Source organism: Candidatus Bathyarchaeia archaeon, from assembly GCA_035935655.1.
In the GTDB taxonomy this organism is placed as follows: domain Archaea; phylum Thermoproteota; class Bathyarchaeia; order 40CM-2-53-6; family 40CM-2-53-6; genus 40CM-2-53-6.
Genome location: DASYWW010000012.1, coordinates 1 through 228,982, shown reverse-complemented (window position 1 = coordinate 228,982; position 228,982 = coordinate 1). Strand labels below are relative to the sequence as shown.

The window sequence follows — 228,982 nt, the reverse complement described above, 5'->3', positions numbered from 1 at the left end:
ATGCATCGTTGTGCATATGTACTATCATGCATACCGCTGTGTTCGAGATACTTGCCGACCCTACGCGCCGGCGTATCGTCGAGGTTCTCCGGAGTGGCGAACACGCGGTAAACGATATCGTTGAAAAAGTCGGCATCGACCAATCGGGCGTCTCCCGCCACCTGCACATACTCCAAGACGCCGGCTTCGTCCAGGTCCACCCGGAGGGCCCCAAACGCCTCTACTCCCTCCGCCCAGAACCTTTCCGGGTGCTAGACGCCTGGCTTAGACCATACAAGCAGAACATGCAAGAGAGCTTCAGCAGACTGGACGCCCACCTTGAACGGATGAAGAAGAAGGAGGTGAAATGATGCAGAAAGAAAAGATCCAACACAAAGACGACATGACCGTAACGCTCCCTTCCGACAAGGAAGTGCTCATCACCCGCACCCTCCACGCACCCCGCAAACTCGTCTTCCAAGCCATGACCGAACCACGCCATCTCAAACAGTGGCTAGGCCCACGCGCTATGAAGATGATTGTCGCCGACGCTGACCTGCGCGAAGGCGGCGCGTGGCGCTTCGTACACCGCGCCCCAGACGGCACAGACCACGCCTTCAGCGGGGTAATCCGCGAGTACCGGCCACCAGAACGAGTCGTCCGCACAAATAACTACGAGAACATTCCCGGCGCAGAATCGCTCGAGACAATGACGCTAGCTGATGATGGCTCGACGACGAGGGTGACCATTCGCGTGCTCTTCAAGAACCGCGAACAACGCGACGGTTATGTCGCCTCAGGAGCCGAAGGAGGCATGCGGGAATCCTACCAGCGCCTCGACGAGCACCTGGCCAAAACCTAGGCATGATTGCAGACTCGAGGTAATTCCCCCTTTTTTCAGGTCAGAATCACTTTCCGGTACCTCACTAGCTTGAAGTAGTTGCCTCAAGTGCACCACAAATAATAGGATCCCGAACCTCATCCATCTCTAAACGATCAAAATAGTGTCAACGGCTTGACCGAGCTAACTCAAGAACCCCCAAGAGTAGAAACAGTAACAAGAACTGGAGCAAGCAGAGCCGCACTAGCGTTCATATTCGCGACAGTCCTCTTCGATACCTTAGGATTCGGCATCATCATTCCCGTACTCCCAGGTCTAGTGACCAGCTTCGTTGGAGGACCCCCGGGCAGGGGCGCCGAGGTCTTTGGCCTATTCGGCACAACCTGGGCGCTCATGCAATTTCTATTCGCCCCGCTTCTAGGTGCACTATCAGACCGCTTTGGCCGACGACCGGTCCTCATTCTCTCGGCATTCGGTCTAGGCGTCGATTACATCATCATGGCTCTAGCCCCCAACCTGACATGGCTATTCATCGGGAGAGTAGTCAGCGGCATCACCAGTGCAAGCTTCACCGTAAGCTTCGCCTATGTAGCAGATACCGTCCCAGGTGAACGGCGGGCAGGTGCATACGGGATGATAGGATCGATCTTTGGCGTAGGATTCATCATCGGACCACTGGTCGGTGGGCTATTGGCGGGAATTGGCCCGCGATTCCCCTTCTGGGGCGCAGCCGCACTCTCGCTTGCAAGTGCCGTATACGGACTAGTTGTGCTGCCCGAATCTCTGCCTCTCGAGCACCGAAGCCCCATCTCGTTTCGAAAAGCCAACCCCATAGGCTCTCTTTCTATGATCCGAGGCAGAAAGGGGCTAGCCGGCTTCGTAACAGTCAATTTCCTCAATTTCCTCGCCTTCCAAGTCCTGCCCAGCGTCTACGTGCTCTACGCTGCCTACAGGTACGGCTGGGGGTACGCCCTAGTCGGAGCAGCACTTGCCCTAGTTGGTGCATGCAACATCATCGTTCAAGGACTCCTAGTCCGGCGTGTCGTCGCTCGGTTTGGCGAGCGCATCGCCCTCATCATCGGAATTGTCTCTGGCACAGTAGGGTTCATGATCTGGGGCCTCGCACCCAACAGCCTCGTGTTCATGATTGCAATAATCTTCTACGCACCAATCGGGTTCGTCCAACCTGCGTTGCAAGGCCTAATGACTCGACGAGTCGGCCCATCCGAACAAGGAGCCCTCCAAGGCATCAACGGCAGCCTCATGGGCCTCACCGGCGTCATCGGACCCACACTTTTCACCCTAATATTCGCATTCTTCATCGGCAACCAAGCGCCCCTCAATCTTCCGGGCGCGCCATTCCTGCTCTCTGCACTCTTGATGATCAGCTCCCTCATCCTAGCGGCAAAGGTCACTCGTCCCAGAGATCGGAGCTCACCTTGAGAAGAACTTCCAGATCATAATGACTTAGCCCGATAATTTGTTTCGTGAGACAGGACTTCGAGAAATCTGACTCCGAGTAGCAGTACGTGTCACGAGGGAAGATCTTGGGGCTAGGAATCTACAAGTACAAAACGGATCATACCACCGCCAGCAAGCAGATATGGAAGAACACTGTATCGCCTTATCCCATGAGCGATCTGGTCGTCAAAGAACTGACGCCGTCACTGAGAGACGACTTCCTGCTGTTCTTCGACAGTGTTGCATTCGCGGACAACCCTGATTGGTCTGACTGCTACTGCTCTCTCTATCACTTCCCAAACAAGGGAAAGGCTGAGAGTCGTCGCCAGGCCTCAAGCCATGTCGCGGGGGCGAAGATACACGGATTCCTGGCCTACGACAATGGAAAACCGGTTGCCTGGTGTAACGCTGCTCCCCGAAACAGCTACCCCACTCTCCACTGGCTGATGGGCCCTGGCCCCGACAAAGCGGAACGAGTCGGTTCAATCGTCTGCTTCATAACAGCTTCCTCCCATCGCAACAAGGGAATCGCATCACACCTACTCAACGCCGCCTGCAAGAAATTCTCCGCAGAAGGGTTAGAGTTCGCTGAAGCCTACCCTGTCAAGAAGCCAAACTCAGCTGCTTACAATTTTCCAGGCCCGCTGTCAATGTACCTCAACAACGGCTTCACAATGCATCGCGACGCTGACTGGTATCTGGTAGTGCGAAAGCGACTCTAAGCAACAGCCAAGTTGCCTGCATCGCTTTCCAGCCGAGGGTCTCGAGCGGACTATCGCAGGTTCTTATCGAGGAACTCCAACGTTCTTTTCCAAGCCACATCCGCCGGGTTCCGATTGTATTCTACCGGTCGATTCTCTTCGACGAACCAGTGTTTCGTCCCCGGGTAGAAGTGAAACGTAACTTCCCTTCCAGCCCCGCGGGAATCTTCTCCTCTGTAGACCGCACGTCCGCCACAGGCTCCCACTCATCATCCGGCGAAAAATGTCCCAGGAAGGATGCTCTAGACTTGGAGAAATCTATGGGATAAGAACCGTAGAAGACAACAACTGCTTCAACGCTTTCAGGCTTCAGCGTGCTCAACAACAAGGAAAACGCTGCACCCATGGAAAAGCCGATCACTCCTACCTTGCGTCCTGATATCGATAGGTCGGACCGCAGGCAGTCGGCGGCGCCTAAGACGGTCTTCTTGATTCTCTCGTCGTCGATTTTTGACTTGAGTTCCTTCGCCTCTTCCACAGACTTGGCCACGGGACCATCATGGAGGTCAGGCGCTAAAACAAGAAATCCCTAAGATGCTAGCTTGTTGGCAAAGCTCTTGAAGAAATCATTCAGTCCCCACCAGGCATGCAGAACGAGCACTCCCCCGCGCCGGTTTTTCCGGTGACACCAAGTATCCTGTGCCCGGCGTGTCTTCTGCTTTGAATTCGACCATGCGACTCTTTGCGGTCATCGAAAGGGAGCTCATGGAGCCCTCATGTCGAGCAGTCATTAATATTTTTCATTGAGAATTAGGCGATAACCGGTAGTTGTGTCAGGTGATCGCTTTGCGTAACAGGACCTCACCTGGAACGACCAGCATTTCCCTGTACATGTTGAGAGTGTGAAGACTCCCATACTTCTTGGAGACTTTGCTGAAGCTCGTGGGCGCGAACCCTTCTGATGCGAACAGTGCCTCAGAGGGTTTATTGTCCTCTTCCACGCTTGCAAACACTTCCTCTGCGCCAGATGTCTTGAAGTAGCTAAGGGCGTCTTCCAAGAGCAGTTTCCCGATCCCTTTCTTCCTATCGGCCTTTGCCACGGCTATGTAGTACACGTAGCCGACGCTCTTGCCTAGCGTTTTCAGCATGACCAAACCGACCGGCGTCCCTGATGAGGTTGCAGCTCTAACCAGATCGATATCTCGAAGGGTTCGCTTCGAATGCATCAGGTACCATCCTTCGAAGCTCTCCTCAAGTATCCATTTCAGACTCGCCCTCTTCCCCTTCGGGACATCTACAATTGCGATATCCTGTTGGGTCATCATAGGTCGAAAACTATCTTCGCATTGTGATAGAGGATCTTTTCTTTGTCACTCTCATCCACTTTCAGCCTTCTCACCAGAGCCAATGCTTCCGAGTGTTTGGTGATGGGATAATCGGTTCCAAAGATGACCTTGTCTGCCCCTGCCGCAAAATAGATCGCTTCGCTGATTTTCCTGGACAGCCACTCTGCATACTTCTCCGCGTACGCGCCACCAGTAGTCAATCCGGATACATCGGCGTAGACGTTCGGGTGCTTGTAGATGAGCTCGGCGACATCCTCAAACCATGGGTTGCCAAAGTGGCAAAGTACTATCGTAAGCTCCTCGCGCTTGTTAGCCAATCCGTCCAAGGTCAACGGGTGAGAGCGGGAGAGGTCCCCTGTGCTGAATGCTGTGTCCCCGGTGTGGAAGAGGACTGGGAGTTTCTCCGACTCGGCATATTCATAGAGCCGATCAAAGACAGGACTTACTGCTGATGCCTTGACGTAACCTAGTCTCACCTTGAACGCCTTCACCTCCTTCCTTTTTTCCTGGGCAAGGTTGACAGCAGCCTTCACATCTCTGGAAGTAGGTTCTACCGTGATCACTGGGGCAAGCATCCCCCCGCTCCTCTTGCAGAGCTTGATGACTTCGCTATTTGACAGCGGAGCTCCCCCTTGCATGGGCGGGCTAAGCAGCAACCCGCGCACGATCTTGTTTCTGCGCATCAGCCCCAGTAGCTCGTATAGGGTGTATCTCAGCAGGTTCCTGCGCGCGAAACGATTGAGGGCGTCGTCTCGGCGCTCAGACAAATGCAAGTGCGCATCGATTATCCTCTTCAATCATTTTTCACTCGGGGTCTTGACATGGATACAAGATGTCGCGCGAGTCCATCGGAGATTTGGAATTGCCTGTCATCGCTCTGCTAGTTGCTTCATGGGTCTTCAGGCTTTGCGCTTCAGAAGGTCGTCGACGTAGTCTACGAAGGGCTTGTCCCACATTTCTCCGGATGACGAGTGAACGTCTCTGAAAACCGGGTGTATGGCAATAACTTCGAGAAACGCTGACCATTGCTTCCACGTGTCCTCATCGATCCATTTGCGCCTGTAGAGGGAGTGGATTCTTTCAAAGAATCCGTAGAGCATGACGACGTAGTTTCGGATGACCATTTCCTCGCGTGAGTATGTTTTTTGCTCTCGGGTAAGTGGGCGTTGACTCCTGTTGAAGAGCTCGAGTTGGAATGCGTAGAGTTCAGGTCTCTCCGATAACATTCTCATGGCATCGCCGTAGTCGTCCATTACCTTTTGGTAGGCCTGTTCCCTGATTGCCTTGTTCTGGCTGCGAAAGGAGAGGATGAAGATAACGAGGGTTAGCGTGAGAACCGCTGTCTGAGCAATGGTACTGAAGACGATGGGGTCGGATATGTCCACCAAATATAGCTCGATTCTCTGGAGGTTGGGTCTGCAAATAACCTTTGATTGCCGAAACGAAATCTCCGGTTCGCTGTTGTTCCGGTTTTTTCCCAGCGGTTATTACACACGCTTTGACCACATTTTCACCAGAAGGACTAGCGGGTCGCGAATGCGTACTGGGAACACCCGCGATTGCGAATCAGCCGCTCTGTCCTAGATAGATGACGGTCATGACGTTCGGTCGTCCCACTCCTCGAAAGATAGCTGTAGACCCATCAACGAATGCCACTCCCGCCTAGAAAATCAGACCTACTCCTTCAGTTTCTCTTTCGCGGCTAGGAAATCGAGGATCGCCCGATTGACCATATCCGGTTTCTCGGACATCAGGAAGTGTGTGGCGTCAGGGATGATGCACAATTGTGCTCCCTTTATCGATCTGAACAGTTCCATTGTATGCTCTATAGGAATGGCGTCTCTATCTCCAGCCATTATCATCGTTGGAGCAGTGATCTTTGCCAGCTCTTCTGTTGCAATGTTGGGCTCGTTCAGCCACAACCTCTTCGTTTTCTCCAACACCACCGGGAAGTGAGCGGGACCGTCAGGGGAGATCTCGTCGTACCGTTTTAGGAGTGTCGATGCGGCCTTTCTGAAGGATTCTGGCGTGAGCGATCTGATCCAGTTCAGATCCTGCGGAGACTGAGACTTGGCATTGAAGAGCCCGCTTACAGGTACGATACGCTTCACGAGGTCTGGTCGAGAGATGGCGACTAGAAGAGCGATGATCGCGCCATCGCTCCAACCCACAAGGTTCGTCGCCCCTAGCTTCAGCGTTTTGATCAAGTCGACAGTGTCCTCCGCCATAGTGGTGAAACTGAAGGGTTCAGCGGTGTCGGCCGTATGCCCGTTTCCGGGCCTTTCGAAGGCGACTACTCTGAAATGCTTCGCCAGTTCTGGGGTCTGTGAAGAGAAGTCTTCAACGGTCCCAAGTCCTCCGTGCAATAGCAGCACAGGCTCGCCTGTGCCGAATGTTTCGTGGTAGATTCGCGAGCTTCTCAAGCGGAGATATTGTCCCTTCACTGGCACAGAATTTGCTAAAGCCAGAGGTCTAGATAAGCTCAACTCGAGAACCCAATTATGAAGGTGGAGAAAGGGTCGTAAATCGGGGCTTCCTGAGACCGAGAGCTATGGACCCGTGGCCCTGCGCTCAGTCTCGCCTAGAGAACGCATAACTAGACCATGAGCGAGCTAAGGCATGGATTGGATTCCAGTTTATCTTTCAAGCTTAAGGATGGTATGGTGTGGGTTGGTGCTCAGGTTAATGATCAGCAGCTTAACGGTATCCTTGACAGTGACTCGGATGAAACGTTCCTTGACACCCAGACCGCTCAACGCTTGGCACTAAAGCACAATGATCAATCTGGATCCGTCGATCCCGTATCATTTGGTTTGGGAACATCGACGCTCGTTGCTTCCAGAGCTAAGATCCTCCCGATCGGTAATCATTTCCCTGGCATGGACTTCATACTTGGTTTCGATGCACTTGGAAAGACACCGTTCACGGTTGATTACTCCAAAAGCGTGATCCAACTAGGCACCGTCCCCCAAGGTCGCGAGGTTACGTTTCAGTCCGGAAGAGACGTCCCCAGCGCAAAAGTAACCTTCTCAAAACTCAACGTAAATGCCGTGATCGATACCGGAGCCCCTGCCGGATTGGACCTTCCATTCGCCTGGGTCAAAACGAAGCTCCCATCAGTCCGGTTCCAACAGGCAGTGGACCGGAAGGACCTTGGGCCTAGGTACGAAGCCCTTCCCTTCATGCTCGGTGAGGTCCTAATCGGGGGAGTAAAGCTCTCCAGCATTAAAGCAGAGGCGATACGACTCAAGACCTACCCTCTCGAAAATCGGGGAGACAACTGGGCAACCATCGGCAATCATATCCTAACTAGGTTCGCTCAGATTGGAATCGATGGACCCAATAGAAAGTGTGTCTTCGTCAGCCAGTAAGATAACCGATTTCCGGAAAGACCCCTGTGCCGTAGGCTTAACTAAGGAATTACGTGTCGAAGAATCACGTTGATCCTTGGTCCCCAGCCGTATCGAGACCCCCACTCTTATCGAACGGTTCGTCAAGCTAATCCCTCTTCCTTATCCGTTAGCCGCCTTTGTGTGGGCAGCGATAATCCCCAGCGGGCCCATATTTTACCTCATCCAATACGTCGCGAGCGAAGCGGCTCCCTTCTCCTTTCCTAACGCGGTCCTCAACCTCCTCCTCCCATTCTACCTCTTCTACATGGTGCGATACATGCGTCAGAGAATCGTAGTATCCGAGGCTCTAATAGCCGCAAGAATGTCGGGTGGTGTGGAAGATTATCGGCGAGCTTTCGGAAGGATGACACAGACCCTTCCCGCCGTTCTTATAGCCGCAATCGCCGGAACACTCGTCCTAGTGGCGTACGCGTCTGCAGGCATTCTCCCGCCGATTCTCTCGATAATTCTCGGCAACATCATCGTCGTGTATCTCAACAGTCTCGCATTCTCAACCTACCTCTGGGAATTCGCAATAGCAAGTATCGGATTGCATAGGCTCGGAGGTTCATCCTTGAAACTAGGATCTTTTCTCGAAGACCGTATGATGGGGCACGGCCGATGGGCAACCTCGCCCTAACCCTAACAACAGCCTCCTTCGTGGGATTACTTCTCACGTTCCTCCTGTTCTCAACGTTCCTACCATCAAGTGCCTCTCTTGGGTACCGCGATGCTCATCGTTTTTTTCTTACTCGGAGTCGCGTTCTTCTTCCTGCCCCTGAACAGCATCCACGCGAAGATGCAAGCAGAGAAACGCGGGCTCATGCGAGAGATTGGCGCTCGCTATCCCCCAACTCAACCAAGACCCGCTACGATCCAAAGAGAACGCGACGATGGGCGACGTTCACAAAGGATTGTCAAGACTAACGGATCTTCAGGAGGTGGAGATGCTGGATCGAAAGATCGCATCCCTTCCAACTTGGCCGTTCGACATCCAAGTCGTCTCGAGATTCATAACGATAGTACTGTCAGTCACAGCAGTGCTCCTGTCGCGACTTATCACGAACTTTCTACGCATCTAGTCTTGGTCTCAGCCTTTGATGCCGATTCAACGCTCGACTAGACGGAGAAAATAGGACTTATCGGCTTCTTCAACCTCACCATCTTCCTTCGCTCACCTGTTTGCCGGGTCTGCTGGAGAGCTTTCTCGCGGATGTCCATTCAACCACATGTCCCATAGCTTAGCCATGGATTACGCCTATCCACTGGGAGAAATGAAAAAAAGAGACCGGTCTGAAGTAACCCACCGAAAATCATCTGGACAGATTGGATCCAAGTTACGCAAGGCTAAATCATTGGTTTCTCCCTGTCTTGTATGTCTTGAAGCATCAGCAACAAGAGACCAGGGCAAAGCCGAAGGTGAGAGATCCATGCAGATGTGGGTGCGGATGCAGACGCAAAGGAGTCTTAGCCAAGGGATTGTACGGGGAATATTACCAGCTATCGTTCTGTCGACAGTGCGAAGCGGACCATCAGAAGACAGGAAAGTTCAGAGTAATGCCACTCCAAGATTCAGTAACGGTCGCCAAGACAAGGCGCTAGGAATTCAGTATTCCTTTTTCTCTTGTCGAGTCAGATGACTTCACTGGTCAAACCTCTCTGTCGTCGACAGCGTCTCTGATAGATCGTTTCACTTCTCTACTGTGAATGTGACGTGTGTAACCTCTTTCGATCCAACAGCTTCCCTGATTTTCACCTTGACGTTCTTGTTTATTCCTGAAAACAGTTGCTCGCCGCCACCGAAGAACACTGGTGAGTAGTGGATGGTGAATTCGTCAACTAGTCCAGCGTTAAGAAATTGTTGGATCACTTTGGCTCCGCCCGCGATTCGGATGTCCCTGTTCCCAGCTGCTCTTCGTGCTTGTCCAAGAGCGCTCTCTATCCCATCATTAACGAAGTGGAAGGTTGTGCCTCCGGGGCGTACCCAGGGTTTCCGAACTTCATGAGTCAAGACGTAGACTGGTGTGTGAAACGGTGCTTCTTCAGGCCAGAAGCGTTCTCCTCCCTCGAACATCCTCTTCCCCATGATGCTTACGCCAGTTCGCTTGAATGTTTCTTCTAACATCCGATTATCGTGACCAGTCTCGCCGCCCTCGCCGAGCTTGAGGTTCTCGCGGAAGAACTTCTGCTGGAAAACCCAGCTCTGCAGTTTCGACCATAGGCTCATCCATTGTTTGTACTCGGGATCCATCGCGTGGGCCATAACCATTCCTTCAGGCGCGATAAAACCGTCCAGAGATGAGGCCACATCGAAAAACAATCGACTCTTCATTAGGGTTCTCAATTATCACCTTCCCAGATTCTAGCTCGTATATACCTTACAAGCCTGCTCTAGCTCACGATCCGCTGAATCGTTCGGGTTTCGATAATATCGAAACGCGATATTGTCGAGTCTAGAAAATATTGCGGGTTGTAACATTCCATATATTTCAACACGAGGGGATAGCGATGAAAACAAAAATGATGAATCTCAGAAAAATCTCAGTTCTTGCTATCACAGCGCTATTGGTGACAGGTATCAGTGGTGTTTCAGCGATTGCTGGAACAACCAGAGCCGCGACACCTTCCACACCTCTACCGTCCGCCTCACTAGCAGATTTGATCACATCGCTCATCAACAGTGTCGGCGACGACACATTCTCGGTCATAGACTTGACAACTCTCGTGAACACATCCCCACTGACCGCCCCGGCACCGCTTCAGACATCCGTTCCAATGGGTTCGGCGCAGAAGATTACGATGGCGTCCCCTGCCAGCTCTGGAGGCTCCACCCAACACTACGGACCTTATGCGAGCGGATCTCCTGACTCTGGAACTTGTGGAAATTACTGGGCTGACGACACCTACAACAGACACTTCACAGTGTTCCAGAACAAGAACGACGGCTCCTTTCTGGTCGTCGAACAGTTCAAGGACGGGAATTTCATTACGCCCTCTGCTGGCTCCACCGACACCCCGCCCTCTCCCTCGCCCAACCCAAGTCCAGGCGCTTGTGAAAACTCTCCGGGGGTTCCTCAGGGCTTCGTCAACAACGGGGTTACCGGCAGCCTGCATGGCTATTTCGTCGTCCCGCTCCCATCGGGAACTATGCAAACCTCAACTGATTCTAACTGCGTCGCGGGCAACCCTACCGCTCCTTGTACTACCACAGGCTTCATTGACAGCCACTTCACGCCTTGCTACTTCGGTGGGTCGGGAACTTGTCCGGTGACCACGTTCTTCTTCCACTATGCAGCTGGTGGACAGGGTCTTATCATAAACGAGTGGAAGAACGCATCAGCCGACCGCGGCGGAAACCACGGCGACATTCGAAGCGCGAACCTCTAGCGGAGTCTCACGAGCGCAGACAACCTCCCAATTTTTTTTATCCGAAAGATGCACTGGCACTCTTCCACGCCATTACTGCAGATCCCGGGTTCAGCCTAGCGTAGACATTTTCATGTCGACGCCGCGCTTGGCAAGTCGATCCAAGACAAACCGGAAGAGCCCCTCGTCCTGAGCAATCTTCTCAGGAGTAACGATGCCTGTTTCCTTGATTCTTCCACGCCCCACCAGTAAGGCGACAGAGGTGCATGGGTAGGCTGTTGTACGAGCCATTCCCGAGACTCTTGATTTTCGATTGAAGTGGTCCAGGAGTTGATATCTCAGATGAATTCTCTTTCCAAGAGATAAGCCCCTCACGTCAACCCTCAAAGCCAGAAGATCCTCCGGCGACCCCTTTGACATCGCCCCGCGAAGAAGCTCTATCGACAGCTGTCTAGGCTCCACCAGAACACCGCCAATCTTAACCGGCTTACGTTCGAAGAAGCCTAGGACCCGGAGCGTTCGCATCATGTCCGCATGCCCAGGGTATCGGAGCGTGAACTCGTGCATGTCTCTCGTTTTCGGATAGCTTCTAGGAAGAGAGCCGAGACCGTCAGTGAGAAAATATTCCAGCTTCCCCACTCGAGGAAAGTTAATGTGGCCACGCCCAGACAGAGCTTCAACCTTCTTTCGCTTACCTTCCTCGATCACCTGGACAGGTCGAGAGTACTCGTTCAATACATCTTCAAGGGAGAACACGATCCGATAACTCAAGGGGGGTTCGGGCTTCTCCGGGAGACCGCCAACAAAGATCTCAACTGATTTCATCTGATCTAGCTTGCTTGAGGCATCACCAACGCACATGTTCGTGAAACCAGGCGCGACACCACATTGAGGCACAATCCGAACCCCGGCCTCCTTCGCCTCGCGCTGAAGCAAGAATGCATCGCGTGGAGTATAGGAGATATCCACAGTGTCTCTGCCCGCTTTCACTGTCTGAGTCATTAGATCAAATCCAAGACGTCCCGGCAACGCACCACAAACAAGGTCGACCTTTCCTAGAAGGGCATGGAAACGGGGCTTCTGGGATATGCTCACCTTGACAGTCTGAAGCTTTCTTGGAACCCGTTTTTTCAGGAGATTTAGGTTCTGAGAACTGGCGTCCATCGCGACCACAGAATCAACGTCGCTTGACCCCGCCAGGTCTCGGGCGATCTCAGATCCAACCTTCCCGCACCCCACAACAAGGACTTTCATGACTATCTCCTCTGAAAGCAGACGCTGAGTCTTCTTAAGTTGGAGACTGCAGCAGTAGGTAATGGTCGATAGATTGAGTCAGTTTCTGTATCGAATCCAGCCGGTACGTCATGATATGCTCGCGAATGGCTCTACTGAATTCGAGTCGCGCATCGTCTCTGAACACTTCAACTACCTCAAACAGCTTGCGACCGCTGGCGTGGTAATTCTCGCCGGTCGTACGCAGAACACCGACTACAGCAGTTTTGGAATCGTGGTCTTCAATGCGAAAACTGTCGAGGAAGCGCGCGAGATCATGCTCAATGATCCTGCGGTGAAGAACAAGGTATTCCGGGCGGAACTGTTTCCTTACAAGATGGCACTGTTTGGCCCTGAGAACTCTAAATCTGACTAGGAGAAAATCGCTTTGACAGCGTCTGCCGCGACGCGGGGGAGTAGTGTTGCAACTTTTCTCTTCTTCAGCATTTTTGTGATGATCTTGCCTTGAAAGTCCATATCGCCTTCCGCCTCTATCTCCGCAACGTTGTCGCGTAAGATCGCGAATAATCGATCAAGGGTCTCATCAGACAGACTGGCAAACAATTTCCGTGCAAGACCCATCTTTCGCAGGTCAGAACCGAACTTCTCTCTCCACTGCGTATCATAGTCTCTCAGAAACTGTTCAGCCTCCACCCCATTGTGGCTAGCAGCCGACGCCGCCGCCATTCCAGCCAGCTTTCCACAATAACCACCGATAACGATGCCTCCTCCGGTCGTCTGTTTCACCTGTCCAGCGGCGTCTCCAACCACAATGAATCCGGGAGACCAGCACCTTGGGACAGGTCCGGCCACAAGTACTGACCCTGACTTAGTCGCATCGACCGAGGCTTTCGGCCATTGCTCTTTCGCAAGGTCATCTAGAAGCTTCTTGACATTCCCCTTCTTTGAAGCGAGACCTACCCTTGCACTATTCTTGCCGGTTGGGATGCTCCATGCGAAGAATCCTGGGGCTCTCTTGGACCCGAAGAAAAGCTCCACTAGATCACCTTGCTCCTTCATGTCAACCAGCTCGTACTGCAGACCAGGCAGAATCTGCGTCCAATCAGCCGCCTGTAGACCAGCCTGCTCAGGAAGCCTGCTTCCCGCCCCACTCGCGTCGATGACGACTTTCCCGTGAACCCTTGACCCGTCTGATAGAGTCACAATATCCCCCTCGGAGGTCCGATCAAACTTTGAAGCCCGAGTCTTCGCTCGAAGCTCCACACCTGCCGCCACCGCCTGCTTCGCGAGAAACTGGTCCAATTTCATCCGGTTCAGAATAAGCGCAACCGGATCTTGCTTCCGAACCTCTATCGATTCCCCGTGAGGAGGATAGAACCTTGCACCATGGATCAGTTTCTGACTGAAACTCGAATGAGCATCCAATCCCAGAAGTTCCAGCCCTGAGAGGCTCACAACGCCAGAACAGTGGCTGGGTATGCCGACCTGCGGATGCTCTTCTAGAAGCAGAACTCTGGCTTTCTTGTTCGCCGCTTCTAGGGCAGCCTCGCAGCCTGCAACTCCTGCTCCAACGGTAACAATGTCATAACGTTCTGAGGGGCTTCCCAAAGGGAAGATCAGTCTTCGAACTCTATTCTGAGCGTCAGACTCTTCAGTTCGCGCGCGAGCTTCTTAACAACCTCGAAATCGACAGGATTCCGTCTCGGCCTCCGACCATTCAGGATAACCTTCGTCTCCCGGCTCCCATCCGGAAGCCAGATAGTATTGATCGTCAAGATCGAATACGGCGTGAACAATCCTTCGAGAAAGTCTCTATCGTCCCCGCCCTGGCTGAGGATTCTCACCCGTCTACCGACACGGTCACCAAGACTCTTGGCCAGCTTGGCACCGCTCGCTAGGAAGGTGTCCATCCCTCGCCGGTCAACCATGAGCGCCATGATATCGCCTGCCTCAACAGCCTTATGGAAGGTAACGTTTTGGAGAGTTGGGTTCTCTTTTTCAAGTTCAGTAATGCTGCGAATAACGCGGATGTCGAGGTCAGTGATCTGACCCTTCTTCAACTTCTCCTCGCATCGAGAACAAAAGATTCCGCTCTTGACACAGAAACTGTCGAGGATCGTCTTTACCATTGATGCCTCGACCTGCTCCGATAGACGAATAGGGTTTTGTCTGTACGAGTTTCTCGACCCTTGGGAATCTGGCACCCGAACAAGCGTTGACCTATCTCAGTCGTCTTAAACCGACTTCTAAGCCTATCAACCCCATGCTTCATAAATGCATTACGTTAACCGGGCACTGTCGAATCTTGAGGTTGGCCAGTCCTCATCAGATGGAAACAAGCGGTTTGGATGGTTAGGACGAAGATAGGAAGGGATCCTGACGACTGAAGAGTGAGACTTGGCGAATAGCCCTACTGAGTAGTGATGGGATAGGCGCCGTCCTGCTGGTGTCGCTGGGATCATCAGGACGCCGATCATCCTTTCGCACTTGCTTGTCCCCTTCTTGATTATCCAGATGCGTAAGCTCATCGCTAATCTCCGCCGCCATGTAATCTCATTCGTCAATGTCAGCACAACTTCGTTCGAGATCTCTGTCTTTCTGTATCTGATCCTGAAATATCCGCCCTAGCCCCTAGGGGCTAGGATAACAGCCAAATACTAATGGGAGTCGCTGACCCGACAATCTTCGGATAGGATCCAATGAAACTCTTTGAGTATGAAGCAAAGTCGATCGCACAGAATCTCGGGATAAACACGCCACGGGGTTCAGTGGCTTCGACAGCTGAGGAAGCCAGGGATATTCACAAGCGCATTGGTGGAGAGGCTGTCATCAAGGCCCAAGTGCTCGTTGCTGGACGGGGAAAGGCTGGTGGAATAAAGTTCGCCAGCAAGCCCGAAGAGGCCCGGGACAGAGCGAGCGAGATTCTGAGCATGACCATCAAAGGTGAGAAAGTAAAGAAGGTCCTCATCGAGCAGAAAGCTAACGCGAAGAAGGAGCTCTTCGCCAGTATTGTTCTGGATCGCGCAAACCGCTGCCAAACTGTCCTCGCCTCTGACCAAGGTGGAATCGACATCGAGGATGTCGCAAAACAAACCCCTGAGAGAGTTCTCAGACATCGTCTCGATCCCATTTTCGGAATGAGAAGTTACGATGCTCGACTCATCGCTTTGAAGTTGGGATACCAAGGCGCACAACAGGGCAGCTTCACCGATTTCCTTTCTAACCTGTATCGGTTATCGGTGATCTATGATGCGGAGCTTGTGGAGAGTAATCCTGTCATCGAGATGCAAGACGGCCGCTTTGTTGCCGCTGATCTTAGAGTAATTGTTGATGATAACAGCCTATTCCGTCATCCCGAGTTTCAGGAGAGATCGAAAGAGATCAGCGGAGAGGTCACGGCTCTAGAATCGAAGGCTCGGGAAAACGGTCTCGCCTTCGTCGAGCTGGACGGTGACATTGGTATTATAGGAAATGGTGCAGGGCTTGTCATGGCAACACTCGACCTGGTCAAACAGTACGGAGGAAAACCAGCTAACTTCTGTGATGTCGGCGGAGGTGCCAACGCTGAACACGTCGCAACCGCACTCCAGATCATTCAGGGTGCAGAGAAGGTTCGAGCAGTGTTTGTCAACATTCTAGCTGGTATTACTAGATGCGATGAGGTTGCGAAAGGAATCGTCGACGTGAAGAAGGTAATGGGTCTCAAGAAACCGCTCGTAATCCGAATGGTCGGAACCAACCAAGAAGAAGGGAGAAAAATACTACAGTCCGCTGGACTGGCTGCATTAGACAAGATGGACGAAGCGGCAAGACTTGTTGTCAGCAAGGTGGCCGCGTAGATGACAATACTCATTGGAAAACAGACCCGGGCGATTGTTCAAGGAATCACTGGCAACCAAGGCGGCTTCCACGCCAAATTGATGTTAGATTACGGTACAAGAATCGTAGCTGGCGTAACTCCAGGAAAGGGTAGGACGACCTCAGTCGGTGTGCCTGTATTTGATACAGTGGCTTCAGCTCTTGAAAAGACATCTGCTAACGCGTCAATAATTTTCGTTCCCGCTCCCTTCGCGAAAGAGGCCGGTATGGAAGCGATAGACGCGGGCCTAAGCCCGGTTGTTATCATAACAGAAATGATCCCTGCAAGGGATTCCATGATCCTCATCGAGTACGCAAAGAACCATGAAGCAATCATCATTGGTCCCAACACCCCTGGAATAATTACTCCAGGCGAATCAAAGCTGGGCATAATGCCCGGCGACGTGTTCAAGCCCGGCAAGGTCGGCCTCGCTTCAAGAAGCGGGACTCTAACCTATGAAATCGCGGCATCGCTAACACATGACGGCATAGGCCAATCCACCTGTCTCGGGATCGGCGGCGACCCATTTACCGGACTGAATTTCGTCGACGTTCTCAAACTCTTCAGAGACGATCCTGGCACAGATACGGTCGTTCTAATCGGGGAGATTGGGGGCTCTGCTGAGGAGGACGCTGCTAACTACATTCGCGATACGAAATATCCCAAACGAGTAGCCGCATATATCGCGGGTCGAGCCGCGCCCCCAGGAAAGCGCATGGGCCACGCGGGCGCAATCATAACCGGGACGGAGGGGACAGCTGACGCCAAGATGAAGAGTTTGAGAGAAGCAGGTGCTCTGGTCGCTGAGATTCCATCCGAGCTTTCCAAACTACTGCTCCAACAGGTTTCCCCGTTGCAGTAGACCCGTTGGGCGTCTACTTTGCCCCGAGCTCTCGTTTCTTCCAGCGAAGATTATCTCCCCGGCAACGCCTGCATCTGTAGGCGTTTGGCGAATTCCGTGAACCGCACGTCCTACATATCTTGAAGAAGAGCCTGTGACGTTGCGCAAGCTGTTTCTTCATCACGTCAGTGATCGGCATGGGAGACTACAACACAGGTCTTTGCCTACAATATATTATTGTGGCTCGGCTTGCGCTTCAGTATCACCCGCTTTTCGACGTCTCGGACCTTCGAGTAATCATGCTCCCGTGCCAATCTCGCTCGTCTCGGCCAAGGTTTCTTATTAGTCAGAGCGAACAATTAGGCCGCATTCAGGGCGACGAACTTTCAGAAAGACCAGCGAATCTAAAACTCTGAAGACTCTCTCAATCCTATTAGGAATCGCGATATTGATTTTCGGTCTTGTCGGTTTCTTCTACGGGCTAGCTCTCTACGGTGATAGAAGCAGCCAGGAGGTATCCTGCATAATAAACAAACGGCCTGTGTGCACTACATATTCCCAAAACGACCTTTTGCGGTATGTTCCTGAGTTCGAGCTGGTCACGGCAACATGCACTCTCCTCTTTGGGGTATCCTTGCTTTATTTTGGACAAAAGAGAGAGGGAACGTAGTTTGTGCATCGGGGACGATGACCCCCTCAGACGACATGGCGCGTCACTTTTTCGATCGCTGTCGAGAGTTGTTTACAAAGTTCTTCGAGATCCCCAATAGTTAGCTGATAGACTCTCTTCCTAGGGAGCGTCATAGTCTTGAGACTCTCTCGAGCGTTTTCGCGGCCGATCTTCCTTGATAGAAAATGGAGGAGGGAGCTTCTTACAACTCGTCTACGCTGATTGAAGAGCCCTCGGACCAATTCCTCAAACAACTCCTCGTTCACTACCGTGCTGACATTGTTTGGTGATATTCGGAGCAGAACGGAGTCTACCTTGGGTTTCGGTCGAAACGCTGAGGCGGAGATGTTCATGATGGGCCGAAGGGCAAGAGAACGCTGCGCCGTGATAGACAATCTTCCATACTCAGCAGTTCCAGCCTTAGCGAGAAGCCGTTCTCCGAACTCCTTCTGAAACACCAGAGATGCAACCTCGAATGTCTTCCGCGTCAGGAAAATGACTAGCTTTGACGAGAGAACGTAAGGGGGAGTTCCTACGACTTTGTTGTATTGGGGTAGAGGGATCTTGAGCACGTCTCCCTCAAGAATGGAGACATTTGGGCTCTTCTCGAACTCTTTTCGTAGGTGAGAAACTAGTCTCCGGTCTTTCTCGACTGCTATCACTCGCCCAGCCTGTTTCTCCAGAAGATGTGTAAGGGTCCCGTATCCTGCTCCCGGTTCAAGAACAGTATCTGTTCCTGTCACCTCGGCAGTCGAGACTACTCTTTGGGCAATGTGCTTGTTAGCTAGGAAATTCTGTCCTAGTCTCTTCAGCGGTCTATAGAGGACGGTTGTTTCCACAAGCTCATACTGCCCTAGTAAACAACCGGTATTTCGTCTCCGTGCTCAGTTCTTCTATGATTCTCTTCGCGATGATCTTCGGAGCATCGCTCAGCCCGGTTTTTTCCTGAATATCCTTGTAGCTTGTAAACGGTTTCCTTTCTCTCATGTTTACAATCTGCCACATCGATTTCTTGCCAATGCCAGGCAACAGCTCAAGCGAATGCATTCGGGGCGTAACAGGTTGCGAATTGTTGAAGAAAACGACGAACCTTTTCTCCTGGCTTTTGACCAATTCCGATATCAAGGGAACGAGCTCCGCTTTCGCGTTTGCGGTTAGTTGATCATAGCTGATCCGGCTTATGATCCGGTCAACCTTCTCTCTGCGTTCTCGACCGATATAGATCCGCTCGTGAACCAGAACTGTAGCGCCGATCTTGAGTTCCGCCTCCAGCAGAGTGAAGAACTGTTCACCCATAATCTGAACTGTCGGCACGGCCAAGTGCCTTGACTTCTCCGACGACCTGCCGTACGGAAGGTAGTCTAGAACATACGCGTACTCTTCGTAAACATGTCTTCTCTGTAAATATTCGTCTTCGTGAATGGCCAAGAGTAGGCTCTCCCTCTCTCTCTCCTTAGAATGTCTCTTCGAACGGCGCCCTTGACTCTCGCCGGCCACTGCTAGAGTGGTGGAGAACCAATGCTAGTCATTCAGAACCGCACCTTTTCTGCTTAATTGCGTATCGGTCGAGGTTTTCTATCGACTAGACATACCGCTTCATGATTTCCAGGATACCGTTCAGCTGGTCCGTACTCACGAACCTGCCCTTGACAGTCAACACGGCTCTAAGTTCCTCAATCGTCTTTGGGAGCGAGTTTACGATCTGGATCGCATCATTCCTATCCAATTGGAGTTTGGATGATAACTCCTCGACAAGCTTCTCAGCTTTATCCGGTGAAATCTTCGAGAACTTTCTCGCGTAGTCAAGGGTCCGGCGCTGGAACTCGCCCAGTTCTTCTTCCTTGATTTTTCCCAAGATCTCCTGGGCCTCTGCATTGGTCACGATTTTTCCTTCGACGATCTTCCTAGCCATATCAGTTCGATTCCTCTACCGAGGTTATGTGCTCCGGTCTGGCGATGATGATACGGGGCGTTTTCGTCCCAGCCACCTCGACAACGTAGCTGCGGCCGCGCTTCTCTGAGATCGTTCCTACACGTCCGTGGTATCGGCGGTGGGGCATCCCTTTCTGAACTGCTGGATTGATCATGATCCTGACCATTTGGCCTGGAGTGTAGGCGATGAGGAGTCTTCCAAGCGGTTGTTTGCCTCTGTCCCTGGGCTTCCTGCTAATGAGGGTCCTAGTCTTCGTTCTGAAACCCTTGGAACGTCGCAACGGGCAATTCTCCGGTGGAGAAAGTGGCGGGCCGGGAGGTTCCGTATATATGTTCGCGACATTTCGCTAATACATGGCCCAGGCAGCTGCCAGGTTCTTCTTCATTCTATCTGGAGAACATCCGACACTGCCTCTTGCAGAACTGAAGGCCATCCTCCAAGCATATGCGATAGACTACAGGATAGTGGGGAATTTCTACAAGCTTGTGGAGGTGGAAGCAGATCGCACTCGGCTGGAGTCGATAGCTGGTCGCGGAGGATATCTTGACGAAATGGGAGAGGAAGTTCTTCACACAGAGGACAACCTCGCCAGTATCAAGAGAGAGATTCAGTTCACTGATCTCGAACCCTTTCTCTCCTCGCGGGACAGTTTCAGCATACGAATGCTTCGGTTCGGCGGAGTTTCGAAAGAGCTCTCAAGAGTCCATCTAGAGGGTTATCTTGGTCAACTTCTCGAGGAGAAGACGGGCGCGAAGGTCGATCTTCGATCCCCCAAGAAGGCCTTTCGGGGAATCCTCGCCGGTTCTCTTTTCCATCTGGGATTAATTATGTACCAGCGCCCGAAGGGGAGCATCCATCGGCGACGGCCTCGAAAACGAGCTGTGTTTCATCCCAGCACCATGCCTCCTAAACTGGCTCGCTGCTTGGTGAACTTGTCGGAAGTGAGAGACGGAGAGACGTTCCTTGACCCGTTTTGCGGGGTCGGCGGGATTGCGATAGAGGCAAGTCTTCTTGACTGTAATGTTGTTTGCGTCGACGCCCTTTCGCGAATGGTCCGATCAGCTCGAAGAAACCTCGCTCATTTCGGGCTCAAATCAATCGGCCTTCTCAGAGGTGATGCTAGGAACATTCCGCTCCACACAGTCGATGCTATCGCAACTGACCCGCCCTACGGGACCGGCGCTTCAACCCTCAAGTCTACGACAAAGGATATTTTAGGAAAATTCTTACCTCAAGCAAAGATGATCCTGTCTCCTGGCGGGAAGCTCGTTTTTGCATCCCCTTTGGGAACCGGGGCCGCCGACTTGGCCAGGTCTCAGGGATTCAAAGTCTACGATCGTCACGAGCTATACGTACATCGAAGCCTGACAAGAGAGATTCTCGTGCTTGGAGCAAACTAGATGCCTGCAGGTATCGATGTCATATTCCTCGGTACAGGGGGGAGCCTTCCCACCAAGGATCGGGGTCTGCCCGCAGTCGCACTTCGGCGCGATGGCGAACTCTTCCTGTTCGATTGTGGCGAGGGGACTCAGCGGCAGATGATGCACGCGAGACTCGGCTTCAACCGTCCGATGTCGATAATGATCTCCCATCTGCACGGGGATCATATTCTCGGGTTACCTGGACTCCTTCAGACAATGTCTTCTCTGATTAGAGACAAGCCGCTCGACCTGTATGGTCCAGAGGGTGTCTCTTCGTATCTATCCTCGCTACGCCGAACACTAGGATTCGCCGCAAACTTTCCCGTACATGTCACAGAGCTCAAACCCGGACAAGAAGTATCGAAAGGTGCGTACACCATCAAAACAGCGAAAGCCATGCACGACATAGCCTGCCTCGCCTACGCTCTCGTCGAGACAGACCGTCCCGGCCGGTTCCACCCTGAAAAAGCAAAACGGTTGGGAGTCCCCGAGGGACCATTGTGGAAACAACTTCAGATGGGCAAAGAGGTCACCATCGAAGGAAAAACAGTCACCCCTCGCCAGGTTATCGAGAGACCTCGCCCTGGTTTGAAGATCGTCTATGCTATCGACACTCGTCCGACTGAAGAGGTAAAAGTGTTGGCGAAGGAGGCTGATCTTCTTATGCACGACGGGGGATTCGCTGAAGATCGGCGTGATAAAGCGAAAGAGTACTTCCATTCAACGGCCAGGGAAGCGGCTAGGCTCGCAAAAGCAGCCCGTGTCCACAAGCTTGCATTGGTTCACATCAGCGCGGTAACAAGAGACGACTCCATCCTTCTCAAACAAGCCAGGAGCGTATTCAAACCAACGCTTGTCCCAAAGGACCTGATGATATTATCGCTCAAACGCTCGACGTAAGAGCGACGACAAATCCTCAGACTCTACTATTTTCTCCTTTCTTCTCGCTGTCCCGCTACCCAATCGATCAATTGGTCCGGGTTTTCGGTGTCAACGATCACCCGGATTGGCCCGAGAGGCGATTCGCCCTCCGGTGCAGAGAATGACACGTGGCCTGCGTACGCCGCTTGTTTGTTTAGGAAAAAGACCAGTCGACTGCCTTCCACAGACCGTCTAAGGACGGATCTCGCCGCGGCACGAATTCTGTCCCGCTGAATAATCATTCGAAATCTCTCTAGCGAGGGCTGATTCTTCCCTTCGACAATTACCTTCCCGCTCCACTCGTCTATCTGTTGAACCTCGACTTCACCTCGAAGAATGTTGGTCACAGCCTTCTTGACTCTCTCAGGGTCCTCAGTCGGCCGGACTTCCGTTTCGCTGTAGACGAGAAAGCTCAGTTCGGGAGAGTCTTCAACAGACGTGCTGTTCGCCTCTTGAGGTCGTTCTTAGTATCCTCGTTCTCAACCACACGATCAGCAATAGCGATAAGTTTGCCGACTCCAACCTTCAGCTCTCTCTCATCACGTTCTACGAAGTCCGCCCAGTTTCTGGGACGGTCAGACCTTCCTCTCTTCAGCAGTCTCCGATACCTGCTCTCAGGGGAAGCGTGAATTGCGATAGTAAATACTCCGTACTTCTTGTTCAGCTCCTTGATCTCCTCTATGTTTCTAGCGCCCTCATAGACGAAAATGTTCCCATCGATCTTCTCTGTGAGCGGAGCCAACCGCTTGGCAACCGCACCCATTCCCTCCTCCTCCCTGATCTTCAACATTAGTCGGCCGAGGTTCTCTTTGCTGGGTGACAAGTTCCTCCGCTTCGCTTCGTCTCTTATGATATCCCCAGAGACGAAAACTGGAATACTACGTTTCGCGGCGACGGTAGATGCTAGGCTCTTGCCTGCACCTGGCATTCCGACGACTACAATAACGGTCTTTGACTTCCGTTTGTCCATGCTGGTCTGCGTATGTAGTGGGCGAGAGTGTTATAGCTCTTAAAAATAGAGCAGATTATCGGTAGTGAGGACTTGTCGGAAAATCAAGTTCGAAGCTTCATCTCGATAGACTTGGAGGATCAGCAGATTCTCTCCCGCGTAGCCTCGATCATATCTTCATTGCAGGCTCTGGGCGGTGATTTGAAACCTGTGGAGGTGGAGAATATCCATCTCACGTTGAAATTTCTAGGAAACGTGTCCACTCCTCGATTGGCCGATGCCAAGTCCTCTCTCAAACAACTCGCGTTTCCATCCTTCTCAGCCGAGATCAAGGGGGCGGGTGTCTTCCCAAGTCTCAGTCGCATGAACGTAATCTGGGTTGGTGTTGACGAGGGTTGGAGTCAAGTTGAGCAAATCTACGAGCAAGTCGAGAGGCTCTTGTCCAGCCTAGGTTTCAGACGGGAAAACCGCCCCTTCAGTCCCCATATCACGATAGCGCGGGTCAAGTCCGGGAGAAAGCGAGACGAGATCAGCAATTTTCTCCAGCGCTTGGTCGACGAGAGCTTTGGCACGATCACAGTGGATAAAGTCCGTCTCAAACAGAGCATTCTTTCCAGTTCCGGCCCGAAATACTCGACCCTGCTAGAAGTTCCTTCGCAACCTCAATAGCGAGTTATCAGTCCACTTTCAAATACTGACTCGTTACGTGGGGCCAATTTATGCCGAATTCTATTCAAACCGTCTTGGACCAGGTTGCAAAGAAGATCGTTCCCAGCGTAGCTGAAAGGGAACGAATGTCGCAGCTAGCTGAGAGATTGAAGGGTCAAGTTCAGAATATTCTGGACAACAGAGGATTTGGAGGAAACGTCTCGATCCAGGGATCCTTTGCGCGGAATACATGGCTGAGCGGTGAGGCCGACCTGGATATCTTTGCAAGCTTTCCTCCATCAATGGATAGGCAGGAGTGGACTGAGAAGATTCTCCCGGAAATTCGGAAGAGGATCAGCGCCAAGACGATCGATCGATATGCCGAGCATCCCTATTTGGAATTCCACATTACCGGGATCCGAGTGAACGTAGTCCCATGCTATTCCGTGGAAAAAGGTCAGTGGAAGAGCGCTACAGACAGGACACCCTACCATACCGAGTACATGACAAAGCACCTGACAGAACAGATGCGGCTTGAGGCTCGGCTCCTCAAACGGTTCACGAAGGGCATCCGATCATACGGTGCCGAGATCAGAGTGGGAGGATTCAGCGGAATGCTTGTCGAAACCTTGATTCTACATTACCACTCATTTCTAGAGACACTTACTCAAGCTTCGAGATGGAAGCCCATTATCTTCCTGGATATCGAAAGTCCCGGCGGTAACCAAGATTCTAGAGCTCGAGAATTCGACTCTCCATTGGTTGTCATAGACCCAGTAGACTCGAATAGAAACCTGGCTGCTGCCGTTAGAGATGATAAGCTGTGGGGGTTTGCCGCCGCGTCAAGAGAACTCCAGGAGCACCCTGGCATGTGGTACTTCTTTCCGCAGAAATACAGACAGCAAACCAAAGCCCAGTTTTCCAAAATCGTGAAGGATCACAACAGGGACATTGTGGCAATTTCTTTCGAGCATCCCAGGATAGTGCCTGACGTTCTCTGGGGGCAACTGTTGAAAACTGAGAATTCGATAACAGGGCTGATGACGCGACAAGATTTCCATCCTATCAGGTCGACAGTCTGGAGCGACGAAGCCCGACTAAGCGCAATCCTTATCGAGCTAGACAGGTCGACCCTGACCGAAGTTCAGCTACGCTTGGGTCCTCCGGTTTCTAAGATGGACGACAGCCAAGGGTTCCTCGATCGACACGTAGCCGCGAAAGAAACCGTTCGCGGTCCCTGGATAGAGGCTGATCGATGGGTGGTTGACAAGAAACGGAGACTCCTCACGGTCGAACACCTCGTCATGGAAGCCCTCAAGGATCCGAGGCTGGGTCTGACCATCCCTGACCAACTCGACAGCTCCTTCCGCAAGAATGTGAAGGTCCTAGAAAACGGGAAAATTCTTGCGTTGCTTGGGCGAGAAGGTTTTGACCAGGCGTTGTCAGAGTTCTTGGCGGCGAAACCAGCGTGGCTCAAAACCCATCACTAGCACCGCTATCGTCCCTCGTTAAGCCGCCTTACAATCGTCTCGTAGCATATCCGAGCGGTGAGCCGGAGCAGGTTGAGTCACGAATTCGTCAGCTGCATCAACTGGATATAACTTCGCTTGATTTTCAGGGCCGGCTGAAAACCGATCAGCTATCAGTCCTTGGTAAGGGGGTCGTTGGAATAGTCGTCGTAGGCCTCAAGGGCAATCGACGAATCGCTGTAAAGATTCGGCGCGTTGATGCGCGACGTCTGAACTTGATTCACGAGGCCGAGCATCTCAAGACCGCAAATTCGCTAGGTGTCGGACCCGAGTGCCTCGGCGGTACCCCAGACGTGTTGGCGATGGAACTAATCGAAGGCTTGTCCCTTCCCCTATGGCTGGAGACCCTCAAGGGCAGAGGCCGAAGATCACGGGTGCGGAGTGTCTTGAGACCCTTACTCGAAGAATGCGTCAGAATGGATGCTTACGGGCTCGATCATGGAGAGCTCAGCCGGGCTCACAAGAATGTGATCGTGTCGAACAATGACAGTGCGAGAATCCTGGATTTTGAAAGCGCCAGCGTTACGAGACGACCCAGCAATTTCACCTCGCTAACTCAGTATTTGTTTCTTGGAGGCAGCATTGCCAAGAAAATGATCAGGATCTTGGGGCCCGTGGATAGAGACGAGCTTCTGAGAAGTCTGAGAGACTACAAGGCCGGCGGATGGAAAGATGCCTTTGAGAGTGCAAGCAGAGTTTTAGGCTTAAACTAAGACTCGGTCTCAGGCCGTTTTCTTGTCGATGACACCGAGCCGCCTCGCCCGATTCTCAGCGTATCTGAACGCAAGAAAGCCCACCGCTAGGAGGATGATCCCTCCAAGAGTTGCAAGTCCAATGTATGAGAAGTATGAGTAGATGTCGCCCCCTTGGATCATCGCTTGCCTTGAGGCCCTCATGAATTCGGTAAATGGGAGCACGTTTGCTACGTCTGACACGGGATGTGGTAGAAAGGACACCGGAAATAGAGCTTCTGAGAAAACCATCAAGACTCCCGCAACATAAGTGGGTAGAGCCCACTCGAATTTTGTCGCGAACAATGCGTAAGCGCTGAGTAGTAGCCCTAGTCCAAACGCCGCAAGAACATTCACAATCATGGCGAAGAACAACAGAGTGACTGAAAGAGGGGTCACAACAAAAGGAATATTCGTGTTGAATACTGACGATAAAATGAAGAAGGACAGCACGAGAGAGACGATGACGGTTAGGGTTGAAGAGAAGAACGACGCAATCGTCCTCCCAGTCAAGTAAGGCAGCGATGAATGTGGAGAGATGAAGACCTGGGGGAATACGTAGGTCCATTTTCCTTCCGCTATGGCGAGTGTTGGAACCCAAGAGTATGCGGCAACGTGGGCGTATAATGCGGCGCCGATGAGGATGAAGGCGAGCTGAGCCGGACTAAACCTAGAAGGAACAGTAGCGGAGGCCCCTACAAAGTACACACTTGAGGCAGTGATAACACCCGCAAGCGGCCCGAGTGTTCTCATAGAGAATCCTAAGACGGGGTTGGTCCAGTTGAACTCTCTATACCAGCCAACTCGCACCGAAGCGAGAATGCTTCTGAGGACGCTCATCTTTGTCTCACAGCGATTGAACCAGTCCTCCGTCCCTTGTTTTCAAGGAATCGCAAGGCTCTGGAAGACGCGAAGAGGAGGATGACTGCCATCAGAGCGAGAATGAGAGCTTCGAGGTAGAGTGGAATGAATGGGATTGGGATCGGGAACCCCAGGCTCTGTCGCAGAGCGTCCATTCCGATGGTGAGGGGAATTATTGATGCTGCCGCTTGCACTGCAAATGGGAAGGGAGAGATTCCTTGACCAACCGAGGGGAAGTAGACGCCGGAAATAAGAGAGACGGGTTCGTGAAGCGCTTCGTTGACTGAATCAGCTTCCCTACCATAAGCCAGGTAGAGCGAGGATAAGGCCATGCCCATCGCGTAGAGAGATGCAAGGGTCAGAGAGAAGATGAGGACAACCGCGGGCCAATATGGATGGATAGGTGGAGCGAAGATAATCCATCCTAGAATGGCCACCATTGCTGCGGATGGTGCCGTGCCGAGGATCCCGCCGAGAGACATTCCTACCAGAATGGCAGTGATCGGCGCGGGGGAACTGATATAGATCTCAAAGAGTCCGACTTGCTTATCCCAGTTGAACTGGCTCGCCATCGACCACAGAACATTCCCCCAGAAAGAGATCATTACTCCACCGAGGATAGCGAATCCAGCGTAGGCACCGAGGCCGTAGGCTCGGTAAACCATTGTAAAGGAGAATGATGTGAAGAATGGGAATCCGACGTTGACTGCTACCCAAAGGGGCTCTCCGTAGATGCTTTTCGCTCTCACCCACAATCTGGCGTACGCGGTTCTCAGCCATGGGTTGCTATGCAGCTTCATGTTCTCTCTCCCGAAACCCTCGACCCACTAATGCGACGAAGACCTCTTCCAGAGTTGCTTGTTGCCTCCAGTTCGACACGACTGTCATTTCTGACTTCCGGACTGAGTCAATCACGGACTGCGCAGATAAATCTCCGTCCACGACAACTTGAATTCGTGATAACCCTCTTTCTTCATCGATTGATGCGGTGTAGCCTTTGACTCCGTCAAGTTTCCCAATTGGCTCAAGGCTTCCGGGAGCTGGAGGGGGTGAGACCTCTAGAACAAGAGATGGGGCACCTAGCGACCGTTTCAGAGCTGCGGGAGTGTCGCACGCAAGGATCTTGCCCTTATCGATTATCGCGACACGGTTGCAGATTGCATCGACCTCGGCCATGTTGTGTGTTGCGAGTAGAATGGTCCTCCCATGCTCTTTCGCTTGCTTCAGAATGTACTCGCGTATGCTTAGTGCCGTCATGACGTCAAGACCTATCGTCGGTTCGTCAAGAAATACTACCTTGGGATCGTTGATGAATGCTCTTACTAGGGTGACTCTCTGCTTGTAGCCCGTGGAGAGCGCGTAGAACTTTCTGTCCAGATAGCTCTGCAGTCCTAGCATGTCCGAAAGTTCGTTTATGCGCTTGTGTGCCTCTTCGGAGGGTATTCCGTAGAGCTGGGAAAAGAACCATAGGTTTCCGCGGGCACTGATGAAGTCGTAACCTGCCCTCTCTGAACCGCTAGCCATGTTGATTACGGCCCGAATCTTTTCCGGCTCCTTTTCCACATCAAAACCCATTACCCCAGCCTTACCCGAAGTCGGCAGCAGAAGTGTGGAAAGTATTCGGATCATAGTTGTCTTTCCAGCGCCGTTCGGCCCGAGCACGCCGAATATCTCGCCCTTTCGAACTTGCAGATTGACACCGTCGAGGGCGGTGACCTTTCCCTCTTTACTATCGAACTCGCGTCTAAGGCCATCCACTTGGACGGTGATTTCCGTATCGACGCGATTCATGACGTTCCGTAACCCTTGCTAATCTTCCCGAAATTTCGGTGCGTCATTTAACGGTTCGTCGAGTGTGTTCAAATTCTCACCGATTGTTTCGCGTCGCTAGAGGTTTCTCGAAGCAGTATTCGGACGCGTTGAGATAAGGGTTGTTCGAGTGATTCACCAGAAACGTTCTTTCAACGCCTCTCGTTCAGCCTCCATTATCGCCTCAAAGAATCCGTTCGTGGGCTTTCGGTGTTTTCGAAGAATGTCCGCGGCCGATTCAAGCGTTACTCTCCTTCCAGCCAGGGTATAGACCGCGAGCCTTCCATACTTGTCAACAAGTTTCGCGGTCTCCTCTGCTCTCGATAGAACACTCTTTTCTCTCTCTGAGAGGTGTGCCCCATTCTTTGACAGAATCTTCTTCATGTCCTCATCGGAGACTGCCAATGCGGCAAGACTCTTAGATCCGCATTCAGGACATTCAGGAGCAGCGGGAATATCCTTGACTCTTCTCATCTCAACATACTTCCAGCAGTCTGTACAGACGATCGTCTTAACCTCATTGAGGATTCTCGCCTTCGCTGACCCGACCAATATCTGGCCCAGTTTTTCCGTCGGAATCAAGTCCGTCTTCCGACTGATCCTCTCGAGCCCTATCCTCGAGATCGGTGTCGCTTCTCCCGCTACTGTTTTGACCACCTTGAGCTGAATCTCGCGTCTGGCGACAGATTGCAGAACCTCTTTGGTATGAGGAATGTCCATGTCTCTCTCCAGGGTCTCGCGAACAGCCTCGTCCATGATGACTGTTCCCTCGAAGCTCTTCGCGAGCTGGCGAAGAGTTATGCTGCTGAAATCTGTCCATTTCGAGATCGCTCCAAATCTTCTCGCGACATGGACGAGCCTTCGCTTGAACAATCCGGTTCTCTTGGACGCAGTTATCGCCACATCGTCCACTTCGATCTCAGAGAGTCGGCGGACCATCTTCACAACATCATTCGCGTCTACTCCACCGACGGCTTGGAAGACAATCCTGTACGGATCTTGCTGGATCCCGACACTGACGCCTGCCTCGTCCGATAACAAGTGTCCGATGAGTCGGGCTAGGGTACGGTTGACCAGTGTTCCCAGGTGTGAGTTGACGATGATGAAGTCGTCCCACTCCTCAACAGTAAGAAGGTGGTCGTTTGGAACTGGAAGTCCTTGTTCGTATTGCTCATACGTCTCGAATATTGCCCGTTCAAATGTCTTGGGGTCCGCAGGATATTCCTGACTGAGTGATTGAGCTATTTCTTTGATGTTCTGGCCGGTTGAGTACATTTCTCCTACTTTCCTTCTTATCTCTCCGACTTCGCTCGCGACCTTGTGAGGGACGGGTATTTCCTCCCCTACCCAGCTGGGTATTGCTCCTGTCGGGTCGGAGATTGGCTTGACGAATATCTTATCGCCTCTGATGCTCTGCATCATCCACGGTGTTCCCCGCACGATGAATTTGGTACCCGGTTGACCGTACTCGGCTACGAAAGCTTCGTCTAAGACGCCGACTGCCGTATCCGTCTCCTGCTCTATGACGAGATACTGTTTCTCGTCAGGTATCATTGAGAGCTTGTTGAAGTAGTAAGTGTAGAGGTCTTTGACTCTCGACGGCCTCATCACCATCTTGTCTTGCGGCGAGACCCAGGCGAGGCGTGGAAAACGCGAGTGCATATAGTTCGCGACAGAAGCAACTTCTTCTTCTGTCAGATTCCGATACGGGAACGCTTTCGAGATGAGTTCGACAAGCTCGTTATAGTACCATTTTCTGTTCTGTATCAGCAATCCTGCCAGTTGGTGGCAGAGAGCGTCGAGCGGTTTCTCTGGAACTGAAACCTCTTCCAAGTTCTCGCTGAGTGCTCCTCTAGCAACGACGAGCGATTCGAGGGCATCGTCAGAATCGCTTGCGATGATCACTCCATCCGCCATCTTACCGACGCTGTGGCCTGAGCGACCTACCCGTTGGATGAGCCGCGTCACCTGGTGAGGGCTCATGTACTGGATTACGTAGTCTATTCTTCCAACATCGATTCCTAGTTCCAAGCTTGAGGTGGCTACGAGACCTCTGAGCTCGCCTCCTTTCAGGCCTCGTTCAGCGGTTATCCGGGATGGTTTGGCAAGGCTCCCGTGGTGTATTGAAATTGGAAAGTCAATGTCCCAGACCTTGAACCTACTGGCCAGTATTTCGGCGATCGATCTCGTGTTTGTGAAGAGTATGACTGACCTGTGATTCTTGATCATCTCTTTCATTATCCGAAGCCTGGCGGCGACCTCCGGGTGTGTGAATATCTTCGCGGCTAGTTGATGGTCCTGGCCGGACGGTTCAGGAAAGAGTGTCTCCAATCGCATCTTCCTGGCAACCGGAATCCTCACAATCTCTACGGGTCTGTTTGTCCCGACCAGAAATGCTCCAACCTTCTCGGGCGATCCAATTGTTGCCGAAAGCCCGATGACTTGGAAGTCTCTCTGGGTGATCCATCTTAGACGCTCGATGGCTATGGCTAGCTGGCTGCCTCTCTTATCCTCAGCCAGCTCATGCACTTCGTCAATTATCAGGAACCTAACTTCACGAAGGTGTCTCCGCATGATACGCCCAGGCAAAAGCGCTTGCAGAGTCTCTGGAGTTGTGATTAGCATGTCGGGGGGGTTGCGAGCATGTCCAACTCTCTCTCTGACCTCAGTATCGCCATGTCTTACCGCAACTCTAAGGTCGATTTTCTTTCCCCACCATTCTAGGCGGTCCAGTAGGTCTCTGTTCAGCGCGCGAAGCGGGGTCATGTAGAGAATCTTTACACCAGGACCTCTGTCAGTGTTCATCAAGAACCTGGTGAATACCGGTAGTATAGCGGACTCTGTCTTTCCGCTTGCTGTGGGAGATATTAGAAGAACATTTTTTCCTTCTAGGATGGGGGGAATTGCCTTTTCTTGTGCCTCGGTCGGTTTTTCGAATCCTTTTTCCCTGACAGCTTCCGCTAGGGGTTTCGGGAGAAGGTCAAAGACCGTCGAAGACAACTGGACAAGCAGGCCTTCTGCTGTTCGATAAAAACCTAGAAAGCGTTAAGGGGCAATTGTTCGGCCTTGTATCACTGAGCCCTGGTGCTGTTTGAATAAAGATCTGGATAAGGCCTGGAGAGAGAGACTGGTAAAGAACCATCTTGACCTTATCATACTCAGGCTTCTCAAAAGTAAGCCGCGCTGGGGATACGAGGTTAACCTTGAGATCCGCGATCGATTCAAAGTCTACCTGAGCGCAGGAACACTCTATCCACTCCTCCATTCAATGGAGGAGAAGGGCTACTTGCAAGCCGTATGGGAAGCGGAGGGCGGACGAGGCCGAAAAGTCTACAGGATCACTCCTAGAGGTGAAGAGTTCCTGACTGCTGGCGCTCGTGCTGCAGAAGAGTTTTTGAGGCGCATCCAGTATGAGGCCGAGATAGGACCCTTCCAGCAAAAACACGTCTAGACTAGACTTGAGACTTTGAGCGCTTATGTTCGCAAGTTCTGGAGGTTTATCCAGAAAAATGAAACCGCAAGAGGCCTACTTCTAGTAGGGATTGTGATACTGGGTGCCCTAGCCGTCTGGGGCGGAGTTCGTTTGGCGCTCAATACTGAGTACCCTGTCCTAGTTGTCTCGTCCCCGAGTATGTGTCCACCGACGAACTGCGTCCTCCCCGTGGGGGCGCTTATCGTGATCAGGGGGCAAGATCCTCGAACTATTATTGCAGGTCCACCTCCTCTGGGCACGATAATCGTTTTTCGTCCGAACACTGACCAGCCGGACTATTTGGTGGTTCATCGGGTTGTTGATGTCAGGGGGAACCAGACCGTGGGTGGACCCTACTTTGTCACTGAGGGAGACAATAATCACGGTGCGCTTGATCAATGGGATTATCCGACGTCGGCAAACCCTTACGGTGGGGTGCCTGCTTCTAATGTTGTAGGAGTGTACCAGTACACTATTCCGATTCCTTATCTTGGATCTGCGATATTGGGTATTCGTAATTTTATGTATGATGACAGTACGGGCCAGCCGAGACCGGAGGGAATCCTTGTGATCGTTATACTCATCATAGCCCTGTTTGCGTTCGAGGTGATTGAGCCCTCGAAGAAGCCGAAGGCGGAAGCGTCAGCGTCTGAGCCCAAAGCTGAGGCGGCGCCGAGCCAAGTCGGGTCGTCCTACTTCCATAGGATATTCAGTTTTGGCTCAGCCTAGATCCTCTTTATGAATAATCCGGCTGCAGATCGTTTTTTGGCTGTTGGCCAGAAATGCCTCTCTATACGCTGGGGTCCAAGAAGCCTCGAGTCCATCCGACAGCGATGATCGCTCCTAACGCGAGCATCATAGGTGATGTCGTTGTCGGCTCACGGACTAGTGTTTGGCCAGGAGCTGTGCTTCGAGGCGATTACGGGAGGATTAGGATCGGAGCAAACTGTAGCCTGCAGGACAATGTTGTCGTCCACTGTTCGTCCGAAAACGCCGCGGTTATTGGCAATGGTGTTACAGTAGCTCACAGTGCAATTGTCCATGCTTGCAGAATCGGGGACGAGTGTCTCATTGGAGCCGGAGCCATTATTTTTGATGGGGCGAGAGTTGGTGCTCATTCTATCATAGGGGTCGGAGCGGTGGTTCTTGAAGGTAGAACGATCCTTCCGCGATCTGTCGCGGTGGGTGCGCCCGCCAAGGTGATGAGGAGGGCAACAGACAATGATGTTCGGATGATAAGAGAATCCTACCGTGCCTACGTGAAGATGGCCCAAAAGTACACTAGTACAGGGGCTTTTGATACCGGGATCGGATGAGGGCCGGGGCCGTTTTCGGGGATTCGCATCGGGCGTTGTCACGAGATTTTGGGAGCCTACCCGGGGGTCGCTGATTATCTCTTGGTTTTTCGTTGGGGAACGTATGGATTTGTCGTTGTCAGACGATTAACGTCTTTCCGATCTTCTTAGCGTTTGAGGGTTAGACGTTTTTCTAACCCTATCAGTGAACCATTTCCTTGGACTGTGTACGAATGTTCAGTCCGACCTTCCGAACATCACGGGTCTTATCGAGACATGCTTTAATGTCAGAGCGCTAGAAATGCCGGAGACGGCGATGATTGGTCAAAGCCACTAACAGAGTTTTCTTTATTCAACCAATCATTCCTCGGAAGGGCGAAATTGTTGTCTCGATTCATAAGGATAGCTCGTCTGACGTTCTGTTAACCTGTCGTAAGGTGCCTCTCCGGCGTTGACCTTGTCTTCGGCGTTTGGTTGTCCATCCTGTTGCTCACGCCCATTCTCGGATTCCAATGCGAAGGGCTGCCGCACGTGAACTTTTTACTTTCACATTTGACTTTCGGCATCCCCTCTCGTTTTTGGCTTACCGAGCATCATAGTGAGCTTTGTGATAGATCCGACAGCTCAAGGCTCCCTGGCATCCTCTCCACGCGCCAACACCGATCGGCGGCGAGGCCACTCATTCAAGAGAGACGTCCGAAGTAATTGTTCGGGATTTTCTAACGAGCCCAAGACTGGAGGCTTAGATGCGAACGTAATTCCACAGGAACTGCTCCGGTTCACAAGCGCCCAGGAAAAACCAGCGAGAGCCTTGCGCCAATGACAGGTGAACCCTGGATGAACCCTCCCCTTATGCATCGTGGAAAAAGGAGAAGTCTTGAGAGCGCCGGCCTAGCCTTGCTGCTCGTCGCGGCAGTGGCTGTCAGCTCCATGTCGACTTTGAGGGGCAACGTTCCCCAGGTTGTCGCGACCAAGAGTGAAGAACCCGCATTTCCTACCAACCCGTTCTATAACCCGGGACCGTGCGCTTCCTGTACGACCAGCTTCCAATACATCGCGAACGCTCACTCAGGCATCCAGACACAGTCGGCCTCAATAGGTTCGTGTGGGGGGTTGTGCAACGGGCTCTTCCTGGTTTCAGCAGGGACATTGTATGATCCGGTTGGAATGCTTGGCGAATCAGTAGCATACAACGACTGTCTAGGGATTGTTTGTGGAATAAACCTGGCCACTTGGAGTCTAAAACTTCCTTCGGGCATACCTGATGCATGCGTTCCAAACATACCATTAGCGACGGGCACAACATCGTCGTCGTGTGCGGATGTCAGGGGCTTCGACTTGTCTGGTACTATAACCGGAGCGCTTGGTGGAATACTCTTGACCTCGGCAACCCCGGTCGGTGACCCAACTTGTACAAAGTTTCTAGGGGCAACGCCAGACAAGGGCAACATACCAGCAAATGCCTGCTGGACTACTGATTACCAGATTGTTCAAGCAGGGCAATCAGTCAACCCTCCCTGCATTGAAGGAGTAACCGCCTGCATAGGAAGCTCGTCGATCACCTCGAAAAGCAATACAACCGTGGTAAATCCTATAGTCAGCGGCAAACAATACAACGGGACATTTGTCCAGATTGGGACACAAGTCACGCAACAGACGTGGTATATCTACCGAGAGATTACGAGTCTAACCCTCCAAATTGTACCACCGGCAGTCGTGCCCACTTGCGTAAAGACGAACTCTGGCTCAGCGAACGTCTGTAACAACGATGTCAGCGTCTGTGGGTTCTTCGCCGTAGGCAAATGCGATCCTCTGCGGACATTAACCAGTTCTCTCCCTGGGTTAGTCTCAGACATCAACAAAGTATCAATTCTGACATCGACGAGAATCAGTTTCGGTCTCAACTCGGTGGGTTTTGGAGGACTTACGTGCAGCCAACCCGACCTCGTCGCAGGCAACTGCTGGTATGGGATCGTGGGCGTCTGGATTGGCGGTCAAGGAATCCAGACGTCGGGCTGCACAGGTCAGAACACTTGTAATTTCGTGCAAGGCATTCATACCCAGCTGCCCATCTTTCAGGACCCTGGATTGACCCGGCCAGCATCAGTTCCAACTGTCGACCAGCTCGTCAATCTGTCGCAGCTCACCAACAAGACGATGCCAGAAATCATTGCCGCGAACACCTATGGGCAAGTTTTCAGCTACATTGATACTCAAAGTCTTGGGGTACAGTATTCTGCAAATACTGTGAGCTGCACAATTAGCACACTGACGAGCTGCATAACAACCCCGGCGCCTTTAGTGATCAACGTGCCAATTATCTATGACATTATCGGCTCCAAAAGTCTGGCGACATGGCTTTACCAGTATCCGGGCATACCTCCCAATGGAGGTACGACGGCAGGCTTCATCTCAGGACGGGTCGTTGATGGATCGAGTAAGAACATACTAGGCCACTTCAGTCCGATAGTAGGCGCATGCATCGGACTGAGCGCACCCTGCAGTGGCCAACCCGGACAGATCGAGCTGCAGACCGACACCAACGGTTTCTATAGTCTTTCGAACATTCCACCGGGCACCTACACACTCTACGCCTCGGCCCAAGGCTACTCAACGGTCTTTCAGACAAACATCGTCACCTCGGTCGGCGACACGACCGTTGTCAACTTCGTCCTTCAACCGGCCAATTCTCCAGGAGCCTCATGCCTGATACCACCAACTCCGAACCCGATACCCTTCCAGCAGCCTATCCCAGGAATCGCTTGTATGCCAAACTGGGTTTGGTACACTTTAGGAGCCGCTGTCTTCGGAACCATCATAGTTCTGGTTCTAGCATGGTCGCCATTCGGAGGGACTCTCATCTCCGGGGCAAGCAGAGGACTAAAGAGTCTCGCGAAATCGCGGCGGTAATGGCAGTGCACGTGGGCCTGCTACGTTTTCTACAGCATTTACCAGAAAGTGTCATCAGAAGCTCAGACCACGAGGCACCATGCTCCTGTTGTCTTGTAGGTCGAAGTGATCACCAATTAGGATAAGTCAAGGGCCGGAATTAAGTTGGGTGAGGCCACCGGGGGAGGAAACCTTTAATGGTGGGTAGCAGGATGAAAACGTGGGAAAGCATTGGCCGTCCTCAAAGTTGACGACAGGTACAGGGTTCTTCTCGACAAAGAAGTGCGGGAGCTTCTAAGGGTCGCTCCCGGCGACAAGGTCCTGGCGATTCCCTACTCCGAGGGAGTTCTCATCACGTCTCTCAAAGGAAAACGGTTCAAGACTTCCCTGGCCGGTTTCCGGTTCCGGGAAGAGCGCCATGAAGCCTCCAAGTACCTATTCAAGAAGAACTAGCCAGTGCCAGTTCTCGACACGGTCGTACTCTTTGGTGCGGCCGATCCCAAAGACCCTCATCACGAGAAGTCAACCTTCCGCCTCGCACAATTGATCCAACCTGGCTTCTACCTCGCGTCCTTCGCCCTTTTCGAGTTTGATATCGTGATGAAGAGTCGCGGGATGAACTATCGTGAAAGAATGGCGAGGCACGCGCTCCTGGCCCGGGACTATCCAGCAACAACTTCCAGGGTGAAGGCGCTCTCCCCTCAGTCTTGTATCTGACTTCCAGAATAGAAGGCGAGGAAAAGGTTGACTATTTCGACGCCGGTGTTGCCGCTGAGGCCCAAACCTTGGATGGAAACGTTGTTTCCACAGACTTGGTCTTTGACCGAATATCCGGGGTCAGAAGGGTTTGGTGAATGCTTGGAGGCTTCGATCCCGCAGGCTTATCTGGTACTCATTGGCTAGGTAGTCAGACGGCGATGATTGCTCAAAGTTACTCGGACCATAGATGAGCGAGAAGGCATTTGCCTGAGCCGTCGAAGAACAATCCGTTGGTTAGCTCAGTTTTGACTGAGAGATTTCTCGGACGAGGTTTCTGAGGGTTTTCCACGATTTCCTTACGATTGGTGGAAAGTCTCGATTTGCCAAATAGTACTCACTAAGAAACCGGACGGTTATGGGATCGTGCGCGTACCCTGATCCAATTTCGCCGTATTCTTTCTTTAGCTCCTCGATTCTAGAATCTCTTCGAACCTTCGCGAGGATGCTCGCGGCCGAGACAGTGGGATATTTTTCGTCCGCGTGATGTTCGGAGACCAGTCGGGGTTTGAAGCTCAGGCGTTCCAGAATGTTGTTCTTGAATCGCTCGGGTCGAGTATCCGAGGCATCGACATATGCAAGGTGAGGCTTCAATTTCTCGATCACATCTGCCATCGCTTTCGCTTCTAGCAAGTTTAGTCCCTGGAATTTTGGAGAACGGTTTACTACCAAGTCCAGATAATCCGCTTCCAACTCTACAATGTGATACTCATCGACGACCTTCGGAATCTCGATAGAAAGATCCATTCTAGCTTCCGGCGACAGTTTCTTTGAATCTTTAACGCCAAGCGATCTAAGCTGGTCGAGTTTCTCCTCCTCGATTCTGATCCCGGCAATGACTAGAGGACCGATCACGGGACCCCGACCGGCATCATCCACGCCACAAACCCGCAAGAATACGCTAGCTCCGTTCCATCCACGCGTCAACGATCGAGAGTATCCTCTGTATCACTTCCTCACGGTTGTCACGCGAAATCTCGAAACTCACGGCCTCAGCAAACCCTGGCGACCTCTCAATCTCAGGGTAATGTGACCCATATTTGACAGTCGCAATCACGTTTCGCCCGGCTGACAATAGTTTGGCTAAAGTGCGTCTGAAAGCTCTGCTTGTCATTTCCATGGGTCCGATCTCATCAAGGAGAACGAGATCAGCGGACCGTTCTGCAGCTCTTTTCAACGCACCTACACCGATCTCTTCAAGATCTTCTGGATCGACACTGTACTTGCCTACTCTCGGGCCGACGCTATCTCCCGTTCGGGCGAGCCAACCTTCAGCGCCTGAGGAGAGGTCGGTTGTCTTAAACCCGATGCGTTCGTCGCCTTTTCTCACCTCGCGTGTAACCATGCCATCAACTCTAAGCCCTTTGTTCTTGTAGTGATCGTGGATTCGCTGCATGAGGGTCGTCTTTCCAACTCCTGGAGCGCCTGTCACGAACACTATTGTAAGGATGTTCACGGTTTTGGCTCAGGAGGAATCCACATCATTTTGAAATTTAGGCCAAGGTAGTATACTTCCGAGGCTTCTGGGCGGCTCGCTTTCGGTTTCAACAATCTGCTTTTCTCGAAGAACTCGTCAGCTTCGTCCTGAAACCGTCTGAGCTCGGGTCCGTGGAAGAGTTTGATGAACGCGTCTCCCCCTTGCTTGAGAACCTCCTGCACTATTCTAAGCGCGGCTCTTGCGAGATCCACTTGTCTAGCATGATCCACGTCCCATGCTCCAATGATTGTTGGTGCCAAGTCTGACAGAACCACATCTGCAGGTCCCTTCAGCTCCGAAACTATCCTCTGCGGTAGGTCTTCAGAATAGATGTCTGCCTCTATCAGCTTCACATTTGGATAGGGTAGGGGTTCGATCTTCTTGATGTCGATTCCAAGAACTGAGCCTTCCGGTCCAACCGCTTCTCGCGCAATCTGAAGCCAGCCTCCCGGCTGGGAGCCGAGGTCGACAACTTTCTGACCTGGAAGCAAGAGCTTGTAGGTTCTCGATGTTTGGAGAAGCTTGTAGGCCGCTCTGCTACGGTAGCCTTTGAGCTTGGCCAGCTTGTAGTACTGATCCTTCTTCCTACGCTCAATCCACTGGTTTGGCATAATGACAGTAATTGTATCCTAGCTGACTCTGGACCCGTTTGGCACATCCCTATCGATCGTAAGAATAGATAGCTTCTCGCCATCAGAGGCGGCCAGGAGCATGCCCTCAGATTTCTCCCCAGCAAATTTCGCTGGCTTGAGATTCACCAGGAATGCAACTCTCTTGTTCATCAGCTCCTCCGCCGCGTAATAACCAACGAGGCCGGTTACAGTCTGCCGCTTACCTTGAGGACCAAAGTCCACAACAACCTTGTAGAGTTTCTCAGTTCGCGGAACGCGCGAGACCTCCACAACTCGCCCAACTCGGATCTCGAGCTTCTTGAATTCGTCTATTGATACTTCTTTGGCCGGATCATCCATGGTTCCGCCAATAAGGCCGGCGGCTTTTAGGGTTTGGAGAATGGCTACTCCTTGGCCTTAGGTCCAACAATCACACTAGAGGTCCGTAACGGCTGTAGATACTTCCCAGCCATTTCTTGAAGTTGACTTTTGTTGATCTTTCGGAATAGCTGACGCCGCTTCGCGAAATAGTCCAATCCAAGTCCGTAGTGGACGAGATTATGGCTTGTCCTGGCAACTCCCTCGGTTGACTCCAGTTCCATCAAAGCAGAACCGGTCTGGTTCTCCTTGGCGTCCTCAAGCTCCTGATCCAAGACCGGCTCATCGATAACCCGGCTAATCTCCTGTTCCATCAGCTCCTTTGCACGGTCCACGTTCTTCGGGTTTACCCCCGCAAGGGCGGTCCAGTTCCCGCCCTGGAGTCCAGCATTGAGAAACGACGTGCACGAATATGCCAGCCCTTCTTTGTCCCGCACCCTCTGTCCAAGCCTCCCCATGAAACCCAGCTCCCCCAGTATGGCGTTAAGCAAGTTAAACGGTTCATAATCCGGGTGCAGCCGCGCGACGGCTAGCGTTCCCATCAGGATCTCGGTTTGAGCCTTGTGAGCCATAACAATCTCTTTCTTCGCCGGATTTGGCTCGGTTCCGGAAATGCTCTTCACTGCTGAAGAGTCTTCTCTCTCACCGAAAGTACGGCCGCTCCACTTTAACGCTTGGTCGGATTTGAACTGTCCCGCGAATGCTACGATGACAGGAGCCTTGGCAAAATGATCGTGAAAGAAATCGACGAGGGTTGCTCGCTCGATCTTCTTGACACTCTCGGCCGTACCGAACCTGTCCTTACAGTAAGGATGGTTCTTGGGATAGACCAGTGCAAGTAACTCGCGCATTCCTCTCCTCGTCGGATCGTCGTCTCTCAGCCGGATGTCGGTAAGCAGTTCCTCTTTCTCCTTCTCTACATCCTTCCGGTCAAACGAGGGGCTGGTCAAGCACTCCGATAGAATATCGAGTACTCTCTTCATCCAAGGGGTCGTCATCCGCGCCTGGAACAAGATCGCGTCAGGCGCATTCCGGAAACTAATCGCTGCCCCAACGGATTCCAAAGAGTCGGCGATTTTCTCCGGCCCTATCTTCCGCGAGCCTCTGATCAAGAGCCTGGTTGCAAGCTCTGCGATTCCATGGTGATTCTTCGGCTCTAGCGCCGTTCCAGCTCGAATGCTTCCGTTGACTGCAACAGTCGGGTTATCGGTTGTCCGGTATAGAAGACATCTTACTCCTTTGGCGACAGAGTGTTCTTCGACCAGTTTAGGAAGATCGGAATCAATGCCCATGCGAGTTCCTCGTGCCTACCGTTCTGCAAACTGTTCGGTTCTCAACGGTCAGATACTTCCTCGCGATCTCCGAGATCTTGTCGGCAGTTACCTTTGACAATTTGTCAACCAGCTTCGGTATCGTCTCAAATGAGATGACCAGTTCGAAGATTCCGATCACAAATCCCTGACGAGCAACGCCATCAAACGTGTATGCGTACTGTGACCGAATCTGTGCCAGCGATCTATCGAGCTCGTGCCGACTTGGCGGCGTCCGCTTTATCCTCTCGATCTCATCGAACAAGAGCTTCTCAGCCTTGCCAATAATGACGCCGTCCCAGACTGTAAGGTCAAGAGCGAAGACCGAGGGATCGATGGTTGGAAAGAACTCTGAAGACGCTTGAGTCGCAATCTTCTTCTCAACGAGTGCCCTGTAAAGTCTAGCGCTCCTTCCTGATGTTTGACCGGGGCCAAACGCGAAGAGTCTTACTCCACTGAGAACAGCATCCAGCATCATTAGTCCGTAGACGTCTTCGTTGCCAAAGCCTGGGGTATGATAGGCGACTTTGATGTAGTCAGCCTCGGAAGGAATCCGCAACTCTACCCGTCTTTCTCCGGCCTGGGCGGGCTCGACGATATTGGGTTCAGGGGGGTTCTCAGTCTTGGAGAGGGGGGCGAAGCTTTCCTCGATTTTGGGTAGAATCTTCTTTGGAGAGAAAGGTCCCGCTACAACCAGCATAGCGTTTCCCGGCGCATAGTATCGTCGATAGTGTTCGAAGAGATCGTCTCGGGTGATTCGTTGAAGATCAGGCTTTGTCCCACCCTCCGACCACCTGTAAGGATGGTATCGGAACGCGGTAAGGAATAATTCTTCAGTTGCCTGGAACTCGGGATCGTTCTCGTTTCCTTCTCGTTCAGACACAACGACTGATCGCTCTGATTCAACTTCGCGTGGATCGAAGGCGGCGTTCATCATTCTCTCTGATTCGATCAATAATCCTGTCTCGATGTGATCTGCCGGGAGGATTTCGTAGTAGGCGGTGAAATCTTTCGAGGTAAATCCGTTGTACTCTCCTCCGACTCTACTAACGAGACGTCCGATGTCCCCTTTGGCAAGCTTGCCTCCGCCTTTGAATAGCATGTGCTCGACCCAATGAGATATTCCGGTGAGGCCAGGCTTCTCGTTTCTTGAGCCCACTCGGTAAATGGTCCAGCAGCCAGCGACGGGAGCGTTGGGGATCTCCCGAATGAGGACCTTCAGTCCGTTCTCTAGCGTCGACCTTGTTACCTGAAGCTCGCGCGGGATTGATAGCGTGGTTTCCATTTCTTGGATTTCCTGTTTGCCGGGATTCGTTGTTGTAAAGGGCTATTCCGTTTTTTCGCTTCGGCCTGAAAGCTCGTCGAACTGCTCTTTCGTGATTGCGTCCATGTCGAAAAGCCTCTGTGCAACGGTAGAGATTTTTGTGACTGAGTGCAGTTTGACCCCCTCTTTCATCAGATGCTGTTCGCCCCCTTCTTGCCTGTCGAGAAGAACTAGAGCGTCCTCGACAACTCCTCCCTCTCCACGGATGCTTTGCAGAGCCGTGAGAATGTTCTTGCCGGTCGTGATCACGTCGTCGATAAGAAGGACCTTTTCACCCGGTGTCAATATCCCTTCGACCGTTTTTTCTCTCCCGTGTAGCTTGACGTCCTTCCTCGTATAGACGAGAGGCTTGGATAGAGTGTATGCAAGTACGGAGGCCCACGGCAGCCCGCCTGTTGGTATACCTCCAATCTTGTTGATTCCCTCAATAGATCTAGCGCTTTTCAGCAAGAGCTCTGAGCATGTATGGAACGCGTCAGGAAAGCTGGGGATCACTCGGAGGTCTAGATAGTATGGGCTTATCCTGCCTCCTGATAATGTGAACATTCCAAATTGCAAAGCTCCAGTTCTCACTAGCAACTTGGAGAAGTCATCTTCAAGAGAACGCGGCGTCTAGGAACCCACCATCATGTACACGGATGAGAATAGAAGCGCCAAACTCCTGCTCATGAGCAGTCGGATTCGGGTATAGCGATTTAAAGCCAAGCTCAAGAGAAGGCGACGGGAGGGAACAAATTCGGAGCTTTGGATTCCTTACGGTGAGACAGAGATTCCGATCAGAGTTCCCGACGACAATTTCTACAAGATTCTGGAACCCAAGAAACCGGACGCGACCAAGCAGCTCTCCAATCAGATCGAGGAGTCTCTTTCTCATCCCATCAATGACTTTTCACTTTCAAACATGGCAAAACCGGGGGCAATCGCTGGTGTTCTGATCGACCCGATCGTTCCCTTACATGTTCAGCATCGGGGGGTTGAGATAATCAGGACAAAGCTTGGCGCTCTTGGAGTTACCGAGATCAAGCTCTTCTCACGCAGTAGAACATCCAACGTGGAGGTTCAATCCTCTTCAGCTGACCTTGGCGTAAGAAGCCTTGACCCTAAGAAGGGAGATTTTGCCGAACTTGGCAAGACCAGTCAAGGAACCAGCGTCTTTCTTGAAAAGGATCTGCTCGCTTGCGATGTGAGAATTAGCCTCAGTATTGTAACGCCTCACTTTGCTAGCGGTTTCACGGGCGGACCGGATATTCTGCTTCCAGGAGCATCCTCACTGGATACTATTGTGAAGAATAGATCACTGATGATCAAGGGTCTATCAGGCTCCGTTGATATCGGAGAGAACTTGGTGCTATCAGACGCGTTCGAGGCCTACAAGATGGCAGGCCCATTCTACAGCCTAACCTTCGTGCCGGATGGCTGGGGTGAAATCGATGCCGTGTTCTCGGGAGAGCTAGAATCGGTGTTTCGGGAAGCCGTCCCCAGATATCAGCAGGTTCACAGCCCTCGAATAGACCGGAGATCTGATGTCGTCGTCGTTGCCGCTGGTAAACTGTTGGGAATGGATCTCTACCACGGGGTACGAGTCCTTTCCAACGCGTTCGGAGCCGTAAGGAAAGAAGGAACCATCATCCTTGTCGCCGAATGCTCAAGAGGCATCGGTGACCAAAGCTTCCTTGGATTTTCCAGACGGTTCTCTGACAAGAAAGAGCTAGCATCGGAGCTCCGGCACAAGTTCAAGCTTGGAAGCCACGTCTCGCTCTTCCTACAAGACGCTTTGGAGAGGCATAGAATACAGCTTGTATCTGTACTACCCGATCTCTACGCCAAAGACTCCTTCAAACTGAAGCCTTCGCGGACAGCCTCGAGCGCTATCCAACAGTCGATTCGAGCAGAAGGAAAGGAAGCAAAGATCCTGATCATTACAAGAGGGGACTTGACGATACCCACGGCGATTCCCCCCTAGGAAACTCCTGATAAGGAACCGATTTGTGAAGCCTAAAGACCGATGAGAATAGGAAAATCTCAGGTACTTGCAATCACCCTATTGATCGTACTCTCTGCCTCCCAGGCAAGCGGCCAATACTCTCAGTCCAACTCGCCGGGAGCTGTAGCCGCGTCCAGAGTGGTTCCTCTAACCATCAAGATCGTCATGCTCGGTTTCTCCAGCACTGACCTGAACTCGTCATACCTGACGAGTGGCATCAACTCGATTCCAGTCAAGTATCAACAAGTCTTGCAAGGACCCATCAACACTGGAGTCGTATTCAATTTCACCTATCAATACGTATACGAAAAACCGGATTCAACTGTTGTTCAGAGCTTCGTTCAGTATCTGAACTCCATTGGAAAGAAGGAAGATACTGTCCCTGGTAGCCTACCCCCCAATTTTGGCAATCCGGCCTTCAACAAGACTGGCACAATGGTGAACATTGTTCACAACTATTTCTACGATGCTAGCAAAGTAGAGAACTGGCTTACTTCAAACCAGACCCTTTTTGGAACAGTTCCCAGCCCCGGATACACCTTTTTCATTGCAAACCTAAACAAGACAATGATCCCGTCGTTATCCTATCAGCAATACCAAGCCTATACTACTAGTTGTCCATGCGGCAGTTACGTCCCCGCCCAAGCCCATTACTATAACCGAACAGCAACCGACCCTGACCTCTATCTGAACCTAACCCGACACTATATGACAGGATGGGGCGGAACCGGAAGAATCTATTACACCGATCTATCCGCAGGAACTAGCTACTGGACCGACGAGCTGCCAATCCAGGTGGCCGCCGGCGCACGCGGCGTCAATCTCTTGACACCGTATGGCAGGATTTGGGCCGCCGAGTTCGTCAACGACTACATCGCCGGTGCAGTATCCAATCTATTCGCTGCAGACCAACTCTACCCAGTCACGTACGCGCAAAAATACAATTTCCAATTATTCGTACTCGACAACCGGACAGCTCCAGAAAGAGCGAAGGGACCGAAAATATCAACAACCCTCAACACCACCAAGATTCAGAGCGAACTCGCAATCCTCCTCCCATTTGCCAAAATAACGGTCAGCGCAAAGTTTTCAAACATTACTGACTACCCACAACTCGCCGCCGTGGTGGCGAACGCCACATCCAAAGTCAAAGATCCGGTACTATCGCTTCCGATCGTGGACGCTAGGCTTGTCTGGAACTGGCTGTCAGTTTACGGCAAAGGGCACCTAACTCAATTCATCAATGTAACCCATACCACGTCTCAATACGATATCCCAGGTTTCTTGTTCGCATTCCAAGGGAACTACACCTTCGCTTTCACCTTCAAGGAGAACATTGCGTTGTCCGAACCTCCGGGATCGATCGGCGGGGTTGCGTTGGGCGATATGATTCTAGTTAACCAATCCAACTCTACTCTAACCGCCGGATACAATGCCTTTCCGAAACAACCAGGAAGAGGCGTCGGGTTCACACGTGCAGCAACTCATGAGCTAGGGCATATGATGGGCCTGAACCATCCATTCCTCTATGATCAAACCGAGGACTTCACGAACAGCGTAATGGCCTACTATCCAGACTCCAGTACGTTCAGCCAGTTCGACAAGGATACTGTCCTAAGAGGAATTAACGACGAACTGCTGATCGTCGCGCAGGACGCTCTGGCTGTCACAGGAAATAGCTTGGTCAACAGTGGAACAATCGCTACTGCGCGACAGGAAATGGCTCTCGCTAACCAGCACTACTCTACAATGGACTATGCGGGTGCTGTTCTGCACTCTTTGGCGGCGGCTTTGAACGCCCTCCAGGCGGAGCAAAGCGGATCGCTCTTCTCCTCTGGGCTCGTCTTCGGTTTGATCGGGCTGGTTGCGGGCGCAGCCATTGGACTCCTGGTAGGATTCTTCTTCTTCTTCTTCTTCTTCAGAAAGCGAAAGGTCACCAACGCAGTTGGATACAATGTCTGTCCTACGTGTCGACAACCGGTTCGCTGGGACGTTGTGCAGATGAAATGGTATTGTGATAGATGCCAGAAGCCAGTCTAGAAAAAAGAAGCCCTGGCTGCTAGTTCAAACCTCAAAGAGATACTCGTAGCTATCTTTGAACCTTTCTCAGAAAACAATTTTCACCTAATGTCGGTATGTATAATAAGGGAAATCGGCGGCTTTCACTAGAAACTCAGGGAGTTTCAGAGACTAGGTGTCGGAGCCAGGGTTCAGATCTAAGTTCAAGGATACTGACGTGGCAGTTACTTTCCGGGATCTTATCCTTCTTCCCGGATGGACCGAGGTAGAACCCAACCAGGTCGAAATATCGACCCAGGTCACCGTAAACCACTCGCTCAACATGCCCTTTGTCGCGAGTCCTATGGACACAGTGACGGAGAGCGAAATGGCCATAGCCGTCGCCAGACTCGGAGCCCTAGGAGTGCTCCACCGAAACTGTACTCTCGAAGAGGAGGTGGAGATGGCAAAGAAGGTGAAACGTGCAGAATCTCTCGTGATAAAAGACGTGATCACTATCAGGCCGACCGAGACAGTCGAGTACGCTACTGAGCTGATGCAGAAACACAACATCTCCGGTCTTCCGGTCGTCGAGCAAGAGAAGCTCGTGGGTATCGTCACAGGGAGAGATGTTCGCTTCGCGGACTCTAGCCTGCTGACCAAGGACGTCATGACAAAGAAAGTCATAACGGCGCCCGATGATACGAATATCGAAGGCGCCAAGGAGATTCTTCACAAGCATCGCGTTGAGAAACTTCCACTGATCGATAGGGAAGGCCGACTCAAGGGATTAATGACGATCAAAGACATCCTCCTTCGAGGAAGATTCCCCAACGCCGCCCGAGACGAGAACGGCCAATTGCTCTGCGGAGCGGCAGTATCGCCCTTCGACCTCAAGAGAGCGAAGAGGCTCAGCGAAGTCGCCGACATTCTCGTCATAGACGTGTCCCACTTCCACAACGCCAACGTGTTCGCAGCGACGAAGAAGATCCTGGAAGAAGTCGACGCAGACGTTGTCGTCGGCAGCATCGGGACATACAAAGCTGCCGAGGATGCGATAACAAGACTGGAAGGCATCGCAGGATTCCGAGTCGGAATAGGCTCAGGGTCCATCTGCACTACGATGGAGGCAACAAAAGCAGGCTCGCCAACCGTCTACGCTACCGCGCAAGTTGCCGACGCAGTTCGAACATACGGGTCGAAGGTCCCTATAATCGCGGACGGTGGCATAAGAGGACCCGGGGACGCCGCAATCGCAATGTCGCTTGGAGCGTCAACCGTAATGATGGGCAACCTATTCGCGCGTTGCAAAGAAGCGCCTGGTACGTTGATTACGATTGGTGGCCGTTATTACAAGCAGTACAGGGGAATGGGAAGTCCTTCAGCCATGGCGAAGAGGTTCTCTATGGATCGATATGCCCAACCCTCGAAGGGCCTCCCGGAAGGAGTTGAAGGCTGGGTCCCCTACAAGGGAGAAGTCGGTGTTGTCATGCAAGAAATGTCTGCAGGGTTGCAAGCATCCATGGGATACGCAGGAGCCAGGACGATTCCAGAACTCTGGGAGAAAGCACACTTAGCTGCGATAACTCACTCAGGGTCCGAGGAAGCCCGCCCACATGATGTGCTTCTCCCCTCTGACTCTCCAGAAAGAGTCTAAGGAACCATCTTTAGTTCCAACTGAATATCGTCCCACGTACGATCGTCTGAACCACTCGAAGCTTCCTAAGAGCATCCGGCGTGGATTCAAGGGGGTCGTGGTCTAGAACCGTCATGTTCGCCCATTTGCCCACTTGCAAAGTTCCCTGGACGTTTTCTGAGAAAGAGGCATAGGCCGGGCCCTTTGTATAACAGGAGAGGGCCTCGCTCGGTGTTAGGCGCTCGAGAGATGAGAGACCGGGACGAGAGACCGCTGACCACAGCCCCTCAGCCGTGCTTGGATCATCGCTGGGGCTGTCGGATCCGGCTGCCAAATGGATTCCCGCTTGAATCATAGATTTGAACGGATACAAGTATGAGACGCGCTTTCCGAGACGTTTCTCGGCCCAACTGTCCGAGTAGATGAAGCGAGGTTGAACAGAGGCAACCAACCCCAACTCTGCCATGTCCCGCATCAGCTCTGGGGGCACCAGAGATGCGTGTTCTATTCGATGTCTCGATTTCTGACACTCCCTGGACCCTAGAGTCTCGGTCAGCGTCTCTACCCCCATTGCGACGGCCCTATCGCCAATGGCATGCAAGCATAGTTGAAGCCCGGTATCTCGGGTCTTGTCGATCGCGCTCAAGAGCTGCTCCTTAGACATTGTCAGCATTCCTGAAGAGCCCGGGGCATCGTCGTATGGGCTTCCGAGAGCCGCTGTTCTCGCGCCGAGAGATCCATCCAGGAATAGTTTGATCCCTCCAATTCTGAAGCCGTTCCCCCAAACGGCAAGTTCGTCTTCCATTGACGCGACTTGTTCGAGCATGTTCATTGGTAGAATCGCGTAGATTGTCTGTGCGATCTTTCCCTGATGCTTCAGGTCTTTGAGGGCTTTGAATTCTTGATCGTCTTCGATTATGCAGTGCAAGGAGGTGACTCCTTGCTCTAACAGTTTCTGAGACGCGACAAGTAGGGCTTCTCTTGTCTCTTTCTCGTGTCTAGGGACTGATCTACTAACAATCTCCAGGGCTCGTTCTTTCAATATGCCGTTGGGTTTGCCAGTTGAGTCTCTCTCAATTTCTCCGCCAAACGGGTCCGGAGTGTTTTCATCGACGCCTGCTTTGGCTAGCGCGGTCGAGTTTGCAACGGCGACGTGGCCGCAAATTCTTCTAAAGAAGGCCGGGTTGGTTGTGATATCTACGTCGGATCGATCAGGGTATCGGTGATCTCGAAGCTTCTCTTGATCCCATCCTCTTCCAAGTATCCACTGGTCTTTCGGCTTTCCCGACGCGACCTTCGCAAGCATCGTTTGAATTTCGGCAATGGATCTTGCACTAGACAAATCGAGGGTACGCAGCAACATTCCGTATCCCAGAAGGTGAACGTGGGAGTCAGCGAGGCCGGGAACTCCGACCAGTCCATGAAGGTCAACAGAATTGGTTGACGCGGCCTTGAATCTTAGAAGGTCTCGGCTGGAACCTGTTGCAGTGACGCCGCCGTCCGTGATTGAGATCGCTTCAACCCTGCTCTGTCTGTCCGGCTGAAGGTAGATTCTTCCGTTGTAGAGTATCAGATCAGGGTTGGCCAAGTTCTCTTACTGCGATGCAGCCGTCATTGGTACCGGACTAATGAGAGAGGTGATTGTAGATTCAATCTTTGATGCATCCTTCAGTGGAGGTCCGCAGACCTTGCCCACGCAGACATATGCAACGGGAGCTGTTGCATGTTCGTAGCCGAGTTGCTTGATCCTCTCAGAGTCCCTTGCTGGGTCCAGTTGGAGGAGATACCTTCTGACAGGGTAAAGTTTTCTGGCTTGCACTCTGAATTTTTCAGCTTCCTTCGACTTGGATCCGAGGATGGTGACTCCGATCGGCCCGTTTAGCAGGGATTCAAGTGCAAGCGCGTATGATGCAGCCATTATCCCGTACCGCTCATACTCGCTGGCGTAGAGCCTCAGCGTCTTCTCCGCAAGCTTCTCGTATCGATCGTCCCCAGTAATCCATGACAGGCGAAGCGCGGCCGTAGCCATCACGCTGTTCTCGTCCATGGGTTTGTCCCGAGCCTGAAGTTCTCCGATGTCCGCTGACTGTTCTGCAATGTCGTAGAATCCCCCACCTTCTTTATCACCGAGGGTTCTAACTGAGTAATCCATCAGTTTCTTCGCTGTCTCAATGTGAGCCCAGTTTCCTGTGTGCTCGTAAGCATCGGCGAGAGCATGCAAAGCTAGAGCGTGATCGACCAAGAGTCCCTTTAGTGCTGAAACATCTGCGCCGACATAGTGCGGTAAGGCTCCTCTATTGTCAATGGTGGTTATGACGCGCTCTAGAGTTTTCAAACCGAATCTCGCATACTCGGGATTGTTCAAGACTGCGCCGGCGAGCAGGTACGACGAGGCGAATAGAACATTGTAGTTTGTGTAGAAAGTTTTGTCAATGCTTGGCGCCGAGCGCTTTTTTCGCTCGTCCAAGCCTAGCTTGTAGTATTCCTCGTCAGCGTCTTGGCTGCCGTAAAATCCTCCCTCTTTCGAGTCTGCGAATTTTGATTGAACGTATCGTAGAATACCTTCAGCCTTCTCTTTGAAGAACGTATTTCCAGTAACTTGGTAAGCCTTGAGATATGTTGCAAGAAGCCGGGCATTATCCTCAGCCATCTTCTCGAAGTGTGGTATCGTCCAATCCCTAGTCGTGGAGTATCGGAAGAACCCGTCCTCAACATGATCGTAGAGTCCCCCTCTTCCCATCCGCTCAAGAGTCTTGTTGACAACCGTGAGCATCTCCTTCTCCCCATGGTAACGATATCTCACGAGAGCGTATTCGAGAGAGTCAGTCTGCGGAAACTTAGGCTCAAAGCCAAATCCACCGTAGTCAATGTCAAAATTGACCGCTATAGCGGTTCCAATATCCTTAGCGATACTCTCCGTCAGAGGATCTGTCGTCGCCTTTGGAATCCGAGGCGGCTCAAGCTTGCTTCGAATCTTCCCCTTGCTCTTTGCGTACATGTCGAGTACTGATCGGATGACTTCGCGTAGCTGTTCAGGTGGGATGTAAGTCCCGCCCGTGATGATCTTTCCCTCGCTGTCGAGGAAAGCGGTCGTGGGCCATCCCCCCATGTTGTATCGGCGATTGACATCAGGTCGCTTATCGGTGTCCACTCTTATCGGGACGAACTTCTTGTTTAACGCGTCAACTACAGCTGGATCTGAGTAAGATGTCTCATCCATGACGTGGCACCAGTGGCACCAAGACCCCTTGATATCGAGTAGAATGGGTTTGCCTTCGGCCCGAGCCTTTTCAAAACTCTCCTTACTCCAGTCGAGCCATAGTATCTTTCCCAATTTTAGTCTAAACAGTGAGTGGCTGAGAATGATATAAGAGTCCCATTCGCGTTTCGTCCTCTGAATTCGTCCCAAGCGAGAGTCCGGATGGAAACAGTTGTCTAAGTATCGACGCGAAGAACCAGTGTCAGTTCCTAAACATCGACACTGCCCAGTATGCGGCACTCCAACAGAGTTGAAGCAAGAGTACTGCAGTGACAAGTGCAGGGTAGCAGGAAAGAAGGTTCAGAGGACAAAGATGAGAAATATTATTGTAATAACCGCACTTGTATTCACGTTCTACATTGCATTTCTAATATTCAGTCGTGCACTAGGCTAAGTCATGGTTCGGGTCGGGTTTTGGTTGCCCGTCCAATAATCTCGCTGACTGAACGATATCCATTGTCTCGAAGGAACTTTGACATGCCTGTTGTGATTTCCCGGAACACCTCAACTCCTCGATACATCACCGCTGTCCCCACTTGGATAGCTGACGCTCCTGCCATCATCATCTCGACTGCTCCCCTCCAATCCGTTATCCCGCCGACACCTATAACAGGTACTCTGACCGCTGCTTTTACCTGATAGACTGCTCTTACAGCGAGGGAGTGGAGAGCTGGGCCTGAGAGACCACCATAGACTCCTCCTAGAATTGGAGCCGCAGCGTCGATATCGATTGCCATTCCCAGTGCTGTGTTGATGGCTGTGATAGCATCAGCTCCAGCACCTTCCGCGGCTCTCGCAATTTCTTGAATGTCAGCGACGTTCGGCGTAAGCTTGACTAAGACGGGCAGTTTGACGCTCGCCTTTACAGCCCGTGTAACCTCGGAAACCATTTCGGCTCTCTGTCCTATTTCTACTCCGACCTCCCTGACATGAGGGCAGGACACGTTCAACTCTATTGCGATTGCACCGCCTTCTTCCCCCTTAGAAGCAGCCTCGGCGAACTCTTCAGCGTCGAAACCGAAAACGCTAGCTATGACCGGAACTCCCGCCTTGGCTACTCCGGCCACCTCTTCGCGCATCTCATCCATTCCGGGGTTCGGAATTCCGAGAGCGTTTAGATAACCGCCTGGAACTTCGATGAAAGATGGGTTCCGATATCCTTCCCGGCCCTTTCGATTGAACGACTTTGTAACGACCGCTCCTGCGCCTGCTCTGGAAGCGCGAACCATGACTTCGCTGGAAACGCCGAGAATTCCTGAAGCAAGAATGGCGGGGTTGGGGAGGTTTATACCAGCAAACTCCACCGATAGGTCAGGTTCCAAATGCGGTCTAGACGATATGCCGGTCCCACGTTAATTATCTTCGCACCAACTAATCCAGCACTAAGCAACAGGACCGAAATCGGCGAGCGATTTTGAAGGCCTACCTCGTCGATTCACCGGCAGGACTTTTCCTCCTGGAGAAAACCGGGAAGATCGCTGAGAAAGCGCTCTTTCCCCGTAACCCCAAAGACGCGGCTGTGAAACTGAACGAGGTTCGGCAGGGGCAACTGCCCGCTGAATTCTCTGAATTCGCGCAGAGCTTGTCCCAGCTTGGTCTAGAAAAGCTGACCGTCGACAACGAATATCTTGCACGGATTGCTCGTGGCATCTTGGCCTCAGATGTCGTTCTGGACGAAAGAGATGAGACAATCTCTAAGTTGCGGAACCGACTTCCGAACATGCTCGTCCGATTCAGAATTGTGGAGTCGAAGGACGACTATGAGAAACTGGTCCATGATGTCTCCATGGAACTCGCGCAGGCTTCAATCGCCCAGACAGGTACGAAGCGAGACTTGTATGCGATTCAGACGGTCAGGTGCATTGAGGACTTGGATAAGGTTCTGAATCTGCTCGCGGGACGAATACGAGAATGGTATGGTCTCCATTTTCCCGAGATAGACAGGCTTGTGGAAAAACACGATACCTACATCCGACTTGTCCAGAGCCTAGGTACACGCGATTCATTCTCCCAAGAGGCGCTCGTCGAGCTGGGGATACCTCAAGAGCGGTCTAGAATTATCTCGGAGGCGGCCCAAAAATCCTCGGGTGCAGATCTCCCTCAACCAGATCTGCTATGGCTACAAGAAGTCTGCACGACTGCTCTCCAGATGTACAAGCTAAGGGAGACTGCTGAAAAGTATACCGACAAGATCATGTTGGAAGTTGCGCCTAACATGACTGGCGTACTAGGCGCGGTTCTCTCCGCCAAGATCCTTTCAATGGCCGGAGGATTAGAGAACGTCGCTAAGATGCCCGCGAGCACGATTCAAGTCTTGGGCGCTGAAAAGGCACTCTTCAGAACCCTCAAGACTGGCGCTCGTCCACCTAAACACGGGATCATCTTCCAATATGCTGCTATCCACCAATCGCCGAGATGGTTGAGAGGTCGGATTGCCCGAGCGGTTGCAGGCAAACTCGCCATTGCTTCCCGAATGGATGCTTTCGGCGGCTCCAACGAGGGGGACAAGATGCGAACGGCATTAGAGAAGAAATTGGTGGAACTGAAAGATCGTTATCAAGGACAACCACCCAAGAAGAAGCATGCTACGCAATGGCGTCCGGCCCCACAGAAGATTCGAAGGGATCTATCTGATCGGGAGGGAAGGGCAAGAGAGACTAGGTACCCTCAGCCTAGCACCGGGCGAGAGCGTTTACGGAGAGGAAATCGTCAAAGTTGGCGATGAAGAGTATCGAGTATGGGATCCATACAGGAGTAAACTCGCCGCTGCGATCCTGAAGGGACTTGGCAAGATCCCGTTCAGGGCAAAGTCGAACGTCCTGTACTTGGGCGCTGCGAGCGGCACAACTGTAAGCCACGTAAGCGACATCGTAGGGCCTGAAGGGAAAGTATTCGGCGTTGAATTTGCACAAAGATCATTCAGAGACCTAGTCAATAACGTATCGAAGAGAAGAGGCAATACCGTACCGATATTCGAGGATGCGCGGTTCCCGAGCCGGTATAGGAGTCTTGTCTCCGAAGTTGATTCAGTCTACTGTGATATCGCGCAACCAGACCAAGGAAGAATATTGGCGGAGAACCTTGATACATTTCTGAAACAGCCAGATGAGTTCCTTATGGCGATAAAGGCGCGCAGTGTTGACGTGACTAGGGATCCAAACGTTATCTTTCGGCAGGAAGCCGATGTTCTGAAAAAGCGGGGCTACGCGATCGAGGAGATGGTTAGATTGGACCCCTTCGAGAAAGACCACTGCATGGTTCGAGGAAAGAAATAGGTCAGGCCCTTTTCTCTTGGATGGAGACGGATTTTTCGATGTTATGCTCCAGAATGAGTTGCGGAGGCTCAACACACATCTTCCAAAGAATAGAAAAACCATTAGAGAATTGATGACTGAAGACCAGCCAACCGTTCCTACTGTGGGAGGGGAGAAGCTCGCTCTGAAAAAATCTGAAGTTGAAGACTTGAGAGCCGAGTTGCCAGACGAATTGCTTGACAGGGTCAAGCTTCCCATCGTTTTATTGAGGAGGAGGGACCTGGGAGCGGGCGCGTTCACGCTACTAGGAGATACGTACGAGGAATACGCCCTATCGAAGTTGCTAGGCGAGAACAAAGGAACTCTCGCAGACTTCATACGATCAAGGCCATCGTCTCTGGTCTTCTACAAACCCCATGTCAGCGAATTGATGCGCCGGTTTCACTCACTAATAATAATTGGATTCGGCCTGTCCGATTAGAGACACCTCCTAACGGCTCGCATCCAATACTCCATGGGTTACCAATGCACGGGTTTGCCTAGTTACGAGACTCCACGCGAGTCTTGAACGCTTATGTACGGCATGGTTCCCAAAGAACTAGCCGATACCCCTCTTGCTCGAGGACAGCGTCGCGAAACGTGTCGTTCACACTTGTCTGAGGGTACACGAAGACGACATGGTCCTCATCGAAACATGGCAGCACACAATCGACTTGGCTAGCGAAATCGCCCTTGAATGCTATCGCACAGGCGCGAAGCCCCTCATAACACTGAACACCGACCGACTCTGGTGGGGAACCCTCGCCGAGATTCCGGAACAGTACATGCGCAAGATCCCTCGACACATACTCAGCGCAGTAGACAACGTCACAGTCTGGATCGCTCTGGGCGGTCCGGAGGATCCCACAAAGTTTCGTGACGTACCGGCCTCGAGGCTGGAGATACTTTTCGAAGGGGACAAGCCTGTTCTCGACAAGACCTTCGAGAAAAAAGTTCGAACAGCGGAACTGCTTCTAGGTCACGTTACGCCTCAACGGGCCAAAGCTTACGGTTTTGACTACGACCGCTGGTTAAAGATGACCGAAGACGCGATCAAGGTCGACTATCCGAAACTTGCGGAACTGGGAAGAAAAATGGCCCTTCGACTAGAACGGGGAGTAAAAGTCCACATTACTTCGAAAGGAGGTACAGACGTAAGGTTTGACATTACGAAAAGACCGGTTCATGTCCAGGATGGAATCATTGATCAAGCTGACATTGAACATGGACTAGTATCGACCCAATTGCCTTCAGGCAAGGTTGAGGTTGCACCGCTGGAAGAGTCAGGGCGAGGGGTCGTAGTGTTCGACGTTCCGCGAGCCTTGAAAGGAAGACTGATTCAGGAGCTTCGACTCGACTTCGAGAAGGGTCACCTCAAGGAATATCGCGCTAAGAAGTATGAGGAGGTATTCCGAGAGGTCTATGAGTCGACCCGGGGTGACAGAGACAGGATTGCTCAGTTCACGCTGGGACTGAATCCCAAGGTCGATCTCATCGGCTACACAACTGATGAACTGTCTTTGGGTACAGTGACAATTGGTGTTGGAGCCAACAAGGGTATTGGCGGTAAGAACGACAGTAGCTTTTCGTTCTCGGGAACCATCACCAAGCCGACTGTGGAAATTGACGGCCAAACGATACTGATTGACGGAAGAATCGCCCTATAGAGCAACCGTCCATTTTTAATCCACGATCAAATAGCGAGGCGAAGTGCTCGCATGGTCAAGAGACGAGTCGACCTTCTAGTTCTCAACTCGAATGAAACCGTGACCCTCGATCGTCCTGATAGCGAGAATGAATTGGGGGTTGTCGACAACGGAGGTGTTGCGATAAGCCAAGGCAACATAGTCTTGGCCGCGTCAACGCAATTGCTGCAGCGAAGGTTTCGTGCCAGAAGGACTATCGATGTTCGGGACGAGATAATACTGCCCGGATTCGTGGACCCACACACTCACTTAGTCTTCGACGGGGCCCGCGAGCAAGAATTCCAGCACCGAATAGCTGGCGCCAAGTACATGGACGTTCTTCGCAGTGGAGGAGGAATAATCGAGACTGTGAACCGTACTCGCCAGGCCAGCCCGGAGCGGCTTTTCCAATCTGGGAAACGAAGACTCGACACATGTCTAGAATCAGGCTCGACGACCGTCGAGATCAAGAGCGGCTACGGGCTCAGAAGGGATTCCGAGCTCAAGATTCTCAGCGTCGTTAACCGTCTAAAGAAAGATCATCCTTGCAACATCGTCCCCACGTACATGGGCGCCCATGCAGTTCCGCCGGGAGAGGTCTCATCGGAATATGTGACAAGTATGACGAACGAAACAATGCCACAGGTCGCAAAGGCGGGGTTGGCAGAGTTCTGCGACGTCTTCTGCGAACAAGGAGCATTCGATTCGATCGCATCAGGAAAGATCCTCAGGAAAGCGGTAAGCCTTGGTCTCAAGGTCAAGTTGCACGCAGACCAATTCACCGATTGCGGAGGAGCTGCCCTGGCAAACAAATTCCATGCAACCTCGGCGGACCATTTAGTCCGCTCACCGAGGACACAGCTCGAAAGGATGACTGAGACGAACGTCACCCCGGTATTGCTGCCTTCCTCATCTCATAGTCTACTTGGCGCACAGTACGCAGACGCTCGAGGGATGCTCGCCATGGGCCTTCCTGTTGCGTTGGGAACCGACTTCAGCCCTTCTAACTGGATGCTCGGACAACTAACGACAGCCGCCGTTGCATCTCGAGAGTTGAGAATGAACGCTTCCGAAATAATTCGAGGAATAACGATCAATGCAGCCAGAGCCCTGGGATTAGAGAACGAGGTGGGAAGTCTGGATGCCGGCAAGCAAGCGGATCTTGTAACCTTACGAGCACCGAACCACAAATGGATCGGATACACGTATGGTGAGCGGATTGTTGACAATGTCCTTATCGGAGGCGAATGGGTAGTGAGGGACGGTAGGAGAATTCTTTGACTCAGAGGCGAAAGCCGCGAGCAGCATCAGTTCTGAAAAGTCGAAGGAGGATTTCAGCGATCACCGGAACGGAGCTGCATTGTAAGAGTTGGCAAATAGAAGGTGCCTACCGAATGCTTCACAATGTTCTAGATCGCGAGGTTGCGAAAGATCCTGATCATTTGATCGTTTATGGTGGTACAGGACGAGCTGCTAGATCTTGGGATGCGCTTGAGGCAACGCTCAGCTCCCTAGAGAACCTTGGTGAGGATCAGACTCTTCTTATTCAAAGTGGCAAGCCGGTCGCGGTTTTCAAGACTCACCGGCTGGCTCCGCGAGTGCTCATAGTTAACAGCATGATTGTTCCGAAGTGGGCGACGTGGGACTACTTCTACGAACTTGAACAGAAGGGTCTCATCATGTATGGGCAGATGACTGCAGGTTCTTGGGCGTTTATTGGAACACAGGGAATCCTTCAGGGTACTTACGAAACGCTCGCGGCGGTCGCCAAAGAACACTTTCAGGGAACGCTCGCGGGAAGACTCGTCTTAACGGCCGGTCTTGGAGAGATGGGAGGTGCACAGCCCTTGGCGGTGACGATGAATGATGGCGTCGCTCTAGCAATAGAGATCGACAAGAATGCAATAGACAAGAGAATTCGCTATGGATATGTTCAGACTTTCACTGATGATCTGGATGAGGCTTTAGATATTGTTCAGCAAGCCAGGGTGGATCGGGTTCCGCGCAGCGTGGCTCTCCTGGGGAACGCCGCTGAGGTTCACCCCGAGCTCCTTAGACGTGGGATTATTCCTGATGTAGTAACTGATCAAACGTCGGCGCATGACCCCCTCAATGGCTACTATCCGATTGGTCTTTCGAAGGAAGAGGCCGATTCGTTGCGCCGGTCTAATCCGGCAGAATACATGAAGAGGGTTCGTAAGAGCATCTTCATGCACGTGAAAACGATTATCGCGATGTCTCACCGAGGAGCTGTAGCGTTCGAATATGGAAACAATCTCCGACAACAGGCATTGGACGCTGGGTTGAAGAATGCATTTGAATTCCCGGGATTTGTCCAGCGCTACATCAGACCGATGTTCTGCGAAGGCAGGGGGCCATTCAGATGGACCTCGCTGGTGGGAGATCGAGAAGACATTCGCAAGATCGACGAGCTAGTTCTCTCCACCTTTTCCCAGGACCAAGGCCTGTCTCGGTGGATTCGGAAAGCTCAGAAGGAAGTGAAATTCCAGGGCTTGCCAGCAAGAGTGTGCTGGCTCGGATTCGGAGAACGAGCCAAGTTTGGCGGATTGATAAATGAAATGGTGGCAAAGGGAGAACTTGCTGGTCCGATATGGATTGGAAGGGATCATCTTGACTGTGGTAGCGTTGCTTCTCCTCGTAGAGAGACAGAGGGAATGCTTGACGGGAGCGATGCCATCGCTGACTGGCCTATACTCAATGCTTTGTTGAATACGGCCGCGGGAGCGACTTGGGTAAGCGTGCACCAAGGGGGTGGTGTTGGCATGGGCTACAGCATTCACGCTGGAATGTGTCTAGTGGCCGATGGAACGCCTGAAGCTTTAGGCAAAATAGAACGAGTGTTGACTACCGATCCGGGGATAGGAATTGTGAGGCACGCGGATGCAGGGTACACTACAGCGAAGAGAATAGCCCGCGAAAAGGGCATACAGATGCCGATGCTCAAGTAGCCCGCAGAACCGGTTGGTCCGAACCCCTAGGCAAAACCGGGTTTGTTTTCCTTGGACGGTCGGGGAATCTGGCTCATGTAGAGGCAGCCCTTGGCAGGCAGTTTCATCGAGCCAACGCGTTTGCTACTGGTCAGCTTGACGGGGGCTCCTCGAACGAGAACGAAGGGTATGCTCTCCGAACTTTCTCCCATCAATAGCTGTGCAGCTCCGGCGATTCCATCGGCTACGGCTTGGAAGGTTATCCTAGCCTTTCGCCCGTAGAGATCGGTGATTCCACGAGTGTCCCGAACTGGTTGGAATCCTGAGCAAGCAACCGCCATCCCTATCGTCCCGATGCGAAGCGGCGTAACCCTGCTGTCAACAATGACGACACCGACACTCTTGGAAAGTTTCCGATCGACACTCCTCCGAATCGCGTCAGCAGACCGTTGGGGGTCTCGCGGCCAAGGTATGACACTGCCGCTTGGAGAATTCTTCTGGTCAACCCCCGAATTCGCGATCGCATCTCCGTTCTTGAGTGTTAGAAGTACGCCGGGAACTCCGCCGTAGACTGAGTCAGACTCGTCGATGACAACCTGAGCAAACTCGGGCAGCATGTCAAACTTGCGGCCAAGTCTTCTAGCCAAGGGCGTCGGCTTAATGCTTACAAGCGAGATGGTGTTATTTTCTGAGATAGATACGATCTTACTTGTGATCGCAATTATGTCTCCACTCCTGACTCTCAGTTTTGCAAGCGAAAGCGCTTCAACGAATCTCTCAACTATCGTGTCACCTGGAAGAACTAAGCTGGACCTGAGTGGGTAGAGTTCCACTCTAAACCGAGCCCATAGTGTTCCGCCGTACTATGTCGCTGATTGCACCGTCCTTTATCAGTTCGAAAACTCGCTGGATATCTTCGTGGGAAGACCTGTCATGGGTCAGAGGACGAACCCGGTTCCGAATGGCTCGATACACGCTGTTCGTGCCTCTTCCCAACTTGGAGTTCGTCTGCCTGAGATGAACCGCTTGAGCTGCGGTCAACAGCTCTATCGCTATCACGTATCGGCAATTCTCGAGGATGTCGGTTGACTTGTGGGCCGCGCCAGGACCCATGCTCACAAAGTCTTCGAAATTGTTTGATGTGGGAATCGAGTCACTGCTGGCCGGATGTGACAGTATCTTGTTCTCAGCGACCAGAGCGGTCGCTGTATATTGAAGAGCCATCAAACCACTGGCAAGACCAGGCTTGGATTCCCTTCCGACCAGGAAAGCGGTCAGACCATTGTTCAAGGACGCGTCGAGCAGAGCAGATATCCGTCGCTCAGAAATGTTCGCGAGTGTCGAGAGCCCCAGCCCCATAATGTCCAGAGCCATCGAAATCGGTTGCCCATGAAAGTTACCACCAGATAAGCAGGCTTTATCATCCGGGAAAATGAGAGGATTGTCCGTGGCCGAATTCATTTCAATCTCAAGTGTCGACTTGACAAACATCATCGCGTCGAGCACTGGTCCCATAACTTGGGCGGCACATCGGAAAGAGTAGGGGTCCTGGGGGCGTCCGTTACCCGGATCGTCCTTGGCTATCGTTCTGCACGACTTGCTACCTTCCAAGAGCGCACGGACGTCCGCGGCGACTCGGGTTTGTCCCGGATGCCGCCTGATCTTGTGAATCCGTTCATCGAACGGATCAATCCATCCCCTGATTGCCTCCAAAGAAAGTGCTAGCGCGGCCTCGGCAGATGCGAGGAGATCATAGGAATCCCAAAGATTGAGACAACCGATCGAAGTCGTCTGCTGCGTGCCATTGTTCAGTGCGAGGCCTTCCTTGGCTTCCAGCTGGATCGGATCCTGACCCGCTCTCTGAAGAGCCTCCCCGCCTGAGCGCCATCTCTCCCGATATTCGGCCTTGCCTTCACCCATTAGCACCAGCGCCATGTGAGACAGAGGAGAGAGATCACCGCTAGCCCCAACTGATCCTTTCTGGGGAATGTAGGGATGCACGCGCTTGTTGAGGAGCGCTACGATGAGCACAGGAATTTCCGGCCTAATGCCTGAGTTGCCCTTGATGAGCGTGTTCGCTCTAAGGAGCATCATCGCTCTTACCACCTCGGTTGAGTGAGGTTTGCCTACACTAGCTGCATGGCTCCGAAGAAGGTTGGCTTGAAGTTGCCTAAGATCTTCAGTAGCCACCTTGAAATTAGAGAGTGCGCCAAACCCAGTGTTTACGCCATAGATTACCTTGTCCTCCTTGAGCAACTTTTCGAGAACCGCCCTGCCTCTAGTCGTCCTTTCAATTGCCCTCTTGTCTATTCTGACTGTGCTGTTGGTTCGAGCGACGGACACTAGCGTTTTCAGCGTCAGGTTTGATCCGTCTATTGTGACTTCGGCCAATCTTCCACGAGAATGCGGCACGCGAGGATTTGGGAGATAAGGTTGGCTGTTCATTCGGCAGATTGTCCTTGCTCAACGCCGATTGAAGCTGAAGTCCCGAATACCATCTTGAGCAAACGAGTGGCCCAGCGTGTAACGCTGATATTCTCCCCTGAAACATTCGGGCTGGACCTTGAGCCTCGTAAAGGACCCCAAACTCGCACCTTCAGGGAAGGTAAAGATGGAATGGGCAAGGGAGCATATGCCTGTACTCGCCAAAATCACAAAGAGACTGATCGATCAGAAGACCTTCAAAGGCTACAAGATTGGAACCTGCCTCCACCTTGAGGCAAAAACCGCTGTCCTAGCAGAATCCATCCACCGAGCGGGCGCAGAGGTCGCAATAACCGGAAGCAACCCCCTCTCTACCCAAGATGATGTTGCTGCTGCGCTAGCCGAAACAGGGGTCCATGTGTACGCTTGGCATGGAGTAACCGACAAAGAACACAGACAGAATCTGAGTCGGGTCCTTGACTTGCAGCCTGACATTCTGATCGACGACGGTGCCGAGCTCTCGATTCTAGCCCACTCGAAACGAGGAAGGCTCTTGCAGAGCATCATCGGCGCCTGCGAAGAAACCACCACAGGCGTGACGCGACTCAAGGCCATGGAGCAACAAGGAAAACTAAGATTTCCCGTGATCGCCGTCAATGATGCCCTTACCAAGTATCTGTTTGACAGTCGGTATGGCACAGGCCAATCGGGTCTCGAGGGCATAATGCGGGCAACTAACTTGCTCCTCGCCGGTCGGGACGTCGTGGTAGCGGGCTACGGATGGGTGGGCAGAGGGGTGGCTGAACGTGCCCGTGGAATGGGATCGAGGGTCATCGTCACAGAAGTAAACCCTGTCCGGGCTTTGGAGGCGCTATTGGAGGGGTTCGATGTGATGCCAATGTCTGAAGCGGCCGAGAGGGGGGACCTCTTCATCACCGCGACTGGAGATACGGACGTGATAACCGTGTCGCATATGCTCAAGATGAAAGACAAAGCGATCCTCTGCAATGTCGGCCACTACGATGTCGAGGTAAGTGTGCGAGGCCTTGAGAGGCTTGCTATCAGACAAAAGAGAGTACGGCCCCAAGTCGTTGAGTACACTCTACCAAACAAGAAAAGGCTCTACTTGCTTTCCGAAGGGCGACTAGTTAACCTCGCAGCCGCCGACGGACACCCGGCCGAGGTGATGGACATGAGCTTTGCCGATCAAGCCTTGTCCGCTGAGTATCTCTCCAAGAACAAGGGCAAACTGCCGCCAAAGGTCATCAAAGTTCCAGAAGAACTCGATTTCGAGGTCGCTCGGCAGAGACTCGAAGCCTTCGGGCGAAAAATCGACACTCTATCCCGATTGCAGCAGAAGTATCTCCACTCTTGGCAGGCTTGAGTGGGTATTCGCACAGGCATTCGCACAACTCTGCACAGCAGCGTCCCATACTGCACGGTCGCGTTTTGAACTGCTCTAAGTCAAACCTCCCCCTCAAACAGTCAAGTTCTTTCCTTAGAACCGATAAGCGTCCAATGACAAGAGTTCGGACCTCTACCTCATTAAGCACGGAATTTCGCAGACTAATCGTCCAAAGCTAATTAGTTCTGAGAGGGGACCTTCGGGCTCCCGGTGTATCGAGCTGCGTTTCTGGCCACTCAATCCCAAGGTCTTCCATCGAGTCCGGGACACTAGTCGAAACAAACCCCGACTGCCCCCGTGGATGATCACGCTCGTCGCCATATTCTCCCTGTGGGAGGTAGTAGGTCTCCTCGGCATAGTCTCTAGTAACCAGCTCCCGCCTCTCCATGACGTTCTACTCACACTAGTCCAACTCGGTGGAACCCCATTTTTCCTGGCCCGGGTTGGCCAGAGTTTCGTCAACGTAGCTGCAGGGGTTTCTCTTGCGCTAGTTGTCGTTATGCCTCTCGCACTACTCGTGGGTCTAAGGAACCAGCTCGACGAAGCGATCACGCCGATCATCATGCTGGTAGGCGCGCTGCCAGACCTGGCAATACTCACTCTCCTGGTTACTGTAATCGGACGAGGCAATGTAGCAGCAGTAGCCATCTCAGCCTTCAGTGCCTTCTTCCCGATTTACTTTACGATCCGCCAGGGAGTCAAGGAGATTCCAACAGACTACTTCCACGTTGCATCAGTCTTCAAAGCGGGAAGGCTCGACACCTTCTCGAAGATCATTCTTCCCTCGATCTTTCCAAACTTCCTAACTGGACTAAGACTCTCTTTCGAGTTCAGCTGGAACGTACTTCTCGCAGTGGAAATCATCGCGAGCGTTGCCGGGGTTGGAAGTTTCATTTCCAACAGTATTCAGGGCTCCTCGCACTCAATGACTTACGGTCTCGCCGCAATAATGACCGTTGGCCTCCTAACTATCCTGATGGATCGCGCGTTTTTCGAGCGGCTAGAACAGCGAATCAAGAGATGGCGGTAATAGAACCAATTGCACGTCGAATTCTCTAATGTGACAAAGGTGTACTCGGAGCCTCCGCAGACCGTGACAGCCTTGAACAACATTTCTTTCCAGATTAACGAGGGAGAATTCGTCTGCATCGTAGGTCCGAGCGGTTGCGGAAAATCTACCCTTCTAAGAATGATTGCCGGGCTAGACAAGCCATCCTCAGGCGAGATCCGTTTCCGCGGAGACGTGCTGGCTGCTCCTCATCCCAAGATCAGCATGGTCTTTCAGACCTTCGCGCTACTTCCTTGGCGAACTGTTCTGGAGAATGTCGCGTTTGGTCTTGAGATACAGAATACCCCGAAACGCGAGAGGGAAAACAAGGCAAGAGAACTTCTCGGAATGGTCGGCCTCAAAGACAGCGAAAATCTCTATCCGAAACAGCTCTCCGGCGGGATGAAACAACGAGTCGGCATCGCTAGAGCTCTCGCCATAGACCCCGAAGTTGTTCTAATGGACGAGGCCTTCAGTGCGATAGACGAGTTCACTGCAGAAGCGCTTAGGGAAGAAGTCGCAGAGATCCACGCTGAGACTCGGAAGACCTTCCTCCTCGTTACTCACAACCTCCCAGAGGCGATTGAGCTCGCGGATCGAATACTGGTTCTCTCCGCTCGACCCGCGAGAGTGAAAAGCGTAGTGCCCGTCGAGTTGGTTCGTCCAAGAAGTCCTACCGCATCGGACTTTGTGAGCATCCACAAGGACATCTTTTCGTTGCTGCAGACGGAGCTTGAGGCCAGCATAATGCGACATCGGCTGGGCGAAATCAGAGAGTTCCAGAAACTCCAAGATATGGAGGGTCGCTAGGTACGCAATTCAAACTCGTAGTCTTCGGGCTCGCCATGCTGATAGTCGGTCTGGTCACCTACGCGTCGATCCCGGCTGTCCACACTACTCCCGTGGTCCGCGTACAGAACGTTTGGGTTCAAAGTGGGTTTCCTATACAGGCAGGGAGCCTTGTCGAACAGCCCAAGAATATCACCATTCTTTCTGGCATGAACAATGAACTGCGGGCCAATCTCACAGTTTCGGAGCCAAGCGGAGTAGCCTCCGCCGTTCACTTCGAACTCTTGGGCATGAACAAGTCTCAATCATGCTCTCCATCGTCACGACCTCCCACTGTCCTCATCGACCAGCTCGTGTCTAGCCAGTCATTCAATATTCCATTAAATGTGACCGGGACTTACTGTTTCGTATTCGACAACCAGAGTTCTCATGCAGCGAAGGCCATTGACATCTCGGTCCGAGTCTCTGGAAGTACTCAGCAGGTAATAATTGCGAGAGATGGTAGCGCGAACACGGCGGGTTTAGGGCTAGGAGCTCTCGGTCTCGCTGTCGCTCTTTACGGGTACTCTCGGAAGAGCATTATTCCCTGGGAGTGATCCTCCTGTGGTGGCGATATTCCCGGGTTGAATTGTGCTTGGGACTTGTGAAGAGTACGGGGGAGAAGGCGCACTCTTCTCAGCGTCGTGTCGCCTTCGATGAAGTGTTACTGCCAGTATTACGACTCCAAGGATTGTCGCCGCGGTGATTGCCGTGGCGAACGAGGGCTCGATTATTACTCGGTAGCTCGCGGTAATGGCAATATCCTTGACGACTGAAAAGGCTCGTGGGTTCGCGGTGCTTCCATCGTCCCATGCTGCAAAGCTGTTTGTTAGTCCCAGCTGAATACTTGTGGAGCCGACCGACAGTGGGATTTGTGGTTGAACAAAGATGATGTGAGGTCCATAACGCACCACTACTCGGACCTGGTTTGCCTTGTCCGAAGTCTGGTTGATTCCGTCGACGGTGACCATAACGCCTTGGGATGGAGTGTTTATTTGAAGCAGAAGTGGAGGAGCGTTTGTTCGATCTACTAGCACAGAATATGACGTCGCCGTTGTCGTAGTCACTATTACTTTCACGAAATTCGTCTGATCCGAGAACGTGTTATTGCTGGTGCACGGAGAATTGCATGGTCCAAAGGGGGCATCGCTAAGATCTCCACCTGGATGAGCGTCTATCACGCGAACGCTGCCATGGCCTGCAGCGATACTCTCGTTTACCTTGTAGATGAGAATACCTGCTCCGGGATAATCTGAGGGGAACGGAAGATATTGATCATACGTGCCAAGCTTGGCACGCATTTCTACAAGGTAGTAGGTCAAGGAGCCATCTTGGTTTGCGGCTATGGGAATCTTGACCGATTGATTGCCAGTAGTCGAGGATTCTAGATTCTGCAAAGTGACGTTGGCGCTCTGACCCGGTTGAACAACCACCACTCTTGAACTGGGAACGAATCCTAGCTGAATTTTCGACCAGATAGAGTGGTGGGATGGGTAGGTGCCGGGTTTAGGTTGGAGCGGGTTGCCAGTATTGGGGTTCCACTCTCCCAGGGCCATTATTTCCCAGTACCCGAGAAAGTTGTTCGAAGGGTCGATTTGGCCGGTCAGGTCGTAAAGGTCAGGAAGTCCTAGGAGGTGGCCCGACTCGTGGCAATAAACCCCTGTCGGGTCGGATTCGGCCACCACAGATGTCGAAATCTTGTACGACACCAAGGGAGCAGGGTTGAAAACATAACCTGGAATGGTGAAAGAATGAATGTCAGAGGTTACGTGGCTCATCGCTTCGTCATTGCCTGAGTGAACTACGATTGCAAACTTGTAGCTTGCGAGATCGATTCCCGCGTTGTAGGCAGCTTGTAGCGAGTCAGAGACTAGTTGGTTGTCACTCGATACCGTGTCTGCTCCATAGTACGTCATTGAGTTAGGCAAAGCATACCAAGGAGCGGTGGCAGACGGCGTCATACCCGTTTGAAATGAAACAGTTCCGTAGGAATCCTCGTTGTAATAATTGTTCAGGTTTGAAATCATCGTCAGCGTCTGTGTAGGTGAAGTGCTGTTTCCTTTGTCAGGAAATTGGACCTCTATGACGATGGTCCGCTGAGGACCATTCACCGCTGCGAGGGGTAAATTATTTGGAAGTGGGCTTCCGTTGTTCACGTCATGGTGAGGAACGTTCGCGGCTCCTGATGAGAAGGATAGAATTATCAGTGCGAGAATCAAGCTCGTGATAGAGCGGAATACCATCTGGAATCCTTCGAGAAGCTAATACTCAACCGGGCTCGTTTCTAGCGCCAAAAACAGACTGTAACCAATTGACTACCGTTCGAGTTTCAGAAGGATTGAAGAAACTACAGGTACATGGCGTGAGACGGAAGAATCCTTTCTTGCATCAATATCTGTCTTTGATCTATTCGCGTTGTCAAAACATGTTCTACGTAGTCTTAAATACCGTGTTGGCTGAGAAAAAGTCCTTCACATATCGGATGTATCCGAAGGTCTTCTGATGAGTCACAGCAAAGTTGGAATCGTTGGTTACGGGGTTTACATTCCCCGAGAACGCATTGAGACCGCGAAGATAGTAAGGGAGCGAGAGAAGAAACGCGGCAAGGAACTTGAGAAAGTTCTAGAGAAGGTTAGACATGGACTTCTTCTGCGCGAAAAGGCTGTGGCAGGACACACCGAAGACACCATGACCATCGCCACTGAGGCAGCTGAGAATGCTATTCGAATGGCCGGAATTTCTCCCGGAGAAATCGGCGCGGTCACTGCAGGTTCGGAGTCTAAGCCGTATGCAGTCGGAACGATTGCACGGCACGTTGCGTCTTTCGTTGGCGTCGGAGAGAACGTATTCATTGCCGACCTTGAAGGCGCCTGCAATTCTGGAATGCAAGGGGTCGGTTTCATCGACGCTGAGATTCGCAGCGGACGAATAAAATACGGTCTTTCGATTGGCGCCGACGTTGCTCAAGCTGAGCGGGGGGACCCTCTAGAATACTCGGCCGGAGCAGGTGCCGGAGCTTTTGTGTTGGGGAAGAGCGATGTGATCGCGAGTATCGAGGACATTGCACCCTATTCCAGCCTATTCATGGACTTTTGGAGACGTGAGGAGTCAGCTGTTCCCAAGCACTTCGGCAGGACGACTGTTGAAGCCTACAAATCACATATCATCGGTGCGATTGCTAACCTCTTCCGCAAGCATCCCGATCTCTCTTTAGCGGACTTTGACTGGATAACGTTTCACCAACCCTCGGGTTATCTTCCGATGAAAACATGCAATGCGCTCACGCAGGACATAAGCCCCTACGTTGCCGATTCATCCATCGCTAAACGGATGAGGCTCACCGAGCAAGACATTGAGAAGAAGATCAAGCCCTGGCTCAGGGTGTTGGATACAGGAAATACGTACGCGGCGTCTACGATGATATCACTCGCGTCACTCTTTGACAAGGCAAACCCGGGCGACCAGGTCCTCGCTGTCTCCTACGGCTCGGGGGCCTATTCAAACGCAACTTGGTTTGAGGTACAGGATGGAATAGAGGAAAAGAGAGGACGAACCCCCACCGTGATGGACTATGTCGAACGGAAGTCCGAGATCAGGATAGACACGTACCACGATTTGATCCGCGAACGACTTTCAAGAATTAAGCGACGACTGGAGATTCCGCGAATTGTCGGCGAGATTGAACCAGTCAACGGAAGCTACTTCTCCCTCTCCCTCTGCAAAGGCTGCAACAGAATCTACTATCCCGCCAGAGACACTTGTCTCGCGTCCGATTGTCCCGGACCAATGGAGAAGAAGCGCTTTCCAAGATATGCGAAACTGAAAAACGTTGCAAAACTTCCGTTCAAGAAGAGATGGACCTCGAACTTCGAACTACTAGAAAGCAACAAAGTGCTCTTCGTGGACGCGGACATCTCCAATTTGAAACCCGGAGTTCGACTTGAGGGGGTCATCAGAAGACTCGACTACGAGGGCAAGGACGGACTCATCCTCTATGGAATCGCATATCGACCAGTATTCAGAGAGCCCATAGCAGTAATCTCGAAACCGAAGCCGATCGCAGTCGCTCCTACCCAGTACGCTTAGACCCATAGTACCATTCGCCAGACTAGCCCTAACATAGACTTTCAGGGGGGGTCATCATCAGCCCAGCTTGACCGGGCAGAGTCGACCTTCCTGATGTTACCGGTCGCTTTTGCGTGAAGTTACGCGAGACTTTAGTCGATTTCGGGCCGAAGGCCGATCGGCAAAGGCTCCACTTGTATGTCCACTGTTGAGATAGAGAACTATCGATGGAAGTGCGAGAACTTTCTCAAAGGATATTGTCCGGGTAAGGACTGCGATATTTGCGCGAAAATAACCAATCGGTTGCTCCTCAAGGGCCTGGTCAAGATCACCCACGCGGACGAAGTCTTGAAACCCGTCCAGACCACACCACCAAACAGTCAGCCCTGATCATCTCTCGCAAGACTCCGGACTCCAAAAAATACTTCAGGTCGGCAGGATATACTTCTCAATAAACAGATACACGTCGCCTTAGTTCGCGACTTTCATTCCGAGGTAGGTTTATACCGTCAACTCCGCAATATAGCGTATGCGCGCTAAAACCCGTCCACTCGTTCGTCCACATGTTCCTCGCGACATCTGGGAGGTCTCTTGATTGGTTGACATCCACTATTTCATCTTCATCATGAACGTGGACTCTGCAATCGCGTCAGCCATAGCAGGCGTCGTTGTTTTCGCCCTGACCTACGTCGGGCTCAAATTGATCTACCGGATGTGGCGAAGGAATCTGAAATGTCCACACTGCGGAGAGGCGTATCATGATCATCGAGTCTCTCCACCAGTGGAGAAGGCTCTACCGAACGCCTTGTGGACCTAGTTCGGTTTCTGCCTGCTTCATGTGCTAAACAGTCAGTTCATCCAGGCCGCGTGGGTATTCAGTTATGAACTCCATTCCATCCTTGCTAACCGCTATAGTATCCGAGTGACGAAACCCAGCAAACCCGGGAACATAGAGTCCTGGTTCGCACGAAAAGACCATTCCGGTCTTCATGATCGTCTTCTCTCCTGGGTCGAGCCACGGTGGCTCATGACCATCTATCCCAATGCCGTGACCGGCATGGTGACGGAGCGCGTCGGCCAGACCAACCGCTTCAACAGCCTTCCGCGCAGCTTCATCAACCCGGAAACACGGCGCACCAGGTTTGAATTCTCCTAACGCGGCGTCCTGAGCTCTTAGCATGGTCTCGAAGTGTTTCTTCTCTGTAGGGCCAGCTGCTCCAACGATAACGGTCCGCTCGAGTTCGCTTGTGTAGCCTCCTATTTCGACTCCGGCCTCTGTTACCAATACGTCCCCCTTTCGGATCCTTCTTTGAGAGAAGACGGAGTGCGGTATGGCTGACCCGGGTCCGACCTGTCCCCGACAACCAACAACTACGGGTGAAAGGCCCCATTTCAGCTGGCGATATTTTGCTCCAAGCTTCTTCATCATTCTCGTCAGCGCCTCATAGCTCGCTTTCACCCCGACTAGCGCATCATGTTCGCCAGGTCCGATGTTCTCGATCAGAATATCGTGAGCCTTCTCCGCCCATCGAGCACTCTCCTTCAGAAGATGTATTTCCTGTTTGGATTTCACCCTTCTCAGATTGTCGACCATATCTCTGCTGTCGACCATTTTGGCGCGTTTGAGCAGGTCCCGCAAGGAAGGTCCTCTGTAGCCCCAGCCTCCAGCGGCTCCGTCAAATGAGTCGGTTGCAATTTTCGCTCCTGCTAGTCCTTTCTCCCTCAGTACCTTGACAAAGTGTCGAATCGGGTGGGTATTGCCTGGGTAGTCGGGATAGCTGAAAAACTCCTGTATGAGACGGGAATCGGATCTTACATGGTCCTCTTCTAGATGAGGTCCCATCACGAAGATTGTTCCGTCTTGTGGGATGACAAGGGCTAGAGGTCGCTCCGTGGAAATGTGGCTGAATCCGGTCGCGTAGAGAATTCTGGTGGGATTCGTAAGATAGAGCGCGGCAGACTTCGATCTCCTCAATTGATCCCGGATTTTCTCGACTCTGGATCTATGTTCTGCCTGACTGATGACCAAGTCGCCGGAAACCATGCGATTGAAGTGGGATCATCAGCGGTTAAGATTTGGGTCCGCGTCCAGCCATTCTGTTGACGCGAGAACTCTACTATGTCTAATATTAAGGGTAGTCCGCGCGCACGAAAAAGGGGTGGTGGGAGTATTTACTCCCAGATCAATCGATGGCTATCTGCTTGGCCTTAGACCCCGTTTTCTTCCTAGTCAGCAGCAACTCCAGCACACCGTTCTTGTATGACGCCTTTGACGTGTCGGGGTCAACCTCGACAGGAAGTTCTAGTTCCTTGTAGTAGCGTCGTTTGTCCGTGTCCACCTTGAGCGTCAGCTTCCGTCCGTCGCATTCAAGCGAGATGTCAGGTTTCTCGACACCTGGAAGCTCGGCTACGACCTTCACCGCATCGGGACTGACTATTGTATCAACTAGAGGCTCTCGATCTTCTTTTACGTCGAGCTGAGGCTTAACCGTGCCACTCTGTCCTCCTTTCAGAGAGGGTTTGACATTACCGAATTCTCTGATGACCGGTTTTCCATCGGGACCCATGCTGAACGAATAGCCGTAGACAAACGGACCCATTTCCCTCACGGTTCCACCGTCCGGAAGCTTTCGCTCTCTGATGAGATCCTTTGGAAGTTCCAAGTCCTTAAACATCGACTCAAAGTCCTGCTCGAGCTCGTCGAATAAGTTCGCCGTCGGGAACCGCCATCGACGCCTTAGCCAATTGGAAAAGAATTCATCTTCACTCAACCATTTTTCACCTCCCTATTTCTTGACTCATCAAGGGTCTTCCGTGTCCTCTCGAGAAACGAGATGAATTCCGCGAAGACTGTCTTCCCGAATTGACTCAATTCGTACGCTCCTTCCGTATTCTCGTCGAGGATGCCTGCATCGGAAAGAGCAGAGATATTGTGGTAGACAAGCTTCGGATTTATCCTGGTTCGATAATCCCTCTTCGCACCCGACCTCTCAAGAAGCGGTGCGAGCATCCTCATTCTGGTTTCGTTTCCCAAGAGCTCTATGAGTCGAAGGGTTTCCCGAAATGTCTCTTCAAACGTGTCACCGAACCACCCAAGCACTTCCATAGTGGCTTTGCCCGTCTGGAGAGCAACGCGCACCGATTCCTCTAGCTCAGACTGAGCCAATTCCCTTGGCAGGAGAATCAACGCGGTGGTATTCTGAGATCTATTGATTGTTTCGAGAGATTTTGCCAGTGGCTCGTCTAGTCCCGCGGTCTGGCAAAACACCGCTGTCAGAGTTCCGTTCTTGATTCCACATACGTCCACAGTTATAGATCTCGAAGGGTCGTTGGGGGTCAGTTCTGCATCCAGGAATGTTTCCATATCCTGAGAAATCAAATGCCATGCGGCATGAAACCGCTCGAATTGCTTGAGTTCGTTCTCTCCTGTCGGGTTTTGGTGTCTGCGAGCGAAAGTCTTGTAGTCGAGGATGTCTTGAGGAGACACTTGTTGGGTTTCCGCTGAGGGGACCAGCTGTAGTATCATTTGAAGGACCCTTATTCGTTACTCAAAGTAACATAATTCTGCTTTAAATGTTACCCCTGGTAACATTGAGGTCCTCGGTAGCTAGTAAACTGATACCCTGGCAACTCCGGGAATCTTCAAGATTAGTGGAATGGCCTTTCCGGGGATTACTTTGTTCCCGATCAGGATGAGCTTGGGATTGGGGTTCAGTTCAGGGTCGTCGACTAATGCCTGTCTAATGCTAATTCCATTCTCTGCCAAGACCCTCGACACGTCTGCGAGAATCCCGACCTTGTTCGGATTGTCGGCTGTTATCTCGACAACCCCTAATCCCATTTGCTTGGCCATAGCTCGGAGCGATGGTCCAGCCGACTCCAAATTCGAAAAGATCATCTTGATTTCTTTGTCCATGCTCATCGCGCGGATCGTCTCGCTGACAGTACGACGATCAACTCCGACTGCTCTGGCCACTTTGAGAATCGGGATCTCAACTTCATTGACGTAAATCTTGCCCCCGTCGATCGATAGTCCGTTGAGCAGCAGGAACTTCGCGACTTGCAATCGTTCGGGGTGAGTCTCAAAAGAATTTGGATTCGCCTCCACATTGAGGGTCGAGAGGCCACTGTCCCGAAGAACCTTAAAGAGTTGCAACCAGAAAGCGTCGGCCACTTTGGCAACAACGCAAAATGCAAGGGCTTTAGCCGCAACAGTTGACGGGTCTTGAACCCGTTACAATCAGGGCCAAGGAAAGAGTTTGACGAGGCCGAGTTCCAGAGTAAGATTGTGCGCCTCATAGCAGTAGAACGGAAGCCGGAGGAAGCCCTCGACGCCCTTTGCTTTCGTTACCGTGTTGAGAGGCCCGCGTTGAGGATCGGTCTACCCAAAGGCGAGAAAAGAGCGCTGGGATGCTATGTGCACAGGGAGCGGACTATCTACATGTCGAGTGAAGAATACATGTTTGATCCATATGTTTTGATCCATGAGTTTTACCATCACTTGAGACATGTCGGCGGGAAACATAGAGGAACTGAACGACACGCTCGTGACTTTGCTCTTGGCTTTCTCGAGAATGCTCGAGCAGCGGCGATGGGAGGAGCTGCGGGTTCGAGCTAGGCTTTGAACCAGCTAAAAACCAGATATCTGATCTCGTCCTGCTTCATGTCTGGAATCGCAATTATGAACTGTTTTCTCACGGTTGTTGCCAGTCTACCGGCTCGCACTACCTCAAAGGGTCCCATGATCGACTCCGGGTCTTCGACCGAGACGATGAATGGGGCGTGATCTATTCCAGGTCCGTGCTCATACACGGCGAAGTCAGCGCCGAACTTTATTCCAGGTGTGACGATGTAACCCTTGTTTCTCAAATCCTTGTACACTTGGTACGCCTGACTGAATCCACGGTAAGTTCCCTTAGCCTCTCTCAATAGAACCGATTTTGGGACGGGATCTTTGGTTCTTCCATCAATCACTGAGATCCTACGATGTTCCAGAAGGTACAATCCTTCCATGAGATCGAGCAGTAGTGGGACGTCGAAGTCTTGGTCTGGTTTGGGTTTTGGTATCCCGACTGGCTTCCCGAAGAAACCTGACCGGTAAATGTCAAGGCCGGTCTTGGCGTCCCAAACTATGAGGCGAGTTCCGATGAGTTCAGCTTCACCTTGAAGCGTCGTGGACTTCATGATTTTTCTAGGCTGTCAGGGCAATTACCCTGATCAAGTCTACAACGTCCACTCCTAGATCGGCCATGCTCTCCATGTGAGCACTCAGATCCCTGACAAGTAACAGGGTACGCAGAGGAATCTTATCGTCGAGTACCTCAAGGTCGAGAGATCGGTAGGCCATGTCTACTTTCTTCTCTGAGTCTTCGACACCTCTTGAGAGCTCCATTGCTTTTGCCGGGTTGAAGCCTAGGGACATCACGGTCTCTCTTATCTTGGACATTTCTTCGAGAACGAGGGCGTTCAATTCCGCGAGGCGCTTGGTGTATTTCTTGTCGAGTTTCCAGCTTCGGTCGATGACCGCTGAAAGTCGGAAACCGATGCCTTGAGCATAGTCCGCTATTTCGCCTATCTTGAAAATTAGCCTGATGAAGTCCTCTCGATTGCTGAGTAGTGTCCCGAACGAGGCGACCTCCTCAAGGAGCTTCTTCTTGGTGCCTTCGAAGGTTTCCAGAATCTTCAGCATGTTCTGATAGTGCTCCTTTGCGTCCTTTGCTTTTCCATCAGAGACGTTGTCGGTCATTAGCGCTAGTTCGCGGGTTATGTCTACGACGTTTCTTGTCTGTTCTCTGCAGATGTCAAGTATTCGTCGTCGTATGTTTGCTTCGGTTTCGACTGGAAAGGTCATCAAAGAGCACTGTCTCGCAAGGTGATGCTGTCGTTACCATAAAAAACTAGCAGCGGTTTGAACCAGGTCAGTTCGGGGCTTTGAAACCTTCTATCATTATCTCACGAATTGTTGAGGCCAGTGTTCCGACAGGGGTTCTCATTTGGCTCCAGCTATCACGATCTCGGATCGTAACAGTATCATCTTTGAGCGTATCATAGTCGACGGTGATTCCGAGGGGTACGCCTGCCTCGTCGGCCCTAGCGTACCTCCTTCCAATAGAGCCTGCTTCATCGTACTCCACTCTCAATCCGTTCGCGACGAGAGCCTCATACACTTCCGTAGCTCGCTTTTCCAAGCCGTCTTTGTTTACCAAGGGGAAGACCGACGCCTGGATGGGAGCGAGGTTGAATGGGAGGCCTAGAATGAGCCTATCTTCCTTCATCGCTAGGTTGTATTCGAGGGTCGTGTAGAGGAGGCGTTCCACTCCGAAGCTCGGCTCGATTACGTAGGGCAGAAAACGGGTCCCGGTTTCCTTTACCTGCTCCTCGACGACGTCGAAGCAGTTTGATGGAATGGTATATGGCCCGACTGTTACGGGCAACCCAGCCTTCTTGCTTTTTAGAAATTTCTCGGGATCGTCTTTCGAAATCAGATCAGCGACTCTTCCAGTCTCTTGGTGGAAGATTTTTGCGATGTTCTGACGATTCGGTTTTATCAACTTGACTTCGCGAAGGCGAGGTGTCTGATAGGGTTTGAACACTCGCAAGTCCTCTCCAGTTGCTTCCATATGTTTTCGGAGGTCGTAGTCCGTTCTGTTTGCAAACCCGGCTACCTCAGTCCATCCCCATCGGTCAAGTTTGACTTCGTGGTCGAAGGTTTGGGAGGAATAGTGTGCTCGCTCAGAGGGCAGTTTTTCGAAAAATCTTTGATGGTGACCGTCGACGCCGAGCCGATTAAGGAATTGTTTCGAGAGAGCCATAAAATAGGCTGCCCATGGTGCTTTGATTATCTGTCTCTGGACCGCGTCGCCTACCTTGATCACGGTCGCGTTTTCTGCGCCTTCTTTTCGAGTGTCAGCGGTAACTATTGACAACTCCTCGGACGCCATCTCTTCTAGGTACGGACAATCGGGTTCTTCAGGGTTGAAGAAGAGCTCGAAGTCCATTATTGTAAACTCTCGTAATCGAATGGGGCCCTGTCGGGGTGATATCTCGTTACGGAGAACCGTTCCCACTTGGGCGATCCCGATGGGGAATTTTTCTCTCATAGTTTCGAAGATTCTGCGGAAGTTTACGAATATTCCCTGAGCCGCTTCCGGGCGGCCGTAGGCCGGGTCCTCGCCGTAAGGGCCTATAGTGGTCTTGAACATGGTCATGAAATATTGTGGTGGTCCAAGTTCCCCGCCGCATTCAGGACACTTGACATGTTTCTCTTTGAGGAGTGATCCTAAGGTCTCGAGGCTCATGCCTTCCGTTTCGAGCCCGGTGGCCTCCTTTACTAGCTGGTCTGCTCGAAACCTTCTCTTGCAATCGGTACACTCGGTCATCGGATCTTTGAAGTTCTCGACGTGGCCTGAGGCTTCGAGAACCTTGTGCGGCGTGATTATTGGGGTTGAAACCTCGACAAACCCATGGCGTCTGAGGAAGAAATCTCTCCAGGTATCCTCGATCTGTCTCTTCAAGACCACTCCCAGAGGCCCAAGGTCGAGAAACCCGCTGAGCCCACCGTAGATCTCGAAGGAGCCCCAGAAGAATCCTCTTCGGCGGGCCGTTTCTGAAATGAGCTTGTGCTTATCCCTGATTTGTTGTTGCAAGATACTTCTGGCCTGGGCACTTCACGCGGATTGTGGACTCGTTATATCCGTTTATGCAAGGACCTGCAGGTGGCTCTATCGAGCTTTCACGTGTTTGACTATCGGGGCTCTGACCTTTCGTAGGATTCTGTATCCGCAGAACGGGCACTTGATCTCTGGCGTCATTGCGAGTTGGTCAGCAGTAAGCTTTGACCCACAATTGATGCATTCGTAGATGAGCCCGCCGGGGTTTCGCTCTCGTGGCGGAGCCTCTGATGGTAAGGATTCGCCCAGTGGCTCTTCAGGTCCCGACTCCATGAGATTAAACCGAAGATCTACATGTTGACTCTAACTTCAAGTTAAGGATTTAGTCGGAGACGCTGGAGTCGGTTTTGAGGGTTTTCCTCCGGCCGGTTTGTCTTTTGGTGTGGGTTCAGCTTCGACCTGCGGCTTTCTTCGGTAGAGATAGAACAGAAGTATTACAATGGCGGCTACCAGTCCAATGATGGCTGGAATTATTACTTGGAGGCTATTCTGCAAGACTGATACCTGAAGGGTCCCCGTAACTATGGGGGCGCCGTATTCTGGCGAGAAGAATGTGAGGGTATGGACTCCGAGTCCTTGTGGGGCGTTGAAGCTGAATGATACGTCTTTTTTCGCACCATGCTGGATGTAGATGCCCGATTGGCTTTGAACGACGTTTTGATCAATGTTCAGGCTGACTGTGATGTTCATGTTCACGATGGATGAATTGCTCGACAGGTGGAGGATTATTGTAACGGATTGTCCCTGAGTTACTGTGGGAATACTGTCAACGCTTGCCTGGAGAATTGTTGATTCCGGTGTCGACTTGTCCTGACCTGTAATCACTATCCCGTTCGGGTCCCGTCCTAGTACATAGAAGATTAGGTTTTTCGCGCCCAGTTCTCCGCCGGAAGTCATTGCTGTTGTGAAGGTTCCGCTCGAATCAGTTAGAGGGAACGGTGTGGAGGCTAGAAGTCTTCCAGGAAGCGGTGGGTTGACGAGAATGTAGGCGTAGGTTGGAGACTCAAGACTGTTCGTGCATGCGAGTAGCGGGGCGCATGGGCTAGCCACGGTCTGAGCGTGGGGTTTGCTTGTGACGGTGATCTTGAAGAGGCCAGAATTTTGGCGTACGCTTGTGACCGGCAGGTCGCCGAGGCTACCGGGTGGAATGTTTGCGCTAACACTGTTACCAGTAGTGAGGCTTGTTATCACGATCGTTATTCCGCCCAGTGTCATGTTGGCGGTCAATTTGTAGACATATTTTGAGTTGATGAGATATGGTTGGTCGCCTAGTGTTTTCAAAGAAACTGTAACGCTTGCGCCGTGGGTCTGCTGGCTACTCCATTCGTGGTCGATTGTGATGTTAGCGTCAACTCCAACAGTTGGTGGAGGATTGACCAGTGTGAAGGTCGCAATCAGTGGTTGGCCTATTGTGAAGGCTCCGTTAAGTAGAGTGACGTTCGAGATGTACATTCCCTTCATTGTTCCGCCAGTGATCGTTGGAGTGGATAGAGGAGCCGCGTTGGAGCCCGAATCGATGGCGAAGACGTTGCCGACAACGTTACTTGCCGGTATCGTCGTCTGGGTAGTTGAGTTCGTGAGCGTTCCCTTGACTGAGAGAAGTCTGTTATCACCTGAGTAAGAAAACGAGCTCGGCTTGACTTGGGTCTGTTCGACCCTAAACGTGTGAAACACGACGCCGAAGTCGAAATTGCTTGTGAAAGTGCTGGTGACGTTCCAGGAGCCTGCTATTGGAGGCTGTGGAAGAGCAGATGTGAAGTTGAAGAGAAAGAGTCCTCGGTGGGAGACGGAAAAGGTCTGAGTCAGATTGACGGTTGCGGGTGTGGGGGAAAGAATCGAGATAATGTTGGAACCGGTGCCGTTGACCCCCTGTGTATCATTGACCCTCACCTGGAGCAGGTCTCCAGGTTCCCAGAAGTTTGTAGGAAGCCCTCCGAGGGTTGTCTGGATGAATCCTTCGCCACTATTCCCCGTTGCAAGGATTATGGCTGATCCTCTAAACCAGGGATACGTAGTCGTTGAACTAGGGGTGGTTGTGTCGTTGAGGGCGATAAATTGCGTATTCTTGAGAGATGCGAGCTGTGAGCTTGAGCAGGAGGATGCAGTGCACGAACCTTTAGCGATAGGATAGGCAAGTGACAATGGAATGGTATTATTGAGACTAATGCCTGTCAACGTGTACGGTTTCGGGAAATAGTAGGTGGTAACTGTCTGACCCCAAAGATGCTTGGAGCTTATAGCTGTGGCATTGTAGGTTACAGTTACATTCGCGTTGTGGGACACTTGGGTGGCCGATGTGAGAGTCATTGTATGAAGTGTTGCTTCGCTGGGAGTATTTGCTACCGAGGCGACTTCGATGTTAGCGACACGGACATTCAAACCCCTACCAGTGGCATTTGTGTTGCTGAAAAGAAACGCTAGGGTCACTTTGAACCCGATGAGGCTCGTTAAATCGTAGCATTCGTCCGTGGGGGCGCAGGAAACAGGAACACCTCCCGTTGAGCTGTTGGGAGGTCCTCCAGTGAAATTGAACGAGTATGGTGGACCTGACCTTGTAACGTTGCCGTTGGGTAACAGCACGGGTGGCGTGTTGGAGGCATTGTATACCAAATAGCGAGCCCTCGCTCCCTGGCCGAGAGTGCCGTTCCAGTCGAACTTCAGGAAAGTCGCTGGCCCAGTCCCCTTGGGGACCGTGAGAGTATAATTGATGCTTTGAGCGGTGACGGTAGCACTTGGGATTGAGTATTTGAACGCAGTCGCAGGAACAGGCTGCCCCGTCTGGGTGTTGTTTATGGTGGTGCTGAAAAACGTAAGATTCGGGGGAGGGGCCGTTGCGTTCTTGCTTGTGTATAGGTCAAACTGAGAATAGGTGACGTTGAAAGCGGGGCACGGACAAGGTGGGTTGTATGGGTCGAACGACGGGGCCAAGGCCGGATGTCCGAACATGCCAGAATTGGTGGAACCATAACGAGCGGACTGAGGAAGAACGATGGATAGCGAGAGCAGAACTAGAAGTACACCTAGAGAACTACGGATCAAGTCGCTTCACGGATTAGTTTCGGCGAACCCTGCCGGATTCTATTTAACCTTTGTAAAGTGTACACTTCACGTTTGGCTGGGAATGCATCATCCAGAAACAATCAGTAGATGCACGAGGCTTTAGATCAAGCAGAAGAAACCGAAGCGAGTCATGAGTTGCTCATGGAATCTTGCATCGGCTTCTCGCATTAGTTGCTCCGGGCAATTCAATGCTAAGCTTTGTAGCATCATACCAGAACCAGCTCATGGCTAAGAGGCATGTCGCCTCTGGAAGAAGAAAAAATTTCGAGCTTATCGCTTTGGTGGGGGAGAAACCAGTACTACGTTGTCTCCTCTGACGATGATGGTGCCGAGTTTCTTCGTTGACTCGGCGTTAGTGACGTCTTCCGCATCTTCGAGGACTAGGTTCATGTGTTGATCAAAGCTGTAGAGCTTTCCTCTTACACTGCGTCCGCCTTTGAGTTGGACCAGGACGACTTTGTTCAGGCTCTCTTCGAAGATCTTCGCAGCAACTTCAGACATTCATCGCTCAACCGGAGAGTTGCGGGTTGTCGGGCGAAGGTACTCTTTTAAAGATTGTCTCCCTCGATCACTCCGAAAAGTCTTGACAGTCAGAACAATACTCAAAGATCGTGACTCCAAGCCTCTGATCGAAGAACTCAGACGGCTCCCGAACCAACAGCATCTCACTCACAAAGCCAGAGTCGAGATAGAGACTGTCAAAGACTCAGAGATCATATTTGTTGACGGCATAGCCATCGCGTTTCGGAGGAAGAGCGACCTGGCGCCAGTGTTAACGAATACTTCAGCTCTTGAGAGGATGCCACGGGTTGTCGTTGACATGGGCGCGGTCCCACATGTAGTTGGAGGCGCGGACATCATGGCCCCGGGGATTCGAAAGCTGAGTGGGGAGTTCGAGGTGGGGCAATTCTTGGTAGTCGTGGACGAGAAGTACGGCAAGTTCCTTGCCGTTGGGAAGGCAATCATTGGATCGGGTCCAATGGCCGCTACAAAGAAGGGGAAGGTCGTTGAGAATGTCCACTACGTTGGGGACTTGATCTGGGACGTGATAAAGCCCAAGGGTTCGACTTCTTCAAGCTCCAATTGACGATTTGTATCGAAAATAGTCAGGGAAATGTTTAAAGTCGAACCGGTCGGACGCCCGATGTTAGCTCCCGGAGCACAGTCTGATCTTTCCACATGCAGCATTCTTCGATATATGTGAAGGCTCTTCCTCTACAGGAACTGGACGATGTGGAGACGATAAAGGGGGAGGTCAGAACCGGCAACATTCTGATCGTGAGAATTACTCCCTTGGCGCGGAAGAGCGTTGAGGAGACAAAACTCGCAATCACGGAGTTGACCGACTACACAAAATCTTTGGGAGGAGATATTGCTCGGCTGGGAGAGGAGCGTATTGTCATAACGCCAGCAGGCGTAAAGGTATGGAGGAAAGAAGCTGCCTCCCCAGAAGGAGCCATCCCTGCGGTTCCACTTCAGAGTGAAGCAGTTCCAGGTACGAGATGAGACCTGGCGAGCTATCGTAGCCTGATGGATTCCAGAACGTCAGGAACGACCGTCTTGATTCCGAATATGCGGTTGACGTTTTGAGCGAAAAGATCCGACTTCCTTCTTTCTCCGTGGTTGACTATGATCTTGGTTGGCTTCGGAGACATCCGCTTGATGAATCCTAAGAGCTGATTTCTGTCTGAATGGCCCGAAAACCCTTCAATGGATTCTACTCTCATATTCACCTTCACCATTTCCATCTTGCCGTCATGAGCGTAAAGAGAGACCTCTTTCAAACCATTCTTGATTCTGTTTCCTAACGTACCATCAACTTGGTAGCTCACATACGCAAGAGTATTTCTTGCGTCAGGCGCAAGGTGTCGGAAGTAGTCAATCGCGGGTCCGCCTTCGAGCATTCCTGAGGTGGCAATTATGACGCATGGGCCTCCCGCGATAATTTCCTCTCTGTCACTTGGGTGAGTAACCGGATGGAAGTATTCGGATTGGAATGGGTTGATGTCTTTGTGAAGGATCTGTTCTTTGATGTCTCGAACCAGATATTCCGGAAAGGCTGTATGAATCGCGGTCGCCTCGTTGACCATTCCCTCGATGTAGATAGGGAGTTCCCGGAGAGCGCCGTTTTTCATGTATGCATCTAGGACGAGCATTATTTCTTGAGCTCGTCCGACAGCGGGAACAGGTATCAGCACCTTTCCACCCTTCTCGACTGTGTCATTGACTATGCTGACGAGCTTGCCTTCGACTCCTTCTCGGTCTGGCATGATATCGTCGGGTCCGCCGTATGTGCTCTCAATGATGAGTGTCTCGGCTCTAGGGAAGAGGGCTGTTGCCGGATCGAGCATCATTGTTCGTCCGAACTTGAAGTCGGCGCTGTACACTATGTTGTGTAAGCCTTCACCGATATGAAGGTGTACCATCGAGCTGCCGAGGATATGGCCAGCGTTGTGAAAGGTGAGCTTGATGTCCGGAGCGACGTCAGTAACTACATTGTAGCGTAGAGGTATGGTGTGCGTTACGACTTCTCTGACGTCTTTTTGGTCGTAGGGCGAGTGTTCTCCTTCCCTGCTGTGAACATCAAGATAGTCGAGCTGGTGAAGCGTCATCAGAGTTTGGGTGGGTTCTGAGCAATAGACTGGTCCATCGTAGCCATACTTGTAAAGGAACGGAAGTATGCCGCAGTGATCGAGGTGGGCATGGGATATGACAACAGCATCCAGTTTTTCCAGGTCGAACTCGTCAGTATCAAATCGCGGATATGCTGATGAAGGATCTTGCGCTCCGGGGTTTATTCCGCTGTCGAGTAGTACACTGCTCGATCCGGCTTGAATGAGCATTGCAGCTCGACCGACTTCGTGGAAGGCTCCAAGCGTAACGAGTCGAACGTAGCCGGCCTTGCTAAAGGTGGGGCGAAAGATTCTTTCGCCTACGTCACGCAGAATCCTGCTGCGTTCTTCGCTCTCGGTATGAAGGATATGACGAGTGCTAGAAATGATCTTTGAGTGCAAGGGGGGAGCCCTGAGTATTCGCGGCCGCCACCTTGTTTCCTTCACAACCTGTTGCAAGACCGTCGCTTCCTTCCCTATTGCCACGCCTGGTTTCGCTGCTTCGACTACCACTTCGCCGAGGCTCGGGTCGAAATTGATCGAAGTCACTTCAGCCTCAGCAGGAATGATCTTGCGAATGTAGGCTTCGGCCTCGCGTTCCGGAAGACGTATGGACTGGTCGGACCGAATAACTATCCTCTTGTGAAGTAGATTAACGATCTCAGTGACCACGTAGCTTTGCTCGGCCAATAGGCCGACATTCTTCACATAGATGGCGAGTCTTGGTCCTTCGAATTCTATTCGTGTAATTTCAGCATCCTTCGGCATGTGTTCTACGATTGTCTCTCGTATCTTCGCGTGAACATCGTTGTAGGTTCTAGTCAATTCTCTTTACGACTGTGATTTCGGTTGAGGGTTGAAAGAAGGGGTCAGGCGTGGAGGATGTGCTTCTTTTCGTCCTCTGACAGTTCTCGGTATCCTTCCTTCGTGATTAGGGCAACGTCGAAGCTATCCCCGCTCGCTGAGTCTCGTTTCATCGCGGAATCGATAGCCCTGACGACTATAGGGACGGATTCCTTCACGTTCATCGTGTCTTTCCATTCGGACTCAAGGACCCCGTATGCAACCGGCGATCCTGATCCCGTTGAGACGTATTTCTCCTCCATCATGCTTCCGAGAGGATCTAGTGCGAAGATGTGGCCACCGCTGTCGTCCACCCCGCCGATAAGGGCTTGGACGCCGAGTGGATAATATCGCGCACCGAAGAGGATGTTTGACACTAGTCTAGCGGCGGAGTTGACTGGAATTGGCCTCGCTAAGTCAAGTCTGTACAGCGAGGAGTTGGCCCTAAGCATTTCCACCAATGCTTGTGCATCTCCTACGGTCCCCGCAATTGTCATTGCTAGGTGATGATCGATTCTGTAGACTTTCTTAGCATGTTTGTGGGCGACGAAAGAGCCCATCGTGGCTCTCGTGTCTGTCGTAAGTACAACTCCATCCTTGCAAACAACTCCGATCGTAGTTGTCAATTCGAAACGCCTATTTTTGGTAACCTTGGGTTTTCCAACACGTTGCGCGTCCAGATGCTACTATCTTGCGGCTGCTTTCCGAGGACCGGAAAGATTTGAGGGGAATCGGCTTCCGATAGCTTAAAAACGTTTTCAGCGAAGCTTCAGGGACCTTACTACGGAGGGAGGATCGTCAGGTCCTTTCACCGTCGCGGAAACATTCTCAGACGATTCTCTCAATGGCTTGGACCCTCTATGATAGGAAGTATTCGGTCTTGGCCAAGTGTTATCCTTGTCTGTCGGTTTGGATACTTGCGAAGGCCGAGAGTCACTTTCGTGAACCCAAGAAGTCTCAGTTCTTTCTCGACCTGGTTCATCAAGCCATCTTGATGAAATAATCGTAACTCTTCCGGAGCTACTTCAATGGCCGCCACTTCTCCATGATGTCTTACCCTGATGTCTCGGGCACCGCTCAGTTGTCTGACCATTGACTCCGCTTCTCCAACTTGAGATAGTTTCTGAACGGTGATCCCCTCCCCATGAGGTATCCTGGATGATAGACAAGGCATGGCTGGCTTGTCCCACACCTCAAGCCCGAAAAATCGGGCAGCTTCCCGCACATCTCTCTTGGAGAAGCCAGCCTCGGCGAGTGGGCTCCTCACACCGGCTTCCCTAGCTGCGAGAAGTCCTGGCCTTGTTTCACCAAAATCATCAAGCTGAGTTCCATCAAGAATTGCCTCGAATCTCGCTTTATTAGCTTCGCTCCTGAGTTCGCGGTAAAGGGTGTCCTTGCAGTAATAGCATCGGTCGGAGGGATTCGACTTGTATTTTTCGTTGTGCACTTCATCAGTTGTCACAGTGACGTGTTTGATGCCGATATGTTTCGCAGTTCTTTCTGCGATGTCTATTTCTCCACGGGCCAGAGATTCGGAGATAGCAGTTACTGCGACAGTCCGATTTCCCAGAGCCTTGTGCGCCAGCACTGCTACTAATGAACTGTCGACTCCAGCGGATAATGCAACGATGGCTCCGTTAAGCTGGCTGATAATATGAACCGCCTTCTCTATCTTCGTTTGCAGATCTAGATTCGTCGACTCGGTAAGCAACAATATTCAAAACATGGAAGTCACCTGCAATTTAAACAGTTTACGCGCAGAAGTGAGGAATGATCAATCGTGTCCCTGAAGAAGTTTGAGCAAAGTCGAAAACTCTTCGAGAAGAAGGATAGGCTGCTTGCCGTCGTGAGCCTATCCCGGTTTGCGAAGCTTGACATTGGTCGAGAAAAACGCAAAGGTCTCCCTGAGGTTATTCTGGCAGAGGGCAAGCTTCCCGGTGACGTGGTGAGGATTAGCCAGGCGATGGTAAGACGGACTGGTCGAGCCATCATAAGCCGTTCTGATAGTCTCCAGGTTCGCGCCCTCAGGTCCAGTATCAATGGAGGGTCGAAGATTGAGTTCTTTTCACGCTCTCGAATGATCATTGTAAAGTCGAAGAATTACCGCTCAAGGCGTAGCGGAGGCAGAGTGGGGATATTGACGGCAGGCACTTCCGACATACCAGTCGCTGAAGAGGTCGAAATTATCGCCAGAGAGATGGGGTGTGAGACTAGATCGTTCTTTGATGTAGGGGTAGCCGGTATTCATCGGCTCTTCCAGCCTGTTCAGGATCTCCTGAAGTGGGATTGTGACGTCATAGTGGTGGTTGCCGGTAGAGAAGGGGCCCTCCCTACCGTGGTAGCTGGAATTGTTGATGTTCCAGTCATAGGTGTTCCGACATCAAAGAGTTACGGGTTTGGAGAGAAGGGACTAGCTGCGCTCTCTGCCATGTTGCAATCTTGCTCCTTAGGAATGGCTGTGGTCAATATCGACGGAGGGGTTGGTGCGGGAGCTATCGCGGCTCTGATCGCAAACCGCGTAGGTTCATACAGATCATGGAGAGAATTAGCCACCAGATAATTGGAGGAGCGAAAGGTTTGGGCGTTGATCTAGGCGACATAGTCACTCGGGCAAAAGCATCTCTCGACGAGTTTTCAGGAAAGACCTTTGCCGTCGATGCATACAATGCGCTCTATCAGTTTCTCGCGATAATTCGCGGGCCTACTGGCGAGCCTCTAATGGATCGCCAAAGTCGAGTTACGAGTCACCTCAGTGGGCTTCTCTATAGAACGACCAACTTAGCAGAACGAGGAATCAGACTCGTCTATGTCTTCGACGGTAAGCCTCCGAGCCTCAAAGACGCTGAGATCAAGAGGAGGCACGTTGTCAAGGTCGAAGCCAAGACCAGATACGAATCTGCGCTATCAACTGGGAAGTTTGAGGAGGCAAAGCGGTACGCCCAGGCGACCTCTAGCCTCAAAGACCTGATGATCGATGACGCTCACAAGCTTCTCCAGTTTCTAGGCATTCCGATCGTGCAAGCTCCGTCTGAGGGTGAAGCTCAGGCTGCTCACATGGCTACGCGCGGAGATGTTTGGGCCGCGGTGAGTCAAGATTACGATTCTCTTCTCTTCGGAGCTCAGCGACTCGTTCGGAATCTCGCGATTAGTGGAAAGAGAAAGCTGCCCATGAGGGAGGCCTACGTTCAAGTTGAACCGGAAGTTGTTGAGCTCGGATCGACTTTGCAAGCTTTGCAACTCTCACGAGAACAACTTGTAGACTTGGGAATTCTCATTGGGACAGATTTCAACCCTGACGGCTTCAGGGGAATCGGGCCAAAAACAGCTCTGAAATTGATCAAGGGGTATGGAATGATCGAGAAGGTCGCAGAGGCAAACAAAGAGGTTGTCGCCCCGCGAGAGTTGGACAGGATCCGCGAGATCTTCCTAAAGCCCGCGGTTACTTCGGAGTATGCTCTGAAATGGCGCGAGCCTGATGTCGAAGGCCTTGTGCGATTCCTTTGTGGAGAAAGAGACTTCAACGAAGAAAGAGTCAGAACTGCGGTGGAGAGAGCTAAGGTGGCGATGGCTAATCAAACTGGAAGACAGACACTTGAGTCATTCTTCGGTAGCTAGTCACTAAACCCGTACTTGCCGACGAGCGGGACGAACGCGACTCCTCCCAAGGACTCACGGACGAGGCTGTTGTTCTCTTTCTTCCTGACTCTGACTAGTTCCTGTGGAAACATCCTTCCACCGATCGGTATGACTAGTATTCCCTCTGCAATCAATTGCTCCAGCAGCGGAGGTGGGACTCTTGGGGCCGCGGCGGTTACGAGGATTCTATGGTATGGCGCTCCGTCAGGATAGCCCATGGATCCATCGGCCTGGACGAGCGTGATCTTCGCGGCATATCCGGCCCGCTCCAAGTTCGCACGCGCAACGGCAACCAGTTTGTCAAGATATTCGATTGCGAACACATGTCCCTCCCTTCCAACGATCTCCGCGATTGTGGCTGCATGGTATCCGCTTCCCGCTCCTACCTCTAGAACCCTCATCCCGGGTCGAACCTCCAGGGCCTCGTCCATTATGGCAGCCATGTAACGCCCGGCAGGTTAGCCGAGTGGCGCACTTATCGTCTGACCATAATCCGTAGGCAGCGGAGTGTCGACGTACGCATACTGACGAAGATGGGGAGTCACGAAGAGTTCCCGCGGAACTTTCCTCATGGCCTCAATGACTTGAGGCGTCTTCAAGAGTCCCTCGGCGATGAGAGCTTGGACCAATCGCTCTCTCTCAATTTCAAAATCCATCTATGCTTCTCATCACTCCAGACTAACATTTGTCGACGAGCATATTAGATTCATTCATTCACATAAGAAAGGGTTACTGTGCACTTTACATTTCACGCACGCGGTCATCCGGCCGTTTCTTCAACTCATCCAACAACTCTGGAGTTGACAACAGAGTCTCGATTAACGAGACGTGGAGATTGCGTTGTTGCTGTCGGATCTTCGGCAAGTCTTGGAGATCTGCCTGAGGCTATGAAGGACGCTCTAGTAAACCAAGACTGCAGGGTCCGCTTAACCCTGACTATGGATTCACACTCATTCATTGTCAATGGACGCGGAGCACCTGGTTTGACGTTTTCCCATCCATCCGATATCGTGGTCAGAAGGAGTAGTTACGTGTCAGATAGGACCCTAATGATATGTGCGAATCAGTCTGCGGCTGATATACCAAGATCGATGTTGCGGTTGCTTCAAAACCCCAACCAGAGGATTCTTGTTGACCTGATGACAGAGCCCTAGGCCAGCTCAAGCCTTGCGTCTACAGCCACCTGCCACTTCACAGGGGCAACACCTCGGACTTTGCGAGTCTCAACGATCCTCTCGATCTTCCAACCGAAGTCGCGGATGCCGTCAACGAATTCTTTGCTAGCTTTTGATTCACTATTGGGACCATCTGCGAAGGTATAGTAGTGCACGATTCCTCCCTCACGTCTCAGCGCTTGGCACGCCTCTTCTAGAAACTCTCTCGCATGCGACGGGTGATTCATTATTACTCGAGTAGCGGCGCCGGAGAGATTATTCTTCACGATGACTCGAGCGTCGCCGGCCCACACCGTTATCCTACCCTGGACCTTGTTTAGCCTCACGTTTTCATTTGCGAGCTTCACGGCATCAGGATTCGCGTCGATCGCATGGACTCGAATATCCTTCAAACGTTTTGCAATTAGGATCGAGAACGGCCCCACTCCCGCGAACATGTCTACGACGCACTCGCCTGGTCGGACTTGTTCAGCCACTCTGCTATGCTCGGTGGAGAGACGCGGGGAGAAGAACGCCTTCGATATGTCGATCTTGAAGCGGCAACCTAGCTCCTTGTGTATCGTCTCGGTCCGATTAGTTCCAAGGATATGATGGAGGGGCCTCAGTCGTTGGATGTCGCTGATGGGGCCATCCTTTGAGTAGACCGCTTTGATGTTCTTGTGCACTTTCATCAATGCATCAGCGATTATTCTCTCGAAGGGCTTGGACTTAGCAGAGAGTTCAATGATCGCTATGTCGCCGATTATATCGAATGATTTCGATACCACGGAGGCGATGTTCGACGGAAGAGTCTGAGACAGCGCTTCGTCCAGCGAAATCGCACCCTGGGTTCTTGATGGAAATCTCTCGTGTGACAGGGCTAGTTCGCCCAACTCTCTCTGAAGTCTTCTCTGATCTTCCGCGAGTGGCTTTCGAGAGAGCGGGATGTGAAGAATATTGTCGACGGTCTGAGGCGCGAGTCTTCTGTTGAGTAGGCTCAGCGTTGTCAGCAGTTGTATTGCAGTTTGACCTTTTTTCTTGGGAATCTGGAGAGAAAAGCTCTCTTGCTCAATGGCCGACTCAGTTTCACTTCGGCTCAACGAAGATACTCGGCGCTTATCCTCTGCTGGTTCGTGCCCTAAGACGCTTCAGAAAATCAAGATCCGCTAGCGCAACCTCAGCTGACAATCTTACGTCCTCATCCCGGTCTTGAAGTCTGTCGATCAGGCCGGAGCGAGCTGTTTCATCTCCGATTGACCCGAGCGCGACCGCTGATTCATGTCTTACCAGGACGCTCTCATCGTCTGCCATGGCTTCGAGGAGAGCCGGGACTGAAGACTTGAACTCTAGCTGACCAAGGGAAAATGCGGCCTCATGCCTCACTAGGGGGCTTGGATCCGCTTTCAATGTCTCGCATAGCATGGGAACAGCCCTTTCGTCCTTCATATCTGCTAGCATGCAGACGGTGTGTATCCGGAGGAGAAGGCTTGGGCTTCTGTATAGGACGGTCTTGAAGTAATCGATGTCTCCTTTCGAAAACGCCCATTCCATCTTCTCGAGGGTCTCAAAATCCTTCGAGTAATCTGGAGGCGCTCTTGGCGTTTTGTTCTGGGTGATTGACTTCAATGCAATCTCACTATGTCGTGTTGCGAACGTCTAGAATGGGTCGATGTTTCATGAAGCCGATAAGACAAGACTGAGATCACTTGCACTGGAAGAGGGTCGGGAATGGGATTATTTTAGCTCGTTGTCTTGGTCTTGTTGTTGCCTTCGCCGCTTATTGCACGCTCATAACATTCTGGGCAGTACGGGCCTTCGTACGGTCCGTGTTTGGAGCATGAAGGTCGTCGTGGACCCTTCTCTTCCAGTATACCGGGTTTCAATTGTAGTACCTCTTCGATTGCTGCCGGTGAAAGATGCCCAGCACCACTTTCCGGACTCTCTCCGGCTATTCCTTGGCCCCGTGCTCTCGCAAGAATTGAGCAATTGATTCCCGCTTGCTTTCGACAGCAACCGATAGCGGCGACTTTCCCTGAAAGTTCTTTGCACCGACATCAGGGATTGCGTTCTCGACCAGCCAGACAACCAAGTCATAGTGGCCTCTCGAGACCGCGTTATGAAGTGCCAATGACGATCCACTTCTGGCACCATTCTTGAAGAGGTACTGGACAAGTTCGAGGTCGCCGCTCCAGGCGGCATGAGGTAAGAGAGGAATGCTGTGTGCTCCGGTCGAGTTGACGTTGTCAGAATTCTCTCTAATTCTCTTTTCCACCTCATCTCTTCGTCCGAGCATCGCGGCAGTGCAGATTTCAAGGGGTACTCCGTTTTCCAACAAATAGTTCGCGACCGGCACGCTGCCAACTTGCGCTGCCCCTTGAATCGCGGTCTCATGATCACTCTCGCTCCAAGGGTACGCTACGTTAAGTAGCCCTGGATTTTCCTCAAGCATTCTCTTTACCTTCTCAAGGTTTCCATGGCCAGCGATCACGAATTCCCTGACTACGTCAGTTGAGAGATGGGCGTTCGTCGTTTGCACACTAACGAACGTGCCTCCGCAGGCTATAATTGTTCGGAGGCGGCCCACTGGAATGAATGCGCGTTCTCATCGTAGGCAAAGTCGGGCGAGGATTTGAATCGTGCCATGGCGGGCCCGGAGGGATTTGAACCCTCGACCATTCCCCGAACGAGTCGTAGGGACTCGTCCTTCAGGTTAAGAGCTTCAGCCCCAGAGTCTGCTGCTCTACCTGGCTGAGCTGCCCGACTAGACCAGCGTACCTGTCCGGTTTACGGGCCCACGAACCCGCCGAAGGCTCGGTCCCGGCCGAATTTCTAATAAGGGTTACCGTTTCTGAGAGAAAATCAAGCAAAGAAATTGGGCTGATGCTGAACACGCTCAGTTTGCGTTGAACGGCCTGGCATGCGGGTAGGATCATCTTTAGCGCGTCTCTCAAACGAGCGATATCTCACTTTCTATCTGCCAACCACGCCTAAGCACAGTTCGTGTCCCTATCCTCGTTCCGTTTTGGTAACACAATGCTTCCCCGACACCATCGGTAGCCGCTCCGTGGATGATGCTGCATATAGCTGAGAAGCGATTCCATTGAGATTCCACGCAACGCTGCTACTCTTGCTCACACTTGCAGTGCTATCTCTGCTCGCTCAAGTCCAAGCTCCACCACCCGGAAATCCGAATTATTCTCTAGGCATCAATCCATCAAACCCAATCGGGTTAGGAGGTACTGTTACGTTGACGGTAAGCGAGGCGGGAGGCACCCGCAATTCCGCATACACTTTGGCTTTTCGCGTTCAGAAGCCGAACGGGACTGGGGTAGCCGTCAACACTCAGGTTCTATCGACAGACAATGCTGGCGGGGGAAGTGTTTCTATTCAATATCCAGCGAGTTCTTGGACGGCTCTGAACGGGACAGTCAAGACGGATGTGGGCGGGGTCTACAATGTTCTTGTGAACCAGACAGGTCCGACAAATACTGGACCGGTTGCAAATGGACAGTTTACGGTCACGTCGCAGATGAGCATAGTCATTTCCCAGCCAATTTCAGGCGCCATTGTTCAGAGAGGACAGATAGTTACGATTAGTGCGACCGTTTCCAACTCGCTCGGGGCTATTAGCGGTGCGACGGTGATGGTGGACACTCCTTCGAACGGTCAGCTTGTTGTGCCTCAGATTAGTTCCACTAGCGGAGTTTACTCGACAAGCTACCAGGTCTTGATGAACGATCCTCTTGGCCTGTGGACGATCATTGTTACGGCGAAGGATGCGACCGGAAACTCTGGAATCAGCCTTCCTGTGATTGTTACCTTGGCGAAAAGCAGCTTGTTTGTGGACGCAATGCTCACCTACAATTCGAAGGGCGTACCGTCGACGAGTTTTTCCGCCGGAGATGCGCTCTACCCTTACTTCCGAATCAGGTACTCCGGATCTAATGGAGCGTTTGTGACCAACGGTCAGTACGTGGTATCGGTCAAGAATCCCTCCGGAGTGACCGCAACCAATCTTACGACGGTCTACGATGCCAATCGTCTAGGCTTCTATGCTCCAACTGGTTATTCGATATCCGGTTTTGATCCTGGTGGGACGTGGACTGTTGTGATTAACGCGAATAGTCTTGATGATGGTTTCGGGAATACAGGGCCTAGCTACGCGACCTCCGTCAGGGTGGATATTGTTACCGTGACGTCTCCGCTAAACTATGTTCCTTGGGTGGCTGGGGGGCTTGTCGCGTTGCTCGCAGGGATTGTTGTGCTGAAGAGGTATGACACGTCGCTCGAGGGGTTTGAGCATCTTGAGGAGATGACTGGAGGCCCAATTCCTCGCGGATCGAGCCTTTTGCTCCTCGGTGACCCAGGCAGCGGAAAGACCGTCCTGTCTTACGAGATGCTTCATGACGAGCTTGAGGCGGGAAGATTATGCGCGTTGCTGTCGTATGATGCGTTTCCTGAGGACGTTCAGGGTCGAATGGGAGAGTTTGGATGGGATATTATTTCCCACTTGCGCAAAGGCCGGTTGAAGATCATCGATTGCTATTCAGGTCTCGCGGGACAAGGTGAGGGTGCTCTTCGTGATCCGTCGGACCTAACTGAGCTCAATATTCAGGTGACCTCTTTCATAACGAAGGGTAAGAATGCGCCCGTGACTCTGATACTAGATTCGCTCACTCCCATCTTTAACGGGGTTGAGGCTAAGCATGCGATCAACTTCCTACAGACCGTGGGGGCGAAGGTGAAGAAGACAGGTGGCTTGTTCATACTGACCGCATCGAAAGGTGCGATACCTGAAGACGCGATTGCCAAGATCAAGAGCATTGTGGACGGGGTTATCGAGCTTACTCTGGTGAGGACTGGGAGGAAGGGTACGAGGTTCCTCACCGTGCTGAAGATGGAGAGGAGACGAATCGCATCCGAAACAGTCTCGTTCGAGATCGAGAGAGGACGAGGACTGGTCTTCCGAGTCTCGCGGTTCAGAATCTTCGGAAGAAAGCTGCAACACCTGAAACTACCCAGTTCTCCACTCACAAGACCGGGTCCCCGCGTAAAGACTAGCGATAAGCCCGCAGGGAAGCAGGCAGATGAAAGCAACGATGAGGGAAAGAGCTCTGACGTCTTGCCGAAGAGGACCGGTACGAGACAGCGCTGAGCTCTAGAAACTGCCTTTTTAGCATTAAGGGCTTGCTCTCTTCGCCATGGGCGTTTCGTTCATCGGGCTAGGTCTGAATGATGAGAGAGGCTTGACCATAGAAGGATTGGAAGAAGCCCGGGATGCTGGCAGTATCTTTGCCGAGTTCTACACTAACACCATGCCTGCATTGGACCTGAGCAAGCTTGAGGTTCTTCTGAGAAAGAAGATTCTAGTGTTGAATCGGGTTCAAATTGAAGATGAAAACGGTAGACAGATTGTTGAAGCGGCGCGGAAGGGAAACGTAGCTTTTCTTGTCCCGGGTGATCCGATGGTTGCTACAACCCACGTTTCCATCAGGCTCGAGCTGGCGAAGAGGGGAATATCCTCAAGAATCATACACGGGCCATCGATAACCTCCGCGGTTTGTGGGGCTACAGGCCTTCAAGGGTACAAATTCGGCCGGACCGTTACAATGCCTCAAGCATCTGGCGTGCCGAGCTCCATAATCGAAGCGATCAGGGATAACAGGAAAAGAGGACTTCACTCACTTGTCCTCCTCGATGTTAGACCAGAACAATCCAACCAGCTTAAAGTGGGGGAGGCAGCCTCAAAGCTGGTTGCTGCCGACACCTTCTTTGAAAATTGGCTGGGTGTGGGGGTTGCAAGGATAGGATCGAAAGACCAGTTCGCGCTTGCTAGGAGGCTTGGAAAGCTGGGAGGTGAAGACTTTGGGAGAATCCCGCATTCCCTCGTCATTCCCGGAAAGCTCCATTTTATGGAGATAGAATTCCTGAAGGTCTTCTGTGGGGCGAATGATGCGGATCTGGAGATTGTGAAATGAGGGAGCGGGCGGGTGAGAGGGCAGCTAGGTATCTGGAGGCCACATCGAAATCTCTCAAAGCGTTGAAGGTTAAGAGACGTCGAACTCCTATCGAATTGTCTCAGACGAATTACGTCTTGGGACTTGTTCTCGATTATGCTCGAGACGCCGATCACTATCTGGGTAAACGGAAACCGGTGACTGCTCTCGCCTGCATCGCCTATGCTGAAGGACTTCTCGACGCCCTGAAATTTCTCCAGCTGGCCGAGTTTTAGCAAGATCGAATCTATCTCGGTAACACTGCCCTGATATCGTCCGGCGGGGCAATTATCGTTGAGACTCATGGAGAACTGTGCAGGCTGTGGCAAGCCCATTCACAGGGACGAGCTTGTCTCAGCAGCGTTCAGCCAGGAAGGCCAACGACGGTTCTTCCACAAGACATGTGAAGACAGAGCTGAGCACTTGACACGGTGGAAGGAGGAGGCTGCTTGGGCCTTCCGGGCCACTCGACTGACAACTTCTGAGTGGAACGCGTGCAGTCCAAGGAAGCATATTGGGGTTTGGCAGTCGATATTCATTGCTAGAAAGGACGAAGATGTCTGGTGTCCGGATTGTGGGCTCAAGATAGCTAGGCACGAGACTATCGCCTGTCCTAGCTGCGGTGGTCGAGTAATCATTACGAACTCTGAGACTACGAAGATGGTCTTCACTCATCATGAAGCACTCTACAAGCTCCAGGTGCATTGCGCGGAGAGGGGAGATGACTCGTTCGTCTACGCCATCATAAGTGGGTACACTCCTGTCACGATCACCTCGAAGCGAGGGGAAGCCGAGGAACCTTCATCGAAGCAGGCGTTGATGCTGAAGTACGAGCCCAAAGGAGACCCTAAACGCGGGCTGACCCTCTAGCCCCAGCAAGCGTTCATATTCCCTCAATCAACACCTATTTTCCGTTCTGGTCTTGCCAAGAAAGACCGTGCTAGCTACAGGTGTCTTCGATCTGCTACATATAGGGCATCTCAGATTTCTTGAGGAGTCTAGGAAAAAAGGAGGTCCCGGCTCCAAGCTTGTAGTCGTAGTCGCCCGCGACAAGACTGTGCTTCAAAGGAAGGGAAAGGGTCCGGTTGTCCCTGAGGATCAGAGGCGGGAGCTTGTTGCGGCTCTCCGAGTGGTTGATCGAGCAATTCTCGGAAGAGAAGAAATTGATCTCCTAGGCGTCCTCAAAGAGGTCAAACCTGACATCGTTTGTGTCGGGTATGATCAAAATGCGATAAGAATTGCCGTGACACGGATTGTCAGGAGAGAAAAGTTGCCGCTCCGGGTTGTCCGAATAGGAAGGTTTGGTCCTGTCGGCTTCAATAGTAGCTCGAAGCTCAAGAGTAGAGTCGCAAGAGCGCTGTCAGCATCTTAGGGACTGATCGGTACTCGGACATGCACCTTGTCTCCATCGACGAGTTTGAACTCCTTCCTCAATGAGACTGGCGAGATTAGTTCGACGACGTCTTCGCCGTAGTGGGCTCGAATGGGGAGGACGATAGCGCTCTTTATCTTGTCATTAACGATCGCTCTGAAGCATTTTGCTGGACCGTAGGTTCGCTTTTCGTTGGCGAATCCCTCAATGTAAACGAACGGGTAAGTGTCTAGGACCTTGCGGTCGTTGAGGTCCTCCTTGCTGACCCTCAGGTTGAGAGTGCCAGGAAAAGGGTCGAATCCGAGTTTGGATATGAACTGTCTCCGGTACCCATCAAGGCTCATGTAGTATGATCCCTCGGAGAGACCGGTGAATACAATTCCAGTAATGACTAGGTCTTTCTTGGGTGCGTCAAAGACTCGTTTCAGGTTGAGGTACATGTCCGACAACTGACGATATCCTTCTCCCGTTATCCTTAGCTTCTGATCGCGTCCATCTCGGGTCCTTTCGATCAAGCCGAGTTTCTCCATCTCGATGAGATGGCGGGAGGCTGTTTGCTGTGAGCTTCCGATTCCTTTCGCAACATCTGATGTGCTGCAGACTACTTCTTTGCCGACAGCTCCCATCTCGGACAATCTGTAGAGGGCTAGAAGGTGGGAGGGTTTCATTTTTCAGGGTCGTCCTTTCAACTAACGGCGCGTGTCGGATTAGTGCTCTGCAATCTTCTTTCCGAGGCGATCTAGCGCCTGTTCGAGCGAGAATCGTCTAACCTCAGTGACCACGTCTCCTCTCGTGGTCTCAATGATCCGTCTAGCTGCATCCATTTTCACTCTGAACGTTGGCACGATCGAAGTGTGTTCTAGAGTCTGGAGGTCATCGTATACTCCCTCCATCGCATCCAGAAGCTTTTCCGCTTTTCCAACATCGCCCCTTCGGAGAGAGTTCAGTGCCATTCTTCGAAATTCTCCGACTGCGTCCAGCAGACCGAGCACATAGCTTCGATGGTCGGCACCGGATTCGGCGATCGACACTATTCCTTCGCCCCGAGCGACCTTTCGCAAAGTGATCGCTTCTACGTATTCCTGGAAAGCGACTATGACTCCGTTGGAGCTCCGAAGCTCGGGAGCATCAACGGACAGGTTCTCAATCTCCTGCAGAGTTTTCTCGGCCTGTTGTAGGGTCGCGTCGGCAGTTTTCACTTCTCCCCTGTGAATATTGAGTATTGAAGATGATGCCATTCGCGTGGCTGCTCTTGAGAGGTCGAGGATTTTCTCTCTTGCGCGGTCGAATCGGGAGAGGTCCTTTTGGAGCGTGTTCAGGTCTTTCTTTGTTAGCATTCTCGTCAGCTTGTGCTCCGCTGGACTTTCGTGGTATTATAACAGCGTTCTCGCTAATCGGATTTTGACTTGGCCAAAGTGTGGGATTCTTCTCTTATCCCACCTTGAGTGATGACGAGTAGATCCACGCCATCTCCGCTTGAGATGTCTCGAGCTAGAGCGGATCTTATGGCTCGTAGGATAAGCGGGCGGGCTTCTTCTACTGACAGGTCGTCTCTGTATTCGGATTCTAGGACTCCCATCGCGACTTCGGCGCCTGTGCCTACTGCCGCGAATTTGTCTTCGAGTACAGAGCCGATTGGGTCCATGACGTAGAGGCTGGGTGAGCCGTTGTCCACGCCTGCGATTATGGTCTGGGCGAGATAGGGGAACATGCGTCTGGCGGATAGGAGGTTGGCCATCAGTTTGGCGGCGTTCTTTACTGTTCCCGCTCGTCCTCGCTCGTACTCGAAGATGTTCATGTATGCGAGGGCTTCGCGGGATAGGACTTGCATGTCTCCTATTATTCCAGCGCAGCCGATTCCGATGTTCTCTGTTATTTTGAAGACTTTCTTGGCCTGTTTGCTCATGACGAACGTTCCGTAGGCGTATCTTCTCTCGGAGCCTAGTATGGCTCCTTCTTTGCATACGAGTCCGACTGTTGTCGCTCCAGGCATGTAGATATCGCTCATAATCGCGTCAGTCGTTCGACCCGATGCTGTTTTGCTATAAAGCTAGCGCTTGACAATAACCATGCCGAATGCCGCAGTATTTGTTAGTGGGTTTCTATTGGGACGTGGTCGCGGATTGTCTGTTGGCGGTGCCCGAGCCAGGTTGGAACGTAGGGCTTCTTCCAGTCGATTGGACCGGAGGCGAGTCTCTGTTGCATTCTGGCGAGGTCGAGGTCCCATGCGTGGTCAAAGAACTCGTATGCTTCGTCCCATTCTTCTCCCCATTGCCAGCCGGAATGTACTACGCGCACCTTGGTTAGTGCTAGAACTCTTTCAAAATAGATGTCGACGTGTGTCTTTTGTCTTCGGACGTTGGGAAATTGTGGTGGTGCCTTCCACTCGACGGATAGTAACTTGGTCCGGTCGAGTCCTAGTACCTTGCAGCCTTCTGTTCCTCTGAAGCCTAGTGGTGCTTCGGGGTCGAAGAATATCTCGTAGGGTCCATTGTCTTCGAGTTTGATGTTTGCTTTCGGAGCGAGAAAGCTAGTGATTCCATCGTTTGTCGTCCACAGTGTCCAGACGTCTGTGATCGGGTTCGACGTGATCGCTTCTTTTCGAAGTATCTTCTGATCCACGGGTGCTCACTTGTTCTTTCGAAAGCATGGGTCTCGCGCTATAGGGACGATTTAGCCTTGTTGTCGAGATGAGCGAAAAACCCATCTTCCAACCGATTCGCTTGTCTACTCATGCGGGAACATCCTTTGAAGGCGATACTTTCAAGGGTCATGCGGGGTGGAAGTGATCCTTCAGGGTTCGAGCTAGCGTATGTTCACCGTGGAGCGGTGGATGATCAGATGGTCATCAAGGTCTCGGAGATTGCCAGGCTGGGAAAGGGTTCGTTCCTGTTGCAAGATGGGGAGACTCAGATCCCGTTTCACAGGGTCTTGTATGTGCTGGACGCGAAGAAGACGTTGTTGTGGAGGAAGAGACAACCAGAGGCCGGTTGAGCGCGTGTCGCTCAAGTAAGCCTAGTCTTGGGGTCCTGTCCGGACGGTCCATTCATGCGCCGTGAGGCTCGGTCGCCCCTCCTGGGGGGGTCATGATTTGGTTAGCAGAAAAAAATAGTTAGCAGAAGAGAAAAGTTACGAGAAAAAATAGTTGCGAAAAAGTAACCTCGTCTATTGCGCGTCGGTTCAATTCGGCTATTGTCCCAGGCTGCCCCATCATTTCCAAGAAGCCTAATTGTATCATAGGACTCGGAACGTATCCATTGTCGTTATTCTTGCAGGGCTGATTCTAGGAGGAACGATCTACTGGGAGACGACAGGTAGTCCGTCACCCTTGTGCGGGGGATGCTATCACTATAATGCACCCGGGTGCGTTGTTACTCCTTGCCCAGGGCTAGAAGCATTGAATGTTGAGACCTCACAGGTCAACTCGCCCACGAATCTGACCTTGAACATCCGGAACTCTGGGGCAGCAAGTGTAGGGTTCGACTCGTACAGTGTACGAGATACAGGTGTTAATCAATACGCAAAGACGAACTGGGCGGGACCAACTATCAATACGAACCAAGTCGTGCAAATCAACATCATAATAGATGGAAATGCGTTCACGTTCCAATCCGGGAATACTTACACGATAGCTCTAACGACCACACGGAACAACATATTTACGTTCACAATAACTGGTTGAGGAGCATTTTTCCAGGCCCATGTTCACCCGGTTGTGAAGGGTTACTTGGCCACGTTTCCCTGACCAGACCATCTCACAACCTGAGATGAAAGCTATTTACGGAATGAAGAAAATTGATGATGAGGCGGTTAAGAACCCTTAACGAGAAGATTTGAGGGATAAACTATCAGAAAAATAGTTGTGTTATCATTTGTGACTCTTGATGGGGTCATGCAGGCCCCAGGCGGACCCGACGAGGATACGAGCGGCAATTTCAGACATGGAGGATGGTCTGCCGGCTACTGGGATGGAGTCATGGAAAAGGTAATGACCCAGCAGATGGGAAACCCATACGATCTCCTGCTGGGCCGAAAGACCTACAAGATATTCGCGGCCTACTGGCCAAAGGCAAAAAACGATCTGTTCGCGGACAAGCTAAACAAAGCCAGAAAATACGTCGTCTCCACAACGCTCAAGAAACTTGAATGGAACAACTCCACCCTCGTCAAGGGTAAGATCCCCGAAGAGATCAAGAAACTCAAGAAACAGGATGGCCCTGAACTGCAAGTTCACGGTAGTTCTGATCTCATCCATACCCTACTCAAGCACGACCTCGTCGACGAGTTCCGTCTGAAAATATTCCCCGTCACCATAGGACATGGAAAGCGACTCTTTGGCAATAGCGCGATACCGGCCTCCTTCAAGCTTCTTGAGAGCAAGACCTCGACAACAGGGATTATCGTAGCCACATACCGACGAGACGGAGAGATCAAAACAGGATCTTTCGACCTAGATAATCAGACAAGAGAACTTAAGCCCTCGAAAACATGAGCACTCGCACTTCCCGGATCTTAGCAGGTAATTCACGAATCTAGGTTTCCACGAGACGTTCCGGGTCAGCTTGAAACAGTCACTCGGATTAGGTATCCACTGTTACAGAGCTCTCATGATCTAGGATCATTCCATCGACGCGCCATGATCCTTCTGAGTGATTTGGCCTTTGTACTGGGTGATGTCTGCCTTATCGTTGGAGGCTATACTCTCTACTTGAAACGCAGGATCGCGAAACGGAAGAAGAGGCATAGAGAGTTCCTGGCGAGAGGAGAAGCCTGACCGGAGCTGGGAATCAGAACTATCGTCTGCGAGTCTCAGTCCCAGCCATTGATTCTGCAGACTTTCATTCTCCGTCTAACCTTTTTTAGTAGAATAAGAAGAACAAGCATTTCCAAGCTTGCCTCGGAAGGAAACTCTCGATCTTTCCACGATAGCGGATCGCGTCTATCCACAGACATGGTCTCTATTTCAGGCACTTCGAACACGCATGCGCCAACTGAAAGGGGTGTCGATGAAAGTTCTATACGAGAAACAAAGCAACGAATCCGTTCCAGCATTCTTCTACGAGGGCCGTCAGCTATTCCATCTCCACCTAAGAGGAGGAGAGATGAACGCAACATTCCATACAGACTTCAAGTCGAGGGTCCGTCTCACGGAGAACCAGTCGATCGATTGGCGCTTGCGAGACGAAATCAGAAAACGAACCTGGGCGGGCTTCGCCTTTCAATCCTCAAAGGATCTGGGCCCTTTCATGGAACTCGTCAAGGCAAAATACCAGATCATCGCTGAAGAGGCCGGTGGCAAACCGCGAGAAGAACGACCGATCGCCTTCTAGCCTCCGCGGAAAACAACCCATGTTGGGCTCGTGTTATCTCAAGTGAATGAAGTAGCGATAGCGTGTTAGGCTCTTGCCCAAGCTAGAACTGAGCTCAACCTTCCTCAATCTCAAGAACCAACTAGGGTCAATTCCTCAATCGAGTAACAGCGACCATGTACAGGCGGTCGTTGCAATTCTTCTCTGGGAGGAGCCTGAAAGAGGGCTACAGACACTATTAGTACAGAGGGCGGAACGGGAAGGCGACCCATGGTCGGGACAGATTGGACTTCCGGGCGGTCGAGTCAAACAAAGCATCGAAACGCCTCGTGCGGCCATTCTTCGAGAGGTCGAAGAAGAGGTCGGGATCAACCCAGAAGAACTCGGCGAAGAGCTCGGCAGACTCTCCGTGGGTCATCCGATGCGACGTATGGAACTGAGTGTTCAACCTTGGGTCTACGGTATGAGAGTCAAACCTAGGGTTAATCTCGGCCAGGAAATCGCCGGCTCCTTTTGGGCGAACCTAAGAGAGCTACCTTCCAAGAAGAAAATGAGCGAAATAACCATCAGAAACGGACCTTGGAATGTAGAAGCCTTTGTCGTCGAAGGAAAGATCGTCTGGGGTTTTACCTACCGAGTCTTGACCGAGCTTCTTCCAATTCTAGGAATCTCACTCTAGGCTCGAATTTCGGGAATGACTGAGCTTATGCCCTGCATCTTGCACGCCTCGCAAATCTCGAAAGGCGTAGGCTCTCCACAAGACTTGCAAGGTTGTAGCTGTGAAGGCGCAAGGTTTGGTTCAGCGAGGGTTCGAAGCCGGAGCATTGCCCGATAAGCGGCGAAAGTTACCCCAGGATGAGCGAGTTCCAGTTTGTTAAGAACACTCCGAAGTTCATTCCTCAAAGCCTCGGTCATGTAGGGACAGGAAGCGGTTTGAAACTGAAGGTCCTCAGCATATCCATACATCACAACCTCCCTCTCCGGAATATCACACAACGGTTTAACGCGGGTTAGGAAGAATCCGCGCGGATCCTTGAGAACAGGACTGAACCTAACGAAACGCTCAGCATCGCCCTGGAACAAGTTCAACAAGTAAGTCTGCACAATATCATCAAGATTGTGGCCGGTCGCAATTTTGTTCGCTCCTATTTTCTTTGCGGCTAGATTAATGGCCTTTCTCCGAAAAACGCCGCAATAGGAACAAGCGGTCATCCTCTCCTCCTTCTTCTTTAGAAAGTCGTCCAAGCCGTATCCGAACAGCTCTTCAAACGAAACGATCTCATGTTCGACCCCCAGATCCTTGCAGTACTTGGTCGCAAGGTCAACAGCCTCTTCCCTGTAACCCGCTATGCCCTCATCCACAGTAAGCGCAGTGATACGGGTTCGTGGGAAACGCTTCGCGAGCTTGTGAAGTATCATGAGGAGGGTTAAGCTGTCCTTTCCCCCGGATACTGCCACCGCAACATGATCATCGGGACTGAACATGCCCCAGTGACTGATACTTCGACGAACCTTTCTTTCCAGTGACTCTCTAAAGCAGCTCTTACATAGAATCGTCCCTTCGTACTCCCTTCGAAAATATGCTGGGTTGCGCCTACATGATGTGCAGGTTCTTAGATCCATCGGTCTATCTCGGAAATATCGTACCGAACAGGATGTAGGAGAGAATTATGTTGGAGCTCAACAGAGCGAGGGAGATAACGCTAGCGACTGTGCGCACGTTCTTGGTGTTCTTCAAACCTAGAACCCCCAAGAGAGTGTCCAGGTAACGGTCACCGTCAAACGGAAAGAGAGGCAGCATGTTGACGAGGGCAACTCCGAGCAGGATCAGTTGCAACCAGCCGAACGCCGTAAGAAGCTGATAAGATGATTGGATGGGTAGAAACTGGTACCTTAGTGGGATAAAGTTCGCAGTCATGATCCCAAGTATCGCTCTACTGGAGTTTGTGTCCGATTTTCCCGTCGTCACACTAAATGTTCGATCGGGGTTGTTTAGATGAACGGTAACATTCGCACCTGGCGTAAGCCTAGCGAGGAACATACCCAAGTGTTGAACATCAGGCGTTGCACTATTGTTTACCTGAGTGATAACTGACCACTGGGGCACCCCTTGTGTCTGTGCTGGGCTTCCACTTGTAAAGCCGGAAACGAGGACACCTGTTGGTGCGGGTTGATACAGAGCGACCAATAGCAGCAATACAAGTGCCCAAGTGGCAACGTTCGTGAATGATCCGGCCGCAAAGACCCTCAGCTTCGTTCTGGCTTTTCGTTTGGCGAGATTCTCTTCGTCGATTTCGACGAACCCGCCTGGCAGGAAGATGGCCATGAAGACGCCTGAGGATTTTATGGGAACTTTGTCAAGCACACTGGCTATTCCGTGCGCCATTTCGTGCGGAATCAGAAGCACTGCTATCGCGAGCAGGATGTATGGAAAAATATCCCAGCCGATGGTTAGGCCAGGGAGTGGAATTATTAGAAGAGTAGGTCCAGCGCTCGAGCTGTGTCTGAACAATCCTACAGCATTGTTGACGAAACTGTAGACGACGAATACGAGGAGACCGACGCCCATGGCTGCGCCAATGTCGAAGAATGCCAGCCACCCCCTCCGAAATCGGCTCCCTATCCTCTCGAGCCAGCTGTTGAAAGCTACCGTTTTCAACATGAGATAGTAGGGCTTGGCTATGATCCCGTGTTTGTCGGCTTTCAAGAGCACTGCCAGAGCGTAAATGACGACCCAAACGGCGAGGTAGAACAGCAACGGAATGTACGGGTCAAGTAGACTCAAGAAGCTCTCGTCTCAGTGTCCGGGAATTAGGCTCGACTCAAACGGGTTTCATATTACCTTTTCAGCTTCTATCTCTAAGCGTTCTTCGCAAAGCGGGATCCGAGTCCACGCGCGTCTGAAGGACCTCATCGAAGGATTCTCCATCCCGGACGGGAATCCTAAGGTACATTCCTGTTCGTCCGATCGTATCCCTACGCATCAAAACTCTTACTCGCTCCATGACGATTGCAACACTGACTCCCAATAGTCTCGCGACCTCGTTTTCTCTACCAACAATCGGAGACTCGAAATGTCCTTCGGTTGTCGGTTCGATAAGGATCAGCTTCTTGGTGCAACCTGGGCTCCTAATGCTGTTCTTCAGCTCGGGGAATGTGACCTTTCCTCCGAACGCGTAGAACTCCAGCTCTAGTGAACGAAACGGTGTCAACGGAACAGTGACCGAGGTCGTCTGTTCAACGTCTAATTGGATATGCGCCTTAGGGGAGTGAGATGGGGTTGCCTGTGCGATCTCCCTCGAGAATATCGTAAAGCCAGCGTTTTCTAGGGTGGCCTCTACGAGTTGTGTGTTGACACTGGATGGAATCAATACGTCCACATCGCTCTTATCATCCACGTCTCCCCTGGCGACGCTTCCGTGAGTCAGAGCAGTTTGGCTCCATCCGGTGAGAGCGTTGATGACCTTGACGGCGCGGTCTCTGAGGGACTCTAGCATAGTCCATTGAGACGCTGGATAGGTGACTAGGATCCTCTCGGATGTTCTGCTCGGTTTTGCACTTGAGCCTCGTCTTTTCACAATGTTCCCTTGAACAGATCTTCTCCAGCGGGTCCGGTCAGATCAGAACTCTTTGCCCGGTCTTGGAATCGGACTCTCTTCAATCCCCGAACAATGGCTGCCGGAATAGCCTCTCTTCCCTGACCCATGACAAGTTCAGCTGCGCCGGCCACTTCGTCTGCAAGGGCTACATTCTTGAATTTTAGCTGATACCCGAACAGATCTCTCTGACCTCTATAGTCTGCGTGAGGCTTGAGGCCCGCAATTCCAATCGTTTCCTCGACCTGTCCCAGTCTGAATGGTCGACTGTGGGTATCGGTTATTATTACGCCAACATCTTTGCCTGTAAGTCGTCTTATTCTGTTTCTGATTTTTCTCGCAGAAGCGTCCGGGTTTGTTGGGAGTAGAGCGTAGTTCTGGTCGCCTTTCACGTTCGATTTGTCAACACCAGCGTTCAGGCAGGTCCAACCGTGTTTTGTTGTCACTATCAGAGCCATTTTGTCAGCTCTAACAACTCGCTTGGAGTCATTGAGAACTATCTGGACAAACTCGGGTTTTCGTCCTGTTTTCCGAGCAATGGCCGAGGCTGTCTTCGACGGGCGGACATCTCCAAGGTTGACAAGTCTGCCCTCGGCCTTGGAAACGGCCTTCTGACCTATGACAAGTACGTCTTTTTCCCGTATTCCCCATCCGAGCTTGCGGATGGTTTCAACTATCATCTGTGGCAAGTCGTCTCCCGGTTTGATTAGAGGAAGGCCGCTTACAGGAAGTATCTGAACGGCTCCAGGCATGGCGAGCCGGATTGTGAAAGGTGCTTTTCAAACTAGGTTTTAGGAGGGAATTACGTTTCCTCTCGCCCATCAACGAAAGCATGTTTATATTCTCAAGTGTCCGCTTTTCTTGTTGTCAGGTTGACTGGCCGGAGATCGTCCGGCGGCCGTTACGAAACGACGACTGCTGCTTTCTCCCGTAGCAACCGAACGAACGGAAGAAACGATGAACGGAGGTGGAAGATGCTATGGGTTATGAGAGGAGAGGCTATGGCGGTGGTGGCGGTGCGAACAGATTCGGACCTAAACCGGTTGAAGAAGGCAAAGAATACGATGTCGACATCAAGGAGATCAGTCGCCGCGGTGAAGGAATCGCACGCGTCGAAGGTCTTGTTGTCTTCGTACCAAACACCAAACCCGGAGATCACATCAAGATAAAGATCACACGGGTTTCGAACCGCTTTGCTTCAGGCGAAGTCGTCCAATAAGGACGCCCAAATAGGATTAGGGGAGAGACACGCTTTCTCCCAAATCCCCCATTTCTTGAATCTACGAAAGCCATAAGGCTCCAGTCTCTCCATTGGGAACCAGTTTCCTATGACCGAAGGGAAGCCCAGCGGCCTTAGTCTTGCTGAGATTCGATCCTTCATCGAAAGACGACCCTGGTCGATCATATCATGGTCATCCGGCCTTACCGCTATGGCTTTCATCGTCTACTACGGGCTGCAGGCCACAACGAATCCCGTAATTGGGATACAGTTCGTCAGTGCTGAGTGGCCCGACCCCGCGATTTTTCCATTATATGCCAAACCGATAACTTGGTTTGCCTACTTCAGTTTCGTATATTGGGCTGCAGGCCTCGAATCGAACAAGGAACATTTTCTCAAGCTTTCCGCGAGGGCCCGAAACATGCTGTTCCTCGTAACCGCGCTAGTTGCGTTCGCCTCATTCTACGAGATTTTCTACAACTTCATGGTCTGGCTCGCTCTGGAAGTGCTCACTATTTGCCCATCGCGCCCCTGCAATCCTGACCAGTTGGCAAGCATTTTCGACCTCAAGAGTCCACTCAACCTGGTTTTCGCGACAAAGATCGTCACGACGGCTTTCGGGCTGTCTATGTACTCGCTGTGGTTCCTTCACCGGGTGGATGTGGAGACGGAAAGGCGAAATCAGACGGCGAAGCATGTCGAGATGGATGTGAAGACGCCTTTGGCTAGTCCATCAAGGAAACGTATAGAAATCGAGGCTGGCCTTGCTGCCCAGCAGCCGATAGACCCAACCATAGACAAGACCTGACTCATTGTTCTAGGAAAATTTGGCCTTTGGAAACCTATGATGTAGCCATTATCGGAGCCGGTCCTGCAGGAGTGATGGCCGCGTGGAAAGCAGCTGAGTCTCACGCGCGAACAGTATTCATTGAGCGAGAAGGTTCTCCCGGCAAGAAAGTCTGCGCCGAAGGAGTGCTCGCCGATGCTCTTGTCGACGCAGAACTGAAGCCTTCGAGCGAGTTTGTTTCCAACTACATATCCGGCGCGGTCCTGTATGCCCCCGACGAGGAAAAGAAAGTCAATGTGGGAGGGGAAGGCTACATTCTCGACAAGCCTGCTTTTCTTGGGGTCCTTGCGGACCGGGCCGAGAAAACGGGCGCTGAAGCCAGATTCGAGACGACAGTGGAGAATGTCGAGCGAAAGGACGGCATGGTCGAGATTCAGACCAAGAAAGACGGTCAGTCCGACTCGGTCAGAGCGAAGATTGTGATAGGATGCGACGGTACTGGGTCGATTCTTGCAAGACGGTTTTTCCCGAGAAGGAACTACCAGGCAATTACCGCTCTTCAATACTCGATGATTGACTGTGTGGTGAAGGACGAGTCAAAGCTCGAGATTTACGTTGGGCATGAGAAGGCGCCGGCTGGGTACATCTGGGTGTTTCCAAAGGGACATGGCGAGGCAAATGTCGGAATCGGCGTGAAGGGAGCTGGAGCGAAATTGCTTCTGGACAAGTTCATCGAGAAACACCCGCGAGCCTTTGCGTCTGCCAAGATTGAGCGGACCCTTGCCGCCCCTGTCCCAGTCGGAGGAGAAGTCGAGAGTTACGTCGGCGACAACATGATGCTCTGCGGCGACGCTGCAAGCCAAGTCATACCCCTGACGGGAGCGGGCATCCACACTGGTCTGGTAGCTGGAAAGATTGCGGGCGAAGAGGCAGCGACTTCTGCTCTTAAGGGAAACGTGTCAGCACAATATCTGCAACGCTACAGGGAAAGATTCGACAAACTGTGGGGCGAACGCATCTCCAACAGCCTCAAGGCGCTCGACTCATTCGAGAGATTCTCAGATAATGAACTAAATATCATAACGGGACTATTGGAAGGACAAGATCTGGTTGAGATGGCGAACGGTTTCAGCCCTACGAAAGCAGTAGGATTGATGGCGCGTCACCCGCTTCTTGCAATGAAAGTTGCGTATCAACTACTGACCGGGTAGGAGACGGGACAACTGGGGCCAGTAGAGTCCTCTCTACTCTCTGCGATCAAAGAACAGGGCTGCATTCACCTATCGCTCATCGATCCGGAAAAGTTCACGGGACGTCTTTCAAAGTCATTGGAAGATCTTCAGGCCTGGGGAACCGCAGCGATAATGGTCGGAGGATCCACCGTCAGATCCGTTGATCAACTCGACGAGACTGTGAAAAAGATCAAGGAGCTAACGGATCTACCGGTCATTCTTTTTCCGAACGGTCCTTCTGGGGTGAGTCGCTTTGCTGATGCGATATTCTTCATGTCTTTGCTCAATTCTGCTACGCCTCGATACCTTATTCGAGCTCAAACGAAAGGTGCTCCCTCGGTCAAGCGGTTCAAGCTTGAACCGATTCCTTTGGGATACTTGGTGGTGGGAGATTCAACGACCGCCGTGAGCGCCGTTGGAAGAGCTGACAGAATCCCGTATTCTAGGCCGGAATTGGCAGCTGCCTATGCTCTGGCTGCCCAGTACCTCGGGATGCGTTTTGTCTATCTCGAAGCAGGGAGCGGAGCAGAACACCCGGTGGAGGCGAATATGGTCCGTAAGGTCTCCTCCGACCTGAATATCCCGGTAATAGTTGGAGGAGGTATCCGAACCCCAGACCAAGCTCGTGCGTTAGCAAGGGCGGGAGCCTCAGCAATAGTCACGGGAACCCTCCTGGAGCAACAGGGACCTGGCCCGGTCAAGAATATTGTGTCCGCCATGAGACGCGCCTAGTGAGTCCCTCGTGACCCAAAAGACTACCACTAGCGTAGGTGGTACGGTTGGAGCATTCAATTTCATTCGAAGGGTAGGTTTTCCATCAACGCTGCAGGTCATTTCCGTCTTGCTAACCATTGCAATTCTCGCATCGGTTCTTGCCCTTCCCTTGGGGGGAACAAGTCTCCAAGCGACATTGCTCTTTCCATTGAGTGGGGTCGTGAGCCCGAGTCTTCTCGGGGAGGCGTTGAACTCAGGAGCGATTCTTCGCGGAGACAAGGTTCTGAACTTTCGGAGGCTCATGGGAATGGAAGTTCTATCCTGGTTCCTGCTCGTAGTGGCTCTGCCGTTCTTTGCGATTTTCGGAATGTTCGTTTCTAACCCGACGCTCTGGGCTTACGGATTCTTCATAGTGTTAGCATTCTCTTTACCCATACGGTTTCTTACAGTAGCCTCGATCTCGTCGTTGCAGTCTTGGAGGAAAATCTTGGCCTCCGCTCTTCCACCGATCCTCGCGGTCGGTTCCATTTCCTTCTTTGGATCGAGCATTGGTCTTTCAAATGCTCCTGGCCTGGTCATTCGTGGAGTTACTGCCTTTGCGGTGGGTATGATTCTTTCAGCCGGCGGAGTGTCAAGGATCATACGAAATGTTGAGCGCTCCGGCACACCGGAAGTTCGGGATTCTCCAATGACGCTCTTCCGAGCATTCCTCCAACACTGGTTAAACTCGGACCCTGAGCCTCTGGAAATGCGACTTGGAGCGTTAGGGACACAAGGAACGATCGAGGGATCGATTCTCGGCTTCTCAGGCCCGAAAGGGAATGTTGGTTGTGTTGTGGTGTCTAATTTTCATCCGGGACCTTATCGTGACATGGGTAGTGGAGGACTCCCCTCTCGGCTAAAGGCGTCTATTGAAGGATCCAAGGGGGGAATCGCCCAGGTGCCACATGGGGTCTCAAATCATCAGTTGAACATCGTATCCCAAGCAGATGTGCAGCGGGTCGCAGAGAAAGCGATCGAGGCGTATCCTGGTGCAACTCCATTCCTCGACTCCACCGCTATGGTCAGATTCAATGTAGACGAAGCTAAGGCATCCGGTCAAGTCTTTGGAGATGTCGCCTTTCTAACGTTGACACTCGCGCCTGTCGACATGGAGGACCTGCCGTCCGAGGTCGCGGTCGAGATTGAGCGGGAAGCCCAGGCGCGTGGTTTGACGGCTATTATCGCGGACGCGCACAACAGTCTTACAAATCAAACCTCAATAACCCCAGAACAGGCGAGAAAGCTCATTGAGGCGTCAGTCAAAGTGCTGGACCAGCTAGCTCTCGCCCGAAGATCACCTTTCAAAACGGGGTCCGCATCAGACCCTCTAGCAGAGTTTGGTCTTGAAGATGGGATTGGTCCCGGCGGGCTCTCCTCCATCGTCGTGCGGAATGGGAACCAGATTGTCGCTTATCTAACCATCGACGGGAATAACATGCAAACTGGGGTTAGGGAAAGGATCCTGGAAGATCTCGAAACGGTTGGAGTATCCGACGGTGAGGTAATGACTACTGACACGCATCTCGTGACTGGGCTCGTAAGATCTTCTCTCGGATACTACCCTGTCGGTGCTCATGTAGACATTGGGCTGTTTACTCAAAAGGTGAGAGAAACGGTTCAGCGTGCGATCGAGGCGATGGACGAGTCGACAGCAGGCTTCTCCAACTTCTCTATCGAAGTGAGAGTGCTCGGGTCGGAAACGTTCCAGACCATCACAGGCTTCATCGGCCGTATTGCAAGACAAATTGGGCGTCAGTTCTTCAGGCTTGAAGCATTGACCTTTGTTGCAGCTCTGATTATTCTATTCTTCCCGTGAGCACAATGGAAGTCGATGAGTCCCTTCATTACATGCAGCTTCCACGAGAGGTCATCGTGGGCAAGAATGTTCTCGGCCGAGTTGGAGAGGTTTGCACCCGACTCGGTTTCAGCGGCACAGCACTCGTAGTTTCAGGTCCCGTAACCTATCCTCTCGCAGGCGAGCCCGTTGCGAAATCTGTCGCTAAAGCAGGAATGAAGGTCGACCATATCATCGTCAAAGAATCAACAGAACAAATCGCAAACCATGTTGTAGAATCGATCAAGAAAGCTAAGGCCTCGCTAGCGCTCGGCGTGGGTGGAGGGAAGGATATCGATCTTGCAAAACTCGCATCGGCGAAATCGAAGGTTCCTTTCATGAGCGTCCCGACAGCTGCGAGTCACGATGGGATCGCAAGCCCGTATGCCTCGATCAAGGGCGGCGCCAGGCCTTACTCTGTGAGGGCTCAAGCACCGGTCGCTATCCTCACCGATATCGATGTAATTGCTGATTCGCCGTACAATCTGTTGGCGGCAGGCTGTGCTGACATCGTTGCCAAGTTCACAGCTGTCAAGGATTGGCAGCTCGCTCACAAGCTGAAGAACGAGTACTACGGCGACTATGCCGCTGAGCTCGCGTTGATGAGTGCTGAACTCGTCACCAAGAACCCGAAGGACATAGTCAAGCGAAACATCGAAGGCGTCAAAACGGTAGTCGAGGCACTCATAAGCTGCGGCGTGGCAATGAGCATAGCAGGAAGCTCCCGACCCTGCAGCGGGTCAGAACACCTATTCAGTCATGCCCTCGACCTGGTCGCCGCTGACACAAGTTTACACGGAGAGAGAACCGGTGTTGGCGCAATACTTTGCGCTTACCTTCAAGGGTCCAACTGGGAAGCAATCCGAACTTTCCTGAAAGAGATAGGCGCGCCCTCAACCGCTGAGGAGCTTAACGTCTCTCCCGAACAAGTGGTAAAGGCACTGACCATGGCTCACAGTCTGCGTCCCGAAAGATACACGATCCTAGGCGAGACGGGAGTTGCTGAAGCTGCGGCGGCGAAAGTCGCTCGAATGACAGGCGTAATTGGATAAGGCATTGAAGGCTTCTGCTCGAGCCTACGCGATTCAAGGGCTCGTGAAATACCACGGTCTCCGAAATGAGAAACTGCGCCTGCCATTTCACGACAGCATATCCGTCTGCATGAAAGCTCTTCCAACGATTACGACAGTGTCGTTCAACCGAGACTACGGGGAAGATCGGATCAGGATTAATGGCAAGTCGCCCTCTAGGAGGGAACAGGACAGAGTATTGACGGTCCTCAACCATCTTCGACACTTGTCTCGTCAAGATGATCTGAAGGCAAGAATCGAATCCAGGAATCCAGATGTCCAGGGCAAGGGACTGGGCTTCTCGGCGTCCGGCTTCGCGGCACTAGGGCTTGCAACCGCCCGCGCGCTGGAGTTCGACATCAAGACCCCCGAGCTGTCCGAAGTCGTTAGGCTTGGCGCTGGCTCTGCGTCACGGAGCTTGGCCGGAGCATTCTCCATCTGGTACGCGAACAGAAACGGTCGGTCGTACGCGGAGGTGCTTGCATCTGCCAGTTCAATCAGAATGAGATCAATCATTGTCCCGATAGAATCGGATATCAAGACCGATAGAGCTCATGCCAACGTTGTCAAGTCTCCCTTCTTCAAACCCCGCTTAGCTTACCTTCGAAGCATTCTTCCACGGATGAAACGAGCTATCTCACGAAAGGACGCCGAAGCCATTGGTCGGCTGGCCGAGGAGGATACTCTCAACTTGCACGCAGTTACGATGACGGGGAAGGGGGGACTGGTTCTTTTCAGTCCACTCTCGATCGAAATCATCAGAGAAGTACGAAGGCTCCGTTCAGAAGAAGACGTTCCGGTCTGGTTCTCCCTCGATACGGGCCCATCAGTCTTTGTCAATACAACACGAGACGCAGCCCAGTCAGTCCGAAGAAACATCAGCAAGATCACAGACAATCTCTTGGTCTCGGACCCCGGTGGGCCTGCGGAGATAATCGACAAGCACCTTTTCTAACCACACATCAGTCTGAGTTCGCGAGAACAAGAAACCTGAATGTCATCTCACAAAGGATCGACCGCTCGACCGGCCGATGCCAAGACTCTGGCTCCTCTTCCGAATGCAGAGAAGTACTCCAAGATCGTGACCCGTTTCGCTCCAAACCCTGACTTCGTGCTCCACATTGGATCTCTCCGCGCTGTGTTTCTCTCCCATGATTATGCTAGAATGTACAAGGGCAAATTCATCCTTCGCTTCGAAGACACGGACCCTCGGCTGAAGAAATCCGTTCTCGAGTATTACGGGCAGATCGAGAAGGACGTGAAGTGGCTGGGCTGCCAATATGACGAGGAATACATCATGAGTGACAGGGTCCCAATCTACTACGAGTACGCAGAGAAAGCGCTTGGACAAGGAGTCGCGTTTGTCTGCACGTGCGAACAGGACCAGTTCAAGGCCATAATCGAATCAGGCAGGGCCTGTCCACATAGATCGAGAAGTCCGGCTGAAAATCTTGAACTTTGGCACAAAATGCTCAATGGAGCACTGAAGGAAGGAGAAGCTGTCGTTCGCGTGAAGACGGAGACGACTCACCCGAATCCCGCGGTTCGAGATTGGCCGGCCTTCCGAATAATAGATCCTGAGAAATATCCTCATCCTAGACTTGGGTCGAAGTATCGGGTATGGCCGCTCTACAACTTCTCCGCCGCGGTTGACGATCATCTGATGGGTGTTACCCATATTATTCGGGGAAAGGAGCACTTGACCAACACTGTCCGACAGACGTTCCTCTACAAGCACATGGGCTGGTCATACCCAGAAGCGCTCGAATACGGTCGGCTAAGGATGGTAGACGTGAAGCTCAGTAAGTCAGAGATGGTGAAAGAGCTGGAGGAAGGATTGGTCGAGGGCTTCGACGATCCTCGACTCCCTACCATCGCATCGCTAAGAAGAAGAGGATATTCTCCTGAGGCTCTAAAGAAGATCGTCCATGAGATGGGCGCCAGTCCGGTAGATGCGACATTGAGCTGGGACAATATCAACGCGACTAATCGCAAGGAAATAGACAAGCTGGCTCACAGGTACAATTTCATTCCGAATCCTGTTCCCATGGACGTGGAGCACTTACCACACGCGTTCGAGGCTCATCTTCCTCTTCACCCGGAACTTCCCGATCTTGGAAACCGTACGTTGAAAGTCGTCCCTAACCAGGGAACTGCGCGCATCTGGTTATCTGGATCGGATCTCCCGGTGATCGGGAGGACAAAGGTCGTACGGCTTATGGAGCTCTTCAATGTAGAGATACATTCGACAAAACCAGACCTGGTCAAGGCGATTTTTCACAGCCAGGAGTATGCTAAGGCTCGAGAGATCAAGGCGCCTCTGATACAATGGGTTCCGGACGAACAGCACATCCCGACCGAGGTCGTTATGCCAGACGCTACAAGAACCACCGGGTTTGGCGAGACGAACCTGCTTGGCGAGGTTGTAGGAAGTATCATTCAGATGGTCAGATTTGGCTTCGGAAGAATTGACTCCAAAGAAGAGCCGCTGACGGTCTACTTCGCGCACAAGTAGCTAGTTCTGACCTAGTGAGCTGTGCTCCCGAATCCAATTTGAATGACAATTGAGTAGTGGTGACCCGAACCTAGGGTTACTGTGAACTTGAAGATGTTGCCGAGTCCTGTCATGACTTGTATTGTGTACTGTTGTCCGCTTGTGAAGGTGAATCCGACGCCATGGAGAATGCATTGTGAACAACTCGAGGCGATGCTGAATGTTGATGTCGCAGCGCCGTTCGGTGCTATCGACGGACCGCTCCAGTTTGCGAGGGAGTATTCGTTCCCGCTTGAGTCCGTGATCGTGTAAGCTGTTAGTTTGACGGTTCCGGTGCCATTGTTCTGAAGGTCGACGGCTACGTGCGTGGAATCTTCGAATCCGACAGAGGTGGGGGCGATGTTTTCTGTGTATAGACTAGTGGTCATTATCTGGTTTCCGCATGATGTCCTTACTGGAATCCAGGTTTCGGAGTAAGGATCTTGGACTGTTGTGAACGTTCCGTTTTGTTCTGCCGCGATTGTTAGGTCGATTGTAGGCGACTGTGTCCCAAGTGTGTAAGACACGAGCCTCACTGTCTGAGTTTGTAAGTTGCGGACAGTGACCGTGTAGGTATATGGCGTGCTCTGGCTTGCTGTGAAGCTTCCGGCCAGAAGACTCGAGCTTTCGGTAGTGCAAGAGGAGGTAGGGGTTTGTTGGGTGCTAGGTGATCCGGTTGAGAAGAATGCGATTGCCCCTACTGCGATTACGCCTACTAGTATGGCAATTACCTTGGCATTCAGGTTCGTTCCATTTCTCGCTTGAGAGCTGCATATTCAATCCTCATGTAACTAGAGACTCCCTCTCGGCCATCCAAGTGCGAGCGGTTTGTACCGGCTGTAAGTCTCCGACCTACTTTGAGACGAGAAGAGTCATTTAGCCCCCTTTACCGCCTCAGGGTAGAAAATTACTATTAGAGCTCTGACCTGTTCGTATACGAACTTCTCTCCAATCTTGACACTTGTAGAGTCACCTGTTTTCGTTTTTATCTCGAGATGTCCAAAGGCGAAACGAGGCTTGGTCACTTCAACCGTTGCAATCTGATCCTTTCTGATTTCGAAGTCTTTGTTGTCGAGCAATTCTGAAATCGTCTTTGTATTTTCCTCGACAGACAATTTTTCAGAGATAGCGCGTGCACCTTGGGCGCCTCCAGCGGCTGCGCCTACGAGCCAGCCAACTCCTGCCTTTTGTTTTTCACCCCGATCAATCTCAAGTTGGTCACATAGATACCGTAGCCTGTTAGAATTCCCTTCTTCAAGTAAGGGCTTGAAAGTCCACCGAGGTACTCTTCATTCTGCTCCATAGTGTTTCTCGACAATCCGTCATCGGGTTAAGATTACCTCTAAAACCATGTCGCTAATCTAGAAACATTATCAACACATACCCAGGATACCCACGACTGGTCATCGGACCGTTGAGCAAGGCGACCATATCGATTCCTGGACAAGTCGCAAGGCGTCTCGCGGTCACGAAGCAGCATCTCGCGGGAAAGCTGCCCGCGAAGGCAACGCGGGAACATATTCTGTCAGTGGTGCGCGATTTGACCTTTGTTCAGTGGGACCCGATAGCGGTGGTCGCGCCGTCGCATGTTTTGTCCTTTTGGAATAGGGTTGGCGATTTTCCTATCTCTGACCTAGAAAGATTACTCTGGGACGAAAAGAGACTGTTCCTACACTGGGTCAACTTCGCCGCTTCGATTGTGCTTACCGAAGACTACCCACTCTACTACTCGATGATGAAACGATACCCAGAATCAATCGGCAAGTCCTGGGGACAACGGAAGCCGAGAACGAGAAAATACATTGCCGAGCACAAGAAGTTGCGTGAGTCAATACTCAACCAGCTCAAGAGCGGACCTCTACAGCAGACCCAGTTCAAAGAGTACGTTCGAACCAAAAGCGTGGACGGCTGGTCTACTGGAAGCGAGGTCTCCCGGATGCTCTTCCACATGGAAATGAGCGGAGAGGTCATGATCACGGGCCATCAAGCCAACCGGAACATATGGACCCTATCCGAGATGTTCCTCCCAGAGTGGGTGGAGAAGGAGGATCTGGAAGAAGAAGAGGTCGAGCGCGTAGCGGCGCAGAAGGCTATTCGGGCCCTCGGGACAGCGTCTCCTCGAGAAATCAACTACTATTTCCCGCGCGGTCGTTATGAGAATCTGAAGAAGACGCTGGAACACCTACAAGGGGAATCTATGATTCATCAGGTTCATGTCGTAGGTCTTGGCGGAAACGACGAGCGATATGTTCACGATCTGGACATCGGGTTACTCGAATCGTTGCAAAGCGACGCCTGGCAACCGCGCGTGTCGTTGTTGCCTCCTTTCGACAATCTTCTCACTGTCAGAGGCTGGACGAGTAGAATATTCGATTTCAAATACGCCCTCGACATGTTCTTCCCAGAAGAGAAAAGAAAATTCGGATACTACGTGCTCCCCATTCTTTGGGGGGACAAGCTGATCGGCAGAGTCGACCCTCGCCTGGACAGACAGAAGGAGAAACTCCTCATCAATTCAGTACACGCGGAGCCGGGGTCACCCAGCGATAAGGAGGTCGCGTCGATGATCAAGGGGACAATAGAGCGTTTGGCAGAATTTCTTGGGGCAAAGGAAGTCGTCTATAGTGCTCGCGTCCCGAAGGCTTGGAGGATGTCTCTTCATTAGGGTCAAAAGTTGCAAGACATTCGGCTATTGGATCTATGGCAACGTCTAAGTTCTCATTCATCGTGCAGCAAGATGGCTTGACTTGAACCAAGGTTTCGGCACCGAGACAATCAAGGTTACAAGTTCCGCTGGCCAACCTCAAACTGAGAAGAAGAATCTAGTTAACAAGGTGGTGGGGGCCCATGGTTATTTCCTGCATAGATACTCTGCATCAGTGATCAAGCACGCAGGGTTCCATATCGAGGAGGAGTATCCGATCACACTTGGCTACGCACTGGGGCCTCAGACCTACGTTTACGAGAGCTCGGTAGACGTACTGGCTAGACGTCACCATCGAGAAACGGATTATGAGTTGGTGCTTCATACCCAGGCCAAGCAACGATCCTCGGAAGACTGGTTTTTCCTCCCTGAGATGGCCAAGAGCGTCGTGCGATTCAACCAGGTAAGCCGATTAGGTTCAAAACCGTTTGTTGTCTCTGACTATGGCGAGATTCAGTTTTCCAAGTGGCCTGGTCCAGATGTTTCCGTCTGCACGATAGGACGGGAATTGAGGGATGACGCGACTGATCCTACAACGATTGAATTCGGACGACAAGGAAGGGACGCGGTGTACGACGCGCGCAGGGAGGCCGCGTTCTCGGTCAAATCAGTAATCGCCGAAAGCCGCCGTTATGATCAAGATCTCATCAAAGAAGATGCTCTCTACTCAGTCCTAGCCGCTAATAGCGTGCACATACCGATAGTCGTGGCCGCGGCTAACCTTCACCTTGTCGAATTTGATCCCACGGATTCCAAGATAGAAGCGGCCGCGAATGCCAAGTCTCAGGTCGTACCCTACCTAATCTACAGCTTTCCACTGAACCGCTACTTGCAGATAGACTTCGATCTTCCAGAGCCAGCTGGACTGCACCGATTGAGCCATCTGAACATGTTCGTCGTAAACTATCAATCACTCGATTCATTCTTGCGGACACTGATCAACTACTTCGTCGGTCACCACGAAGAATCCTTCCACCAACCAAGACAAACTGAAGAAGTGCCAACTTCCGATTGTTGAGCGACCCTCTTGTCCAGTTGTAACCCGAGGCGACCGAAACACGCGTTCTCAGTCGCCGCCATACGACCGATAGAGAACAGCGGCGAGAATACACAATGCCGAACCTGGAATTAGAAGCGTCCAACCCCAGTTCCAGTATTGACCTTGGTTACCCCCACCTGAGAAGAAAGTGGCAAAGAGAAACAATGCACAAATTATCAGAACTCCGCCCACGATGGCTATGGCTACGATAGATTTGTTAGCCATTTCCAATCTTGCCTTGCTCTACTCAGCCCACCAGAAAGAGGTAGGTTTATCCCTGTCGAGGTCTAAGAGTCTCTCACTGATTGGTTTGGCCTACAGAATAGCCAAACTGTCTTTTGATAACTCAAACCTAGTCGTCGATACCGACTGGTGAGATTCTCGATCTAATTTTTCTTATCTTTGGTTTTCGGATCCCATCTTGGCGCGCTTGCGAGAAGTACTCGTGGAAGCCTTCCTTGGCGCTGCTTCTTTCTTCTTTGCGGGAGATTTCGGTCTCTTGGCGACCGGCTCCAGTGTTGCTTCCGCTTCCTCCTCAGTCTCTGAGGCTATCTCGGCTGGTTTCTTTGTAGTAGTGGTGGGCAGTTCTGGTTTTGGTTCGGACCTCTTGAAGATTTCTTGGAACGCGACAGCATCGATGTCAGGGAAGAATTTTTGCAGGTCTGATGTGACAGCTTTCTTGGCTACTTGTAGACCGCTGAGATAGAAGGCCTCCTCGGGTACTTCGATTGTGAGGTCGCTCTGATGCTTTTTCAAGGCGAACTTTTCCTTCGGAACCTCGGGGATTCTCAGAGCGATTAGATTGAGTATCTTCTCGTTCTCATTTTCCAGGACCTTGTCGATTGATACGTCATATACCAAGGTGCGGCCTGCAAGCGGGTGATTGTAATCTACTTGGACTCGTCCAGCGCCAACGGCCCGGACTACGGCGGGTCTTCCATCGAACTCGACTTGTTGACCGGGAGTCGGGTATTCCTTGTCTCGAAACCGTCGCAGTGGAACCAGCCGCATTTTTTGGGGATCGCGATTGCCGAAACCCTTCTCAGGGGTAAGCTCAACTGTCTTGTTTGTCCCAGGGTCTAGCCCGACAAGGGACTCTTCCAAACCTTTTGGCAGCCATCCTTCTCCGAGGATGATGAATTTTGGACCGAAAGTCGAATCTTCTCTGTGGATGTGAGCGTCTTTCGCGACGGAGTCGAGGGTTGTGTCGACTGTTTCCCCGCTCTCTTTGACTTTCAGGGTGTAGTTGACTAGAAGGAAGTCTCCTGGTTTGACTGCCATGTTTCTCAGTTCACCTTTCCGGGTAGTCTTGATAGGGTTTCTCTGGCTGCTTCTAACCCTTCATCAACCTTGGCCTTGAAACCTAACTCTGACGTTGCGGATCCTATAGCGGCAACTGTGGTCATGATGTCGGAGGATCCGACGTTGCCCATGACTCCGACTCTGAACATTTTTCCTTTCGCTTTTCCGAGGCTTCCGCCGAAGTCTATTCCATACTTTGTTCTTATGAGTTCCCTCACTTTTCCCTCATCCATTCCTGGAGGACTGTTCACCCCTACAACTGTATGGGATCGCGATTCCTTTTCCGCGTACAATCCAAGTCCCATCGCTTCCATTCCATCGTAGACCGCTTCCGCGCAGATTTTGTGTCGTTCGTAGCGAGCGGGTAGCCCTTCTTCGAGTATCATGTCGCAAGCCTCGTTTAAGGCGTAAAGAAGGGTGACGGCCGGAGTGAAAGGAGTGTACCCGTCCTCAAGATATTTCTTGTACATCAAGAGATCGAGATAGTAAGACCGATTAATCTTCTTCGACTTTATCTTCGACCACGCCTTATCGCTGACTGAAATAAACGCCAACCCCGGCGGGGTCATCAAACACTTCTGGCTCGCCGTCACACAAATGTCGACATTCCAATCGTCCACCGGCAACTTATCACCGCCAAGAATTGATATCGCGTCCACTATCATGAGCATACCGTGGTCGGCGCACATCTCTCCAAGCTGTTCTAGCGCCCGAACAGTCACCCCGGTAGAAGTTTCATTGTAGACGACTGCAAGCGCCTTGGCGTCAGGGTTCGCCTTCGCAATCTTCTCGAAGTCTTCGACTCGGGGAGCTTTGCCCCACTCTGAGCCTAAGACGATCGGCTTTCCCCCATACGCCTTGATGGCCTCGCCAAGTCTCTCGCTGAAAAACCCGTTTACGTTGACAATTATCTTGTCGCCGTCATCTGTAATGTTCTGAAGAGCGGCCTCAGTAGCGCCTGTGCCAGAGGATGTAAGAATGAACATGTCACCCTTCGTCTCGAAGACTTTCTTGGTCTTGACCAGAAGCTTGTTGAAGAGTTCCTTGAACTCTGGACCCCTATGACCGATAAGGGGCTCCAGCATCGCCCTCATCACTCGAGGCGGGATGTTGGTGGGACCCGGCAGCATCAGAAGTTTCTGGGTCTCACTCACGAAGTAACCCTACTGGTAGTATTTCGCGAAACGAAGCCGTGATTCTTTTAAGTCTTATCGGGCGGACTTGTGATGGACTGCCGGGGTTAAACTGTGGGGACTTCGACCGCAGCCAAGAAATGCCCGATTTGCGGCCAGTGGATATCGACAGACGCCCCTCGTTTTGAGTCTAGGAGAGGGTCGGGTACTGGGGACGTTCTTCAGGGAGAGTTTCTCGTCCATCTTCGGACCATACATCAGTACTACTGGCGATGGGACAAATCGTATCGAGTAATCAGCGTGGGCTTGATCCTCGTAACTTCGATACTGGCGTTTATTGCCACTTCGTCGAGAAATGTTCTTTTGCTAATAGAGTTGGCTCTAGCGCTCTCCGTAATTGCGATCGCTTTAGTCGTAATTCGCCGCCGAAAGCTCACCGCTTTCAGGAATCAATGGAGAGATGGGCATCCTCTCTCACCAGCTTCGTGACGTTGTCTCTCGTTCCAAAGCCCCGGGCTTTTCGTAACCTGAAAAAGTTAGAAGTGAAGAGCGCCGAGGAGAAAAGTGGGAGAGGATTTTTCGGTGTTTGTCCTCTCCGGGCTCAAGGTTGGGCGGGGTTTCTTCATTAAGCCGATGGTGACGCTAGTTGCTTCTGGGTTTTCAAGAGTTCCTCGAGACGTTCCATGGAGTCGTTGACTCCTCTTTCCATTCCGCTCTGCAGCATTCCGTCCCGGTCTGCGAGCGACTGGAAAAGCGCTTGCGCGGTTATTCTGCTCCTTCCGCTTGGTAGCGACTCGAACTTTGTCGTTTGCAGCACTACGTGTCCCTTCTCTGGTAGCCCTTCGTACTCGAACGTGCTGATGATTCGCTCAGGAGCGGTCACTTCGTGATTGACGCCGCGGAACCAAAATTCAGTTCCGCTCGGGTCCTTACTGACATATCGCCACATTCCGCCAGTCTTGGGTTCAAACTTGTCCAGCCGCATCGTTACCTCTCGGGGTCCAAGCCATTGAACGTACAGCCTGGGGTCCACGTGGGCCTTGAACACTAGCTCTCTTGGTGCGTCAAATTCTCGCGTGATGATGACTTCCTGCTTTCCGGGCTCTGCCACTATTTTGGTGCTATTCTTTGTCATTCAATCACCTCCTATTCCTGAGCGTTTTTTTCTTCTCTGCCTCCAGAATCTGGTCCAGCCTATCGTAGGTTTCATCCCAATAGCGAGTCATCTGTTTGACCCAGTCATCGAGTTTGTGAATGGCGTCTATGTTAAGGCTGTAGAGATGTCGTTGGGCGTCCTTTTGAAGGCGTACCAAGTCTGCTTCGCGTAGGATTTTCAGATGCTGGGAGATGGCTGGATGGCTAATGTCGAAATTCTCGCAAATATCTGTGGCATTCATCTGGCCTTGGGTTGCGAGAAGCTCTACGATGTTGCGCCGTGTGGGGTCGGCGAGGGCGTTGAATAGTTGTTGTCTCTCGATTTCTTGCAAAGCCGACCTTCTCAGAGGTAAAGGCGCCACTTAATTAAGATAATGCTTAAGCACGATGAACCCCTAGGTTGTCGAAGCCAGCAAGAACTATTTTCGATAAGGAAGGTTTTATGGCATCTGGATTTTTCCTCTGCGATCACCGTGAACCCTAGTCTTCGATCACTTCTAGTTATGATGTCCGGAATGGCAGGAGTAGTAGGGCCAATTCTCTTCGCAATTATCGTGATCGAATCTTGGTTATCGACGGATCGGATATGACCCTCTGACTCAGACGATCAGCGAGCTCGGAGCAATAAATGCGCCGAACATGGGCATTCAGGCTGTGAATTTCGGCGTCCTTGGCACTCTCACAATTATTTTCGCCATTGGGCTAACTATTCACAATGGACTCTTCCGGTCGACCATGATGCTCGTCGGAGTATATGGGACAGGAACGTCACTGGTGGCCTTTCTTCCATGTGACCCAGGTTGCCCGGCCGGCGGTGTGTCTGTCGTCCAGCTTGCCCATAGTCTTGATGCTCTGATTTCCTTCGTAACGTTCGCGACTGCGCCCTTAGTCTTCGGGAGATCTAGTAGGACCGTTCCATCTTGGATCAAGATGTCGCGATGGTCTTTAGGCGTTGCAAGTGTTTCAATTCCATTGGTCTATGTCTACTTGGCAATCGAAGCATTCTCCTTGTCCCCGTATACAGGGTTGTTTCAGAGAGTCCTCTTTGGATTGCTCTTCGCATGGATGATAGTGATAGGCTTCCAATTGCTGCGATTACGGAATATTTCGCTACCTCTCTGTGGGTTTCAAGCGAAAGGCTTCCCACAATTGCTGCAATACTTGGCGTCTTCGTTCATGACTCTTCCACAATTCAGACATGCTTTGGTGACTGGAAATGAAGTGGAGATTGATGGTGGGTTCCAAATAGCTCCCAGGATTCCTCCGATAAGTCCGAGCAGCAAACCGATTAGGAAACCTCCCAGAGAGGCTGTGATGTAGCTAGCCAGCGAAAATACGATGACTGCGACGCCCCATGCGACATGGTTTTTGGGATTTACATACATCATGACCGCACCGATGATTACGGGGATCCCGATCAGAATGCCCAGTAAACCCCAGAATACGGATAGAAATGGGGGCCCACCGAGGTATGTACCGACGACGAGAAATATCACACCAACAAGTACTCCCGTAACGAGTATTATCAGGCCTCCGACTAATGAGAGAATGAAGGCGGCTGTCGGTCTGTCGCCTGGCAAGTGTTACAATTGATCAAGCACTCTTTATCGTATTTAGTTTCGGAACATAGAGAACGCCACGCATTGATGGTCCAATGAAAATCGTAACCCTTCTCTCTGATTTCGGCGCAAGAGATGGCTACGTTGCACAGATGAAGGGTACGATTCTCAACATTTACCCAAATGTTGTTGTCACGGACATTTCTCACGAGGTCGAGCGACACAACATTGCTATGGGCTCATTCATTCTAGAAACAACCGCTCCTTACTTCCCCACGGGCACGATACACGTGGCAGTCGTCGATCCCGGAGTTGGAAGCGCGAGAAAACCTCTTGTCATCGAATGCGAAAAAGCAACCTTCGTCGGACCCGACAACGGACTAATGGCTCGGGCAAGCGAAAAACTGGGTCTCGAGGCAATCTATGAGATTCGAGAGAAGGAGTTTCAGGGAACGCGGATTTCAAGCACTTTTCACGGGAGAGACATTTTCGCCTATACCGCGGGTCTGATAGCTTCTGGCCGGAGACCCAGGGAGGCAGGACCCAAAGTCTCCAAGCTGGAAACTCTCAATCTCGTTCCGCCAAAGCTCTCGGGAGACCTACTCGTCTGTCACGTCTTGCATGTGGACGCGTTTGGAAACGTCATCACCAATGTTGATGAAAAAATGACCAGGAAATTACCGCTGAAGGTTGGAGAGACTCTTGAAACTCGATCTTGGACCCGGAAACTGCAAGCCCAATTCGTGAGATCCTACTACGAGCTCGACATTGGAGCCGCGGCATTGTTGCTTGGAAGCCAGGGATTTTTGGAAATAGCGGTTAGAGAGGGAAGTGCTAGGGACAAGCTCGACGTGAAACCGCTAGACCATTTGGAGATTCAGTTCTAGTCTGATTGCCTAGAACTTTCCTCGCTCTGGAAGAGGAGTCGTTCACTTTCGCTTTCCCCTCAAGCCTATCTCATCTGTTTACTCTCGCTGAAAGGAAAGCGTTGGCTAAGCTCGTGGATTTTGAATGCCCGAGATGCGGCATACAGACTCGTGTTCCCACGGGCTTGAGAGACGTTCGAACAGGCGAAATCGTAGGCATAATCTGCCCGAAGTGTGGGCTGGACTTCGAGTTTGAACCGCAGCCTCCCGTCTCGGTATCAGCCAAATAGTCTAGTTCGCTTTGTCGGTCAGGGCGATCTCTCTCATTCGTTCGTCTCCCTTGATCGCCTTCACATAATTGGCAACAGATCTTGGTAAGAGTTCTTCCCAGTTCTTTCCCTCTATGATCCTCTTTCTAACCTCAGTTGCGGTATACGCGCCTCGGTTGAACATGGGAATCTTCTCAACACGCATTCCCGCCTCTTTGAGAAGACGTCCTGTCAGGGGCTCGTTTGTGAAAACCATGTCGAAGCTAGGTGCTTGAGATAGAAGGTGAGAGACCCATACCTTGTGGAACTCGGCATCGGGAAGAGCCAACACCGTGTGTCGGTTGGCATCTATCTTCGCCTCCTTCAGAGCCAGCCGAATCATCGTGATACGTTCCCCCGCCGTAAACGGGTTCTCTAGAGTATGGCTATCGTGTGCACTTCCTACGACTATGACGAGTTCGTCGACCTTGCTGAGTATGTGCTTCGCAGCCTCAAGATGGCCAAGGTGGAATGGCTGGAACCGGCCGATGTAGAGGCCAGTCGTCAAGGTTCAGGCTCCGGTCGGAACCCAGAGAGCGTTTAGAGCAATCTTGTCGCCTTCTATGGTTACACCTTCGCGCTCTAGGAGGTCTCGCTTGATTGCGCACCCGTAATCAGAAAGTGCTCCTCCAATTGAGTAGTTGCCAATCTCTAGATTCGCCGGAACTACTCTGTGGCATGGAATGAATAGCGGCCATGGATTTCTCGCGACAGCTGTTCCAACTGCTCTTGGACCGGAACTGATCCGTTTTGCTATCATTCCGTAGCTCGTGACTCGTCCCCATGGAATTTCCTTCATGCGTTGGCAAACATTCTTCTGGAATTCCGATACACTTCTCCAGTCGAGACGGACCGCCTTGGTCGTCTTCTTGCCTTCGTATAGGTTGATCATTTGGTCAAGAGCATCCCCTGCCTGGGCCGGAAAGCCACTACGGGTAGTTCCTCTATCCTCAGCTAGAAGATGTCGCTCCAGGTTTTCCCTTGACTTTGAAAATGACGATGCGAGCAGTTGACTTCGTTCGTTAGATAACACACCAAACCAGGTTCCGTCGTGCTCTTTGGTCGTGAGAGTCAGTCTCTCCATTAGTCGCTTCACTCTTCTTCGAGAGCTGTTCTCCTTAAAGAATAGTCGTTCAACGCTGGGCGCAAGATGATCGAGATAGACGGGAGCTTCGGCGAAGGAGGAGGACAGGTTATCCGAACCGCAGTCGCTCTCGCAGCAGTACTATCAAAGGAGATCCATGTCATCAACGTCAGAGCAGGTAGAGCTGAACCAGGAATCAGACCCCAACACATGACCGGAGTTAAAGCCGCAGCCGAGCTCTGTTCCGGCGTCTTGGAAGGGCTAGAAGTTGGCTCTACGGAGTTTATCTTCCGACCAGGAGAGCTGAGAGCTGGAACCTTCCGATTTGACGTAGGCACCGCGGGAAGTGTCACTCTTGTTCTTCAGACGCTCATGCCTATCCTCGCGTTCGCACCCGGAAGCGTCCGGCTAGAGATTACAGGCGGAACCGATGTGAAGTGGAGTCCACCTATCGACTATCTACGCCTCGTCACTTTGCCAATCCTCCGGAAAACCGGCTATCTGGGGGACTTGGAGATCGTTAGAAGGGGACATTATCCGAAGGGCGGAGGCTTAGTTAGATTCTCGACACAAGGTCCCTCAAAGCTTCAACCACTGACGAACGACAAGCGGGGGTCCGTATCAAAAATCCTTGGTATCAGCCACGCAACAGCTCTGCCTAGGCATGTGGCGGAGCGACAGGCAACCTCAGCCGAGAAACGGCTCGAAGAAGCAAAGTTGCCGTCCCCCTCAATAGACATTGAGGTCACTGACGACAAGAGACAGTTGGGACCGGGGAGCGGAATAGTGTTATCCGTGGACACGCAGAACGGCAATATTCTGGGATCGGACGCCCTCGGGGAAAGAGGAAGGCCTGCGGAAGAAGTAGGCTCGACCGCGGGAAAAATCCTGGTTGAGGAAGTCGAGTCCGGAGCTTGCCTGGATCGACACATGGGAGACATGATCGTCCCATACCTGATTCTGGCTGAGGGAACATCCGAAGTGTCAATCTCACGCGTTACAGAACACACCTCGACGAATGTCAAAGTGGCGGAATGGTTGACTGGTGCAAGATTCGACCTCGTGGGTGAAATCGACCAGCCGGGCAGGCTACGGGTCAGAGGAGTCGAGCCGATGCTCCAGTAGGGGTCAAACTTCTCTCATAACTTGGGGGTTGAATGATTGAAGAAGCGATTTCACGTACTCGTATTCAGGTTTCTTTCCAATCACTACCTTTACTGTCTCTACAGAAGTAGAGCTGATTTTCAGGTAACCTGTCCTGAAGACTCCGGGCGGCTTCTGCAGATCTAGACCTAAAACTTCGTTAGTTCTGAAGACCAATTGAGGGGGACGCCGAGATGAGAGTTCCGTGATTATTGCCCTATTCTGGTCCGCCCTTAGATTTGAAGGGGCAAAGTCCTTTCCTCCAGAACCCGAAACCATCTTGTTGAATATAGGGTCCATGTCTTCTCGAAAAATGAACAATCTCTTGTTTGTTGCATAGATTCCAGCTGGTTGTCCGATACCAAGGGACAACTGCATCGGGCTCTAATGTCAGCCGACGTAGGTTTCGTTTTCTTCCAACTCACTCTTCACCTTCGGTTCCAAGCTACCGTTGACTAAGTGACTCTCCATTGCGCTGAATCGTCGCTCTGGTGGATGGATGGGTCATCGTACTCTCGCCCTCGATGCGACATCGGTTCTGACAATCGCTCCCGGGCCAATCCAGGCGTTAGCTCCAATCTTGACCCCGGGGAAGATAGACACGTTGATTCCTGTCTTCACCCCGTCACCGAAAATCGCGCCCAGCTTGTGTTGTCCGCTGTCTACCATTCGACCTTTCACCCGTGACTTGACGTTGGAGTCATTGAACTTGAGATTGGCAGTAATTGTACCCGCCCCTAGCGATGTTGCCCTACCAAGCACGCTGTCTCCCACGTAGCTGAGATGTTGAATCTTAGCTTCGTCCATGACAATACTATTCTTGACCTCGCAGCCAGCGCCGACTTTCACCCCTTTCCCAAGGGCTGTGCCCGGACGGAGGTACGCATTGGGTCCCACAATTGAGCCTTCGCCGATATGCACAGGACCCTCGATGTACGAGCCTGATTTCACTCGTGATCCTCCTGCCATGCTGACGGTGCCCTTCAAGTGCACGCCCGGCTCTGTCTCCCCGTCGTGAAGTTCTTCATCAGTATCTAGCGCCGACCTGTTCGCTTCGAGAAGGTCCCATGGGTAGGTGATACCGACCCATTCTCCCCTGCCGAAAGGAACAGTTCGGATCTTTCTTCCTTCGGCCAACAACATGCTTAGTGAGTCGGTGAGCTCGAACTCTCCACGTTTTGATTTCTGAGTCTTCTTTACCACGGAAAAGATAGAATCGTCGAGAACATAGATGCCTGCGTTTACCACCCCGACATTTCCAGCTGCCACTTTCTCGTGGATGGCAACGATGTTTCCCTTCTTGACTTGCAATGTCCCAAAACGCGATGGGTCTCTGACCTCCGCGGCACCCATTAGTAGATCGCTAGATTTTGATGAGCTGACGAATTTGTCGAGAGCCTTCTCGTTGTAGTAGTTGTCGCCGTATATGATGAGAAAACGATCCTCGTCACTTAGCTGGCTCTCGACAGTCTTCACAGCGTCCGCGGTCCCACCGAGTCTCTTCTGTTTCACGTAACTGATCTTGCAACCAAACTCACGCCCATCCTTGAAGAACCCCTTGATCTTTTCCGCCTCGAACTGCACAACCATAACAATGTCCTTGACTCCTGCTTGGACGAGAGCCTTGACGGTTCTCTGCAGGAGAGGTTCTCCGCCGACGGGAAGTAGGTGCTTAGGATTTTTTTCGCAGAGCGGCCAGAGTCGCTCTCCTTTGCCCGCCGCCAGAATCGCTGCTTTCAATTCTTCTATCGTTCCTTCAGAACCTGTCTCAACAATCGAAGGGTTTCTCTCATAATCCTCGTTGCTTCAGACTTATCCTTCGACTCTCCTGTCACGCGTATCACTGGTTCTGTGCCGCTATCGCGAACCAGGACCCAGGCATTCTCCGTGCTCACCCTCAGCCCAAACTTCGTCTCCACAGACGAGTCCTTTCCAAGGATCTTCCTCAGACCTGTTCCGAGCTTAGAAATCATGCCTTTGGAGAGTTTTCCTGAATACCTCATTCCTTCTCTGATCATAAAGTACTCTGGAACATCCTTGACCATTTCGGCGATGGTAAGACCAAGGCGCTCTGCGGCCTGCAGGAATAATAATCCTGACAGGAGTCCGTCTGGAGTATTGTTGTAGTCTCCGTGAATCCACGCCCCAGAAGGCTCCCCCGCGAAGCTTGCGCCTAACCGTTTCATCTCACGCAAGAGCTTAGCATCGCCCACAGGCCCCCGAACCAGCTTCGCCCCATGTTTCTCGGCGATTTCGTCGACAACCATCGACGCATCAAGTGGGATTACGAGAGGACCTTTGGACCCTTTCGCTAGAAAGGCGATGTACGATGCGAGGATTCGATCTTGCAATGGGCAGACACCGTTCTCGTCAACAACGTACATTCTATCCGCATCGCCATCGAATGCGATTCCGGCGTCAAAGTGAGTCTCAACGACCATGGTGCCAAGAGTTGCTACACTCTTTCTTGTCGGCTCGGAACCCCGACCCGGAAAACCCCCGTCAGGAAACGAGTTGATTCCAGTCACCTTGTCTAATATTTGTCTGTATATCGCATGAGCGAGGTTTGAGGCAGCACCGTTTCCCAGATCCAGTACAACTTTCCATTTTTTCTTGAAGGCCACTTGAAGGAGCAATTCCTTGTACTCTCTCGGCTCAGCGGGCTCAACACTCGACAGGTTACCCTTGTAGAAAGGCTGTTTTCCGTTCTTCAAGCTCAACCGCGTCTCGTCATCGAGAGCCTCCCCGAGTTTGTTGAACACCTTGAACCCATTATACTCCGGAGGATTATGACTAGCAGTAATCATAACCCCAGCCGATCGATTCAGCGATTTCGTCTCATACGCAAGCGCTGGAGTCGGAATCAAACCATAATCTAGAACTCTGGATCCGTTCTCGAGAGCCGCCGAGAGAAAAGCTGCTTTCAGCACAGGACCAGAATATCGAGGATCGTTCCCAAGCGTCAACTCTTCCCCCAATATCCTTGGGATGAGTTTGCCCAGCTCAAAGGCGACTGCCGAGTTTACTGTTTCAGGATATTTGCCGCGGATTCCGGAGCTGCCGAATTGCAGGTTCAAGAGCGGGCAGCGCTACGCTGCTGGCTCAGGAGTAGGCACGGCGATTTCAGGCGCGATGACTTCAGGAGCGGCCCCTCCCTTTGGCTGCACACCCTCAAGGTTCAGTGGCATCGAGAGTAGTTTTGACTTCCGAACTCCGATATGCCGTAGGGGGCAGACCTTCTTTGCTTCGTTGTAGACGTCGGATCCCATCTTTCCAAGAACCATCTCGTGGCAGAGCTGCGAGTACGTAAGCTTCGACGCTTTCTCGGCAACGATCTTGCCCATGACTTGGCGTATCCCATGTTCCTGCGACCCGTTTATTCGACCGTGGCTGAATCCCACAATGTAGACTCGTGTAAGATAGTTGTCGATTGTTCGACCGGTGAAGATGCCGTCGCAGCGAGTGCTTCCCCGCCTCACAAGGCTTCTCAGATAATCGGTAGAATACTCGTGGCTCTTGAGGATTGTATCGGCCCGGTCGCCCGTGATGGAGGTTACTAGGAAGTATAATTTGATCGACTGGTGAGAGAAGTCATTAGTAATATCATAGAGAGTGGTTTCGACGACTCGCCCGATAAGTTTCTTCGGATCCTCGCAGGGTATTCCAGCCACGTTCTGTTCTCCAAAGTAGGAGGGCGTGTATACCGAGTACCACTCTTTCGTCCTCCACTTGTCCCGGACTTTCTTGGTGGGCTTTGACACGAGTCTCTTTTTCCACTTTCTAGCTTGATACTTTTGTTAGCGTCTCCTTTGCTGCTTGGAGACAGCGGAGGAGGTCGTCCAGGGTGAATATGAATGTTTCAATCTTTCCATCAAATTCGAGAGTAAACGACGCACTACGCTCCAATGCTCTTCCTTTCACGTTGAGACCTTTCATGTTCAGATTATCAGGTTGAACCGATGCAACGAGAGATCTAGAGGTCGCCTTGTTCGGTGTCGCGATCTTGAAATCTGCTCTTATCATTTGATTGACGACTCGATCGTCTTTTCAAGCTGGGTCAGGAATGATTCTAGGTTCTGGCGCGGTACTGTCGCGCCTGCCGCGATTGCATGGCCGCCCCCATATCCTCCGTGTTTGGGTGACAGGTCCTGAAGTATCTTGCCAAGGTTCAATCCCTTCTCGATGAGCTGTTCGGTTCCACGCGTAGAGACTTTCGATTCACCCTCCTTTGTCGCCGTGACGACCAACGTTACCTTTGAGCCGCCGAAGAGATTCGAGGAGGAGAGTATTGAAGAAACGGCTCCAGTCATGTTCTCATCAATCACCCCCTCCCCCCTAACGATCACCACGTGTTCCTTCTGAACCAGTGACTTGGGGTCCTGGGTAATCCAGTTCATGTACTTCGACAGGAATTTCCGATATTCCGAATAGACTTGTTGGGCTTCCTCGAACGATGCACCACGGTCCCCGAGACCCAAGGCTACTCCAAGGCCCGGTTTGCCCATACGACCGCAAGCATTCAGCAGCGACGAATACTCCCTGCCGTCGCGGAGAGGCGTCGAAGGCTCTTCTCTGGTTAGCGTGTACACTGACCCTATCAGCTCAAGAGCCACCTCCCCACTCAGCTTCAACGAGATCATATGTTGAATGATCTTATCCACAAGTCGCCTCTTCTCCTCCAGTGAGAGATCAGAGATCGTCCGCCACCGGTCATCCACCTTGGTGGGAATGTTGATCGAATCAAGAAGAGCCAGACAACGATCCTCCTCTCCGCTGAGGCCCGGGAAGAATGGTGTCGTGGTTGACGCGATCGCCCTGTGAATCGGCCTAGTTTGCCGTCCGAACAAGACCAGATCTTGCGTGACCTCAACCAGTTTGGCTTGAACGGCTTCGTGTAGAATCTCAGCGTTGAGGCCTGTGAGAGATCTCTTCGGGCCCTTGTCCTGTTGGTCGCCCAGACATCCAACAATAGCAAGGGGAGAGAGGTCAACGTTCTTCTGGTCCAGTGCCTTTGCGAGAAGATAGGATGTTCCCGCCCCACTGATCTCTTCCGAGCCGTTGAAACCCAAAAGATGAGTGTTAAAGTGATGGAGATTGGCCGGAGGCTCACCTAGCATCTGATGATGGTCCGCAATAACAATCTCTCGATTCTTGAGAATCCTCGAAACCGTGTCGAGATATCCGCTGCCGATATCCGTGAATATGATGAAGTCAGAGTCGATGGAACTGATCCCTTCGAGGCTCTTGTCGCTGAGATTTTCCACGATCCGCAAGTGAACGACGGTATTGAGACGCCTTACCGCCTCGAAAGCAATCGCGCCAGCAGTCAGACCATCCGCGTCGAAGTGCGTGACCGTTAGAATCGTTGATTCTTTCGATGCTGCGTCCTTGATTATCGACGCGATCTCTTCGGCAGCTTGCTGAAGTTCCAGTCGACGATCTTTGAGACTAGTCGAGGCTGGCTGCAACTGGCTTGTACGTCCAATCCTTAGGAATTCGCCCAATCTTTCGGTAATAGCTTACAAGCCGATGGATCTTCGACTCGATCAGTGCAAGGTCTCTCTTGTTCGGGTAATCTTTCCGATTCTTTTCAAGGTGCCTCGTCGCACTCGTCGCCTTTTTGAGAAGATTGTCAAGGTCTTCAGGAATCTTCGTCCGGCCTTCCTCCGGGATAATATGTTCAAGGCGCCGGCCAACGACTTGCGAGACTAGGGGAATGCCATATTTGTCTCGGAGGATTTGGCCGACAATGCTCGGCGCGTTTCCCTCCTTGGACAGTTTCAGAACAAGGGCCTCTACCTCTTCAGGCTCGTACTTGAACCATGCAGGGGGACGCCTGCTCACAGGTCTCGTCGATCCTGAACTTCCTCTCTTCCCCGAGTAGAGCCTTGCCAAGTTGCTTACACCGCGGTCCCCGGTTGCGCGTTATTTAAGTCGAACTGGGACGAACACTCTTCGACATCAACAACCCGCGACGACGCATAGGATAAACCACTGGCAAACCAAGCCCTGACAGCGCAGCTCTCAATTTGCGATCAACCGTCGCGACCGCTAACGGCGCATTACGGGCCAGCGAGAAAGAAAGTATCGCAGCATCCGTATCCGAGGTCTCTATTCCTGAATCAAATTTCGTATATTTTCTCGCCTTCAACAGTTCAATCGAAGCATTCGCCAACGCGCCGATCTTAGAGGCCCTAGTTCTTCCCAGCCGCTGGAGTTCCCGCTCGACAATATCGAGAGTAGCGATCTTTACTGGACCATTGATGAGGTCTCGCAGTTCTTCGTCAATGTCTCTTCTCTGCTCAAGCATCGCAATCAGAAAGCTGGTATCTAAGAGAACTGTGAGAGGTTGGCCGGTTCTCACCACAAACGCCGCGCCTCAAGTGACTCGAAGACTGGAATGGCGTGGGTTGAGAGGTTGAAACTGCCTCTTCTCCTCCAGAGCACTAACGAGGATTCCGAGGAACACCATGCCAGAACCCAAGACCCCTAACCAGAGATTTTGATGGACGTAGCCATACTGCAAGCATGTCTGAGCAGGACCCAATACTGCCCCGAAACCAGCTGCTGATGTAGATCTCACACAAACTAGCGTGTCCGTTGCCAATTCTATTATCACGAAGACAAAGCCCAGAACGATCAACCCAAAAGCCAGGACGAGTCCGCGAAGGAGGATAACAGAAGCTCTAAGCTTGGACCATTTGATCTGGACAAGAGTTCCCGTCACTATCAGAATGGCCCCGCCCGCGATCCCAAAAACATCCAAGAGAAAGGGCGTAAAACCTGACGGGTCACCGAGAACTGCAAAACGGTTGTAGTAGTAGTAAAAAGCCGCGATGCCCATAGCGAAAATAGCTAATCCCGGAACAGGCGCCAAAACGCTGAAGTAACGATGTCGCACGTCTCGCCTTCAACCGGTTCTTTAGTAGCTCGTCCGCGGAAATTAGGGTTTGCCCCGCAAATCCTCTGGCTCTCTATGAGCCGTGATCAGATGAAATCCTACCTTATTGTTCCGAACCCGATCAAGCGCCAGCTCTCCCCAATCCTCCGGCTTAGGGCGACTTTCGAGCCTGAGTCAGCGCAGATAGGCTTCTTCAATGCTACATCTGCAATGTCTTCTCTCGCCGACACAACCAAGCCCGAGGTGACAGCTGTGCCCGCATTCAGGACTAGTGGTTCGTTCATCTTGATCTTCTGCACCGGGACCAATTGTTCTGTCCCGACAGCCCTCTCGAATAGATCAACATCAAGGCTGACCTTTTCCAAAATATCCGGAAGAGTGCCAGACCTTCCGAGCACATTTCCGACCAATCCATCAGATTTTGTAATCGAAGGATCAAGATCCGTCCCAACGGCAACCAGTCCGCCAGGAGTTGCCTGTTTCACCTCTCCGTCACCCGCCTGCAAACTCTCCACGTTCGCAACGAGCTTTTCGTAGGTGACACGGTTTGCCTCGCCCACCTTTATTCCAGGTTTGATCTCGATCTCTTCCCCTCTCTTGAAAATTCCCTGGACAACTGATCCTCCCACAACTCCTCCCAGAATATTGTCCACTTCGGTTCCAGGTTTGTTGACGTCGAACGACCGGAGGATGGACATTCTCGGGGCAACTGACGAGTCGCGTTTGGGAGTCGGAATCTTCTCTTGTATCGCAGCGATCAAGACATCCATGTTCAATTTGTGCTGAGCAGAAACCGGTATAACCGGAGCTCCCTCAGCGACCGTATTCTTCGCAAAATCGAGAATCTCCTGATAGTTTGTCTTGGCCCTCGCCCGGTCGACCACGTCTATCTTGTTCTGCACCATGACCATCTTGCGCAAGCCAACCATCTGCGCGGCTAGCATGTGCTCTCGGTCCTGGGCTTGTGGACACTTGACGTTCGCAGATACAACGAACATTGATCCATCCATTATGGCAGCACCGGAGAGCATTGTGACCATCAGGCTGTGGTGACCCGGGCAATCGACGAAACTCACCGATCGTAGGAATTTCGTCTCGCTCTTACAGTTCGGACAGATCTTGCTAGTCGAGTAGTTGAATGGTGGCTCGCATGACGGGCATTCGTAGAACGAGGCGTCAGCATATCCTATCCTGATCGTAATACCTCTACGAAGTTCTTCGGAGTGTCGGGCTGTCCAAACCCCTGTAAGCGCTTGGACAATGGTGCTCTTTCCATTGTCGACATGGCCAAGCGTACCTACGTTGATTTCGGGTTGGATTTTACAGACACTTCCTAGCTGGAGACATTAATATCCCCACAGGCAAAATTTAACCCTTGGCAAGTGAAATCAAAGGTGACTCGCTAATCCATTGCTGTTCTTAGGAATAGAATCGACCGCACACACTTTCGGGGCGAGCATCACTGATGATCACGGTAAGATAATCACCAACGTGAACTCAACCTATCGCCCGCCAACAGGGATAGGTATCCATCCGAGGAAAGCGGCCGAACATCACAACGAAGTCTCAAGCAGTGTAATACAGCAAGCCCTTCAAGGAGTAGGAGACCGAGCCAGCCCAGATGCGATTTGCTATTCAGCAGGGCCAGGGCTCGGACCATGCCTCAGGATTGGAGCAACGATCTCCAGAGCTCTGGCTCTTTACATGAACAAGCCACTCGTCCCCGTTCACCACGGCGTCGCACACCTAGACCTCGCAATGGCAGCCGGACATTCACGCGATCCATTGGCAGTCCTAGTCTCGGGCGGACATACTGCAATCGCTGTTCATCTGAACAAACGATGGCGGATATACGGCGAGACTGAAGACATTACTCTAGGAAATATTCTCGACATGTTTGCACGCGAGGCGAAGCTCCCGTCTCCCGGAGGGGTCGCCGTTGAGTCAAAAGCCAAAGAAGGTCGTACGCTACTTCCTCTGCCGTACACTGTGAAGGGAAACGACGTTGCTTATTCCGGACTGCTTACAGCCGCCATCCGACTTCTCAACGAGGGGCAGTCCTTGGCAGACATCTGCTTCTCAATCCAGGAAGTCTCATTCGCCATGCTGGCTGAGGCAGTTGAGCGGAGCCTGGTCCAGACGAGGAAGGAGGAGGTTCTACTTGCTGGAGGTGTCGCTGCGAACCAGCGCCTTCGAGGAATGATCCAATCCGTCGCAGAGGATCACGGGGCGACGTTTCATCCAGTTCCGATCCAATACTCTGGAGATTGTGGTGCCCAGATCGCTTGCTCAGGCAGACTCGCGTTTGAATGTGGGATCCGCGTTCCTGTCCCGGAAAGCTTTGTCAATCCGCGATGGCGCCTAGACGAGATTGATGTACCATGGATTCCTCGACCTTAGAGCTCCATCCTCTACACAGAGGGGCAGAAGCCGATCTCTTTCTGTCAGAGTTGCCTCCATGGAAAGCGGTTGTCAAGAGACGAGTTCGGAAGGCCTATCGCCACGAACAGCTTGACGCCAAGATCAGAAAGGAGAGAACGGTCAAAGAGACAGCTGCAATACGTGATGCTAAGACCGCCGGAGCGAGAACCCCGAGCATCCTCGGACTCGACCTCGAAAGGTTTTCGATCATCATGACGTTTATTGATGGATCAGTCGCGCGGGACGCTATCGATTCAATGCCTGACTCGCGCCGTCTTCCGCTCCTTGAAGAACTTGGCCGCCAGGTCGGGTTTCTTCATTCAGCCGGAATAGTGCACGGTGACGTGACGACATCAAACATTATCGTGCCGGATGACGGAAAACCGTTCATCATAGATTTCGGAATGGCCACGAAATCGTCAGAGACGGAGGATCGCGGAACAGACCTCCACCTGCTCCAAAGATCGCTGATAGCTACTCATGCTCTCGACGCTACTGATTCGTTCAAACGAGTCGCGAAGGGATATCGCGAGAGTGCAGGAGATAAGATAGCAGAATCGAGTCTTCGTAAAGCCGCAGAAATTGCAAGGAGAGGCAGATACTTCGCCATCCGATAGGCGAACATTATGGTTCATAACACAGAACGCTCACAAATACCATGAAGCCCTCAGAACACTTGATCCATTCGGAATAAAGATCCGAATGCTCGATTCTCCGAAAACCGAAATCCAGAGCACCAGCCTCCATGAGATAGCCAAGTTTGCCGCAGAAGAAGCTTCAAGAGAACACAACCGGACGGTCGTGGTCGAAGACTCGGGTCTTTTCGTTAGAGCATTGGACGGGTTCCCGGGTCCCTTCTCATCATACGTCCACGCAACGATTGGGGTTGAGGGACTGTTACAGTTGATGCGTCGACAGAATCGTCGCGACGCGTACTTTCAGACAGCCCTGGCTCTGGCATCTCCCAGGGATTCCAGTCAACAGTTCTCAGGAAAAGTTCATGGAACGATATCGCGCAAGCCTGCCGGAACGAAAGGTTTTGGATTTGACCCAATATTCGTTCCGAATGGCGCTAGGAAGACGTTCGCCCAAGGCGGAAGCGAATTCAAGGACAACTGCTCCCATCGAGCCATGGCGTTCAGGAAGCTTGCTCTCTGGTACATCAGAACCAAGGCCTAAGCCCAGCTGCGGGACTAGCGCCCAGCGGAGCCCTAAAATAACGCGTTCAGCCGTGCTCCGTGAATATGTTCCGCATAGTGACCGTCGAAGATGTAGTCCGTATTCCGCCACAGAAGTTCGGACAACCAATCGATGAAGTCGCCCGCGAACAGGTCAAGCTCAAGTACGAGAATTATGTGGACGAAGAACTCGGCTACGTCATCCTGGTCACGGATGTTGATGTTGAGACAACAGGGAAAATTCTTCCTGGCGACGGCTCAACACATCACAAAGCCGTCTTCAAACTGCTCACCTTCTTCCCAGAGCTCCACGAGGTCGTTGAAGGAGAGATCGTAGAGGTCACCGACTTCGGAGCATTTGTTAGAATAGGTCCTGAAGACGCTCTCCTACACGTATCCCAGATCATGGACGACTTCATTACATACGATGAAAAGCACGGCGTACTCGGAGGACGCGAGAGTCATAGAAACCTAGGAAAAGGAAACATGGTCAGAGGACGAATAATCGCCGTTAGTTTCCCCCGAGGGGGCTCAGGAGGAAAAATTGGGATCACATTACGCCAACCATTTCTAGGCAGAATAGAATGGATAGAAGAGGATCTCAAAGGGAAACCTCCGAAGATAGAGCGGAAGGCAGCAGCTTGACAGACAAAGCTTGCAAGAATTGCCGTATGATCAGCGCGGGGCCTGTCTGCCCTAACTGCAAGTCAACAAACTTCAGTGATGACTGGACTGGCTTCGTCGTTATCCTCGAACCAGCGAACTCTGAGGTTGCCCACCTGATGCAGATCAAGGTTCCTGGAAAGTTCGCGATCAGAGTTCGATAGAAACCGCCGAACACGTGAGTTCTAACCGTGGCGTCGAGCCAAGGAGAACTAGTGAGGCTCACTTCGCCCCATAATCTGTGAAGCTGCAAGCCCCGCAAACCCATCTCTGGGTCGGCTGCTTGTGGGACGCCATGACCGAACCGCACCGTGGACACTTCCTATTCTTCAACTTGGTAGTTGAGCCGGAAATCTCGTACAGCTCGCTCCGCATCCGCAGTTTCTTCTGCTTCGGCTTTGCTGCTGGTGCAGGTCCCTGTGACTTCGGCTGTGCCGGTGCTTGCGACATATCTTCGGTGCATCAGACCCCCGCGCCATATTTAGTGTTGTTTTTTCATCGCTGGAGAAACGTTCATAAAAGCCGGACACCGCCCAGGCTGCTGGCCGATGAGAGTGAGTCTGGATGGCACAAAAATCTGTTTACGTACGATTCCAAGTTCCCAAGGAAGCCGTTGACAAGGCCTATCAACTTCTTCAGGTAGCGAAGGACACCGGAAAACTCCGGAAAGGCACAAACGAATCGACAAAAGCAATCGAGCGAGGAATCGCCAAACTAGTCGTTATCGCAGAGGATGTTGAGCCCCCGCAAGTAGTTGCTCATCTACCCATCTTGTGCGAAGAGAGGAAGATCGCATACCTCTACGTTCCCAGCAAGCTAGAGCTAGGTAAATCCGCTGGGCTAGACGTCGGGTCTGCTGCGATCTCCGTAGTAGAGCCAGGTGATGGTGCCCAATCTCTCAAGGACATCCTCAAGATAGTTGAGAATATCAAGAAGACCGGCGCAGGCAAGTGAGCAAGTCAAAAGACAGATCTGACGAGCCACTCATCCCGGCCGAAGTAACCCAAGTCATCGGCCGGACAGGGGTTACGGGAGAAGTTATTCAGGTTCGAGTCAGAGTTTTAGAGGGCCGCGATAAGGGACGAATTATCACAAGGAATTGCAAGGGACCTATCCGGCTTAACGACGTTCTCATGCTCCGAGAAACTGAGAGAGAAGCGAAAAAGATCAGGTAGGGCGTAAGCGACGCCGAAGACGTTCAAGTGCAGTTTCTGTGGGAAGAACTTTCCCAACTCCACGGGCATAATGCATGTGAAGAACGACGGCACAATACTCTACTTTTGCTCCCGTCGTTGTAGAGTCAGCACTTTGTCCTTCAAGAGAGATTCTCGTAAGCTGAAGTGGACTGCTTACTACGGGAAGAGAGAGAAAGGACGCTGAGCAACCACTCCAACAACAAAACCTTCGCGTTCCTCAAACCTGAAGCCCTACAATCAAGGGTCGCAGGCGAAGTTCTGTCAAGGCTAGAGAGGAAGGGATTCGTCATCAAACAGATGCGTCTCCATAGCATCTCCAAAAAAGAGGCAGAGACCCTCTACGCGGTTCACAAGGGAAAAGCCTTCTTTCAGGAACTCGTGGACCACGTTACTTCTGGACCAGTAGTGTTAATGATTCTTGAAGGGTCTAACGCGGTTAATGTTCTTCGCAAAGTGATAGGCGCAACTGACCCTGAGAAGGCGGAACCAGGAACCATCAGAGGAGATCTATCTCTCTCCATCACGGCCAACGTCATTCACGCGTCTGATAGTCTCGAAAATGCGAAGAAAGAATCATCAATATTCTTCCATGACGGAATATGACTGGAAAGACCTCTCTCGAAGAAATCATGGTTTAATACCGAGGCAGGAAAACTGGAGGGCAAAATGGAGCCTTCCCAGATATGGCAATTCGTTCACCCATCGCAGTTGTTCTCGGACATGTAGACCATGGGAAGACCACGCTCCTCGATAAGATCAGAGGCACCTCGGTAGCCGCCCGGGAACCGGGCCAGATCACTCAGTGGATCGGCGCAAGCCTAATTCCTGCTCAGACGATAAGCAAGATCTGCGGTCCCCTTCTCACTAGATTCAATCTCAAGATTGAGGTTCCCGGAATCCTGTTTATCGATACCCCGGGTCACGAGACATTCAGCAACCTCCGTAAGCGGGGAGGATCTGCTGCCGACGTTGCCGTCCTGGTCATCGATCTAACCAAAGGGGTCGAGCCCCAGACAGTGGAATCACTGAACATTCTCAAGGCTCGCAGAACCCCATTCCTGGTCTGCTGCAATAAAATCGACGCGATACCAGGATGGAAGTCATCTCCTGCTGGCTCATTCCTCGCTAACACAGAACAACAAAGACCCGAGGTCTTGACGGACCTTGATAATCGGATTTACACGATGATGGGAACTCTTTCTCGATACGGGTTCCGCGCAGATCGATTTGACAGAATCAAAGACTTCTCCAAAACCATAGCCCTCGTACCCTCAAGCGCCAAGACGGGAGAAGGGCTGCCGGAACTGATGGCGATGCTAGTTGGACTTACCCAGATCTACATGAAGGGAGAACTGACAACCGGCGCGGGTCCAGCAGAAGGAACCGTTCTCGAGGTGAAGGAGGAGCCTGGACTCGGAGTTACTATCGACGCGATGATCTTTGATGGGACGATCAAGGTAGATGACGAAATAGTTCTTGCGGGTCGGAACGGGATCGTACGAACCCGAGTGCGTGCTCTTCTCCTTCCCAAACCCCTCGACGAAATCCGTGATCCTAGAGACAAATTCAGTCGTGTCGAGCATGTTGACGCGGCCGCGGGAATCAAGATAGCCGCCCAAGGTCTAGATGAAGCAATCGCTGGATCTCCAATCTACGGCGTAGCCGACCCGTCCAAGCGAGCGGACCTAGAGAAGAGGGTGCTTGCAGAGATAGAGTCCGTGAAAGTTAGTACTGATCGAACCGGTGTGATCGTGAAGGCCGATGCACTCGGCTCACTAGAAGCGCTCACGACCTCTCTGTCAGTTTCCAAAGTGCCTGTTCGTCTGGCAGATGTTGGCGAAATATCTAGGCGGGACGTGGTTGAGGCGGAGGTGGTTCGAGCAAAAGATCCATACTTGGCGGCGATCCTTGGATTCAACGTCAAGCTGTTGCCTGACGCGGAGGAAGAGATCAGAGAATCGGGAATACCGGTCTTCAGAGGGGACATAATCTATCATGTTTTGGAAGAATACTCAAGATGGGTCGAGGCCAAGAGGAGCGCGGGCGTTAAGGCCGAGATGGAGTTGCTGATACGCCCTGGCAAGATGAAGATTCTCAAAGGATTCGTCTTCCGCAGAAACGACCCCGCCATAGTTGGCGTGGAAGTGCTCGAGGGAATTATCAAACCGAAGTATCCGGTGATCAACAGTAGCGGAAAGCGTATCGGGGTAGTCCTAAGGGTCCAAGACCAAGGCAAAGATGTGCCAGAAGTTGGAGCGGGAAAGCAAGTCGCTGTTTCCATAGACAAGCCCATAGTTGGTAGGCATATTTTCGAAGGAGATGTTCTCTATGTCGATGTTCCCGTCAAGCATTCAAGAACCCTCTCTACAAAGTTCAGAGAGTACCTCTCCCCTGGAGAGCTTGCACTCCTTGACGAGCTAGCTGGAATTTCTGCGAAAAATGCCTTGGGAGTGGTATCATGATTCGAACGACGTTTATTAACGGCCTAAGGGAACCGGCTCCCAACGGAGTTCAATAACGTAACATGGCTAAGTTCCAGCTCATCGTATCAGATCCTGTGAGCAAGACCTCGAAACCTGTAACCATCGAGGGAGCGAAGGCTCAGGCGCTTGTCGGAAAAGCGATCGGAGACGAGGTTGATGGGAAACTTCTCGGGATCGGAAACATGAAACTCAAGATCACAGGTGGCACTGACAAGGACGGAATTCCGATGCGATTTGATATTCAGGGAGGAGCAAAAAAGAGAGCAATTCTTTCCGGTGGTGTAGGCTTCCATCCAAACGACAGCGGCGAAAGAAGAAGGAAGCTTGTTCGAGGACGCGTAGTTGGCGAAGATACTCTCCAGGTCAACAGCGTAGTTGTGGGGGACGCGACTCCGAAGCCTGTGGAGGCTAAGAGTTGAGCGTCGAGATACTATCTGAACATGCTAACCCGCTTCTAGGCCGAAAAGACGCGAAGCTGCTCGTTCACCATGAGGGTTCCGGGACCCCGGACCGTTTGGCTATTCGAAAGATTGCCTCTGATCACTTCAAGACTCAGCAGGACAAGGTGTACGTTAGAAGCGTCCACACAAGGACAGGAGGGTCATCGGCTGTCTGCGAGGTAGAGATCTATGGCGACTCGAAACTTGCCGACAAGATGGTTCCAGCTTACATAAAAAACAGAAATCTTCCTAAGGATCAAAGAGTCTCGAGGAAGAAGGGAGCAGAGGAAGAGAAGCCTGCCCCCGCAGCCGCCAAGGCTCCGGCAGCTGAAAAGAAGGCCGAAGCCCCGAAGCCAGCAGCTCCGGAAAAGAAAGCTGAAGCGCCCAAAGGCGCGCCTGCTAAGGAATCAAAGCCAACCCCAGCGGAAACCAAAACGCCTGTCAAACCGGAAGCAAAGCCTCCTGCAAAGCCGGAGACAAAACCCGGTGCTAAACCTCCTGCGAAGCAGGACGCCAAACCGAAATCCTAGACGACTAGTTCCTGGAAGACTATTGACCCAAATTGCTCACTTTCAGCATTGTTCTCGGATCTGGAAGCCTTCCGCTACAATGCCTAGGATGGCCTTCGTGCTGACCCGACCAAACGCCACGCCATCCAAGCCTGGACTGTGCCCTGAATCGCAAGACTCGCCCAGAATGTTTGCCAGACAGCAAATTTTCCGAGAGACCCCCCGGTGGGGGGTCTTAGCGATCGAATCTCGGGACGCAAGCGTGGTTAATAGAGAAGTTCGACGCGAGAAATCGCCCATTATCAAGCCTGATATCGAATCTAGCGCATCCCCTAGATTTCGCCTGAGAATCATTCGGGAATCAGCTGGATAACTCTAGCAAACAGATTTCCATCCAAGCCCAGACTACGCCCTGATCAGCCTGTCTCGCCCAATATCCTCGCCAGACAGCAACTCGTCTCGACGAAAAGGGGGGTACTAGCGAGCACTTCTCGCGACGCGCGGGCCGCCGGTCTAGACAGGACCCCAAAACTAAACTCGTTTGGAAGCCCTCGCGAGTTTTTTCGACCTATGCTCTTTTCGCCGCGCTGACTATGCTCACGATGTCTTGCGCTTTGAGTACGTAGTTGTCGGAGAGACGCATACCGTTCCGTGCATTGATGCCGTACAACATATGTTCGCCTATTTCCGTGTGGATCTTTAGAGCCAGTTCCTGGAGAGTTGTCCCGTTCGGAACCAGATAGGCGTCTGGCAGAACATTCCCTGCGTGATCACTGAACTTCTCAGGATTCTCAACCGGATATACCACAATCATTTTCAGAAGATTCTGAAACGCCGAGTTGATGGACGCCTGAACGCCTGTGGACCCTATCGGTTCCAGGACTTTTTCCCGAATCGTTTCAAGCGCAGCCTTCTGCTCAGGGCTAACGGTTCCAACGAGTCGAAAATCCGGGTCCCCAGGTTTGTATTCTATCAACCGTTTTTCCGCAGCCCTTCGCAGTGCAAGTTCTGCCTCCGCAGAAACTGGTATTGTCAGTTCGCCTGTCTGCTTTAGCCTACTAACATTTCCAATCGAGGTCGGGAGATCAATCTTGTTGGCGGCGAGCAGCAACGGCTTCGCTTCCTTCCGGATAATCTCAACAAGCTTCAACAGGTCTTCCCTGGTCCAGCCGCTCGGTTTTCCCTTGAGGCCTGCTTTCTTGATCCCGATCTCAGCCTGACCCTTAGAGACTCCGAGGCCGCTGAGACGCTCAGAGACCAAAGACCCTGGATCCTCTCCAGCCATCTCGGCCTTTCTCGCCGTCTTCTCCCAGTCTTTCCCCACGATCCGTAGCATCCACATCTTCAGCTCAGTTTCCAGAAAAACAACATCGTCAACAGGACTGTGGGCGCCAGGTTGAGTGAGTTTGCCCTCGGAATCAGTTGATCCCGACGCATCAACCACATGGATCAAGGCGTCTGCCTTCCTCACCTCGTCGAGAAACTGGTTTCCAAGCCCTCTTCCCTCTGACGCGCCAGGCACAAGTCCTGGAAGATCGATGATGTCTATCGGTATGAAACGTTCTCCATCAATACATCGTGAGTTGCGGGGATTATCTTCGACTCCAAGCTCTCGATGGACGCACTTTGTTCGAAGATAGGATATTCCATGGTTGGGCTTGATTGTGGTGAATGGATAGTTTGCTATCGGAACCATTGTTAGTGTTGCGGCGCTGAAGAACGTGCTTTTTCCCGCGTTGGGCTTGCCGACGATCCCGACCTGCACACTGGACCACGAATCATGAAGCTTGAGAGATGCCTGTGATTCTGAGACCGGCGCTCTTTACCTTGTACCGGATATTCAATGAGACCAGGAGCGCAGTTATCTGTTCAACAGTTCGCGAGTTTTCAAGCGAGCCAGCATCAAACCCACGCGCCCCCGCAATACTCTGCACAAGCTCAAGAACAATCTTCTTCGCATTATCATCGTTAGAGCACACAAGAACGTCGCACTCGACCTTTTTGGAGGGATCTTTGAGGAGTTCAGCGCTCACGTTGTTGAACGCCGTCACAACACTCACCGTCTTTGGTGCAACTGAGGCCGCGAGTTCTCCAGCAGACCCGGCCCAGACACCAACTGTTCTTGTAGCGCGGCCCCCGATCGCTGTTTCAAGGGGCACCGACACGTTCACCAGAACTTGGCCGGGCTTCAGGTTGGGCTTAACGGTCTTTAAAGTGTCGAGTAACGCCGTGAAAGGCACCGTTAACACTACTACGTCTGCCTGTTGGACGGCGTTTTCATTTGTCAATCCTGATACCCGAACCGGACGTCCAGCTGTCTGAGCCATAGTCTTCGCAGCCTCCGCCGCTCTATCCGGGCTTCTGGAACCAATGATTACTTGGTGTCCGGCCATCGCCCATCGGAGGGCGAGACCAAACCCCTCTTCGCCCGCCCCGCCGAGAACGGCTATCTTGCGACTTTCCGTCTGGGTCTACTCCTTGCTGAATTGTGAGGGAGAGGCTTGATGAGTCCCTTCTTCATGAGGAGCTCCGTTGACTGTCGAGCATGGCTAATGACCATCTTCGCCTTCTCGTAGAGTTCCATCCGAGTTGCCTTTACTCTCGCTAGGCCCTGCCTGACCCCCTCGGCTCCGACCGCGGCCGCTTCTCGCGGGAACACGTCCCAGTCACTCATACTCGGAAGAATCCTCTCCTCATCAATACCCTTCTCCTCCGCAATCTTTGCCAGCTCGTTGGCTGCGGCGATGCACATCTCGTCGCTAATCGCCTTAGCCCTAACGTCTAGAGTTCCCCTGAAGATCCCTGGAAACCCAAGAGAGTTGTTGACCTGGTTGGGAAAGTCTGATCGGCCTGTCGCAACTATACTTGCGCCCGCCTGCTTCGCCTCCCAAGGCCAAACCTCAGGAATAGGGTTCGCACACGCGAAGATAATTGCGTCATCTGCCATCGTGGAGATCAGTCCCTTCGGAACAACGCCTGGTCCTGGCGTGGACATTGCAATCAAGACATCGGTTCCTTTCAGCGCTTCCTTGAGGCCGCCTGTGAGGCCTTCCGAGTTTGTCTTCAATGAAATCTCCCATTTCGCGTGGTATTCCTGCTCTAGCTCTGTGCGCTGGCGGTTGAGGATTCCTTCCCTGTCAACCATGACTATGTTCCCAGGCGATACTCCAGCTTCCATTATGATGCGCGCGACTGCGATGTTCGCTGCTCCTGCCCCAAGCATGCAAATTCGTGCGTTTCCGACTTTCTTGCCAACAACCTTTAGCGCGTTGATAAGACCGGCGCAGACAACAGTTCCCGTTCCCTGCTGATCGTCGTGCCACACGGGAATCCTAAGGTCCAGTCTTAGAGCGTCGAGGATGTCGAAACATTTTGGTTGTGAGATGTCTTCGAGGTTGACACCGCCAAACGACGGTTGTAACCACCTGACAGCGTTCTCAATCTCATCGGGTTTCTTTGTTCCTAGACAGATCGGATAAGCATCGACTCCTCCCAGGTACTTGAACAGCAAGCTCTTCCCTTCCATCACTGGAAGACCAGCCTCCGGCCCAATATCTCCAAGACCAAGGACTCTAGTGCCGTCTGTGACTATCGCGATGCTATTCCACTTGTTAGTATAATCATAGACCTTCTCGGGGTTTTTCTGGATCTCCTTGCAGGGATCCGCGACTCCAGGAGTATACCAGATCGCGAAGTCATCATAGGAGTCAACTGGAACCTTTGACACAATCTCAATTTTCCCCTGATAGAAGGGATGATACTTCATTGCAAGCTTTGCGGGAGCGTAAGCCCGTTTCAGCAACGCTGTCTCTTGAGCCAATCCCGATCAGTCACTTCTTAGGAAAAGCCGGTTCGTCGCCTAGCCTGATTTAACGCTGTTGAAAGCAGAAAGGCGCCAGTAATCCTTATCAGGGATTCGCCGGCCGATGCGTCAGCGAAACGCACTTGTCGTATTCCCACCTCGCAGACCAATGGAGAGAAAAAACGCCTGAACTGAAAGAATGGCTAAGACACTCCGTTGTCAGCTGGAGAAAGGAACCAGTCGTCAAACGGATTCCCTACCCTACAAGGCTAGATCGAGCCCGCCGTTTAGGTTACAAGGCAAAGCAAGGAATAGTCCTCGTCAGAGTCCGCGTGAGACGGGGAGGCGCCAAAAAACCACGCCCAGTATCAGGACGCCGACAGAAAGCCTTGGGCGTAACCAAATTCACCAGAAGCCTCTCCCTCCAAAGGATAGCAGAAAAACGCGCTAACAGAAAATACGTCAACCTCTCAATCCTCGACTCATACTACCTCTACTCCGACGGCATACACCACTGGTACGAAGTGATCCTTGCTGACAAGAGTCATCCTGCACTCGTGGAATGGTTTAAGGAGAAAAACCACCGAGCGCCATCACTGCCAATCGCAGCGGTCGAGAACATCAGCGAAACCCGATAAACAGCCCGCCCTCAACTGGGTCGTATCGAAGAAAGGTTAGCAGATGACTCCAGACCCGCTGACCAGAATAGTCAAGATGGGTCGCAAGGTAGATCCTATCATTTGCAAAGCGCTGGCCGACGCGTCTTCTCCTAAGTTTCAATCTCCTGTGACCTACCATTTCAGAACCGGTGGCAAGAGGATGCGAGCGACCCTCGTTCTTCTTGCGTGCGCAGCCTGTGGTGGCAGAGTTAAGGATGGACTGAACCCCGCGGCGTTGGTCGAGATGATTCACAACTACTCGCTTGTTATGGACGATCTCATTGACCGGGGCGAGGTGAGAAGAGGAAAGCCAACCGTAAGGGTCCAATTCGGAGACTCCGTCGCCCTACTAGTCGCCATGCTTTACCGCGAAGCCTTAGACGACCTCATTGAGAAATGCATCCCTCCAAGCAAGACAAGGGTTGTTGCGGTTCAGGCGATGAAAGACATCATTGAAGGCGAGAGACTCGACCTCTTGTTGGAGCAAGCTGGCAGAACAGATCCTTACCTCAAGACCCAGCGCTTTCGCGAGCCAAGTTTCGACCTTTACATTGACATGATAGGAAAGAAGACTGCGGCCCTTTTCAAAGCCGCCTCCCAAATAGGAGCACATTCAGCACACGCTAACTCCCCGATTGTGCAGTCTCTAGGCGAATTTGGATGGAAAGCCGGGCTGGCATTTCAGATAATGGATGATGTGCTTGACATTTGCGGGCAAGAAACAGGCAAGCAGATTGGCAAAGATATCATTGAACACAAATTAGGAAACGCGGCGATATTGATGGCTCTAAGATACCTGCCCCGAACCAAAAGGTCAGAGATTCTCACAATCCTAAGCTCCGAGAAAGTGTCGCAAGCGATGGTCAAGAGGGCGAGACACCTAGTCATGGAGACCCCGGCAGAGAAAGACTGCAGAGAAATCGCGGCGAAATACCTCCAAGAGGCCAAGGGCCAACTTTCGATACTTAGAGAATCTGTCTACAGAGATGGTTTGGCTACACTTTCCGACGCGATTGTCTCGAGGACTTTCTAGCGCTCGCCCACGGCGCGAATCTGGTCCCGATGACGCCATCTCGTTCGAGGAGCATTCTGAGGGCGTTTTTTTCTTTCAGGTTGAAAATGTAACATTCGCAGCCGCTCTTGGCGAGCCTGAGAGCTTGTACAACCTTCTCTCTCATGCCCCCAGTGGCATCACCAGAAGAAGTTCGCGACGCATTCAATACCAACCGGAAGTTGCCCGAGGTAACTTCAGAGATAATCGTAGCGCCCGAGAAAGTCCTAGGGTTTTTTGAGTATACCCCATCGACATCGCACCCTAGCAAAACTCGAGAGGCTCCCATTCGGGCTCCAAGTAGCGAAGCAAGTCGGTCCCCGGATAGAACGCCAATCCCTTGCGACTCGTCGAACACCAGGTCCCCGTGTAGCAATGGGATGAGCCTGGCGCGTAACGCGTTTCTCATTGGATCTAACATGATTCTTTTCACCTTCCCTTTGTCAAAGGTCACGAAACCCATCGGGTGAAAGGGAACAGGAACCTGGTTTCTCAACAGCAGAGACGCAGAAACCATCCTCGTGAGCTGGTCCAAGTAGAACTCCGTCTCTGAAATAGAACGAAGCTGGGATCTCTTGTGGAGACCTTTCCCTAGCCCAGATCTTGTAACGAAAGGATGAGCGTAAGAACCACCGCCATGGATGAGAACTAGGGGAAGATCGTAGTCTCTAAGCTGGTCAGCGATGTGCTGAATCACAGGAATATTCGGAGTGCACTCTCGGGCCTTGTCCGTGATTGCGGACCCTCCAAGCTTTACAATGGTAAGCTGGTCCATTCGGTGCATCCCCAGCAAAGCTTGCTTTTAGCCGCTTCGGGTGACTTTGACGTTGCTCCAAGGGTAACACCCGACTTATGATTAACACTAGTGCTGATTCCACCCGGAAGTCATTGCTGAACATTAACGGTTCCCCAAATAATACGTTACTCGAAGTCATCGAGGAGCGAATAATTAGCTCACTAGGCGACAAACCAAACAGTTCGATCAGCGAGATCGCAAAGGATCTTAGAGTGAACAGATCCACCGCCTCGAAATACTTACACGTACTCCGCGCGAAAAAGAAGGTCGCCTTTCGGCAGGTCGGACCTGTCAAACTATGGTCGCTGGAGGAGCAATAATGGAAGTCAGAAGGGCAATCGCCCCAAGTATCCAGGAATCAGACGACCGAGTCCCTACGGGAGTCCCCAGTCTGGACAAGATAATAGAAGGAGGTCTTCGACGAGGCGACTGCATTATCGTTGCCGGCCAACCGGGAACCGGTAAGACGACTCTCGGACTGCAATTCCTGTACCATGGTGCCACCAGATGCGGCGAAAACGGTGTCTACGCATCTGTCATAGAAAGCAGTGAAAAACTCAAACGAAACGGCTTGCGATTCGGATGGGACCTCAGCCGACTCGAATCGGAAAACAAGCTACGCCTCGTCTCCCTCCAATCTACCATGAAAGCTGGCGTCAGTACAGCTCTCGAAACAGTTCTAGAGGCATTGCACAGCACCAACGCAAAGAGGCTCGTATTCGATTCACTCTCAGCGCTCATGACAGCGTTCGAGAGCAACGCTGAAGCCCGCAGCTTCCTTCACATCATGGTTAAATTCCTAGAGGCCGCGAACTGCACAACGCTCATGATAAGCGAAGTTCCTTGGGGAAAGCAACAACTAGGAACCAACTTCGAGGAATTTCTGGGCGATGGGCTCGTAATACTGGACGCAAGCTTCGACAACTCGAGAGTCCGCAGAAGAGTCTACATTCCCAAAATGAGAGGGACTGAGCACAGACTAGAAGGATACGACTACTACATAACAAGAGACGGTTTTTCCCTAGCGCCAACCCCGATCCCTCCCGACAAGATACGATAAACCAAAGATTAGCAGTCATCTCTACAACGCTCTTCTTGTTTTTGTCAGAACGGACACGACGAACAAATGCCCCCTCTTCGGAGCGATCTCCTCGAGAAGCTGATCGGGTCTGAAACCAAAGCTGAGCTTCTAATGTACTTCCACGACAACCCCGACGCAACTGATACGGTCGAGGGAATCGCCCACAAGATCCGACGTAGTCCAAAGGAAATTGAGCGCGATGTCACAGATCTTGTCGAGCTAGGCTTGCTTCAAGAGGTGCGAGTCATATCCTTCAGCAAGGATAGGGATCAAGAGCTACAAAAAGAGATCTCGCAAAGACTCGTGTCAGCAGGATCCTTCGAGGAAGCGCCCGCATCCCAGAACAGGGATTTGACAGGAGTGGGAATGATCGACTCGCTCTTGCCGGATGGCTATCCTTCATCATCGGTAGTGCTGGTCATGGGGGATCCAGCCGCGGGAAAGACAACCCTTCTGATCCAACTTGTCGCCGAGGCCTTGAAGAAAGGGAAGAATGTCGTCTACGCAACCCTAGACGACTTTCCCGATAGCATCAGAGAGTCCATGAAACTGATGGGACTTAACCCGAGAGAATATGAGATAGAAGGGAGGAGGAGACTCGTCTTCATAGACTGTTACTCGTTTCTAGTTGGCGTAAAAAGTCAGGAACAGTATAGCGAGGATCCGCAACGGTTGTCGGACCTGAGTATCGTCGTAACAAAGGCCTTGTCGGAAGCTCGGGACTCTGGCAATGTATTGCTCGCCATGGATTCGCTGACCACTCTTATTCAAAGGAGCGGAGTGAGGCCCTCATTCGATTTTCTGCACACCCTTATTGCAAAGATAAGGAGTAACCGAGCCAGTTGTGTGACGTCGCTTTCGAGGAAGGCATTTCATCCGGCGATTATCGCCGCAATACAAGACAAGGTCGACGGTGTAATTGAGATGAAAGTGGAAGACACGAAAGATGGCTTGGCGCGTTTCATAAGAGTGTCGAAAATGAAAGGTGCCCAGCACATAACCACCTGGACGCCATACAATAGGGATCCCTCGATGGGTCTCATAATTCCCTTTGAAGAGTCCCGGGTCAAAAAATCAGTTTAGTCTCATTACAGAACACTCTCGCGTGGAAAGACTTCGATTCCAGTATCAGTTATTCGGTAAGGCCTTGGTTGGTTGTCCAGGGGAGTTTTGCGCATTTTCTCAACCTGGATGACGCGCAGTAGTGACTTCCCAACTTGCAATTGCTGGAGAAGGATGACGCCGTGAGCGAGATATTCTTCGTAGTCGAGGCTCCTTTCGAAACCAGGTCTTCGAAGTTCAGTCGTAATCAAACATGTTGCGCCGGTCTCTGCTAGTGCTTCCATGAGTTCAACCAATGCGTTTCGTTGCGCTGCCACTCCTTCGTATTGAAAGACCAATGTCGTCACGGGGTCAACAACGATTCTCTTGGCCCCGATCTCTCGAACACTGGTCTTAATCATCTCGATCAACGTCGCCATGGAGAACTCCTTCCGGCCGACGGTCAGTTTTCCAACTTTAATCTCAGCAGGGAGATATCTGATCGGGGAAGCTTCGAGGAAAATTAGCTTCTTGCTATTCTCGAGGTCTTGGAAATCCCAACCGAAGTCAAGCATTTCCTCGAAGACGTGCTGTTTGTTTTCGTCGAGGCTGACAATTACGCCGGGTTCGTCATAGTCCAAGATCCCATTGACAATGTACTGAGAGGATAGTATTGTCTTGCCAGTCCCCGGTCCTCCAGAGAGCAGAATAGTTCTGTTCCTAGGCAATCCTCCAGTAAGCAGCTTGTCGAGGCCTGGAATCCCGGTAGGAGTTCTAGAACTAGCGTTCGGATTCGTCGAGGAGTCAGCCAATAGTCTTCAAAACGGGTTGAGGAAGCTCGCAAACCATATTCGTTCTGATACGTACAGCGTCTCGAACAAGGTACAACTCCTGAATATCCATCACCTCGCGTCTCGCCTGCGTATAGCCAGAGGCACCTAGAGGGGTAGAGTCAATAGGAATGACATCCAAGGACAGGCTTACCCTATACCAGGGTCAAAGTGTCCAGCTACTTCTAGGTAGATTTGTCAAGGGGGAAATTGTTGAACTTGTGCCCAGCTTTGATCTCAGCCAAACGGCAAGATATCCAGAAGTCGAGGAGGTTGTTGATGGTGATACAACTGCTGCGACGCAACTGGTTGAGAAACTCTGGGATGTGGGAATATTCAAGCGCAAATTCCACGAAAAAATCCTGGTTTGTCCGAGTTGTTTGTCTGCAAATGTCAGCAATGATTACGTCTGTCCGAATTGCAACTCTATCGACATAGAACGAAAGACTCTTCTTGAGCACACGGCTTGCGGGACCATCGACAGCGTAGACAACTTTCTAGTCGAAGGCGGCCTCTACTGTCCGAAATGCAATAAGGAGTTGATAGAAGCTGGGGTGGATTATCAAAAGCTCGGTGCTTGGTTCCAATGCTCCCAGTGTGGAAAGAGGTCGGACTTACCAAGTCCAATTCATCGATGTAGAAGTTGTGGACATATTTTCACCATCAAAGACACTGGGTTCGTCAACGTCTACAGTTATCGAATGAGCGCCGAGGCAGAGGATGAATTCAAGCGGACCTTCCTTGTGATGAAGCCTATTGGAGCCACGCTCGAGGATTTCCAGTATAAGGTCGAGATGCCTGGTCAGGTCGCCGGTCGTTCTGGGGCCCTCCATAGGTTTGACGCGGTTGCCTCGAAAGGCTCCTCTGAGCTTGTTGTTCTCGACGTAATTGCAAGTGATCGGGAGATTGAAGAGACACCAATAGCGTCGCTCTACGCCAAAGTGTTTGATGTGAGTCCCAGCCAGACAATCCTCGTGGCGATTCCTGGGCTAACGGAGAAAGCCAAGAAACTGGCGGCTTTGTACAGAATCTCGGTTATTGAAGCAGGCGATTCGCAGCAGGCAGCCGATCTCCTAAAGGGGCATTTCGGTTGGACTGGCCTTTCGGGCAATGAAGAATCGATAGACGATTTGCAATTGTAACCTAATCACTACTATCAAGGTTACACCACTCTCAAGCCGAACAGCCACTTTGCGGTGGCTAAGTTGACTCCTCGTGCCACTGAAGGTCAAGCCTGTAAAGCTTAGAGACAGCCTATACTTGCTAATTCCCGTGGACATAGCAAGGCTGCTTGGGGTAGCTGCATCATCTCATTTTCAGCTAAGTTTGAACGAGAATCAAGAATCTGTTAGGCTCGTCTACGAGATGAGGAAAGATGAATCGCCGAAAGAAGTCATTACCAAAGACGAGTGAGGCGGTGAAAATTCGTTCATCAGATCTTAGATCTGCTCGCGCTCAGCGCCTCTTGCATGGCCCTGCTCTTTACGATCCGAGCCAAGAAAACATACTTTCTAGACTCAGTTTTCTTCATCATCGCCGCAAACATTGGATTCATTCTGTTTCTTTCCGATACAACTAGCTCAGACCTTCTCAGTAGACCTCCCAACCCATACCTGGATACCATCTTCCTAGCGCTGACTGCCATCGCGATCGGTTTTGCAAGTTACCTCCTGAAGGAAAGCAGAGGGAAGGGAGGATTCACAGAGCTTACGAGTTTTCTGAAGAGGCTTCCGATGCCCTTGCTTGCGTTCCTCTCAATCTCGATAGGCTGGGCAACAGCCACTCTCATCTGGCAGCCATTCACCGTCAACGACCTTACAAGCAATGCAGAGCGCATCTATTTCTTTTCTTATGACAGCTGGTACATCGTAGTCAGCTCGATTCTGTTGACCTCGTTTATCGCATTTCCTGTTCTCTCCTTTTACAGACAGTCTCGACGAGTACAAGATCCGAAAGCCTCGAGCTCGATCAGGCTCATCAGTATTTGCTGGGCTTGTTTCGGTCTCATCACGTTCTTTCAACAAGCATTTGCGGGAGGCTACGCAAGCTTGGTCAAAAGTTTCAGCATAGTAGCAGACGGAGCATTGTTCGTCCTTGTGTCCTTTGCCCTAAGAGAGCCCACCATCCTGAGTAGAATCGTCACCGGGGGTGAGATGATCTTCCAAGCAGTCAGCTCAAGCGCCGAAGAAGATACCGTGGTCTTATACAACACAGAATCTGACAGGAAAAGGCTTGTTGAGAGGTTCGTGGAGGACGGACTAGCGACTAGACAAGAGTTGGTCTTCTATGCCATCAAGTCAGAAGTACCTTTCTACCGTGCAATTCTAAAGGGAACTACAACGGATCATTCTCGACAAAGGGGTCCACAAATGATGATTCAATCCATTGATTTTGGAGCCGGCGAAGCAGGGCTTGATCTCAGCGTTCCTCCCGGATTTCACAGGACGAAAAGAGAACTTGTCGATCTTGGGGAACTAAGCCTGGATCAATGCAATCTCATAATATCAAAGGTCAAGGCCCTTGACAGTCTTCCTGGACCTCGCCGCAAACCGCGCATATGGGCTCTCAATGTCGAGGAGGCACAGTCGGGGACGCTCGAGGCAATACGCGAGGCGAACCCTAAGGCTCGGGTCCGTGATCTTGCGCTCCAGCAGGATAGTTTTTCAAAACTGCTCAATACCAAGCATCAGGCATTGTCTAGGAGTAGAATACTTCTAGAGTATGACCCTACAAGTAGCTATGAAGATGCAGTTCAGAAATTTGCCCGAGAATTCCAAGCTAATGTCGAGCCGATAGCGATTTTCACATCCATGGGGAGTCCAACATTTAGGCAGTTCAGAGGGCAGCATAACCTGCGCTTGTTCACTTTCAGTACGAAAACGTCAACTCCTTCAAAGGTTTCTGAAGAGCACGTTCTACTGCCTGAAAGAGATACCTCTCTGCTTCTTGACGCCGTCGATAAGTTACTACAGGCGAACCATGGCCGTTTGGTTGGGATGGTTTTCGATGTATTCACAGATTTGATCCTCTTTCAGGGGTTCGAGAAAGGCTATGGCGTATTGTCGTCTGTGGTCGAGATGTCTGAGTCAGAGTCAGCGTCTACGCTTGTGCTGATCAACTTCACAGCTCTCGATGAGAGATCCCTAAATGGAATCAGAGGCCTTTTCAGATCACAGGCCAAGTACGACTTGAATGGCTTCAGAATGGTTCGCTCCTCCCAGGGAATGGGACTCCCGGGTTTTGAAACCAAGAAGCCGAGCTTTGAAGACGAAAGTCAAGGATCCGAGGGGAGAGTGTCCAATTGAGCAGAACGCAGTCTTTCGGTCAGTTACTGCTTGAATGTGTTGACGAGGGATTGTCCGTTCTTGGAAATGAGCCCAGGCTGGCAGTCTACCAATATCTCTCCACAATTCAGTCTCTTGATCGGGAGCAGATCCCCGACAGGGTAGAGGAATTCGCGGCTGGGCTGAAAAAGGCGCTAGGTGGCGCATCAAGGGTAATCGAGCGGTTGATCTTGAAGAAACTGTTTCAACAGATAGGATCAACGTTCCGTGAGACGGCAGACTCAGAGTTCGTTGATTACGTTCAAGATGCTAAACGCAGGTTTGAGATTGCATCTGCGAAACATAGCGATCTCTTAGAGAGCCTTCGCTCAAAAAAGGGCCAGATTACCGGTTAGAGAGTCAACGACATCGGCCGGAGCTGGACCGATTCCCAAGCATGTTATTGTTCCGGGGGGAACCTGGGTCAGCCCCCTATCTCTGACCAAATGAACCGGAAGCCCTTTCGATTTACCTTTCCTCTCGAGTTCCAAGACACTCTCGAGATCCGGAACCTTTACCGCGACCTTCATTTGTCCTTCCTCCATCCACGATTTCCACCAATTGTGCAGATGGGTGCGGGCCTCTTCGGCCGCTGTTACCGCAGCGTGTGCACACTGCACAGCCGCTTTTCCCCTTCCCATGTCGAGATCCAATCTAACGACAAGCACTTGTTTGAATCGAAAACTTTCTGACATGACCGGGACAAGATTACAAGTTAATGGTATTTTAAAGCGAAAGGGCGCTTTCTACAGGTTGACTCGAATGGATTCCCCGGTGCAGGCCTATTCAGTCACGATTTCTACGATTATCCACGCAACCGAAGACTCTGAAAAGGTTTCGCAGGGGATACGAAACCTCTACCTTGGCGAAACGCTCCTAAGTTCATCGATGAATCGAGCCAAAGGCCATCATGGCAATGAAATCGTAACCCTAGTGTTTGCGACTAGAAATGCGAAGAGCGTGGAAGGTTTTCTTCAAATGATTTGGAGTCGTCTATCCGAGTTGGATAGGACCGAGGTGTTCTCAAGTTTGACCTCAAGGATTGACAACGCGGGCACCCTATTCCTGCGGATTGACAAACAAGCGGCACTGAAAGGAAAAATTCGCCTTGAGAACACAGACCCGATCAAAATTGCGATCTCGTTCAGAACAAAGTCGCCTAAGGGCGACGGACTCGTGGAAGAAATTCAGAAAAAGCTAGGAGAAATTCACGGCTAGATTCGTTCTAGTGTCCGAACCCACATCCTATTATTCAGGCCCATAGACTTGTGGATGGGGAATGACGAAGCCAGTCCCAGCTTGACCAAAAGGATGATGTCCTCAGCGACGGGCCGACCCCAAACATATCGCAACTTAGAAGTCATCGCACTGAGAAAGGTTTTAGTACGCAGTCACCCGTGTCACCGCGATTTCAGTTAGGTGCAATAGTTTGTCCATGTTTGCCGTGCCCGGAGCTTACGACCGGGCCATAACCGTATTCTCTCCTGACGGGAGACTGTTCCAAGTTGAATACGCGAGCGAAACGGTGAAGCGAGGTGCTACAGTCCTGGGCATAGCATCGCCTGAGGGAGTTGTTCTCGCCGCCGAAGAAAGGGCGGGTTCGAAGCTACAGGATTTGTCCTTCATGTGGAAGATATTCCAGATAGATGATCACGTGGGTACAGCTGTAGCTGGGCTAAGTTGCGACGCTCACATTCTCGTTGACCAAGCGAGAATATACGCCCAAAGTAACAAACTGATGTATGACGAGCCGATCGACATTGAGATACTGACTCGACGCATAGGAGAAATAAAGCAGCTCTACACACAGCACGCAGGAGTCCGGCCGTTCGGGATTTCGATGCTCTTCGGAGGAGTCGACAAAAAGGGGAGTAGATTATTTTGGACTGACCCCAGCGGCGCGTTCTTCGCCTACAGGGCGTGGGCAATCGGGGCCGGTGGAGATGCGGCTAACGAGATACTTGAGGCAGAATACCGAGACAACCTTACGATGGATGAGGCGTTACTGTTGGGCATGAAGTGTATGACGAAAGTGTTGGAGGGAAAGGCCGAGCCTCAGAAAATCCGGGTCGCGATTATCCCGAGGGAGACGGGCAAATTCCAGAAACTCCCCGTTGAAGAGGTAGACAAGTACCTCCGAAAGCTGGATGCTGGTAAAAAGGCACCGGCTGGCAAATGAGTGACAAGTTCACAACGGCACGCCTATCCAGGGGCCAAGACCGTTTTGAGATACTAGTAAAACCTCAACCCGCTCTCGACTACAAGCTCGGAAAGCCCATTCCTATTTCCCAAGTTCTAATGATCGAAGAGGTATACTCTGACTCCGGGAAGGGAACGAGAGCTTCAGAAGAGAAATTGCAGAAACATTTCGGGACTACTGATGCCGCCAAAGTCGCGGAGGAGATCATGAAGTCTGGTGAGCTTCAGCTCACAACTGAGCAGCGCCGCCAGCTGATAGACGAGAAGAGGCGTCAGATTATCTCGATAATCTCACGGAATGCCATCGACCCTCGAAGCGGAGCACCTCACCCGCCGCTTAGGATCGAGCAGGCTCTCGAACAGATCCGTATCTCAATTGATCCCTACAAGAGTGCAGAAGAACAGGCGAAACAGGTCATCGAAGACCTTAGGCCAGTGCTTCCGATCAAGATGGAACAAATGCGAATAGCCGTCAAGGTATTCCCAGAGCATGCCGCTAGGGCCTACAACGCTTTCAAGAGCTTTGGCACGGTTACACGTGAAGAGTGGCAAGCCGACGGGGCTCTAGTAGCAGTTATAGAGATGCCCGCAGGCATGTATGGCTCATTCACGGACAGAGTTAGCAAGATGACACAGGGAACTATTCAGATGAAGGTCCTAAACTAGAAGGAGAAATCAGATGGTAATCGCAGCAGAGCCAAAACAAGTAGTCGCGCCTGGCGAACTCCTCGCCGAGGGAGAGCACTTGCTCGGCGACAACTCGTTCAAGATAGGAACCCGGATATATTCTGCGTGTATAGGAATCTTCGAAGTAGACGGCAACAGAGTCACTGTTGTACCACTCAAGGGTGGATATTTCCCCCGAGTAGGAGATCTAGTCGGCGGCAGAATCGTCGACGTGGGGCTGTCAGGGTGGACAGTGGATATCCGCGCCCCGTACGAGGCAATGCTTCCCGCTTCTGAGACGCCGGGTCCGAGAGGACCGAGGCGAAGAGATCTATCAGAGTCATTCGACGTCGGAGACATGGTCTTGGCTCAAGTTTTGGCCTTCGATAGAACGAGAGACCCTCTTCTTACTGTGAAGGGACCGGGCCTGGGCAAAATCTCCACAGGCAGAGTGGTAGAGATATCCGCTGCCAAGATACCCCGGCTAATTGGGAGGAAAGGCTCCATGATCAGCATGCTGAAGAGAGAGACCGGCTGCCAGATAACCGTAGGACAAAACGGCGTGGTTATGGTCTGGGGCAAGTCGCCTGAGAACGAAAGGGTCGCAGTAGAAGCCATATACATGGTCGAACGTGAAGCCCATACAAGAGGCCTAACAGACAGGATAAGAGAAATGATCGCAAAATCAAACGTGGTAGGAGAAGTTGCCAGAACCCAAACAGCCTGAAAAACTGATAGACGATAAAGGCATCCGTATCGACGGGCGTCGTCTAGACCAGTTACGACCGATAAAACTCGAAGTAGGATTACTGGACAAAGCCGACGGATCCGCATACATCGAACAGGGGAAAAACAAGATTCTCGTCGGAGTATACGGACCTAGAGAAGCTCACCCGAAACACATCGCCCTTCCAGACCGCGCAGTCTTGAGATGCAGATACCGCATGGCTCCGTTCTCCGTCGATGAGCGAAAGAATCCGGCCCCTTCTAGACGAGAAATGGAACTCTCCAAGGTAATCCGAGAATCACTTGAGTCCGTGGTTCTTACCGATCTCTACCCGAGGACAACTATCGACGTCTTCATCGAGGTCCTCCAGTCCGACGGTGGCTCTCGATGTGCTGGGATTACCGCAGCGTCCTTGGCATTAGCCGATGCAGGCATACCGATGAAAGAGCTAGTCGCGGCGTGCGCAGTTGGCAAGATTCAGGGACACATGGCTCTGGACCTGTCCGATGCGGAAGACAAGTACGGTGAAGCTGACCTACCAGTCGCATGGGTTCCCAACGCAAACCTAGTGACCCTCCTCCAAATGGACGGAATCCTCACAACCAACGAGTTCGAAAAAGGACTCACGATGGCGCTTGATGCGTGCAAGACAATCCACGGGATGCAGCAAGAGGCACTGAAGAAGAAATATCTAGTGATCAAGGAAGCTGCTGAGGAGAGAGAAGAAACCGAGGTAGTAGCCTAGTGTCATTCACCCCCCAACTTCCACCCGTCGCGAAACTCGAACAAAAGACAGTCGTCGATCTTGTGGCAAACGGAAAGAGGATAGACGAAAGAACCGCAGACAGCTACAGGCCGCTGCACATACAAGTGGGTCTGATAGAGAAAGCAAACGGATCAGCCCAAGTACACCTCGGAAAATCAAAGGTTCTAGTCGGTGTAAAAGTAGAAACAGGAACACCCTTTCCTGACACCCCGGATGAGGGAGTCCTAACCGTAAATGCCGAGCTAGGTCCGCTAGCATCTCCACTGTTCGAGTCAGGACCACCAAGCGAGCAGGCGATCGAACTGGCACGCGTTATCGACAGGGGAATCAGAGAGTCGAAGGCCGTCGACATGAAATCGCTGGTCCTCTTGAAGGGCAAGAAAGTCCAGGTTGTCTTCGTCGACATTTACATTCTGGATCACGACGGCAACCTCATTGACGCAGCCTCCATGGCCGCTCTAGCCGCGCTTGCGAGCGCTAAGCTATTGAAGGCGGAAATGAAGGGTGACGAGGTCGTTTACAAGCCAGGGCTTCATCCTCTACCTCTCAACAACCATCCTATAGCTGTCACCTTCGCCAAGGTTGGCAAGACGATCGTTGTGGACCCGGTGCTTGAGGAGGAGCAGGTCATGAACGCGAGGCTGACAGTCACGATCGAGAAGAACGGCAACATTTGCGCCATGCAAAAGGGAGGCCTATCAGGCTTCACACAAGAAGAACTGAAAACAGTGGTACACTTGGCCGTTCAGAAGGCTGCTGAAAACAGGGCAAAGATATTGGCCGCGGCGAAGGGCTGATGGGAAAGAAGATAGGACTCGCCGGAGGCTTCAGCGCCCGATACGGAACAGTCACACGACGACAGTACGTAGAGATAGTTACAGGCCTTAGAGGAAAGCACGAGTGTCCGAGATGCATGTTCAGAACCGTCAAGAGATGGAGCGTTGGCGTCTGGCACTGCAGAAAATGCGGATACAAGTTCGCGGGAGGAGCATACACGCCCCGGACCAAGCTTGGCGAGATCGCCGCAAGGGCCACAAGAGGCCTGATGAGTCCATCAACGCTTTCAACGGAGCTCGACAGCCTCCGCGCAGGCGCCAAAGTCGCAGTCACGGTGGCGCCCCAGATCAAGAAGACGAGGACCAGAAGGAAGAAGGTTGTAGCTCCTGAGGCCGAAAAGAAAGCTGCAGAAGGCCCCATCGAAGACCCCCAGCCCGGCCGAGTCGCGGTCGTCGAACCAGCCGACCAGCCAACCGACGACGCATGAAGAATCAGAAATCACGATATCCATTACATTCGACTCGCCGAAGATCGCCAACACAATATTATCTTCAGTCGCACCTGAAGCCAAACAAACTCCAGGTTACCGATCCTCGACGCAACTAGATGCTCGTGGCAGTGTTCTCACGTTGCGCATTCAGGCTCAAGATCTCGTAGCATTGCGAGCCGCGTCGAATTCTTTCCTTCGATTCGTCGCCGCTGGCCTGAGGGCGATCGAAGTTGTTGCACCCTTTTATAGGACGCGACGAGTTCCCCCTTCAAGCGGCGCGTAGAAAACTTGAGCGAAGAAGTTGAGCTCCCACCACAGCTGCAAGAACAGCTCGCCCGATTGCAACAACTACAACAGACCTTACAGGCAGTAACATCACAGAAACAGCAGCTAGAGATTGAGCTGTCCGAGACAGATAGGGCGCTCGCTGAGCTCGAGAAGATCACCGATCAAACTCCTGTTTACAAGAGCGTGGGCAGCCTCTTGTTGAAGTCTGACAGGCAGACGGTTCTTTCGGAATTGAAGGAGAGAAAGGAATTGCTCGGAACGAGGATCACCGTCTTGGGTAGACAGGAAGAGCGGACCAAAGAGAGGATGAAAGAGCTTCAGACCAAGCTCCAGGAGAAGCTCCGACCTGCAAGCCCTGCGGCCAGCTGAAAGCCGGCCCGTGTCGACGAGTCCAAGTAAAACCAAGACGACTTGGAAAGGACTTCTCCGCTCACTCTCAACCTCTGCTCGCACATCAGAACACGTCGTTCTCCTATGCCATCAAAACGCCGACCCGGACGCAGTCTGCTCGGCCTTCGCTCTCCAGGCTCTTCTGCACAGGCTTGCGCCTGGAACCAAGACTACAATCGCGTGTCCTGAAGGGATTAGTGCTCCGACTAGGCAGTTGATGGAAAACCTGGGCATTTCGACGCCGGATCAGAAGATTCCGTCTGATGCCGATCTAGCGATCCTTGTCGACACGAATGCTTTAGATCAACTTGGAGCCGTGTCCGGCAGTCTACTGAAAATGGAACATGGAGTAGTTGTGGTTGATCATCATCACCCGCATCCTGACACTGTGAAACTGGCGCGTCAAATGATCGTGGACGAGTCGGCCGCTGCAGCCGCTGAGGTTGTCTTCCATTTGTTCGAGGCGTCTAAAGAGCAACTGGAGAAGGTGGAGGCAACTGCCTTGATGGCGGCGCTTTTTGTGGAAACAAAACACTTCCTGCTTGCTAGAGAGTCCACTTTTGAAGTCGCGGCTAAGCTAGTCAAAGCTGGAGCCGATCCGCGACGTCTCTCCGGGATGCTGAGTTCGCCGATGAACCGGTCAGAGAGGGTTGCCCGATTGAGAGCCGCAGAACGGTCCGGTGTCAGTATGCTGGGGAATTGGATCGTAGTTACGTCTCAGCTTGGCTCGTACCAGTCTTCAGCGGCACGAGCCTTTCTGACACTGGGAGCCCACGTGGCGTTTGTTGCGGGTGAAGTAAAGGAGAAGGTACGGGTCAACATGCGAGCGACAGAAGACTTCTACGAGAAGACAGGCGCGCACCTGGCGAGAGATGTGGCTATTCCTTTGGGGAAGCTGTTGGGGGGAGTTGGTGGCGGTCATCCTACTGCCGCTGGACTAACAGCTCCGGGAACTGTGGAAGATGTCCTGATCGCTTGTCTGAATCGTCTCAAGGAGTCTATCGGTCCCCTTCAGACCTAAAATAGCGCGGACGCTGATTCTACCATTATAGAGTAGTAACTCAAGAGTGAGTAGGAGACTTGGCTGGGACTCAGGAAGAAATCATTGCCGCCCGGGGCCTAGGCTTCCAATACGCTGGCTCAACCTCGAAAGCGCTCGACGATATCAATATCGTCGTCGGCCGGGGAGAGTTTCTGCTCCTTACTGGTCCGAGCGGTTGCGGGAAGACTACTCTCTGCCGTTGTCTCAACGGTTTGATTCCGAACTTTCACCCTGGAGAGATGTCTGGGGAGCTCTTGGTCGATGGGGTTAGTGTTGCGGCTGAGACGACTAGTGAGCTTTCGCGGAAGGTCGGTTATGTTTTCCAGAATCCTGAGAACCAGCTTTTCGCATTGACGGTTGAGAACGATGTTGCCTTTGGACCGGAGAACTTGGGTCTTACGAGGGAGGAGATTCGAGATCGGGTTGATTGGGCGATGGATGCAGCTGGGACGGTTGCGCTCAAGGATTTGGCGCCTTACGAATTGTCAGGAGGCCAGCAACAGCGCGTCGCCTTAGCAGGGGTTTTGGCCATGAAACCGAGCGTGATCGTTCTAGACGAGCCGACGTCATTTCTCGATCCGCGCACAGCTGAGGAGGTTATGGCTGCTGTGGACCGTCTCCGGAGAGAGAACGGGATCACGGTTATCGTTGTTGAGCACCGATTGGATCTGGTCGGGAGGTACGCGGAGCGAATCGTGGTTATGGATCATGGGAAGATCGCGGCAGATGGTAAGGTCGAGGACGTTCTCGATTCCGAATTTGATCGGTTGAGTGGGCTGGGGATCGGTCTCCCAAAGGTGACCCTTCTCTGGTCAATGTTGAGGAGAGATGGACTCGTCTCTGAACGTCTTCCCACTCACGTCGAGTCAGCGGTTAAGATGCTGTCGAAGAGGCTTCGCAACTGATCTTGGTCGAGCAGGTCTCCTTCACGTACCCGTCAGGTCAACTGGCACTTGACTTTGTTGATCTGAAGATCGACAGTGGAGAATTTCTAGCGATCATGGGGGAGAATGGTGCGGGGAAGACGACGTTGGCGAAGCAATTGAATGGCTTATTGAAGCCAACTTTCGGAAGGGTCACGGTCGACGGAGACGATACCACGAAGAAGAGTGTTGCTCAACTGTCTAGAAAAGTTGGGATCGTGTTCCAGAATCCTGATCATCTGCTCTTCTCTGAAACTGTAAGGGAGGAGGTTGGGTTTGCTCTGAAGAACTTCGGCTTCGAGCCCGGCGTGGTCACGAAGCAGGTGGCCCGGACCCTCGAGGCGCTTGATCTCACGCATTACTCGGAAACTTCTCCGTTCTTGTTGAGCGGGGGGGAGAGGAAGAGGGTGGCCTTGGCCGCAGTCTTAGCGTGGGAGCCAGATTACCTGATCTTGGATGAGCCGACGATAGGACAGGACTACCAGCAGAAAGAACGATTGCGCAACTTCATCCTGCAGCTCAACTCCCAAGGGAAGGCCGTTGTGATGGTGACTCATGATGTGGAGTTCGTGGCAGAGTCCAACCCGAAGGTAGTCCTCATGGCAAAGGGAAAGATTGTGGCGCAGGGCCGGGCGGACGAGGTCCTGTCTGATGACGGTCTCATCGAGAAGGCATCGCTGGTGAAGCCGCAGATGGCCAAGCTGTTCAGCCAGCTAGACGGTTTTGGCTTTCCAAGAGATGTTGTGGATGTTCACAGGGCGAAGATGCTACTGGAGGAGAAATTGTCGGAGGTGAAGATTCGTGTCGCTCAGAGTTCTTAATGGATTCAAGTTCTCAAGCCTCAAGACCCCGGTTCACAGGCTGGACCCGAGAGCAAAATTCCTCTTGGTGATAGGGATAATCGTGCCCTCGCTTCTTTTCACCAACATCTACCTCCTAACAGGACTATTGCTGGTGCAAGTCCCGTTGCTCATCATAGGCCGCGTGACCAAGAGATGGGTCCAATCTCTCCGAGCAGGCATATTCCTTTCAGCCTTGATCTTTGTCGTGAACTACTTCACAGGACCTTTGGCGAACGCCATAGCCCTTACTTTACGATTTCTGCTGTTGATGACGACCTTCAGCTTCTTCTTCATGACCACCTCTCCAGACGATCTTGGGTTGGCGATTGACAAGGTCAGCTTCATCCGATGGCTCTCACGACGATGGCTTGGATACCCGAACGCGTTATCGTTCACCTTCACAACCGCAGTCAGGCTGGTGCCTACCATGGCAGTTGACGCACAGACGGTAGTTGATGCCCAACGGTCAAGAGGACTTGAGCTCGATAAAGGGAACTTGTTGAAACGGGTCCGGAATTACATTCCGATCCTGATTCCGTTATTGTTGATCGCGATAAGGAGGAGTCTCGAACTGGCTGAAGCGCTCGAGGCACGCGGGTTTCCGGGAAAAGAGGGGCGGACCTCGCTCTTCGAACTCAAATTCAAGCTCGTTGACTATCTCTTGCTGGGAATATCCCTGGCCGGAATAGTCCTATCCTTCTGGGTCTTCTTCCACTACAAGATCCCGACTATCTAAGGAATCTAACGGCGCGGGTCAAACTGTCGCCTCGAAGAGCGGGGCGGAAGATTGGGCTTCCCGGACCTCCGGGTCTTGCGTCGCGAGATGTACTCGCTAGTACCCCCCTTTTTGATCAGAAGATTTCCTGTCTGGCAGGGACAATGGGCGAGTTAGGCAGGTCAGGGCGTAGTCTGGGCTTGAATGACTATTGAGTTTGCCTGCTCTATCGAGCGGTTCACGAACGATTTTCAGTCGAGATCCAGGGGATGTTTCAGATCGCAAATCAGGGCTGAAATTGGGCGATTCTGCTCCGTGGCTTATGCTTCGTGGTGCGGGGGCGTCAGAAATTGACCATCCGGGGATCGCTTGATGGCTCGGCCTAGATCGTAGCTGGAGAAGAAAAAGTGGCGTGATGGCTGCGAGTAGGTGAGAAGCGTTTCTTCAGCGTCTACGAAGCGAGCCTTCGGGAAGGCCATGGGTTGTGGCATGCGAGCCAGTGTCCCGGTTGAACCTCCAACAGTGGTGGCTCTACCTTCGAGCAAATATCGATGCGTCTTGGGCAGCGAGGATGAAACCGGCATGCGGGAGGCGGATTAACAGGGCTTGGCACCTCCCCAGGCAGAATAATTCTGTGAGTCTTCTTCTTTGGGTCTGGTATCGGAATCGCCGATAGCAGCGCTACGGTATATGGATGTAGGGGGTTCTCGAATAGTTCGTCTGTCTCGGCTATCTCCACTATCTTTCCGAGATACATGACCGCCACTCGATGACAGATGTGTCGTACAGTACTTAGATCGTGTGAAATGTAGAGATATGTTATCCCGAGGCTTTGCTGAAGTTCTTGAAGCAGGTTCAGAATCTGCGCACGGACCGAGACGTCGAGGGACGCGACAGGTTCATCCGCTGCAATGAACTGCGGGTCGACTGCCAGAGCTCGCGCTATGCAGACTCTCTGTCTCTGACCCCCACTGAACTCATGCGGATATCTCTCCGCATGGTAATCTTCCAAGCCTACCATTCTCAGAAGCTCGTACATTCTGTCCTGCCAATGGCTGCGTGGAATATGCTTGTGCACCTCTAACGGTTCCATGATGATATCCGCTACGGTCATTCTGGGGTCGAGAGACGAGTACGGGTTCTGGAAGATGTACTGCATCTGACGTCTAAGAGCGAGAACCTGGACTTTCCTTCCTTTCTTGAAAATGTCTGTGATATTTTTTCCGTTGAAGAAAATATTCCCTGATGTAGGAGGCTCTAGGTATAGAATGCATTTTGCAATCGTGGTCTTACCGCAACCGCTTTCTCCGACTAGCCCAAAGGTCTCATTCTTCTTGATGCCGAAGGAGACTTGGTCGACTGCGTGAACATCTCCAAGTTTCCGTCTTAGTATTACTCCTCTCTCGTAAACCGGGAAATGTTTCGTTAGCTCGCTAACTTCGAGTACCGTTTCGGCCATGGGGGGTCAGCTCGCAACCGGGGATTTCAGATCAAGCTCTTTCCATCTATGACAGTGAGCCAGTCTTCCTTCCCCTATCGATTCTAGCTCTGGAACTTTGTCGATGCAAATTTGCTGGGCATATGCGCAGCGAGGGTTGAACCTACATCCTGATGGAGGCTCGATCAGGTTGGGAACGTTTCCTGGAATAACGGACAGTTTTTCCTTTCTTAAGGCAAGGTTTGGAACAGATGTCAGTAACGCTTGGGTGTAGGGATGCTTTGGCTTCTCGAACACTTGTTCGACGGTTCCTGACTCGCACACTTGTCCTGCGTATAGAACGGTCACTCTGTCACATACATCTGCGACTATTCCCATGTCGTGTGTGATCAGAACCATTGCCACTTTGAGCCGGTTCTTCAGTTCCTTGAGAAGGTCGAGGATTTGGGCCTGGATCGTTACATCAAGCGCGGTCGTAGGCTCATCTGCTAGGATTAGTGCAGGGTCACCGGCAAGGGCCCTTGCAATTGCTACTCGCTGCTTAGTTCCACCACTCAACTCGTGAGGATACTGATTGATCCTGATTTCCGGGTCCGAGATCTCGACGTTACGGAGCAGGTCGGTGGCCTTAGCGAGAGCATCTCTCTTGGAAATAATATGATGCCGCATTATTACCTCAGACAACTGTTCCCCTACCCTGTAAACGGGGTCGAGAGTTGTAGTGGGATCTTGAGGGACATACGCTATTTCCTTTCCGCGGATTTTCTGCATCTGTTTTTCCCCCAACTTTAGGAGGTTCTTTCCCTCGAACTCTATCGTCCCATCCACGATCTTTCCCGGCGATGGAACAATTCTCAAGATCGATTGGGCGGTAACTGTCTTTCCGGAACCAGATTCACCAACAACGCCCAAGGTCTCTCCCTTGCTAACGTCGAGGCTTATGTCGTCCACTGCTTTGACAATCCCGGCGTAGGTGAAAAAATACGTCCTCAGGTTCTCAACGCGTAAGATACAGTCGGTCAATGTGGAGGTTTCCACTATTCCCTAAGCCTAGGATCTAGGGCATCCCTCAGACCATTGCCGAGGAGGTTGAATCCCATTACCATGAGTGTGACGAATATTGCTGGGAACAAGGTTCCCCACCATGCCTGTTCTATGAAACCTGCTGAGGTGTACATTTGTTGGCCCCACGTGTTGGAATTGGGAGCACCAAATCCGAGGAAACTCACCGCGGCCTCCGTTAGGATAGAACCTGCAATTTGTAGAGTCCCGAGCACGATCACGATGTGAAGAACGTTTGGAAAGAGGTGGCGAAGGAGTATTCGGAACGATGAGGCCCCTATCTGGCGTGAAGCTGAGATGTACTCAAACTCCCGCACCCGCAACACTTCAGAGCGTATTATCCTAGCGGCTCCAGGCCACGAGAATGCTCCGATAATGAACACGACCAGCCAAATTCCACCAGTGGCCGTCGGTGCCAGCTTGATCGTTACCTGGAGGAAGACAAGCAACAGCAGGAAAAAAGGGATGACGAGGAAGACTTCGGTAAATCTCATCAGAACATTATCGATCCATCCTCCAAAGTAGCCGGCGACTAGCCCGATTGAAATCGCGATCAACATAACAAGACCGCTTGCGCCGAGTCCGATAACGAAAGCCGCCCGCGTACCATAAACGATCTCGCTGTATACATCATACCCTGCAAGATCGGTGCCAAAAGGATGAGCGGCACTGGGAGGAGCATTGGAAGCGTATGCGGGTGATGGGCAACTTGGGCTCAGGCCAACGAGACACTGAGGAGGATACAGCGCAACGAGTCTGTCAAATGCCGCCATAACGGCGAATATGCCTACGATTCCGAGCCCCACAATGGCAACTCTGTTGGTTTTGAGCCGTCGCCACGCGAGAGCCCATTGGCTCACTCCCCGACTCCGCTGGGCCCTTTCCCCTGTGGAAGTGGGCATCATGGACTGTTCTGTCATATGATCTCACTCGAGCCGGATTCTTGGATCAATGTATGCGTATGCAATGTCGGTAATGAGATTGGCGATTAGCGTCATGATCGTGATTATCACTACTATTGCCTGAATCACAGGAAAGTCGAGTTGAGTTGTTGACGTGACAAATTGTCTCCCAACTCCAGGCCAGTTGAAGACGGTCTCCGTAACCGGTGCACCAGCTATGAGACCTCCAAAATACAGCCCGACGTAAGTTACGATCGGGATGAGAGCGTTTCTCAGCCCGTGTTTGTAGATAACAGTCCGCTCGCTTAGTCCACTAGCGCGCCCAGCTAAGATGTAGTCTTGTCTCAGCACTTCGAGCATGCTCGATCTTACTAGTAGAACTATTGGGGCAAGTAGAGCGAATGTATACACGGCGGTAGGAAGAGTGAGATGCCAAAGGTGGTCCAGGAGCAGGCTTCCGTACGGGTACTTGTCTGGAGTTGTTGACTCGAATCCTCCGGACGGAAACAAGTGCAGGTTATAGCCGAAAATCAGGATGAAAGCAACGCCAAGGAAGAATATCGGTATCGAGGTCCCTACCAGGGAGGAGCTGGTAATAGATACGTCCAGGAAAGAATATCTTTTCCTCGCCGAAAGCACACCGACTGGAATGGCTATCGCCAGTGATAGAACGAGTCCTAGGAGCTGTAACTCGAGGGTCGCCCACAGTTCCTGGGCGATAAGGGTGGAAACAACACCGCTGGTGTAGGAGTATCCCAGGTTACCTGTGAAAATCTGGGTTAGCCATTGAAGATACTGTTGGTATATCGGCTTGTCGAGGCCAAGGAAGTGTCGAAGTGCCTGCCTCTGCGCCTCATCAATGTGAGGGTTGAGGGCAGTGTACAGTTGGACTGGATCCCCGGCCAATCTCTCAATGGTGAAAACGAGAAGAGTTATTCCAAAGAATACCGGAATCAGATATAATGCTCGTCTTACGACATATTTGATTACGGACAACTAAGCTCTGCTCTCTGGTCTCTCTCTTTGCATCATTCTCAGGACGATTTCACTTCTACAGAGGCCAGCAACCGCATTTAGCTTCCTAACTCCTAGACTTAGTCGGTTCTCTATTAGGAATATCGTAATCTGCTCAGCTTCTAGAAAAAGGGGAGAATCTACCCACTATTGTTGTCGGCATAAGCAATATACGCTTGATTGGACCATTTTAGAGGCATGCGACGCGACCTAACAGTCCGGAGCCTAGCGGTTCTAATCGTAGTTTTGTCCGTATTCATGGTTCTCGGCCCCCTATCCACGGTAGAAGTAAAAGGGGCCGGTTGCGCCACAGGACTCAGTCCTAGACTGCATGTCACCCTCTTAGTCCCAACTTCCAACCCCGCCAGACGCGCTTGGGCAGCCATAATCCAGAACAGTCTTCAATGCCTCGGAATGGACGTGTCCAGGGTTGAGCTTCCCTTCAGTCCCAACATATACGCAAGGGCGTTGAGTCCGCCAACAAGCATTGTCGGAAAGACTTTTGATCAAGGTGGCTTCGACATTCTGTTCGTCGGCTACAACTTACTAATTGATCCGGATCCCTATGGGCTCTACCACAGCAGCCAATTTCCTCCAGCGGGTCAAAATTACTACCTATGGAATAACACTCAGAACGACAACCTAACCAATCAGATCAAAACTACACTTGACGCTACTGCACGCAACAACCTGGTCAAACAGTGGCAGGTCTTAGCTTACAACGAGCTTCCATCGATTCCCTTGCTCTACACGCATGAAATAGTCGCGTTTGACAGCGACTATTCTAACGCTCAACAGGTATTCCAGACATACCACTTTCCAGCGTGGCCACCGATAGAACACCTAACAAATGCTACGAACACATCACAGTTCATCTTGGCAGAAACCGGACAAGCCCCCGGGGAAGGAGTTGTCCCAGAACTCAGTACCTCCTACTATGACCTCGCTATCTCCGGTGAACTATTCAGTGGGCTATCATTGAGAAATGACACAGTTCCCAACACGGGCCAAGCCATGATTCCCGCCCTGGCAGCCGGCACACCCGCAGCACCGGGCTGGTCAGTGAGTCCCGATGGAAAGACCTGGGACGTGAATCTTCGGTCGGGCGTGACTTGGCACGATGGACAACCGTTCACCTCCGACGATGTTAAATTCACTTACGATCTCTACCAGAATGACACTTTTGGTGCGCAGACGGAATCATTCGTTAAGAGCATCGTCGGCGGAAAGAATAACGTAACCATCACCGGCCCACTATCTGTAAGATTCACTCTGCCAGCACCTTACGCATTCTTCGTACAGAACATCTTGACAACAGCCATTCTACCGAAACATGTCCTACAGCCTGCTTTCGGAACCGACTACTCCAAAATAACCAACAGCCTATTCAACCACCCTGATACGGGGACCGCCGGGACACCGACGCCAGTGGGCACGGGTCCATACAAGTGGGTAAGCTACAATGCGGCAACCAGCACTTCTCACTTGGTTCGAAACGATAACTATTTCGATTTCAGCGATTGGGGCAGGGCTGCTCTTCTTGCCAAGAACCAGTTTAGGGTCAAAGATTACTATGTAAGAACCATCGTCGGAAGCGACGCCGCGATCACAGCCCTCACAAACCACGAGGTCGACTTTCTGGATAGCCAGTACCACTTGGAAACTCAGCAGAGCTTCCTAACCGGTTGGGGGGCCAGCAAGCAAACATCCTACGACGCCTTCGGTGTACAAGAGATGGGGGTTAACATGCAACACCCGATTATCGGCACAGGCACCGGTACGCCTTACGCACAGCAGTATTCGGGTAACAAAACAGCTGCAGCCAATGCCGCAAGATGGATTCGTCAAGCCATCAGTTACGCTACGCCCAGAGATCAGATAATCACCAGCCTGCTAAACGGCGCTGGTGTCGCCGCAATCACTACGCCAATCATTGGTAACTACAAGACGGGCGCCGCGGTGACGCAGGGCTTCAACCCGACATTGCAACCATATGCGTACAATCTTACAAAAGCCGGACAACTATTGCAATCCGCTGGCTACTCCCCGACTTATGGCACAAGCTTCATCGATGCGTATGGAGTCTACATAATCGTGGCTGTCGTGGTGGCAGCAGTAGCCGTTGCTGCTGTCTACGTTCTGAGAGTCAGGCGTCGAACAGCAAGCATCGCGCCCCCGGGGTCGGGCTCGGCACCTCCGGCCACAAGCCCATAAGTGTCGCCGAAGTCTGAAGCCAAGTTTTCTTAGACTCGCCTATCCATCACGCGATGGATAGGGCGAATCCTATGAGGGCTAGTAGTGAGGCTGTTACCATCCACTTTAGTCCGACTCTCTCAGCGTTTTTCTCCGCGTCTCTCGACCAGGGGGCCGTTCCGATCGTCGCGTGACCTATTCTCGATATCGAAGGAGTTGAGGACAACGCAATGCCGACTCCGGAAAGGAGACCAATGCCTCCTTCGAGCAACAAAACCAAGATCAGGGTGTTTCGAGAAATGAATCCGATACCAATCCGTAGACCCAGTGTGTCCACGAGCAGAATAATGAGCGCGCCGAGAACAGGCTTTGTCATATAGCGCAGAATCCGGCTGCTCCCCCTACAGGACCCGAGAATGGCAGACCTTGAGTCGTTCATTGCGTTAGAGGCCTAGAATCACTGGTATCATTCCGAGACTAATGGGGATTACGAGCCCGGCGGTTTTGGACCTTAGCCGAGTAATCTGGAGGGTGATCAGGGCGCCGCACAGAACAAAGGCTATGGTTTCGATGGACCCGACGAGTCCACTAAGCTGGAATGATGTTGCCACGAGCATAGAGTATGCAAGAAAGTCGCCAAGCCCGACTAGTGATGTTTCCAGCGGAAAAGTTGTCAAGGAGAGCACTTCGCGATATTTTTGCGGGCCAATCAGACGGGTCATTACATTCGTTTCCACAGCGAGAAAGTCCATTAGCGCCAGTGTTCCAAGAAAAGTGATTGTAAACAACGGAGAAAGTGAAGTGCCGATGAGAGCTCCCAAGAGTGTAGCCGACGCAATAACGAGGAGATTCGACTTTCTGCGGGGCAACGACCCATAGTATGCTTTGATCGACCAACGAATTCCCAAGTACCCCAGAGGAACCGCACTAAGGAACAGTATCGGGGCTGCACCAGTTAATTCAAACCAAACTTTGAACAAGACCAGACCAGACGTTGTGCCAGCAAGCATAATGCACGCGACGACAACCCGTACAAGTTGCTCTGGACGACGTCTCAGCCCATAAACGAGACCAGAAATTAGTATGGACGATAACAGGACACCGGTGACGATGTCGTAGCCTCCTGTCCCGATTTTCGTGGAGAAACCCGCGGCTCTTCCGGACAACACTACAGCGGCCGCCACCACAGTTGCAAAGAGGGGCGTGGCTATGAAGACGAGATCTTTGACGATACTGGCAGTACGCCGCTCTTCGGCCAAGAAATTCTGCCCCCATTAAGAATGAGTCGTCCTCGCTGATAAAGGCCAAGCCGTTTGAGAACGATGCGAAGACGGAACTACCCCATCTTGGATCCCCTGGTGGTGCTCGTTCAAGCCATTCGGGTTTGTTAGCAAACCCTATAGCTTCCAGAACCCACAGATAGGAACGTGTAGGAGGCACTTTTACACAATGAAAAAACAGATTATGGGAATAATAGTTGTAGTAGTAATCGCCGTAGCGGCTGTATTGTTGGCCCCGGTAGCCTTCGCGGGCAACGTAACCGTGCCCTTAACCAAGGTTACATTCAATGAGACTACGGGTTCCCTTTCCTTTGATCATCCCTCAAATACAACATCCAGTGTGACTGCCTACGAATACTATTACTTCACGCGGCCAGGAGGGTGGTTCCGCACCAGCGAGAACAAGGTCAATGCCAGCGCGGGTCAAGCGAACATCAACATTACTCTCGTATTCAGCACTCCAAGTGGTGGTAGTTCGCTGCCGATGCAGACACTGAGCGGAGTCGCTCTCGGAAACCGGACACACACCATCTACATCTCAGTCGACCAGGGACAAAGAGCATCGGGCACCTACCGATTGACCGTGACCATAGACGCGGCAGTAAAGAGTGCAGGATCTTCAACGTTCACAACTCAATCACCAAAGGGCTTCGACCTGGTCTGGAAAGTACCGTAGACCAAACAGACTACTAGATCGTCTCGCCGCCCCAAAGGGGGGCCTCCTTTCAGCTCCAACTATTCAGATCTCTGTCTGTTGCCAGGAGACCGTGACGACTCGGGGAGCCTTCTCGGAAGCTTTCCGTGGAAAGGATTCTCGGCATGCCACCTAGCCCCAAACACGATGAGTCTAAAGATTGCAGGAAGTATGTCGATTCCTTTTTCCGTCATACCCCCCGAACGACAGGTCTGGATGCATTATTCTTCTCTATTCTCTCGATCAGACCGGTTTCTTCTAGCTCTCGAAGTCTCCTGCTCAGGACTCTCGGGTTAAGTTGAGGGTTTGAACGGAGGAGACCGCTGAAACGGTCAACCCGTCTCAAGCCAACATCCGCAAGGATGAGTAGCGCCCATTTGCGTCCGAGTACGCCGAGATCTGGCCTGATCGGACGGGGCGGCGAAGAATTCTCTTTCCGCACTCCGGCCAGTTCGCTGTTGTATTGGCATTTACTGATACTATCCTTCTCAGTCCCCATCTAGGTTATAGGGAATAACCCCCCATCATGATCTTGGACGCGTTTTGCAAACGACGATAACCGATAATCTGAAACTCGTTGAGAGAGCATGGGTCGACAGCATCAACAGACGATCCCAAGAGGACTTTCTAGATCTCCACGGAGAATCTGTTGCACTTTACGACCCGACCCTGGGATCGCTGAAAGGGCGGCCCGCCCTGGATAAGATGTGGAAAGGCCTGTTCAGAATGTTCCCCGACTATCAGATTAGGAAGGTTCGAAGTTTTGGCCAGGAGGACTGGGTATGCTTGGAGGTTGAGGAGAGTGGAACCATGAGGGGGCCCATCCATGCTGGACCTCGAGAGATTCCCCTAACTGGTAAGAGCTTCAAGATACCAAGCTCGATCATTGCAAGAATCGATCACGGCCGCATCGGAGAGGTCCGTATCTATTTCGATGTTCTCGGTCTTATGGCTCAACTTGGCCTAGGACCCTGAACTCGCAGACAACAGCGTCGTCTCAAGAAGCAAAGTGAAATATCGAGATTCGGGCTTCCCTAACTCCGGTCTCTAGTGTCGTCTCAATTCAGTTCTGGAGAAATCCTTTCCATCATAGTCGCTTGGATCGTGCTCTCGGTTGCCATCACATATCAGAGCCTCATTGGTCTCCTAATAGGAACCGGAAGTCTCGCTATTGTTGCAGCCGGTTTTCTCGCCACGGCGACTGGATTTATCCTTCACGAAATGGGACACAAGTACGTCGCAATACGGCGGGGGTATGTCGCCCATTTCCGTCTCTGGGTCTGGGGACTCGTTCTCACCCTGTCGATCGTAACAATCTCGGGAGGGGGACTGGTCTTCGGCGCTCCCGGCGCAGTATACATTTCCCCCTCAGCAGCCGCGTTCTACGGTTACGCTACTAGTAGCGGACCTGCTGACCCGGAGGAAGATAATATGATAATTTCCGCGGCGGGGCCGCTCATCAACCTCGCATTCGCGATCGGGTTCCTACTCTTGGTTTTCTCAGGTCCAGCAGGTTTCCTCAAAACCATCGGGAGTTTCGGGTTTCTACTAAACATAGGACTTGGATCTTTCAACATGCTACCAGTCCCTCCGCTAGACGGCTCCAAGATATTTCGGAAAAACACTCTCATTGCACTTGGAATAGCTCTACCTCTATGGACAATGTTTGTGCTCTTCAGTTTCATCCTATAGGGCGACTCGATCCGCTCGATTGAGTCGTTTTCTGAAAGGCCTTAGACGCTCCCTCTCGTCAGTTGAAGCCCCTCGATCGCCTGCTTGACCTCGTCTACCGAGGCCCCATCTTCGAGTGTTGAGAGATCGCCGATCAAGCCTCCAGCTGCAACTGCTTTGATGACGCGTCGCATTATCTTCCCGCTCCTTGTTTTTGGGAGTAGTTGGACAAAGTAGATTGCATCTGGCGTTGCAATAGGCCCAATCATTTTCCGAACGTGGTTTTTCAACTCCTCAGAGAGCGCGTTGGAAGGATTGGCGATCTTCTTCAAAGTGACAAACGCAACAATGGCCTCGCCTTTAACTGGGTCTGGTCTTCCTGCAACAGCGGCCTCGGCCACTAAGGGATGACTAACGAGTGCGTCTTCGACCTCTTTTGTTCCAAGACGGTGACCTGCAACTTTGATCACTTCATCAGCTCTACCCAGCAGCCAGAAGTAGCCGTCTCCGTCGCGGAGCGCATAATCTCCGGGATAATAGAGCCCTGGGAACCGGGTCCAGTAGATCTGTCGATACCGTTCTGGGTCCTTGTAGAGTGTCATGAGCATCCCTGGCCAGGGTTTTCTGATGACAAGGAACCCCTTCTCGCCAGGGGCAAGGCTGTTGCCCTTCTCGTCGACGACATCCGCCTCTATTCCGGGTAGGGGAAGTGTGGCCGAGCCCGCTTTCAATGGGATCAGACCGAGTCTAGGGCTGGGTGAGATCATGATCCCACCAGTTTCTGTCTGCCACCAAGTATCAACGATAGGACATCGCCCCGCTCCTATCACATCAAAGTACCATTGCCACGCTGCGGGATTGATCGGTTCACCGACTGATCCTAGCAACCGTAAGCTGCCAAGATCGTGTTGTCTTGGGAGATTGTCTCCATGGCGCATTAGCGAGCGGATCGCTGTTGGTGCTGTGTAGAGAATCGTAACACCATAACGCTCCACGATGTCCCACCATCTATCGGGCTCCGGATAGTCCAGAGCACCTTCGTACATTACTGAAGTGAGTCCGTGCATTAGCGGTGCGAACACAACATAGGTATGTCCTGTGACCCATCCTATGTCAGCGGTGCACCAGTAAACATCCTCATCTTTTGCATCAAACACCCATTGTTGGGTCGCATACGCGAACACTAGATAGCCCCCGGTACTGTGAGCAATACCCTTGGGCTTACCTGTCGTCCCCGATGTGTAGAGAATGTAGAGAATATGGGTCGACTCAACATGCACCGGCGCAACATAGTCAGAAGCCTTCGCCATTAGATCATGCCACCAGTGGTCGCGACCATTTCTCATCGATACTGCATTTCCAACCCGACGGAAGACCAATACGTGCTTCACGCTGGGAGACTCCTTCACCGCGTCATCAACGACAGTCTTCAACTCCAAGACTTTCCCTCTTCGATAGGTTCCGTCAGCTGTGACGACGATTTTGGCTTCGCAATCTCGGATACGTTCCGCGAGTGCATTCGCGCTGAACCCTGAGAAGACGACGGTGAACGGCAAGCCGAGTCTGGAACACGCGAGCAAGGTAATCGGGAACTCTGGAACCAAAGGCATGTAGATCGCCACGGTATCGCCCTTCCGGAGACCGAGGTTCTGAAGGACACTGGCGAACTTGTTCACCTCGCGATGGAGCTCGCCATAGGTAATTGTCCGACGCTCTCCATTTTCGCCCTCCCAAAGATAGGCCGCCTTGTTCCTACGCGATGATCTCACATGCCTGTCTATCGCATTTTCGGAGGCGTTTAGAGTTCCTTCGACGAACCATTGGGCGAACGGTGGATCCCATTGCAGAACTTTGGTCCATTTTTTATGCCAAACAAGTTGATTGGCAATGGTGGCCCAGAATGATTCTAAGTTTCGTAGAGAATCTCTGTGAAGGGAGAGATATTCTTCCTTCGGCCGATAAGTCTTGTCGATGTGTGAGTTGGCGAAGTCTGACATTTGTATTAGCCCGGAAGGGCGGGGGCGGTCATATTACTTGTTTGCAAACCGCTACTTGGGGGTTCTGGGTGGAGTCAGCTTCCAGTCATAATCATCGATGGGTGTTAGCGACTCATAGTAGGTTTAACAAAAAGAGAGTTTAAGGTCGCACGGGGCGGTGGTTCTGCCTCAGCCCTCGCATCAACATCGAGCTTGAAGGGAATCGAGTTTGAGTGGCTAAGAAAGCACTGGCATGTCGAAATATATTGCCAATTGCGCAGCATCTGAAATGTCTACACGCCCGACTTTCATCAGGTCGGCTGCCGGGTTCCAGTTGGGAGAACCAGGTGACGATCCAAACGCGAGCGCAAGTGTTGCCGCGTCTACAATGTCTACATTCCCTCTATGAAGGATGTCTGGATTACCTGTCACTGCTAGGATTGTAGTCTGAGATTTGGCGTTCAAGACCCCGCCTAGAACCAGGCCGGAGGGTCCGAGGGCAAGTCCAAACTTAATGCTGCTTGCACTGTCGAACTTCAACGAAATAACAAATGTCTTGGAAAAGATGACAGCTCCAGTGGTGCTATTTACGACTACGACATTGACAGTGCCCGTTATCGTCTTGGCTACAGTGTCAACGGTCAGAGACCCGAACGCGTTCGCGGTCACACCATGAAATGATACATTCTGGTTGAAGGTGATCGTTTGGAATGGTGCATTCTGTGCGAACTCGGGATCGACGACAGTAAGGGGTTGTGCACTGCAGGAGCCGTTACATTGAGTCACTGTAACGCAAGTTGCTGTGCCGGTGACGCTGCTAGACGTACAGCCAGTCTGGTAGCCGATGGTGCTGCTCGTCCCGCTGACGATGTTGAAGGTGACCGTGAAAAGATTGCCAGTAGTTGGCTGTGCCGTCTCGGCGCCCAGAGACACTATTGCCAGACGTGCGACTCCGGGAACGTCAGTAGCCCCACAACGTGCGCCTATTACCACATGGCCATTGATACATTCAACAACGACGAACAACGGAGAGGGCAGAACTGTTGCCGCGTAGCCAATGGCAACGGGGTTGAGAACGGAGGGGTCCGTCAAGAGTGAAATGTCGAATCCGTTCGTCGAATTGGACCCTTGAATATTCACTGCCACTGTCAGGTTAGTTCCCGGTGATCCGGAAAACACGGGTGGTGGCGAGGGGCATCCGGTTGCGTCTGTTGATGTGATGCAGACCACGCCTGACTGAGCCGCGCTCACACGGGTCGGGAAGGACGAGCTTCCACTCAAGAACAAGAGAGCCAATAATAAGAAAAGGAACTGTTTCTTCAAGAAATTGACACGTCCCATTTCTATATCAATATGAATATAAGGTTTCGAGGATGAATTCTAGACGCTCAAGAAGCTGTCAGCCAGAGGCTTCCACGTCAGGGTTTCGAACCGCAAGGAACCGTTGAGCCCGCGTATCCCATCTGGGCGATAGACTTGCCACAGCTTAAAAACCGTCGATTGGAGTCCAGACGTTGTTACGAGCATGTCCAAGCTGAATCAATCGAAGCGGACCCGGAGCCTTGATGAGCGGTATGAGATGCTTAGGAAAACGCTAGCTCACTACCTTCTCCTTCAGGTAGGCACGTTCGTTGGACTCGCAGGTTTTGATGCGGTTGGTCCTGCGATGAACATGCTGACGGACATGAAGGCGAATCTGAAGGTTGAGGAAATCAAGGCGAAGAACCGGGGAAGTAGGGTAGAGGCTCTTTCCCTGAACCTGGCTGAAAGCATGGGGGAGACATTTGCTAGCGACTATGACGTTGAAACAGGCGATGGCGTCAGAACAGTGAAACTAGATCGATGCGGGTGCATAGAATCTGTTTTGGCCCAAGCAGACGCGTACGGGCTGACCAAGCCCCAGGCTAGGTCAATATTTTGCAGTACATGCATTGGCAGCTACAGGAAAGCCGCCGAAACTCTTGAGCTCGGATTCCAAGGAAAACTTCGTGGCGAACATGGCTGCTCAATGAGCTTCTCCAAGAAATAGGCCAAGTCGGAACGTCTCGATGAGGCATGGTTTGCGTTGAGCACGTAAGGGGTAATTCAGACTGTCTGGCCAAGCGAGCAGGAGTATGATTCGGTCAAGAGTCACCAGTGGTCGGACCCCTCGGTGAATCCACTTTTTGCTGTGCTTTTGGGGTTGGTACAAGGAATATCAGAGTGGCTACCTATCAGTAGCAAGACCCAAGTTCTGTTCGCATCAACTTTTCTCTTCTCGCTCCCTCTGGCCGTGGCTTACGCGTTCGGTCTGTTCATGGAAATTGGGTCGCTGGGTTCCGCGATAGCTTACTTCAGGAAAGACATCCGGTCTCTCTTTAGGGACCGAAGGCTACTCGTATACCTAATCGTCGCAACAACTTTCACAGCGCTAGTCGGCGTTCCCTTGTACTACACAGCTGACAAAGTTCTCACAAGCAGCCCCTACAACGTAGGAATCCCTATGATTCTTCTCGGGCTCGTGCTCATCGCGACTGCATTCTACATCAGATACTCGCGGAACAAACTGAGGCTAATAGCCGGATTAGAGGAGATGAAACTCAAGAACTACATTATCGTCGGTATCGCACAGGGCATAGCAGCATTACCCGGTGTGAGCAGATCTGGAATGACCGTTTCAACAATGCTGCTGATGGGCGTCAAGCCTGAGCAGGCTTTCAGGCTGTCATATCTCGCCTACATTCCTGCTTCTCTCGGAGCTTTCTTTGTAACTCTCATCTTCAGTAGGTCCCAAGTTGATATCGCAATACAGGCGGTGGAACCGACGGGCGTTCTTATCGCGATCGTGACCGCGGCTGTCATTGGGATCTTTGTCATATCCTACTTGCTGAAGTTTGCAAAGACGAGTAGGATTTACGTAATCGATTTCGTTCTTGGCACGGTTGCTCTGACTATTGGAATCGTTGCAACTGTGCTTTCGCCGCAAGCGCCTCTGTCGTAGCCACTAAAACGAGCAAAGCTTTGTTGAGAACGGGTTGCTTTGCACCGGACTGTGAAGTTTTCGGAAAGGTTCGAATCTCACTGGGGATTTGACCCTTGTAGGTCCTGGCCGGGAGCTGGGGGAACAGGTCCGCGTGAGAAGTGGGGGTCTTCTCGTGGCTGGCTCGGTGGGGTGTTGTCGCCTTTGAACGATTTGAACCAGACTGGGAAGAAGCTCTGGACCGCTAAGGCCAGCAAGACGAGGAATAATACTTGGATTCCTGAGAAGATATTCGTGGGTAGCCGGGAACTGGTAAATCCGAGGTCTACTGCGAACTGAGTCGAGCTTCCGATAATCTGGACAAATCCCGCTACAGCGGTTAGCGCGAAGCCCCTTCTTAGGCCCGTCCCATTCAATCCTCTCGAGAGGATGAGGGATAGGGTGGTGAGGACGAGTACTGCTCCGATAGCAATTACGTCTAGGGCAACCGCGACAGTGTCCAAGGATTCAGGCACTGAGATGTTGAAAGGGTCTCCGCTCAAGAAATTGTTGTAACCCTGGACCTTACGCGTGGGACCCGCATCAAGAGGAATCAGCGGCAAACGGGGAAACAGTGAACACGTTTCGGTGTTATCTGTAACGAGTGGGTGATGTGAAACAGTTACAATGGGGATTTCATCGTTCCCTTTGCGAAGGTAACCATCGGAGCTTAGGATTTTAGGCCAAGGAGGTGAGCCTGACGCCAAACAAGAGAGGGTCTTTCGGTGGCTATGGGATCGAACTAGACGAGCATCTCGCCACTGTACTCGGTGGGAGGGAAGGACAGAAGATCACCCCATCCGAGATGACCAAGAGACTCTGGCAATACGTAAAGCGGCACAACCTCGGCAAGAAAGACAGTAACTAGAAGACTGTCCCTTGCCATGGCCGCATAATTCCCAAGCCCACTTTTTTGGGCCCATTCAGTCTTATCCTATTTCATGATAGAGCAAAGAGGACATGGACGCCGAATAGGATCCGATCGATCTCGTTCTTGTGCACGAATTGTGCCGACGCAGGTTACAGCACGTTTACAGTAGCCGATTGTAAGATGGCATAGTCATGCCAGCTTCACCGACAAGGACAAAGAAAGCACTACAAGAGTTAGCTAGGGTATTCAACAAGCTAGCCTCGGAGCTCACCTCAGACCTCAATGCGGCAATTAATGAGATCGACAGCTTGAAACGAGAAGTTCAGAGACTAAAGTCCAGTTCCGGAAAGACAAACAAGACGTCAACCTTGCAGAAGAAATCTGTTTCATCCAAGACGAGTCGCCCTCACGCCACAAAGGGAACTCAGCAGAATACCCACACAAGTCATCACGAATCGGGCCACAGCACCAAGCCGTCAGACGAGAAAGGTTCGTTTGTATTTCCTCACGAGCCGTTCAACCCGTCTCCGCCACCCGAGCCCACTCCGCCCGGAAACAACTAGCTAATCACTCCTAGACCAAATCCGGCCGCGATTGAGCGGGCAGGGACGAAACCCGACTCCTCGCATCCATTCATTTCTCCATTTTTCTTGTCGAACTGAATTTTCGATCACCCTCTGCTTAAAAAGTCCCGACCCACTCTGGCTAGCGTGGTTAGAAGAGGTCAGTTTATTGGGAGTAATGCTCACCCCAATTTTGAAGAGAGAGCAGACTAGCCTCAAGGCTCTCAGGGGCACGTCCTTCGCGATCGACGCCAGCATTGAGATCCATCAGTTCTTGGCGCTGGTCAGAAAGAGAGATGGTAGCCTCTTCACTGACTCCCAAGGACGAGTAACCTCGCATCTTATCGGTCTGATCACAAGAACCAGTCGGTTGATAGCAGAGTTCGACATGAAGCCCGTCTTTGTGTTCGATGGAAAACCGAATCCGTTGAAGAGGAGAACGATCGAGATGCGGCGGGAAGCGCGAAAGAAGGCGGAAGTTGAGTATGTCGAGGCCGTTTCGAAAAAGGACTATTCAAAAGCGTGGTCGAAGGCGGTTATGACCGGTCGCATCACGGGATCAGTATTGGACGATTCGAAGCATCTCCTAAACTTGATGGGGATTCCGTGGCTTGAGGCCTTGGAAGATGCGGAGGCCCAGGCCAGCTATATGGCAGCTAGAGGCGATGTCTGGGCTGTCGGAAGCAAAGACTACGACTGCTTACTCTACGGCGCCCCTATCCTTGCGCGGTACTTGACCTTGACGGGACGCGAGTGGCTTCCGGCCCAGAAACGATCACGACCTCTAATTCCAGAGTTGATCAAGCTTTCTGAGAATCTCGCCCTCCTTCGAATAACGCGAGAACAACTCGTAGATCTCGCAATCCTAGTCGGAACCGACTTCAACGAAGGCGTGAAGGGAGTAGGACCGAAGAAGGCCCTTAGACTAGTCCTCGAATACGGGTCGATCGAGCAAATGCCTGAAGGTATCAGATCAAAGCTTACCGAGGATCTGAACAGTGTTCGACAGCTCTTCTTGAAACCAAGGGTCCTAGAAAAATACGTGCTGAAAAGGTCTCAACCAGATCGCGAGGGACTCGTTAAGTTCCTCGCGGAGGAGCGCGCTTTCAACAAAGAAAGAGTAGAGCGACTGATAGGACGGCTCCCTAGAGGGATCGAGAAAACGGATGCAGGTCTGGAGAACTGGCTCAACTAGAAAAAAAACCGATCGAGTTCTCAATCGTCGCCCAACTATGTCGAGCTCTTGAGGAGACAACAAAAAGAAACGAAAAGATACGACTCATCAGAGAAGTTCTCAGAAAAGCCAGACCGGACGACGTGTCCTATGTCACGCTATTCTTAGCTGGAAAACCGTTCCCCGAAGCTGATCCTCGAGTCCTTGAAATAAGCTACGCGACCCTCTCGACAGCCGGGAAAACCATGAGCCAAACACTCCTTACGGAAAGCGCAAATCCACTGACGATGGCAGAAGTGTTTAGAACTCTAGGAAGGCTCGCCGAGGTCAAAGGAGCGGGGTCCAAAGAGAAACGATTGGCACTTCTTGGCTCACTTCTCGCCAGGACGACACCTCTGGAGACCGAGTATCTGACCCGAATGTTACTGGGCGAGATGCGAATCGGCGTTGTTGAGGGAGTCTTGTTAGACGCTATCGCGGAAGCGTCGGGGGTCTCCCGGCATTTAGTCAGGCGCGCACACATGCTGCATGGAGACATCGGGGACGTCGCTAGGTTAGCTATGACGGATGGAGGGGCGGCGCTTGAGAAGGTGGGACTAAGACTCTTCGTCCCAGTGAAGCCGATGCTGGCGGAGGTGGCTGAGGACATCCGTCAAGTTCTCGCGGAGCACAAGGATGGTACCGCCTTCGAGTACAAGTTCGACGGCGCCAGAATCCAGATCCACAGACAACAAGATCGTATTAGGATTTTCAGCCGGAGACTCACTGATGTCACCGACAGTATTCCGGAAATGGTAGATTACGCCAAAACCAAAGTGAAAGCTTCAGAGTTCTTGATAGAAGGAGAAGTCGTCGCTCTCGGCGAGGGCGGAAAGCCAGTTCCCTTTCAGGACCTGATGCGTCGCTTTCGCCGAGTCCACGGGATCGAGGAGATGGTCGATAAGATTCCGCTGCGACTCTACCTCTTCGATGTTCTGCAATCAGAAGGAAGGACTCTGATAGATCTCCCATACACGGAAAGATGGGAAACCCTCTCTAGCTTAGTGCCCGCAGAATCTCTTGCTCCAAGAATTGTGACCCGAGACCTCAGAGTCGTGGACAATTTCACACAATCCGCTTTGAAAGCAGGCCATGAAGGGTTGATGGCCAAGTCCCTAACGAGCGACTACTCGCCAGGCGCTAGGGGCAAGAAGTGGTTCAAGATCAAGCTTGCCGACAGGCTCGACGTAGTCATAGTCGCTGCGGACTGGGGCAGCGGAAGAAGGGTAGATTGGCTGAGCAACTACCATCTAGCAGTTAGGGATGAGGACACCGGTGAATACCTAGTCGTTGGTAAGACGTTCAAGGGTCTGACTGACGCGGAGTTCGACATGATAACCAAGCGGCTTCAGGAGCTGAAGACTCGAGAGACGAAATGGACGGTTCACGTGAAACCCGAGATAGTGGTCGAAGTTGCTCACAACGAGGTTCAGAAGAGTCCCCGATACAAGTCGGGGTTCGCTTTGCGTTTTGCAAGGATCGCGAAGTTTAGAGACGATAAAACCCCGGAAGAAGCCGACACCATCCAACGACTACGCAAGCTGTACGAGAAACAGTTTGAAAACAAGGGCAGAATGCTAGAGGAAGTCGCGTGAAGGTAGCCGTTCTTTACAGTGGAGGCAAGGACAGCACCTACGCTACATGGGTTGCTCAGCATCAAGGCTGGGACGTCGAGGATCTTGTGACCGTTCTGCCGAAGGCTGTCGATTCCCTCATGTTCCACTTTCCGAACGTGCGTTGGACAAAGCTTCAGGCTGAGGCAATGGGTCTCCCCCATCATACCATTGAGGTAGCTGATGACGAATTGTTGAGCCTTCGTGAAGGACTGAGCCAGCTAAAGGCCGCCACTGGAATCGAAGGAGTTGTGACCGGAGCCGTTGCTAGCGACTATCAGAAATCTCGAATCGACCAAGTCTGTGATGCGTTGGCGTTGAAGAGTTTTGTTCCACTATGGCGGAAAGAGCCGAAAACGCTGGTCAATGACCTGAAATCTGCCGGGTTCAAGATAATTCTGTCGGGAGTTGGAGCTGCTGGCCTTGACGAGTCATGGCTTGGGCAAGAACTAACAGACCAGCGATGGGAGCAGTTAGAGAAGGTCTCGAGAAGACATGGAATTCACCTGACCGGTGAGGGAGGAGAGTACGAAACTTTCGTCATTGACGCACCCGGCTTCCAGAAACGAGTCAGTGTCAACAAGACGGTCAATCGGTGGGACGGACAAAGCGGTTACCTGATTATCGAGCAGGCCGTTTTAGAGAGTAAGTCGGCGAACTGATGTGCCAACTCCTTGTTCGATCTTCGCAGGATCCAACCTAGTATACTTCCTGTTTTGCATCAAAACCCTCCCATCTACTATCGTTGTATCGACATTGTACCCACTTGCTGAGTAGACAAGGTCAGAGATCACAGTCTCTTTCCCGTGGATCGGCATCATGTTAGGCTCCCTCAGATCGACGAGCACCAGGTCAGCCCGCTTACCCTTCTCTATGCTTCCAATCTCCTTCTCTTTACCAATCGCATAGGCGCCATCAATGGTAGCCATATCGAGAACCTTCTGGGCATTAGCGACTGTTGGGTCCCACCGATGAGCTTTGTGAGCCAGAGCGCAAACTTTCATCGTGTCGAACATATCGAGACTGTTATTGCTCGCCGGCCCATCCGTTCCGAGCCCGACGGGGATTCCTGCTTCCCACATCTCAGGCAATGGAGCGACGCTCCCTCCTGCCAGCTTCATATTGGAGACAGGACAGTGAGCGACTCTAACGCCTCTTTTTCCATAAAGTTTGACTTCCGATTTTGTAAGCCATACTGAGTGGGCGGCTAAGACCCGGTCGCTTAGGAAGCCAATCTTGTCGAGGTAGTCTACTTCGCGCGATTTCTTGTCTCGTTCGAACTTCGCTTGTTCTCCTCGGGTTTCGGCAATATGGATGTTGATGAGCACGTTTTCCTTCTCGGCTTCCTTTTTGCACCAAAGAAGAGTATCTTTACCGCATGTGTAGGGAGCGTGCGGCCCGAAGGCGAACGATGTTCGCGGGGACTTCAATGCTCGGATGTGTTGCAGCAGCTTCAAGGAGTTTTTTCGTTCCCTTTCTTTGCCCTCTTCGGTTGGTGGGTCGATCATTCCGTATGAGAGTATTCCTCTAAGTCCTGCCTCCTCTGTTGCCCGGGCAACGTCTTCCATGTGAAAATACATGTCCACGAAGCATGTTGTTCCTGTTCTCGTCATTTCCATGGCGCCGAGAAGCGCGCCGTTGTAGCACATTTCGCCGGTGAGTCGTTTCTCAAGTGGCCAGATCTTCTTCTCTAGCCATTGCTGGAGCTCTAGATCGTCGGCGTATCCTCGGAAAAGAGTCATGGAGAGATGAGTGTGAGTATTGATCAGGCCAGGAATCAGCACTTTACCCCTGCAGTCGATAACCTGGTCGTTCTTGGACCCTTGAGTTATGCCCGTGTCCCGAATGGTTCCACTGTCGTCGATGCTGACGGAGGAGTTTCGGAGAACCTCTCGATCAGGGTTTTGAGTAATCACCCAGTCGCAATTTTGGAGGAACAGTCCCACGTGTTCTACGCCTCTGCGCGTAGCTGGGTTTGAGAGTGGACGCCTTTTGAAGGCTTGTAAGGCGCATCCAGGAGAGCTCTAACGTTCAGGGCCTTGGCTTTCCCAATTCCAGCTCCCACCGCCATTTCCGTCACGGAAGCACTGAATGTGCGTCTTAGAGACCCAAAATACGATAACAGCTGCTCAGCAGTGCGAGGTCCAATCCCAGGCACAGAGCTGACAATGGATTCTTGAAGTCGCTTAATATCCTCCGACCTAGGCTTCCGAACGACAAGAGGGGGTGGCCCGCGATGGCCCATGTAACGTCCTCCTTTCCCAAGGGTGACCAGGAACTCTGCGGTTTCTTTCGCATCGTGAGTGAAGAAACAGTGCATGTCAAAATCCAAGACTGCAGAAATTAGCGCGCCCCAAAGGGAACGAGGGTTCCTGGATCGCTTGAGTTCATTGTCTAGGTTGCCCTCGACGATCAGAATCTTGTCTTTGTATGATTCGCCTATCCTATATGCTTGGTCGAATAGCCTTCCGCTAAACAAGGAAGAGACGAAATCCCTGGCGGATTTTCGTTCAACAGCATATTCGCCAACTATGTAGTCAGCCACCTCAAGGACTCTGTATTCAACGGAAGCTCCCTTTGACCGGAGCTCGTCAGGAACTCCTGACGGCTTCTCTCTTTCATCAACAGCGATTCGAACCATTATGAGTCCGGAATTTGAACGATGCCGTCACAACAAAAAACTATGCAAAGCCATTGGCGAATAGAGTCGGAGAGTCGTGGGTTACTTCACCTTGGTCTCACGTGAGGAGATGCCTCCTGAAAGGAATCCTCAAAAGGGACTGTTCTCGTTTTTCGCTTCGGCCTTGATGGGCATCCCGAAGTCAGCTGTCCAGCAGTTGTTGAAGGAGAGCGAAGACCACGCATGTCGGGAGGCACCGGAGATCTGCGTCAAGGTCATGGCTATCGCAAACCTTCCTACTTTATATGGTGACTTCCAGGCGGTCGCGTTCTGGAACAACTTTGACCGAAAGGAGCACGCCGCGTTTGTCCACGGCGATATCTTCGAGAAAGAAGATATCCCAGTACGATTGCACTCCGAATGTCTCACCGGCGATGCAATCGGCTCCCTACGGTGCGACTGCCGAGAGCAGCTTCAGGAGTCCCTTACACGAATAGGCAAGATGGACCGTGGAATCGTTCTCTATCTGAGGCAGGAAGGCCGTGGGATCGGCTTTGTTAACAAGATCAAAGCCTACCAATTACAGGATGCAGGTTTCGATACTGTTGAGGCGAACAAGAAACTGGGGTTTAGGCCTGACGAGCGAGATTACGATATTGCGGCGCACATGCTGATGTCGCTTCACGTGAGATCGGTCAAGCTTCTCACGAACAATCCCGACAAGCTGAAGGATTTGCAGCTTCATGGAATCAAAGTGGCTGAGAGGATACCTGTTGTGATGCCGCCTAATCAGTTCAACAAGTTCTACCTAGAGACAAAAAAGAAGAAGCTTGGTCACATTTTGGACATAGAGCAGCGGGACGATCTAGTCCATCCTCGTAGCCAAAATTGAGAAAGGCTACTCTGGTTTTTAGTCCCCAGAGCCTGGCTCTCTGAGCTTCATCTTGTAATCTTGGACCAATTTCTTCTGTTTCGCATCGAGTTCGCCGACCCACTCGTATCTCTCCGTGATGCGCAGATAGAACCCGAACGGATCGAGTATTCTGAAGTCGCGACGTCCCCATTTTTTCGACTGCAGTGGTTGAACGACCTTTGCGAACTTTCTCACGGTCTTGTAGAGGCGTTCCACTCGATCAACTGGGATAATTATCTCGACCCCATAACCGCATTTTGTATTCTTACTGAACCGCCCGAAGTAGGAATGGCGGTAAACTTTCTCACTCCCCCCGTAGAAATTCAATACGCTTCTCTTTCTCTTCATCACGAGATAGTCCTCGCTTCGCCATCGCAGTTTGAAACCGAGTCTTGAGTAGAACTCGATTGTTCTATTGAAGTCCGGGACGTGAAGCTCAATAAAGACATCCGTTAGCATTGCCATCGACCATGGTTAGAACAGTGCAATTATTTGAAGACCCGAATGTATCGGTAGATCAATTATCAGAATTCTACAAGGTGGAGGGAAGACCACACACCTACCTTATGTTTGTAACAACGATAGACGGAATTGCTGTTCCTCTCGAACTTGGGCAACGTGGGGGATCCGAAATTGCCCTCCGGCAACTAAAGAACAATCCCATAGGCGCGGGAGGTTTCACGGATAATAGAGCCCTACAATACGGGTGGGCCACGGCCGATGCTGTCCTAGGAGGGGCGGGAATCCTGAGAGACAACCCCGACACTACCTGGTATCCCAGAGACAAGGACCTACAGGAACTCGTGACGAAGAGAAGTCGTAAACCCGTCAGGGCAGTCGCGACTGGGAGAGGAGAAATAGATTTGAAACACCCTGTGTTCAACCCGAAAAAGGAAGAGTGGCAACCTCTAATTTTTACCACAAGCAAAGGAGAAGAAAGGGTCAAGAATCAAGTAAAGCGGCTACAGGTCGAAGGCCACAAGTTTCCTCAGTCCCTCAAAATATTCGCCATTGGAGAAGCTAGCGTAGACCTTACCAAAACGGTAGGGATTCTGCGAAAAGAGTTCAGGACGGAGCTTCTCGATATTCAAGGCGGGCCCATTCTGGCTGGGGGCGCAGTCAAAGCGATGCTTGTCGATGAGCTTCGGCTAACCGTTTCTCCCCAGATCATGGGCGACCTCAATTCCGAAGGAAAGAAGAGACCCGGTTTTGTTACCAGCATTCATTTCGGAATAGACGACTCTCCCCTGGCAGAGCTTGAGGCAATTGGAGTCTCAGGGAGTCACATCTTTCTGAGATACTTGATGAACTATAGGAACTAGAGGGGCCCACAAAATGGAGATGTTTGCGATGAGAGAATTCCAGTTTTCATCGGCCGCCTCACTCGATGTGGACGAGAACGCGATGCAGGGACATAACTACGAGTTAAGAGTAGTCGTTAAGGGGACCCCAGACGAGAAAGGGGTTATTCTAGATACACGCATTATCGAGAGAATCGTCAACCAAGAAATAGTCGCGAGATTGGATAAGAAGAATCTGAATGAGATCATTCCCAATCCCACAATGGAGCGGATATCATTATGGATCTGGAAGAGACTCAAACCCTCAATCAAGGAGCTCTATGAGATTAGGGTCTGGGAAAACAGAAAGAAAGGAACTAGCGTAATTTACAGAGAAACCTGAGTTCGAGGCGAGTCATTCTAATGGCTGGCAACGACTTGAGTTCAGTACTAGCGTACCACGAGGCTACCAAGCACTCTGAGGTTAGAATCGGCGCTTCCGGTCATTACCTGGATTGGGACAACAAACCGGCGCCATTCAAAGAGTACAGGAATCTTCCTTCCATTGCCCTTCCGCGCGATTTTCCCATTCCCCAAAAGAACTCTATCGAGGCGATCAAGAACGCGAGGGAAGTGCTTGGAACCAAGGAGATCGATGTAGGGGTCCTCTCTGAGCTTCTCTTCTTCTCTGCGGGCCTTACACGGAAGATGAGATTCGGCAAGGAGTTCTACTTTATGCGGGCAGCTTCCGCAACAGGCGCTTTGTATCCCATCGAACTCTACGTAATCTCCGGTCCAATCCCCGGTCTAGAAGCGGGAGTGTATCACTTCAACCCTCTACAATTCTCGCTAGTAAGGCTGCGAGATGGAGACTATCGAGCGGCGCTGAGTGAGGCAGGGAGTCCTGATGGCGTGACCTCATCAGTCACGTTGGCATTCACATCTTTAGCCTGGAGGAACGCGTGGAAGTACGAAGCCAGATCCTATCGTCACTGGTTCTGGGACTCAGGAGTCATTATCGCCAACCTTCTCGCAACCTCGAATTCTGCGCGCCTCGCAGCCAGAGTTGTCCTTGGCTTCATCGATTCCGAGGTCGACAGGCTTCTAGGTCTAGAGGCAAAGAAGGAGGCAACTGTAGCTCTAGCAACAATCGGAATCGGCACTAACAGAGAAACTTCTAGCACTCATAGGCCGGTTCCGAGTCTTGACCTGGAGGTCAATCCTCTCTCAAGAGAGGAAGTTGACTATCCAATGATATGGGAAACGAATGAAGCCTCTCAGCTGAGACGCAAGTCGGAGATCGAGTCTTGGAGGAGTCGCCCAAGGGTATCGAAACAAACGAGTCCGACTACCACTCCCTCCTTTCCATTGCGAGGATCGGAAAGAGATCTCTTTCCACTCCTAGATGAAGTGATTTTGCTCCGGGGGTCCACTAGGAAATTCTCGCGCGAACCTATCCTTTTTGACAGTCTTTCGACAATAATCCAGACCTCTCGAACCAGAATCCCTTTGGACTTTCTGCATGATAACGAGTCATTGATAGACTTCTATTTCATTGTGAATGCTGTCGAGGGACTACCCCCGGGCTCCTACTACTACAACCAAAGAACCCGCGCTGTCGAAGAACTGAAGGCTCTCAGTAGCCGGTCGATGTCAGGCTACCTCTGTCTTGGACAACAGCTCTTCAGCGATGCAAGCGTCGTATTTTTCTTGATGACTGACCTGAATTCGGTTCTGGAGTCTCTTGGAAACAGGGGCTATCGAGCGGCGCAGTTTGAAGCTGGTGTAAGGGCTGGAAAAATCTACCTCTCCTCATATGCCGTTGGACTTGGCGCGTCCGGTTCCACCTTCTATGATGATGCCGTCACGGAATTCTTCTCGCCACACGCTCGTGACAAGAGCACGATGATCGCTGTCGGGATCGGCAAACCAGCATACAAAGCAAAGCCGGGAAAGATTCTTCCACAAATAGGACCAAACCGATAGGTCGCTAGTCTAATCAAGACTCCGAAGAGTCCGCGGCGGCAAAGTCAAACTTCCCGTTAGGCAATCAGATCTAGTGCCGCTTGTCCCTTTTTCTCCTGACCTAGTCCCGAACTGTGACGTAATGAGATGAATGGAGGTTACGACATGGTTTTGGGAGAAATCTCGCCAACTCCTCTTAGGGATTCTTGACTGAGAAAGGCCCCAATGAGCGACGTACAAGGTAGTAATGAATGAAGAAGTCGGTGCCGCTTCGTAAGAACAAGCGCGCCATCAACACGATTCTTGCAGCACTCCTGATGGTTGTCATTGTAGTCGTTGCCTCGGTCATGGTCTACGCCTGGTCCACCGGGCTACTGGGCAGTTTGCTAGTCAAGCCGACAGTCGGTCAGGAAGCGCTCAATGTGAACTCGTCAACATTCACGTCAAACACCAATGTAACCCTCTACGTAGGCGATTCCGGTTCGATCAGCGTAACGCTTCAGAGCTACTACGTCAAAGACTCTATGGGCAATTCATACCAACTGATCAACTGGGCCGGGCCAACTATAACCCCTGGTGGAGTGAGCCCGGCAAACTTGGCAATTAACAGTAGCTGTTCCGGCTGTCAACTAACGGGAAATGCGTTCACGTTTACCAACGGCTACGCATACACGATCGTCTTGGTCAGCACACGCAACAACCAGTTCACATTCAATCTTAACCGGTAAGAACCCATTAGTTTCTCTTCCTCAACACTTGTAGTTGTTTTTCTTTACACGGAATAGCGAGGTCAACCGACAGATTGAACAAGCGAGATGCAGACAATAAGAGGCTGAGCGATCACAGCGGCGATAAGTGATGAGCAACAACATTTGCCCCAAGTGCAACAAGCCAATTCGTATTCCTCAGGAAGAGGTATCCATTATCAGTACAAAAGTCGGAAAGGGCAAAACAGAGGATCGGATGGTGCACAAGGTATGTCCATCAACCGAACCAATTGGTCAAGTTGGCGGCCAACAGTATTGCACCAACTGCGGCCACGCTAAGTTGATCCATTCGCCTAAGTGCTCGTATTCAAGTTTCGACTACCACTGTGATTGTAAGGAATTCCGCGGGTGACTCCGACAAAAATTCTCGATGCAAATGATCATGAGGATATGATGAACGAGATATGAACAAGCGTTAGTCGGCCCTCTCGCGGGGGGCTTGAGATTGGAATCACTGGATGCAAGGCTGAGGCTACTGAAACGGGGAGTCAACGTGCTCATCTATGCATCTGTGGTTCTAGGATTAGTTCTCTTGGCACAACTATACGCGCTTATGGTCTCTTCATGGCTATTCTTCTCAATCCTCGCCGGTTGGTTGCTTTACTTGGCGGTCGCAATTGGAGTAGCGAAAGGTCGGAAGAGGGCGTACCCTCCAGCTCTTGTTCTCTCAATGGCAACTCTGGCCGTTTCTCTTCCACAACCAGAACATTACTCGCTCGCGGGGGCTGGACTGAGCTTGGCGGGGTTGACGTTCATCGCAGGCTCGATCCTTCAAGTCGGCGTAATAGTTCTCACAGCCTCTTTCCTGATTCTAAGACGTGGACAATCTCGCGAAAGGGCGATTCCTGTGCGACCATGACTAACGCTCTCGGCCTAAAATCAGTGAACGGGAATCCGAAAAGTTTCCTCCAAAGGACCAAATACACGCTATTTCCTCAAGGCGTGTAGATGCAACAGATCGATGGCGCCCGGCCACGACCACGAATTGAGACTCTTGCTGACCTGATTTTCGGGCTCTCGCTTTCAATTGGTTCCATCGCACTCATAGCGAATCCTCCGAAAAACACGGGAGAGATAACCACGCACATACTCGCATTCGCATACACGTTCTTTGTTCTCATCACTGCGTGGATGATCTATACGACGTACATGTCTGTCCTGCCAATCGAGACTCGAACGGTCACATTCCTCAATGTGGGGCTACTCTTGCTGGTTGCGATTGTTCCTTACCTGCTGAACGGTGTTGAGGTAGTGGCTCCCGCTCTAAATTCGGATCAGGTATCCATGATCCAGAATTATTCTTCCCAACTCTTTGCGTTGGACCTCGGAGGAATCCTGATGATCTTGGCAACCTTCGCTCACGTTATTAGTTTGGAGGAGAAAAAGATCGTCGCCCCAGAACTCGTTAGACTCTTCCGGAACGGGCGGAACCGTATGGTGATTCTCGCGCTTCTGACACTCATTTCGGTAGCGCCGCAGTTTTGGGAGTGGACATTGTTGGGCGTTCCGATCAGGCTCTACTTGTGGTATCCGCCGCTAGTATCCTACTGGGTCGGAAGAGCAATTAGACCGGACAGTCGTACCTACAAACTAGCCTAGAACTAACTAGGAGAAGCTGATGAAATATTCGCGGAGCGTAATTCCTTAGCTGGATCTTCGCTCCTGCACGCTGGCTGGATATTTCTCGGCATTTTTTTGGAGCTTTCTCTGAACAGCGTTGGAGATATCAATCCTCAGAATATCAGAGAAACCCAGGCAGTGGATTATGACGTCGGACAACTCGTTGGAAATCTTCTCCAGTCTTTCCGGGTCATTCAGCATTTCTTCGGCTTGCTTGTCAGTTTTCCATTGGAAATGCTCTAGGAGCTCGGCTGCGTCAATGCAAATTGAGCCCGCCAAGTTTCGAGGAGTGTCATACTTTCTCCAATCTCTACTGTCCCCGAATCTTGCGACCGTTTCGACCAGCTCACGGACTGTAGTTTTGCTATCCCCGCCAGAGACGCGCATGATATTCGACGGTCGTTTTCCTTGGTTTCTGATAAATAACGGATCATCTAGAGTCGGACTCGGCTAAGACTACCCCGAGAACCATCCAATGAACCAGTTTGGTGCGGCCGCCGGGATTCGAACCCGGGTTCCCGGCTCTTTCCATGGTAATGGGAAGCCGGTGTCATAGACCAGGCTGCCCGTCAACCTCGCAGTTGAGCGCTGACTCTGGACCACGGCCGCTGTTAGGCTCGACGGGGCCACTATTTCTAAGCGTTTTCTCTGTTTCCCAACTAGATCTGTATCGGCACTCCGTTAGGTTCAACTATTCGCAGTGGACTAGGATACAAGAATCCTCGATGAGAATGATTGGCAAGATCGCTGCTATCGCGGGGTTTTCTCTTGTCGTTGCACCCGCATTGTTGGCGATCAACGGTATGCTTGATAACACGAACTTTACGACGCTGTTCATAGTCGGATTCGTACTGATAATCGTGAGCAGCTCGTATAGGGCAAGGTCTACCCAGCAAACAGAAAAGCTAGACTAGATCGAGCATGTTGAGACACACGGAGTTTGCCGCTAAGCTTCCATGAAGTCGGACGCTTTCGGCGGCTCGAGAGAGAGTCCCTTTCGCTTTCTTATGCCCTCAACAACCGTTTGCAACAAAGAAGTAGGAACAGGCGACCATCGAGCGAACTCCAAACCCCAGAACGCTCGTCCCTGGGTCTGACTCCTCATGACCTCAGACAAGTCGAAGCTTTCGGCGGTTGGCATCTCTCCAACTACGGAGACCAAGTGTCCCTTCTGGTCGACTGACACAATCTTTCCACGCTTCTGTGTAATCACACTGGTCACGGCCCCCAATAGCTCATTCGGAACGCGAGTCGTAATCTTCTGAACTGGCTCCAGTAATGTCGGCGCGGCTTCCAGGAAGGCCACGAACATTGCTCGACGAGTCATCGGCATGATCTGTGCCGGACCCCTGTGGACAGGGTCTTCGTGAAGACTGACGTCGCTAATCTTGACCTTCAACCCTCGAATCTGTTCGTAAGCAATTGGACCTTCCTTGATTCCCCACCTGTATCCGGCCAATATCATGTCCTTCACCTCTTGCACGTACTGCGCTCCCTTGGTGACGTCCAAGATCATGTTGAAGGGTTCGTCGATGCTCCATACTCCACGAGCCTCCTCAGGCTCCCATCCTACTCCTCGAAGGAGCTTGGCCATCTCGGCTTTGTCACCATACTCGCTGAGCTTACCCTGCTTGATCAGATCCAAAACAGCATCTTCGAGGGGTTCGACTTCAATGTAGATCTTGTTGTGCTTGTTCGGAGATTTACCCTCAACCGGACCCGCTTCCCTCCGCACCGCCTCTCGATAGATGACAATGGGCTTAGAGGTGACAATCTCCATTCCAGTCTTGGTGATCAGAGTATTTGCAATCTCAAGGTGAAGCGTGCCCATACCAGAGATCAGGTATTCGCCAGTTTCCTCGTTGATGCTCGTCACAAGGTTCGGATCTTCCAGCGAGAGCTTTCTCAAGATCTCAACCAGCTTGGGAAGATCTCTGTTGTACTTCGGTTCCACCGCTATGGTGACAACTGGCTCAGTGACATAGTGGACTGCTTCGAAGGGGACGAATTGCTTCACAGAGGCGAGGGTTTCTCCTGCCTTCACGTTCTCTAGTCCAAGAAGCGCGGGAATGTTACCTGCGCTAAGATGTCCGACAATCTCCCGTTGCGGTCCCATGTATATGGCAACTTGCTGGACCCTTCCCTGGGTGCGCGAGTTGATCAGAAAGACAGGCTCTCCATCCGTGACCGTACCTGAGAACAGGCGACCAGTCGCAACCACGCCAGCCTGCGGGTCGACAACGATGTTGGTGACGGACATTAGTACCGGGCCCTTGTCGTCGCACTTGATCATAGCCTGGCCATACTCGCTGTCTGGGTCTCCATGCCAGATCTTCGGAATCCTGTAGACCTGCGCTTTGTGCGGCGGAGGCATTACCTCTACTGCCATTCCGAGGATGGCCTCGTGAATGGGGGCTCTATTCTTGAGCTCCTCCACCTTCCCGTTAACGTAAGCGTCGACTACGTCGGAGAACTTGACTCCTTTCTTCTTGGCGACAACAGCGTTGAAGCCCCATCTGTCCTTGGCTGAGCCCATCGCCACGGTATTGGTCGCGAAGTTTACCTTCCACTTCTCTCGGAACTCGGGCTCAGCGTAGAGATCGAGGAGGGCGTTGAAGTCCTTGATTATCCGTGCGACCCTTTCCTGTATCTGTTCAGGATTGAGCTTCAGCTCCTTGATCAAACGGTCAATCTTGTTAATGTAAAGAACGGGCCGGACACGCTCCTCGAGCGCTTGTCGCGTCACCGTCTCTGTCTGAACCATCACTTCTTCAACGGAGTCGACGACAACGACCGCTCCATCAATAGCGCGTAGTGATCTAGTAACCTTGCCCGAAAAGTCCACGTGACCGGGAGTATCGATGAGATTGATGACGAAAGGCATGTCGTTATGCTCGTAATAGAGACTGACGTTTGCAGCCTTGATAGTCATCTGGCGCTTCTGCTCCTCCTCCATAAAGTCCATGGCCAGAGCTGTGCCAGCCAAAGACGGCGAAAGCAATCCGGCACCAGACAAGAGACTATCCGTCATCGTAGTGTTGTGGACGACTATACCGTTAGCGATGAACGTGTGATTCTCTGGAACTGTCAGGTCGTAAACGTCGAATGAACCGGTACGTGTCCCTATCTCACTTACCGGGATAGGTCGAATCTCTCCCTCGAGAAGCTTGCGCCATTCGCGCACTAGGGTGAAGGCGGTATCTTTCGAAGGCCTTGACGCAATGAACTTTTCAAAAGCGCTAACGAGGCTTTGGAAGATCGGCCTTGTGAGGTTTTGCCTGCCTGACTCGTAGCTGCAGTAAAATGGGATTTTGGATTCCAAATATGAAGAGGGAATCCCCAGTTGGTTCCTAATTTCCCGGAGAGTCTGCCAGCCGATAGGAACAATTCCAGTCTTTCTGCTGCTCACCGCTTTGCGAGCGAGAATATGCAGCGCCACACGCTTTCTTGGAATGGTAAATCCGATTGTCTTCTCAAACCTCAGAGTATCGTGCCCTGATACTGTTATTGTGAAGTATTTTCCTTTCTGGCGGATTGTTGGAATGATCGAGAATCTCAGCAAAGAGATTGATACTTGTCTTGCAAACTTTCGACTGGCAGTTGTTAGGGAAATTACGGCGCTAGTCCTTTCAACCCCACCGTCTGTATCAAATTCCCCTCTGAGGAACGCAGCGACGTGTTCGTTTCCCATCTTGAGGACCAACTTGGGAAAGACAATATTGTGGGCCTTGTGCTTTGTGGGGTACTGGTAGGTGTCTTCGAGGAATCTGATGAGGCTGAAACCACCGTGGTGATCGAGCCGATAGGTGTTTCTTCTCTTGTCCTTCACGAGGATTGTGCTGACCCCGAAAACTCTCTGAAAAATTTGGGAAACGGTCTCCAGAAGCGGCCCGTACCCGTTGTTGAAGCTAGCCCGGTTAGAACCATCACCCCAAAGGACACCAAGAAGGTAAGCCAGATCCTGGAATTGCTTCCGAGTTCGTGGCAGTTTGATTAGGTTTGAAAGCCTGCCGGGCTTGGCACGGCTTAGCCGGTATGCCATTCGGCGTATGTGATCATAGACGCGGTCCCTGGGTATTCTGAGCGAATCTGTGATTTTTACCAGATCGTCTAGTCTGATTCTACCAAGGGCGAGTCCCGCTCTGAAGGCCTTGAACGAAGAATTTGATCGGAGGCTGGAATAAACCTGCTTCATTCCCTTGTCGTTAACCAGTCGCTCAAGTTCTTCGGAGAACCTTCCTTCTAGATAGACGATGTAATACTGATGAGAACTCATCACTTCCAAGATTTCGGACTTTATTTCTTCCATTCTACTTGGGATGGAGCGTAGGGTGTTCGGAACGAGCACCAAGTCATTTCTCTTAATCCCGTCTGCCCTCTTCTGCCTGACTATTCCATCCTTTGCTATTGTGAAGAATGGATGCTCTGGTGTCGTCTCCACAGAGTAGCCGTTCCTAAGGGTAACCTTGACTAGCTTGTTGCTGTGTAGTTTCCAGACGTGTGAGACGTTCCGGTCTTCCATCTTGAGGGTCCGGGGATTCAGCGAGTCAACTTGAGCCATTGAAGGGCCTTTTCTTCTCAGCTTCTCGTAGATTTGGGCAATCTCTTCTATCCGCCCATCGGATAGGGTAATCATACTTTCACCGTCGACACATTTCCCGTGGTCCACGTGGGCGATGATGCCTATGTTGCGTATCTGGTCCTTGTTGGAGACGATCTTTAGAATGTCCGCTGAACTCTTGAAACGGGGCAACGAATCCTACCTTTCTAGCTGAGGAGAATCAGCGAATCCCAACTGTACTCTATTATATATTGCGCCAGAATGGATCTGAATCGATTTTCAAACTCGTACGTTCTGATGTGAATTGGAGATAGATCATTGCAGTTTCCCCGACGGTCTCATGTACGATCTGGAAGGCAACACTTGGATAACGAGTGAAAGAAGCGGTGAGATAACTGTCGGCGTGACGAGTCTTCTCTCCGCGATCGCGGGAAAATTCACTTCTGCTCGCCTGCGGCCTGCGGGATCACGAATCGAGCGAGGTAGAAGCTTGGGTACCCTTGAAAGTCTGAAATTCGTTGGTCCTATTCGATCGCCCGCTTCAGGGCTCATTTCCGCGGTAAACGGTGATATCATCAAGAGACCGAAACTTCTCAACGACGCACCATATACTGATGGATGGATTGTCAGGCTGAAACCATCGAGTCTCAAGTCAGAGAAGGCCCTCCTATCAGGGGCGTCGGGTGCGACAGAGACTTTCCGGAGAAGAATTGCCGAATTTCACGCTCGTTGTTTCAAGGCCTTTCCTGACCACGAGATGGTTGAGATTGGGATGGAGTGTTCTGCCGTTCTGGTCCGTCTAAACGAGCTTCTCGCGACAGTTCCAATAGGAGATGTTGTTCATCTTGTGACCGATGATCCCACCTCTTACGTGGAGATGGTGCGTTGGACGGACCAGACCGGTCACGAGTTAGTTGACTGGCGGCAGGAAGGAAACCTCTTCCACTTCATCGTGCGGAAAGCACTCTGACATCAAAGCACGAAAAAGGGGGAAAGGAAGAGAGTTGTTGGTGCATTTCCTTATGCTGAAACGGGTTGGGCTATCGACGGGCTTGGTTTCTCGATAGGGTTTCGCACTAGGTTCCCCCACTCGGTCCATGACCCGTCGTAGTTTCGCACGTTGGGGTAGCCGAGGAGGTACTTTAGCACGAACCAGGTGAACGAGGATCTTTCGCCGATGCGGCAGTAGGTCACAATGTCTCGGCCGGCGACGATGCCCTTATCCTCGTATAGCTTCTTCAGTTCGTCTGGGCTTTTGAAGGTGCCGTCTTCTCGGACGGCATGGGACCATGGAATGTTGACTGCTCCAGGTATGTGGCCTCCACGTTGCGCGTGCTCTGTCGGGTACTCTGGTGGTGCTAGGACTTCGCCTGTGAATTCTTTTGGTCCTCTGACGTCGACGAGTTTCACGTTGGGTCTCCGGTAGAGGTCGAGAGCTTGTTTGAAGTAGACTCTGACGCTTTCATCGGGTCCTGAGGCCTTGTAGTTTGCGCTTGGGTAGGTTGGGATGTCTTTGGTCAGGGGTTTGTCTTCGTCGATCCATTTTTTCCGGCCTCCGTTCATTAGTACGACGTTCTTGACGTTGTAGTATTGTAGGTCCCAGAAGGCGTAGGCTGCGAACCAGTTGTTGAAGTCGCCGTATAGGACTATCTTGGTGTCTGGGGTAATTCCAGATCTTGCAAATAGTTGCTCTAGCTGTTGTCTCGATAGGATGTCTCTTTCGAGGGGGTGGTTGAGGTCCTTCTTCCAGTCGAAGAGGACCGCGCCGGGAACGTGTCCCAGCTGATAGTTCGCAACCGAGTCATAGTCAACCTCGACGACTCTCACTTTCGGATCGTTGAGATGTTCCTGCACCCAGTCGCTACTCACTAATACTTCGGGGTGTGCGTATGACATACGTCATCTAGCTCGCGCGCTATAACGTATGTCATATTAATTACTTCCTTGTCCTATTCCGCTAGGAATATTTCTCTTTCAGGCCCAACCAACTCTACGGGCGATATACCTCCTACGTGATAGGCGATTACACTGCTCAAACGTCACCTCCCCCACTTTTTAGCCCAGAATAAGCCCCTGATGACGAATCCAAGCCCGACTTGTTTAGACTCCATTTTCCGAAATCAATCAATCTTCTGAAAACCAGTTCGTGAAAATCGGCATCGTGGAAATCGGCCACCTCGAAATCCCATAAACTTGAAAACACGTTTCTGAAACCACAAAAACAGTGAATTTTAGCGACCCCCCCAGGGGACCTACTCAAGTCCCCCTCGCCGCGCCCTTCGCGCGGCTAAATCGGGACTTCTATCATGAGCTTCTCAAGAAGCTCCTTGTACCGGTTCCGGATCGTAACCTCTGTCACGTTCGCAATCTCCGCAATCTCCCGCTGCGTCTTACGCTCATTCGTCAACACCGTCGCAATATACGTAGACGCCGCCGCAATACCCGCCGGACCACGCCCACTCGTCAGCTTCATCTGCCGTGCAATCTCCAAAATCCGAATAGCAATACCCTCCGCCTTCCCCGAGATAGTCAGCTTGTTCGAAAACCGAGCCGCATAATTCCTGTTCGCAGACGGAGGAACAAACATCCCGAGCTCCCGCAGCATGAACCGGTAGCTCCGACCGATGTCCTTCTTGTTCAGCGTCGACACGCTAGCAATCTCATCCAGAGTCCGAGGAACACCACACTGACGACACGACATGTAGATCGCCGCCGCGGTCACGTTGTGAATCGATCGACCACGGATCAAACGCCTCTTGATAGCGCGACGATAAATGACAGACGCTGTCTCGAGAATATTCTTCGGTAAGGAAAGGGCCGAGGACAACTTGCTCAGCTCCGACAACGCAACAGCCAGGTTCCGCTCCGTCGCGTCCGACACGCGGACACGTCGCTGCCACTTCCGCAGCTTGTACAACTCAATCCTTTGATCGGCCGAGACGCCCTTCGTCCCCGATGGACGATCACGCCAGTCGATAATTGTCGAGAGGCCCTTATCATGAATAGTATACGTCATCGGCGCACCAGTGCGCGCTCTCTTCGCTCGCTGTTCGTCGTCAAACGCGCGCCACTCAGGCCGTGTATCAGCAATCTTTTCTTGCACAACATATCCGCAGGCCATACAGACAACCTCCGCAGCGTCATAGTCACGCATCAGCCGTGAACCACCACACTCCGGACACAATCGTATCCTTCGCGAACTGCTCTCTGCTCCCCGCTCTAGCGTCTGGCCTACTTCTTCAACCAATTCTCCCTTTTTCTCCTAATTATCCTCTAAAAGGTACAAGACCCTGCCCGAGAACCCCTCACCGGCACCTTCCGGTCTTACGGAGACATATGGACTCTTCACAGGACCGAGAATATTGTTGACAGTCCCTATCTTCTTGATCTTGTAGTCAACCACTCGGGTCCGCTCTGCTGGCACCGGTGGCTGCTCGAGTTTGACTATGAGGTTACCGCTTTTAGACATGTGCAGAACTTTGCCAAGCCGTCTTAATCCCGCACCTGGCACGCTCCAATGAAAGGCGAAAAATGCCAAATCGCGTATATAAACATTGATTGGACGAGAAAGACTTCTAATTCAGCCAGGCCCATACTCTCCAACAACAAGGCTGCTTGTCGGAAATTGATCCGCGAAGTCCAACTCTCAAACTTCATGTCCTACAAGAACACCAGCATTCCACTCCGACCAGGCCTAAACCTGATCATAGGACCCAACGGCGCAGGAAAATCATCCATACTCCTAGCAATAAGCGTCGTCTTGGGCCAAGCATACACAGAGCGCGCCAAAAAGCTCAGCGAGCTGATACGCTGGAATGAACAAGAAGCCCGCATTTCACTTCTACTAGACAACGAAGCCCCGAAAGGGGCTCGACCATTTCCACAAGCCAGATCAGACAAGGTCCTCCTCACCCGAGTCCTCAAGAGATCTGGAGATTACCACTACTTGCTAAACAACAAACCAATCAGTAAGACAAACCTGGTCGAAGGACTTTCCAGAATAGGACTCAACCCTGACAACATGCTTGTGATAATGCACCAGCTTATGGTCGGACGATTCGGTTCGGTGAGCCCAATTGACAAGCTTCTTCTCTTGGAAGATGCCGTAGGATTTGGAGCGTATCGCCGGGAAGTGCTCGACGCTTCCTCTCGATTACAGAAACTCACAACTGAACGGGAGACAATGTCTTCGGTCCTGGAGGGCACGAGGGAGACGTATTTGCATTGGCAGCGGGAATACGAGAAATATGAGTTGAAAAGGAAACTCGAGGATCAGTGGAAGGACCTTCAGAGAGAACTCCTCTGGAGACGCATTATCAGAAGAGAATCCTCACAAAAACGTGTGAAAGACAGAATCTCTTCCCTTCACGCCAAGATAGATGAAACGAGAGAGGAGTTTGAAACATCTCATAAACAACACCAACAAGTCCTTATCGACCTCGCTAAAGTCTCCGAAGAACTTGAGGGACTTAGGGAAGAACATCTGAAACTTGAACATGGTCGAGGGCTTCGAGCAGGCGCACTAGAATGGATCTCAAAAGCCACTGACCTCCTCAGAACACAGCAGCACTATCTGACCTCGCTTCAGCAAAGGGCTCCCGATGTGAGCGTCTCGTCTGAGAGCAATCAACTTAGCCAAGTGTTGTCGGATCTTGGCGGCGAGCAGGAGCGAATTTCGAACACTGCAAAGACCGCGGAGCAGGACTTCGAGAAAGTGCGCACAGGCATTTCCGACTTAACCTCGCAACTCAGCAAGAATACCGACCTTCTCATAGAGTCCAGAGTCAAGAAAGAGGTCAGCAACTTCAAGCTTGCATTAATGGAACAGGAGGTTCAAGAACTCGAGGTCCAACTTCGGATTGGCGAAGATGAAATCGGTCCCCTTCGAACACAGGCCTCTCAGCTGGGACCAGTCTTTGAGAGTCCTAGAGACCTCCAACAGATTTCACCAGATGTCGCTTCCGTTCAGGAACGATTACGCCCGTTAGCTCATCTCTCGGCTGAAGTCGAGAAGATGTACAAGAGCTATGGAGAGCTTTACGAGGATTTAAAGAAGAAAGCCGAGGTGGTGGAGCACAACAGGTCGGAAGTTCTCGGCGAACTGAGAGATCGGTTTGACCGATGGAAACTGGTCATGGACAAGCTGCTGGAGGATCTCTCCGCAAGATACAACACGCTACTGTCTGAAGTTGGATCAAATGGACGAGTCGTTATCAAAGCCTCCAAAGATATTGAAAAAGCAGGGCTTGAACTCTATGCAGGATTCAAAGGAAACGAACCAGTATCGCTGGACGGTCTAGCTCCAAGTGGCGGCGAGCGGACTGTTGCACTGATCGCATTTCTACTTTCCCTACAACAGTTCATCTCGTCTCCTTTCCGAGCAATCGACGAATTCGACGTTCACATGGACCCGCGAAACAGGGAAACCGTATCCAAGCTCATTCACGCTGCATCACGAGCCACCGATTCAAGCCAGTACATTGCGATAACCCCTGGACAGGTGACCCTTCCCGAGGACAATGTCCATGTCATCGTAGTCCAGAACGTCGAGGGTAGTTCAATGGTTAAGGAGATCGCATGACCACGACGGAGAAGGTCCATCGATTATCCGGCAGACGGGAACTGGAGGAACTGGTTCAGACATGTATCTCGATAGAGAACCGCAGGTTCAGTCCCTTCCTTCTGGATATCACCGAAGCACTTCGTATCATTAGACGCTACTCGAACCAGTTGAGGACGCTGGATGACCACCTACTGGACATGCGTGCCATCACGAGCGTGGCTAGAGTCGTAGGATTGCAAAGCGCAAATCTCAGATTCCAGTCCAGCGCTCTCTTCGTCGATCCTGCTATGGTGAAGCAGAAGCTTGATTCCCTTTCGAGAGAACAATTGGCAGAGTTTCTCCTCCTGTCATGGCATCCGATAGTAGAGCTCGAGCAACTTACTCTCGCTTCGACAAAAGAAGCTAAGGAATTCTGGGATAAGATGCTCTCCTTCTTCGAGCGAAGAAAGAGGCTTCATCTCGGACCCTTCGACAACCCTGGTATCGCCAATTTGGGGGAACTGGCTCGGACGCGCATAGTCGAAGAGAAGGCTTACACAAGAAAAATGCAGGATCTCTGGAAGGAGCTCAAGGACAGAGCCGATGAAGATCGGAAGGTGGATTACTGGAATTTCATCACGGGGACCGACTTCGCTGCCACTATCACCCGAGCGCAACTTGTCAGCTTTCTTGTCAGCTATGGATATGCAAACTTGCAACGGAAGGGGACTAGTATGCTACTAGTGCCGAAAGCAAGACCTGAGCTCCGCCAAGAAGGATCGGCACTCAGCTTTCCCATCCCCATAACAAAGGAGGCTTTGATACGGGCGAAGTGAAAAACGAGCCAACCTACTACCATGAAAAGGTCAAGCGGGCAGCACACATCCTCTTCTTCAAACGAGGGAGAGTACCAGGTGCTCGGTCTTGGGAGTTGAAAACGGGGCTCGGAAAAGGGTACACGAAGGTCCTAGAGCAGCTAGATGAGGGGTTGAAAGACTTGGACCTCGAAATCAAGAAGGTAGAACCACAGTCTCTCTCCGATTACAAACCTCTACCAAGCGACGGGGAAGAAGAATCCCGATATTTCGTCCGTCTCAAGGGAACTCTCACTCCGAAGGAAGCGAGACTTTGCGGCTGGAGAATCGACAATCTCGCCGCCTTAGCCGCCGCTTTGGCGCTTGTAGTATCGAAACAAGGGAAGAGCGAGAGGAAGGAATTGGAAACGGTCATCGGCAATAAGGCGGGGCGTTGGAGAGCACTGACCCTAATGGACACGTTTCTCCGATCTGGTTATCTTGAAGAGGACGAGGAAGGTCTTGTCAAGCTGGGTTGGAGGACCCGTGCTGAACTGGATCTCCCAAGCCTAATGATGCTCCTTGCCGAATCTAAGGCACAAGCGGCAGAGAGTAGCAAGCCTGTTGAAGAGGATCAGGCGTCGATGGAAGGCTGAAGACTCCCTAGGTACCTCTTTGCTTGTGGCACAGCGGCCTCACACAGCTTGTCGAAAGGTAGTATTTTCTCGTCCCACTCGGAGACCTCTTCTGGATGCAGTTTCAGGAATCCCTTATCCTCGCTCACTGTGCCCCATACCAGCATGTAGCGGCGGTCAGTGTAGCCGCCCGTTGGGATCCCGGTTATGTGGTTGAAGAGAACCCCAACACGAGCCCCCATGATTGTTGCGGGAGGGCTGGGTTTCTTCAGAAGAATCTCACCATTCTCGGACAGAAGAAAGTCTGTCGCGACGCTAAAGGGGAACCCATCTTTGTCTATCCATGTGACTACGCCGTATCTGAACGATGATACCCTATCAAGGTCAACAAGATTTGAGGTTGTCAAACCTTGATTGCCTCCGCGGGTTTGGATGTGTCTCCGTTCTTCCATGCCAGAATCTTCTTCGGTTCTATTTCGACTACAATTCTTTTCCAGAACCAGCTGAACCGCTCCCGGGCCGCAAGGAATCCGTCGATGTAAGGCTCCTTCTTCCGCCACATGGGAAGATACCTCTCCCATCCATGGTCGAGGTCAGAATCATCGCATTTCGCAACGCCTTGGACGAGGACTACATGCTTCTCTATTCCACTGCCTTCGGGGTTAGAGAAGAGAAGCGAGACCTTCGGGTTTTTCTTCATATGTTCGATCTTTCGCGAGAACAGTATGCTAGATGTTACGGCGAACTTGGGTGGGTTATTGTCGTAGAAGAAGAGTAGGGGAAATGTCACGGGCTTTCCGTTATCTATCGAAGTGAATTCACAGATCAGGTAGCGATCGAAGACGTCTTGAACCCAAGTCGGAGTTTGGATCAACCTACTCGACCTTGCGCATGCGCCCTTGATAGCCTCTTGGCTATAAGACCGCCGATTGAACTATTCATGCTTCTTTCGGGATCTGTCTGAGAAATTCTTTGGGGTACTGTTTCGAATTCAGGAGTGAAAGGAATTCTCCCTTCTTGATGGAAGCCCTAGCGGATTCCAACTCCTTTCTCTGGGCTAAGTGGTCGTGGACTTTTGCTTTTGCGAGCACGTCCAAGACTTTGCCCTCGTAGAATGGCTCTAGGTCTTTCCCTTGGCAAACGGCGCAGTTGCAGTTCGTCGAGTTTCCTCTTATCTCCTCATAGTCTTTCTTTTTCAGAGCTCCCCAACCCTTTCGATCGAAAACATTGATGACCTCTTTCGTGAGAGGCGTTGGGGGCGGCGGGACAATCCATCTCGAGAAACTGTCTATGCTGAACATAGGCAGGATCATTCCTTGGCTGCAAGGCATAGGGCTGCGTCCCAATCGGATCTTAGGTGGTACCTGGAAGGCATGCAGCCAGACCTCGGGTTTCCGCTTCTTGAACTCCTCCATTATTCGAAGAGCGTGGTAGTGGAAGGCGCCTCGAAGGTCAATCCCGATCTGAGCCGACTCATGCCTCTCGACAATCTTAACGAGTTGTCCAGCGATGTCCTTGTTGTCAGTGGCTTGGATAATCGGCATCAGCGGCTTCTCGACGCCGCGCTCTTCCATCCACTTTTCTGCAAACCGTAGTTGTCCCTCGAAATCCTCTGGAGACATGTCTACTGTATGTTGAGCTGTAATGATGTCAAGTCCGGCAAGATATTGTAGATCCAGGATTGTCTTGAGGTCCTGAGTGTCCTTCAGCATGGCTCCACCTTTGAAGGCGAGGTAGAGGAGGCGAGCAGCGTCAGGGCTCGTTTCTCTTGATAGGAATCGTGCCGTGGATTTCAGGGCATCCTCTTGGGTTAGAATTCTCTTGATCGTGTTGGGCGGTGCGAGCCTGGCGAGAACAGCTACCTCCCCAGGTAACGGATCCTTTACACCGGCCGGCTTGAGAGCGTTTCTTTCAGGGCTGATAGGAAATCTATTAGGGAGAGGAATCCGCATTTGTCCGATCCGGAGTTCGGATTGGATCGCGTTAGTCTTCGAGTCAACTTTGATTTGGGCTAGCTGAACCGTTGACATTCGAGAACGACTGAGTCACGCGGGTAAAAAGAGGCTTCGATCGCTTAGCCAGAGCTAGTAATCCTGGTCTGGGTCTGTACCCTCTTCTGCTGGCTGGGCGACTGTATCGTCAGGCTCTGCAACTGATTCATTCTGCTCGGGAACTGATTCGTTCTGAGGCGTTTCATCTGTCCGCTGTTCCAGCTGGGGTTCGGGTGCTCCGGCCGCTTTCTTCCACGGAAGTCGGAATAATGAGCGATGGGGCCTCGTGGTCTCACCGGAAGGCTCGTTAGGGTTTTGGCCGGCCATCTTGGCCTTGTAAGCGTTCAACTCTACCGCCACGAGATGTCTTCGTATAAGGAACATCATTGTGAAAATTCCAGCTGCGAATACCGTGGCGTTAACAATGATCGAGAGATCGATTCTGGTTATTGGTACTCGTAGGATAAAGTAGAATTGTGCGACCGCGTAGACGGAGCCGAAGGCGAATACTAAGAAGGGTAGGATTCGGCTCAAACGTCTGTCGGGGTGGTTTGCCGTCTTCCTTGCGAACGTCTGCATCGCGCCGATAACAGATATTATCATCAACCCGCTATCGGCAAGGGGATTTGATGGCTGGTCTTGAGTAATGTAACCGATCGCGATGGTTGTCGCTCGGTATAGTAGGTAACCCCAGAGAACTAGAAAAGTTCCGCCAGCGAAAACCGCTGCTTGTGGTTTTTTCTGTACTATTACCCTCCATCCCCAGAGTGCGGTGAAGAAGTAGGTTGCGAGGAGGAGTACCGTCACGATCATTGTCCAGATGATTATCTTGTCGGTTGCGCCCTGAACGTTCCGGTAGGTCGCGCTTAGCCAGTTTGAAATTGCCCATGTTCCGTAGGTCAGTGGTGCGATGGGGAGGAAGAGTGTTGATATTCCGAGGGTCCTCATTAACTTCCTCGCGTTTCCTTCACCCGTTAGGCCTCTCTCTACTTTGACGAGGAGCTGGGAAACAGGTGTGGCGATGAAGTAGGCTTGAAGAAGAATCCACGTGTAGAAGATAATGATGAACGCGGGGAATATTGGGAGTGCTTCTACAGATCCTGCCTGTTGGATCCAGTACGCGATGCCGGCGATCATAGGCGCGTATGCTATTACGAGTATGATGACACGTCTGGTCATTCTGGAGAACAGAATTGGACTTCTGAATTTTTCTAGTAAAGCGAATGGGGTGAGAACCAGGTATACTCCCGTCGTACTTGCGCCCGCGATGAAGATGATCGTCCACGCTTGTGCAAAGCCGAGCGTCGCGCCAACGTACGCGGTTGCGAATAAGAACGCCATGAGTGTGGTGAAGATTAGTGTGTGTCCTCGGACCCCCGGAGAAAGGAGCAGTCTGATTGAGCTAGGGACATAGAATCTAGATTTCTGCTCTGGTAGGGTCAAAACTTGCTCTCGCTAGGCTAACCTATGTTACCGGTCTCTAAGAGGAAGCCTAATCATTTCTACGATACCGGTCCCTGGCTCGGCTCGTAACTGCATCGACCCCGCTTTTATCGGCATGTCGACTAACGAATCTAGCTCAGCGCTGACTTGATGTGACCTTTGTCCAAGGGGTTATATGGAGTTGCCAAAGGCGCGATTTCAGGGATATCTGAAATTGGTTGAGGCTCATTATCATCCAAGGGGCGAAATGAAGAGACATGTTCGTGCTTTCATCTATGTGGCTGCAGTCTTGGGTAAAGAGTCGAAGGTCGCCGACGCACTGTTCAAACTTGCGGAGGTCAAGGAGGTTCACGTTATTCCGGGAAGGCACGACATTATGGCAGTTGTCGAGGTTCCTAGAAAACTTCTAGAGCCTGATGCTCAGAGCATCTACTGGTTCATAGTTGATCGTATCAAAGCAATCGGGGATGTCACCGACACGGAAACCCTGATTCCGATAGTCTCGGCTTCGAAATGGTCGGACTAGCTCCCGACCACTCTTGCGTCGTGAGACCCCATCGCTAATAACCCCCCTTTCTCTTAGGAGACTTCCTGCATGGCCCTGATTCCGCCCGAGACATGCGATTCAAGGCGCAACACGGCCTTAGATGGACGCGTTTGCTGGATTTATTCTAACTATCGGCGAACGACTTCCAGGCGAGATCTAGGGTGGGGAGATGGATTCGAGATCAGGGTTGATTTTGGGCGAATTCGCTAGTAATTCTTGTGGCGTCCTGTGTGCCTTTTTTTCCAACTATGTTTTCATAAGCAAAATCGAGTCGAAGCGGTATCGTTGTTCCTCTTGTTCCACTGGGAATCAGCTCGACTCTGAAAGCAGTTTGCTCAGTTTATTCTGCTGGGACTACCGGATCAGAATTATCAGGATCCGGCTAGCGAGGACGGCTTCAATAAAAGCGTCCCGCGGTTCGATTGCGTGCGATCCTTGAGGTTGGGAGACCGTGGTCTCGCTCCTTTCCATAAGGTATCAATACGAATATCGCTTCCGCTGCTGATAAAAAGGACGCCGATGGTTTCCACCTAATTACCTCTGTTTTCTCCTGAGAATTCCATTGATAACCAAGGGGAGATTGTGGATTCCACAAACATCGATCATGGCACCTTGTGCATTCTCTGGGCTATGCCCGATTTCAGTGGAGATGCATTTCGTTGCATAGCGTTTCCAACGGAACAATAGCCACTTCTGACTGATAAGTCTAGCCGGTAAACGCAATTAGAAGCTGATCTTCATTCTTCTTCTTCTTCTTTCCGGAAATTCCCTAGTCAATTCTCGCCCTTCCAGTTTGGTGCCAAACAGGTAGCATCTGCCAAAGAAATCGAGATCGTCGCGTAAAGTGTCTCAACCGGAATGGAGAGTACAAACCTGTCGTTTCGCTAACAGGTTTGCCTGTAAACATGTAGGTTTCAACCTATGCTGTCTCGACCCGCGCCAGACTGGGAGAATACGTGGAGCTTTCAATAAGTCTCTACATTTAGACCTAAAGTTTCGGCGATCTCCTCGAAATCACGATCCCTAGTGACTAGCGCATGAGAGCCTTCGAGTGCGATTCCTGCGATCATTATGTCCACATGGCTCTTCGCTCTTCCTAAGCGCAATAGTTCAGCTCTGATCTCAGCCGCCCTAACAGCCGCGGCTTCATCGAAGGGCAGGCTGCCGAACCTTGACGCTAGCGCTCGAAAAGCACTCGCCTCGGTCCTGGAGCCAGTGAAAATGAGACCTGCAGAGATCTCGTAAAGAACAGGAGTGCTTAGAAACTTTGCCTGGCCACTATCGTCAATCTGTTTTGCTTTGGCCAAAGCGGCGGGATCGGAGCGGAGAAGGTGTATTATGAAATTGGAGTCTATGGTGATGCCCAAGCGGTCACGACTTGTGGGCGACTCGCGTCCTTTGCGCTCTTATGTCCTCTTGTTTCATACGCGCGATCGTTTGAGCAAGGCGGTCAGCAGAACTACTGTGAAGCAGACCTCGAAAATCCAGGAAGGAGGGCTCTTTTGCGCCCAGCACCCTATTTACCGCATCGGAAAAACTCTCCCCAGGTCTCTTCGCTGCCTTCAACCTCGTGTAGGCGGAATCCTCCAGCGATATTGTCTTAGTGCCCATGCACCTATGCATGTGCATACATGCACTTAACCATTATGGACTCTTAGAGCTGAGTGGAGTACTGCAAACGAACCGTCCCGTTGCCGGAATCATAGTGGCACCGGTAGTCAATACAAACCTCTCGCCTAACTTACAGGTTTGCCCGTAAATCTGTGGGTTCTCTATTGCTGTTTACGTCTCCCTGTCTTATCGTGTAATCACTGATCATAGAGAAGAAAATAAAGATATTTTTTGGTGATAAATTTCAGAAAGTGCGTCTAACTGGTCCTAGGAGACTCTACTGAAGATCAGCGAGCGGTAGGATTTTCATCAGGAGGATAGATGGCTGTGCAGTCCGATGATCGTGATCCCAACGAGCTGCCCCTTTCTGGTCCGGATGACAACTCCTTCCTGTGGCTCGACGCTATCATCCGCTTCTCGCGGCTTACCAGTGGAGACATAGAGCACGTCGTTCTCTTTGTCATACTCAACATCGAGCTTCTCAGGTTTCAGCACTATGCTCGCGATACGACATCTCCCTTGATCTTCTTTGGATGAGATGTGAAGTAGGAAGTTATTATGTGCTTCTGACCCGACGGGGCGGGGCCTATTCTCCGAACTCTTGAAGCAGAGCTTTGAGGCTCAACGACTCGCCTTTCCGAATCTCTTCCCGAGCCTTGACAATCTCTTCTCTTTCTTCAGGTGAAGGATTCTCGTCTGTCAATAACATTGACCGAATCTTGAGAAGCTCCAATCTAAGACCTTCAAGCTTCTCGACAACAGTCTTCACTTGATCGTCGCCCATAGTAACAACCAACTTCTAGGCCCCATACTGTTATTGGGTGTAGAGCCAAACAAGCATTCATTCCCCGGAGCTAGGTCCCCGGACGAGTTCGTAAAACCTGTAGCCGCATTCCTGCTCGCATTCGGCGAGACCCCAGACGGCTAGGTCGTAGCCAGCGATAACATCTCCTACTGGCGTCGGAGTACGGCTGAGCTGGCATGAGAATGACCCCTAAGGATTACTCCAAAAGGACGGACAGGATCCTATAGAGACACTCGAGGAGATTCCTGCCGTCGCGAGACCTTTAGGGTCAGTAGCAGAAGTGGGCGAGTCACCGGCATATGTATAGGGATTGAGGCTCTGAGGATTCGAAGGATCGCTGGTAAGAGGGTCCTGGCTGATGAATCGTCCGATTGATGGGTCGTACCATCTGTGGTAGTCGTATTACAAACCTGTCGTTTGGCAACAGGTTTGCCCGTGAACCTTACATTGGGCTAGGTCTTTGTGTTGTGACAGGCATACTGAGGGATTACAGAGAGTCGCTTCTTTCGATACCTTTCAGGCCGTTGAAATCGTGATCGTGAGAGAATATTCTTCTAACGTCGTACTTTCGCATCACGATCAAGGACGCCACATCAGTCAAACTCAGCTTTCCTCTGTGCTCTGGGAAGAGTTTTAGCGATTCATTCATCATCGATTCGTTGACATATACCGTGAAGACCCTTGGTGAAGTCATTATTCTCTTCGCGACATTCGCAGCCTTGTCTGCTCCGAAACCTTTCCTCTTCCCCAAGATAGTGACCGTCTCGTCTAGGACGAAGTCTGTCGTCAGTCCACTCGGGGTCCTTCCAGTTCGTAGCGCTTCGATGACAGTGTGGGCCGAGCTGTGGAAATCGTCGTTCGTGTCAGCGTCTCCAACCCAGAAGGTTGTATCTATGAAAATCAAAGTTCGCCTGCTTCTAGACGCTCAAGGTCCTTGAGCACGTTATGACGTGTGCTGGACTTTCCGATTCCACAGATCCCTTTCAGCGGGTCCTTGTCGGGGGGAACCATGCTTCCGAGGAGACCTTCGTACTTCCTAATGTAGAGACTCAAGGCTTCCTCACCCTCCGCACTGAGCTCAAGCTTCCCATGCTTGGCCAAAACTATCCGCTTGAACTTGTCAATAGTATCATCCGCCGCTACGATCTTGATCTGAGCCAACGTCACTCAAGTACCCAAGTGACAAATCACCCATATTAGGATTTAGGCCACGGCATAAGCGGGAAGGCCGAATGACCTCCGTGAATGCGGGCAAGAGTGAAGCCGACGGGTTAGGCCTTTGCAACCTTTTAACTTTGTAGCTCGCAGAGACAAGTAATTGGTTCTAGCGGGATACCCCCACTAACTCCGAATCCAATCACGAACATGGTAGCTCTCACTACGGGAGCCTTCTTTCCGGAAACTCCTGTCTTTCTCTAAGACTCCTACTCCCTGGGCAAGTTCCATTCGCGGCCCAGCCCGCTGAGGAGGAAGAGCGGTTTCTTTCCGTGCAGTTTCCTGTAGAGCTTCTCGTCTGCGGTGACGCAGTTAGTGCCCACGATATCCGCCAGGGCAATGTAGCTCGCATCGTATGCGGACACGGCGTACTTTCTGGCGATCTTAGCCGTCTCGACCGCGAATTCTGCTCTCGGCGGGATGAGGTCCAGGTCAAGTTCTAAGAGTCTAACAATGCTTTGGGCGAGATCCTCCGTGGTCAATCTGGGATGGTAGACGAGCGCGTTCGAGACTTCATACACTAGAAGGTCTGGGGCGGCTATCTGCAGTCTTCCAGTCTCATGCGCCTTCTTCAGAAGGTCCGCTTTTTCTGAGTCAGTCTCCTCTACGAACCATTCCGTCGCGGTGGACGCGTCGACTATGAGGGTCTTCGGCGATCTCTCCACTCGCGGATAACCTTCGTACTATCAAACCCAGGCACCCGGCCAATCTCTTCCCTGAGATGGTCTATTTCCTTTGATGCCTTTCGGATCTTCTCATAGTCTTTGACTCTGCCCAATGATCGTTCTTGGACCCAGAGCCTGAACGCCTGCGAGGCCGCGTCTCCTATCTTCAATCCCGCCTTGACCGCTTCCCCCTTCAAGTTACGGTAGGCGGCTTCGTCGACGTCCTTTATCACGACATTAGATCCCATAGACCATCCAACGGGTAATACTTATAATATCAAGTATAATAAGTTATACACTCATCGCTCGTCGTCGGCGGATGATCGAGGATTATCGCCTGGATAGAACCTAGGTGAAGACGAAGTTGCATTTCGTTGCATAGCATTTCCGACGGAACCATAGTCACTTCGAGATGCATTTCGTTGCATAGCAATCTCAACGGAAACATAGTCACTTCTTACTCATAAGTGTAGGCGGTAGCGTAACCCGATTATCGGACTATTCACAGACAGGTAACTAGAGTAACGGGAACCGAATTTTCTGGCCGAACGTTCGGGTGGCTCTTCAAAAGAAACCTGATGTGCCAGGTTTTCCTGGCTCATGTTCGTTCTAACCTGCTATGCGTTATTTGGAAAGATAAGCGTTCTTGTCACGCGAAACCCATTCATTAGGTGCTACCTTCCAACCGTCTTCTCTGTGGATCCGTTCCCAGAACTCCTCTAGAAACACATTGACGCCAACCTGACAATCAAACCAAGTGAACAGGTGCGTCTATTGAGAAACACCAAAGCTCGGGTTGATTCAAAGACCGAGAGGAGGCAGTTTTTCCCTCAGTTTGGAGAGAGTAATTGCCAAAAATCAGCCCGGATCCTTAGTAACCCACTTTGGTAAACCCGATTATCCTGAGGCCGTAATTGTGTTAGCTGTCAATAATTAGGATTCTTGCTGTAACTCCGCAACAAGAAATTTCCTGTGTGGGTGCAACAGATGTTAGTGTGATGGTATTGTCTCTTAGGGTGCCAATGCTGTTCGCAAAATCTGCTACAACTCCGACGCCGACGTTTCCCCCCGAGATTCGATTGTTGACAGCCGTATTATTGCTGTCCTGAATTACTAGCCCGAAAAAGCGGTTGTCCCTAATGGCGTTGTCGACTGTTCTGCAGCACTCTGGGGAGAAGAAAAGAGAGACCCCAACATCGTTGCGGGACACGTTGTTGTCAGCAATTACAGTTCCGGGCATAGCCTCGAATGCCTGGACACCTATACCCTGGGATTGACTTATCGGATCCGCGCCGCAATCAGAAGGGATTGTGCAAATGTTTCCGGCAACTGTGTTGTCGGTAACCGATGCCACCGCCCCTATTCCGACTAGGATACCTATCTGCGCGACAGTCGGGGTGGCACCGACGCCAGTAACCACATTGTCTGAGACTGTCGCCATGGATCCAGCCCCTGTGACGGTGATGCCGAAGTTCTGATAATTGTCGACGACGACATCCCTGATCGTTCCATGACCCACTGAGCCGCCTCGCACCAGAAACGTCGGGAGGCCGATGACGATCGCGAATCCACTGAAGCATCCCCGAAGCGGTTCGTCGCGTAGGTTTGTGACTCGCGAATCTAACATCGAAATACTTGCCCCATTAACAACGCTGACGCCAATGGTCAGACGCACAATCTTGGTCGGGTTCAACGTGTCGCACCCCGGAGCAGGACCAGTAACCGTGAGGCTCGAAATGCTAACTCTAGCTGAAGATGTAACCTGAACAATTGCAGCCATCGGAAATCCTCCCCCTGCAGTGCCGAACGCGCTTAGGCTTGAAGGTGCCTGAATGATTGTCGACTGAGCTCCCGATCCAACAACATTCAGATCCTTATTGATCCTAAGCTGTTCCCGATAAGTTCCTGGAAGCACGACTATTGTAGCTCCCGGACTTGCCGCGTCTATTGCGGATTGCACGGTTGGAAAGTCCCTAGGCACGACGATGGACATAGCGTAGGCTCTCGAGATCACGATACTGCTGCTGAATACGCCTAGGACGAGAACGAGCGTGAGAATAGATACGCTTCTAACGGACTGTAACATAGCAATCGATTTCAATCCAGATATGTTCTTAAAGTCGGGCCGAGACCTCATCACAATTTGTGACAATTCTAGCCCAGAATGTCCCAAAATCGAAAACTAAACCTGCAAAGCCGACAGGTGTTCCATTAGATGCCCTAGATATTCATCTTTTGAGAGAGATTCTACAGGGCTCGGCCGCACTACCCCTCGATCCAAATTTCAGAAAGTCCTTCAGAACTATCGCCCGAAAGTTGAGGGTCGACCAGGACACGGTGAGATATAGAATGAAACGGCTTGAGCAAATGGGATTCATAACCGACTGGCGAATTCTACTCAACCCTCACATCCTTAGGTTGCGTCATTGGGCCATTGGCGTTGACGTCCCAACTCCTACGTCAAAGGATGACGTAATTGGAAAACTCAAGCTTATGCCGGATATTTTCATGATCATTAACTACTTCGGTACTCTTCTTGGAATTGTTTTTGCATCTGAAGCAGACCGGTCGCCTCTAGACAGAGCCGAACTGATTCGAAGATTATCAAATGCGTCAAATGCACCCTGCATGGAAATTTTCTGGCCGGAGTATAGAACTCGTTTGTCGGCTACTGACTGGAAGATCCTCCGGAGCCTCAACCCGAACCCGCGCAAGTCTTGCACATCCATTTCGCAAGAGACTGGCAGTTCGACTCGGACCGTTACGAGAAGGCTGCAGAGGATGGTTTCAGAGAAGGGGGTCTTTGCGCTAGCAGTCATCGACCCGAAGGCGCTGCACGGCACCGTACTGGCCAGTATGAACGTCGGCTATTCGCCGCGGAATGGAGGCGAACTCAACCGGAAAATCCTAGAACAATTCAACGAATATATTTGGTACTTGTTTTTCACGCTGCCTTCGGAGCAGGACGTCCAGCATACTGTATTCAATTTCGCCTTGCCAAATATTTCGAAGGCACGGGAAATACTTGAGTGGACTAGAAAGCAGCCCAACATACTAGATTTACGGATAGATTTGATGGAAGATCATCATATCTTACTTCAAAATCTTGACCATTACATCGAGAGAGATTTCAGGGTAGCGTCTCTCTAGGACCGGGCTTGTGCTCGGCCATCTGCGCGAACCCTATGGCGAAACCTTCGCGCTCGGGTGGTACATTCTTACAATGGTCTCTTTTCTCAGCTGTCTGTATTGCGGGGCATTTTTCCGAATTACTTACACTTGAGCTCAAAACTGTCATTGTTGCGGAAGCATTCTCGGGCTGGTCTTATCAAGAATGAAGGAGGTGAGACATTTAGTATGAGAACTATATTGCGAAGCAAAAGATTCCTCATTCTGTCTGCCCTAGTCATGATCACTGTGATAGGTACGGCTGCAGCAGTAACAGTCTTGTTTACTCATACGTTTCCAAGTGTGACTGTTCCTGGTGTTGCACCTCTCGTCACTTCGAATCCGAATTGTAGCTCACTGGTCCTAGCTGGGGTTGGTCCGACGACCGCATCTGGTATCGCCGTGTTCACCTGTATTTCGACGACGACGTCGCCTTTTGCTTTCAGCACTGGCTCCCGAGCTGTGGCTGTAAGTGCAACTGGAAGCATACCCGCAGGATACACAGACCTCTATGTTACTCCCGCACCGACTATTCCCTCACCGACGTGTGCCCTAACAGCTGGTAGCGTCGCAATATTATCCAGCAATCCAGGGACTGGAACAGCACTTACGGTAACAGCCGCCACACCCTCGCCGCCAGGCGGGTTATCTGCTAATAGCTTCTACAACTACTGTGCTGACTATAGCAATACGTCATTGCAACCATTGGTAATTCCAACATTCACAGTTGACTGGCAACAATAGTGTTAGGATCGATGTCAGGTCAAGATCCGCGTCGAAATCCCGTTTTCTTTCCTCACAACCTTCAGGTCATGGTCACCAAAATCTTGCATTCTACTGGTAATCAGTTGAGTCATTGACGACACCGGTTGTAGCACGACCTTGTTCTCATGTTTGGCGGATTGGCAAACTAGTTCTAATGGTCAGCCTCTTCCTAGCGCTCCTAGCAGGAAACGTGCACGCGTCAGGAATAACTCGCGTTCTAACCACCAGTTGTAGTGCGCTCGTACCCTCGGCAAATATGCTATTCAAAGACTTGGGGACGGTACTCTTCACTTGTGGCCCGAACCCAGCACTTAGAGTAAACATGTCCGGTTCTGCCACGCCGGGATTCCAGCTGCCCAAAGGCTACATTGTCTTGATGATTGTTCACCATGTTTCAGGCAGCCAGAAATGTGGACTGGGAATAATACTCCTGCCTGGTCACACTACCAGTTTTCCAACAATAGGCAATTTTGACTATTGCGCACTCTATTTTGGTCCACCAGGCACGGTCCTAGCCGCCTTTGCATTGTCATGGTCGCAAAGCTCCACAGAACGGGAGTAATGTTTCGAATTTGATTCCGGAAACTGTTTAGGACTACTAGGTTGACTCGTCCGGTCTTCGATTTCCGGTATCGTTATGTAATATCGTAATGGTTCTTTGGAGGCGACCCACAACCTGTAACGCTTTTCGAACGAGTCTAGATTGCCGTCAGTTCTGGAAGGGATTGGACTGTTGCTAAGGTTCTTTGCAATCCTTCACGCTCGGATTTGAGTCATAATCCAATCGACTACTTGCGAAATAAACTGGGGGTGGCTCTTCAAAAGAAACCTGATGTGCCAGGTTTTCCTGGCTCATCGTCCTTCTAACCTACCATGCGTGCTTTGGAAAGATAAGCGTTCTTGTCACGCTAAACCGACTATAGTGAAGGTCGATTTGGAAGCCCAAAATAGGCTCTTGTGATGCGTCTTATGATCCTATCTTATCCCATCCGCCCTTGAAGGACTCGTACTCCTTGGGCTCCAGCCAGTAGCTATGTTCTCCTTCCTTACCAACTTCATGGATCTTGCCTCGGATTTCATCGATTGTTGTAACGAATATTTCTGGGGTGGCTTCTAAGACGCGGCGACAGATGACCAGATAATCGGCAAGCAGGTTCTCTTTCTTGTTTCCCATTGGAACGGGATTTCTCTTGCTGAGTGCCTTAACCTGGATCGTGTGGCGCCGTTTGGCCTCTCGATCGTAGATTACTACGTCGATCCCCCTTGCATTTCTAGATGTAGGTAGGACGTTCCAGCCACGTTTTGATAGTTCGTAACAAACTAGGAAAAGCCCTGCATTTCCTACCACCTGATTGTCGGTCTTGTGGTCCTTGTCCAAGTCGTCTTCAAACGGTGTAAGTCTGCTGCCTGCCAATACGATCGGAAGTCAACGTACTAGATTGTTACCCTCTGAGCTTTCCTAGAATCTGCCGGTCGCGGCTTTCTTGACTCCCGAAGAAGAGGGAGGTTTCCGAAACCTACCTGTGCGCATGATTGGTCGCGCGTCTAGTCCGTCTGCTTCAAGCCCTTCAATTTTCCGTAGACGGGTACGAGGACGCTTGAGGGGAACGCAGCTAGTGCGGGCGACTCCTGTCATAGCCCATTATGTGACGAGATCGCCCAAATACCTTGCCTAAGCTCTCGCACTCGATTCGTGGAACACCAAACTGACCTAATCTGCTCTCTTCAACGCTGCTTTGGTAGCACAAATCGCGTCAGCGGCGTCGCCAACGCCACGAATCGATGATGGTAGTCGAAGATTTACGCATTGGAAGCTTACTGGATGTAAGCGTTCCACGGTTCACGTTCCGATTCGAAGACTGGTGGTCCACAAACGTGCATCAGCGGTTCACTGGAGAACTCGTATCCACACTTCGGACACATCTTCGATCTTGTCTCCACCGGTCGCGACTCCGATAGCCTGACGGTATGAGTGGATGCGAATCCGCATTCGGGACAGATCGAGAAGTTGTGGTAAACCCATAACCGAGCGGAACAATTTGGACAATGAGAAATCCTGCCAGTTAGCATCTTACTTCCTCCACTTCTTCAATTCGTCAAGTCCTGGAAGCGAATCGCTCGACGGTTGAAAATGAGTCGCGAAGAATCCTGCAATCCTTTCACGAAGGCCGAAGATCGCCAAGTCCACGATTAGCACCAAGCCGAGAATCACAAAAAACACGATCACCTGGAGAACCTCCGAGCTAGTCGGCTGATTGCTATTGTTACTCCTGTAAAGAGTGGAATCACAAGTGTCAAGACGTATCGAACGTCGAGTCCGAACACGAATGGAAAGATCGGGAGTCGTTCGTCAACCACGATCATTGAAGCATCTAATGCGAGAACTGAGCCAAATACAACGGTCACAATCTTCTCAGCCGATACGGTCCTCGATGCTCCCTGACCTTCACTGTACCCTTAATGGTTATGGTAACTAATAGGCATACATGTAACTATAGAATGATAGGGATCGTGACAGACTCTATGAACTATGGTCTAACCAATAAGGTCGAGAAGAGGCCTCTGAGAACAGTGCGAAAGGAGAAAGTTACGGTTGAGGTGTTCGTGGAAACCTGCCCTGAATGTGGCAAGACCTTCCGCGCTCAAAGTGAAAAGAGAGTCGAGTGGATGCTCCAGAGCCACAAAGCTCTCGTTCACATGATCGAGAAGACTTAGACTCGGTAAGAGTCCATGTCGGTTACTTGGACAGTTACGCCAACTCTTTGTTCTAAAGGGTATCTGGATCGCTGGCTGTATCGAAACGGTTGGATAGGGGTTAGTTTTGATGTTGAGGTTGAGACCCGCCGTTCTCCTCTTCTACCTCGTTCCATTATTTGTTGCAGCCTTTCTCGCAACGCTAGCCAGTGCTTCGATAGGCTCACTTTCAGGCTGGGGCTTTCCATTACAATGGAAAATCGGCGGATGCACTACAATCAACGGTGGGCTGACATGTGCTGCTGAGTATGACAATTGGCTCTTTCTCGCGGCTGATACACTGTTCTACACTCTTGTTGGATATGTTCTTCTCTACGCAGGGTATGTGGTTGCGCCTTCTACTGTCAAGCGTGTGGCTATTCTGAGCCCTAGGACTGTCCTGTTCAACACTCTCATCGCGTCCGTTTTCACCTTAGCCACGGGATGGCTCGGGACGGAACAGTTCGTAAGTCCGGGAGGATTTTCGGGGCAGAGCTACGGTTTTCCCCTCGCGTGGAAGACCACTCTTGCCAGCTGCCCTCCACCCTGTATTCAAGCCAACGGGACCAGATACGATTGGATCCTCCTCACAGGTGACCTTCTCTTCTACCTGACAGTAGGATATGGCATACTACTCTACGTGCTTCGATCGCGAGATCAACCACACACCTTCAAAGTGAAGCTAGAATCTGGGAGAGTTCTGGGGATCTTAGCGCTTGCAGTAATCGGCCTTTCCTGTGGCAATTACGCGTATGATTCTGTGTATGGTACTGGAAATCATTGGTCTGGGTATGGGATGCTAGTGCTTGACCACTATGGCTTTCGGAGCGCCAATCTACTAGTCGTCTGGTTGAAAGACGTCGGACCGGGAACTGCAACAGCAACCGGCATCTCCATCAAGAACGCAGACGGATCCGGGCCTGCAGCCTCCTATGCTCTCAACCTTACAATCGATCAGGGTTCCCTGGGAATGATCTCCGAAAACACGACGAGCCAAGGACTACAACTAGCTCAGAACGGCACGTACAATCTCCAGATTACCGAGTCACAGTTCAGAGAGTACACTTTCAGCGTCACCTGGACCTAGCGCTCGACTCAATCCCCGACGGGACCTATAAGAGGCACGAAACCGCGAGATATTCTCGGCGTAGCTTAGAATCAGATTGTTTGCTCTTGTGCAGACGAGTCCGATGCAAACTAGCTTGTCCATTGCATAGGATTGCTAATCGATGATCGTGCAAGTTCTTTCAAGAGTAAGTCTCTTGAACTCCGTGAGATGGTGAACTACTTAGAGCCTGAGCGTTCGGACTTTGCAGAAACGGAGGGCGATTTCTTCCCCTGTATTGCTTCCGCACTCTTCCCAGATAGAGTATCGGTGAATTTCTTAGTGGAGGCGCGGCGATCTTTCACTCTTACTACGGTTCCGTCTCGAGTCTTCCAACCAGTTCTAACCTCATGGATGCTGAATGAGACTCCGGCCATATCCTCGATTCCGCCCTTGGGCTCTTCGAGAAACGCATCCTCCACCAGACCCCGTGCAGTTTGAAGCGTTAGCCCTGTTCTCGTCCGCAAGAACCAGACAACCCAGGCCTTCGTCTTACCACTCTTAACCAGCCTCCTTATCGCCGCAAGCTTCTGCATCCTCCACTGAACACCCTTCTGCCCCTTCGGATCCAACAACGCCTCCAGATCATTCTGACTAGGAGGCGGCAACCGCTCCTCCCCACTCACGTCCAATCACTCTACCCCCAACCTACCCCAACCCCAGAATCTACAAACCACGTAACCACAACCACCCAACCACAGTACCAGAGAGACAGAGACACAGGGAGAGAGCAAGACACCCCGCACACACACGACCACGACCAACCAGAATTGCTCGGGCAGCAACACGCGCAATTCTATGGTGGTAGTAATTGTGCTTTGTTAATTGTTGGATTGTGGGGTTCAATCCCGGGATTTGGTGAGAAAGTGGTTGAGATGTGGTGTTTTGGCTTGGTTTTGGGCGATTCCTAGACACTATGGCTGGGAGCGTTTGTACTGTGGCTAAGGGGGGACGACGTAGTGCTTTTTCTGAATAATGCCGCCCGTCGAAGCCAATAGACAGGCCGAGATCAAGTAGTGTTTTTTTCGGCTATCTGTCGTTATCTTTGAGTGCTTTGACTCACCTTTTCGCGTCAGGATAGGATGAGCGTCAGGAAAGACGCGTCATCTCTAAGTTGTGTGCCTAGAATTATCTGAGAACGCCTTCACACAAAGCAGATTTTGACCGGTTCGGAAAACCCTAGTATTAATACGGGTAGGCGCCTTGTCTCCTGAAGTGGAGGCCAAAGTTGACGAGTTCTGTCACGGTCGCTGAAGAGAAGAAGACTAATGCTCAAGAGGAAATTCTGGGAGTGGAAAGAGAAGGTGTCGAGGCGATTCTTCGGAATGATGCAGAAGTCATCGGACAATTCCTATCGGACGATTGGATTTCTATCGACCATGATGGAAGCGTTATCACCAAATCGAATTTTCTTGATGCGATCACATCGGGTGATTTGAGCCATGAAGCGATGGAGTTCAGAGAACCTCGAGTACGCACCTACGGGAATTTTGCCATGGTTACAGGGTTGGCGACTAGCAAGGGCAAGCTTTTGGGACAGGAGTTCCGAGAGCGCGAGAGATATACGGATGTTTTCGTGAAGGAGAATGGACGATGGCAATGCGTGCTGACCCAGCTCAGCACTTTCATCGAGAAGTAGTCGAGTTATCCTGGAACAGCCTAATTTCGCTCAGGTTCAAGTAACGCCTCACTGGCCGATCAATTCTCGTTACTCAGTGGAGTGGCTTGGCTAGTAGATTACTGATGGAAGATAAGCTCCGCGGGGCTCGTTGTAAAGCCCAATGGTCATCAGTGTCATTTGCTGGTTGATTCTTAGTCCATTGTCCAGCAGCCACCGCATGAGTCCGAAATTCCTGCTTGGCACCAGAATGCCAGGATAGCCGAATGAATCGCTGTCTGAAATGAGGGCCATTATGTCTTCGTTGGATTCTCCGACCGAATGTCCGAACCAGCCCAGTCCAGTCGAGTAACCCGTGATTCTGTCCTCATTTCTAACAACTAGTCCGTTTCCATTCTTCGTAGCCTCTGATAATTCGCCGCCGCGATGATGTCCATGTATCTTACCGCAAAGTATGTTGCATTCTTCAAGGTCGGATTCCGTAGCTTTTCTCACTGTCCGGCCCCGAATTTTGTTTCTAATTGATGACGCCCACTGAAAATTGGACAAGGTTTCTCTCGTCTCGAATCCAAGCTTAGTGTACAGCGACAACGATCTCATGTGATAAGCGGCCTGGACGAGCCTGGTTCCTGGTGCACCCTTCGCGTTTGATCGACGTATTACATTCAGCATCAGTTCCCTCCCAACGTTCTTGTTCTGAATTGTCGGGTCAACCGTTATCGGGCCTACTCCAGTCACTGGGTTCCATTCATGAAGAAAATTGCTTCCTACCAGCTTCCCACGGTTTTCGGCGACGACAGAGTAGAAGAATTCCGGATGAGACAGTAAATAGTGAATTCCTCGTGTTGCGGCTTCTAGGTTCTGAAAATCACAGGTATATCCGTGCTTCTTGGAGATCGAGTCAAATGCAGCGTAGCAGATCTTTCCTAGTTCCTCAGCATCTTCAGGTCGACCGGGACGCATCTTGAGCTGTGAGGAAACAGGCTCTTGCACTTGCACTTTCAAAAGCCTCAGCCTGGTAAAATCGGCCGATATGTAATCATTTCTTATAAAATCCTGAGTGAAGTGAGCCGCGACGCAATCAGTAGCGCGAACTACTCGTACCTTTGCGGTCGATTGACGTCTGTTGCTCATTGAACAAGCTATACTCCAAACACTACACGCGCATGCTTATTGAATGCCGTTCGCCAGGAACCACGTAGGTTGTTGAAGTACGGCTCCTACAAGGCGTGTCAGGTAGATAGAGCAATCGCAGGATTGATCAAGACATAAGCTCTGATGCAACATCTTAAATGTGAACTTCGAGTCTGAGAAAGGTGAAAATACATGAGAACAATCTTGAAAGGACTTCTTCTCGTACTCGTGGGCTTCTTGGCAGTGCTTGTACCGATAGCTCCAGCAGTGGCTGCAGGTAAGCATAATGAAATGGAACTACGCTTTCTAGTCGGGACGGGGCAAATATGTAGTCTTGCTCCCGACGCATGCCCTGACGTGTCCAAAGCGGCGAATGGTGACACCATCTCACTAGCCGGCCAGGGAACGATATCGACCGGCGATGATGAAGGTGGGGCGGGAGACGCTACGGGTCATGGCACGTTTATCCACATGAAGGCAGACGGTAGCGTCCTTGCGCAGGGAACTTGGAAGGCGACCCGGCTCCTTAGCTTCACCCCCTACGGCAGTGGAAGCGTTCAGGGACTTCCGGCTAACTTTCAGGGCGGACTTGCAAAGATTGGCATTACCCTCAGAGCCAACCTTGGAGATCGAACGACCGTTCTACACGGCATCCTCGCGGTAGACTGTGTACTTGGTCATCCTCCATCGACAGACAAGGAAGGTGTGACTCTGACCGTACCAAATCTGATTACCTTCGACACAAAAGTGAGCGGTTTCACCCTCTTCATCGCTGACAATAACGATTGACCTCCGGGTTAAGATCTGAACTCAACTGACCGCGAGCCGCCCAAGCCCGACGAAAATACCCTCTTTTCTTGAGTTCTGACAGACTCAGCTCCGCAGACCGCGGTTGGGATCTCTATCAGCGACGGCCCTTAGTCGTTCCGAGAATGATTTCTTGAATGGAGAAAACTCTGTTGGTGGCTTTGAAAAACCATCGCTGTCTCGCCAGCCAATCTGGTTAGATACTAAGAAAGTTGCAGACTAATGAAGAACTCCCTGCTCGCGCATCGAAAAGCTTCAGGATTCATGTTCCGATTTATGGCGGACCTCCGCGGGGTTCGGTTCGTGCTATTGGTACTATTTTGTGGGGGTTCGTTCGTCTGCGAACGATCAGGTCATGATAGTTCTTGATTGAAGTGACTCGGCCCTGCTTTCCTTTGTAGCTTGACACCCACTTCTGGAAGCAGGCCTCTCGGTCGAAAATGTGGGTTGCTTCACATTCTACCCAGACCCTGCCTGCCTCACCAGGCATCTCCACGACGTGCAGAACCGCATCCTTTGGCTCCAAGCCAGCGATCTTCCTATCAAGTATCAGCAGCTTTGTAAGCTTGCCACATACAGGACATCGCGCCTCCGCCTCAAGGTCTCCGGTGAGTCCGCTTAGCAATATGTCAGCTCCGCATCGGACGTATTCGCGTTTGCCTTCCCGAGGCGCTCTCTGCCACTGCAGCCGGTATAGAGTGGGGGTTCGGGAGAGTCCGACGGTTGTTTGAGTCGTATGTCTTTCGTTCAGTTCTGAATCCTCGCTATTCTACGTTTGGACAAACTCAACGACTTTGCAACATATAATTAGCCTCTGAGGCAGATCCCAAAAAAAGAGGGGGAAATTTTCACGGGCAAGACCACTCTAGGTAGTTCTAGTCGTACCTGCGTATGTAGGCTTTGTAGCTCGCTGTACCTTTCTCCTCGTCGAATTGACCTTCCCAGAGACCGAATGCTGTGTTGAGCCACTTGTACCGGTTATCAGTTGTCGAGAACTGGGCGGTCATGGCGAGTCGCCAGCGCTTCGCAAACGACGGGTCAGCTCCGCGCAACCCATAGCCCCTGGTGTCGAAAAGGATCTTCGCGCCGTCCTCGGTTTCTATCACTCCGCCATCACTCTCCTTGCAAAGGTGTTGGCCCGGTCCCGGGTCAACGCCGGCTTGTACGAGTAGGTAGGCGCAGTCCTGAGCGAAGAACGACATCTTGATTCTACCCTGGATAATGTCGCCCTTAACGGTTCCGACACCGTTTACGATGAAGACGCCTTCCCTGTCCCTCGCTGAGACGAAGGGTTTTCCGTCGGGCGAGGCTTTCAAGTCGAAGTCAAAGGCGTGCTCTAGTCCATTGTGTTCAGCTGGAGTTACGCTTTTCGTCTGACTGATTGTTTGGGTCATTTTCGTAATTAGTAATGTATCACTCTATCGGATTGGTCTTGCACCGCATGGATACGGCAGTTTTTATACGGTCGACTTGGCTCTTGCTAGCAGCATTGAAGCGTCTAACTCTGGAGTTTCCGTATCAGGAACTGTGGCGTAGAGTATTCGGGCCGAATTACGATAGGGTGGAAATTCTGGAAGCGGTGAAGAGTCTCAAGTGCGATTTCGAAGGGCTGGCTGTTATCTGCCGGATTCGGTTCAGAGACAAGAGGATGAAAGCGACCGATCTGGTTGGGAAGGGAGCGATTCGAAGCGTTGAAACTCTCTACAAAGACAACGATGGGTCTCTGACCGTTTTCGTTGAGGGGAGGCCAGTCGTCCACGCTCCAAAACAAATGCATGCAGGAAACCTCAACAGAACCCGTCCTCATCTAGTTGCTGCCGGCCCTCCTGAATTCGTGGACAGAGATAGGATGAGGGTACGGCTTCTCTGCCGGGATGAAGAAGTGCCTAGGATTCTCGACTTCTATGAAAGAACCCATCTGCCTCATACGCTGGTCGAAGTATCTCGCTTCGAATCGGTATCGGACTCAGACCTATCTAGGTTAACCGCGAAACAACGACAAGCTCTCCTAGCGGCTTACAGTCTGGGCTATTACGATGTACCGAGGAGAATTTCCTCAGAGCAGTTGGCGAAGCGGCTCAACGTGGGGACTTCTACTTACGCCGAACATCTAAGAAAAGCCGAGAGAGGATTGCTCTCCAGTGTCCTTTCGCGATAAACCCGACCATCGATGGGTCATGATCGACAAGCAGTTGATCTAGCGGAAGCGAAGAGGCGTCTAGGCTATTCTGTGCAACAGCTGAGTTGTCCGACGTCTTTGTAGAATGACTGCGCTGCCAGTTTGACTCCTTCTGACAGGGTCGGAAATACGTGGACTGTATCGATTATGTTGTCGATACTGAGTTTGAACTTCACAGCCAATACTCCCTCGTGAATGAGGTCTGCTGCGTGTGGGGCGACCATGTGGAGGCCAAGGATCTGCTTTGTCTCTCTGTTGATAACTAGCTTCACAACGCCGCGGGTCTCGCCGATGATCCTGGCTTTCGGGACAGTATCGAGAGGAAGTATGGTGCAGGAGCATTTTATTCCTCGTTCCTCCGCCTGAGCCTCTGTCAACCCGACACTTGCGACCTCAGGATATGTGAAAACCGCGGAGGGGACTTCATTGAAGGCGATTTTCTTCTTCTCTTGTCCGAATGCGTTACCGACTGCAACTGCGCCCTCTTTTGCAGCAATAGTCTCCAGCATTGGCTCGCCAATCACATCACCTGCGGCCCAGACGTGCGGGGCGGAAGTCTGCATCTCATCATTAACAACGACGAAGCCATGCTCGTCTGTCTTCACTCCTGCATTCGGCAGGTCAAGATGGTTCGTGTTAGGAGTCCTTCCTGTCGCAAAGAGCAACTGTTCACACGTTACGTTGAACACTTTCCCATCGACATATGCATTGATGATCTTTCGATTGCCCTTCTCGCCCACCCAGTTGAGCGTCACGTCGGTGTGAATCGTTATGCCCCTTTCCTCAAGGTGCTCCGTTAGAACATCAGAGACTTCGGGCTCACCATCCGGCAGAATTCTGACACTCCTCTGCAAGACCGTGACATCAGTTCCCAGCTGAGCATACATTTGCGCAAACTCTAGTCCCAAAGCTCTTCCGCCCACAACGCACATGGACTCGGGAAGTTCTGTGAGACTCAAGGCTTCTTCATTTGTTAGATAGTCGATCTTTTCGATTCCCTTCACCTTTGGCAGATTCGGCCTCGCACCGGTCGCGATCAGGAATTTGTCTGCGGTCAATGTCTTGTCTCTGACCTTCACCTCGTTCTTTGATACGAATCTTCCAAGTCCTTTGTAGTATGTCACCTGTTTGAGATTTTTCAGGACGTTGGCATATTTCTCTCTCCGGAATCTTCTTACGAGCTCGTCTTTCTGCTGGATCACTTGTCTGAAGTTCAGCTTTCCTTTGCCGTAGTGTATCCCTTCGAATGAATTGTCTGATGCATCGTGGAAGAGTGTGCCGACGGTGATTAGTCTCTTGCTGGGAACGCATCCGACATTGACGCAGGTGCCTCCAACTACTGTTCCCTTCGTGGCATTGCTGCCGACCATGGCAGTCTTCACTCCAAGATCGTTCGCCTTTATCGCAGCGGCAAACGCCGCAGATCCCTGACCAAGAATTACCAGCTCATATCCCGTAGACATCAACATCACCGCTTGTTCTCATCTCGTGCGTTCATAAAGAGCGACGACTGGTCTTACTGAAGTCGGTCAGCAGCCTCGGCATTGTCCCTTCTCGACGGAATGAACGTGTAGGAGCGACTATTGCCTATATTATGAAGCGCATTTTCTCTAGCGTGCTAAAATGGTCTGTGAGCCCACAAGATGCTTTCAGGGCAGAAGTCATCAGTTTCTTGTTTCTGCCGGTTCTCTGTAGGATTCGTCTCCCCAACCGGTAATAGAAATTGCTCTCTGTCGTCGTAAGTCGTGCAGTTCGTTCAGCTCCAATTTGGATGAACCTGGCTTGTCTTCGCCTGTCCTTCTCGTAACTTTTGAGTGCTTTCTTGGTGAAGTCATTCAGCTCAAAGCATTTCTCAATTGTATTTGCGAGGGATACAGCGTCTTGCAATGACAAGTTCGCTCCTTGGGCCCATGAAGGGTCGAGGGCGTGAACAGCATCTCCGAGCAGCGCAATCCGGTCCGCAACCCAACTCTTTACATCAACCCTTCTAGAGGAACTATCGGCGACGTCTTCCCAGGACCTAAGATTGCCAAGCGCGCCGGAAACGTCGGGTTCAATTTTGGCAAGTCGTTTCTTGAACCATTCCAACCCTCGGGACTTGAACTCTCTGACAGTTCTGCTCGGATGGTAATAGAAGATGTAGGTCGACTCCGGTGTTGGAAAGAATCCCGCCATCTCACCTCGAGCGAAATACTGCCTCGCTTCATCTCGAAGCGAGGACACGGCTCCGGCAAGCATAAAGAAAAAATGGTCGGAATATTCTTTGACGCGGACAGGCGTTCCGATTTCCTTCCTCACCATGGAGTCTACGCCGTCGGCCCCGACAACGAGTCTCCCTGAGAAGTTAATGCGAGAGCCGTTTTTTTCTGCGCCCACAAGGACTCTGTCAGACTTGTCAGGTACTAAATCGCGAAAGAACGTTGACGCGCAGATAACCCCGTCCCTCTTGGAAAACTCGTCTCGAAGCACGAGCTCCAGCTCGCTGGGGATTATCGTCAACAAATAGTTGTGAGGATGGTCTAGAACAGAGTAGTCAAGGATGGCCAGCGGCTTTCCCCCTATCTCCTTCCATGCAACCCGAGTGGTTTTGGACCCTATGCCGACAACTCGATCCAGAAGATCCAGGTCTCTTAGTGCGGCTAACCCATTCAGCTGGAGAGTCAGTCCTCGTTTGGATCTAGGCACTGCAGGTTTGGCCTCAAGTATACACGTTTTTCGTTTGTTGTGGGTGAGGGCGCAACCCAAGGCGAGACCGCCTATTCCCCCACCGACAATTACAACGTCATAGTCGTCCACAGACATCGGGCCTTGCATCTCCAAATTGTCAAAGTTTGGCGCGTCTTATGTATCAAGACGCTTTCCGAACTCCAGTGCGGCTCGGAAGCTGGGAATGGTCGTGTCGCTCTTCTCCTCCTTGGGACAATCCCTCTTCCTCTCTCTGGTCCAGTCGTTCTTGTTCTTTCTTTGGTCAGGGCCTCATCTTCTGGCCCTTTGCCATCATCTATCTAACGAGAAAATGTAGCGCTGGAAATGTTTGAGAATTACAATCCACCTCTCTCTGGCATCCTAAGCTTACGCTCCCTATTCCTCATGGAGTTCGTGGTACGATTCAACAGCTTCTTTCGCCACGAATCCGAGTATAACCGCCGTCGCCAAATAATCAGCCCACCAGAGCCCCAAGAAATATTCTGCAAGAAGCCCACCGAGCAGAGCTACGGCCATAAAGAGGCAGGTCACGGACTCTATGGCATCAATCGAGAGAGA

The 228,982-nt window shown here is 51.7% G+C and carries 255 protein-coding genes, 1 tRNA gene and 4 pseudogenes; 131 read left to right on the top strand and 129 right to left on the bottom strand.

Annotated elements, in window-relative coordinates:
- The first annotated feature begins 26 nt into the window (after window positions 1-26).
- The 4 genes from VGS11_02270 (at window position 27) to VGS11_02255 (ending at window position 3,003) form a co-directional block, all read left to right on the top strand.
- Window positions 27-350: a metalloregulator ArsR/SmtB family transcription factor gene (locus VGS11_02270; GenBank protein ID HEV2118924.1), complete on the top strand. Its 324-nt coding sequence runs from the start codon at window positions 27-29 to the stop codon at window positions 348-350.
- A complete protein-coding gene (locus tag VGS11_02265) occupies window positions 350-841 on the top strand; it encodes an SRPBCC family protein (GenBank protein HEV2118923.1) in 492 nt (163 codons plus the stop codon). Before VGS11_02270 ends, VGS11_02265 begins: the two co-directional genes overlap by 1 nt.
- A gap of 153 nt (window positions 842-994) precedes the next feature.
- Window positions 995-2,263 carry a TCR/Tet family MFS transporter gene (locus VGS11_02260; GenBank protein ID HEV2118922.1) on the top strand — a complete coding sequence of 423 codons (1,269 nt, stop codon included), beginning with the start codon at window positions 995-997 and terminating at the stop codon, window positions 2,261-2,263.
- A gap of 86 nt (window positions 2,264-2,349) precedes the next feature.
- On the top strand, window positions 2,350-3,003 hold the full coding sequence (locus VGS11_02255; GenBank protein ID HEV2118921.1) for a GNAT family N-acetyltransferase: 654 nt from the start codon (window positions 2,350-2,352) through the stop codon (window positions 3,001-3,003).
- A 121-nt stretch (window positions 3,004-3,124) separates the two neighbouring features.
- Here VGS11_02255 and VGS11_02250 read toward each other — a convergent pair.
- From VGS11_02250 to VGS11_02230, 5 genes and pseudogenes are all read right to left on the bottom strand, one after another.
- Window positions 3,125-3,559 (bottom strand): annotated as a pseudogene (locus VGS11_02250) (dienelactone hydrolase family protein).
- A 256-nt stretch (window positions 3,560-3,815) separates the two neighbouring features.
- Window positions 3,816-4,307, bottom strand: coding sequence for a GNAT family N-acetyltransferase (locus tag VGS11_02245; GenBank protein ID HEV2118920.1), 492 nt, complete (start codon window positions 4,305-4,307; stop codon window positions 3,816-3,818).
- Window positions 4,304-5,125 (bottom strand): amidohydrolase family protein, encoded by an 822-nt coding sequence (locus VGS11_02240; GenBank protein ID HEV2118919.1) that lies wholly within the window; start codon window positions 5,123-5,125, stop codon window positions 4,304-4,306. The genes VGS11_02245 and VGS11_02240 overlap by 4 nt, the downstream gene beginning before the upstream one ends.
- A 102-nt stretch (window positions 5,126-5,227) precedes the next feature.
- Complete coding sequence (locus tag VGS11_02235) at window positions 5,228-5,713, bottom strand: hypothetical protein (protein ID HEV2118918.1); 486 nt, start codon at window positions 5,711-5,713, stop codon at window positions 5,228-5,230.
- Between the two features lie 291 nt (window positions 5,714-6,004).
- On the bottom strand, window positions 6,005-6,751 hold the full coding sequence (locus VGS11_02230; protein ID HEV2118917.1) for an alpha/beta hydrolase: 747 nt from the start codon (window positions 6,749-6,751) through the stop codon (window positions 6,005-6,007).
- A 180-nt stretch (window positions 6,752-6,931) separates the two neighbouring features.
- On the opposite strand from VGS11_02230, the gene VGS11_02225 reads away from it, so the two are divergent.
- From VGS11_02225 to VGS11_02215, 3 genes are all read left to right on the top strand, one after another.
- Complete coding sequence (locus VGS11_02225; GenBank protein HEV2118916.1) at window positions 6,932-7,699, top strand: hypothetical protein; 768 nt, start codon at window positions 6,932-6,934, stop codon at window positions 7,697-7,699.
- 76 nt (window positions 7,700-7,775) lie between these two features.
- A complete protein-coding gene (locus VGS11_02220; protein HEV2118915.1) occupies window positions 7,776-8,360 on the top strand; it encodes a hypothetical protein in 585 nt (194 codons plus the stop codon).
- A 193-nt stretch (window positions 8,361-8,553) separates the two neighbouring features.
- Window positions 8,554-8,802 (top strand): hypothetical protein, encoded by a 249-nt coding sequence (locus tag VGS11_02215; GenBank protein ID HEV2118914.1) that lies wholly within the window; start codon window positions 8,554-8,556, stop codon window positions 8,800-8,802.
- Window positions 8,803-9,410: 608 nt separating this feature from the next.
- Here VGS11_02215 and VGS11_02210 read toward each other — a convergent pair.
- The gene (locus tag VGS11_02210) at window positions 9,411-10,052 is read right to left on the bottom strand and encodes a dihydrofolate reductase family protein (GenBank protein ID HEV2118913.1); all 642 of its coding nucleotides are present in this window, start codon (window positions 10,050-10,052) and stop codon (window positions 9,411-9,413) included.
- A 176-nt stretch (window positions 10,053-10,228) separates the two neighbouring features.
- Between VGS11_02210 and VGS11_02205 the strand changes: the two genes are divergently transcribed.
- The gene (locus VGS11_02205; protein HEV2118912.1) at window positions 10,229-11,107 is read left to right on the top strand and encodes a hypothetical protein; all 879 of its coding nucleotides are present in this window, start codon (window positions 10,229-10,231) and stop codon (window positions 11,105-11,107) included.
- Between the two features lie 90 nt (window positions 11,108-11,197).
- Here the strand turns inward: VGS11_02205 and VGS11_02200 are convergent, their stop codons facing one another.
- Complete coding sequence (locus VGS11_02200) at window positions 11,198-12,340, bottom strand: saccharopine dehydrogenase C-terminal domain-containing protein (GenBank protein ID HEV2118911.1); 1,143 nt, start codon at window positions 12,338-12,340, stop codon at window positions 11,198-11,200.
- A 73-nt stretch (window positions 12,341-12,413) separates the two neighbouring features.
- Here VGS11_02200 and VGS11_02195 point away from each other — a divergent pair, with 73 nt between their 5' ends.
- Window positions 12,414-12,734: a YciI family protein gene (locus VGS11_02195; protein ID HEV2118910.1), complete on the top strand. Its 321-nt coding sequence runs from the start codon at window positions 12,414-12,416 to the stop codon at window positions 12,732-12,734.
- Here the strand turns inward: VGS11_02195 and VGS11_02190 are convergent.
- The 3 genes from VGS11_02190 to VGS11_02180 form a co-directional block, all read right to left on the bottom strand.
- Window positions 12,731-13,927 carry an NAD(P)/FAD-dependent oxidoreductase gene (locus VGS11_02190; protein HEV2118909.1) on the bottom strand — a complete coding sequence of 399 codons (1,197 nt, stop codon included), beginning with the start codon at window positions 13,925-13,927 and terminating at the stop codon, window positions 12,731-12,733. The two genes, VGS11_02195 and VGS11_02190, sit on opposite strands and share 4 nt — an antisense overlap.
- 8 nt (window positions 13,928-13,935) lie before the next feature.
- Window positions 13,936-14,448, bottom strand: coding sequence for a hypothetical protein (locus tag VGS11_02185; GenBank protein ID HEV2118908.1), 513 nt, complete (start codon window positions 14,446-14,448; stop codon window positions 13,936-13,938).
- A gap of 150 nt (window positions 14,449-14,598) precedes the next feature.
- Window positions 14,599-14,847: a hypothetical protein gene (locus VGS11_02180; protein HEV2118907.1), complete on the bottom strand. Its 249-nt coding sequence runs from the start codon at window positions 14,845-14,847 to the stop codon at window positions 14,599-14,601.
- 171 nt (window positions 14,848-15,018) lie between these two features.
- Between VGS11_02180 and sucC the strand changes: the two genes are divergently transcribed.
- On the top strand, window positions 15,019-16,158 hold the full coding sequence (sucC, locus tag VGS11_02175; protein ID HEV2118906.1) for an ADP-forming succinate--CoA ligase subunit beta: 1,140 nt from the start codon (window positions 15,019-15,021) through the stop codon (window positions 16,156-16,158).
- A complete protein-coding gene (gene sucD, locus VGS11_02170) occupies window positions 16,159-17,040 on the top strand; it encodes a succinate--CoA ligase subunit alpha (GenBank protein ID HEV2118905.1) in 882 nt (293 codons plus the stop codon). It begins immediately after the preceding gene.
- Window positions 17,041-17,053: 13 nt separating this feature from the next.
- On the opposite strand, the gene VGS11_02165 is transcribed toward sucD, so the two are convergent.
- The 5 genes from VGS11_02165 to VGS11_02145 all read right to left on the bottom strand — a co-directional run bounded on the left by VGS11_02165 (window position 17,054) and on the right by VGS11_02145 (window position 19,902).
- Window positions 17,054-17,218, bottom strand: a complete 165-nt coding sequence (locus tag VGS11_02165) for a 50S ribosomal protein L40e (GenBank protein HEV2118904.1) — start codon at window positions 17,216-17,218, stop codon at window positions 17,054-17,056.
- Window positions 17,219-17,715: 497 nt separating this feature from the next.
- Entirely contained in the window at window positions 17,716-18,528 is an 813-nt protein-coding gene (rsmA, locus tag VGS11_02160) for a 16S rRNA (adenine(1518)-N(6)/adenine(1519)-N(6))-dimethyltransferase RsmA (protein HEV2118903.1), read from the bottom strand.
- A gap of 4 nt (window positions 18,529-18,532) precedes the next feature.
- Window positions 18,533-19,117, bottom strand: coding sequence for a DUF655 domain-containing protein (locus VGS11_02155; protein ID HEV2118902.1), 585 nt, complete (start codon window positions 19,115-19,117; stop codon window positions 18,533-18,535).
- A gap of 154 nt (window positions 19,118-19,271) precedes the next feature.
- Entirely contained in the window at window positions 19,272-19,601 is a 330-nt protein-coding gene (locus tag VGS11_02150; GenBank protein ID HEV2118901.1) for an RNA polymerase Rpb4 family protein, read from the bottom strand.
- Window position 19,602: 1 nt separating this feature from the next.
- The gene (locus VGS11_02145) at window positions 19,603-19,902 is read right to left on the bottom strand and encodes a 50S ribosomal protein L21e (GenBank protein ID HEV2118900.1); all 300 of its coding nucleotides are present in this window, start codon (window positions 19,900-19,902) and stop codon (window positions 19,603-19,605) included.
- 73 nt (window positions 19,903-19,975) lie between these two features.
- On the opposite strand from VGS11_02145, the gene VGS11_02140 reads away from it, so the two are divergent.
- The gene (locus tag VGS11_02140; GenBank protein HEV2118899.1) at window positions 19,976-21,022 is read left to right on the top strand and encodes a methyltransferase; all 1,047 of its coding nucleotides are present in this window, start codon (window positions 19,976-19,978) and stop codon (window positions 21,020-21,022) included.
- Entirely contained in the window at window positions 21,023-21,943 is a 921-nt protein-coding gene (locus VGS11_02135) for a ribonuclease Z (protein HEV2118898.1), read from the top strand.
- A gap of 26 nt (window positions 21,944-21,969) precedes the next feature.
- Here VGS11_02135 and VGS11_02130 read toward each other — a convergent pair whose 3' ends face one another.
- Both VGS11_02130 and VGS11_02125 read right to left on the bottom strand, forming a co-directional pair.
- Window positions 21,970-22,380 (bottom strand): RNA-binding domain-containing protein, encoded by a 411-nt coding sequence (locus tag VGS11_02130; GenBank protein HEV2118897.1) that lies wholly within the window; start codon window positions 22,378-22,380, stop codon window positions 21,970-21,972.
- Window positions 22,377-22,934 carry an AAA family ATPase gene (locus tag VGS11_02125; GenBank protein ID HEV2118896.1) on the bottom strand — a complete coding sequence of 186 codons (558 nt, stop codon included), beginning with the start codon at window positions 22,932-22,934 and terminating at the stop codon, window positions 22,377-22,379. The genes VGS11_02130 and VGS11_02125 overlap by 4 nt, the downstream gene beginning before the upstream one ends.
- A gap of 72 nt (window positions 22,935-23,006) precedes the next feature.
- Here VGS11_02125 and thpR point away from each other — a divergent pair, with 72 nt between their 5' ends.
- Genes thpR through VGS11_02110 form a run of 3 tightly spaced genes read left to right on the top strand, consistent with a single transcriptional unit; the run spans window position 23,007 to window position 25,803 of the window.
- Window positions 23,007-23,582: an RNA 2',3'-cyclic phosphodiesterase gene (gene thpR, locus VGS11_02120; GenBank protein HEV2118895.1), complete on the top strand. Its 576-nt coding sequence runs from the start codon at window positions 23,007-23,009 to the stop codon at window positions 23,580-23,582.
- A gap of 50 nt (window positions 23,583-23,632) precedes the next feature.
- Window positions 23,633-25,051, top strand: coding sequence for a CCA tRNA nucleotidyltransferase (gene cca, locus VGS11_02115; protein ID HEV2118894.1), 1,419 nt, complete (start codon window positions 23,633-23,635; stop codon window positions 25,049-25,051).
- On the top strand, window positions 25,030-25,803 hold the full coding sequence (locus tag VGS11_02110; protein HEV2118893.1) for a serine/threonine protein kinase: 774 nt from the start codon (window positions 25,030-25,032) through the stop codon (window positions 25,801-25,803). Before cca ends, VGS11_02110 begins: the two co-directional genes overlap by 22 nt.
- A 9-nt stretch (window positions 25,804-25,812) precedes the next feature.
- On the opposite strand, the gene VGS11_02105 is transcribed toward VGS11_02110, so the two are convergent.
- The 4 genes from VGS11_02105 to VGS11_02090 form a co-directional block, all read right to left on the bottom strand.
- Entirely contained in the window at window positions 25,813-26,661 is an 849-nt protein-coding gene (locus tag VGS11_02105) for an ABC transporter permease (protein ID HEV2118892.1), read from the bottom strand.
- Window positions 26,658-27,482, bottom strand: coding sequence for an ABC transporter permease (locus VGS11_02100; protein ID HEV2118891.1), 825 nt, complete (start codon window positions 27,480-27,482; stop codon window positions 26,658-26,660). Before VGS11_02100 ends, VGS11_02105 begins: the two co-directional genes overlap by 4 nt.
- The gene (locus tag VGS11_02095; protein ID HEV2118890.1) at window positions 27,469-28,473 is read right to left on the bottom strand and encodes an ABC transporter ATP-binding protein; all 1,005 of its coding nucleotides are present in this window, start codon (window positions 28,471-28,473) and stop codon (window positions 27,469-27,471) included. The genes VGS11_02100 and VGS11_02095 overlap by 14 nt, the downstream gene beginning before the upstream one ends.
- Window positions 28,474-28,626: 153 nt before the next feature.
- Entirely contained in the window at window positions 28,627-31,491 is a 2,865-nt protein-coding gene (locus VGS11_02090; GenBank protein ID HEV2118889.1) for a DEAD/DEAH box helicase, read from the bottom strand.
- A 91-nt stretch (window positions 31,492-31,582) separates the two neighbouring features.
- Here VGS11_02090 and VGS11_02085 point away from each other — a divergent pair, with 91 nt between their 5' ends.
- From VGS11_02085 to VGS11_02060, 6 genes are all read left to right on the top strand, one after another.
- The gene (locus VGS11_02085; protein HEV2118888.1) at window positions 31,583-31,942 is read left to right on the top strand and encodes a PadR family transcriptional regulator; all 360 of its coding nucleotides are present in this window, start codon (window positions 31,583-31,585) and stop codon (window positions 31,940-31,942) included.
- A 15-nt stretch (window positions 31,943-31,957) separates the two neighbouring features.
- On the top strand, window positions 31,958-32,692 hold the full coding sequence (locus VGS11_02080; GenBank protein ID HEV2118887.1) for a hypothetical protein: 735 nt from the start codon (window positions 31,958-31,960) through the stop codon (window positions 32,690-32,692).
- A gap of 53 nt (window positions 32,693-32,745) precedes the next feature.
- Window positions 32,746-33,279: a gamma carbonic anhydrase family protein gene (locus VGS11_02075; GenBank protein ID HEV2118886.1), complete on the top strand. Its 534-nt coding sequence runs from the start codon at window positions 32,746-32,748 to the stop codon at window positions 33,277-33,279.
- Window positions 33,280-34,077: 798 nt separating this feature from the next.
- A complete protein-coding gene (locus VGS11_02070; protein ID HEV2118885.1) occupies window positions 34,078-36,168 on the top strand; it encodes a carboxypeptidase-like regulatory domain-containing protein in 2,091 nt (696 codons plus the stop codon).
- Window positions 36,169-36,378: 210 nt separating this feature from the next.
- Window positions 36,379-36,600, top strand: coding sequence for an AbrB/MazE/SpoVT family DNA-binding domain-containing protein (locus VGS11_02065; GenBank protein HEV2118884.1), 222 nt, complete (start codon window positions 36,379-36,381; stop codon window positions 36,598-36,600).
- 3 nt (window positions 36,601-36,603) lie between these two features.
- Window positions 36,604-36,864: a hypothetical protein gene (locus VGS11_02060; GenBank protein HEV2118883.1), complete on the top strand. Its 261-nt coding sequence runs from the start codon at window positions 36,604-36,606 to the stop codon at window positions 36,862-36,864.
- A 276-nt stretch (window positions 36,865-37,140) separates the two neighbouring features.
- Here the strand turns inward: VGS11_02060 and rnhB are convergent, their stop codons facing one another.
- The 7 genes from rnhB to pyrE are packed head-to-tail and all read right to left on the bottom strand — an operon-like array spanning window position 37,141 to window position 42,576.
- On the bottom strand, window positions 37,141-37,830 hold the full coding sequence (rnhB, locus tag VGS11_02055) for a ribonuclease HII (GenBank protein HEV2118882.1): 690 nt from the start codon (window positions 37,828-37,830) through the stop codon (window positions 37,141-37,143).
- Entirely contained in the window at window positions 37,805-38,359 is a 555-nt protein-coding gene (locus tag VGS11_02050) for an NTPase (GenBank protein ID HEV2118881.1), read from the bottom strand. Before VGS11_02050 ends, rnhB begins: the two co-directional genes overlap by 26 nt.
- Window positions 38,356-38,991 carry an RlmE family RNA methyltransferase gene (locus tag VGS11_02045; protein ID HEV2118880.1) on the bottom strand — a complete coding sequence of 212 codons (636 nt, stop codon included), beginning with the start codon at window positions 38,989-38,991 and terminating at the stop codon, window positions 38,356-38,358. Before VGS11_02045 ends, VGS11_02050 begins: the two co-directional genes overlap by 4 nt.
- A gap of 18 nt (window positions 38,992-39,009) precedes the next feature.
- On the bottom strand, window positions 39,010-39,351 hold the full coding sequence (gene metG / locus VGS11_02040; protein HEV2118879.1) for a methionine--tRNA ligase subunit beta: 342 nt from the start codon (window positions 39,349-39,351) through the stop codon (window positions 39,010-39,012).
- Window positions 39,352-39,395: 44 nt separating this feature from the next.
- Window positions 39,396-40,661, bottom strand: a complete 1,266-nt coding sequence (locus tag VGS11_02035; protein ID HEV2118878.1) for a pitrilysin family protein — start codon at window positions 40,659-40,661, stop codon at window positions 39,396-39,398.
- Window positions 40,651-41,964 carry a pitrilysin family protein gene (locus VGS11_02030; protein ID HEV2118877.1) on the bottom strand — a complete coding sequence of 438 codons (1,314 nt, stop codon included), beginning with the start codon at window positions 41,962-41,964 and terminating at the stop codon, window positions 40,651-40,653. The genes VGS11_02035 and VGS11_02030 overlap by 11 nt, the downstream gene beginning before the upstream one ends.
- A gap of 42 nt (window positions 41,965-42,006) precedes the next feature.
- Window positions 42,007-42,576 carry an orotate phosphoribosyltransferase gene (pyrE, locus tag VGS11_02025; GenBank protein ID HEV2118876.1) on the bottom strand — a complete coding sequence of 190 codons (570 nt, stop codon included), beginning with the start codon at window positions 42,574-42,576 and terminating at the stop codon, window positions 42,007-42,009.
- A gap of 175 nt (window positions 42,577-42,751) precedes the next feature.
- Here pyrE and VGS11_02020 point away from each other — a divergent pair, with 175 nt between their 5' ends.
- The 3 genes from VGS11_02020 to VGS11_02010 all read left to right on the top strand — a co-directional run bounded on the left by VGS11_02020 (window position 42,752) and on the right by VGS11_02010 (window position 47,642).
- Window positions 42,752-43,966: a lactate racemase domain-containing protein gene (locus tag VGS11_02020; GenBank protein ID HEV2118875.1), complete on the top strand. Its 1,215-nt coding sequence runs from the start codon at window positions 42,752-42,754 to the stop codon at window positions 43,964-43,966.
- Between the two features lie 42 nt (window positions 43,967-44,008).
- On the top strand, window positions 44,009-46,027 hold the full coding sequence (locus VGS11_02015) for a hypothetical protein (protein ID HEV2118874.1): 2,019 nt from the start codon (window positions 44,009-44,011) through the stop codon (window positions 46,025-46,027).
- 154 nt (window positions 46,028-46,181) lie between these two features.
- Entirely contained in the window at window positions 46,182-47,642 is a 1,461-nt protein-coding gene (locus VGS11_02010) for an IMP dehydrogenase (GenBank protein HEV2118873.1), read from the top strand.
- Between the two features lie 10 nt (window positions 47,643-47,652).
- On the opposite strand, the gene VGS11_02005 is transcribed toward VGS11_02010, so the two are convergent.
- Entirely contained in the window at window positions 47,653-49,209 is a 1,557-nt protein-coding gene (locus VGS11_02005) for an amidohydrolase (protein HEV2118872.1), read from the bottom strand.
- Window positions 49,210-49,215: 6 nt separating this feature from the next.
- The gene (locus tag VGS11_02000) at window positions 49,216-50,955 is read right to left on the bottom strand and encodes a DUF255 domain-containing protein (protein HEV2118871.1); all 1,740 of its coding nucleotides are present in this window, start codon (window positions 50,953-50,955) and stop codon (window positions 49,216-49,218) included.
- A 124-nt stretch (window positions 50,956-51,079) separates the two neighbouring features.
- Between VGS11_02000 and VGS11_01995 the strand changes: the two genes are divergently transcribed.
- Window positions 51,080-51,274, top strand: coding sequence for a DUF2116 family Zn-ribbon domain-containing protein (locus tag VGS11_01995; protein HEV2118870.1), 195 nt, complete (start codon window positions 51,080-51,082; stop codon window positions 51,272-51,274).
- Between the two features lies 1 nt (window position 51,275).
- Here VGS11_01995 and VGS11_01990 read toward each other — a convergent pair whose 3' ends face one another.
- Complete coding sequence (locus VGS11_01990) at window positions 51,276-52,202, bottom strand: dihydroorotate dehydrogenase (GenBank protein ID HEV2118869.1); 927 nt, start codon at window positions 52,200-52,202, stop codon at window positions 51,276-51,278.
- A 92-nt stretch (window positions 52,203-52,294) separates the two neighbouring features.
- Between VGS11_01990 and VGS11_01985 the strand changes: the two genes are divergently transcribed.
- From VGS11_01985 to hutU, 6 genes are all read left to right on the top strand, one after another.
- Complete coding sequence (locus tag VGS11_01985; GenBank protein ID HEV2118868.1) at window positions 52,295-53,605, top strand: C/D box methylation guide ribonucleoprotein complex aNOP56 subunit; 1,311 nt, start codon at window positions 52,295-52,297, stop codon at window positions 53,603-53,605.
- Window positions 53,505-54,155, top strand: coding sequence for a fibrillarin-like rRNA/tRNA 2'-O-methyltransferase (locus VGS11_01980; protein HEV2118867.1), 651 nt, complete (start codon window positions 53,505-53,507; stop codon window positions 54,153-54,155). The genes VGS11_01985 and VGS11_01980 overlap by 101 nt, the downstream gene beginning before the upstream one ends.
- 43 nt (window positions 54,156-54,198) lie before the next feature.
- Window positions 54,199-54,615, top strand: a complete 417-nt coding sequence (locus VGS11_01975; protein ID HEV2118866.1) for a DUF61 family protein — start codon at window positions 54,199-54,201, stop codon at window positions 54,613-54,615.
- 133 nt (window positions 54,616-54,748) lie between these two features.
- Window positions 54,749-55,840, top strand: coding sequence for an aminopeptidase (locus tag VGS11_01970; protein ID HEV2118865.1), 1,092 nt, complete (start codon window positions 54,749-54,751; stop codon window positions 55,838-55,840).
- A gap of 51 nt (window positions 55,841-55,891) precedes the next feature.
- Window positions 55,892-57,139 (top strand): imidazolonepropionase, encoded by a 1,248-nt coding sequence (gene hutI, locus VGS11_01965; GenBank protein ID HEV2118864.1) that lies wholly within the window; start codon window positions 55,892-55,894, stop codon window positions 57,137-57,139.
- Window positions 57,140-57,189: 50 nt separating this feature from the next.
- Window positions 57,190-58,827 (top strand): urocanate hydratase, encoded by a 1,638-nt coding sequence (gene hutU / locus VGS11_01960; protein HEV2118863.1) that lies wholly within the window; start codon window positions 57,190-57,192, stop codon window positions 58,825-58,827.
- A 26-nt stretch (window positions 58,828-58,853) separates the two neighbouring features.
- Here hutU and VGS11_01955 read toward each other — a convergent pair whose 3' ends face one another.
- Window positions 58,854-59,639: a coenzyme F420-0:L-glutamate ligase gene (locus VGS11_01955; GenBank protein ID HEV2118862.1), complete on the bottom strand. Its 786-nt coding sequence runs from the start codon at window positions 59,637-59,639 to the stop codon at window positions 58,854-58,856.
- 1 nt (window position 59,640) lies between these two features.
- Complete coding sequence (gene hutH, locus VGS11_01950) at window positions 59,641-61,197, bottom strand: histidine ammonia-lyase (protein ID HEV2118861.1); 1,557 nt, start codon at window positions 61,195-61,197, stop codon at window positions 59,641-59,643.
- 172 nt (window positions 61,198-61,369) lie between these two features.
- Between hutH and VGS11_01945 the strand changes: the two genes are divergently transcribed.
- From VGS11_01945 to VGS11_01930, 4 genes are all read left to right on the top strand, one after another.
- Complete coding sequence (locus VGS11_01945) at window positions 61,370-62,614, top strand: adenosylhomocysteinase (GenBank protein ID HEV2118860.1); 1,245 nt, start codon at window positions 61,370-61,372, stop codon at window positions 62,612-62,614.
- 322 nt (window positions 62,615-62,936) lie between these two features.
- Window positions 62,937-63,665 carry an ABC transporter permease subunit gene (locus VGS11_01940; protein HEV2118859.1) on the top strand — a complete coding sequence of 243 codons (729 nt, stop codon included), beginning with the start codon at window positions 62,937-62,939 and terminating at the stop codon, window positions 63,663-63,665.
- A 9-nt stretch (window positions 63,666-63,674) separates the two neighbouring features.
- Complete coding sequence (locus tag VGS11_01935; GenBank protein ID HEV2118858.1) at window positions 63,675-64,493, top strand: ABC transporter ATP-binding protein; 819 nt, start codon at window positions 63,675-63,677, stop codon at window positions 64,491-64,493.
- Between the two features lie 35 nt (window positions 64,494-64,528).
- On the top strand, window positions 64,529-65,068 hold the full coding sequence (locus VGS11_01930) for a hypothetical protein (protein HEV2118857.1): 540 nt from the start codon (window positions 64,529-64,531) through the stop codon (window positions 65,066-65,068).
- Here VGS11_01930 and VGS11_01925 read toward each other — a convergent pair.
- The gene (locus VGS11_01925) at window positions 65,000-66,754 is read right to left on the bottom strand and encodes an immune inhibitor A domain-containing protein (GenBank protein HEV2118856.1); all 1,755 of its coding nucleotides are present in this window, start codon (window positions 66,752-66,754) and stop codon (window positions 65,000-65,002) included. The genes VGS11_01930 and VGS11_01925 overlap by 69 nt on opposite strands.
- Window positions 66,755-67,013: 259 nt before the next feature.
- On the opposite strand from VGS11_01925, the gene VGS11_01920 reads away from it, so the two are divergent.
- The 3 genes from VGS11_01920 to VGS11_01910 all read left to right on the top strand — a co-directional run bounded on the left by VGS11_01920 (window position 67,014) and on the right by VGS11_01910 (window position 69,393).
- Window positions 67,014-68,597, top strand: a complete 1,584-nt coding sequence (locus tag VGS11_01920) for a hydroxymethylglutaryl-CoA synthase (protein ID HEV2118855.1) — start codon at window positions 67,014-67,016, stop codon at window positions 68,595-68,597.
- 177 nt (window positions 68,598-68,774) lie between these two features.
- A complete protein-coding gene (locus VGS11_01915; protein HEV2118854.1) occupies window positions 68,775-68,966 on the top strand; it encodes a hypothetical protein in 192 nt (63 codons plus the stop codon).
- 205 nt (window positions 68,967-69,171) lie between these two features.
- A complete protein-coding gene (locus tag VGS11_01910) occupies window positions 69,172-69,393 on the top strand; it encodes a hypothetical protein (protein ID HEV2118853.1) in 222 nt (73 codons plus the stop codon).
- A gap of 24 nt (window positions 69,394-69,417) precedes the next feature.
- Here VGS11_01910 and VGS11_01905 read toward each other — a convergent pair whose 3' ends face one another.
- From VGS11_01905 to VGS11_01890, 4 genes are all read right to left on the bottom strand, one after another.
- The gene (locus VGS11_01905; GenBank protein HEV2118852.1) at window positions 69,418-70,605 is read right to left on the bottom strand and encodes a Xaa-Pro peptidase family protein; all 1,188 of its coding nucleotides are present in this window, start codon (window positions 70,603-70,605) and stop codon (window positions 69,418-69,420) included.
- A 154-nt stretch (window positions 70,606-70,759) separates the two neighbouring features.
- Window positions 70,760-71,347 (bottom strand): archaeal heat shock protein Hsp20, encoded by a 588-nt coding sequence (gene hsp20 / locus VGS11_01900; GenBank protein ID HEV2118851.1) that lies wholly within the window; start codon window positions 71,345-71,347, stop codon window positions 70,760-70,762.
- Window positions 71,344-72,063: a hypothetical protein gene (locus tag VGS11_01895; GenBank protein HEV2118850.1), complete on the bottom strand. Its 720-nt coding sequence runs from the start codon at window positions 72,061-72,063 to the stop codon at window positions 71,344-71,346. Before VGS11_01895 ends, hsp20 begins: the two co-directional genes overlap by 4 nt.
- A gap of 120 nt (window positions 72,064-72,183) precedes the next feature.
- A complete protein-coding gene (locus VGS11_01890; GenBank protein HEV2118849.1) occupies window positions 72,184-72,642 on the bottom strand; it encodes an ACT domain-containing protein in 459 nt (152 codons plus the stop codon).
- 159 nt (window positions 72,643-72,801) lie between these two features.
- On the opposite strand from VGS11_01890, the gene VGS11_01885 reads away from it, so the two are divergent.
- Window positions 72,802-73,194, top strand: a complete 393-nt coding sequence (locus VGS11_01885; GenBank protein HEV2118848.1) for a hypothetical protein — start codon at window positions 72,802-72,804, stop codon at window positions 73,192-73,194.
- On the opposite strand, the gene endA is transcribed toward VGS11_01885, so the two are convergent.
- The 6 genes from endA to VGS11_01855 all read right to left on the bottom strand — a co-directional run bounded on the left by endA (window position 73,191) and on the right by VGS11_01855 (window position 79,807).
- Window positions 73,191-73,760, bottom strand: coding sequence for a tRNA-intron lyase (gene endA / locus VGS11_01880; GenBank protein HEV2118847.1), 570 nt, complete (start codon window positions 73,758-73,760; stop codon window positions 73,191-73,193). The genes VGS11_01885 and endA overlap by 4 nt on opposite strands.
- 7 nt (window positions 73,761-73,767) lie before the next feature.
- Window positions 73,768-74,427: a hypothetical protein gene (locus VGS11_01875; GenBank protein HEV2118846.1), complete on the bottom strand. Its 660-nt coding sequence runs from the start codon at window positions 74,425-74,427 to the stop codon at window positions 73,768-73,770.
- Between the two features lie 67 nt (window positions 74,428-74,494).
- Window positions 74,495-76,222, bottom strand: coding sequence for a glycine--tRNA ligase (glyS, locus tag VGS11_01870; protein HEV2118845.1), 1,728 nt, complete (start codon window positions 76,220-76,222; stop codon window positions 74,495-74,497).
- 75 nt (window positions 76,223-76,297) lie between these two features.
- Window positions 76,298-76,519, bottom strand: a complete 222-nt coding sequence (locus tag VGS11_01865; GenBank protein ID HEV2118844.1) for a DNA-directed RNA polymerase subunit P — start codon at window positions 76,517-76,519, stop codon at window positions 76,298-76,300.
- Between the two features lie 36 nt (window positions 76,520-76,555).
- A complete protein-coding gene (locus VGS11_01860) occupies window positions 76,556-79,285 on the bottom strand; it encodes a hypothetical protein (protein HEV2118843.1) in 2,730 nt (909 codons plus the stop codon).
- A gap of 291 nt (window positions 79,286-79,576) precedes the next feature.
- A complete protein-coding gene (locus tag VGS11_01855) occupies window positions 79,577-79,807 on the bottom strand; it encodes an LSm family protein (protein HEV2118842.1) in 231 nt (76 codons plus the stop codon).
- 82 nt (window positions 79,808-79,889) lie between these two features.
- On the opposite strand from VGS11_01855, the gene VGS11_01850 reads away from it, so the two are divergent.
- A complete protein-coding gene (locus VGS11_01850; GenBank protein ID HEV2118841.1) occupies window positions 79,890-80,393 on the top strand; it encodes a PUA domain-containing protein in 504 nt (167 codons plus the stop codon).
- Between the two features lie 92 nt (window positions 80,394-80,485).
- Window positions 80,486-80,812: a cell division protein SepF gene (sepF, locus tag VGS11_01845; GenBank protein ID HEV2118840.1), complete on the top strand. Its 327-nt coding sequence runs from the start codon at window positions 80,486-80,488 to the stop codon at window positions 80,810-80,812.
- An 11-nt stretch (window positions 80,813-80,823) separates the two neighbouring features.
- Here the strand turns inward: sepF and VGS11_01840 are convergent, their stop codons facing one another.
- From VGS11_01840 to larE, 3 genes are all read right to left on the bottom strand, one after another.
- A complete protein-coding gene (locus VGS11_01840) occupies window positions 80,824-82,743 on the bottom strand; it encodes a beta-CASP ribonuclease aCPSF1 (GenBank protein ID HEV2118839.1) in 1,920 nt (639 codons plus the stop codon).
- Window positions 82,744-82,787: 44 nt separating this feature from the next.
- A complete protein-coding gene (gene psmB / locus VGS11_01835) occupies window positions 82,788-83,387 on the bottom strand; it encodes an archaeal proteasome endopeptidase complex subunit beta (protein HEV2118838.1) in 600 nt (199 codons plus the stop codon).
- 215 nt (window positions 83,388-83,602) lie between these two features.
- A complete protein-coding gene (larE, locus tag VGS11_01830; protein HEV2118837.1) occupies window positions 83,603-84,472 on the bottom strand; it encodes an ATP-dependent sacrificial sulfur transferase LarE in 870 nt (289 codons plus the stop codon).
- A 69-nt stretch (window positions 84,473-84,541) separates the two neighbouring features.
- Between larE and larB the strand changes: the two genes are divergently transcribed.
- Window positions 84,542-85,321, top strand: coding sequence for a nickel pincer cofactor biosynthesis protein LarB (larB, locus tag VGS11_01825; protein ID HEV2118836.1), 780 nt, complete (start codon window positions 84,542-84,544; stop codon window positions 85,319-85,321).
- Between the two features lie 17 nt (window positions 85,322-85,338).
- A complete protein-coding gene (gene fen, locus VGS11_01820; GenBank protein HEV2118835.1) occupies window positions 85,339-86,376 on the top strand; it encodes a flap endonuclease-1 in 1,038 nt (345 codons plus the stop codon).
- Here the strand turns inward: fen (VGS11_01820) and VGS11_01815 are convergent.
- The 4 genes and pseudogenes from VGS11_01815 to VGS11_01800 all read right to left on the bottom strand — a co-directional run bounded on the left by VGS11_01815 (window position 86,373) and on the right by VGS11_01800 (window position 90,087).
- Window positions 86,373-87,053, bottom strand: a pseudogene (locus tag VGS11_01815) (protein-L-isoaspartate(D-aspartate) O-methyltransferase). The gene fen (VGS11_01820) and the pseudogene VGS11_01815 sit on opposite strands and share 4 nt — an antisense overlap.
- A gap of 494 nt (window positions 87,054-87,547) precedes the next feature.
- Window positions 87,548-88,651: a class I SAM-dependent methyltransferase family protein gene (locus VGS11_01810; GenBank protein HEV2118834.1), complete on the bottom strand. Its 1,104-nt coding sequence runs from the start codon at window positions 88,649-88,651 to the stop codon at window positions 87,548-87,550.
- Window positions 88,652-88,667: 16 nt separating this feature from the next.
- Complete coding sequence (locus VGS11_01805) at window positions 88,668-89,177, bottom strand: HEAT repeat domain-containing protein (GenBank protein ID HEV2118833.1); 510 nt, start codon at window positions 89,175-89,177, stop codon at window positions 88,668-88,670.
- A gap of 322 nt (window positions 89,178-89,499) precedes the next feature.
- Window positions 89,500-90,087, bottom strand: coding sequence for an ankyrin repeat domain-containing protein (locus tag VGS11_01800; GenBank protein ID HEV2118832.1), 588 nt, complete (start codon window positions 90,085-90,087; stop codon window positions 89,500-89,502).
- Window positions 90,088-90,651: 564 nt separating this feature from the next.
- Here VGS11_01800 and VGS11_01795 point away from each other — a divergent pair.
- The 5 genes from VGS11_01795 to VGS11_01775 are packed head-to-tail and all read left to right on the top strand — an operon-like array spanning window position 90,652 to window position 94,919.
- Window positions 90,652-92,706 (top strand): RAD55 family ATPase, encoded by a 2,055-nt coding sequence (locus VGS11_01795; protein ID HEV2118831.1) that lies wholly within the window; start codon window positions 90,652-90,654, stop codon window positions 92,704-92,706.
- A gap of 46 nt (window positions 92,707-92,752) precedes the next feature.
- Window positions 92,753-93,529 (top strand): diphthine synthase, encoded by a 777-nt coding sequence (dph5, locus tag VGS11_01790; protein ID HEV2118830.1) that lies wholly within the window; start codon window positions 92,753-92,755, stop codon window positions 93,527-93,529.
- The gene (locus tag VGS11_01785) at window positions 93,526-93,783 is read left to right on the top strand and encodes a DUF357 domain-containing protein (protein ID HEV2118829.1); all 258 of its coding nucleotides are present in this window, start codon (window positions 93,526-93,528) and stop codon (window positions 93,781-93,783) included. Before dph5 ends, VGS11_01785 begins: the two co-directional genes overlap by 4 nt.
- Window positions 93,784-93,841: 58 nt before the next feature.
- Window positions 93,842-94,417, top strand: a complete 576-nt coding sequence (locus VGS11_01780) for a hypothetical protein (protein HEV2118828.1) — start codon at window positions 93,842-93,844, stop codon at window positions 94,415-94,417.
- 52 nt (window positions 94,418-94,469) lie between these two features.
- A complete protein-coding gene (locus VGS11_01775) occupies window positions 94,470-94,919 on the top strand; it encodes an adenylyltransferase/cytidyltransferase family protein (GenBank protein ID HEV2118827.1) in 450 nt (149 codons plus the stop codon).
- On the opposite strand, the gene VGS11_01770 is transcribed toward VGS11_01775, so the two are convergent.
- The 4 genes from VGS11_01770 to VGS11_01755 all read right to left on the bottom strand — a co-directional run bounded on the left by VGS11_01770 (window position 94,916) and on the right by VGS11_01755 (window position 97,541).
- Entirely contained in the window at window positions 94,916-95,587 is a 672-nt protein-coding gene (locus tag VGS11_01770) for a DUF120 domain-containing protein (protein ID HEV2118826.1), read from the bottom strand. The two genes, VGS11_01775 and VGS11_01770, sit on opposite strands and share 4 nt — an antisense overlap.
- Before the next feature lie 39 nt (window positions 95,588-95,626).
- The gene (locus tag VGS11_01765) at window positions 95,627-96,256 is read right to left on the bottom strand and encodes a haloacid dehalogenase (GenBank protein ID HEV2118825.1); all 630 of its coding nucleotides are present in this window, start codon (window positions 96,254-96,256) and stop codon (window positions 95,627-95,629) included.
- A 53-nt stretch (window positions 96,257-96,309) separates the two neighbouring features.
- Window positions 96,310-96,927 (bottom strand): proteasome subunit beta, encoded by a 618-nt coding sequence (locus VGS11_01760; protein HEV2118824.1) that lies wholly within the window; start codon window positions 96,925-96,927, stop codon window positions 96,310-96,312.
- 83 nt (window positions 96,928-97,010) lie between these two features.
- Entirely contained in the window at window positions 97,011-97,541 is a 531-nt protein-coding gene (locus VGS11_01755) for an SRPBCC domain-containing protein (protein HEV2118823.1), read from the bottom strand.
- Window positions 97,542-97,652: 111 nt separating this feature from the next.
- Here VGS11_01755 and VGS11_01750 point away from each other — a divergent pair, with 111 nt between their 5' ends.
- The 3 genes from VGS11_01750 (at window position 97,653) to VGS11_01740 (ending at window position 99,411) form a co-directional block, all read left to right on the top strand.
- Window positions 97,653-97,913, top strand: a complete 261-nt coding sequence (locus tag VGS11_01750) for an RNA repair domain-containing protein (GenBank protein ID HEV2118822.1) — start codon at window positions 97,653-97,655, stop codon at window positions 97,911-97,913.
- Window positions 97,914-98,148: 235 nt separating this feature from the next.
- Window positions 98,149-98,601, top strand: coding sequence for a hypothetical protein (locus VGS11_01745; GenBank protein ID HEV2118821.1), 453 nt, complete (start codon window positions 98,149-98,151; stop codon window positions 98,599-98,601).
- Between the two features lie 180 nt (window positions 98,602-98,781).
- On the top strand, window positions 98,782-99,411 hold the full coding sequence (locus tag VGS11_01740) for a dihydrofolate reductase family protein (GenBank protein ID HEV2118820.1): 630 nt from the start codon (window positions 98,782-98,784) through the stop codon (window positions 99,409-99,411).
- Between the two features lie 126 nt (window positions 99,412-99,537).
- Here VGS11_01740 and VGS11_01735 read toward each other — a convergent pair whose 3' ends face one another.
- Window positions 99,538-99,663: a hypothetical protein gene (locus tag VGS11_01735; GenBank protein HEV2118819.1), complete on the bottom strand. Its 126-nt coding sequence runs from the start codon at window positions 99,661-99,663 to the stop codon at window positions 99,538-99,540.
- Window positions 99,664-99,901: 238 nt separating this feature from the next.
- On the opposite strand from VGS11_01735, the gene VGS11_01730 reads away from it, so the two are divergent.
- Window positions 99,902-100,249, top strand: coding sequence for a hypothetical protein (locus VGS11_01730; protein HEV2118818.1), 348 nt, complete (start codon window positions 99,902-99,904; stop codon window positions 100,247-100,249).
- A gap of 73 nt (window positions 100,250-100,322) precedes the next feature.
- Window positions 100,323-100,907, top strand: coding sequence for an NUDIX domain-containing protein (locus VGS11_01725; protein ID HEV2118817.1), 585 nt, complete (start codon window positions 100,323-100,325; stop codon window positions 100,905-100,907).
- Here VGS11_01725 and VGS11_01720 read toward each other — a convergent pair.
- The 4 genes from VGS11_01720 to cofE all read right to left on the bottom strand — a co-directional run bounded on the left by VGS11_01720 (window position 100,904) and on the right by cofE (window position 104,576).
- Window positions 100,904-101,713: a TIGR00269 family protein gene (locus VGS11_01720; protein ID HEV2118816.1), complete on the bottom strand. Its 810-nt coding sequence runs from the start codon at window positions 101,711-101,713 to the stop codon at window positions 100,904-100,906. The genes VGS11_01725 and VGS11_01720 overlap by 4 nt on opposite strands.
- A 142-nt stretch (window positions 101,714-101,855) precedes the next feature.
- Window positions 101,856-103,013 carry a site-2 protease family protein gene (locus VGS11_01715; protein HEV2118815.1) on the bottom strand — a complete coding sequence of 386 codons (1,158 nt, stop codon included), beginning with the start codon at window positions 103,011-103,013 and terminating at the stop codon, window positions 101,856-101,858.
- A gap of 61 nt (window positions 103,014-103,074) precedes the next feature.
- A complete protein-coding gene (locus tag VGS11_01710; GenBank protein ID HEV2118814.1) occupies window positions 103,075-103,806 on the bottom strand; it encodes a nucleotidyltransferase domain-containing protein in 732 nt (243 codons plus the stop codon).
- Window positions 103,803-104,576 carry a coenzyme F420-0:L-glutamate ligase gene (gene cofE / locus VGS11_01705; protein HEV2118813.1) on the bottom strand — a complete coding sequence of 258 codons (774 nt, stop codon included), beginning with the start codon at window positions 104,574-104,576 and terminating at the stop codon, window positions 103,803-103,805. The genes VGS11_01710 and cofE overlap by 4 nt, the downstream gene beginning before the upstream one ends.
- 227 nt (window positions 104,577-104,803) lie before the next feature.
- On the opposite strand from cofE, the gene VGS11_01700 reads away from it, so the two are divergent.
- The 8 genes from VGS11_01700 (at window position 104,804) to VGS11_01665 (ending at window position 113,237) form a co-directional block, all read left to right on the top strand.
- Window positions 104,804-105,043, top strand: a complete 240-nt coding sequence (locus VGS11_01700) for a TRAM domain-containing protein (GenBank protein ID HEV2118812.1) — start codon at window positions 104,804-104,806, stop codon at window positions 105,041-105,043.
- Window positions 105,044-105,152: 109 nt separating this feature from the next.
- On the top strand, window positions 105,153-105,851 hold the full coding sequence (locus tag VGS11_01695) for a hypothetical protein (protein ID HEV2118811.1): 699 nt from the start codon (window positions 105,153-105,155) through the stop codon (window positions 105,849-105,851).
- 26 nt (window positions 105,852-105,877) lie between these two features.
- A complete protein-coding gene (locus tag VGS11_01690; GenBank protein ID HEV2118810.1) occupies window positions 105,878-107,041 on the top strand; it encodes an NAD(P)/FAD-dependent oxidoreductase in 1,164 nt (387 codons plus the stop codon).
- A gap of 12 nt (window positions 107,042-107,053) precedes the next feature.
- A complete protein-coding gene (locus VGS11_01685) occupies window positions 107,054-107,794 on the top strand; it encodes a geranylgeranylglyceryl/heptaprenylglyceryl phosphate synthase (GenBank protein HEV2118809.1) in 741 nt (246 codons plus the stop codon).
- Between the two features lie 10 nt (window positions 107,795-107,804).
- Window positions 107,805-109,634: a DUF2070 family protein gene (locus tag VGS11_01680; GenBank protein HEV2118808.1), complete on the top strand. Its 1,830-nt coding sequence runs from the start codon at window positions 107,805-107,807 to the stop codon at window positions 109,632-109,634.
- Window positions 109,635-109,639: 5 nt separating this feature from the next.
- Window positions 109,640-110,704 (top strand): NAD(P)-dependent glycerol-1-phosphate dehydrogenase, encoded by a 1,065-nt coding sequence (locus VGS11_01675; protein HEV2118807.1) that lies wholly within the window; start codon window positions 109,640-109,642, stop codon window positions 110,702-110,704.
- Window positions 110,697-111,677 (top strand): diphosphomevalonate decarboxylase, encoded by a 981-nt coding sequence (locus tag VGS11_01670; protein ID HEV2118806.1) that lies wholly within the window; start codon window positions 110,697-110,699, stop codon window positions 111,675-111,677. The genes VGS11_01675 and VGS11_01670 overlap by 8 nt, the downstream gene beginning before the upstream one ends.
- 39 nt (window positions 111,678-111,716) lie before the next feature.
- Complete coding sequence (locus tag VGS11_01665) at window positions 111,717-113,237, top strand: glutamate--tRNA ligase (protein ID HEV2118805.1); 1,521 nt, start codon at window positions 111,717-111,719, stop codon at window positions 113,235-113,237.
- An 11-nt stretch (window positions 113,238-113,248) separates the two neighbouring features.
- Here the strand turns inward: VGS11_01665 and VGS11_01660 are convergent, their stop codons facing one another.
- The 3 genes from VGS11_01660 to VGS11_01650 all read right to left on the bottom strand — a co-directional run bounded on the left by VGS11_01660 (window position 113,249) and on the right by VGS11_01650 (window position 114,558).
- Window positions 113,249-113,782: a hypothetical protein gene (locus VGS11_01660; protein HEV2118804.1), complete on the bottom strand. Its 534-nt coding sequence runs from the start codon at window positions 113,780-113,782 to the stop codon at window positions 113,249-113,251.
- Window positions 113,783-114,127: 345 nt separating this feature from the next.
- Window positions 114,128-114,334 (bottom strand): hypothetical protein, encoded by a 207-nt coding sequence (locus VGS11_01655; GenBank protein ID HEV2118803.1) that lies wholly within the window; start codon window positions 114,332-114,334, stop codon window positions 114,128-114,130.
- A gap of 83 nt (window positions 114,335-114,417) precedes the next feature.
- Window positions 114,418-114,558 (bottom strand): hypothetical protein, encoded by a 141-nt coding sequence (locus tag VGS11_01650; protein ID HEV2118802.1) that lies wholly within the window; start codon window positions 114,556-114,558, stop codon window positions 114,418-114,420.
- Between the two features lie 111 nt (window positions 114,559-114,669).
- Between VGS11_01650 and VGS11_01645 the strand changes: the two genes are divergently transcribed.
- A complete protein-coding gene (locus tag VGS11_01645) occupies window positions 114,670-115,920 on the top strand; it encodes a crosslink repair DNA glycosylase YcaQ family protein (GenBank protein HEV2118801.1) in 1,251 nt (416 codons plus the stop codon).
- 82 nt (window positions 115,921-116,002) lie between these two features.
- Window positions 116,003-116,977 (top strand): hypothetical protein, encoded by a 975-nt coding sequence (locus VGS11_01640; GenBank protein HEV2118800.1) that lies wholly within the window; start codon window positions 116,003-116,005, stop codon window positions 116,975-116,977.
- A 48-nt stretch (window positions 116,978-117,025) separates the two neighbouring features.
- On the opposite strand, the gene VGS11_01635 is transcribed toward VGS11_01640, so the two are convergent.
- The 7 genes from VGS11_01635 to VGS11_01605 all read right to left on the bottom strand — a co-directional run bounded on the left by VGS11_01635 (window position 117,026) and on the right by VGS11_01605 (window position 122,168).
- Window positions 117,026-117,223 carry a hypothetical protein gene (locus VGS11_01635; protein ID HEV2118799.1) on the bottom strand — a complete coding sequence of 66 codons (198 nt, stop codon included), beginning with the start codon at window positions 117,221-117,223 and terminating at the stop codon, window positions 117,026-117,028.
- A 171-nt stretch (window positions 117,224-117,394) separates the two neighbouring features.
- Window positions 117,395-118,279 carry an FKBP-type peptidyl-prolyl cis-trans isomerase gene (locus VGS11_01630; protein ID HEV2118798.1) on the bottom strand — a complete coding sequence of 295 codons (885 nt, stop codon included), beginning with the start codon at window positions 118,277-118,279 and terminating at the stop codon, window positions 117,395-117,397.
- A gap of 5 nt (window positions 118,280-118,284) precedes the next feature.
- Window positions 118,285-119,454, bottom strand: coding sequence for an alanine--glyoxylate aminotransferase family protein (locus VGS11_01625; protein HEV2118797.1), 1,170 nt, complete (start codon window positions 119,452-119,454; stop codon window positions 118,285-118,287).
- A 604-nt stretch (window positions 119,455-120,058) separates the two neighbouring features.
- Window positions 120,059-120,568, bottom strand: coding sequence for an SRPBCC family protein (locus VGS11_01620; GenBank protein HEV2118796.1), 510 nt, complete (start codon window positions 120,566-120,568; stop codon window positions 120,059-120,061).
- Window positions 120,569-120,572: 4 nt separating this feature from the next.
- The gene (locus tag VGS11_01615; protein ID HEV2118795.1) at window positions 120,573-120,920 is read right to left on the bottom strand and encodes a metalloregulator ArsR/SmtB family transcription factor; all 348 of its coding nucleotides are present in this window, start codon (window positions 120,918-120,920) and stop codon (window positions 120,573-120,575) included.
- 378 nt (window positions 120,921-121,298) lie between these two features.
- Window positions 121,299-121,517 carry a hypothetical protein gene (locus VGS11_01610; protein ID HEV2118794.1) on the bottom strand — a complete coding sequence of 73 codons (219 nt, stop codon included), beginning with the start codon at window positions 121,515-121,517 and terminating at the stop codon, window positions 121,299-121,301.
- A 198-nt stretch (window positions 121,518-121,715) separates the two neighbouring features.
- On the bottom strand, window positions 121,716-122,168 hold the full coding sequence (locus VGS11_01605) for a DUF6114 domain-containing protein (protein ID HEV2118793.1): 453 nt from the start codon (window positions 122,166-122,168) through the stop codon (window positions 121,716-121,718).
- A gap of 74 nt (window positions 122,169-122,242) precedes the next feature.
- On the opposite strand from VGS11_01605, the gene VGS11_01600 reads away from it, so the two are divergent.
- Window positions 122,243-123,034 carry an S-adenosyl-l-methionine hydroxide adenosyltransferase family protein gene (locus tag VGS11_01600; GenBank protein ID HEV2118792.1) on the top strand — a complete coding sequence of 264 codons (792 nt, stop codon included), beginning with the start codon at window positions 122,243-122,245 and terminating at the stop codon, window positions 123,032-123,034.
- 270 nt (window positions 123,035-123,304) lie between these two features.
- On the opposite strand, the gene VGS11_01595 is transcribed toward VGS11_01600, so the two are convergent.
- Both VGS11_01595 and VGS11_01590 read right to left on the bottom strand, forming a co-directional pair.
- Window positions 123,305-123,829, bottom strand: a complete 525-nt coding sequence (locus VGS11_01595) for a nicotinamide-nucleotide adenylyltransferase (GenBank protein HEV2118791.1) — start codon at window positions 123,827-123,829, stop codon at window positions 123,305-123,307.
- Window positions 123,830-123,832: 3 nt separating this feature from the next.
- Window positions 123,833-124,417: an MGMT family protein gene (locus VGS11_01590; GenBank protein ID HEV2118790.1), complete on the bottom strand. Its 585-nt coding sequence runs from the start codon at window positions 124,415-124,417 to the stop codon at window positions 123,833-123,835.
- Window positions 124,418-124,471: 54 nt separating this feature from the next.
- On the opposite strand from VGS11_01590, the gene rtcA reads away from it, so the two are divergent.
- Window positions 124,472-125,530 (top strand): RNA 3'-terminal phosphate cyclase, encoded by a 1,059-nt coding sequence (gene rtcA / locus VGS11_01585; protein HEV2118789.1) that lies wholly within the window; start codon window positions 124,472-124,474, stop codon window positions 125,528-125,530.
- A gap of 3 nt (window positions 125,531-125,533) precedes the next feature.
- Here the strand turns inward: rtcA and VGS11_01580 are convergent, their stop codons facing one another.
- The 10 genes from VGS11_01580 to VGS11_01535 form a co-directional block, all read right to left on the bottom strand.
- A complete protein-coding gene (locus VGS11_01580) occupies window positions 125,534-125,920 on the bottom strand; it encodes a hypothetical protein (protein HEV2118788.1) in 387 nt (128 codons plus the stop codon).
- 132 nt (window positions 125,921-126,052) lie between these two features.
- Complete coding sequence (glmU, locus tag VGS11_01575; GenBank protein ID HEV2118787.1) at window positions 126,053-127,288, bottom strand: bifunctional sugar-1-phosphate nucleotidylyltransferase/acetyltransferase; 1,236 nt, start codon at window positions 127,286-127,288, stop codon at window positions 126,053-126,055.
- A gap of 5 nt (window positions 127,289-127,293) precedes the next feature.
- Window positions 127,294-128,625, bottom strand: a complete 1,332-nt coding sequence (locus VGS11_01570) for a hypothetical protein (GenBank protein ID HEV2118786.1) — start codon at window positions 128,623-128,625, stop codon at window positions 127,294-127,296.
- 12 nt (window positions 128,626-128,637) lie between these two features.
- A complete protein-coding gene (locus VGS11_01565) occupies window positions 128,638-129,309 on the bottom strand; it encodes a 30S ribosomal protein S3ae (GenBank protein HEV2118785.1) in 672 nt (223 codons plus the stop codon).
- 19 nt (window positions 129,310-129,328) lie between these two features.
- Window positions 129,329-129,571 carry a KEOPS complex subunit Pcc1 gene (locus VGS11_01560; GenBank protein ID HEV2118784.1) on the bottom strand — a complete coding sequence of 81 codons (243 nt, stop codon included), beginning with the start codon at window positions 129,569-129,571 and terminating at the stop codon, window positions 129,329-129,331.
- A complete protein-coding gene (locus VGS11_01555) occupies window positions 129,568-131,016 on the bottom strand; it encodes a DHH family phosphoesterase (GenBank protein HEV2118783.1) in 1,449 nt (482 codons plus the stop codon). The genes VGS11_01560 and VGS11_01555 overlap by 4 nt, the downstream gene beginning before the upstream one ends.
- The gene (locus tag VGS11_01550; GenBank protein ID HEV2118782.1) at window positions 130,997-131,443 is read right to left on the bottom strand and encodes a 30S ribosomal protein S15; all 447 of its coding nucleotides are present in this window, start codon (window positions 131,441-131,443) and stop codon (window positions 130,997-130,999) included. Before VGS11_01550 ends, VGS11_01555 begins: the two co-directional genes overlap by 20 nt.
- Window positions 131,444-131,477: 34 nt before the next feature.
- The gene (locus VGS11_01545) at window positions 131,478-131,912 is read right to left on the bottom strand and encodes a hypothetical protein (protein ID HEV2118781.1); all 435 of its coding nucleotides are present in this window, start codon (window positions 131,910-131,912) and stop codon (window positions 131,478-131,480) included.
- 15 nt (window positions 131,913-131,927) lie between these two features.
- Window positions 131,928-132,449 (bottom strand): hypothetical protein, encoded by a 522-nt coding sequence (locus VGS11_01540; GenBank protein HEV2118780.1) that lies wholly within the window; start codon window positions 132,447-132,449, stop codon window positions 131,928-131,930.
- Window positions 132,450-132,547: 98 nt separating this feature from the next.
- The gene (locus VGS11_01535; protein HEV2118779.1) at window positions 132,548-133,768 is read right to left on the bottom strand and encodes a translation initiation factor IF-2 subunit gamma; all 1,221 of its coding nucleotides are present in this window, start codon (window positions 133,766-133,768) and stop codon (window positions 132,548-132,550) included.
- A 91-nt stretch (window positions 133,769-133,859) separates the two neighbouring features.
- On the opposite strand from VGS11_01535, the gene kae1 reads away from it, so the two are divergent.
- The 5 genes from kae1 (at window position 133,860) to spt4 (ending at window position 136,875) form a co-directional block, all read left to right on the top strand.
- Window positions 133,860-134,849, top strand: coding sequence for a KEOPS complex N(6)-L-threonylcarbamoyladenine synthase Kae1 (kae1, locus tag VGS11_01530; protein ID HEV2118778.1), 990 nt, complete (start codon window positions 133,860-133,862; stop codon window positions 134,847-134,849).
- Window positions 134,831-135,487 (top strand): Kae1-associated kinase Bud32, encoded by a 657-nt coding sequence (locus VGS11_01525; protein HEV2118777.1) that lies wholly within the window; start codon window positions 134,831-134,833, stop codon window positions 135,485-135,487. Before kae1 ends, VGS11_01525 begins: the two co-directional genes overlap by 19 nt.
- A complete protein-coding gene (gene rdgB, locus VGS11_01520; GenBank protein ID HEV2118776.1) occupies window positions 135,453-136,049 on the top strand; it encodes an RdgB/HAM1 family non-canonical purine NTP pyrophosphatase in 597 nt (198 codons plus the stop codon). The genes VGS11_01525 and rdgB overlap by 35 nt, the downstream gene beginning before the upstream one ends.
- Before the next feature lie 65 nt (window positions 136,050-136,114).
- Window positions 136,115-136,693, top strand: a complete 579-nt coding sequence (locus VGS11_01515) for a DNA-directed RNA polymerase (protein ID HEV2118775.1) — start codon at window positions 136,115-136,117, stop codon at window positions 136,691-136,693.
- The gene (gene spt4, locus VGS11_01510; protein HEV2118774.1) at window positions 136,690-136,875 is read left to right on the top strand and encodes a transcription elongation factor subunit Spt4; all 186 of its coding nucleotides are present in this window, start codon (window positions 136,690-136,692) and stop codon (window positions 136,873-136,875) included. The genes VGS11_01515 and spt4 overlap by 4 nt, the downstream gene beginning before the upstream one ends.
- A 58-nt stretch (window positions 136,876-136,933) precedes the next feature.
- On the opposite strand, the gene VGS11_01505 is transcribed toward spt4, so the two are convergent.
- Window positions 136,934-137,161, bottom strand: coding sequence for a 30S ribosomal protein S27ae (locus tag VGS11_01505; protein ID HEV2118773.1), 228 nt, complete (start codon window positions 137,159-137,161; stop codon window positions 136,934-136,936).
- 114 nt (window positions 137,162-137,275) lie between these two features.
- On the opposite strand from VGS11_01505, the gene rpl7ae reads away from it, so the two are divergent.
- From rpl7ae to VGS11_01470, 7 genes and pseudogenes are all read left to right on the top strand, one after another.
- A complete protein-coding gene (gene rpl7ae, locus VGS11_01500; protein HEV2118772.1) occupies window positions 137,276-137,665 on the top strand; it encodes a 50S ribosomal protein L7Ae in 390 nt (129 codons plus the stop codon).
- Window positions 137,662-137,886, top strand: coding sequence for a 30S ribosomal protein S28e (locus VGS11_01495; protein HEV2118771.1), 225 nt, complete (start codon window positions 137,662-137,664; stop codon window positions 137,884-137,886). The genes rpl7ae and VGS11_01495 overlap by 4 nt, the downstream gene beginning before the upstream one ends.
- Before the next feature lie 19 nt (window positions 137,887-137,905).
- A pseudogene (locus VGS11_01490) lies at window positions 137,906-138,091 on the top strand (50S ribosomal protein L24e).
- Entirely contained in the window at window positions 138,088-138,510 is a 423-nt protein-coding gene (gene ndk / locus VGS11_01485) for a nucleoside-diphosphate kinase (GenBank protein ID HEV2118770.1), read from the top strand. Before VGS11_01490 ends, ndk begins: the two are co-directional and overlap by 4 nt.
- Before the next feature lie 80 nt (window positions 138,511-138,590).
- Window positions 138,591-140,369, top strand: a complete 1,779-nt coding sequence (infB, locus tag VGS11_01480) for a translation initiation factor IF-2 (protein ID HEV2118769.1) — start codon at window positions 138,591-138,593, stop codon at window positions 140,367-140,369.
- A 62-nt stretch (window positions 140,370-140,431) separates the two neighbouring features.
- The gene (locus VGS11_01475) at window positions 140,432-140,809 is read left to right on the top strand and encodes a 30S ribosomal protein S6e (protein ID HEV2118768.1); all 378 of its coding nucleotides are present in this window, start codon (window positions 140,432-140,434) and stop codon (window positions 140,807-140,809) included.
- The gene (locus VGS11_01470; protein HEV2118767.1) at window positions 140,806-141,360 is read left to right on the top strand and encodes a hypothetical protein; all 555 of its coding nucleotides are present in this window, start codon (window positions 140,806-140,808) and stop codon (window positions 141,358-141,360) included. Before VGS11_01475 ends, VGS11_01470 begins: the two co-directional genes overlap by 4 nt.
- 547 nt (window positions 141,361-141,907) lie before the next feature.
- Here the strand turns inward: VGS11_01470 and VGS11_01465 are convergent.
- The 3 genes from VGS11_01465 to VGS11_01455 are packed head-to-tail and all read right to left on the bottom strand — an operon-like array spanning window position 141,908 to window position 145,159.
- Window positions 141,908-143,104, bottom strand: coding sequence for a redox-regulated ATPase YchF (locus tag VGS11_01465; GenBank protein ID HEV2118766.1), 1,197 nt, complete (start codon window positions 143,102-143,104; stop codon window positions 141,908-141,910).
- Window positions 143,105-143,117: 13 nt separating this feature from the next.
- The gene (npdG, locus tag VGS11_01460) at window positions 143,118-143,789 is read right to left on the bottom strand and encodes an NADPH-dependent F420 reductase (GenBank protein ID HEV2118765.1); all 672 of its coding nucleotides are present in this window, start codon (window positions 143,787-143,789) and stop codon (window positions 143,118-143,120) included.
- Entirely contained in the window at window positions 143,786-145,159 is a 1,374-nt protein-coding gene (locus VGS11_01455) for an NADP-dependent malic enzyme (protein HEV2118764.1), read from the bottom strand. The genes npdG and VGS11_01455 overlap by 4 nt, the downstream gene beginning before the upstream one ends.
- 125 nt (window positions 145,160-145,284) lie before the next feature.
- Here VGS11_01455 and VGS11_01450 point away from each other — a divergent pair, with 125 nt between their 5' ends.
- Together VGS11_01450 and VGS11_01445 are read left to right on the top strand one after the other, a co-directional pair.
- Window positions 145,285-145,779: a 50S ribosomal protein L15e gene (locus VGS11_01450; GenBank protein ID HEV2118763.1), complete on the top strand. Its 495-nt coding sequence runs from the start codon at window positions 145,285-145,287 to the stop codon at window positions 145,777-145,779.
- A gap of 43 nt (window positions 145,780-145,822) precedes the next feature.
- Window positions 145,823-146,833 carry a polyprenyl synthetase family protein gene (locus VGS11_01445; protein ID HEV2118762.1) on the top strand — a complete coding sequence of 337 codons (1,011 nt, stop codon included), beginning with the start codon at window positions 145,823-145,825 and terminating at the stop codon, window positions 146,831-146,833.
- Here VGS11_01445 and VGS11_01440 read toward each other — a convergent pair.
- Window positions 146,796-147,626: an isopentenyl phosphate kinase gene (locus VGS11_01440; protein ID HEV2118761.1), complete on the bottom strand. Its 831-nt coding sequence runs from the start codon at window positions 147,624-147,626 to the stop codon at window positions 146,796-146,798. The genes VGS11_01445 and VGS11_01440 overlap by 38 nt on opposite strands.
- A gap of 77 nt (window positions 147,627-147,703) precedes the next feature.
- Here VGS11_01440 and VGS11_01435 point away from each other — a divergent pair, with 77 nt between their 5' ends.
- The 3 genes from VGS11_01435 to VGS11_01425 all read left to right on the top strand — a co-directional run bounded on the left by VGS11_01435 (window position 147,704) and on the right by VGS11_01425 (window position 149,811).
- Entirely contained in the window at window positions 147,704-147,967 is a 264-nt protein-coding gene (locus tag VGS11_01435) for a hypothetical protein (protein ID HEV2118760.1), read from the top strand.
- On the top strand, window positions 147,967-148,707 hold the full coding sequence (locus tag VGS11_01430) for an ATPase domain-containing protein (GenBank protein HEV2118759.1): 741 nt from the start codon (window positions 147,967-147,969) through the stop codon (window positions 148,705-148,707). The genes VGS11_01435 and VGS11_01430 overlap by 1 nt, the downstream gene beginning before the upstream one ends.
- Before the next feature lie 66 nt (window positions 148,708-148,773).
- Window positions 148,774-149,811: an RAD55 family ATPase gene (locus VGS11_01425; GenBank protein HEV2118758.1), complete on the top strand. Its 1,038-nt coding sequence runs from the start codon at window positions 148,774-148,776 to the stop codon at window positions 149,809-149,811.
- Window positions 149,812-149,816: 5 nt separating this feature from the next.
- Here the strand turns inward: VGS11_01425 and VGS11_01420 are convergent, their stop codons facing one another.
- Window positions 149,817-150,581: an ATPase domain-containing protein gene (locus VGS11_01420; protein ID HEV2118757.1), complete on the bottom strand. Its 765-nt coding sequence runs from the start codon at window positions 150,579-150,581 to the stop codon at window positions 149,817-149,819.
- 149 nt (window positions 150,582-150,730) lie between these two features.
- On the opposite strand from VGS11_01420, the gene VGS11_01415 reads away from it, so the two are divergent.
- The 4 genes from VGS11_01415 to VGS11_01400 all read left to right on the top strand — a co-directional run bounded on the left by VGS11_01415 (window position 150,731) and on the right by VGS11_01400 (window position 154,278).
- Window positions 150,731-151,741, top strand: coding sequence for a hypothetical protein (locus tag VGS11_01415; protein HEV2118756.1), 1,011 nt, complete (start codon window positions 150,731-150,733; stop codon window positions 151,739-151,741).
- 73 nt (window positions 151,742-151,814) lie between these two features.
- Complete coding sequence (locus VGS11_01410; protein ID HEV2118755.1) at window positions 151,815-152,012, top strand: hypothetical protein; 198 nt, start codon at window positions 151,815-151,817, stop codon at window positions 152,010-152,012.
- Window positions 152,013-152,068: 56 nt separating this feature from the next.
- Window positions 152,069-153,904: a hypothetical protein gene (locus VGS11_01405; protein ID HEV2118754.1), complete on the top strand. Its 1,836-nt coding sequence runs from the start codon at window positions 152,069-152,071 to the stop codon at window positions 153,902-153,904.
- The gene (locus VGS11_01400) at window positions 153,901-154,278 is read left to right on the top strand and encodes a hypothetical protein (protein HEV2118753.1); all 378 of its coding nucleotides are present in this window, start codon (window positions 153,901-153,903) and stop codon (window positions 154,276-154,278) included. The genes VGS11_01405 and VGS11_01400 overlap by 4 nt, the downstream gene beginning before the upstream one ends.
- On the opposite strand, the gene pth2 is transcribed toward VGS11_01400, so the two are convergent.
- Window positions 154,252-154,617, bottom strand: a complete 366-nt coding sequence (gene pth2 / locus VGS11_01395; protein ID HEV2118752.1) for a peptidyl-tRNA hydrolase Pth2 — start codon at window positions 154,615-154,617, stop codon at window positions 154,252-154,254. The two genes, VGS11_01400 and pth2, sit on opposite strands and share 27 nt — an antisense overlap.
- A gap of 67 nt (window positions 154,618-154,684) precedes the next feature.
- Between pth2 and VGS11_01390 the strand changes: the two genes are divergently transcribed.
- The 12 genes and pseudogenes from VGS11_01390 (at window position 154,685) to VGS11_01335 (ending at window position 163,768) form a co-directional block, all read left to right on the top strand.
- Window positions 154,685-155,140, top strand: a complete 456-nt coding sequence (locus VGS11_01390) for an RNA-binding domain-containing protein (GenBank protein HEV2118751.1) — start codon at window positions 154,685-154,687, stop codon at window positions 155,138-155,140.
- A 217-nt stretch (window positions 155,141-155,357) separates the two neighbouring features.
- Complete coding sequence (gene psmA, locus VGS11_01385) at window positions 155,358-156,101, top strand: archaeal proteasome endopeptidase complex subunit alpha (protein ID HEV2118750.1); 744 nt, start codon at window positions 155,358-155,360, stop codon at window positions 156,099-156,101.
- Entirely contained in the window at window positions 156,098-156,787 is a 690-nt protein-coding gene (locus tag VGS11_01380; protein HEV2118749.1) for a ribosome assembly factor SBDS, read from the top strand. Before psmA ends, VGS11_01380 begins: the two co-directional genes overlap by 4 nt.
- Before the next feature lie 13 nt (window positions 156,788-156,800).
- Window positions 156,801-157,514 carry an exosome complex RNA-binding protein Rrp4 gene (gene rrp4, locus VGS11_01375; GenBank protein ID HEV2118748.1) on the top strand — a complete coding sequence of 238 codons (714 nt, stop codon included), beginning with the start codon at window positions 156,801-156,803 and terminating at the stop codon, window positions 157,512-157,514.
- Window positions 157,492-158,259, top strand: coding sequence for an exosome complex exonuclease Rrp41 (gene rrp41 / locus VGS11_01370; protein HEV2118747.1), 768 nt, complete (start codon window positions 157,492-157,494; stop codon window positions 158,257-158,259). Before rrp4 ends, rrp41 begins: the two co-directional genes overlap by 23 nt.
- Entirely contained in the window at window positions 158,259-159,077 is an 819-nt protein-coding gene (rrp42, locus tag VGS11_01365) for an exosome complex protein Rrp42 (GenBank protein HEV2118746.1), read from the top strand. The genes rrp41 and rrp42 overlap by 1 nt, the downstream gene beginning before the upstream one ends.
- Window positions 159,074-159,310: pseudogene (locus tag VGS11_01360) on the top strand (50S ribosomal protein L37ae). Before rrp42 ends, VGS11_01360 begins: the two are co-directional and overlap by 4 nt.
- A gap of 525 nt (window positions 159,311-159,835) precedes the next feature.
- The gene (locus VGS11_01355; protein ID HEV2118745.1) at window positions 159,836-160,204 is read left to right on the top strand and encodes a prefoldin subunit beta; all 369 of its coding nucleotides are present in this window, start codon (window positions 159,836-159,838) and stop codon (window positions 160,202-160,204) included.
- Window positions 160,205-160,214: 10 nt separating this feature from the next.
- Window positions 160,215-161,246 (top strand): DHH family phosphoesterase, encoded by a 1,032-nt coding sequence (locus VGS11_01350; GenBank protein ID HEV2118744.1) that lies wholly within the window; start codon window positions 160,215-160,217, stop codon window positions 161,244-161,246.
- Window positions 161,247-161,305: 59 nt separating this feature from the next.
- Window positions 161,306-162,172: an ATP-binding cassette domain-containing protein gene (locus VGS11_01345; protein HEV2118743.1), complete on the top strand. Its 867-nt coding sequence runs from the start codon at window positions 161,306-161,308 to the stop codon at window positions 162,170-162,172.
- A gap of 2 nt (window positions 162,173-162,174) precedes the next feature.
- Window positions 162,175-163,011 carry an ABC transporter ATP-binding protein gene (locus VGS11_01340; protein ID HEV2118742.1) on the top strand — a complete coding sequence of 279 codons (837 nt, stop codon included), beginning with the start codon at window positions 162,175-162,177 and terminating at the stop codon, window positions 163,009-163,011.
- Window positions 162,992-163,768 (top strand): energy-coupling factor transporter transmembrane component T, encoded by a 777-nt coding sequence (locus VGS11_01335; protein HEV2118741.1) that lies wholly within the window; start codon window positions 162,992-162,994, stop codon window positions 163,766-163,768. The genes VGS11_01340 and VGS11_01335 overlap by 20 nt, the downstream gene beginning before the upstream one ends.
- Window positions 163,769-164,198: 430 nt before the next feature.
- Here VGS11_01335 and VGS11_01330 read toward each other — a convergent pair whose 3' ends face one another.
- The 4 genes from VGS11_01330 to VGS11_01315 are packed head-to-tail and all read right to left on the bottom strand — an operon-like array spanning window position 164,199 to window position 168,145.
- Window positions 164,199-165,206 carry an ABC transporter ATP-binding protein gene (locus VGS11_01330; protein HEV2118740.1) on the bottom strand — a complete coding sequence of 336 codons (1,008 nt, stop codon included), beginning with the start codon at window positions 165,204-165,206 and terminating at the stop codon, window positions 164,199-164,201.
- A 6-nt stretch (window positions 165,207-165,212) separates the two neighbouring features.
- A complete protein-coding gene (locus VGS11_01325) occupies window positions 165,213-166,208 on the bottom strand; it encodes an ABC transporter ATP-binding protein (protein ID HEV2118739.1) in 996 nt (331 codons plus the stop codon).
- A gap of 14 nt (window positions 166,209-166,222) precedes the next feature.
- Window positions 166,223-167,167: an ABC transporter permease gene (locus VGS11_01320; protein HEV2118738.1), complete on the bottom strand. Its 945-nt coding sequence runs from the start codon at window positions 167,165-167,167 to the stop codon at window positions 166,223-166,225.
- 6 nt (window positions 167,168-167,173) lie between these two features.
- Window positions 167,174-168,145 (bottom strand): ABC transporter permease, encoded by a 972-nt coding sequence (locus VGS11_01315; protein ID HEV2118737.1) that lies wholly within the window; start codon window positions 168,143-168,145, stop codon window positions 167,174-167,176.
- Window positions 168,146-168,361: 216 nt separating this feature from the next.
- Between VGS11_01315 and VGS11_01310 the strand changes: the two genes are divergently transcribed.
- Window positions 168,362-170,377: an ABC transporter substrate-binding protein gene (locus tag VGS11_01310; GenBank protein HEV2118736.1), complete on the top strand. Its 2,016-nt coding sequence runs from the start codon at window positions 168,362-168,364 to the stop codon at window positions 170,375-170,377.
- Between the two features lie 46 nt (window positions 170,378-170,423).
- Here the strand turns inward: VGS11_01310 and VGS11_01305 are convergent, their stop codons facing one another.
- A complete protein-coding gene (locus tag VGS11_01305; protein HEV2118735.1) occupies window positions 170,424-170,732 on the bottom strand; it encodes a hypothetical protein in 309 nt (102 codons plus the stop codon).
- Between the two features lie 67 nt (window positions 170,733-170,799).
- On the bottom strand, window positions 170,800-171,615 hold the full coding sequence (locus VGS11_01300; GenBank protein ID HEV2118734.1) for a hypothetical protein: 816 nt from the start codon (window positions 171,613-171,615) through the stop codon (window positions 170,800-170,802).
- 190 nt (window positions 171,616-171,805) lie between these two features.
- Between VGS11_01300 and VGS11_01295 the strand changes: the two genes are divergently transcribed.
- From VGS11_01295 to VGS11_01285, 3 genes are all read left to right on the top strand, one after another.
- Window positions 171,806-172,312, top strand: coding sequence for a hypothetical protein (locus tag VGS11_01295; GenBank protein ID HEV2118733.1), 507 nt, complete (start codon window positions 171,806-171,808; stop codon window positions 172,310-172,312).
- A gap of 561 nt (window positions 172,313-172,873) precedes the next feature.
- On the top strand, window positions 172,874-173,305 hold the full coding sequence (locus tag VGS11_01290; GenBank protein ID HEV2118732.1) for an ester cyclase: 432 nt from the start codon (window positions 172,874-172,876) through the stop codon (window positions 173,303-173,305).
- Between the two features lie 75 nt (window positions 173,306-173,380).
- Window positions 173,381-174,022, top strand: a complete 642-nt coding sequence (locus VGS11_01285) for a hypothetical protein (GenBank protein ID HEV2118731.1) — start codon at window positions 173,381-173,383, stop codon at window positions 174,020-174,022.
- Between the two features lie 41 nt (window positions 174,023-174,063).
- On the opposite strand, the gene acs is transcribed toward VGS11_01285, so the two are convergent.
- Both acs and VGS11_01275 read right to left on the bottom strand, forming a co-directional pair.
- Entirely contained in the window at window positions 174,064-175,998 is a 1,935-nt protein-coding gene (gene acs, locus VGS11_01280; protein HEV2118730.1) for an acetate--CoA ligase, read from the bottom strand.
- A 216-nt stretch (window positions 175,999-176,214) separates the two neighbouring features.
- On the bottom strand, window positions 176,215-177,318 hold the full coding sequence (locus tag VGS11_01275; protein ID HEV2118729.1) for a hypothetical protein: 1,104 nt from the start codon (window positions 177,316-177,318) through the stop codon (window positions 176,215-176,217).
- Window positions 177,319-177,502: 184 nt separating this feature from the next.
- On the opposite strand from VGS11_01275, the gene VGS11_01270 reads away from it, so the two are divergent.
- Window positions 177,503-178,006, top strand: a complete 504-nt coding sequence (locus VGS11_01270; protein HEV2118728.1) for a hypothetical protein — start codon at window positions 177,503-177,505, stop codon at window positions 178,004-178,006.
- Between the two features lie 123 nt (window positions 178,007-178,129).
- Window positions 178,130-178,957, top strand: coding sequence for an undecaprenyl-diphosphate phosphatase (locus tag VGS11_01265; GenBank protein ID HEV2118727.1), 828 nt, complete (start codon window positions 178,130-178,132; stop codon window positions 178,955-178,957).
- Between the two features lie 77 nt (window positions 178,958-179,034).
- On the opposite strand, the gene VGS11_01260 is transcribed toward VGS11_01265, so the two are convergent.
- Window positions 179,035-179,478 carry a hypothetical protein gene (locus VGS11_01260; GenBank protein HEV2118726.1) on the bottom strand — a complete coding sequence of 148 codons (444 nt, stop codon included), beginning with the start codon at window positions 179,476-179,478 and terminating at the stop codon, window positions 179,035-179,037.
- 188 nt (window positions 179,479-179,666) lie between these two features.
- Between VGS11_01260 and VGS11_01255 the strand changes: the two genes are divergently transcribed.
- The 5 genes from VGS11_01255 (at window position 179,667) to VGS11_01235 (ending at window position 183,897) form a co-directional block, all read left to right on the top strand.
- The gene (locus VGS11_01255; protein HEV2118725.1) at window positions 179,667-179,843 is read left to right on the top strand and encodes an SWIB/MDM2 domain-containing protein; all 177 of its coding nucleotides are present in this window, start codon (window positions 179,667-179,669) and stop codon (window positions 179,841-179,843) included.
- Window positions 179,844-180,037: 194 nt separating this feature from the next.
- Window positions 180,038-180,409: a hypothetical protein gene (locus VGS11_01250; GenBank protein HEV2118724.1), complete on the top strand. Its 372-nt coding sequence runs from the start codon at window positions 180,038-180,040 to the stop codon at window positions 180,407-180,409.
- 178 nt (window positions 180,410-180,587) lie between these two features.
- Window positions 180,588-181,604 (top strand): flap endonuclease-1, encoded by a 1,017-nt coding sequence (fen, locus tag VGS11_01245; GenBank protein HEV2118723.1) that lies wholly within the window; start codon window positions 180,588-180,590, stop codon window positions 181,602-181,604.
- Window positions 181,592-183,217 carry an ATP-dependent DNA ligase gene (locus tag VGS11_01240; GenBank protein ID HEV2118722.1) on the top strand — a complete coding sequence of 542 codons (1,626 nt, stop codon included), beginning with the start codon at window positions 181,592-181,594 and terminating at the stop codon, window positions 183,215-183,217. Before fen (VGS11_01245) ends, VGS11_01240 begins: the two co-directional genes overlap by 13 nt.
- A complete protein-coding gene (locus tag VGS11_01235; GenBank protein ID HEV2118721.1) occupies window positions 183,214-183,897 on the top strand; it encodes a diphthine--ammonia ligase in 684 nt (227 codons plus the stop codon). Before VGS11_01240 ends, VGS11_01235 begins: the two co-directional genes overlap by 4 nt.
- Here VGS11_01235 and VGS11_01230 read toward each other — a convergent pair.
- Window positions 183,874-185,151, bottom strand: a complete 1,278-nt coding sequence (locus VGS11_01230) for an amidohydrolase (GenBank protein ID HEV2118720.1) — start codon at window positions 185,149-185,151, stop codon at window positions 183,874-183,876. The genes VGS11_01235 and VGS11_01230 overlap by 24 nt on opposite strands.
- Window positions 185,152-185,186: 35 nt before the next feature.
- Window positions 185,187-185,876, bottom strand: a complete 690-nt coding sequence (locus VGS11_01225; GenBank protein HEV2118719.1) for an ERCC4 domain-containing protein — start codon at window positions 185,874-185,876, stop codon at window positions 185,187-185,189.
- 76 nt (window positions 185,877-185,952) lie between these two features.
- Here VGS11_01225 and ribA point away from each other — a divergent pair, with 76 nt between their 5' ends.
- On the top strand, window positions 185,953-186,747 hold the full coding sequence (gene ribA / locus VGS11_01220) for a GTP cyclohydrolase II (GenBank protein HEV2118718.1): 795 nt from the start codon (window positions 185,953-185,955) through the stop codon (window positions 186,745-186,747).
- 18 nt (window positions 186,748-186,765) lie between these two features.
- On the opposite strand, the gene VGS11_01215 is transcribed toward ribA, so the two are convergent.
- On the bottom strand, window positions 186,766-187,233 hold the full coding sequence (locus tag VGS11_01215) for a VOC family protein (protein HEV2118717.1): 468 nt from the start codon (window positions 187,231-187,233) through the stop codon (window positions 186,766-186,768).
- Window positions 187,234-187,250: 17 nt separating this feature from the next.
- On the opposite strand from VGS11_01215, the gene VGS11_01210 reads away from it, so the two are divergent.
- The 6 genes from VGS11_01210 to VGS11_01185 all read left to right on the top strand — a co-directional run bounded on the left by VGS11_01210 (window position 187,251) and on the right by VGS11_01185 (window position 192,379).
- Window positions 187,251-188,090: a dihydrofolate reductase family protein gene (locus VGS11_01210; GenBank protein ID HEV2118716.1), complete on the top strand. Its 840-nt coding sequence runs from the start codon at window positions 187,251-187,253 to the stop codon at window positions 188,088-188,090.
- 28 nt (window positions 188,091-188,118) lie between these two features.
- Window positions 188,119-188,451 carry a 6-carboxytetrahydropterin synthase gene (locus VGS11_01205; protein HEV2118715.1) on the top strand — a complete coding sequence of 111 codons (333 nt, stop codon included), beginning with the start codon at window positions 188,119-188,121 and terminating at the stop codon, window positions 188,449-188,451.
- A gap of 35 nt (window positions 188,452-188,486) precedes the next feature.
- Window positions 188,487-190,034 carry a SagB/ThcOx family dehydrogenase gene (locus VGS11_01200; GenBank protein HEV2118714.1) on the top strand — a complete coding sequence of 516 codons (1,548 nt, stop codon included), beginning with the start codon at window positions 188,487-188,489 and terminating at the stop codon, window positions 190,032-190,034.
- Between the two features lie 230 nt (window positions 190,035-190,264).
- Window positions 190,265-190,741 (top strand): hypothetical protein, encoded by a 477-nt coding sequence (locus tag VGS11_01195; GenBank protein ID HEV2118713.1) that lies wholly within the window; start codon window positions 190,265-190,267, stop codon window positions 190,739-190,741.
- Between the two features lie 484 nt (window positions 190,742-191,225).
- On the top strand, window positions 191,226-191,639 hold the full coding sequence (locus VGS11_01190; GenBank protein ID HEV2118712.1) for a hypothetical protein: 414 nt from the start codon (window positions 191,226-191,228) through the stop codon (window positions 191,637-191,639).
- An 89-nt stretch (window positions 191,640-191,728) separates the two neighbouring features.
- Window positions 191,729-192,379, top strand: coding sequence for a hypothetical protein (locus VGS11_01185; GenBank protein ID HEV2118711.1), 651 nt, complete (start codon window positions 191,729-191,731; stop codon window positions 192,377-192,379).
- 45 nt (window positions 192,380-192,424) lie between these two features.
- On the opposite strand, the gene VGS11_01180 is transcribed toward VGS11_01185, so the two are convergent.
- Together VGS11_01180 and VGS11_01175 are read right to left on the bottom strand one after the other, a co-directional pair.
- Complete coding sequence (locus VGS11_01180; GenBank protein HEV2118710.1) at window positions 192,425-192,787, bottom strand: nucleotide pyrophosphohydrolase; 363 nt, start codon at window positions 192,785-192,787, stop codon at window positions 192,425-192,427.
- 99 nt (window positions 192,788-192,886) lie between these two features.
- Window positions 192,887-193,009, bottom strand: a tRNA-Gly gene (locus VGS11_01175).
- Between the two features lie 122 nt (window positions 193,010-193,131).
- On the opposite strand from VGS11_01175, the gene VGS11_01170 reads away from it, so the two are divergent.
- The gene (locus tag VGS11_01170; protein ID HEV2118709.1) at window positions 193,132-193,314 is read left to right on the top strand and encodes a hypothetical protein; all 183 of its coding nucleotides are present in this window, start codon (window positions 193,132-193,134) and stop codon (window positions 193,312-193,314) included.
- A gap of 32 nt (window positions 193,315-193,346) precedes the next feature.
- Here VGS11_01170 and VGS11_01165 read toward each other — a convergent pair whose 3' ends face one another.
- Window positions 193,347-197,153 (bottom strand): elongation factor EF-2, encoded by a 3,807-nt coding sequence (locus VGS11_01165; protein ID HEV2118708.1) that lies wholly within the window; start codon window positions 197,151-197,153, stop codon window positions 193,347-193,349.
- 112 nt (window positions 197,154-197,265) lie between these two features.
- On the opposite strand from VGS11_01165, the gene VGS11_01160 reads away from it, so the two are divergent.
- Entirely contained in the window at window positions 197,266-197,931 is a 666-nt protein-coding gene (locus VGS11_01160) for a sulfurtransferase TusA family protein (GenBank protein ID HEV2118707.1), read from the top strand.
- A gap of 50 nt (window positions 197,932-197,981) precedes the next feature.
- On the opposite strand, the gene VGS11_01155 is transcribed toward VGS11_01160, so the two are convergent.
- The 3 genes from VGS11_01155 to VGS11_01145 all read right to left on the bottom strand — a co-directional run bounded on the left by VGS11_01155 (window position 197,982) and on the right by VGS11_01145 (window position 200,472).
- Window positions 197,982-198,857 carry a sulfurtransferase gene (locus VGS11_01155; GenBank protein ID HEV2118706.1) on the bottom strand — a complete coding sequence of 292 codons (876 nt, stop codon included), beginning with the start codon at window positions 198,855-198,857 and terminating at the stop codon, window positions 197,982-197,984.
- 391 nt (window positions 198,858-199,248) lie between these two features.
- The gene (locus VGS11_01150; protein ID HEV2118705.1) at window positions 199,249-200,208 is read right to left on the bottom strand and encodes a transcription initiation factor IIB; all 960 of its coding nucleotides are present in this window, start codon (window positions 200,206-200,208) and stop codon (window positions 199,249-199,251) included.
- Between the two features lie 15 nt (window positions 200,209-200,223).
- Window positions 200,224-200,472, bottom strand: a complete 249-nt coding sequence (locus VGS11_01145) for a Gar1/Naf1 family protein (protein HEV2118704.1) — start codon at window positions 200,470-200,472, stop codon at window positions 200,224-200,226.
- Window positions 200,473-200,478: 6 nt separating this feature from the next.
- Here VGS11_01145 and VGS11_01140 point away from each other — a divergent pair, with 6 nt between their 5' ends.
- Genes VGS11_01140 through VGS11_01130 form a run of 3 tightly spaced genes read left to right on the top strand, consistent with a single transcriptional unit; the run spans window position 200,479 to window position 203,953 of the window.
- Entirely contained in the window at window positions 200,479-202,542 is a 2,064-nt protein-coding gene (locus VGS11_01140; GenBank protein ID HEV2118703.1) for an AAA family ATPase, read from the top strand.
- The gene (locus VGS11_01135) at window positions 202,539-203,339 is read left to right on the top strand and encodes a hypothetical protein (protein HEV2118702.1); all 801 of its coding nucleotides are present in this window, start codon (window positions 202,539-202,541) and stop codon (window positions 203,337-203,339) included. Before VGS11_01140 ends, VGS11_01135 begins: the two co-directional genes overlap by 4 nt.
- Entirely contained in the window at window positions 203,336-203,953 is a 618-nt protein-coding gene (locus VGS11_01130) for a hypothetical protein (protein HEV2118701.1), read from the top strand. Before VGS11_01135 ends, VGS11_01130 begins: the two co-directional genes overlap by 4 nt.
- Here VGS11_01130 and VGS11_01125 read toward each other — a convergent pair.
- From VGS11_01125 to VGS11_01110, 4 genes are all read right to left on the bottom strand, one after another.
- Window positions 203,932-204,339 (bottom strand): hypothetical protein, encoded by a 408-nt coding sequence (locus VGS11_01125; protein HEV2118700.1) that lies wholly within the window; start codon window positions 204,337-204,339, stop codon window positions 203,932-203,934. The genes VGS11_01130 and VGS11_01125 overlap by 22 nt on opposite strands.
- The gene (locus VGS11_01120; protein HEV2118699.1) at window positions 204,336-204,806 is read right to left on the bottom strand and encodes a pyridoxamine 5'-phosphate oxidase family protein; all 471 of its coding nucleotides are present in this window, start codon (window positions 204,804-204,806) and stop codon (window positions 204,336-204,338) included. The genes VGS11_01125 and VGS11_01120 overlap by 4 nt, the downstream gene beginning before the upstream one ends.
- Before the next feature lie 64 nt (window positions 204,807-204,870).
- A complete protein-coding gene (locus tag VGS11_01115; GenBank protein ID HEV2118698.1) occupies window positions 204,871-205,962 on the bottom strand; it encodes a hypothetical protein in 1,092 nt (363 codons plus the stop codon).
- A 54-nt stretch (window positions 205,963-206,016) separates the two neighbouring features.
- Entirely contained in the window at window positions 206,017-207,366 is a 1,350-nt protein-coding gene (locus VGS11_01110; protein ID HEV2118697.1) for a hypothetical protein, read from the bottom strand.
- Window positions 207,367-207,547: 181 nt separating this feature from the next.
- On the opposite strand from VGS11_01110, the gene VGS11_01105 reads away from it, so the two are divergent.
- Window positions 207,548-207,892 (top strand): Lrp/AsnC family transcriptional regulator, encoded by a 345-nt coding sequence (locus VGS11_01105; GenBank protein HEV2118696.1) that lies wholly within the window; start codon window positions 207,548-207,550, stop codon window positions 207,890-207,892.
- Window positions 207,893-208,878: 986 nt separating this feature from the next.
- Here VGS11_01105 and VGS11_01100 read toward each other — a convergent pair.
- From VGS11_01100 to VGS11_01060, 9 genes are all read right to left on the bottom strand, one after another.
- Window positions 208,879-209,280, bottom strand: a complete 402-nt coding sequence (locus tag VGS11_01100) for a PIN domain-containing protein (protein ID HEV2118695.1) — start codon at window positions 209,278-209,280, stop codon at window positions 208,879-208,881.
- A 4-nt stretch (window positions 209,281-209,284) separates the two neighbouring features.
- Entirely contained in the window at window positions 209,285-209,524 is a 240-nt protein-coding gene (locus VGS11_01095; GenBank protein HEV2118694.1) for an antitoxin VapB family protein, read from the bottom strand.
- A 309-nt stretch (window positions 209,525-209,833) separates the two neighbouring features.
- Entirely contained in the window at window positions 209,834-210,019 is a 186-nt protein-coding gene (locus VGS11_01090) for a DUF2283 domain-containing protein (GenBank protein ID HEV2118693.1), read from the bottom strand.
- 91 nt (window positions 210,020-210,110) lie between these two features.
- The gene (locus tag VGS11_01085) at window positions 210,111-210,308 is read right to left on the bottom strand and encodes a hypothetical protein (GenBank protein ID HEV2118692.1); all 198 of its coding nucleotides are present in this window, start codon (window positions 210,306-210,308) and stop codon (window positions 210,111-210,113) included.
- A 508-nt stretch (window positions 210,309-210,816) separates the two neighbouring features.
- On the bottom strand, window positions 210,817-211,233 hold the full coding sequence (locus VGS11_01080; protein HEV2118691.1) for a hypothetical protein: 417 nt from the start codon (window positions 211,231-211,233) through the stop codon (window positions 210,817-210,819).
- Complete coding sequence (locus VGS11_01075) at window positions 211,230-211,490, bottom strand: hypothetical protein (GenBank protein HEV2118690.1); 261 nt, start codon at window positions 211,488-211,490, stop codon at window positions 211,230-211,232. Before VGS11_01075 ends, VGS11_01080 begins: the two co-directional genes overlap by 4 nt.
- Before the next feature lie 263 nt (window positions 211,491-211,753).
- Complete coding sequence (locus tag VGS11_01070) at window positions 211,754-212,209, bottom strand: type II toxin-antitoxin system VapC family toxin (GenBank protein ID HEV2118689.1); 456 nt, start codon at window positions 212,207-212,209, stop codon at window positions 211,754-211,756.
- Window positions 212,182-212,442, bottom strand: coding sequence for a hypothetical protein (locus tag VGS11_01065; GenBank protein HEV2118688.1), 261 nt, complete (start codon window positions 212,440-212,442; stop codon window positions 212,182-212,184). The genes VGS11_01070 and VGS11_01065 overlap by 28 nt, the downstream gene beginning before the upstream one ends.
- 686 nt (window positions 212,443-213,128) lie before the next feature.
- Entirely contained in the window at window positions 213,129-214,310 is a 1,182-nt protein-coding gene (locus tag VGS11_01060) for a right-handed parallel beta-helix repeat-containing protein (GenBank protein HEV2118687.1), read from the bottom strand.
- 44 nt (window positions 214,311-214,354) lie between these two features.
- Between VGS11_01060 and VGS11_01055 the strand changes: the two genes are divergently transcribed.
- The 3 genes from VGS11_01055 to VGS11_01045 all read left to right on the top strand — a co-directional run bounded on the left by VGS11_01055 (window position 214,355) and on the right by VGS11_01045 (window position 216,704).
- On the top strand, window positions 214,355-215,359 hold the full coding sequence (locus tag VGS11_01055) for an AsnC family transcriptional regulator (protein ID HEV2118686.1): 1,005 nt from the start codon (window positions 214,355-214,357) through the stop codon (window positions 215,357-215,359).
- 207 nt (window positions 215,360-215,566) lie between these two features.
- The gene (locus tag VGS11_01050) at window positions 215,567-216,121 is read left to right on the top strand and encodes a hypothetical protein (GenBank protein ID HEV2118685.1); all 555 of its coding nucleotides are present in this window, start codon (window positions 215,567-215,569) and stop codon (window positions 216,119-216,121) included.
- A 175-nt stretch (window positions 216,122-216,296) separates the two neighbouring features.
- Window positions 216,297-216,704 carry a hypothetical protein gene (locus tag VGS11_01045; protein HEV2118684.1) on the top strand — a complete coding sequence of 136 codons (408 nt, stop codon included), beginning with the start codon at window positions 216,297-216,299 and terminating at the stop codon, window positions 216,702-216,704.
- A 405-nt stretch (window positions 216,705-217,109) separates the two neighbouring features.
- Here VGS11_01045 and VGS11_01040 read toward each other — a convergent pair whose 3' ends face one another.
- Both VGS11_01040 and VGS11_01035 read right to left on the bottom strand, forming a co-directional pair.
- On the bottom strand, window positions 217,110-217,556 hold the full coding sequence (locus VGS11_01040; GenBank protein HEV2118683.1) for a hypothetical protein: 447 nt from the start codon (window positions 217,554-217,556) through the stop codon (window positions 217,110-217,112).
- Between the two features lie 809 nt (window positions 217,557-218,365).
- Window positions 218,366-218,548 carry a hypothetical protein gene (locus tag VGS11_01035; protein ID HEV2118682.1) on the bottom strand — a complete coding sequence of 61 codons (183 nt, stop codon included), beginning with the start codon at window positions 218,546-218,548 and terminating at the stop codon, window positions 218,366-218,368.
- A 105-nt stretch (window positions 218,549-218,653) separates the two neighbouring features.
- Here VGS11_01035 and VGS11_01030 point away from each other — a divergent pair, with 105 nt between their 5' ends.
- Window positions 218,654-218,857: a hypothetical protein gene (locus VGS11_01030; GenBank protein ID HEV2118681.1), complete on the top strand. Its 204-nt coding sequence runs from the start codon at window positions 218,654-218,656 to the stop codon at window positions 218,855-218,857.
- Window positions 218,858-218,963: 106 nt separating this feature from the next.
- Complete coding sequence (locus VGS11_01025) at window positions 218,964-219,962, top strand: hypothetical protein (protein ID HEV2118680.1); 999 nt, start codon at window positions 218,964-218,966, stop codon at window positions 219,960-219,962.
- Window positions 219,963-220,159: 197 nt separating this feature from the next.
- Here the strand turns inward: VGS11_01025 and VGS11_01020 are convergent, their stop codons facing one another.
- On the bottom strand, window positions 220,160-220,606 hold the full coding sequence (locus tag VGS11_01020) for a hypothetical protein (GenBank protein ID HEV2118679.1): 447 nt from the start codon (window positions 220,604-220,606) through the stop codon (window positions 220,160-220,162).
- Window positions 220,607-221,208: 602 nt separating this feature from the next.
- Between VGS11_01020 and VGS11_01015 the strand changes: the two genes are divergently transcribed.
- Window positions 221,209-221,619, top strand: coding sequence for a nuclear transport factor 2 family protein (locus VGS11_01015; protein HEV2118678.1), 411 nt, complete (start codon window positions 221,209-221,211; stop codon window positions 221,617-221,619).
- A gap of 90 nt (window positions 221,620-221,709) precedes the next feature.
- On the opposite strand, the gene VGS11_01010 is transcribed toward VGS11_01015, so the two are convergent.
- Window positions 221,710-222,597 (bottom strand): GNAT family N-acetyltransferase, encoded by an 888-nt coding sequence (locus tag VGS11_01010; protein ID HEV2118677.1) that lies wholly within the window; start codon window positions 222,595-222,597, stop codon window positions 221,710-221,712.
- Window positions 222,598-222,924: 327 nt separating this feature from the next.
- On the opposite strand from VGS11_01010, the gene VGS11_01005 reads away from it, so the two are divergent.
- A complete protein-coding gene (locus tag VGS11_01005; protein ID HEV2118676.1) occupies window positions 222,925-223,521 on the top strand; it encodes a hypothetical protein in 597 nt (198 codons plus the stop codon).
- A gap of 292 nt (window positions 223,522-223,813) precedes the next feature.
- Here VGS11_01005 and merB read toward each other — a convergent pair whose 3' ends face one another.
- Both merB and VGS11_00995 read right to left on the bottom strand, forming a co-directional pair.
- A complete protein-coding gene (gene merB, locus VGS11_01000) occupies window positions 223,814-224,290 on the bottom strand; it encodes an organomercurial lyase (GenBank protein ID HEV2118675.1) in 477 nt (158 codons plus the stop codon).
- A gap of 124 nt (window positions 224,291-224,414) precedes the next feature.
- A complete protein-coding gene (locus VGS11_00995) occupies window positions 224,415-224,933 on the bottom strand; it encodes a DUF3237 family protein (protein HEV2118674.1) in 519 nt (172 codons plus the stop codon).
- Window positions 224,934-225,028: 95 nt separating this feature from the next.
- Between VGS11_00995 and VGS11_00990 the strand changes: the two genes are divergently transcribed.
- On the top strand, window positions 225,029-225,697 hold the full coding sequence (locus VGS11_00990; GenBank protein ID HEV2118673.1) for a helix-turn-helix domain-containing protein: 669 nt from the start codon (window positions 225,029-225,031) through the stop codon (window positions 225,695-225,697).
- Window positions 225,698-225,762: 65 nt separating this feature from the next.
- Here VGS11_00990 and merA read toward each other — a convergent pair whose 3' ends face one another.
- From merA to VGS11_00975, 3 genes are all read right to left on the bottom strand, one after another.
- Window positions 225,763-227,181: a mercury(II) reductase gene (gene merA / locus VGS11_00985; protein HEV2118672.1), complete on the bottom strand. Its 1,419-nt coding sequence runs from the start codon at window positions 227,179-227,181 to the stop codon at window positions 225,763-225,765.
- 124 nt (window positions 227,182-227,305) lie between these two features.
- Window positions 227,306-228,532 (bottom strand): NAD(P)/FAD-dependent oxidoreductase, encoded by a 1,227-nt coding sequence (locus tag VGS11_00980; GenBank protein HEV2118671.1) that lies wholly within the window; start codon window positions 228,530-228,532, stop codon window positions 227,306-227,308.
- Between the two features lie 267 nt (window positions 228,533-228,799).
- Window positions 228,800-228,982: hypothetical protein (locus VGS11_00975; protein ID HEV2118670.1), on the bottom strand; the 183-nt coding region annotated here is incomplete at its 5' end.

What these genes read in the sequence shown, in the direction of transcription:
- VGS11_02270 (HEV2118924.1), top strand. Translation starts at nt 27, where the DNA reads ATGCATACCGCTGTGTTCGAGATACTTGCCGACCCTACGCGCCGGCGT.
- VGS11_02265 (HEV2118923.1), top strand. Translation starts at nt 350, where the DNA reads ATGCAGAAAGAAAAGATCCAACACAAAGACGACATGACCGTAACGCTC.
- VGS11_02245 (HEV2118920.1), bottom strand. Translation starts at nt 4,307, where the DNA reads ATGATGACCCAACAGGATATCGCAATTGTAGATGTCCCGAAGGGGAAG.
- VGS11_02225 (HEV2118916.1), top strand. Translation starts at nt 6,932, where the DNA reads ATGAGCGAGCTAAGGCATGGATTGGATTCCAGTTTATCTTTCAAGCTT.
- VGS11_02210 (HEV2118913.1), bottom strand. Translation starts at nt 10,052, where the DNA reads ATGAAGAGTCGATTGTTTTTCGATGTGGCCTCATCTCTGGACGGTTTT.
- VGS11_02205 (HEV2118912.1), top strand. Translation starts at nt 10,229, where the DNA reads ATGAAAACAAAAATGATGAATCTCAGAAAAATCTCAGTTCTTGCTATC.
- VGS11_02200 (HEV2118911.1), bottom strand. Translation starts at nt 12,340, where the DNA reads ATGAAAGTCCTTGTTGTGGGGTGCGGGAAGGTTGGATCTGAGATCGCC.
- VGS11_02185 (HEV2118908.1), bottom strand. Translation starts at nt 14,448, where the DNA reads ATGGTAAAGACGATCCTCGACAGTTTCTGTGTCAAGAGCGGAATCTTT.
- VGS11_02180 (HEV2118907.1), bottom strand. Translation starts at nt 14,847, where the DNA reads ATGAGCTTACGCATCTGGATAATCAAGAAGGGGACAAGCAAGTGCGAA.
- sucC (HEV2118906.1), top strand. Translation starts at nt 15,019, where the DNA reads ATGAAACTCTTTGAGTATGAAGCAAAGTCGATCGCACAGAATCTCGGG.
- sucD (HEV2118905.1), top strand. Translation starts at nt 16,159, where the DNA reads ATGACAATACTCATTGGAAAACAGACCCGGGCGATTGTTCAAGGAATC.
- VGS11_02165 (HEV2118904.1), bottom strand. Translation starts at nt 17,218, where the DNA reads ATGCCGATCACTGACGTGATGAAGAAACAGCTTGCGCAACGTCACAGG.
- VGS11_02150 (HEV2118901.1), bottom strand. Translation starts at nt 19,601, where the DNA reads ATGGCTAGGAAGATCGTCGAAGGAAAAATCGTGACCAATGCAGAGGCC.
- VGS11_02140 (HEV2118899.1), top strand. Translation starts at nt 19,976, where the DNA reads ATGGCCCAGGCAGCTGCCAGGTTCTTCTTCATTCTATCTGGAGAACAT.
- VGS11_02135 (HEV2118898.1), top strand. Translation starts at nt 21,023, where the DNA reads ATGCCTGCAGGTATCGATGTCATATTCCTCGGTACAGGGGGGAGCCTT.
- VGS11_02125 (HEV2118896.1), bottom strand. Translation starts at nt 22,934, where the DNA reads ATGGACAAACGGAAGTCAAAGACCGTTATTGTAGTCGTCGGAATGCCA.
- cca (HEV2118894.1), top strand. Translation starts at nt 23,633, where the DNA reads ATGCCGAATTCTATTCAAACCGTCTTGGACCAGGTTGCAAAGAAGATC.
- VGS11_02105 (HEV2118892.1), bottom strand. Translation starts at nt 26,661, where the DNA reads ATGAGCGTCCTCAGAAGCATTCTCGCTTCGGTGCGAGTTGGCTGGTAT.
- VGS11_02100 (HEV2118891.1), bottom strand. Translation starts at nt 27,482, where the DNA reads ATGAAGCTGCATAGCAACCCATGGCTGAGAACCGCGTACGCCAGATTG.
- VGS11_02095 (HEV2118890.1), bottom strand. Translation starts at nt 28,473, where the DNA reads ATGAATCGCGTCGATACGGAAATCACCGTCCAAGTGGATGGCCTTAGA.
- VGS11_02075 (HEV2118886.1), top strand. Translation starts at nt 32,746, where the DNA reads ATGCCTCTCTATACGCTGGGGTCCAAGAAGCCTCGAGTCCATCCGACA.
- VGS11_02070 (HEV2118885.1), top strand. Translation starts at nt 34,078, where the DNA reads ATGACAGGTGAACCCTGGATGAACCCTCCCCTTATGCATCGTGGAAAA.
- VGS11_02045 (HEV2118880.1), bottom strand. Translation starts at nt 38,991, where the DNA reads ATGCCAAACCAGTGGATTGAGCGTAGGAAGAAGGATCAGTACTACAAG.
- metG (HEV2118879.1), bottom strand. Translation starts at nt 39,351, where the DNA reads ATGGATGATCCGGCCAAAGAAGTATCAATAGACGAATTCAAGAAGCTC.
- VGS11_02035 (HEV2118878.1), bottom strand. Translation starts at nt 40,661, where the DNA reads ATGGGCATTGATTCCGATCTTCCTAAACTGGTCGAAGAACACTCTGTC.
- VGS11_02030 (HEV2118877.1), bottom strand. Translation starts at nt 41,964, where the DNA reads ATGGAAACCACGCTATCAATCCCGCGCGAGCTTCAGGTAACAAGGTCG.
- VGS11_02015 (HEV2118874.1), top strand. Translation starts at nt 44,009, where the DNA reads ATGAGAATAGGAAAATCTCAGGTACTTGCAATCACCCTATTGATCGTA.
- VGS11_01975 (HEV2118866.1), top strand. Translation starts at nt 54,199, where the DNA reads ATGCTCCAGAATGAGTTGCGGAGGCTCAACACACATCTTCCAAAGAAT.
- hutI (HEV2118864.1), top strand. Translation starts at nt 55,892, where the DNA reads ATGGTCAAGAGACGAGTCGACCTTCTAGTTCTCAACTCGAATGAAACC.
- VGS11_01940 (HEV2118859.1), top strand. Translation starts at nt 62,937, where the DNA reads ATGATCACGCTCGTCGCCATATTCTCCCTGTGGGAGGTAGTAGGTCTC.
- VGS11_01930 (HEV2118857.1), top strand. Translation starts at nt 64,529, where the DNA reads ATGCTGATAGTCGGTCTGGTCACCTACGCGTCGATCCCGGCTGTCCAC.
- VGS11_01925 (HEV2118856.1), bottom strand. Translation starts at nt 66,754, where the DNA reads ATGGTATTCCGCTCTATCACGAGCTTGATTCTCGCACTGATAATTCTA.
- VGS11_01920 (HEV2118855.1), top strand. Translation starts at nt 67,014, where the DNA reads ATGAGTCACAGCAAAGTTGGAATCGTTGGTTACGGGGTTTACATTCCC.
- VGS11_01915 (HEV2118854.1), top strand. Translation starts at nt 68,775, where the DNA reads ATGTCCACTGTTGAGATAGAGAACTATCGATGGAAGTGCGAGAACTTT.
- endA (HEV2118847.1), bottom strand. Translation starts at nt 73,760, where the DNA reads ATGAAGTCCACGACGCTTCAAGGTGAAGCTGAACTCATCGGAACTCGC.
- VGS11_01875 (HEV2118846.1), bottom strand. Translation starts at nt 74,427, where the DNA reads ATGACCTTTCCAGTCGAAACCGAAGCAAACATACGACGACGAATACTT.
- VGS11_01865 (HEV2118844.1), bottom strand. Translation starts at nt 76,519, where the DNA reads ATGGAGTCGGGACCTGAAGAGCCACTGGGCGAATCCTTACCATCAGAG.
- VGS11_01855 (HEV2118842.1), bottom strand. Translation starts at nt 79,807, where the DNA reads ATGTCTGAAGTTGCTGCGAAGATCTTCGAAGAGAGCCTGAACAAAGTC.
- sepF (HEV2118840.1), top strand. Translation starts at nt 80,486, where the DNA reads ATGCAGCATTCTTCGATATATGTGAAGGCTCTTCCTCTACAGGAACTG.
- dph5 (HEV2118830.1), top strand. Translation starts at nt 92,753, where the DNA reads ATGGGCGTTTCGTTCATCGGGCTAGGTCTGAATGATGAGAGAGGCTTG.
- VGS11_01785 (HEV2118829.1), top strand. Translation starts at nt 93,526, where the DNA reads ATGAGGGAGCGGGCGGGTGAGAGGGCAGCTAGGTATCTGGAGGCCACA.
- VGS11_01770 (HEV2118826.1), bottom strand. Translation starts at nt 95,587, where the DNA reads ATGAAACCCTCCCACCTTCTAGCCCTCTACAGATTGTCCGAGATGGGA.
- VGS11_01765 (HEV2118825.1), bottom strand. Translation starts at nt 96,256, where the DNA reads ATGCTAACAAAGAAAGACCTGAACACGCTCCAAAAGGACCTCTCCCGA.
- VGS11_01760 (HEV2118824.1), bottom strand. Translation starts at nt 96,927, where the DNA reads ATGAGCGATATCTACATGCCTGGAGCGACAACAGTCGGACTCGTATGC.
- VGS11_01750 (HEV2118822.1), top strand. Translation starts at nt 97,653, where the DNA reads ATGCGGGAACATCCTTTGAAGGCGATACTTTCAAGGGTCATGCGGGGT.
- VGS11_01735 (HEV2118819.1), bottom strand. Translation starts at nt 99,663, where the DNA reads ATGCCTCTTCTTCCGTTTCGCGATCCTGCGTTTCAAGTAGAGAGTATA.
- VGS11_01730 (HEV2118818.1), top strand. Translation starts at nt 99,902, where the DNA reads ATGCGCCAACTGAAAGGGGTGTCGATGAAAGTTCTATACGAGAAACAA.
- VGS11_01720 (HEV2118816.1), bottom strand. Translation starts at nt 101,713, where the DNA reads ATGTTCAGTCCCGATGATCATGTTGCGGTGGCAGTATCCGGGGGAAAG.
- cofE (HEV2118813.1), bottom strand. Translation starts at nt 104,576, where the DNA reads ATGCCTGGAGCCGTTCAGATACTTCCTGTAAGCGGCCTTCCTCTAATC.
- VGS11_01700 (HEV2118812.1), top strand. Translation starts at nt 104,804, where the DNA reads ATGGGTTATGAGAGGAGAGGCTATGGCGGTGGTGGCGGTGCGAACAGA.
- VGS11_01695 (HEV2118811.1), top strand. Translation starts at nt 105,153, where the DNA reads ATGACCGAAGGGAAGCCCAGCGGCCTTAGTCTTGCTGAGATTCGATCC.
- VGS11_01675 (HEV2118807.1), top strand. Translation starts at nt 109,640, where the DNA reads ATGGAAGTCGATGAGTCCCTTCATTACATGCAGCTTCCACGAGAGGTC.
- VGS11_01665 (HEV2118805.1), top strand. Translation starts at nt 111,717, where the DNA reads ATGTCATCTCACAAAGGATCGACCGCTCGACCGGCCGATGCCAAGACT.
- VGS11_01650 (HEV2118802.1), bottom strand. Translation starts at nt 114,558, where the DNA reads ATGGAGCAGAATGAAGAGTACCTCGGTGGACTTTCAAGCCCTTACTTG.
- VGS11_01635 (HEV2118799.1), bottom strand. Translation starts at nt 117,223, where the DNA reads ATGGCTAACAAATCTATCGTAGCCATAGCCATCGTGGGCGGAGTTCTG.
- VGS11_01630 (HEV2118798.1), bottom strand. Translation starts at nt 118,279, where the DNA reads ATGGCAGTCAAACCAGGAGACTTCCTTCTAGTCAACTACACCCTGAAA.
- VGS11_01620 (HEV2118796.1), bottom strand. Translation starts at nt 120,568, where the DNA reads ATGACAAAGAATAGCACCAAAATAGTGGCAGAGCCCGGAAAGCAGGAA.
- VGS11_01600 (HEV2118792.1), top strand. Translation starts at nt 122,243, where the DNA reads ATGAAAATCGTAACCCTTCTCTCTGATTTCGGCGCAAGAGATGGCTAC.
- rtcA (HEV2118789.1), top strand. Translation starts at nt 124,472, where the DNA reads ATGATCGAGATAGACGGGAGCTTCGGCGAAGGAGGAGGACAGGTTATC.
- VGS11_01560 (HEV2118784.1), bottom strand. Translation starts at nt 129,571, where the DNA reads ATGATAAGAGCAGATTTCAAGATCGCGACACCGAACAAGGCGACCTCT.
- VGS11_01525 (HEV2118777.1), top strand. Translation starts at nt 134,831, where the DNA reads ATGGATTCCTCGACCTTAGAGCTCCATCCTCTACACAGAGGGGCAGAA.
- VGS11_01515 (HEV2118775.1), top strand. Translation starts at nt 136,115, where the DNA reads ATGTTCCGCATAGTGACCGTCGAAGATGTAGTCCGTATTCCGCCACAG.
- VGS11_01505 (HEV2118773.1), bottom strand. Translation starts at nt 137,161, where the DNA reads ATGTCGCAAGCACCGGCACAGCCGAAGTCACAGGGACCTGCACCAGCA.
- rpl7ae (HEV2118772.1), top strand. Translation starts at nt 137,276, where the DNA reads ATGGCACAAAAATCTGTTTACGTACGATTCCAAGTTCCCAAGGAAGCC.
- infB (HEV2118769.1), top strand. Translation starts at nt 138,591, where the DNA reads ATGGCAATTCGTTCACCCATCGCAGTTGTTCTCGGACATGTAGACCAT.
- VGS11_01475 (HEV2118768.1), top strand. Translation starts at nt 140,432, where the DNA reads ATGGCTAAGTTCCAGCTCATCGTATCAGATCCTGTGAGCAAGACCTCG.
- VGS11_01445 (HEV2118762.1), top strand. Translation starts at nt 145,823, where the DNA reads ATGACTCCAGACCCGCTGACCAGAATAGTCAAGATGGGTCGCAAGGTA.
- VGS11_01440 (HEV2118761.1), bottom strand. Translation starts at nt 147,626, where the DNA reads ATGGACCAGCTTACCATTGTAAAGCTTGGAGGGTCCGCAATCACGGAC.
- VGS11_01435 (HEV2118760.1), top strand. Translation starts at nt 147,704, where the DNA reads ATGATTAACACTAGTGCTGATTCCACCCGGAAGTCATTGCTGAACATT.
- VGS11_01430 (HEV2118759.1), top strand. Translation starts at nt 147,967, where the DNA reads ATGGAAGTCAGAAGGGCAATCGCCCCAAGTATCCAGGAATCAGACGAC.
- VGS11_01425 (HEV2118758.1), top strand. Translation starts at nt 148,774, where the DNA reads ATGCCCCCTCTTCGGAGCGATCTCCTCGAGAAGCTGATCGGGTCTGAA.
- VGS11_01415 (HEV2118756.1), top strand. Translation starts at nt 150,731, where the DNA reads ATGACATCCAAGGACAGGCTTACCCTATACCAGGGTCAAAGTGTCCAG.
- VGS11_01405 (HEV2118754.1), top strand. Translation starts at nt 152,069, where the DNA reads ATGGCCCTGCTCTTTACGATCCGAGCCAAGAAAACATACTTTCTAGAC.
- pth2 (HEV2118752.1), bottom strand. Translation starts at nt 154,617, where the DNA reads ATGTCAGAAAGTTTTCGATTCAAACAAGTGCTTGTCGTTAGATTGGAT.
- VGS11_01390 (HEV2118751.1), top strand. Translation starts at nt 154,685, where the DNA reads ATGGATTCCCCGGTGCAGGCCTATTCAGTCACGATTTCTACGATTATC.
- psmA (HEV2118750.1), top strand. Translation starts at nt 155,358, where the DNA reads ATGTTTGCCGTGCCCGGAGCTTACGACCGGGCCATAACCGTATTCTCT.
- VGS11_01380 (HEV2118749.1), top strand. Translation starts at nt 156,098, where the DNA reads ATGAGTGACAAGTTCACAACGGCACGCCTATCCAGGGGCCAAGACCGT.
- rrp4 (HEV2118748.1), top strand. Translation starts at nt 156,801, where the DNA reads ATGGTAATCGCAGCAGAGCCAAAACAAGTAGTCGCGCCTGGCGAACTC.
- VGS11_01330 (HEV2118740.1), bottom strand. Translation starts at nt 165,206, where the DNA reads ATGGCCGAAACGGTACTCGAAGTTAGCGAGCTAACGAAACATTTCCCG.
- VGS11_01320 (HEV2118738.1), bottom strand. Translation starts at nt 167,167, where the DNA reads ATGACAGAACAGTCCATGATGCCCACTTCCACAGGGGAAAGGGCCCAG.
- VGS11_01310 (HEV2118736.1), top strand. Translation starts at nt 168,362, where the DNA reads ATGCGACGCGACCTAACAGTCCGGAGCCTAGCGGTTCTAATCGTAGTT.
- VGS11_01305 (HEV2118735.1), bottom strand. Translation starts at nt 170,732, where the DNA reads ATGACAAAGCCTGTTCTCGGCGCGCTCATTATTCTGCTCGTGGACACA.
- VGS11_01295 (HEV2118733.1), top strand. Translation starts at nt 171,806, where the DNA reads ATGAAAAAACAGATTATGGGAATAATAGTTGTAGTAGTAATCGCCGTA.
- acs (HEV2118730.1), bottom strand. Translation starts at nt 175,998, where the DNA reads ATGTCAGACTTCGCCAACTCACACATCGACAAGACTTATCGGCCGAAG.
- VGS11_01275 (HEV2118729.1), bottom strand. Translation starts at nt 177,318, where the DNA reads ATGGGACGTGTCAATTTCTTGAAGAAACAGTTCCTTTTCTTATTATTG.
- VGS11_01270 (HEV2118728.1), top strand. Translation starts at nt 177,503, where the DNA reads ATGTCCAAGCTGAATCAATCGAAGCGGACCCGGAGCCTTGATGAGCGG.
- VGS11_01250 (HEV2118724.1), top strand. Translation starts at nt 180,038, where the DNA reads ATGCCAGCTTCACCGACAAGGACAAAGAAAGCACTACAAGAGTTAGCT.
- fen (HEV2118723.1), top strand. Translation starts at nt 180,588, where the DNA reads ATGCTCACCCCAATTTTGAAGAGAGAGCAGACTAGCCTCAAGGCTCTC.
- VGS11_01225 (HEV2118719.1), bottom strand. Translation starts at nt 185,876, where the DNA reads ATGGTTCGAATCGCTGTTGATGAAAGAGAGAAGCCGTCAGGAGTTCCT.
- VGS11_01215 (HEV2118717.1), bottom strand. Translation starts at nt 187,233, where the DNA reads ATGGCAATGCTAACGGATGTCTTTATTGAGCTTCACGTCCCGGACTTC.
- VGS11_01205 (HEV2118715.1), top strand. Translation starts at nt 188,119, where the DNA reads ATGAGAGAATTCCAGTTTTCATCGGCCGCCTCACTCGATGTGGACGAG.
- VGS11_01195 (HEV2118713.1), top strand. Translation starts at nt 190,265, where the DNA reads ATGAAGAAGTCGGTGCCGCTTCGTAAGAACAAGCGCGCCATCAACACG.
- VGS11_01185 (HEV2118711.1), top strand. Translation starts at nt 191,729, where the DNA reads ATGCAACAGATCGATGGCGCCCGGCCACGACCACGAATTGAGACTCTT.
- VGS11_01180 (HEV2118710.1), bottom strand. Translation starts at nt 192,787, where the DNA reads ATGCGCGTCTCTGGCGGGGATAGCAAAACTACAGTCCGTGAGCTGGTC.
- VGS11_01170 (HEV2118709.1), top strand. Translation starts at nt 193,132, where the DNA reads ATGATTGGCAAGATCGCTGCTATCGCGGGGTTTTCTCTTGTCGTTGCA.
- VGS11_01155 (HEV2118706.1), bottom strand. Translation starts at nt 198,857, where the DNA reads ATGTCATACGCACACCCCGAAGTATTAGTGAGTAGCGACTGGGTGCAG.
- VGS11_01140 (HEV2118703.1), top strand. Translation starts at nt 200,479, where the DNA reads ATGAAAGGCGAAAAATGCCAAATCGCGTATATAAACATTGATTGGACG.
- VGS11_01135 (HEV2118702.1), top strand. Translation starts at nt 202,539, where the DNA reads ATGACCACGACGGAGAAGGTCCATCGATTATCCGGCAGACGGGAACTG.
- VGS11_01115 (HEV2118698.1), bottom strand. Translation starts at nt 205,962, where the DNA reads ATGTCAACGGTTCAGCTAGCCCAAATCAAAGTTGACTCGAAGACTAAC.
- VGS11_01095 (HEV2118694.1), bottom strand. Translation starts at nt 209,524, where the DNA reads ATGGGCACTAAGACAATATCGCTGGAGGATTCCGCCTACACGAGGTTG.
- VGS11_01085 (HEV2118692.1), bottom strand. Translation starts at nt 210,308, where the DNA reads ATGGGCGACGATCAAGTGAAGACTGTTGTCGAGAAGCTTGAAGGTCTT.
- VGS11_01050 (HEV2118685.1), top strand. Translation starts at nt 215,567, where the DNA reads ATGAGAACTATATTGCGAAGCAAAAGATTCCTCATTCTGTCTGCCCTA.
- VGS11_01045 (HEV2118684.1), top strand. Translation starts at nt 216,297, where the DNA reads ATGGTCAGCCTCTTCCTAGCGCTCCTAGCAGGAAACGTGCACGCGTCA.
- VGS11_01005 (HEV2118676.1), top strand. Translation starts at nt 222,925, where the DNA reads ATGAGAACAATCTTGAAAGGACTTCTTCTCGTACTCGTGGGCTTCTTG.
- VGS11_00995 (HEV2118674.1), bottom strand. Translation starts at nt 224,933, where the DNA reads ATGACCCAAACAATCAGTCAGACGAAAAGCGTAACTCCAGCTGAACAC.
- merA (HEV2118672.1), bottom strand. Translation starts at nt 227,181, where the DNA reads ATGTCTACGGGATATGAGCTGGTAATTCTTGGTCAGGGATCTGCGGCG.
- VGS11_00980 (HEV2118671.1), bottom strand. Translation starts at nt 228,532, where the DNA reads ATGCAAGGCCCGATGTCTGTGGACGACTATGACGTTGTAATTGTCGGT.